Origin of the sequence: Mesorhizobium sp. M0772 (assembly GCF_040320135.1) — a bacterium.
GTDB lineage: Bacteria > Pseudomonadota > Alphaproteobacteria > Rhizobiales > Rhizobiaceae > Mesorhizobium.
This window is the reverse complement of sequence record NZ_JAMYPB010000010.1, coordinates 1-165,480: the sequence shown is the minus strand read 5'-3', so window position 1 is coordinate 165,480 and position 165,480 is coordinate 1. Positions and strand designations below refer to the sequence as shown.

176 protein-coding genes, 2 tRNA genes and 5 pseudogenes are annotated in these 165,480 nt (G+C 63.5%); 89 read left to right on the top strand and 94 right to left on the bottom strand.

Annotation, left to right across the window (positions count from 1 at the left end; translation table 11 throughout):
• Positions 1-127 precede the first annotated feature (127 nt).
• Positions 128-1,081 (bottom strand): sulfonate ABC transporter substrate-binding protein, encoded by a 954-nt coding sequence (locus NKI06_RS09965; RefSeq protein ID WP_023687582.1) that lies wholly within the window; start codon positions 1,079-1,081, stop codon positions 128-130.
• 283 nt (positions 1,082-1,364) lie between these two features.
• Between NKI06_RS09965 and NKI06_RS09960 the strand changes: the two are divergent.
• Positions 1,365-1,639 (top strand): annotated as a pseudogene (locus tag NKI06_RS09960) (GIY-YIG nuclease family protein); the annotation flags it as partial.
• Between the two features lie 139 nt (positions 1,640-1,778).
• Here NKI06_RS09960 and NKI06_RS09955 read toward each other — a convergent pair.
• The 4 genes from NKI06_RS09955 to tauA form a co-directional block, all read right to left on the bottom strand.
• Positions 1,779-1,961, bottom strand: a complete 183-nt coding sequence (locus tag NKI06_RS09955) for a hypothetical protein (protein WP_023672089.1) — start codon at positions 1,959-1,961, stop codon at positions 1,779-1,781.
• An 81-nt stretch (positions 1,962-2,042) separates the two neighbouring features.
• Positions 2,043-2,903 (bottom strand): ABC transporter permease subunit, encoded by an 861-nt coding sequence (locus NKI06_RS09950; protein ID WP_352985082.1) that lies wholly within the window; start codon positions 2,901-2,903, stop codon positions 2,043-2,045.
• The gene (locus NKI06_RS09945; RefSeq protein WP_352985081.1) at positions 2,900-3,691 is read right to left on the bottom strand and encodes a taurine ABC transporter ATP-binding protein; all 792 of its coding nucleotides are present in this window, start codon (positions 3,689-3,691) and stop codon (positions 2,900-2,902) included. Before NKI06_RS09945 ends, NKI06_RS09950 begins: the two co-directional genes overlap by 4 nt.
• A 160-nt stretch (positions 3,692-3,851) precedes the next feature.
• A complete protein-coding gene (tauA, locus tag NKI06_RS09940; protein ID WP_352985080.1) occupies positions 3,852-4,865 on the bottom strand; it encodes a taurine ABC transporter substrate-binding protein in 1,014 nt (337 codons plus the stop codon).
• Positions 4,866-5,095: 230 nt separating this feature from the next.
• Between tauA and NKI06_RS09935 the strand changes: the two genes are divergently transcribed.
• The 6 genes from NKI06_RS09935 (at position 5,096) to NKI06_RS09910 (ending at position 10,697) form a co-directional block, all read left to right on the top strand.
• Positions 5,096-5,257 carry a hypothetical protein gene (locus NKI06_RS09935; protein WP_352985078.1) on the top strand — a complete coding sequence of 54 codons (162 nt, stop codon included), beginning with the start codon at positions 5,096-5,098 and terminating at the stop codon, positions 5,255-5,257.
• A gap of 416 nt (positions 5,258-5,673) precedes the next feature.
• Entirely contained in the window at positions 5,674-6,150 is a 477-nt protein-coding gene (locus NKI06_RS09930; RefSeq protein WP_023692934.1) for an RrF2 family transcriptional regulator, read from the top strand.
• A gap of 16 nt (positions 6,151-6,166) precedes the next feature.
• Positions 6,167-7,534, top strand: a complete 1,368-nt coding sequence (locus tag NKI06_RS09925; RefSeq protein WP_352498542.1) for an FAD/NAD(P)-binding protein — start codon at positions 6,167-6,169, stop codon at positions 7,532-7,534.
• A gap of 227 nt (positions 7,535-7,761) precedes the next feature.
• Positions 7,762-9,195 carry a pyridoxal-phosphate dependent enzyme gene (locus NKI06_RS09920; protein WP_023755923.1) on the top strand — a complete coding sequence of 478 codons (1,434 nt, stop codon included), beginning with the start codon at positions 7,762-7,764 and terminating at the stop codon, positions 9,193-9,195.
• A complete protein-coding gene (locus NKI06_RS09915; protein ID WP_023706950.1) occupies positions 9,192-10,373 on the top strand; it encodes a trans-sulfuration enzyme family protein in 1,182 nt (393 codons plus the stop codon). Before NKI06_RS09920 ends, NKI06_RS09915 begins: the two co-directional genes overlap by 4 nt.
• Positions 10,374-10,505: 132 nt before the next feature.
• A complete protein-coding gene (locus NKI06_RS09910; protein ID WP_196813750.1) occupies positions 10,506-10,697 on the top strand; it encodes a hypothetical protein in 192 nt (63 codons plus the stop codon).
• Between the two features lie 39 nt (positions 10,698-10,736).
• Here the strand turns inward: NKI06_RS09910 and NKI06_RS09905 are convergent, their stop codons facing one another.
• From NKI06_RS09905 to NKI06_RS09895, 3 genes and pseudogenes are all read right to left on the bottom strand, one after another.
• The gene (locus tag NKI06_RS09905; RefSeq protein ID WP_023698083.1) at positions 10,737-11,042 is read right to left on the bottom strand and encodes a UBP-type zinc finger domain-containing protein; all 306 of its coding nucleotides are present in this window, start codon (positions 11,040-11,042) and stop codon (positions 10,737-10,739) included.
• Positions 11,042-12,708, bottom strand: a pseudogene (locus tag NKI06_RS09900) (FAD-dependent oxidoreductase). The gene NKI06_RS09905 and the pseudogene NKI06_RS09900 overlap by 1 nt, the downstream one beginning before the upstream one ends.
• A 235-nt stretch (positions 12,709-12,943) precedes the next feature.
• Positions 12,944-16,135, bottom strand: coding sequence for an amino acid permease (locus NKI06_RS09895; RefSeq protein WP_081726857.1), 3,192 nt, complete (start codon positions 16,133-16,135; stop codon positions 12,944-12,946).
• A 446-nt stretch (positions 16,136-16,581) separates the two neighbouring features.
• Between NKI06_RS09895 and NKI06_RS09890 the strand changes: the two genes are divergently transcribed.
• Positions 16,582-17,247, top strand: a complete 666-nt coding sequence (locus NKI06_RS09890) for a hypothetical protein (RefSeq protein ID WP_352985076.1) — start codon at positions 16,582-16,584, stop codon at positions 17,245-17,247.
• Between the two features lie 47 nt (positions 17,248-17,294).
• Here the strand turns inward: NKI06_RS09890 and NKI06_RS09885 are convergent, their stop codons facing one another.
• A complete protein-coding gene (locus NKI06_RS09885) occupies positions 17,295-17,594 on the bottom strand; it encodes a DUF1236 domain-containing protein (RefSeq protein WP_023681215.1) in 300 nt (99 codons plus the stop codon).
• A gap of 176 nt (positions 17,595-17,770) precedes the next feature.
• On the opposite strand from NKI06_RS09885, the gene NKI06_RS09880 reads away from it, so the two are divergent.
• The 3 genes from NKI06_RS09880 to NKI06_RS09870 all read left to right on the top strand — a co-directional run bounded on the left by NKI06_RS09880 (position 17,771) and on the right by NKI06_RS09870 (position 18,931).
• The gene (locus tag NKI06_RS09880; protein ID WP_245262541.1) at positions 17,771-18,031 is read left to right on the top strand and encodes a hypothetical protein; all 261 of its coding nucleotides are present in this window, start codon (positions 17,771-17,773) and stop codon (positions 18,029-18,031) included.
• Between the two features lie 48 nt (positions 18,032-18,079).
• On the top strand, positions 18,080-18,388 hold the full coding sequence (locus NKI06_RS09875; protein ID WP_023681217.1) for a DUF1236 domain-containing protein: 309 nt from the start codon (positions 18,080-18,082) through the stop codon (positions 18,386-18,388).
• Positions 18,389-18,586: 198 nt separating this feature from the next.
• Positions 18,587-18,931, top strand: a complete 345-nt coding sequence (locus NKI06_RS09870; RefSeq protein WP_352985075.1) for a low affinity iron permease family protein — start codon at positions 18,587-18,589, stop codon at positions 18,929-18,931.
• Between the two features lie 102 nt (positions 18,932-19,033).
• On the opposite strand, the gene NKI06_RS09865 is transcribed toward NKI06_RS09870, so the two are convergent.
• From NKI06_RS09865 to NKI06_RS09825, 9 genes are all read right to left on the bottom strand, one after another.
• Positions 19,034-19,118, bottom strand: a tRNA-Leu gene (locus tag NKI06_RS09865).
• A 250-nt stretch (positions 19,119-19,368) separates the two neighbouring features.
• Positions 19,369-19,989 (bottom strand): 2,3-bisphosphoglycerate-dependent phosphoglycerate mutase, encoded by a 621-nt coding sequence (locus tag NKI06_RS09860; protein ID WP_023672068.1) that lies wholly within the window; start codon positions 19,987-19,989, stop codon positions 19,369-19,371.
• A 27-nt stretch (positions 19,990-20,016) separates the two neighbouring features.
• Positions 20,017-20,838 carry a 4-hydroxy-tetrahydrodipicolinate reductase gene (dapB, locus tag NKI06_RS09855; RefSeq protein WP_352985073.1) on the bottom strand — a complete coding sequence of 274 codons (822 nt, stop codon included), beginning with the start codon at positions 20,836-20,838 and terminating at the stop codon, positions 20,017-20,019.
• Positions 20,835-22,694 (bottom strand): ABC transporter ATP-binding protein, encoded by a 1,860-nt coding sequence (locus tag NKI06_RS09850; RefSeq protein WP_023681221.1) that lies wholly within the window; start codon positions 22,692-22,694, stop codon positions 20,835-20,837. The genes dapB and NKI06_RS09850 overlap by 4 nt, the downstream gene beginning before the upstream one ends.
• A 278-nt stretch (positions 22,695-22,972) precedes the next feature.
• Positions 22,973-23,992: a glucokinase gene (locus NKI06_RS09845; RefSeq protein WP_023687565.1), complete on the bottom strand. Its 1,020-nt coding sequence runs from the start codon at positions 23,990-23,992 to the stop codon at positions 22,973-22,975.
• Between the two features lie 137 nt (positions 23,993-24,129).
• Positions 24,130-25,212 (bottom strand): penicillin-insensitive murein endopeptidase, encoded by a 1,083-nt coding sequence (gene mepA, locus NKI06_RS09840; RefSeq protein ID WP_373420153.1) that lies wholly within the window; start codon positions 25,210-25,212, stop codon positions 24,130-24,132.
• Between the two features lie 46 nt (positions 25,213-25,258).
• Entirely contained in the window at positions 25,259-26,188 is a 930-nt protein-coding gene (locus NKI06_RS09835; protein ID WP_352985071.1) for an SDR family oxidoreductase, read from the bottom strand.
• Positions 26,185-27,339: a tRNA epoxyqueuosine(34) reductase QueG gene (gene queG / locus NKI06_RS09830; RefSeq protein ID WP_023728744.1), complete on the bottom strand. Its 1,155-nt coding sequence runs from the start codon at positions 27,337-27,339 to the stop codon at positions 26,185-26,187. Before queG ends, NKI06_RS09835 begins: the two co-directional genes overlap by 4 nt.
• Positions 27,320-28,012 (bottom strand): glutathione S-transferase family protein, encoded by a 693-nt coding sequence (locus tag NKI06_RS09825; RefSeq protein ID WP_023672063.1) that lies wholly within the window; start codon positions 28,010-28,012, stop codon positions 27,320-27,322. Before NKI06_RS09825 ends, queG begins: the two co-directional genes overlap by 20 nt.
• Positions 28,013-28,181: 169 nt before the next feature.
• Between NKI06_RS09825 and NKI06_RS09820 the strand changes: the two genes are divergently transcribed.
• The gene (locus NKI06_RS09820) at positions 28,182-28,988 is read left to right on the top strand and encodes an undecaprenyl-diphosphate phosphatase (protein WP_023687560.1); all 807 of its coding nucleotides are present in this window, start codon (positions 28,182-28,184) and stop codon (positions 28,986-28,988) included.
• A 176-nt stretch (positions 28,989-29,164) separates the two neighbouring features.
• On the opposite strand, the gene NKI06_RS09815 is transcribed toward NKI06_RS09820, so the two are convergent.
• Positions 29,165-29,542 (bottom strand): YraN family protein, encoded by a 378-nt coding sequence (locus NKI06_RS09815; RefSeq protein WP_023698068.1) that lies wholly within the window; start codon positions 29,540-29,542, stop codon positions 29,165-29,167.
• Positions 29,535-30,443 carry a 16S rRNA (cytidine(1402)-2'-O)-methyltransferase gene (gene rsmI, locus NKI06_RS09810; protein WP_352985069.1) on the bottom strand — a complete coding sequence of 303 codons (909 nt, stop codon included), beginning with the start codon at positions 30,441-30,443 and terminating at the stop codon, positions 29,535-29,537. The genes NKI06_RS09815 and rsmI overlap by 8 nt, the downstream gene beginning before the upstream one ends.
• A gap of 172 nt (positions 30,444-30,615) precedes the next feature.
• Here rsmI and NKI06_RS09805 point away from each other — a divergent pair, with 172 nt between their 5' ends.
• Positions 30,616-30,801 (top strand): hypothetical protein, encoded by a 186-nt coding sequence (locus NKI06_RS09805; protein ID WP_023687558.1) that lies wholly within the window; start codon positions 30,616-30,618, stop codon positions 30,799-30,801.
• Positions 30,802-30,880: 79 nt separating this feature from the next.
• Here the strand turns inward: NKI06_RS09805 and NKI06_RS09800 are convergent.
• The 6 genes and pseudogenes from NKI06_RS09800 to rph all read right to left on the bottom strand — a co-directional run.
• A pseudogene (locus NKI06_RS09800) lies at positions 30,881-31,015 on the bottom strand (EamA family transporter); the annotation flags it as partial.
• Between the two features lie 191 nt (positions 31,016-31,206).
• Positions 31,207-31,530, bottom strand: coding sequence for a low molecular weight protein tyrosine phosphatase family protein (locus NKI06_RS09795; RefSeq protein ID WP_023702417.1), 324 nt, complete (start codon positions 31,528-31,530; stop codon positions 31,207-31,209).
• Positions 31,531-31,536: 6 nt separating this feature from the next.
• Entirely contained in the window at positions 31,537-32,694 is a 1,158-nt protein-coding gene (gene hemW / locus NKI06_RS09790; RefSeq protein WP_352985067.1) for a radical SAM family heme chaperone HemW, read from the bottom strand.
• Entirely contained in the window at positions 32,694-33,341 is a 648-nt protein-coding gene (gene rdgB / locus NKI06_RS09785) for an RdgB/HAM1 family non-canonical purine NTP pyrophosphatase (protein ID WP_352985065.1), read from the bottom strand. Before rdgB ends, hemW begins: the two co-directional genes overlap by 1 nt.
• Positions 33,341-33,751, bottom strand: a complete 411-nt coding sequence (locus NKI06_RS09780) for a VOC family protein (RefSeq protein WP_352985063.1) — start codon at positions 33,749-33,751, stop codon at positions 33,341-33,343. Before NKI06_RS09780 ends, rdgB begins: the two co-directional genes overlap by 1 nt.
• Positions 33,752-33,942: 191 nt before the next feature.
• Positions 33,943-34,659: a ribonuclease PH gene (gene rph / locus NKI06_RS09775; RefSeq protein WP_023710344.1), complete on the bottom strand. Its 717-nt coding sequence runs from the start codon at positions 34,657-34,659 to the stop codon at positions 33,943-33,945.
• A gap of 155 nt (positions 34,660-34,814) precedes the next feature.
• On the opposite strand from rph, the gene hrcA reads away from it, so the two are divergent.
• The 3 genes from hrcA to NKI06_RS09760 all read left to right on the top strand — a co-directional run bounded on the left by hrcA (position 34,815) and on the right by NKI06_RS09760 (position 37,590).
• A complete protein-coding gene (gene hrcA, locus NKI06_RS09770; RefSeq protein ID WP_023681233.1) occupies positions 34,815-35,900 on the top strand; it encodes a heat-inducible transcriptional repressor HrcA in 1,086 nt (361 codons plus the stop codon).
• Between the two features lie 36 nt (positions 35,901-35,936).
• Positions 35,937-36,137, top strand: a complete 201-nt coding sequence (locus tag NKI06_RS09765) for a hypothetical protein (RefSeq protein ID WP_023672050.1) — start codon at positions 35,937-35,939, stop codon at positions 36,135-36,137.
• Between the two features lie 103 nt (positions 36,138-36,240).
• On the top strand, positions 36,241-37,590 hold the full coding sequence (locus NKI06_RS09760) for a PQQ-dependent sugar dehydrogenase (protein WP_352985061.1): 1,350 nt from the start codon (positions 36,241-36,243) through the stop codon (positions 37,588-37,590).
• Between the two features lie 24 nt (positions 37,591-37,614).
• Here NKI06_RS09760 and NKI06_RS09755 read toward each other — a convergent pair whose 3' ends face one another.
• Entirely contained in the window at positions 37,615-38,520 is a 906-nt protein-coding gene (locus NKI06_RS09755; protein WP_352985059.1) for a hypothetical protein, read from the bottom strand.
• A 178-nt stretch (positions 38,521-38,698) separates the two neighbouring features.
• Between NKI06_RS09755 and NKI06_RS09750 the strand changes: the two genes are divergently transcribed.
• The 3 genes from NKI06_RS09750 (at position 38,699) to NKI06_RS09740 (ending at position 41,421) form a co-directional block, all read left to right on the top strand.
• Entirely contained in the window at positions 38,699-39,316 is a 618-nt protein-coding gene (locus NKI06_RS09750) for a LysE family translocator (RefSeq protein ID WP_352985057.1), read from the top strand.
• 179 nt (positions 39,317-39,495) lie between these two features.
• On the top strand, positions 39,496-40,470 hold the full coding sequence (gene cysK / locus NKI06_RS09745) for a cysteine synthase A (protein WP_023692952.1): 975 nt from the start codon (positions 39,496-39,498) through the stop codon (positions 40,468-40,470).
• Positions 40,471-40,794: 324 nt separating this feature from the next.
• Positions 40,795-41,421: a glutathione S-transferase family protein gene (locus NKI06_RS09740; protein WP_352985056.1), complete on the top strand. Its 627-nt coding sequence runs from the start codon at positions 40,795-40,797 to the stop codon at positions 41,419-41,421.
• Positions 41,422-41,430: 9 nt separating this feature from the next.
• On the opposite strand, the gene NKI06_RS09735 is transcribed toward NKI06_RS09740, so the two are convergent.
• Both NKI06_RS09735 and NKI06_RS09730 read right to left on the bottom strand, forming a co-directional pair.
• Positions 41,431-42,675 (bottom strand): RNA polymerase sigma factor, encoded by a 1,245-nt coding sequence (locus tag NKI06_RS09735; RefSeq protein ID WP_352985054.1) that lies wholly within the window; start codon positions 42,673-42,675, stop codon positions 41,431-41,433.
• Positions 42,676-42,682: 7 nt separating this feature from the next.
• A complete protein-coding gene (locus NKI06_RS09730; protein WP_023681239.1) occupies positions 42,683-43,051 on the bottom strand; it encodes a YciI family protein in 369 nt (122 codons plus the stop codon).
• Positions 43,052-43,285: 234 nt separating this feature from the next.
• On the opposite strand from NKI06_RS09730, the gene NKI06_RS09725 reads away from it, so the two are divergent.
• Positions 43,286-43,747, top strand: coding sequence for a RidA family protein (locus NKI06_RS09725; RefSeq protein WP_352985053.1), 462 nt, complete (start codon positions 43,286-43,288; stop codon positions 43,745-43,747).
• On the opposite strand, the gene NKI06_RS09720 is transcribed toward NKI06_RS09725, so the two are convergent.
• From NKI06_RS09720 to NKI06_RS09710, 3 genes are all read right to left on the bottom strand, one after another.
• Positions 43,710-43,964, bottom strand: coding sequence for a hypothetical protein (locus NKI06_RS09720; RefSeq protein WP_352985087.1), 255 nt, complete (start codon positions 43,962-43,964; stop codon positions 43,710-43,712). The genes NKI06_RS09725 and NKI06_RS09720 overlap by 38 nt on opposite strands.
• A gap of 61 nt (positions 43,965-44,025) precedes the next feature.
• The gene (locus tag NKI06_RS09715; protein ID WP_352985052.1) at positions 44,026-44,448 is read right to left on the bottom strand and encodes a thiol-disulfide oxidoreductase DCC family protein; all 423 of its coding nucleotides are present in this window, start codon (positions 44,446-44,448) and stop codon (positions 44,026-44,028) included.
• Positions 44,449-44,627: 179 nt separating this feature from the next.
• Entirely contained in the window at positions 44,628-44,777 is a 150-nt protein-coding gene (locus NKI06_RS09710; RefSeq protein ID WP_196813601.1) for a hypothetical protein, read from the bottom strand.
• 345 nt (positions 44,778-45,122) lie between these two features.
• On the opposite strand from NKI06_RS09710, the gene ku reads away from it, so the two are divergent.
• Positions 45,123-45,989 carry a non-homologous end joining protein Ku gene (gene ku / locus NKI06_RS09705; protein WP_352985051.1) on the top strand — a complete coding sequence of 289 codons (867 nt, stop codon included), beginning with the start codon at positions 45,123-45,125 and terminating at the stop codon, positions 45,987-45,989.
• An 11-nt stretch (positions 45,990-46,000) separates the two neighbouring features.
• Positions 46,001-48,511 (top strand): DNA ligase D, encoded by a 2,511-nt coding sequence (gene ligD, locus NKI06_RS09700; RefSeq protein WP_352985050.1) that lies wholly within the window; start codon positions 46,001-46,003, stop codon positions 48,509-48,511.
• A gap of 232 nt (positions 48,512-48,743) precedes the next feature.
• On the opposite strand, the gene NKI06_RS09695 is transcribed toward ligD, so the two are convergent.
• Positions 48,744-49,448, bottom strand: a complete 705-nt coding sequence (locus NKI06_RS09695) for an ArsR/SmtB family transcription factor (RefSeq protein ID WP_352985048.1) — start codon at positions 49,446-49,448, stop codon at positions 48,744-48,746.
• A 69-nt stretch (positions 49,449-49,517) separates the two neighbouring features.
• On the opposite strand from NKI06_RS09695, the gene NKI06_RS09690 reads away from it, so the two are divergent.
• The 3 genes from NKI06_RS09690 (at position 49,518) to NKI06_RS09680 (ending at position 50,504) form a co-directional block, all read left to right on the top strand.
• Positions 49,518-49,721, top strand: coding sequence for a DUF1127 domain-containing protein (locus NKI06_RS09690; protein WP_023687540.1), 204 nt, complete (start codon positions 49,518-49,520; stop codon positions 49,719-49,721).
• Between the two features lie 85 nt (positions 49,722-49,806).
• Complete coding sequence (locus NKI06_RS09685) at positions 49,807-50,163, top strand: NIPSNAP family protein (RefSeq protein WP_023673248.1); 357 nt, start codon at positions 49,807-49,809, stop codon at positions 50,161-50,163.
• Positions 50,160-50,504, top strand: a complete 345-nt coding sequence (locus NKI06_RS09680; RefSeq protein WP_352985046.1) for an antibiotic biosynthesis monooxygenase family protein — start codon at positions 50,160-50,162, stop codon at positions 50,502-50,504. Before NKI06_RS09685 ends, NKI06_RS09680 begins: the two co-directional genes overlap by 4 nt.
• A gap of 159 nt (positions 50,505-50,663) precedes the next feature.
• On the opposite strand, the gene mbfA is transcribed toward NKI06_RS09680, so the two are convergent.
• Positions 50,664-51,647, bottom strand: a complete 984-nt coding sequence (gene mbfA, locus NKI06_RS09675) for an iron exporter MbfA (RefSeq protein WP_352985045.1) — start codon at positions 51,645-51,647, stop codon at positions 50,664-50,666.
• Between the two features lie 163 nt (positions 51,648-51,810).
• Here mbfA and NKI06_RS09670 point away from each other — a divergent pair, with 163 nt between their 5' ends.
• On the top strand, positions 51,811-52,131 hold the full coding sequence (locus NKI06_RS09670) for a hypothetical protein (protein ID WP_023681249.1): 321 nt from the start codon (positions 51,811-51,813) through the stop codon (positions 52,129-52,131).
• Between the two features lie 189 nt (positions 52,132-52,320).
• On the opposite strand, the gene NKI06_RS09665 is transcribed toward NKI06_RS09670, so the two are convergent.
• The 3 genes from NKI06_RS09665 to NKI06_RS09655 all read right to left on the bottom strand — a co-directional run bounded on the left by NKI06_RS09665 (position 52,321) and on the right by NKI06_RS09655 (position 54,165).
• Positions 52,321-52,692, bottom strand: a complete 372-nt coding sequence (locus NKI06_RS09665; RefSeq protein WP_023728764.1) for a hypothetical protein — start codon at positions 52,690-52,692, stop codon at positions 52,321-52,323.
• A gap of 318 nt (positions 52,693-53,010) precedes the next feature.
• Positions 53,011-53,358, bottom strand: coding sequence for a hypothetical protein (locus NKI06_RS09660; RefSeq protein WP_352985044.1), 348 nt, complete (start codon positions 53,356-53,358; stop codon positions 53,011-53,013).
• 297 nt (positions 53,359-53,655) lie between these two features.
• The gene (locus NKI06_RS09655; protein ID WP_352985042.1) at positions 53,656-54,165 is read right to left on the bottom strand and encodes a hypothetical protein; all 510 of its coding nucleotides are present in this window, start codon (positions 54,163-54,165) and stop codon (positions 53,656-53,658) included.
• 499 nt (positions 54,166-54,664) lie between these two features.
• On the opposite strand from NKI06_RS09655, the gene NKI06_RS09650 reads away from it, so the two are divergent.
• Entirely contained in the window at positions 54,665-54,874 is a 210-nt protein-coding gene (locus NKI06_RS09650; protein WP_352520685.1) for a YegP family protein, read from the top strand.
• 855 nt (positions 54,875-55,729) lie between these two features.
• On the opposite strand, the gene lepA is transcribed toward NKI06_RS09650, so the two are convergent.
• Positions 55,730-57,535, bottom strand: coding sequence for a translation elongation factor 4 (gene lepA / locus NKI06_RS09645; protein ID WP_023687530.1), 1,806 nt, complete (start codon positions 57,533-57,535; stop codon positions 55,730-55,732).
• Positions 57,536-57,674: 139 nt separating this feature from the next.
• Positions 57,675-58,046, bottom strand: coding sequence for an endonuclease domain-containing protein (locus tag NKI06_RS09640; RefSeq protein ID WP_023681256.1), 372 nt, complete (start codon positions 58,044-58,046; stop codon positions 57,675-57,677).
• 193 nt (positions 58,047-58,239) lie between these two features.
• Between NKI06_RS09640 and NKI06_RS09635 the strand changes: the two genes are divergently transcribed.
• The 3 genes from NKI06_RS09635 (at position 58,240) to msrA (ending at position 60,144) form a co-directional block, all read left to right on the top strand.
• Complete coding sequence (locus NKI06_RS09635; protein WP_352985039.1) at positions 58,240-58,941, top strand: DUF1223 domain-containing protein; 702 nt, start codon at positions 58,240-58,242, stop codon at positions 58,939-58,941.
• Between the two features lie 81 nt (positions 58,942-59,022).
• On the top strand, positions 59,023-59,307 hold the full coding sequence (locus NKI06_RS09630) for a hypothetical protein (RefSeq protein WP_352985038.1): 285 nt from the start codon (positions 59,023-59,025) through the stop codon (positions 59,305-59,307).
• A gap of 111 nt (positions 59,308-59,418) precedes the next feature.
• A complete protein-coding gene (msrA, locus tag NKI06_RS09625; RefSeq protein ID WP_023736977.1) occupies positions 59,419-60,144 on the top strand; it encodes a peptide-methionine (S)-S-oxide reductase MsrA in 726 nt (241 codons plus the stop codon).
• A 166-nt stretch (positions 60,145-60,310) separates the two neighbouring features.
• Here the strand turns inward: msrA and NKI06_RS09620 are convergent, their stop codons facing one another.
• Positions 60,311-61,315: a cytochrome d ubiquinol oxidase subunit II gene (locus NKI06_RS09620; RefSeq protein ID WP_352985036.1), complete on the bottom strand. Its 1,005-nt coding sequence runs from the start codon at positions 61,313-61,315 to the stop codon at positions 60,311-60,313.
• 108 nt (positions 61,316-61,423) lie between these two features.
• Positions 61,424-62,785, bottom strand: a complete 1,362-nt coding sequence (locus NKI06_RS09615; RefSeq protein ID WP_352985034.1) for a cytochrome ubiquinol oxidase subunit I — start codon at positions 62,783-62,785, stop codon at positions 61,424-61,426.
• 270 nt (positions 62,786-63,055) lie between these two features.
• On the opposite strand from NKI06_RS09615, the gene NKI06_RS09610 reads away from it, so the two are divergent.
• On the top strand, positions 63,056-63,982 hold the full coding sequence (locus NKI06_RS09610; protein ID WP_023687524.1) for an ABC transporter ATP-binding protein: 927 nt from the start codon (positions 63,056-63,058) through the stop codon (positions 63,980-63,982).
• Positions 63,979-64,740, top strand: a complete 762-nt coding sequence (locus tag NKI06_RS09605; RefSeq protein ID WP_023805830.1) for an ABC transporter permease — start codon at positions 63,979-63,981, stop codon at positions 64,738-64,740. Before NKI06_RS09610 ends, NKI06_RS09605 begins: the two co-directional genes overlap by 4 nt.
• A gap of 172 nt (positions 64,741-64,912) precedes the next feature.
• Here NKI06_RS09605 and NKI06_RS09600 read toward each other — a convergent pair whose 3' ends face one another.
• Positions 64,913-65,944: a phosphatidylglycerol lysyltransferase domain-containing protein gene (locus NKI06_RS09600; RefSeq protein ID WP_352985032.1), complete on the bottom strand. Its 1,032-nt coding sequence runs from the start codon at positions 65,942-65,944 to the stop codon at positions 64,913-64,915.
• 187 nt (positions 65,945-66,131) lie between these two features.
• On the opposite strand from NKI06_RS09600, the gene NKI06_RS09595 reads away from it, so the two are divergent.
• From NKI06_RS09595 to NKI06_RS09585, 3 genes are all read left to right on the top strand, one after another.
• Positions 66,132-67,280 (top strand): flavin-containing monooxygenase, encoded by a 1,149-nt coding sequence (locus NKI06_RS09595; protein WP_352985031.1) that lies wholly within the window; start codon positions 66,132-66,134, stop codon positions 67,278-67,280.
• A 232-nt stretch (positions 67,281-67,512) separates the two neighbouring features.
• Positions 67,513-67,998 carry a MarR family winged helix-turn-helix transcriptional regulator gene (locus NKI06_RS09590; protein WP_023825834.1) on the top strand — a complete coding sequence of 162 codons (486 nt, stop codon included), beginning with the start codon at positions 67,513-67,515 and terminating at the stop codon, positions 67,996-67,998.
• Entirely contained in the window at positions 67,995-68,675 is a 681-nt protein-coding gene (locus tag NKI06_RS09585) for a GNAT family N-acetyltransferase (RefSeq protein WP_352655500.1), read from the top strand. Before NKI06_RS09590 ends, NKI06_RS09585 begins: the two co-directional genes overlap by 4 nt.
• Before the next feature lie 80 nt (positions 68,676-68,755).
• Here the strand turns inward: NKI06_RS09585 and NKI06_RS09580 are convergent, their stop codons facing one another.
• The gene (locus NKI06_RS09580) at positions 68,756-68,980 is read right to left on the bottom strand and encodes a hypothetical protein (protein ID WP_023687518.1); all 225 of its coding nucleotides are present in this window, start codon (positions 68,978-68,980) and stop codon (positions 68,756-68,758) included.
• A gap of 230 nt (positions 68,981-69,210) precedes the next feature.
• Between NKI06_RS09580 and NKI06_RS09575 the strand changes: the two genes are divergently transcribed.
• Together NKI06_RS09575 and NKI06_RS09570 are read left to right on the top strand one after the other, a co-directional pair.
• A complete protein-coding gene (locus NKI06_RS09575) occupies positions 69,211-69,552 on the top strand; it encodes a hypothetical protein (protein ID WP_023681268.1) in 342 nt (113 codons plus the stop codon).
• A 4-nt stretch (positions 69,553-69,556) separates the two neighbouring features.
• Positions 69,557-70,267 carry a phosphatase PAP2 family protein gene (locus tag NKI06_RS09570; RefSeq protein ID WP_023701943.1) on the top strand — a complete coding sequence of 237 codons (711 nt, stop codon included), beginning with the start codon at positions 69,557-69,559 and terminating at the stop codon, positions 70,265-70,267.
• A 16-nt stretch (positions 70,268-70,283) separates the two neighbouring features.
• Here the strand turns inward: NKI06_RS09570 and NKI06_RS09565 are convergent, their stop codons facing one another.
• Positions 70,284-70,475, bottom strand: coding sequence for a hypothetical protein (locus tag NKI06_RS09565; protein WP_155923589.1), 192 nt, complete (start codon positions 70,473-70,475; stop codon positions 70,284-70,286).
• Positions 70,476-70,554: 79 nt separating this feature from the next.
• Here NKI06_RS09565 and NKI06_RS09560 point away from each other — a divergent pair, with 79 nt between their 5' ends.
• Positions 70,555-70,824 (top strand): helix-turn-helix domain-containing protein, encoded by a 270-nt coding sequence (locus NKI06_RS09560; RefSeq protein WP_352985028.1) that lies wholly within the window; start codon positions 70,555-70,557, stop codon positions 70,822-70,824.
• A 79-nt stretch (positions 70,825-70,903) separates the two neighbouring features.
• Positions 70,904-72,625: a SulP family inorganic anion transporter gene (locus NKI06_RS09555; protein ID WP_352985026.1), complete on the top strand. Its 1,722-nt coding sequence runs from the start codon at positions 70,904-70,906 to the stop codon at positions 72,623-72,625.
• 18 nt (positions 72,626-72,643) lie between these two features.
• Here NKI06_RS09555 and NKI06_RS09550 read toward each other — a convergent pair whose 3' ends face one another.
• Complete coding sequence (locus NKI06_RS09550; RefSeq protein ID WP_023687512.1) at positions 72,644-73,501, bottom strand: NHL repeat-containing protein; 858 nt, start codon at positions 73,499-73,501, stop codon at positions 72,644-72,646.
• A 115-nt stretch (positions 73,502-73,616) separates the two neighbouring features.
• Between NKI06_RS09550 and NKI06_RS09545 the strand changes: the two genes are divergently transcribed.
• Both NKI06_RS09545 and NKI06_RS09540 read left to right on the top strand, forming a co-directional pair.
• Positions 73,617-74,417 (top strand): helix-turn-helix domain-containing protein, encoded by an 801-nt coding sequence (locus tag NKI06_RS09545; protein ID WP_023687511.1) that lies wholly within the window; start codon positions 73,617-73,619, stop codon positions 74,415-74,417.
• Positions 74,418-74,591: 174 nt separating this feature from the next.
• The gene (locus NKI06_RS09540) at positions 74,592-75,968 is read left to right on the top strand and encodes an adenylate/guanylate cyclase domain-containing protein (RefSeq protein WP_023819279.1); all 1,377 of its coding nucleotides are present in this window, start codon (positions 74,592-74,594) and stop codon (positions 75,966-75,968) included.
• Positions 75,969-76,018: 50 nt separating this feature from the next.
• On the opposite strand, the gene NKI06_RS09535 is transcribed toward NKI06_RS09540, so the two are convergent.
• The 3 genes from NKI06_RS09535 to NKI06_RS09525 form a co-directional block, all read right to left on the bottom strand.
• On the bottom strand, positions 76,019-76,846 hold the full coding sequence (locus tag NKI06_RS09535; protein ID WP_023687509.1) for a C40 family peptidase: 828 nt from the start codon (positions 76,844-76,846) through the stop codon (positions 76,019-76,021).
• 41 nt (positions 76,847-76,887) lie between these two features.
• Entirely contained in the window at positions 76,888-77,826 is a 939-nt protein-coding gene (locus tag NKI06_RS09530; protein WP_352985024.1) for a CHAD domain-containing protein, read from the bottom strand.
• 86 nt (positions 77,827-77,912) lie between these two features.
• Positions 77,913-78,410 carry a CYTH domain-containing protein gene (locus NKI06_RS09525; RefSeq protein ID WP_352758469.1) on the bottom strand — a complete coding sequence of 166 codons (498 nt, stop codon included), beginning with the start codon at positions 78,408-78,410 and terminating at the stop codon, positions 77,913-77,915.
• Positions 78,411-78,503: 93 nt separating this feature from the next.
• On the opposite strand from NKI06_RS09525, the gene NKI06_RS09520 reads away from it, so the two are divergent.
• Genes NKI06_RS09520 through NKI06_RS09505 form a run of 4 tightly spaced genes read left to right on the top strand, consistent with a single transcriptional unit; the run spans position 78,504 to position 82,208 of the window.
• Positions 78,504-79,208, top strand: coding sequence for a CerR family C-terminal domain-containing protein (locus tag NKI06_RS09520; RefSeq protein ID WP_352985023.1), 705 nt, complete (start codon positions 78,504-78,506; stop codon positions 79,206-79,208).
• Complete coding sequence (locus NKI06_RS09515) at positions 79,205-80,158, top strand: HlyD family secretion protein (protein ID WP_352985021.1); 954 nt, start codon at positions 79,205-79,207, stop codon at positions 80,156-80,158. The genes NKI06_RS09520 and NKI06_RS09515 overlap by 4 nt, the downstream gene beginning before the upstream one ends.
• The gene (locus tag NKI06_RS09510) at positions 80,155-81,075 is read left to right on the top strand and encodes an ABC transporter ATP-binding protein (protein ID WP_352985019.1); all 921 of its coding nucleotides are present in this window, start codon (positions 80,155-80,157) and stop codon (positions 81,073-81,075) included. The genes NKI06_RS09515 and NKI06_RS09510 overlap by 4 nt, the downstream gene beginning before the upstream one ends.
• The gene (locus NKI06_RS09505; RefSeq protein WP_023681282.1) at positions 81,072-82,208 is read left to right on the top strand and encodes an ABC transporter permease; all 1,137 of its coding nucleotides are present in this window, start codon (positions 81,072-81,074) and stop codon (positions 82,206-82,208) included. Before NKI06_RS09510 ends, NKI06_RS09505 begins: the two co-directional genes overlap by 4 nt.
• A gap of 4 nt (positions 82,209-82,212) precedes the next feature.
• Here the strand turns inward: NKI06_RS09505 and NKI06_RS09500 are convergent, their stop codons facing one another.
• The 3 genes from NKI06_RS09500 to NKI06_RS09490 are packed head-to-tail and all read right to left on the bottom strand — an operon-like array spanning position 82,213 to position 84,196.
• Entirely contained in the window at positions 82,213-82,812 is a 600-nt protein-coding gene (locus NKI06_RS09500; protein ID WP_023692979.1) for a DNA-3-methyladenine glycosylase, read from the bottom strand.
• A 17-nt stretch (positions 82,813-82,829) separates the two neighbouring features.
• The gene (locus NKI06_RS09495; protein WP_023681284.1) at positions 82,830-83,210 is read right to left on the bottom strand and encodes a nuclear transport factor 2 family protein; all 381 of its coding nucleotides are present in this window, start codon (positions 83,208-83,210) and stop codon (positions 82,830-82,832) included.
• Between the two features lie 8 nt (positions 83,211-83,218).
• Entirely contained in the window at positions 83,219-84,196 is a 978-nt protein-coding gene (locus NKI06_RS09490; RefSeq protein WP_023673293.1) for a threonine ammonia-lyase, read from the bottom strand.
• A gap of 197 nt (positions 84,197-84,393) precedes the next feature.
• Between NKI06_RS09490 and NKI06_RS09485 the strand changes: the two genes are divergently transcribed.
• The 3 genes from NKI06_RS09485 (at position 84,394) to NKI06_RS09475 (ending at position 89,530) form a co-directional block, all read left to right on the top strand.
• Positions 84,394-86,415, top strand: coding sequence for a hydantoinase/oxoprolinase N-terminal domain-containing protein (locus NKI06_RS09485; RefSeq protein WP_352498499.1), 2,022 nt, complete (start codon positions 84,394-84,396; stop codon positions 86,413-86,415).
• A gap of 123 nt (positions 86,416-86,538) precedes the next feature.
• On the top strand, positions 86,539-88,707 hold the full coding sequence (locus NKI06_RS09480) for a malate synthase G (protein ID WP_352985017.1): 2,169 nt from the start codon (positions 86,539-86,541) through the stop codon (positions 88,705-88,707).
• 187 nt (positions 88,708-88,894) lie between these two features.
• The gene (locus NKI06_RS09475) at positions 88,895-89,530 is read left to right on the top strand and encodes an outer membrane protein (protein WP_023825822.1); all 636 of its coding nucleotides are present in this window, start codon (positions 88,895-88,897) and stop codon (positions 89,528-89,530) included.
• Positions 89,531-89,614: 84 nt separating this feature from the next.
• Here NKI06_RS09475 and NKI06_RS09470 read toward each other — a convergent pair whose 3' ends face one another.
• Both NKI06_RS09470 and NKI06_RS09465 read right to left on the bottom strand, forming a co-directional pair.
• Complete coding sequence (locus NKI06_RS09470; RefSeq protein ID WP_023687500.1) at positions 89,615-91,147, bottom strand: YifB family Mg chelatase-like AAA ATPase; 1,533 nt, start codon at positions 91,145-91,147, stop codon at positions 89,615-89,617.
• 248 nt (positions 91,148-91,395) lie between these two features.
• Positions 91,396-92,460 carry a glycosyltransferase gene (locus NKI06_RS09465; RefSeq protein ID WP_352985015.1) on the bottom strand — a complete coding sequence of 355 codons (1,065 nt, stop codon included), beginning with the start codon at positions 92,458-92,460 and terminating at the stop codon, positions 91,396-91,398.
• A gap of 76 nt (positions 92,461-92,536) precedes the next feature.
• Here NKI06_RS09465 and NKI06_RS09460 point away from each other — a divergent pair, with 76 nt between their 5' ends.
• From NKI06_RS09460 to NKI06_RS09450, 3 genes and pseudogenes are all read left to right on the top strand, one after another.
• Positions 92,537-92,917 (top strand): glycosyltransferase family 2 protein, encoded by a 381-nt coding sequence (locus tag NKI06_RS09460; RefSeq protein WP_352985014.1) that lies wholly within the window; start codon positions 92,537-92,539, stop codon positions 92,915-92,917.
• A pseudogene (locus tag NKI06_RS09455) lies at positions 92,905-92,994 on the top strand (hypothetical protein); the annotation flags it as partial. The gene NKI06_RS09460 and the pseudogene NKI06_RS09455, both read left to right, overlap by 13 nt.
• 144 nt (positions 92,995-93,138) lie before the next feature.
• Positions 93,139-93,717, top strand: coding sequence for a glycosyltransferase family protein (locus NKI06_RS09450; RefSeq protein WP_352985086.1), 579 nt, complete (start codon positions 93,139-93,141; stop codon positions 93,715-93,717).
• A 92-nt stretch (positions 93,718-93,809) separates the two neighbouring features.
• Here NKI06_RS09450 and gshB read toward each other — a convergent pair whose 3' ends face one another.
• The 3 genes from gshB to NKI06_RS09435 form a co-directional block, all read right to left on the bottom strand.
• Positions 93,810-94,763, bottom strand: a complete 954-nt coding sequence (gene gshB, locus NKI06_RS09445; protein ID WP_352985013.1) for a glutathione synthase — start codon at positions 94,761-94,763, stop codon at positions 93,810-93,812.
• A 134-nt stretch (positions 94,764-94,897) separates the two neighbouring features.
• Positions 94,898-95,272, bottom strand: coding sequence for a GtrA family protein (locus NKI06_RS09440; protein ID WP_352985012.1), 375 nt, complete (start codon positions 95,270-95,272; stop codon positions 94,898-94,900).
• A 4-nt stretch (positions 95,273-95,276) separates the two neighbouring features.
• Positions 95,277-96,281, bottom strand: a complete 1,005-nt coding sequence (locus NKI06_RS09435; protein ID WP_352985011.1) for a glycosyltransferase — start codon at positions 96,279-96,281, stop codon at positions 95,277-95,279.
• Positions 96,282-96,408: 127 nt separating this feature from the next.
• On the opposite strand from NKI06_RS09435, the gene NKI06_RS09430 reads away from it, so the two are divergent.
• The 8 genes from NKI06_RS09430 (at position 96,409) to NKI06_RS09395 (ending at position 105,590) form a co-directional block, all read left to right on the top strand.
• Positions 96,409-98,205, top strand: a complete 1,797-nt coding sequence (locus NKI06_RS09430) for a GtrA family protein (RefSeq protein ID WP_352985010.1) — start codon at positions 96,409-96,411, stop codon at positions 98,203-98,205.
• 100 nt (positions 98,206-98,305) lie between these two features.
• Positions 98,306-99,655 (top strand): putative bifunctional diguanylate cyclase/phosphodiesterase, encoded by a 1,350-nt coding sequence (locus NKI06_RS09425; RefSeq protein ID WP_023681311.1) that lies wholly within the window; start codon positions 98,306-98,308, stop codon positions 99,653-99,655.
• 169 nt (positions 99,656-99,824) lie between these two features.
• The gene (locus NKI06_RS09420) at positions 99,825-100,592 is read left to right on the top strand and encodes an SDR family NAD(P)-dependent oxidoreductase (RefSeq protein WP_023692985.1); all 768 of its coding nucleotides are present in this window, start codon (positions 99,825-99,827) and stop codon (positions 100,590-100,592) included.
• 5 nt (positions 100,593-100,597) lie between these two features.
• The gene (locus NKI06_RS09415) at positions 100,598-101,542 is read left to right on the top strand and encodes a 2-dehydro-3-deoxygalactonokinase (RefSeq protein ID WP_352985084.1); all 945 of its coding nucleotides are present in this window, start codon (positions 100,598-100,600) and stop codon (positions 101,540-101,542) included.
• 22 nt (positions 101,543-101,564) lie between these two features.
• Positions 101,565-102,206 (top strand): 2-dehydro-3-deoxy-6-phosphogalactonate aldolase, encoded by a 642-nt coding sequence (locus tag NKI06_RS09410; RefSeq protein ID WP_023692987.1) that lies wholly within the window; start codon positions 101,565-101,567, stop codon positions 102,204-102,206.
• Positions 102,206-103,081 (top strand): SMP-30/gluconolactonase/LRE family protein, encoded by an 876-nt coding sequence (locus tag NKI06_RS09405; protein ID WP_031208463.1) that lies wholly within the window; start codon positions 102,206-102,208, stop codon positions 103,079-103,081. Before NKI06_RS09410 ends, NKI06_RS09405 begins: the two co-directional genes overlap by 1 nt.
• 103 nt (positions 103,082-103,184) lie before the next feature.
• Complete coding sequence (locus NKI06_RS09400; RefSeq protein WP_352985008.1) at positions 103,185-104,246, top strand: D-alanine--D-alanine ligase family protein; 1,062 nt, start codon at positions 103,185-103,187, stop codon at positions 104,244-104,246.
• A gap of 90 nt (positions 104,247-104,336) precedes the next feature.
• Positions 104,337-105,590, top strand: coding sequence for a low temperature requirement protein A (locus tag NKI06_RS09395; protein WP_352985006.1), 1,254 nt, complete (start codon positions 104,337-104,339; stop codon positions 105,588-105,590).
• 18 nt (positions 105,591-105,608) lie between these two features.
• On the opposite strand, the gene NKI06_RS09390 is transcribed toward NKI06_RS09395, so the two are convergent.
• From NKI06_RS09390 to NKI06_RS09375, 4 genes are all read right to left on the bottom strand, one after another.
• Positions 105,609-105,896, bottom strand: coding sequence for a DUF1330 domain-containing protein (locus NKI06_RS09390; protein WP_023701962.1), 288 nt, complete (start codon positions 105,894-105,896; stop codon positions 105,609-105,611).
• Between the two features lie 13 nt (positions 105,897-105,909).
• The gene (pyrF, locus tag NKI06_RS09385; protein WP_352985005.1) at positions 105,910-106,623 is read right to left on the bottom strand and encodes an orotidine-5'-phosphate decarboxylase; all 714 of its coding nucleotides are present in this window, start codon (positions 106,621-106,623) and stop codon (positions 105,910-105,912) included.
• Complete coding sequence (locus NKI06_RS09380; protein ID WP_023673195.1) at positions 106,620-107,216, bottom strand: NADPH-dependent FMN reductase; 597 nt, start codon at positions 107,214-107,216, stop codon at positions 106,620-106,622. The genes pyrF and NKI06_RS09380 overlap by 4 nt, the downstream gene beginning before the upstream one ends.
• Positions 107,217-107,336: 120 nt before the next feature.
• Entirely contained in the window at positions 107,337-107,948 is a 612-nt protein-coding gene (locus tag NKI06_RS09375) for a LysE family translocator (RefSeq protein WP_352985003.1), read from the bottom strand.
• Between the two features lie 122 nt (positions 107,949-108,070).
• On the opposite strand from NKI06_RS09375, the gene NKI06_RS09370 reads away from it, so the two are divergent.
• Positions 108,071-108,979, top strand: coding sequence for a LysR family transcriptional regulator (locus NKI06_RS09370; RefSeq protein ID WP_352985002.1), 909 nt, complete (start codon positions 108,071-108,073; stop codon positions 108,977-108,979).
• Positions 108,980-109,075: 96 nt separating this feature from the next.
• Here the strand turns inward: NKI06_RS09370 and pmtA are convergent, their stop codons facing one another.
• From pmtA to NKI06_RS09335, 7 genes are all read right to left on the bottom strand, one after another.
• Entirely contained in the window at positions 109,076-109,681 is a 606-nt protein-coding gene (pmtA, locus tag NKI06_RS09365; protein WP_023687484.1) for a phospholipid N-methyltransferase PmtA, read from the bottom strand.
• Between the two features lie 117 nt (positions 109,682-109,798).
• Complete coding sequence (dnaJ, locus tag NKI06_RS09360; protein ID WP_023681322.1) at positions 109,799-110,929, bottom strand: molecular chaperone DnaJ; 1,131 nt, start codon at positions 110,927-110,929, stop codon at positions 109,799-109,801.
• Between the two features lie 219 nt (positions 110,930-111,148).
• Positions 111,149-113,065, bottom strand: a complete 1,917-nt coding sequence (gene dnaK, locus NKI06_RS09355; protein ID WP_023673200.1) for a molecular chaperone DnaK — start codon at positions 113,063-113,065, stop codon at positions 111,149-111,151.
• Positions 113,066-113,435: 370 nt separating this feature from the next.
• Complete coding sequence (locus NKI06_RS09350; protein WP_352985001.1) at positions 113,436-114,434, bottom strand: LLM class flavin-dependent oxidoreductase; 999 nt, start codon at positions 114,432-114,434, stop codon at positions 113,436-113,438.
• 22 nt (positions 114,435-114,456) lie between these two features.
• Positions 114,457-114,657, bottom strand: coding sequence for a hypothetical protein (locus NKI06_RS09345; RefSeq protein ID WP_352984999.1), 201 nt, complete (start codon positions 114,655-114,657; stop codon positions 114,457-114,459).
• Positions 114,658-114,739: 82 nt separating this feature from the next.
• Positions 114,740-115,909, bottom strand: a complete 1,170-nt coding sequence (locus NKI06_RS09340; protein WP_352984997.1) for an AI-2E family transporter — start codon at positions 115,907-115,909, stop codon at positions 114,740-114,742.
• Positions 115,910-116,019: 110 nt separating this feature from the next.
• Positions 116,020-117,081: an LLM class flavin-dependent oxidoreductase gene (locus NKI06_RS09335; RefSeq protein ID WP_352984984.1), complete on the bottom strand. Its 1,062-nt coding sequence runs from the start codon at positions 117,079-117,081 to the stop codon at positions 116,020-116,022.
• A gap of 234 nt (positions 117,082-117,315) precedes the next feature.
• Between NKI06_RS09335 and NKI06_RS09330 the strand changes: the two genes are divergently transcribed.
• Entirely contained in the window at positions 117,316-117,744 is a 429-nt protein-coding gene (locus NKI06_RS09330) for a DUF6481 family protein (protein WP_023673205.1), read from the top strand.
• Between the two features lie 88 nt (positions 117,745-117,832).
• On the opposite strand, the gene sugE is transcribed toward NKI06_RS09330, so the two are convergent.
• A complete protein-coding gene (sugE, locus tag NKI06_RS09325) occupies positions 117,833-118,147 on the bottom strand; it encodes a quaternary ammonium compound efflux SMR transporter SugE (protein WP_023681326.1) in 315 nt (104 codons plus the stop codon).
• Positions 118,148-118,352: 205 nt separating this feature from the next.
• Positions 118,353-118,478 carry a hypothetical protein gene (locus NKI06_RS09320; RefSeq protein ID WP_006200611.1) on the bottom strand — a complete coding sequence of 42 codons (126 nt, stop codon included), beginning with the start codon at positions 118,476-118,478 and terminating at the stop codon, positions 118,353-118,355.
• Positions 118,479-118,691: 213 nt separating this feature from the next.
• Between NKI06_RS09320 and NKI06_RS09315 the strand changes: the two genes are divergently transcribed.
• The 4 genes from NKI06_RS09315 (at position 118,692) to NKI06_RS09300 (ending at position 121,935) form a co-directional block, all read left to right on the top strand.
• The gene (locus NKI06_RS09315; protein ID WP_023687480.1) at positions 118,692-119,501 is read left to right on the top strand and encodes a transglutaminase-like domain-containing protein; all 810 of its coding nucleotides are present in this window, start codon (positions 118,692-118,694) and stop codon (positions 119,499-119,501) included.
• 110 nt (positions 119,502-119,611) lie between these two features.
• Positions 119,612-120,565: a cation diffusion facilitator family transporter gene (locus tag NKI06_RS09310; protein WP_023819256.1), complete on the top strand. Its 954-nt coding sequence runs from the start codon at positions 119,612-119,614 to the stop codon at positions 120,563-120,565.
• Positions 120,566-120,642: 77 nt separating this feature from the next.
• Positions 120,643-121,047: a GFA family protein gene (locus tag NKI06_RS09305; RefSeq protein WP_023728810.1), complete on the top strand. Its 405-nt coding sequence runs from the start codon at positions 120,643-120,645 to the stop codon at positions 121,045-121,047.
• A gap of 81 nt (positions 121,048-121,128) precedes the next feature.
• A complete protein-coding gene (locus NKI06_RS09300) occupies positions 121,129-121,935 on the top strand; it encodes a class I SAM-dependent methyltransferase (RefSeq protein ID WP_023703801.1) in 807 nt (268 codons plus the stop codon).
• Positions 121,936-122,036: 101 nt separating this feature from the next.
• Here the strand turns inward: NKI06_RS09300 and NKI06_RS09295 are convergent, their stop codons facing one another.
• Positions 122,037-123,290, bottom strand: a complete 1,254-nt coding sequence (locus tag NKI06_RS09295; protein ID WP_352984982.1) for a DNA recombination protein RmuC — start codon at positions 123,288-123,290, stop codon at positions 122,037-122,039.
• Positions 123,291-123,393: 103 nt separating this feature from the next.
• Here NKI06_RS09295 and def point away from each other — a divergent pair, with 103 nt between their 5' ends.
• Genes def through truA form a run of 4 tightly spaced genes read left to right on the top strand, consistent with a single transcriptional unit; the run spans position 123,394 to position 126,150 of the window.
• Positions 123,394-123,924: a peptide deformylase gene (def, locus tag NKI06_RS09290; RefSeq protein ID WP_023673213.1), complete on the top strand. Its 531-nt coding sequence runs from the start codon at positions 123,394-123,396 to the stop codon at positions 123,922-123,924.
• A gap of 5 nt (positions 123,925-123,929) precedes the next feature.
• On the top strand, positions 123,930-124,880 hold the full coding sequence (fmt, locus tag NKI06_RS09285; protein ID WP_352984980.1) for a methionyl-tRNA formyltransferase: 951 nt from the start codon (positions 123,930-123,932) through the stop codon (positions 124,878-124,880).
• Positions 124,877-125,383 carry a GNAT family N-acetyltransferase gene (locus NKI06_RS09280; protein ID WP_352984978.1) on the top strand — a complete coding sequence of 169 codons (507 nt, stop codon included), beginning with the start codon at positions 124,877-124,879 and terminating at the stop codon, positions 125,381-125,383. Before fmt ends, NKI06_RS09280 begins: the two co-directional genes overlap by 4 nt.
• A gap of 11 nt (positions 125,384-125,394) precedes the next feature.
• Positions 125,395-126,150 carry a tRNA pseudouridine(38-40) synthase TruA gene (truA, locus tag NKI06_RS09275; protein WP_352984976.1) on the top strand — a complete coding sequence of 252 codons (756 nt, stop codon included), beginning with the start codon at positions 125,395-125,397 and terminating at the stop codon, positions 126,148-126,150.
• Here the strand turns inward: truA and NKI06_RS09270 are convergent.
• Positions 126,147-126,752, bottom strand: coding sequence for a hypothetical protein (locus tag NKI06_RS09270; RefSeq protein ID WP_023739787.1), 606 nt, complete (start codon positions 126,750-126,752; stop codon positions 126,147-126,149). The two genes, truA and NKI06_RS09270, sit on opposite strands and share 4 nt — an antisense overlap.
• Before the next feature lie 2 nt (positions 126,753-126,754).
• Positions 126,755-127,945: a succinyl-diaminopimelate desuccinylase gene (gene dapE / locus NKI06_RS09265; protein WP_352984974.1), complete on the bottom strand. Its 1,191-nt coding sequence runs from the start codon at positions 127,943-127,945 to the stop codon at positions 126,755-126,757.
• A 115-nt stretch (positions 127,946-128,060) separates the two neighbouring features.
• On the opposite strand from dapE, the gene NKI06_RS09260 reads away from it, so the two are divergent.
• Complete coding sequence (locus NKI06_RS09260) at positions 128,061-129,074, top strand: 2-dehydropantoate 2-reductase (protein ID WP_352984973.1); 1,014 nt, start codon at positions 128,061-128,063, stop codon at positions 129,072-129,074.
• 66 nt (positions 129,075-129,140) lie between these two features.
• Here NKI06_RS09260 and NKI06_RS09255 read toward each other — a convergent pair whose 3' ends face one another.
• The 3 genes from NKI06_RS09255 to dapD are packed head-to-tail and all read right to left on the bottom strand — an operon-like array spanning position 129,141 to position 131,188.
• A complete protein-coding gene (locus NKI06_RS09255) occupies positions 129,141-129,911 on the bottom strand; it encodes a hypothetical protein (RefSeq protein ID WP_023752346.1) in 771 nt (256 codons plus the stop codon).
• A 21-nt stretch (positions 129,912-129,932) separates the two neighbouring features.
• Positions 129,933-130,337 carry a DUF805 domain-containing protein gene (locus NKI06_RS09250; RefSeq protein WP_081725464.1) on the bottom strand — a complete coding sequence of 135 codons (405 nt, stop codon included), beginning with the start codon at positions 130,335-130,337 and terminating at the stop codon, positions 129,933-129,935.
• Positions 130,334-131,188, bottom strand: coding sequence for a 2,3,4,5-tetrahydropyridine-2,6-dicarboxylate N-succinyltransferase (gene dapD / locus NKI06_RS09245; RefSeq protein WP_023673222.1), 855 nt, complete (start codon positions 131,186-131,188; stop codon positions 130,334-130,336). Before dapD ends, NKI06_RS09250 begins: the two co-directional genes overlap by 4 nt.
• A 148-nt stretch (positions 131,189-131,336) precedes the next feature.
• Between dapD and NKI06_RS09240 the strand changes: the two genes are divergently transcribed.
• Positions 131,337-132,182 carry an LOG family protein gene (locus NKI06_RS09240; protein WP_023681343.1) on the top strand — a complete coding sequence of 282 codons (846 nt, stop codon included), beginning with the start codon at positions 131,337-131,339 and terminating at the stop codon, positions 132,180-132,182.
• 98 nt (positions 132,183-132,280) lie between these two features.
• On the opposite strand, the gene NKI06_RS09235 is transcribed toward NKI06_RS09240, so the two are convergent.
• Positions 132,281-133,000 (bottom strand): pyrimidine 5'-nucleotidase, encoded by a 720-nt coding sequence (locus NKI06_RS09235; RefSeq protein WP_023681344.1) that lies wholly within the window; start codon positions 132,998-133,000, stop codon positions 132,281-132,283.
• Between the two features lie 175 nt (positions 133,001-133,175).
• Between NKI06_RS09235 and NKI06_RS09230 the strand changes: the two genes are divergently transcribed.
• From NKI06_RS09230 to NKI06_RS09220, 3 genes are all read left to right on the top strand, one after another.
• A complete protein-coding gene (locus NKI06_RS09230) occupies positions 133,176-133,937 on the top strand; it encodes a GGDEF domain-containing protein (protein WP_023681345.1) in 762 nt (253 codons plus the stop codon).
• 177 nt (positions 133,938-134,114) lie between these two features.
• A complete protein-coding gene (locus NKI06_RS09225; protein ID WP_023681346.1) occupies positions 134,115-134,285 on the top strand; it encodes a hypothetical protein in 171 nt (56 codons plus the stop codon).
• Positions 134,282-135,721: a GMC oxidoreductase gene (locus NKI06_RS09220; protein WP_352984972.1), complete on the top strand. Its 1,440-nt coding sequence runs from the start codon at positions 134,282-134,284 to the stop codon at positions 135,719-135,721. The genes NKI06_RS09225 and NKI06_RS09220 overlap by 4 nt, the downstream gene beginning before the upstream one ends.
• Positions 135,722-135,916: 195 nt before the next feature.
• Here NKI06_RS09220 and phhA read toward each other — a convergent pair whose 3' ends face one another.
• Positions 135,917-136,753: a phenylalanine 4-monooxygenase gene (phhA, locus tag NKI06_RS09215; protein WP_023681348.1), complete on the bottom strand. Its 837-nt coding sequence runs from the start codon at positions 136,751-136,753 to the stop codon at positions 135,917-135,919.
• 139 nt (positions 136,754-136,892) lie between these two features.
• Between phhA and NKI06_RS09210 the strand changes: the two genes are divergently transcribed.
• From NKI06_RS09210 to NKI06_RS09200, 3 genes are all read left to right on the top strand, one after another.
• A complete protein-coding gene (locus NKI06_RS09210) occupies positions 136,893-137,369 on the top strand; it encodes an Lrp/AsnC family transcriptional regulator (RefSeq protein WP_023687465.1) in 477 nt (158 codons plus the stop codon).
• A gap of 111 nt (positions 137,370-137,480) precedes the next feature.
• Positions 137,481-139,028, top strand: coding sequence for a magnesium-protoporphyrin IX monomethyl ester anaerobic oxidative cyclase (gene bchE, locus NKI06_RS09205; protein ID WP_023681350.1), 1,548 nt, complete (start codon positions 137,481-137,483; stop codon positions 139,026-139,028).
• Positions 139,029-139,140: 112 nt separating this feature from the next.
• A complete protein-coding gene (locus tag NKI06_RS09200) occupies positions 139,141-139,539 on the top strand; it encodes a RidA family protein (protein WP_023681351.1) in 399 nt (132 codons plus the stop codon).
• A gap of 42 nt (positions 139,540-139,581) precedes the next feature.
• Here the strand turns inward: NKI06_RS09200 and argB are convergent, their stop codons facing one another.
• Together argB and NKI06_RS09190 are read right to left on the bottom strand one after the other, a co-directional pair.
• Positions 139,582-140,475 (bottom strand): acetylglutamate kinase, encoded by an 894-nt coding sequence (argB, locus tag NKI06_RS09195; RefSeq protein WP_013528489.1) that lies wholly within the window; start codon positions 140,473-140,475, stop codon positions 139,582-139,584.
• A gap of 100 nt (positions 140,476-140,575) precedes the next feature.
• The gene (locus NKI06_RS09190) at positions 140,576-140,734 is read right to left on the bottom strand and encodes a hypothetical protein (protein ID WP_023681352.1); all 159 of its coding nucleotides are present in this window, start codon (positions 140,732-140,734) and stop codon (positions 140,576-140,578) included.
• 412 nt (positions 140,735-141,146) lie between these two features.
• Here NKI06_RS09190 and NKI06_RS09185 point away from each other — a divergent pair, with 412 nt between their 5' ends.
• The 5 genes and pseudogenes from NKI06_RS09185 to NKI06_RS09165 all read left to right on the top strand — a co-directional run bounded on the left by NKI06_RS09185 (position 141,147) and on the right by NKI06_RS09165 (position 145,593).
• Positions 141,147-141,686, top strand: a complete 540-nt coding sequence (locus tag NKI06_RS09185; RefSeq protein WP_352984970.1) for a sigma-70 family RNA polymerase sigma factor — start codon at positions 141,147-141,149, stop codon at positions 141,684-141,686.
• Positions 141,683-142,405 (top strand): anti-sigma factor, encoded by a 723-nt coding sequence (locus tag NKI06_RS09180; RefSeq protein WP_352984968.1) that lies wholly within the window; start codon positions 141,683-141,685, stop codon positions 142,403-142,405. The genes NKI06_RS09185 and NKI06_RS09180 overlap by 4 nt, the downstream gene beginning before the upstream one ends.
• Positions 142,406-142,629: 224 nt before the next feature.
• A complete protein-coding gene (locus tag NKI06_RS09175) occupies positions 142,630-143,187 on the top strand; it encodes a fasciclin domain-containing protein (RefSeq protein WP_023693011.1) in 558 nt (185 codons plus the stop codon).
• 211 nt (positions 143,188-143,398) lie between these two features.
• On the top strand, positions 143,399-143,893 hold the full coding sequence (gene msrB, locus NKI06_RS09170; protein ID WP_352710578.1) for a peptide-methionine (R)-S-oxide reductase MsrB: 495 nt from the start codon (positions 143,399-143,401) through the stop codon (positions 143,891-143,893).
• A gap of 285 nt (positions 143,894-144,178) precedes the next feature.
• Positions 144,179-145,593, top strand: a pseudogene (locus tag NKI06_RS09165) (FAD-dependent monooxygenase).
• A 117-nt stretch (positions 145,594-145,710) separates the two neighbouring features.
• Here the strand turns inward: NKI06_RS09165 and NKI06_RS09160 are convergent.
• Both NKI06_RS09160 and NKI06_RS09155 read right to left on the bottom strand, forming a co-directional pair.
• Positions 145,711-147,312: a DHA2 family efflux MFS transporter permease subunit gene (locus NKI06_RS09160; protein ID WP_023696025.1), complete on the bottom strand. Its 1,602-nt coding sequence runs from the start codon at positions 147,310-147,312 to the stop codon at positions 145,711-145,713.
• Between the two features lie 21 nt (positions 147,313-147,333).
• Positions 147,334-148,515 carry an HlyD family secretion protein gene (locus NKI06_RS09155; RefSeq protein WP_352984949.1) on the bottom strand — a complete coding sequence of 394 codons (1,182 nt, stop codon included), beginning with the start codon at positions 148,513-148,515 and terminating at the stop codon, positions 147,334-147,336.
• A 146-nt stretch (positions 148,516-148,661) separates the two neighbouring features.
• Between NKI06_RS09155 and NKI06_RS09150 the strand changes: the two genes are divergently transcribed.
• A complete protein-coding gene (locus NKI06_RS09150) occupies positions 148,662-149,405 on the top strand; it encodes a TetR/AcrR family transcriptional regulator (protein WP_023710413.1) in 744 nt (247 codons plus the stop codon).
• A 66-nt stretch (positions 149,406-149,471) separates the two neighbouring features.
• On the opposite strand, the gene yihA is transcribed toward NKI06_RS09150, so the two are convergent.
• From yihA to rpmH, 6 genes are all read right to left on the bottom strand, one after another.
• Positions 149,472-150,131: a ribosome biogenesis GTP-binding protein YihA/YsxC gene (yihA, locus tag NKI06_RS09145; RefSeq protein WP_352984947.1), complete on the bottom strand. Its 660-nt coding sequence runs from the start codon at positions 150,129-150,131 to the stop codon at positions 149,472-149,474.
• A complete protein-coding gene (locus NKI06_RS09140) occupies positions 150,128-150,766 on the bottom strand; it encodes a CatB-related O-acetyltransferase (RefSeq protein ID WP_352498461.1) in 639 nt (212 codons plus the stop codon). Before NKI06_RS09140 ends, yihA begins: the two co-directional genes overlap by 4 nt.
• 317 nt (positions 150,767-151,083) lie before the next feature.
• The gene (locus NKI06_RS09135; protein ID WP_352519059.1) at positions 151,084-151,650 is read right to left on the bottom strand and encodes a fasciclin domain-containing protein; all 567 of its coding nucleotides are present in this window, start codon (positions 151,648-151,650) and stop codon (positions 151,084-151,086) included.
• Positions 151,651-151,989: 339 nt separating this feature from the next.
• On the bottom strand, positions 151,990-153,804 hold the full coding sequence (gene yidC / locus NKI06_RS09130; RefSeq protein WP_352984945.1) for a membrane protein insertase YidC: 1,815 nt from the start codon (positions 153,802-153,804) through the stop codon (positions 151,990-151,992).
• A 14-nt stretch (positions 153,805-153,818) separates the two neighbouring features.
• Positions 153,819-154,172 carry a ribonuclease P protein component gene (rnpA, locus tag NKI06_RS09125; RefSeq protein WP_023672264.1) on the bottom strand — a complete coding sequence of 118 codons (354 nt, stop codon included), beginning with the start codon at positions 154,170-154,172 and terminating at the stop codon, positions 153,819-153,821.
• A 16-nt stretch (positions 154,173-154,188) separates the two neighbouring features.
• Positions 154,189-154,323: a 50S ribosomal protein L34 gene (gene rpmH, locus NKI06_RS09120; protein ID WP_008833937.1), complete on the bottom strand. Its 135-nt coding sequence runs from the start codon at positions 154,321-154,323 to the stop codon at positions 154,189-154,191.
• A 344-nt stretch (positions 154,324-154,667) separates the two neighbouring features.
• Between rpmH and NKI06_RS09115 the strand changes: the two genes are divergently transcribed.
• Both NKI06_RS09115 and NKI06_RS09110 read left to right on the top strand, forming a co-directional pair.
• Entirely contained in the window at positions 154,668-156,200 is a 1,533-nt protein-coding gene (locus NKI06_RS09115; RefSeq protein WP_023728827.1) for an ATP-binding protein, read from the top strand.
• A gap of 195 nt (positions 156,201-156,395) precedes the next feature.
• Positions 156,396-156,472, top strand: a tRNA-Arg gene (locus NKI06_RS09110).
• 254 nt (positions 156,473-156,726) lie between these two features.
• Here NKI06_RS09110 and NKI06_RS09105 read toward each other — a convergent pair.
• Positions 156,727-157,269 (bottom strand): autotransporter, encoded by a 543-nt coding sequence (locus tag NKI06_RS09105; protein WP_352984943.1) that lies wholly within the window; start codon positions 157,267-157,269, stop codon positions 156,727-156,729.
• Between the two features lie 172 nt (positions 157,270-157,441).
• Here NKI06_RS09105 and NKI06_RS09100 point away from each other — a divergent pair, with 172 nt between their 5' ends.
• Positions 157,442-158,170, top strand: coding sequence for a GntR family transcriptional regulator (locus NKI06_RS09100; RefSeq protein WP_031243299.1), 729 nt, complete (start codon positions 157,442-157,444; stop codon positions 158,168-158,170).
• A gap of 30 nt (positions 158,171-158,200) precedes the next feature.
• Here the strand turns inward: NKI06_RS09100 and NKI06_RS09095 are convergent, their stop codons facing one another.
• The gene (locus tag NKI06_RS09095) at positions 158,201-159,091 is read right to left on the bottom strand and encodes a sigma-70 family RNA polymerase sigma factor (RefSeq protein ID WP_352984941.1); all 891 of its coding nucleotides are present in this window, start codon (positions 159,089-159,091) and stop codon (positions 158,201-158,203) included.
• Positions 159,092-159,123: 32 nt separating this feature from the next.
• A complete protein-coding gene (locus tag NKI06_RS09090) occupies positions 159,124-159,432 on the bottom strand; it encodes a hypothetical protein (protein ID WP_023681378.1) in 309 nt (102 codons plus the stop codon).
• A 147-nt stretch (positions 159,433-159,579) separates the two neighbouring features.
• Between NKI06_RS09090 and NKI06_RS09085 the strand changes: the two genes are divergently transcribed.
• Positions 159,580-159,945, top strand: a complete 366-nt coding sequence (locus NKI06_RS09085; RefSeq protein WP_352758505.1) for a VOC family protein — start codon at positions 159,580-159,582, stop codon at positions 159,943-159,945.
• 53 nt (positions 159,946-159,998) lie between these two features.
• Complete coding sequence (locus tag NKI06_RS09080; protein WP_245260324.1) at positions 159,999-160,847, top strand: alpha/beta fold hydrolase; 849 nt, start codon at positions 159,999-160,001, stop codon at positions 160,845-160,847.
• A gap of 84 nt (positions 160,848-160,931) precedes the next feature.
• Here the strand turns inward: NKI06_RS09080 and NKI06_RS09075 are convergent, their stop codons facing one another.
• The 4 genes from NKI06_RS09075 to NKI06_RS09060 form a co-directional block, all read right to left on the bottom strand.
• Positions 160,932-161,918 (bottom strand): Gfo/Idh/MocA family protein, encoded by a 987-nt coding sequence (locus NKI06_RS09075; protein WP_352984939.1) that lies wholly within the window; start codon positions 161,916-161,918, stop codon positions 160,932-160,934.
• Between the two features lie 78 nt (positions 161,919-161,996).
• Entirely contained in the window at positions 161,997-162,572 is a 576-nt protein-coding gene (locus NKI06_RS09070; RefSeq protein ID WP_352984937.1) for a YceI family protein, read from the bottom strand.
• Positions 162,573-162,639: 67 nt separating this feature from the next.
• Complete coding sequence (locus NKI06_RS09065) at positions 162,640-163,218, bottom strand: cytochrome b (protein WP_023714486.1); 579 nt, start codon at positions 163,216-163,218, stop codon at positions 162,640-162,642.
• 150 nt (positions 163,219-163,368) lie between these two features.
• Positions 163,369-164,259 carry a LysR family transcriptional regulator gene (locus NKI06_RS09060; RefSeq protein ID WP_023728836.1) on the bottom strand — a complete coding sequence of 297 codons (891 nt, stop codon included), beginning with the start codon at positions 164,257-164,259 and terminating at the stop codon, positions 163,369-163,371.
• Positions 164,260-164,355: 96 nt separating this feature from the next.
• Between NKI06_RS09060 and NKI06_RS09055 the strand changes: the two genes are divergently transcribed.
• Positions 164,356-165,351: an aldo/keto reductase gene (locus NKI06_RS09055; RefSeq protein ID WP_352984936.1), complete on the top strand. Its 996-nt coding sequence runs from the start codon at positions 164,356-164,358 to the stop codon at positions 165,349-165,351.
• Positions 165,352-165,480: the final 129 nt, after the last annotated feature.

Genomic DNA, 165,480 nt, shown 5'->3' with positions numbered 1-165,480 from the left:
CGCCTCCCACCTTTACATAACCTTATTGTTTCGGCTCCCGGTTATTTTTTTTATATATCACATAACCCCTGACCTTTTAACCGTCATCGGCGGGGGGGTTTTCCGCCCGGCCGCCACACAAGAAAGTTCAATTGCCCGGTGCGGTCCACACGGCGTCGGAGATGCGCACCGCGTTCGGGATCAGCTTGAGCTTGTAGAAGCGATCGGCTGTCGCCTGCTGGCCGGCGATGATCTCGTCGGTGATCGGGAAGATGCCGAATTTGGTGCGGTTGGCCGCGATCGTCTGTGCATCGAGCGGCACGCCGGTCACCTCATGCAGCGCCGCGGCAACCTTGTCGCGGTTCGCGTCCGCCCATTTCGCCGCCACGCCGAGCGCCGATATCGTCGTGGCGATCGTCTCCGGATGCGCCTTGGCGAAATCCTTGTTGGCGAGGAAATAGGTGTTCACCTTCAGCACCTCGCTGGAGCGCGCCAGCACGCGCGGCTGGTAGCGTGTCTCGGCGATGGCGTAGAACGGATCCCAGACCGCCCAGGCATCGATCTGGTCGCTGGCGAAAGCCGCCGCAGCATCGGCCGGGCTGAGATAGACCGGGGTGATCTGGTCGAAGGGGATGTTTGCTTTTTCGAGTGCCGCGACCAGCAGATTGTGCGCGCTGGTGCCTTTGCCGACGCCGATGCGCTTTCCCTTGAGGTCGGCGAGCGACTGGATCGGCGATGCCGGCTTGACGAAGATCGCTTCGCCGTCGCCATTGGCCGGCAGTGCCGCCGCATAGACGATGTTGGCGCCGGCCGACTGGCCGAAGATTGGCGGTGCGTCGCCGGTCCAGCCGACATCGATGGCGCCGACATTGAGCGCCTCGACCAGCGGCGGGCCGGCGGTGAATTCGACCCATTTCACCGCGACACCCTTGTCGCTCAGCGCCTTCTCGATCACCTGCTGCTGCCGGGCGATGACCGGCAGGCCGGTCTTCTGATAGCCGATGTTGAGCTGCTTCAACTCCTGCGCCGAGGCACTGAGCGAGGCAGCAATGCCCGCCGCCAAAAGGCCAAGGCCGAAAACGCGTCTGGTCAGGCTGAACATGATCCCTCTTCCTTCGCTGCGAACCGGCGCCGGGAAGGGCTCCCTGCCGTGGATGAGAGACAAGGCTAGGTAGCTCTATAAATTTAGTAGAGGAACGATTTTGCGAGTTGACTGCTTGACGTGGAAATATTTTCTTCAGAACCCAGCGCTCGTCATCCTAGGGCGAAGCAAGGAGCGAAGCGACGCGGCGCAGACCCTAGGATCCATGCCGTGACGTTTGGCGTAGAGTGGAACCGATCAGAATGTCGCTTGTGCGCGAACCGAGGCTCGATACGCTGAAACCATGACCGGCTACGTCTACATGACTGCAAGCCAAAAACGCGGCACGATCTACATCGGCGTCACCAACGATCTCGCCCGCCGCATGCCTGAACACAAATCCGGCCAGGGCGCAGGCTTCACCAGCCGCTACGGTGTTCAACGGCTGGTCTGGTATGAGGAATTCTTCGACATCACCGATGCCATTCAACGCGAGAAGTCGCTGAAGCGATGGCCAAGATCGAACTGATAGAGAAGGCCAATCCGGAGTGGTTTGAGCTGTTTCGCGGAACCGGGTGGTGGGCGCCCGGTTTGTTGCTCCCCTGGAGCGTAGCATCAGCGTCTCGGCATGGATCCTAGGGTCTGCGCCGCGTCGCTTCGCTCCTTGCTTCGCCCTAGGATGACGAAATCGCGAAGGCTGGCGCTAATCACCATCACCTCACTGCGACCAATACTGCCAGGCCCAGTAAAATCCCTCGTCGCGTGGCGGCAGGCGGTCGCGTTCGGCGTCGAGTTGCACCGGGGCCGGCGATTTCGGTTGCGGCTGCGACGACGAGTTCTCCCGCCAGGCGAGCAGCCAGTTGCCGAGATGGGCGAACAGCACCGCGGTGGACTGGGTCATGACATCACTCCTTCTGTTCCAGGGTCGGCGGTCGCCGTGCTGCGAAGGGAAGCAGCCGGTCAAACCGGCAGAAACTTGTTGTCATTCCTTTCCCGCCCACGGAACCAGCTGACGCTCGATCCGGCGGATGATGAATTCCAGCACGAAGGCTATTGTCGCGATCACCACTATTCCCATCACCACGACATCGGTGACCAGGAACTGGGCGGCCGACTGGATCATGAAGCCGAGGCCGCGCGTTGCCGCCACCAGCTCCGCTGCAACCAGCGTCGACCAGCCGGCGCCGAGCGCGATGCGCAGGCCGGTGAGGATCGACGGCAGCGCGCTGGGCAGGATGACATGGCGCACCACTTGGCGCTGCGTCGCACCAAGCGAACGGGCCGCATCGATGCGCTCCTTTGAGACACCGCGCACGCCCGAGGCCGTCGACAGCGCCACCGGCGCCAGCATGGCAATGGCGATCACCAGGATCTTTGACGGCTCGCCGATGCCGAACCAGATGATGACCAGCGGCAGATAGGCGAGCGGCGGGATCGGCCGCAAAAATTCGAGCAGCGGATCGAAGATGCCGCGCCCAATGGTGCTGATGCCTATGGCGAGACCGACGGGCACGCCGACGATGATGGCCGCGACGAGCGCCGCGAAGACGCGGCCGAGGCTGGCGACGGTGTGCTGGAGCAAAGTCGCGTCGACGAAGCCGTCCTTGATCACCACGATGAACTTGGTCCACACGGCAGCGGGCGACGGCAGGAACACCGGCGACACCAGTTGCAGGCGCGCAGACAGCGCCCATGCCGCCAGCGCGGCCAGGATGGTGACGGCGCTGATCGCCCGCGAGGAAACCCCGCGCCGCTTCCGCACCGGCCGCGACCACGGCACCGAAATGGCATCGGCCTCGCCGGTCCCGGTGGCCGGCCGCTCGCTGTAGGAGGTGACGCTCATGCCACCTCTCCTTCGAAGATCGCATCGGTCAGTTCGCCGCGCGCCCCGGCAAAGGCCGGATCGGCCTTGATGGCGCGGATCGGCTCGCCTGCGGCATAGCGCCGGCTGAAACCGGTCTCGAATGTCCGCACCACGCGGCCCGGTCCGGGCGCCAAAACGACGATGCTTGTGGCCAGCACCAGCGCCTCCTCGATGCCATGCGTGACCATCAGCACGCCGACCCGGCTTGCGGTCCACAGGTCGAGCAGCGTCGTCTGCATGCGCTCGCGCGTCAGCGCATCGAGTGCGCCGAGCGGTTCGTCGAGCAGCAAGAATTCCGGCTCGGCCGCGAGTGCACGGGCGAGGCCGACGCGCTGGCGCATGCCGCCGGACAATTCCCAGATGCGTTTGTCGCCGACGCCGTCAAGCTTGACCAGCGCCAGCAACTGGTCGGCGCGGCGCGCCCGCTCCGCTTGCGGCACGCCGCGCAGCCTGAGCGCAAAGGCGACGTTTTCACGAGCCGTCAGCCAGGGAAACAGCGCGTCGTTCTGGAACACGACCGCCCGGTCGGAGCCTGGGCCGGTGATCGGCCTGCCGCCGATCGTGGCGACCCCGCGCGCGGGTTCGACCAAGCCGGCGGCGACATTGAGCAGCGAGGTCTTGCCGCAGCCGGAGCGGCCGACCAGCACGACGAAATCGCCCTTGGCAACATCGATGGAAACTCGGTCGACCGCCGGCGCTGCCTGGCCGTCATAGTGAACCGAGACCTTGTCGAGTACGAGATGCGGGTCGAGTACGAGATGCGGCATGAAAGGGGCTCCGGAAGAAAATCAGCCTGCCCCGGCCCTCGTTAAGCGGATCCGGGACAGGCAGCACGCGGCGTCAGGGAAGAAGAAACCGCGCGTGTTCAGGGCAATTCCAGGAAAAGTGTAAAGCGGTTTTCCGTCCGGAATTGCGTAAAACTGAAGATCAGTTCGAGGCCAGAGCCTCGGTCACGTATTTCGACGACACGTATTTCGAATAGTCGGGCAGCACGGCGTCGATCTTGCCCTGCTCCTTGAGGAAGGCCGAAGCTGCCTCGATCGCCTTGACCGTGCCGCCGCCGAGGAATTTGCCGGAAGCCTGCTCTTCCAATGTCGGGAAGACGTAACCCTTGAGGAGCTGCGGCACCTCTTCCAGTTTGGCGCCGGTGATCTTGGCGATCTTGGCCGCTTCCGGCGACGAAACCGACCATGCCTCGGGCTTGGCCAGGAACTGGGCATAGGATTCGCCGGTCACCTTGATGAAATCGCGCACGGCGTCCGGGTTCTTATCGGCGAAGTCGGTGCGCACGATCCAGGCGTCGAAGGTCGGCGCCCCCCAGGCGGCAACCTGCGAGGAATCCAGCACCACCTTGCCTGTCGTCTTGATCTGGCCGAGCGCCGGATCCCAGACATAGGCCGCGTCTATGTCGCCGCGGGCGAAGGCGGCGGCGATTTCCGGTGGCCTGAGATTAAGGATTTCGACCGACTTCGGGTCGACGTTTTCGTGCTTCAGCGCGGCAAGCAGGCTGTAATGCGTGGTCGACACGAACGGCACCGCCACCTTCTTGCCGGCGAGGTCGGCGATCTTCTCGATGCCGGATCCGTTGCGGGCGACCAGCGCCTCGGATTCGCCGATCAGGCCGACGACAAAGATGGTCTGGATCGGCAGTTCGCGGCTGGCGGCCGCAGCCAGCGGACTCGAGCCGACATAGCCGATATCGACCGAACCGGATGCGACGGCGGCGATGACATCGGCGCCGGAATCGAATCTGCGCCAGTCGATCGTGGCCTTGGTCGCCTTTTCATAGGCGCCGTCGGCCTGCGCTACTTTGGAAGGTTCGACCACCGTCTGGTAGCCGATGGTGATGTTGAGGTCCTGCGCCTGGGCGGGGCCGAGAAAGGCCGCACCCGCCAAAGCTGCCGACGACAGGAGGACAATGCGTCGCGAAATGCTGGACATGAAAGGCTCCATGAAAAATGAGAAAACCGGATGCCTGTTCATACTCAGCTAATTCTATCATTCTTGTAGAGTTAAATCCTTCCAAGCAAGAAGCACTTGTTAGAAAAAAACCACCGGCTGATGCGGGCGCGGTGACCGGCCCGTGTCGAACCGTGCACAAACGCAAACGGCGCCCGAAGGTGCTGAAGAGTTGGTGGTCCTGCCAACCCTCGCTACGGAAGAGGCCTGATTTGGTGCTCGGCGCGCCGCTTGCGGCCCGCCGCAGGATCGATGTCGAGCCGTTGAGCCTCACCGATTTCCGCAGCGACGGCCACCGCTGGATGCTGCGGTCAAGCGGCGTGCCGGTGGCCGCCAAGGCCGCCCGGTCTCAGAGCGGCAAGGCGGCGTCCTGATATCGGGCGCAGGGCGGCGCCCGAGTTGTCGGGAGTCATGTTTCGCCGATCCGCGGGCTGCGACCCAAAATTCCTGGCAAAGCCCCAAATGGCGCAAATCCATGCTGTAAAAGACGGTTGATTTGAAAACACGTTCCGCGTGTTCGACGGTAAGTATAGTAATCTTATCGACATTGGGAGCAGGAGCCGCCGCTCATCGCCGCTATCGCTCGCGGCTGGCTGTGACCTTAACGGCACAAAGCCTTGCCAAAGTGGCCCCTGCGGCGTGAAAACGAAGCAAAATCAAGGTTTCTCGGCTTGTATATCATGTCAGTAGAATTTATGTGTCGAAGCAGCTTGCACGCGGCGGGGAGGCACGTCAGGCGTTTCGCAACCGATGGTTTTGGGCCATCGCCTGACAGAGAAACATTCGGTCTATGCTCACCAAAAAAGGCAAGTACGGCCTCAAGGCGCTGGTCCATCTGGCGCAACTGCCGACGGGACAGCTCGCCTTTGTCGGCGACATCGCCAGCGGCAACAACATTCCGAAGAAATTCCTCGACGCCATTCTGGGCGAATTGCGCAATGCCGGTTTCGTCCAGAGCCGCAAGGGCAAGGATGGCGGCTATCGCTTGGCGCGCCCGGCCGACGAGATCAAGGTCGGCCATGTCGTGCGCGTCCTCGACGGACCGCTGGCGCCCATCCCCTGCGCCAGCCGCACTCAGTATCAGCGCTGTGAAGACTGCAATGAGGCGACATGCCAAGTCCGACATCTGATGCTCGAGGTCCGGCAGGCGATCGCCGAGGTGCTCGACCAGCGCACGCTGGCCGAGATGCGCGACATCGTCCTCGACGACCTTCCGGTCGCGAGGGACATCGACGAGCTTGCGCCGGCGCAAAAGGTCCCCGCCTGATCCTGAGCGTGCTCGCATGAGCGTCGCGCGCGCCAATTCGATCATCCGCAGCTCGATCATCATCGTCGGTGGCGGCGCCAGCGGCGTCGTGTTAGCCGCGCATCTGCTGAAGTCGCCCAACCCGGACCTTCGCGTCACGCTGATCGAAAAGCGTCCGCATTTCGGCCAGGGCATCGCCTATTCGACGCTTTTGTCGGCGCACGTGCTGAATGTCAGCGCTGCGGGGATGAGCGCCTATGCCGACGATCCCCTGAATTTCTGGCGCTGGTTGCAGGGGCGCGGCCTGATAAGCCAGGAACAGACGCCGCAGACACCCTTCTATGCACCGCGCAGCGTCTATGCCCGCTACCTCAAGGAAGTGCTCGACGAGCTCGAAGCGCGCGAAAAGGAAACCGGCCGTCTCAGGCTGATTCGCGAGGAAAGCCTGTCGATCTCGCCGACATCGTCCGGTGTCGAAGTGGTGCTGGCCAACGGCACCAGCGTCGTCGCGCATCTGGCGGTGCTTGCCACCGGCCATGACGAGCAGCCCGGCGCCGGCCAGGGCCACGCCATCCGTATGGGCACCGAGGCCGACACCGCGCTCGATCCTGAAGCCCGCGTGCTGGTGCTGGGCACCGGGCTCAGCATGGTCGATGCCTTCCTGTCGCTCGAGCAGCGCGGCCATCGCGGCGAGATCGTCGCCGTGTCGCGGCGCGGCCGGCGGCCGTCGCCGCACCGCAAGGGCAACCCGATCAAGCTCGACGTCGCCGACATTCCGCTTGGCACGCAGCTCTCCTATTTCGTCGGCTGGTTTCGCGACCTGATCCGCGAAAACCAGAAGGCCGGCATCGACTGGCGCGACGTCGTCGATGGGCTGCGACCCTTCAATCAGAAGATCTGGCAGAACTGGCCGTCCTCTGCCAAGCGCCGCTTCGTTGAGCACACCAAGGCCTGGTGGGACATCCATCGCCATCGGCTGGCGCCCGAGGTGCATGCCCGCGTCACCGAAGCGGTGCGCACCGGCCGCATCCGCCCGGTCGCCGGCCGTGTCGTCGGCATCGAGGCTGGCGATGGATTCACCGTCGGCATCCAGTCTCGCCACACAAAGGCGCTGGAAACGCTGCAGGTCGCCCGCATCTATGATTGCACCGGCATCGCCCGCGACATCTCGACGACGTCGAACAGCGTCGTGCGTTCGCTGGTCGACCGAGGCCTGGCGCGGCCCGACCCGCTGCGGCTTGGTCTCGATGTCACAGCCAAATGCGAAATCATCGCCGGCGACGGCACCGCATCGGCCAAGATCCTCGCCGTCGGGCCGCTGACCCGCGGCACCTTCTTCGAGATCGACGCCATCCCCGACATCCGCGTGCAATGCGCTAGGCTGAGCAAGCAGCTGCTGGGGTAAAGCTGTTGACGTCGGCGGGATAGCACGCCCCTCAGAGGGGGGTGGGAAGGATGGCTACGGAGGGTGTTTGGCTTGAGTCCAAAGCCGGCGTCAAACTGGAATTCCATTCCCCCTCTCGCCGGTTGATTGGCACGATCTACCTTCTTTCCGACTGCAAACGGCCGGAAAAGAAGCTACGCTGCCGCTCTGCCCCCGAGGCGGTCGCTTGTTCAAGGGAGCACATCGATATGAGCGAGCACGGAAAAGCTGCGCCAGGCAGTTCGGACGGCGCGTTATCCCGCCTGCGTCCGCCCTACGCCTCGGTGCTCGACCTCATCGGCCAGACGCCGGTGGTCGAACTGACCAAATTCGACACCGGCAAGTGCCGGCTGTTCATCAAGCTCGAAAGCCAGAATCCCGGCGGCTCGATCAAGGACCGCATTGCGCTGTCGATGATTGCCGCGGCCGAGAAGGAAGGCAAGCTGAAGCGCGGCGGCACCATCGTCGAGGCGACCGCCGGGAATACCGGCCTCGGCCTCGCCCAGGTCGGCATCCCCAAGGGCTACCGCATCATCCTCGTCGTGCCCGACAAGATGTCGCGCGAAAAGATCCAGCATCTGCGCGCGCTCGGCGCCGAAGTGCGCATGACCCGCTCCGATGTCGGCAAGGGCCATGCCGAATATTACCAGGACATGGCCGAGAAGATCGCATCGGAAACGCCCGGCGCCTTCTACGCCAACCAGTTCGCCAACCCGGCCAACCCTGAGGCGCATGAGACCACCACCGGACCGGAAATCCTTGCCCAGCTCGATGGCGACCTCGACGCCGTGGTCGTCGGCGTTGGCTCCGGCGGCACGCTGACCGGGCTTGGCCGCTACTTCGCCAGAACGTCGCCGAAGACCGAAATGGTGCTGGCCGATCCAGTCGGATCGGTGCTGGCGCCGCTGATCAAGACCGGCAAGATGGAAGAGGCCGGCAGCTGGACAGTCGAAGGCATCGGCGAGGATTTCGTGCCGCCCAATGCCGATCTGTCGCTGGTCAGGAAAGCCTATTCCATCCCAGACAAGCAGAGCATGCTGGCCGTGCGGGACCTGCTTTCGAAGGAAGGCATTCTCGCCGGCTCGTCTTCCGGCACGCTGCTGTCGGCCGCGCTGCGCTATTGCCGCGAGCAGACGACAGCAAAACGCGTCGTCACCTTCGTCTGCGACAGCGGCAACAAGTACCTGTCGAAGGTGTTCGACGATTTCTGGCTGGCCGAGCAGGGGCTGGCCGAACAGGAACAGCATGGCGATCTGCGCGACCTCGTCATGCGCTCGCACCGCACCGGCGACACCGTTTATGTCGGCCCCGACGAAAGCCTGCTCAACGCCTATGGCCGCATGCGCCGCTCCGATGTCTCGCAGCTGCCTGTGCTGGACAACGGCAAGCTGGTCGGCATTATCGATGAGGGCGATATATTGGCCAAGGTCGACGGCCCCTATGAAGGCCGCTGGGACCGCTTCAACGCCCCGGTGCGCACCGCCATGACCTCCAATCTTCACACGCTGCAGGCCAGCCAGACGCTGGATGCGCTGCTGCCGGTGTTCGACCGCAACGAGGTCGCCATCATCTTCGATGGCGACGAGTTCGTCGGCCTGATAACCCGTATCGACCTGATCAACCATTTGAGGCGCGCACGATGACTGCTGAAACATCCCCATCGGGCAAGAACCGCCTGGCTTTTTCCACGCGCACCATCCATGGCGGCCAGAGCCATGACCCGCTGACCGGCGCGGTGATGGTGCCGATCTACGCGACCTCGACCTATGGCCAGCAGTCGCCCGGCGTGCACAAGGGGTTTGAGTACGCCCGCAGCCAGAACCCGACCCGCTTCGCCTTCGAGCGCGCGGTGGCCGATCTCGAAAGCGGCTCGGCCGCCTTTGCATTCGCGTCCGGCCTGGCGGCGATCTCGACCGTGCTCGAGCTGCTCGACAGCGGCGCCCATATCGTTGCAACCGACGACATCTATGGCGGCTCGTTCCGGCTGATGGAGCGGGTGCGCAAGCGCTCGGCCAATCTGCAGGTGAGTTTTGTGGACTTCACCGATCTGGCGGCGGTGGAAGCAGCGATTCGCCCGGAGACAAAACTGCTCTGGGTCGAAACTCCGACCAATCCGCTGCTGCGTATCGTCGACCTCGAAGGCGTTGCGGCACTCGCCAGGCGCAAGGGCGTATTGACGGTCGCCGACAACACGTTCTGCAGCCCCTACATCCAGCGGCCGCTTGAACTCGGCATCGACATCGTCGTCCACTCGACGACGAAATATCTCAACGGCCATTCCGACATGGTCGGCGGCGTCGCCATCGTCGGCGACAACAAGGATCTAGCCGCCCAGCTGAAATTCCTGCAGAACGCCATCGGCGCCATCTCCGGTCCCTTCGACAGTTTTCTCGCGCTGCGCGGCATCAAGACACTGGCGCTCAGGATGGAGCGGCATTCCACGAACGGCCTGAAGATCGCGCAGTGGCTGGAGGCGCGAAAAGATGTGCGCCGCGTCGTCTATCCCGGCCTGGCCAGCCATCCGCAGCACGCCATCGCCGTCCAGCAGATGCATGCCTTCGGCGGCATGATCTCGGTCGACCTCGACCGCGACCTCGCCGGCACCAAACGCTTCCTCGAACGGACGCAACTGTTCACGCTGGCTGAAAGCCTCGGCGGCGTCGAAAGCCTGATCGAACACCCGGCGCTGATGACCCACGGCTCGATCCCGGCGGAAAAGCGCGCGGAAATCGGCATTTCGGATTCGCTGGTGCGGTTGTCGGCGGGGATCGAGGATGGCGATGATCTGATCGCCGATCTGGACCAGGCGCTGCGGGGGTAGGCGTACCGGATGCGTACCGATGACAATGAGGGGCGGCGCTGACCGTCAAGATTAAATCCCAATCCGCCGCGCGTTAACACATTCAGCAGCCTTTGCTTAACCCTTCGCCGCTATGTCCCGCCTCGGGGAGGCATGGCGAGAGTGAGTGTGATGGACAACAGCCCGGAAAAGCGCAGCGAATGGCGAGCCATCTTTTATGTGCAGGCCCGCGTGGCCATCCTGTTCGTCCCGGTCGTCGCCAGTCTTCTGATCATTGCCGCACTTGCCGGCAACGACCACAGTCCCGACGCCCTCGACCGCACGGTTACGGGCTCGGTGAAATAGCGGCACGGCCGTCGGCTTGCCTGCCCGGGAACGGACGCCTCAGAAAAACTTCGGGATCGGGCCGTTCTGCGGCGTCACGTCGCCTTCCAGGTCGATGAACGCCTCGTCGACAAAGCACCAGGCCCAGCCTTCCGGCGGGTCGTAGCCTTCGATGACCGGATGCTTGGTGGCGTGGAAATGCTTGGTGGCGTGGCGGTTGGGCGAGTCGTCGCAGCAGCCGACATGGCCGCAGGTGCGGCAGAGCCTGAGATGCACCCACATGGAGCCGCTCTTCAGGCACTCCTCGCAGCCGAGCGCGCTCGGCGTCACCGTCTTGATGTCGCGCGTGTGTTTGCATTCATCCATTATGCTCTCCTGGCCAGTTCGGGCGCTGCTGCGTTGGGTCGCGCGAGATAGGCGTGCAAGGCAGCCACCACCTGGGCGCCTTCGCCGACGGCGGCGGCGACCCGCTTGACCGAGCCTGCGCGCACGTCGCCGATGGCGAACACGCCGCTGCGGCTGGTCTCCATCTGGCCCGCCCCTATGTCGGCGCCGGTGCGCACGAAACCCCTGGCGTCGAGCGCGATATCGCACCCAGCCAGCCAATCGGTGTTGGGGTCGGCGCCGATGAACAGGAAGAGATGCTGGATCGGCCGCATCTCGACGCCGCCGGGGTTGCGCCAACGCAACTGGGTGAGATTGCCGCCTTCGCCTTCCAGCGCCTCGATCTCGGTCTCGCCAAGCACCTCGATGTTGGGTTGCGCCTCGATACGCTCGACCAGATAGCGCGACATGGTTTCCCTGAGGCCGCCGCGGCGCGCCAGCATCGTCACCTTGCGCACCTGGCTGGCGAGATAGACCGCCGCCTGCCCCGCCGAATTGCCGGCGCCGACCAGCGCCACTTCTTGCCCTGTGCATAGCCGCGCTTCGATCGGCGAGGCCCAGTAATGCACCGACGTGCCCTCGAACTCGGCCAGCTTGGCGATGTCGAGGCGGCGGTAGCGGGCGCCGCTGGCGATCACCACCGTGCGTGCGCGCAGGCTTTCACCGTCGCCGACGGTAAGCGTGTAGCCCTCGCCTGCTGCACCGAGCAGCTTGGCCTCGTCGGGGATGACTATTTCGACGCCGAATTTCTGCGCCTGGTTGTAGGCGCGCGCCATCAGCGCCATGCCGGAAATGCCGGTGGGGAAACCCAGATAGTTCTCGATGCGCGCGGAGGCGCCGGCCTGGCCGCCGAAGGCGCGGCAATCGAGCACGATGGTCGACAGCCCTTCGGATGCCGCATAGACCGCGGCCGCCAGCCCCGCCGGCCCGGCGCCGACAATGGCGACGTCATAGACCATGTCGGGATCGATCGGCCGCAGCAGGCCGATGCAGCGGGCAAGTTCGGTTTCGCCGGGATTGTGCATCAGCTTGCCGTTGGGGCAGAGCACGATCGGCAGATGGTGCGGGTCGACATGAAAATGCTCAATCAGCGTCTTGGCGCACGGTCGCTGTCGGAATCGAGCGCGCGGTGCGGCTGGCCGCTGCGGCGCAGAAATCCCTGCAGCCGCAGCGTGTCGCCATTGCCGGCCGGGCCGATGACGACCGGCCCGCTCGAGCCGCTTTCCAGAAGCCCGACGCGGCGCAGGATCAGCGCCCGCATGATCCGCTCGCCAAGGCTTGCCTCCTGCACCATCAGGTCGCGCAGCCGCTGCGAGGGGATGACGAAGGCCTCGACCGGCTCGGCCGCCTCCGCATTGACCAGCGACGGCCGGCTGGAAAGCTGCGCCAGCTCGCCGATGAAATTGCCGGGACCATGAGTGACGATGGTCTCGCGCCGGCCGGGCCTGACATCCGGGGTGATATCGACCGTGCCCGACAGGATGACGATCAGCCCCGGCGCCACGGTGCCGGCGGTGACGATATGCTCGCCGGCGGCATAGGAACTCGCCTCGCCGAACCGGCGCATGCGCTCGATATCGGCGTCGCCCAGGATGGGAAACATCTGGTCGCGGCGGGTGACGGTGATCGGCTGGGTGGGTGGGGCCATAGGTGCGAGCGTAGCGCCGAGACGGCCGGGTTTGAAGTGGTTTGTTAAGCGCCTGGCCGGGAGGGCAGGTTGGTTCCCGCACCAACTCGTGCGGATGCCTCACATGGCCCCGCGCTGCAAGGCAAACAGTGCGCCGACAAGTGCGACCTTTATAAGGGCGAGCCCGAGCAGTACCGCCAGCAGTCCTCGCTCACCAGTATGCTGCAAGAGCAGCGCGCCGACGGTCGGCGCCGGGCTATCGCGTTACGCCAAGCGCCTGAGGTGCGGTTGTATCCTTGGGCTCCCCGAAGGCAGATCCTGGCGAAATCCCATTCGTCACATCTTTGTAGAGCGCTATCGGATGCGGGCGCCCCACCAGATATCCTTGGATTTCGGGACATCCTTCCTTCATCAGGAAGGCACGCTCGTCCTCTGTTTCGACACCCTCCGCGATGACAGGCAAGGCCAGCGCATTCCCCAGGCTGAGTATCGTGCGCACGATGGCCGCCGATTGGACATTCGAACCGACACCCGAAACAAAACTGCGATCGATCTTGATCTTGTCGAATGGAAACGCCTGCAACGAGGACAGCGAGGCATACCCCGTGCCAAAATCATCCATCGAGACCCTGACGCCCAACGCCTTCAACCTCCGCAAAACCGACAAGGCGGTTGCCCGGTCGCGGATGAGAACCCCTTCCGTGATTTCCAGTTCCAGCCGCCCCGGAGCAAGGCCGGTCTCGTAGAGGATAGAATGAACGAGGCCTACCAGGTCGCCGAAACGGAATTGCACGGGAGAGAGGTTGACGGCGATCTGCAGCGGTGAGGGCCAGGAGGCCGCGTCTCTGCACGCCTGCCTGAGCGTCCATTCACCTATCTCAACGATCGTGCCATCCTGTTCGGCAAGCGAGACAAACGCATTTGGGGAGATGAGCCCATGCTTTGGATGGTGCCATCGGGCGAGTGCCTCGAAGCCGAAAATTTCGCCGTCCATCCTGGCTTGCGGCTGATAATGAAGCACAAGTTCGCCATGGGCGACCGCAGAGCGCAAATCTCGCTGCAAGGCGTAGCGCTCTCTTAGCCGCTTATCCATCTCAGGATCGAAGAATTGCACCATCCGACGACCGTCCGCCTTGGCCCGGTAGAGCGCTGCGTCGGCATTTGCCATCAGCGCCGCTGCATTCTCTCCGTCTTTCGGATAGATCGCCGCCCCGATGCTCACCCCGATCGAAATGTGCTGGCCCCGGATTTCGAATTTGCCTGCCGCCGATTCGAACAGACGGTCCGCAACGTCCTTGGCACTCGCGGACCGGTCATCCATGGCCAGGACAACCGTGAATTCGTCGCCACCCATGCGCGCGATAAAGGCCTCAGGCGCCGCGGTTTGGAGACGCCGGGAAATGGTGCAAAGCAGATCGTCGCCGGCGGCGTGCCCGAAAACGTCGTTCGCCTCTTTAAAATGGTCAAGGTCGATGCTGAAGACGGCAAAGCTGGCGTGCGTTGCTTTTGCACGCTCGAGCGTCGTGGCCAGGTGTGCTGCAAGCGCGGCTCGGTTCGCCAGGCCGGTAAGCGGATCGTGGTGCGCGAGATGCGCGATTTCCTCGTGCCGTGCCATCAGTTCGGTGCGCGCTACGTTCATGTTCTCGCGCGCGTCGTCCAGGCCGTGGGCGGCTTCCCTCACCTTGTCCTGGAGCAGGTTGAAACTTTCGGCCATCTCTCCAAGTTCGTCACGAGAGTTTACCGTAACCGGCATGATATTCACGGAGGCATGCGCCGCAGCGAGGTCTCCCCGCCCCAGGGCGACCATGGCGAGAGAGAAATCCTTCAGCGTTCCGGATGTCAGACGCTTTGCCGCGTTGCTCACCTCGGTCGCCGAATGGGTGATCATTCCCGGCAAGATCAGGCCAACGCTGATGGTCAGCAGCGCGACAACGACAAAAATGTCCTCCAGCGCGGCGACCAATGAAGTGTCGCCTTGGGGAACGCTGCCGATCGCCAGGAAATAGCCGGCACCGTCAAGCACGAGCACAAAAAGCATGGCTCCGGTAAGCTTCAGGTGAAGCGTATGTGGCAGCAAGGGTAGACCGAGTGCGTATCGATCCTCCATCGTGCGCCAGGCGTAGAGCGCAGCACCCGAATATGCCAAAGCCAGACCGAACAGGACGGTAGGAAGGCCAAATTGCTGAAATCCTAGTATGGCGGTCAACAGCCATATTGCAGCCGCGCCTACGCCAAGGATGATCGTTCCCCTGGGAGCCCGGAAGGGTCGCTCGGCTTCGGGACTGTCACGGCGCAAGAGCCAGACTGCGATGTTTGGCATGCAGATGCTGATCAGGTACGTAAAATTGGCCGCGGCGATCATCCAGAGCGGATACCCGCACAGCATGAAGCCGATTGCCGCGGCAGCTGTGAGCAGCGTTGCCGCCCAGGGACAATCTGTTGAGGTGCGCCTGGCCAGGAAGCTCGGCAGCAGGCCGTCTTCGCTCAGCTGCGCAAGGGTCCGCGCGGCGCCTGCCAATGGCTGCAACGTTCCATGGAACATGTTCAGCATGATGAGCCAGATGGCGGCCGCCTTGCCGAAACTCCCCAACAAGGGCGCAAAGGTGGGCCCGAGAGCAATGGCGAGGTCGGTGCCGAGCGGCTCCGGTCCAAGCACACCCAGCCAGACAACCGGCAGGACCAGGAAATAGACGCCCGCCATTGCGGCGCTGGCCCACATCGCCAGAGGAATGTTGCGGTTGGGATCGATGGTTTCGCCAACATGGCAGGCTGCAGCCTCAAATGCCGGTGCGGCAAACCCGATCAGGTACAGTCCCGCCATCACCGACGTGATGTCGCCGAACAGGCCGGTAAACGGGCTGGTCAGGGCAAAATCCGTCGCCTGCCGCCAGTCGACCGAGCCACTGATGACCGGGACGAGGGATGAGAGAAACGCAAGCGTCGCGGAGGCCGTGGCGATCGGGATCGCCAGTTGGACCACCCACTTGATTCCACACAGGTTGACCGCCGTAAAGAATGCGATAAGCCCGCAGGCGACCGCCTCCACGGGGAGGCCCGGCAGGTACCATTGCTGGATTGCAGACGCTGAAAGAACCGCTGTCAGTCCGCAGGTCGGCACCCAACCCCACCAATAGCAGGTGCCCGTCAGAGCCGAGAGAACGGGACTGTAAGGTCGGAAGGCTTCGGCGCACGCTGCGGAGATACCGCCGACGCGGTTTGGCCACATGAGAACCAATTCGGTCCACGCCGGTGCGGCGGCCCAGCTTAGAAGCAGACCAACAACGAGCAAAGGAACCGCGGCGCTTCCTTGACCGGGAATATTCCCCTGGCCGACAAAAAGGGCGGCAATCAGAAACAGGCTTTGATTGCTGCCACCCATGGCGAGCGCTGTCGTGCCCATCCATCCCAAGGTTCTCGGGTGCGGTCGTGAAGGCGTGAGGCCCGGCATTCAGAGACATCCATTCGAGTGCGGAGCGCTGTCTGACTGGCGAATGTAACCTGCGGAGATATGTCTGTCGAACGTCGCGCTCCCGAAGTCAAAGTTGGACCTTAGGTGAGACGTATTAAGACTTCGTACAAAACCAGATCCGCCCGATGATCGCTGTCAACTTGCGGTAGCTGCGGTTCAATCATGCTGATACCGGCCCGAATGGATCGATCTCCTCAAATCTGGGATATCATATCAATTTTATCTAATCGCCCACTATGAGGGATAGTCGCGAATACAGCCTAATATCGATTATTATCGACAAATCTCGCGATTGTGGCGCTATCATCCGAAGGCGGCTGAAATCGACTGTAGATCGCTAATCACATTGACCGCTTTTGACTTCGTACCTCGCCATCGGGGGGCAAGGACCGAGACTTCACGCCGTGCCTCAAGCTGGAGCTAACTTGTGCGAGCACGCCCATAGCCCTGCGTTGCAGGGCAACAGCGCGCCGACCACGCTGGGCGCGGCGGTCGGCCTTGGCGCGCTGGTGGGTCCTTCCCAGGCCGGCGCCCGTACGGTCGATATGGCGATCGCCCGCTACCATCATCCGATCTGCACCAAAATGGCCTCGGTGACATTTCTGACCATAGGCGTGGCGACGCTCTGGACCGGCCTGCCCGGTTCTGCCGGCCGCGGTGATTTTCTATGGCGCCCGCATCGGCTAGCATGGCCGGGTATCGTCACATGCGGCGACATGGTGTTCTGGACGATGCTTGAGCGCGACGCGACCTCGCCAGCGGGCACGCCTTCGACGCCGGCCCGTAGCAGGAATGTGTTCAGCACCAGAACACTTGGGATCAGCGTTGCGGGAGCCTGCACACGTGAGTACTCCGCCTCACGAGCCTTCCGGCTGGTCCTCGAGGACGAACGACGCTGCAATCAGGTCATCGCCGCTGATGCGGCCACTGCCGCCAACCATGATGGATGCGACTTCCTGAAAGGTCTTCATGTCGGCCTCTGTTATGCGCGCATCGCGCATTCTCGCCCTGAGAGAACCCAAGCGGGTATCAAGGGCTGGCGATGTCTCGACGTCATCGATCATCTTCGATCATCCTGGATCGCAATGTGAAATCCGCTGCCCGCCGCCATGGCCGGCGGCGGGCGGCAGCTATTCGATCAGTCGTAGACCTTCACAATTTTCCGGGTGCTGGGATCGACCAGGACGGTGCGGTTGTCGACCACGACGTAGCGGTATTTGACGTTGGGAACTTCGTGCAGCTCGACCGTATCAGGCAAGGCACTGCCGACGTTCAGCTCCACGCCCGGGATCTTCACCGAGGCCAGCGGCTGCTTTTTTACGTATTCGCGGACGACCGTATCCTGCTCCGGTGTGATGACGACATCCTGAGCTGCGGCGGCGCCGACCCCAGCCAAAAGCAACAAGCCTGCAGCGGCACTTGCAAAGTGGATTTTCATGGTTTTCTCCTCGCGTAATCCGGCGACGGCACCACGCCTGTTCGCCGAGGGACCGAACTTGAGATCAGCCAGATTGTTCCTGTGACTTCAGTCCGCGGCGAACCAGACCAAAGTCGGATATCAGCTAAGACCCAAGTCCCGAGGCGGAACGTTCAAGCGGGGCAGGCGTTTCCCAAATGCAACTAAATAAAACAGGAGAGGAACACATGGCCGACGGCCCAACTGTTGTTAATTCTGGTGGTGGGGGCGGCACTGCAATTGCTGTTGTTCTTGCACTTATTGCAGTCGTAGTATTGCTTATTTTTACAGGCGTCATCAATATCCGCGGCGACGGCGGCAAGGACATCAACGTCAAGGTTGAAGCGCCAAAGGTGGAAGCTCCGGCTGCACCCGCAAAGCCTGCGGCACCTGCCCCAGCCCCTGCGAGTGGCGGCTGATCTGCTCGTATCCACGCTTCCGAACTGACCTATGAAAAGGAAATTCCCATGACCAGATATTTCGTCAGCGCCGCCGGCGCCCTCGTCCTTATGGCGGGCATCGGCACCTCGTTTGCCGAGGACGTTATTGTTCTCAAGCCCGAACAACAGACGGTCATTCGCGAATATATCCATAAGCAGAAGCTGGCCTCAGTCAGTTTGCTCGGCGTCGAACTCAATGTCGGCACGGCACTTCCAGACACTGTCGAGCTCCACGCAATCGACGTTCCGGATGTCCGCTACAAGTATACGGTTGTCGGAGATCATGCGGTTCTCGTCGATCCCGACACGCGCAAGGTCGTGCAGATCATCGAATAACGCGCGACCCCGCCGCGCCGGGCGGGCGCGGCGGGCTGTGGCTGCCCTGTGAAAGTCTACGGGCAGCCTTTTCTCAACGGGAGGATGTCTGATGTTTAGCGACAAGGAAACTTGGGTCCTGGAAGCTGCCTTACTCGCGGCAATTCCAATTTGCGTAGCCGTCACCGCACTCGTGGCATTTTTGACCGCGGCCTGGATATGAATCGCTTCCTGTTTGTGATGGGCGACTTTCTATCCCGGCCACCGGGCTTCTATGTCCTTCTTGTAGCCATGCTGCTCTGTACTGCATTGGTGCCATTCGGCCTGACCAATGTGGTCACCTACGCATTGTCGGTAGCGGCCATCGTGATCACCGGCGTTGTGCTGATCCAGGGTTACCGCGACACGGCCGCCATTCACGCCAAGCTTGATGAGATTATCGTTTCGCTGAATGAGACCAGAAACGATGTCGTCGGCTTGGAGCATGCCGAGCCGGAGGAGACTCGGGAGAAGCTCCAGACACTCGAAGAAGAAGCAATGAAAGCGGTTCGCCCGCCGCATTGACCCTCCGCTGGACTATCTGTCATCCATCAACAAAAAAGCCCGGAAAACCGAGCTTTTTTGCTTCGCGTCTAAATCATTTCGGACTTATCCGAAACGGGAATTTGGTGCCCAGAAGAGGACTCGAACCTCCACTCCTTGCGGAACACGGACCTGAACCGTGCGCGTCTACCAATTCCGCCATCTGGGCTGGTGCGGGCTCATGTAAGCGGGCAAACGATATGTGTCAACGCGCTTTTTCGAGGGCCGCAGCCTGCCGGCTTAGTTTCCCGGGGGTCAACGCCGCCCCTCACCTGCCTGCCGGCATCCTCTCCCCGCACAGTGACGGGGAGAGGGGCGCTCTCATCGATGATCTTCGCCGGTCACCTGCGTCACAAGAAGAGCGCCGAGGCTGGCAATGAGGGGCAGCGCCGACTCGGCGAATGAGTTGGCCGAAAACCTCACCCCTCCAGCACGTCCTTCGACGCCACAGTGGAATCGGCGTTGAGCTTGTAGATCACCGGCACGCCGGTGCCGAGCTCGAGCTTGACGATCTCCTCGCCGCTCTTGCCGTCCAGCGCCATGATCAGTGCGCGCAGCGAATTGCCATGCGCGGCGACCAGCACGGTGCCACCCTTCAGCACATGCGACTGCATGTCGTGAAGATAATAGGGCCAGACGCGGGCGCCGGTGTCCTTCAGGCTTTCGCCGCCGGGCGGCGGCACGTCGTAGGAGCGGCGCCAGATGTGCACCTGCTCTTCGCCCCACTTCTGACGCGCGTCGTCCTTGTTGAGACCGGAGAGGTCGCCGTAGTCGCGCTCGTTCAGCGCCTGGTCGCGGATCGTCTTCAAATCGCTCTGGCCGACCGCGTCGAGAATGTGCTGGCAGGTCTTCTGCGCCCGGATCAGCGCCGAGGTGAAGGCAATGTCGAATTTCAAGCCGCGTGCCTTGAGCTTCTGGCCGGCTTCCTTGGCCTCCTTGTGGCCCTGCTCGGTAAGGTCGACATCGCGCCAGCCGGTGAACAGGTTCTTCAGGTTCCATTCGCTCTGGCCGTGGCGCACGAGCACGAGAGTTCCCGACATGTTTGCTCCTTCAAAATTATGGATAGTTTAGCTCAAGCCGAGCACGTCCCGCATGGAATAAAGTCCGGGCTTTTTACCGCGCGCCCAGAGCGCGGCCTTGACCGCGCCGCGGGCAAAGATGGCGCGGTCCTCGGCATGGTGCGACAGCGTGATGCGCTCGCCGGTCCCGGCCAGGATGACGCTGTGGTCGCCGACCACCGAGCCACCGCGCAAGCTGGCAAAGCCGATCGTTCCTGGCTTGCGCACGCCGGTATGGCCGTCGCGTGACCGCACATCGTTGCCGGCAAGGGAAATGCCGCGTCCCGCCGCCGCCGCTTCGCCGAGCAGCAAGGCGGTGCCCGAGGGCGCGTCGACCTTGTGCTTGTGATGCATTTCGAGGATCTCGATGTCGAAATCCTCTGGACCGAGCGCGCGCGCGGCCTGCTCGACCAGCACCGCCAGAAGATTGACGCCGAGGCTCATATTGCCGGATTTGACGATCGTCGCGTGGCGCGCCGCGGCCTCGATCCTGGCGTCGTCTTCCGCCGAGCAGCCGGTGGTGCCGATGACATGGGCAATGCGTGCCTGCGCGGCATAGCCTGCGAATTCGACGGTGGCTGCCGGCATGGTGAAATCGAGCACGCCGTCGGCCTTGGCGAACACCGGCAGCGGATCGTCGCCGATCGTCACATTGATGGTGCCGATGCCGGCAAGCTCGCCCACATCCCTGCCGAGATAAGGCGATCCGGTTCGTTCGACCGCGCCGACGACGCGGGCGCCGGGGATCGAATGGATGGCGCGGATCAGCGTCTGGCCCATGCGGCCGGCCGCCCCCACCACCACCAGGCCCATTTCGCTGGATTCGCTCATGCTGTTCTCCCCACCGCCTTCTTGGCGCGGCTGCGCCGGACCGGAGTTTGGACGGGCTTCGAGTCGTCGACAAGCCCCAGTCCGTTCTTGCCTTGAATGCGGTGGAAGCGGGCGTAGACACTGTTTGGATCGGCCATCAGTGCGGCATGGGTGCCTTCCTCGACCAGGCGCCCCTCTTCAAGCACGATAATGTGGTCGGCGTTGACGACCGTCGACAGGCGATGCGCTATCACGATGGTGGTGCGCCCTTCCATCACATGGGTCAGCGCCTCCTGGACGCGCGCCTCGGCCTCGTTGTCGAGCGCCGAGGTCGCTTCGTCGAGCAAAAGGATCGGCGCGTTGCGCACGATCGCCCGCGCAATCGAGACGCGCTGGCGCTGGCCGCCGGAAAGTGTCGAGCCGCCCTCGCCGACGGGCGTGTCGTAGCCCTGCGGCTGCTGACGGATGAACTCGTCGGCCGCCGCCAGCACCGCCGCCCGCTCGATCTCGGCGTCGGTCGCCGAAAGTCGGCCAAAACGGATGTTGTCGCGTATGCTGCCTTCGAACAGATAGGGCGCCTGCGAGACATAGGCGATCGAGCCGCGCAGCGAGTGCTTGGTGACTTTGGAAATGTCCTGGCCATCGATCTCGATCGAACCCTTGTCGACATCGTAGAAGCGCTGCAGCAGCGCCACGAGCGTCGTCTTGCCGGCACCCGAGGCCCCGACCACCGCCGTAACCTTGCCGGCCGCGGCGGTGAAACTCAGGTTCCTGATCACCGGCATGTCGGCGCTGTAGCCGAACGTCACATTGTCGAAGCGAACCTCGCCGGTGGTGATCCTGGCTTCGACCGCGTCGGGCGCATCGCCCTGTTTAGGCTCCAGGTCGAGCAGCTCGTAAATCATCCGGGCGTTGACCAGGGCACGTTCCATACCGACCTGCGTACGAGCCAGGCGCCGTGCCGGATCGTAGGCCATGATCAGCGCGGTGATGAAGGAAAACACCGCGCCTGGTGGTTGTCCGAGCACCAGCGCCCGGTAGCCGGAATAGGCAAGGACGGAGGTAATGGCGAGACCGCCCAAAATCTCGGAAATCGGCGACAGCCGCTCCGCGACCCGGGCGATCTTGTTGTTACGTTGCTCGGCCGTATCGGCCATGATGCCGATCCGGCGCGCCAGCTCGGCTTCCAGGGTGAAGGCCTTGACGATGGCGATGCCTTGCGTGGCCTCCTGTACGGACCCGTTCAGCCGCGAGTTGATCAGCACCGATTCCCGGTTGATGCGCCGCAATCGGCGGGTGATGTAGACGACGGCCCAGATCAGCGGCGGCCCGATCAGCAGCGAGCTGAGCGACAACACCGGATCCTGGTAGATCATGACGCCGACGAGGGCGATCAGCGAGACCGCGTCGCGGCTGATGGAGGTCAGCGTCAGCGACAGCAGATCGCGAACGCCGCCGACATTCTCGTTGACCTGTGCCGCCAGCCGACCGGAACGCGTATCGTTGAAGAAGTCGACGCCGAGCTTCATCAGGTGGTCGAAGCTGCGCTTCTGGTAGCGGGCGACCAGATTGTTGCCGATCTTGGCCAACGCGACCGCCTGGCCGTAACCGGCGAAGCCGCGCAGCACGGAGGCGGCCATGAACCCGGCGCAGATCCAGACGATCATGTCGCCGCGTCGTTCGTAGAAGATCTCGTTGATCATCGGGGCCATGATCCACGCCGTGAAGGCGGTGGTGGCGGAAACAATCAGCAGGCAGCCGACGGCAACGACATAGGTCCAGCGATATTCACTACCGTTTTCGGCCAGGATGCGGCGCAGCACCGCAGTGACCTCAGCTGGCTGGACTTTCAGTTTGAGTGGACTTTGAGCGGTCAAATCGCGGGCGCTTCGTGGTTTGCTAGAGCATGATGCCGAGAAGTGTGAAGCGGTTTTCGGACGACATCATGCTCTATCTCTTTGATTTAGAGCCGGATGATTTCAGGTCGATTCGATCTGAAATCAACCGGCATCTAGGGATGCCAGGCTGGAATTCGGCCCCCTCTTAGCGCCCCGGCTACGGCTTGCCTATGGCGAAACTTCGTCGCGGCTCGAGGTCAGGGTCACGAAAGCGGCAGCCATTTCCAGGAACAGACCCATGTTCGGGACGAAATGGATTACGTGCGCCAGCGCCGCCCCGCGGTCTGGACGCCGAACAGCGACGGGTTGCGGGCATAGGCGGCAAGGCCCAGAAGCGCTGCCAGCGGGTGGATGATGACATAGACCGGCATCGAGGCCATCAGCGCGCTGTGCGGCGCTTTGTCCTCGAAGGCGGCACGGAAACTGCCTTCCTTCAGTGCCGGAACGATCTTTTGCGCGATGCCGCCGGTCAAAAACACGCCGCCGCGGCTCATGAACACCAGCGCGAGGTCGCCGGCGGTGCGGCCGAGGCAGGTGACGAACAGCGCCAGCGCTTCCTCGGCAACCGGGTCGGTCTTGGCCAGCGCCGCCCCGGTGATTTCGGCCGGCGTGGTGAACGGCGCCGGCTTGCCGTCGGCCTTGGCGACCGCCCGGTAGACATTGACCAGACCGCGCCCGCACAGGATCTGCTCGCCCGAAATGCGGCCGTCCAGCTTTTCGATATGCGGGAACACCTCGAAATCGCGCGGCGTCCGCGGACCGATATCCATATGGCCGCCTTCGCCAGGCACCGGTATCCAGTGGTGGAGGGCATGAACCAACCCGGCGACGCCGAGGCCGGTGCCGGGGCCGAGCACGACGCGTCCGGCATTCTCCTCCGGCGTGCCGCCGCCGATCTTTTCCATATGCTCTTCGCCGAGCGCCACGACGGCCAGCGCCTGCGCCTCGAAATCGTTGAGCACGACGATGTCGCCCAGGCCCAGATTGGCAAACATCTGCTTCGGCTTCACCACCCAGGGACAGTTGGTAAGCGGGATCTCGTCGCCATCGACTGGTCCGGCGATCGCCAGCACTGCCGAATTCGGCCGGATGGACGACCGGTCGAGCACCGCCGCCTGGATCGCCTCGTCTATGGTGGCGAAATTGGCGGTTTGCACGATATGCGGCTCACCGGCTTCCGAATTTGCGTCGAGCACGATCGAAAAGCGCGCATTGGTGCCGCCGATGTCGCCGATCAGCACTGGAAACCGCAACGCGGTGTCGTCGTCGCCTGACATGCTCTTGCTCGTCCCCTTTGCGGCGCCGTTGCGACCGTTTCAATCGCCCGGTTTTTCAATCGCCCGGTGTTCAATCGCCCGGTGTTCAATCGATTGACTAGCGCATGGCCCCGGAAAGGGAAAGCGTCAGTTCGCCATCACTGTCCGACGTTTGCCGGCGGCCGTCGCCTTGGCAGGGGAATGCCGATCTCCGGCGTGGCGGTGAAGGCGTTGGCTGCGTTTGGCAAGCCGCCCGCATTGCCCGCAATAGGCGGAGGCGCGTCGGGTTCCGGCGCCCTGGCGGCGATCGGCACGCCGCCGCCGCGATAGGTGACGGCTTCGGCCGAGTCCGCGTCGGGCTGGTCAAGCACGAACTGGCATTGTTTCGGCAGGTTCGCCATCGTCATCAGGTCGCGCGCCTTGGGCGCATCCGGGTTCTTGTTGGGGCGCCACGGCTCCTCGGTAAACCACCAGGCCAGCGGCTTGCCGCAGCCGTCATCGTCGGGCGTCGCTTCCTGTCCCTTGCAGTTGGGCGAACCCGGCTGGCAGCCGATGCGGATGTGGAAATGATAGTCATGGCCCCAGAACGGCCGGATTTTTCTCAGCCAGGTACGGTCGCCGGTGACGGTGTCGCACAGCTTCTTCTTGATGCCTGGATTGACCAGGATGCGCTCGACTTCCGGATAGCTCGCGGCGCGCTTCAACAGCTTGGTATGTATCGGCTTCCACAGCCTGTCCTTCACCAGATGCGTCTTGTCGTCGACCATCAGCGTGGCGCTGATGTTTTCGCGCTCCTGGGTCGTAAGCTTGCGGTCGGGCATCGGCGTCAGCCAGATGTCGGCGTCGAGGCCGATCTGGTGCGAGGCGTGCCCGGTCAGCATCGGGCCGCCGCGCGGCTGCGAAATGTCGCCGATCAGAAGCCCCGGCCAGCCGTCGGCGGCGGCATCGCGCGACAGCTTCTCGATCAGCGCAATCATCGTTGGATGACCCCAGCGCCGGTTGCGCGAGGGACGCATCACCTCCCAGTTCTGGCCGTCCATCGGAATGGCGACGCCGCCGGTGAAGCAGCCCTTTGAATAGAAGCCGAAGGATTGCGCCGCAGCCACCGCCGGCAGCTTCTTGGCGCCGAACAGGTCTTTTGCCCGTGGCTCGGCCGTGATTGCGCCCGCCACCAGCCCGGCCAGCGCCACGATCGCCAGCGCCGCCGTCAGGAACGGCCGTCTGCCGGTCAAGGATCGCATCGAAATCGTCATGAACCCCACTGCAAAAGTCCGCAACACAATCGAATCATATCACCCTCGGGCTCGCGTTTCGATTATCTACCTTCATCGGGCTGCGCGGCTCGCCGTCGCGCCAGCTGCCGTCGGCCCACATCCGATCGAACGCCTGGCGGTAGTCCGGATAGCGGAACCGGTAGCCCGCTGCCTTGATCGCGGCGTTGGCGACGCGCTTGTTCTCGCCATAGAAGGACCGCGCCATGGGCGAAAGTTGGGCGGTCTCGAAAGGAATCTCCGGCGGCGGCTCGACGCCCATCAGCGAAGCGGCATAGGTGACGACATCCTGCGGCGGCGCCGGCTCGTCATCGGTGACGTTGAAAATGCCGCCTCTATTGCCACCGATGAGGTGCCAGAGCGCACCGGCGATGTCGTCGCAATGGATGCGGTTGAACACCTGGTCGGGCTTGACCAGCCGCCTGGCCGTGCCGTTTTCCAGATTGACCAGCGCGTTGCGTCCCGGCCCATAAATGCCGGAAAGCCGCAGGATCGCCACCGGCTTGCCGGTCTCGAGGCCAAGCTGCAGCCAGTCCCGCTCGGCCGCCACTCGCATCGACGAGCGTTTCGACACCGGCCGGCACTCGGCCGTTTCATCGACCCAGGCGCCGTCATAATTGCCATAGACGCCGACGGTCGAGAGATAGCCGATCCAGCGAAGCGCCGGCATCGCCTCGATCGCCTTTCGCGCGGCGAGAAGCACAGGGTCGCCGGCCTCCTCCGGTGCCACGGAGACGATGAGATGGGGGGTCTTTTCCAGCGCATCGCCGATTTCAGGGGTCAGGGCGCCGTCGAACAGCAGCGGCGCGATGCCGACCTGCCGCAGCGCGTCGAATTTTTCCGATGAGCGCGTGGTGCCGAAGATCGTAATCGCCTCCGCATTGGCCCGTGCAAAGGCTTTGCCCGAATAGCCGGCGCCGAAGATAAAAACCTGTTTTTCGCTCATGCATGCGCCTCGATTGGCAATGCGGACAGCCATTCGTCCTGCACTGTAGTGTCGGTTTCGGTTTTCAAGTAGATCGCCGCCTGCCCGTTGAATTCGGCGGCCGTCACCAGCCGCGCCAGCGCCCAGATCGCCGCGCCGCGCACCAGCGGCGAGGCATCGCCAAGCAGATCGCGCACCGGGCCGGCCAGCGAAACATCGCCGGAATTGCCGGCGGCGGTCAGCACATTGCGGACAAAGCGGTCGCGGCCGATGCGCTTGATCGGCGAGCCGGAGAAAAAGGTCCGGAACGCCGTGTCGTCCAGCTGCAACAGTTCCGCCAGCGGCGGTTCGCGCAGTTCATCGCGCGCGGCGAGCTTGGCCTCCGAGGCGGCGCGGGCGAACTTGTTCCACGGGCAGGCGGCGAGACAATCGTCGCAGCCATAGATGCGGTTGCCGATCTTTTCGCGGAATTCTTGCGGGATCGGCCCCTTGTTCTCGATGGTCAGGTAGGAGATGCAGCGCCTGGCATCGAGCCGATAGGGCGCCGGAAAGGCATCGGTCGGGCAGGCGTCGAGACAGGCGCGGCAGGAACCGCAATGGTCTACCTCGGTCGAATCTGGCGTGAGCTCCGCCGTGGTGAAGATGGTGCCGAGAAACAGCCAGGAGCCGTGCTCGCGGCTGACCAGATTGGTGTGCTTGCCTTGCCAGCCGAGCCCGGCGGCCTCAGCCAGCGGCTTTTCCATCACGGGCGCCGTATCGACGAAAACCTTCACGTCGCCGCCGGCCCGCGCGACGATCTTGCCGGCGATCTCCTTCAGCCGGCCCTTCATCACCTCGTGATAGTCGCGGTTTTGCGCATAGACCGAGATCGCGCCGAGATCGCGCCTTGCCTGCAGCGCACGCGGATCGTGGTCGGGGCCGTAATTCATTGCCAGCACGATGATCGAGCGCACCTCGGGCCACAGCGTCGAAGGCTCGCTGCGGCGTTGAAGCGTCTCCGCAATCCACGCCATCGAACCGTGAAAACCATCGGCGACGAATTCTGCCAATCTGGCAGGCGCCAGCGGGATCGCGTCAGGCGTGGTGACGGCAACCGCATCGAAGCCGGCGCGCCGCGCCTCGGCGTCGATCAGCGCGCGCAGGGTTTGGCTTCTAGAAGTCGAGGTCCGCATAATGCGAAACCGGCGACAGGCCGCGAACCCGGTCGGAGAGCAGCGGCCGGAACGACGGCCGCGATTTCACCCGCGTGTACCATTCGCGCGCCGCGGCATGCTCGCGCCAATCGATCTCGCCGAGATAATCCAGCACCGACAGCGTCGCCGCTGCCGCCAGGTCGGCATAGGTGACCTTGCTGCCGGCCAGCCAATGACGGGTGCCGGCCAGCCAGTTGGTGTACTTCATGTGCTGGCGAATGTTGGCGCGCGCCGCGCGGATCGCCGCCGAATCGGGGGAACCGCCGCCCGCCGTTTCCGGCATCACCGGCTTCAGCACGCGCTCGCGCACCAGATGCCGGGTCACTTCGCTCTCGGCCTTGTTGAGATACCAGTCGGTCAGGCGGCGGATTTCGGCGCGCTGCATCGGGTCTTCCGCAAACAGGCGCTTGTCGCGCTTCAGGACACCACGTGTTTCGTCGAGATATTCAGCGATCACCATGGCGCCGACGATCGGCACGTCGCCTTCGGCCAGCAGGATAGGCAAGGTGCCGGCGGGGTTCAGCGCCAAAAACTCCTTGCGCCGCGTCCACGGTTTTTCCTCGATCAGCGCCAGCTCCTCGCCATATTCGCCGAAGGCGAGGCGCACGAAGCGGCAGGTGGCGAACATCGGGTGATGGAAAAGCGTCAGCATGATTCCGCGATATTAAGGCGCACTGGCGAATCGCCGTCCGCACCGGTAAGTCTTGGCGGCCCGTCATGCGGCCGTCACGGTGCTGCGACCTATAGGGGGACTTCCGCGCCGTGACAAGCAAGCCCTTTTGCCAGCCGTTTCCTTCCGTCCCTTGAATGCCGAGGTTGCCATGGATAGCCACACCATCGTCGAAGCCCTGCTGCTCGGCCTGCTGGAGGGGCTGACCGAGTTCATCCCGGTCTCCTCGACCGGCCATATCCTGCTCGCCGGCCATTTCCTCGGCTTCCATTCCACCGGCAAGGCGTTCGAGATCCTGATCCAGCTCGGCGCCATCCTGGCGATCCTCAGCGTCTATTTCCGCCGTCTGTGGCAGATGCTGCTCGACCTGCCGCATGATCGGCTGACGCGGCATTTCGTCATCGGCATCCTGATTGCCTTCCTGCCGGCCGCCATCATCGGCGCGCTGGCGCATGATTTCATCAAGACGGTGCTGTTCGAATCGCCAAGGCTGATCTGCATCATGCTGATCATCGGCGGCGTCGTGCTCTTGGTCGTCGACCGCATGAAGCTGCAGCCGGTCTACCGTGACGTCGAGCGCTTCCCGACAAGGCTTTACCTGCAGATCGGCCTGTTCCAGTGCCTGTCGCTGATCCCCGGCACGTCGCGCTCCGGCTCGACCATCGTCGGCGCGCTGCTGCTGGGCGTCGACAAGCGCGCGGCGGCGGAATTCTCCTTCTTCCTCGCCATCCCGACCATGGTCGGCGCCTTCGCCTTCGATCTGTTCAAGAACCGCAACGTGCTGAGCAGCGCCGACCTGCCGATCATCGCTATCGGCTTCATCGCCGCCTTCCTTACCGCGCTGATCGTCGTCCGCTTCCTGCTCGATTACGTCTCGCGCAACGGCTATTCGCTGTTCGGCTGGTGGCGCCTGGTGGTGGGAGCGGTTGGGTTGGTGGCGCTTTTCATTTGGGGGTGAGCTTTACCCTCCCCCTTGTGGGGGTCCGAAGGACGGGCGAGACAGGCGGCTCGCCCCGGTCAGTCGATCCGCAAAGCGGATCGGGGTGGGGGCGCCACGCCCCCGCCCCGTTTCGCCAACGACGCTTCGGGTCGCTTGCTCACCGACCCTCCCCACAAGGGGGAGGGTAAAGGCCGCTAACTCCTCCCAAAAAACGCGTTCTCGACATGCACCGGCCAGCGCCAGGGCAGCACCGCGATCATGTCGAAGCGCATCGACAATCTGCCGTAGTCCGGCTGCCGCGACAGCCAGATGTCGGCGGCGCCCTCGATGCGGCGCTCCGATTCGTGGCCGATCGCCTCCATCGCTTCCATCAGCGTGCGCCGCGCCTTGACCTCGACGAACAGCACCAGGTCGCCGCGCCTGGCGATCAGGTCGATCTCGCCGAAGCGGGTGCGATGCCGGCGGGCGAGGATGCGATAACCTTTCAGCATCAGCGCCGCTGCCGCCAGCCACTCGCCGCGATGGCCGCGCCGATAGGCTTTTTGGCGGCTGGCGGCCGGGCGCTCAGCCACCTTCGCCTTCTCCAACCGCATCCCTGAGTTCCAGCAGCCGCCGGTAAAGCGCCTGCTTCTGCCCGCCGGTCATCTTCGCCGCCTCCGCCGCCGCCTTGGACGCCGGCATTTCGGCGGCCAGCGACAGCAGCAGCCTGTCGATGTCGGCGGGTTGGTCGGCCTTGATCTCGGCGGGCCCGACGCAGATGACGATTTCGCCCTTCGGCGTATCGGCCGCCGCATAATGATCGGCCAGCGCCTGCAGCGTTCCCGTCCGCATCTCTTCGAAAGTCTTGGTCAGCTCGCGGCCGATGGCGGCCTTGCGCGCGCCGCCCAACGCCTCGACCATGGCGACCAGCGTTTCGGCCAGCCGGCGTGGCGACTCGAAGAAGATCAGCGTTGCCGGCACCGCCCTGAACGTTTCCAGCTTTGTCATCCGCTGCCCTGATTTCACCGGCAGAAACCCGGCAAACAGGAAGGCGTCGGACGGCAGGCCCGACGCCGTCAGCGCCGCCAGCGGCGCCGATGGGCCGGGGATCGGCACCACGCGCAGGCCGCGCTCCAGCGCTTCGCCGACCAGCCGGTAGCCTGGGTCGGAGATCAGCGGCGTGCCGGCATCCGAAATCAGCGCCACGCTCTGCCCGGCCTCGAGTGCCGCGATCAGCTTCGGCCCGGCCTCGCCGGCGTTGTGCTCGTGATAAGCGGTGGTGCGCCGCCGGATGCCGTAGCGATCGAGCAGCACGCGCGAGACGCGAGTGTCCTCGCAGGCGACGATGTCGGCGGCGACCAGCGTCTCCAGCGCGCGCAGCGTGATGTCGGAGAGGTTGCCGATCGGCGTCGCCACCAGATACAGCGCCGGCGCCACCGACCGGACCGCGATCTCGGTCTGCCCGATCACATAGCTGCGCTTCTCGCCGGTCACCGGGGTCTCTCCATTTCGCCCTGTTTGGCACGGCGCGCGCCGGGTTGCAAAATCCCGAACGTCGAGCCAAACCTGACGCCGATGTAACCCGGCGGCCATGTCTTTGCCACAGTGGGGAACGAAAGCGTGGCTGGCGGATTGAATACCTGAGTCTCTTGAGGAGGAGGACAGGATGGACAGCCTGGAATTGCAGGACGTTTTCGAGCCCTATTATGCCGAGCGCAAGCGCTTCACGGCGCGAAAGGGCAAGCGTGCGCTCGCCGAAAGCGACACCGGCCTGGCCAGTCGGGCGGCCACCGCCTTGCCGACGAATGTCAGGCTTTCGGACAACAAACCGGACAGCACGACGGAGCACTGACCGTACGATGCCCAATCGTTTCGATATCTTCATCACCCGTCTTGAAACGAAGAGCGCCCGCGAAGGCGCGCCGCCGCATCCGATGAACGACCAGAACAGCGTCCGCCGGGACAAGAGCGACGCCAAGCCGGCCCGGACCGGAGAGGCGCATGCCGAGAAACACCGCGGCAAGCGCCGCTTCAAGCACGACGCTTAGTTTGTCGATCGGTGCAACATCGTCATCCTAGGGCGAAGCAAGGAGCGAAGTGACGCGGCGCAGACCCTATGATCCATTCCGTGACCTCTGCCGAAGGATGCAGCGGCGCAGAATTCTGAACCGCTGCAGCGCCTTAACCTCGCGGCATGAATCCTCGGGCGAAGCCCGAGGATGGCGAACGCGGGCGTGGAACGCCCCAACCACATCAGTCAGCCCAGGTATCGCGTCACCCTCACCTCCAGCAATCGCACCAGCTCCGGATCCATGAATCCGTAATCATCCGGGATGTCGAGGCAGATGACGCGGGCCTTCTTCAGGCTCTCCTTGAATTTCTTCTGCAGCTTGGTGCGGTGCGCCTTTTCCATCACGAAGACGATGTCGGCCCAGGCGACCAGCTCATGCGTCAGCGGCGTGTGGGCGTCGTGGTTGGTGCCGGCCGACGCGACCTCGATATCCCTACGTTTGGAGAACACCTGCTCGGCGGTCGGGCTGCGCAAGCGGTTCTGGCTGCAGACGAACAGCACGTTCTTCATCGCGATCTACCGCGCCAAATCCGCCACCACGGCATCGAGCACGATCATTCCGGCTGGCGTGGCGCGTAGCCTGGCATTGCCGATCGGCGCCACCAGCCCCTCATCCTGCAGCACGGTCAGCCGGGCGCTCGACAGGCCGCGCCCGGAAAACGCCTCGTAGCGGGAAAGGTCGATGCCTTCGGCCAACCTCAGCCCCATCAGCAGGAACTCGTCGGCTTCTTCGGAGCGCGTCAGGATCTCGCCGCCGGTGACGCCATGGCCCCTGGCCTCCACCAGATTGGCCCAGGTCTCCGGCATCCGCTCGGCGATCGTCACAACACGGTGGCCGTTCTCGATAAAGCGGCCATGCGCGCCCGGTCCGACGCCGACATATTCGCCATAGCGCCAATAGGTCAGATTGTGCCGGCTCTCGGCGCCCGGCCTGGCGTGGTTGGAAATCTCATAGGCCGGCAGGCCATGCGCCGCGGTGACCTCCTGAGTCAGCGCATAGAGATCGGCGGCCCGGTCATTATCGGGGATGATGAATTTCTTCGCCGCATGAAGGGCATGGAACGGCGTGCCTTCCTCGATGGTCAGCTGGTAGAGCGACAGATGGTCGGCGGCATGGCCGATCGCCTGTTCGAGCTCCGCCTGCCAGTCGTCCAGCGTCTGGCCGGGGCGGGCGTAGATCAGGTCGAAGGAAAGTCTTGGGAATATGTCCCGTGCCAGGCCAATTGCATGCAGCGCCTCGTCGACATTGTGCAGCCGGCCGAGGAAGCGCAGATCCTTGTCGTTCAGCGCCTGCACGCCGAGCGAGACGCGGTTGACGCCGGCGGCTCGGTAGCCGCGAAAGCGCTCGGCCTCGACCGAGGATGGATTGGCCTCCAGCGTCACCTCGATGCCGTCGGGCACCGTCCAGTTCTTCGCCACGGCGTCCAGCACCGCCGCCACCGTCTGCGGCTGCATCAGCGACGGTGTGCCGCCGCCGAGAAAGATGCTGGTCACCTCGCGCGCCCCGGTCCGCTCGCGCATCGTCTTCAGCTCGGTCTCGAAGGCGCGGGCAAAGCGCTCCTGGTCGACCGGCTGGTGACGGACATGGCTGTTGAAGTCGCAATACGGGCATTTGGCCGCGCAGAACGGCCAGTGGATGTAGACGCCGAAGCCCGGGCTGCGGTCCAGCGACATTAAGCTGAGCCTAACCTGGCGCGGGCGAATTTCTGGAAGGCGCGGGCGCGGTGCGACAGCGCCGTCGGCTGACTGGGCTTCCAGCCGTGTTTTTCCTCAGCGCTCATCTCGCCGAACGTCTTGTCGAAACCGTCGGGCAAAAACACCGGGTCGTAGCCGAAGCCGAGTTCGCCGCGCGGCGGCCACACCAGCGTTCCCTCAGCCTCGCCGCGATAATATTCAGCCTCGCCATTGGGGAAGGCCAGGCAGATGACGGCGACGAACCGCCCCTTGCGCTGCGCTGGCTCGGCGGCGCCGACCTCCTGCAAGGCCACTTCGGTGCGCTGCATGGCCATGCCGAAGTCGCGGCTGCCATCGGGAGCTTCGGCCCAATTGGCGGTGTAGACGCCGGGGGCGCCGTCGAGCGCGTCGACGCACAGGCCCGAATCGTCCGACAGCGCCGGCAGGCCGGTCGCCTTAGCCGCGGCGAAGGCCTTGATGTAGGCGTTTTCCTCGAAGGTGGTGCCGGTCTCCTCCGGTTCCGGCAGGCCGTAGTCCTTGGCCGACTTCGCCTCGAAGCCGAACGGACCCATCAAATCGGCGAATTCGCGCAGCTTGCCTTCATTGTGGCTGGCAACGACGATCTTCTTTCCATCGAGAGAATGCATCAAAGGCCCCAGATCCTTGGCTCGGCGAATTCGATCGAATTGCCCGAGGGGTCGCGTATGTAGATCGAGCGCCCGCCCTGCGGCCATTCGAATTCGCTTTCGATGGCGATGTTTTTCGCCTCAAGTCGCGCCTTCCACTGTGCGAGTTCATCCTCACTTGCGGCAAAGCAGAGATGGCCCTCGCCGACCGTGCCATGCGGCGGCACTTTCAGCCGCGCATCGGGCGCCGGCGGGATTTTGGTGGCTTCGGCGTTGAAGATGAGCAGCACGCCCGGGCCGCAGCGGAAGAAGAGATGGCGGCCGTCGACCTTGCCGAGGAGAGGGAGGCCGAGGACATCGGAGTAGAAGGTCTCGGCAGCGGCGAGATCCGTGACGTAAAGCGCTGACTCAAGAATAGCGGAGGGTTGCATCAGGCACCCCCCTCTGCCCTGCCGGGCATCTCCCCCGCAAGGGGGGAGATTGGCAGTTCCGCTGGCGGCGTCTCAACGTTGATGGTTGGCGAAAACGGCAGCGACCTCTTATCTCCCCCCTTGCGGGGGAGATGGCCGGCAGGCCAGAGGGGGGTGTGAAGGATCGCCGACGTCATCACGGTTAAATTCAATCAGGCCACAGCCATCTGCTGCAAGCTCACCAGCCGCTGAATGCCCTTCTTGGCCAACCCCATCAGCTCCGCGAACTGACCTTCCGAGAACGGCTCGCCCTCGGCGGTGCCCTGGATCTCGACGATGCCGCCCTTGCCGGTCATGACGAAATTGGCGTCGGTGCCGGCAGACGAATCCTCGATATAGTCGAGGTCGATGACCGGCTTGCCGTCGTGGATGCCGCAGGAAATTGCCGCGACATGGTCCTTCAGCACCTTGGCAACACTGGCCATCTGCCGCGCTTCCATCCAGCGCAGGCAATCGTAGAGCGCCACCCAGCCGCCGGTGATCGAGGCCGTGCGGGTGCCGCCATCGGCCTGGATGACGTCGCAGTCGACGGTGATCTGCTGTTCGCCCAGTGCCTGCAGGTCGACAACGGCGCGCAAGGAGCGGCCGATCAGCCGCTGGATTTCCAGCGTGCGGCCGCCTTGCTTGCCGGCCGAGGCTTCACGGCGCATGCGCTCGCCGGTCGAACGCGGCAGCATGCCGTATTCCGCCGTCACCCAGCCCTTGCCGGAATTGCGCATCCAGCCCGGCACCTTTTCCTCCAGGCTCGCCGTGCACAACACATGCGTGTCGCCGAATTTCACCAGGCACGAGCCTTCCGCGTGTTTGGAGACGCCGCGCTCGAAGGAGATGGCGCGCATTTCGTCGGCTTGGCGTTTGGAAGGGCGCATCGAGGCCTCTTTCTGTTCTTTTACGGTTGCGTCGGCGGCTTGTAGACGCATGCAGCCCATGGCGCAAAGGAAAAGGCCGGGCGATCTGGCACAGACGCCGGGTTGCGCGGGGGCGATGGAAGTCTATATCCTTGAGCCGGAGGTTTTTGGCTCGAATGACCAAGGCAGTCACCGAACCCAGTCTGCTGGCGCCCGCGCTGCAATCGCTCGACATGCGTTCGCGCGACATTTTCCGGCGCATCGTCGAATCCTATCTGAAGGACGGTGAGCCTGTGGGATCGCGCAGCCTGTCGCGCATCCTGCCGTCATCGCTGTCGCCGGCCACCATCCGCAACGTGATGAGCGACCTCGAGCATCTCGGCCTGATCTATGCCCCGCACATCTCGGCCGGGCGCCTGCCGACCCAGACCGGCCTGCGCTTCTTCGTCGATGCCTTCATGGAGCTTGGCGATCTCTCCGACGAGGAACGCCGGGTCATCGAGGCGCAGGTGCGCGCCTCCGGCTCGGGCGCGACGCTGGAACACATGCTGACCGAGGCCAGCCAGATGCTGTCGGGCATGTCGCGCGGCGCCGGCCTGGTGCTCGCCACCAAGAACGAGGTGGCGCTGAAGCACATCGAGTTCATCCAGCTCGAGCCGACCAAGGCGCTGGCGGTGATGGTGTCGCAGAATGGCGATGTCGAGAACCGCGTCGTCGACCTGCCGGCCGGCATCACCGTCTCGCAGCTGCACGAGGCCTCCAACTTCCTCAACGCCCATATCAGGGGCCGCACGCTCGCCGAGGCGCGCATCGAGATCGCCCGTATCAAGGACGAGACCCGGGCCGCGCTCGACACGCTGTCGCAGGACCTGGTCGAGAAAGGCCTGGCGGTGTGGGCCGGCGCCGATAGCGGCCTGCCGGCGCGCCTTATCGTGCGCGGCCGCGCCAATTTGCTCGAAAACGTCACCGCCCAGGCCGATATCGAATTGCTGCGCCACCTGTTCGAGGATCTGGAGACGCAGGACGGGCTTATCCAGCTGCTCGACCTCGCCGAGGACGGCCCCGGCGTGCGCATCTTCATCGGCTCGGAAAACAAGCTGTTCTCGCTCTCCGGCTCGTCGCTGGTCGTGGCGCCTTACCGCGACAAGGACGCCCGCGTCGTCGGCGCGCTCGGCGTCATCGGCCCGACCAGGCTGAATTATGCCCGCATCGTGCCTATGGTCGACTACACTGCGCAATTGATTACCCGGATGTTAAGATAATTCCGAAGCCGGGATCACCGTAAAGGAGGGCGCAGAATGGCGCTTGAATCGTTCAAGGCCCAGATCAGTATGCTGCTCGAGGAAATGGTCAACCAGCCGGAGGACGAGCACGAAATCCAGGAGCAGCTGCGCGAAAAACTGCGCGAAATGCGCGCCATGGGCTTGCCGCTGCCGGAAGATCTCGTCGCATTGGAAAAGCGTCTCGACGACGATCTGGACGTCGAAGAGGAAAGTTGAGCGCTTCTCGAATCTGCCCGCGCACGCTTCTCTTTTGCGGCGGCCGCACAATATCTCCCCCTGTGCATGGCGCGCTGACAGGCGCGAGTTCGAGGAGAACAGCATGATCCGGATTGCCGGCTTGGCAGGCCTTGCCCTGCTTCTGGCCACCAGCGCCTTCGCCCAGGAGGCCGATCAACCGCTGCTGACCGGCAAGGACGCTTTCGGCGACTGGAAGGCCGACAAGCCAGGTGTGCGCCGGCTGATCAAGCCGGATGATCTGAAAAAGCCCAACATCACCGAATCCGCCTCCAACAGCGCCGGCCTTGGCGATCGGCCCGAGGGCGCGAAGCCCGTCCTGCTGCCTGGGTTTTCGGCCGAACTGGTTGCTTCCGGCATTTCCAATCCGCGGGTCGTGCGCGTGGCGCCGAACGGCGACCTGTTCGTCGCCGACAGTGACGCCAACCAGATCCGCGTCTATCGGCTGGCCAAGGGTAGCGCGAAGCCGGCCGAAGAGGGCATTTTTGCCGACAATCTCAACCAGCCCTATGGCATCGCCTTCTACCCGCCTGGCGACAAGCCGCAATGGGTCTACGTCGCCAACAACGACAGCGTGGTCCGCTACGCCTATCGCGACGGCGACCTTAAAGCCTCCGTCGAACCGGAGACGATTGTCTCCGACATCCCTACCGGCGGCCACTGGACCCGCGATATCGCCTTCTCGCCGGACGGGAAGACGCTGTATCTCTCGGTCGGCTCCGGATCGAACGTCGCGGAGGGCATGCAGAAGGCACCGAAGGGCGGCCTTGACGCCTGGGCAAAATCACAGCCACTCGGCGCCACCTGGGGTTCCGAGGATGGCCGTGCCGACGTGCTGGCCTTCGGCCCCGACGGCAAGAATGGCCGCATCCTCGCTACCGGCCTGCGCAATTGTTCGGGCATGACCGTGCAACCGGCCACCGGCGCGCTGTGGTGTGTCGTCAACGAGCGCGACGGTCTCGGCGACGATGTGCCGTTCGAATATGCCACCTCAGTCAAGGACGGCGCCTTCTATGGCTGGCCCTGGTATTATATCGGCGCCAACGAGGACCCGCGTCACGAGGGCGCGCGCCCAGACCTCGCCGGCTCGGTCACCGTGCCCGACGTGCTGATGCAGGCGCATTCGGCGCCGCTCAACATCGCCTTCTATGACGGCGGCAATTTCCCGGCAGAGTACAAGGATGACGCCTTCGTCGCCCTGCACGGCTCCTGGAACCGTGGTATGAGGACCGGCTACAAGGTGGTGCGGCTGAGATTCAGCGACGGCAAGCCGACCGGCGAGTACCAGGATTTCATCACCGGCTTCGTCCTCTCCGACGACGCCGTCTGGGGCCGGCCGGTCGGCGTCGCGGTGGCCAAGGACGGCGCGCTTATCGTAACCGAGGATGGCAACGGCACCATCTGGCGCATCACCCATGTCGATGGCCCATCCTGAGCCGGCGAACAGCGCAATCCGGCCCTAATGCACGTCCCGATGGATCACCTTGGGATAGGTATGGATCACCTCGGCAGATGAGACGCGGTCATCGAAACCGGTATCCCTGAGATTGAAGAGGCCGACCGAGCCGAAGGACTTCTTCGCCCCTTGCGCGAAGCGGCCGTCGCTGAAATCGTGTTCGTAAAGCGTCACCGTGACGTGGCCGGCATTGAGCTTCGGCACGTAAACACTGCTGATGGTGTCGTTGGCGACGCCAAGCTGGTTGACGTTGAAGCGATAGAGGTCCTGCACCATGCGCCGGGCCGCATTGCCATTGATCATCCAGTATTCGCGGCGCGATGCGCGGTTCGGGTCGATGAGTTTGAGCGGCGCCTTGCGGCCAAGCCCGAGCCAGTGCTCGAACACCATCACATTGGCGCCCCACGGATAGGGATAGTTGGACTTGTCGATGATGCCTGGCGGGCCATCATCGGCAATCTCGGCGGTATCGACATAGTCCAGCCATTGCAGCTGGAACGACGCTTCCACGTTGAGGTCGGTACTGCGCGGATCGGCAGCGATGATGCGCCAGTCGGAGACCGGCGGATATTTGGTGTCGAGGTCGATGTAGAATTCGCCTTTGGCGGTGTCGTCGGGGTCTATCTTTTGCGGTCCGTCACGCTCCATCGCCACCAGTCGCACCTTGAACCGGTTGTTGACTACCAGCGGATAGATCATCGGACGAATGGGGTGAGCGCCAGGGTCCCGGCTGTCGGTAAAATATCCAGTCTGCGGAACGACATCGCTATCGCCCTTGTCGAACAGGCTGAAAGCCTGACGCCCCTCGAACCACAGATACCATTCCAGCTCGTGGACGTGACCGCGTGCTTCGGAATAGTTGTTGGGCATCCACTTCATGAGCTGGACGTGAAGTCTTTTGGCTAACATGGGTGCTCCTGCCGTTCGGAGCCATGCGAGATAGCCGACCGCCTTCGGGGCGTAAGTGAACCATCTCTCGCTTTCAGGCGAGGATGACCGGCTTTCATGTCCTGCTTGGCGCAATCGAATCCGTTTTGCCGTTGCAGGCTTTCATGGCATCAGAGTCGTTTCACGAGATGCGACCGTCATGACCCTCACCGGCTTCCTTGCCTATAGTGCTGCGCTGGGCATCGCCGCCGCCATTCCCGGGCCCGGCGTCACCGCGCTTGTGGCGCGGGCGCTCGGATCCGGCTTCCGCTCATCGCTGGCGATGTCGTTCGGCCTGATGCTCGGCGACCTCATTTATCTCACCGCGGTGGTGCTCGGCCTTGCCTATGTCGCGCAAAGCTTCGGCATGGTGTTTCTCGCCATCAAATGGCTGGGCGTCTCCTATCTCGCCTTCCTCGGCTGGCGTTTCTGGACGGCCGGGATCACGCCCGAGACTGTCGAGGCCAGGAAAGGCAAGGGCGGCCTGGTATCGAGCTTCCTTGCCGGCCTCACCGTCACGCTGGGCAACCCGAAAACGATGATCTTCTACCTCGCCATCACGCCGACCATCGTCGACCTGAAGACTATCACGCTCGCCGACTACGGCATCCTGGTCGCGCTCACCGTCATCGTGCTCTTCGTGGTGCTGGTGCCCTATGTGGCGCTGGCCGCCAAGGCGCGCTGGTTCCTGAAATCGCCGCGCGCGCTGAAGGCGCTGAACCGCACCGCCGCCGGCTTCATGGTGGGCGCGGCCGCAGCCATTGCCGCACGTCAGTAGATCGGTTCAGGCCCATCCATTCCGCCGATCGGTCCATCCGGAAAATGCGGCTTCGGAAGGCAAGCGTTTTCAGCAAGCGGCCCACTCGATATTTTCGGCCGGCAGCCTATCTTGCGCGGGCGAAAGCCTTATTCTGTCCGCCGACGCCAATTGCCTGATCTGATTTGGGAGCGAAACCAATGAACAAGCCTTCCGCGCGCGTGCCCGGCCGCGGCCGTGTCTACAACTCGATCACCGAGACGATCGGCGACACGCCGCTGGTGCGGCTCGACAAGTTCGCCAAGGAGAAGGGCGTCGTTGCCAACCTTCTTGCCAAGCTCGAATTCTTCAATCCGATCGCCTCGGTCAAGGACCGCATCGGCGTTTCGATGATCGAGGCGCTGGAAGCGTCGGGCCGGATCAAACCCGGCAAGACGACGCTGATCGAGCCGACCTCCGGCAATACCGGCATCGCGCTCGCCTTCGCCGCCGCCGCCAAGGGCTACAAGCTGATCCTGACCATGCCCGAAACCATGTCGGTGGAGCGCCGCAAGATGCTGGCGCTGCTCGGCGCCGAACTGGTGCTGACCGAAGGGCCGAAAGGCATGAAGGGCGCCATCGCCAAGGCGGACGAGCTGGCCGCCACCCTGCCTGACGCCGTCATCCCGCAGCAGTTCGAAAACCCGGCTAATCCGGAGATCCACCGCCGCACCACCGCCGAGGAGATCTGGAACGACACCGATGGCGGGGTCGACATCTTCGTCGCCGGCATCGGTACCGGCGGCACCATCACCGGCGTCGGCCAGGTGCTGAAGCAACGCAAGCCCTCGGTGCATGTCGTCGCCGTCGAGCCGGAGGCCTCGCCGGTGCTGTCGGGCGGCCAGCCCGGCCCGCACAAGATCCAGGGCATCGGCGCCGGCTTTGCGCCCAAGATCCTCGACACTTCGATCTATGACGAGATCGTCAAGGTCTCCAACGAGGATTCGGTCGCCAACGCCCGCCTCGTCGCCCGCCTTGAAGGCGTGCCGGTCGGCATCTCGTCGGGCGCCGCCCTGCAAGCGGCGATCGTCGTCGGCTCACGGCCGGAGAACAAGGGCAAGAACCTTGTGGTGATCATCCCGTCCTTCGCCGAGCGCTATCTGTCGACGATCCTGTTCGACGGGCTGGGGGCTTAACGTCTCAACGGGATAGGCGGCGATCCTTCGCACCCCCCCTCTGCCCTGCCGGGCATCTCCCCTCAAGGGGGGATCAGCAGCTCCGGGGTCCCGCCTCATTTTGCTCAATTGGAGATTGGCGAAAGCCATCGCGACAGCCAATCTCCCCCCTTGAGGGGGAGATGGCCGGCAGGCCAGAGGGGGGTGCTGTCCCTCCGACATCGGAAGTCTCGATTGGCTGGACCGCAGAAAACCCGGCTGTGGCGTCCGCCACCGGCTTGAGCGGGAGGCGGCTTCAGGGTCAAATCGCCCCGGCCTGCTTCGCGCGGGCAGGGGGAGAATCACATGTACAAGCTTTACACGCGCCCAGGCAGCGGCGGTTTTGTCGTCGAGGCCGCATTGGCGCTGGCAAACGCGCAATTCGACCAGATCGATGTGCCCAAGAAGGATCCGCCGGACCCGGCTTTCCTCGACATCAGCCCGTTGAACCAGGTTCCGGTGCTGACCTTGCCCAACGGTCAATCGATAACCGAATCGGCGGCGATCTGCATCCTGCTTGCCGAGCGCCATCCGCAGGCGGGTCTGGCGCCGGCCGCCGGATCGCCGGATCGCGCCGGTTTCCTGCGCTGGATGGCGTTCATGTCATCGGTGCTCTACCCCGCCATCCTGCGCCTCTACTATGCCCATCGCTACACCACCGATGCCGACGGCAAGAAAGCCGTCAAGCAGGCAGCCATTGCCGAGATGGGCCGCGGCTTCGCCATTGTCGATGCAGCCCTCGAGGGGCGCGGCTGGCTGGTCGGCGACGCGATGTCGCTGGCCGACATCTACCTCGTCATGCTGGTGGCCTGGCACCCCGATATGGACAAGGCGCGAGCCGACTGGCCGAACATCGAACGCTTATGGTCGGCGCTGCGCGCGCATCCGCTGATGAAACGGCTCAACACCACGCATGAGATGTGGCCGGCCTGAACGGACGCTTCAATTTCGCAGGATCGCCCGTTTCGCCTGCAGGAAGCGGCGCACGGCGGGGTCGCGTTCAAGGCCAATCGCCCGGTCATAGGCTTCGACCGCTTGCGCCGCATTGCCGAGCCTGGCCAGCAGGCCGGCGCGGGCGGCCCAGTAGGGCTGGTAGTCGTTGAGCCGCTTGTCGTCGCCCAGCACGTAGAGCGCCGCCAGTCCTGCCGCCGCCCCTTCGCCCTCGGCAATCGCCACGGCGCGGTTGATCGAAATCACCGGCGAGCCTGATATCGCCGACAGCGCATCGTAGAAGTTACGGATCGCCGCCCAATCGGTTTGGCTGGTCCGTCGCCGCGTCGCATGCACCGATTGTACCGCCGCTTCGAGCTGATAGCGGCCGATGACGCCCATGGTGGCGGCGCGGCCCAGCAGCGCCTCGGCTTCGTCGATCAGCGCGTGATCCCAAAGAAGACAATCCTGGTCGGCGAGCGGCACATAATCTCCAGCCGCATCGCGCCGCGCCGGGCGCCGCGCCTCGGCAAACAGCATCAGCGCCAGCAGGCCGAGCGCTTCCGGTTCGTCCGGCATCAGGGATGCCACCAGCCGCCCGAGCCAGATGCCTTCGGTCGCCAGATTGCGCGCTCTCGTCTCGGTCCCTGCCGGGTCGGTCCAGCCTTCGGCGAAAGCCGCGTAGATCGCTTCCAGCACCGTTCCCAGCCGCTCGCCGAGTTCGGCGCAATCCGGCACGCGGAACGGAATGCCGATCTCGCGGATGCGGCTCTTGGCACGCACCAGACGCTGGCCCATCGTCGCCGGCGAAACCAGGAAGGCCGAGGCGATCGTCGCCGCGTCGAAACCCAGAATGGTCTGCAGGATCAGCGGCGCCCGCACGCTGGCTTCGATCGCCGGATGCGCGCAGGCAAACATCAGCCTGAGACGCTCGTCGGGAAGGTCTTCGTCTTCCATGCTCGCCTCCATCTCCTCGGCCATCAGCTTGAGATGGTCGCGGCTCGCCTCGCTGGTCAGCCGACGGCGCACCGCATCGACACCACGGCGGCGCGCGACGGTCAGCAGCCATGCTTCCGGCTTGTCGGGCACGCCGGTCTGCGGCCAGCGCTCAAGCGCCTCGGCAAAGGCCTCGGCCAGCGCGTCCTCGGCGCCGGCCACGTCGCGTGTGCGCGCAGCAAGGTAGGCGACCAGCTTGCCGTAACTCTGCCGGGCGGCCGCTTCGGCCGCCGCCCGCGCGACGTTCGGGCGACTGTCCATCACATTGTCATTTCTTGGGCATGTAGTCGGCCATTTCCCAGATCGGCCGCAACTCGACCGTGCCGGCGCTCGCCGCCGGACAGCGCGCCGCCCAGTCGATGGCGGTATCGATGTCGGCCGCCTCGATCATGTAGAAGCCGGCAAGCTGCTCCTTGGTGTCGGCATAGGGGCCGTCGATCACGTTGGTCTTGCCGTCTGTGATCCGCACCGAGGTGGTCGCCTGGGTCGGGCGCAACCGTTCGCCGGCGAGCCATGCGCCGGATTTCTTCAACGCTTCGGTATAGGCGGCATATGCTGCGCTCATCTGCTGAGCCTTCTCGATTGGCGTGTTCGCCTGCGCGGCTTCGTCGCTGTTGATCAAAAGCATGTATCGCATGGGTCTTCTCCCGTGGTTTCGAAGGCCGCGTCTAGCGGGGCCAGACGTATGTCGCGCGGCGGCGGCCGATTTCGACAGGCTTCAGAAAAAACTTTCGCCTCCGCCAGGAGATTTCGCAAGGACCAGATGTTCCTCCGTCTGCTGGCGGATGACCGGCAGCGGACTGGCCGTGGCTCCGCACAGCACTATCCTCTGTCGTTGGCGGGCACGTCACACGAGGCATGGGAGAAGAGAATGGAACTCGTGACCCACAAGAAATTCAAGAACGGCCGGTTGATGCCATGGGGCAAAGGCACGGTCGTCAGCGGTGCGAAAGGCACCGTCTATCTCTGCGGCAACACCGCGACATCGGCTGACTACGATCCGGCCGCCAAGAAGGGTGGCGGCTTCGCCGGCGATGCCGCGGCGCAGTGGCGGGAAGTTCTCGGCAACATCAAATCGGATCTGGAAGAACTTGGCAGCGGGCTCGACCATCTCATCAGGCTGACCTGTTTCGTCAAAGGGCCATTTCCCGACGGCGGCGTCCTCAGCTCGCCTAATTTTCGTCTCGACGTGCTGGACGCGTTTTTCGCCGAGCATTGTCCGAAGCATTGTAGCGACAACAATCCGCCGCCTTCGGAGATAATCGGCGTCGCAGCGCTTGCCCAGGCAGACATCGTCATCGAGATCGTAGCCGTCGCGGCGCTGCCGGACTGAGGCGCGAACGAACAGGCCGGCCTTGCGCGAGGTCACCGTTGCGATCGAAGCGCGCCGGCACGAGTTGCGCCGCCGCGCCGGTGCGGATGTTGCACCAGGCCTCGGCTTTGGCCAGTGAGCGCCCGGCGACGAGCAGGATCAGGCGGGGCTCGCTCTCCAGCAATTGCACGATGCGGCCGCCGAAAATGCCATAGCCGCCAACGACCAGAAGCCTCATCGCGCCGCTCTTTTTGCGTATGTCGTTCCCGGAACCGAGGTCACTTTTGGGTGACATGCGATTAGCCGATCACGCGCGTACGTATCGCGGCGGACAGGATCTCGCAACTGTCCTTGCGGCCGAACATGGCGTAGCGGTTTTTGGCGATGCGTTCGTAGAGCCAGTCACGCAAGGGGCGCGGGATGAGCAGCAGCGCTTTCGCCGCCCGCCACGGCCAGCCGAGTTCGGCCATCACCGCGAAACTGTCCAGCCGGATGAAGGGAGCGCCGCCGACAAGGACCAGATTGGTCTCGTAGCTGTCGGTGCGCAACCCGTATCTCTGGAACAGCGCCTCGCCGAAGGGCGACTGCGCGGTGGCGAAGCGGAAGCGGTTTTTGCCGTGGATCCTGACCACCGTGCGTACGAAGCCCGAGCACAGCACGCAGACGCCGTCGAAAACGATCAATGGCTGGCTGGCATCGAAGGGTTCAGGAGAAGAAGTCACGGGACGTCCGGCAGCTTGTGTCTTCAGACACTAAGGCCGCCGGCAGAGGGATCAAAGCCGCGGCGTTGTCGCACGGCTTCTCGCGGCCAGCGCGGGGCGCTCGGCGCGATAGGTGGTTGCGCGGGGATCGGCCTCCGGTCTGCAGATCCGGCTGTCGTGACGCGTTTCGAACGTCATGATCAATGCGCGCCGAGCGAGCTGCCGCGACGGGCGCAGGCCGGACCCGGGCCGCGCATGTAGTAGCGCTCCGGCCGATAGGTCGGCGCGATGAACTCGCGGATGGCGGCGGCATAGCCGGCGATGTGGCCCCAGAATTTCATTTTACTCAAGTCCCTGTCCCGATTTTCGGATGTCCCGTCCGATTGCGGGGATCATAGTGTCGAGGCGTGAATAGTCGGTGAACACGATGTTAATCTTTGGTCGAAAACCCCATGCTTCGTGGCCGGAATGCGGCTGTTTGGGGGTCTTTCGGTGTGGTTCGTCGCCATTTCCGGCATTGTGACTTTTGCATCACATATGTTTCGTCTGGATGTCGCTTGGGCGCGGTTCTGTTTCAGATTTGGCGAGCCTCTCGAAATTTCCATGCTCGCTGCCGAAATGCCCCTGGTTGCGCGCCCGGAACCGGAACGGGCCTTGCCCGTTCTCGCTTGAACCGCATCGCGCAGGAGTTCGCCATGGCACCTCGCCCCGCCTGGAAGGGCTATCTGAAACTGTCGCTGGTCACCTGCGCTGTCGAACTGACCAACGTCGTCACCCACGCCGAAAAAGTTTCGTTCCGGGTGCTCAACCGCAAGACCGGCAACACGGTCAAGCGCATCTATGTCGATTCTGAAACCGGCAAGCCGCTGGGCGATGGCGACGAGATCAGGGGCTATGAGGTGAGCCCCGGTGAGTTCGTCCATATCGAGGACGAAGAGATCGAAGCGGTGCAGATCGAGTCCTCGCACACGATGGCGCTGGACGGCTTCGTCGACAAAGCCTCGATAGAGCAGATCTATCTCGACACGCCCTATTATGTCACGCCCGCCGACAAGGTGTCGGAGGAGGCCTTTGCCGTCATTCGCGATGCCATGGCGGACAAGAAGATGGCCGGGCTGGCGCGCGTCGTGCTCTATAGCCGTGAGCGGCCCGTGGTCATCGAGCCGCGCGGCAAAGGCATGGTGCTGACCACCTTGCGCTACGGCAACACGGTGCGGGAGCCGGAGAGCATCTTCGGCGACATCAAGGCGGTGAAGACCGACCAGGAGATGACCGATATGGCCGAACGCATCATCGACAAGAAGAAGGGGAAGTTCGATCCGTCGACATTCGAGGACAAGTATGAGGACGCGCTGCTCGAACTGATCCGCGCCAAGAAGGCCGGCAAGAAGGCGCCGAAAGCGCAGGCCGCGCCCAAGCCGTCCAATGTCGTCAATCTGTTCGACGCGCTGAAGAAGAGCCTGTCCGATAGCGGCCAGGCGGAAGGCCCGGCGAAGAAGGCCAAGCCGGCGGCAAAAAGCGGCAGGGCGAAAGCTTCTGCGCCCAAGCGCAAGTCGGCTTGAGGGTCGGCGCCGTGGCCAGCCTCGAACAATATCAGTCCAAGCGCGATTTCAAGAAGACGGCCGAGCCGGCGGGCAAGGTCGCGCGCGGCAAGCAGCCCGGCGGCATCTTCGTCGTCCAGAAGCATGACGCGACCAGGCTGCACTATGATTTCCGCCTCGAGCATGAGGGCGTGTTGTGGAGCTGGGCGGTGACGCGAGGCCCGAGCCTCGACCCGCACGAAAAGCGGCTGGCCGTGCATGTCGAGGACCACCCGATCGACTATGCCGGCTTCGAGGGCACCATTCCCAAGGGCGAGTATGGCGGCGGCACCGTCATCGTCTGGGACGAAGGCACATGGACGCCAGAGATCGACCCCGCCAAGGCGATGAAGAAGGGCCATATCGACTTCGAACTCAACGGCCAGAAGCTGAATGGGCGGTGGCATCTGGTCAGGTTAAGACCCCGCCCGGGCGAAAAGCGCGACAACTGGCTGCTGATCAAATCCGACGATGCCGCCGCCCGCCCCGGCGAGGATATCCTGAAGGACGCACCGAAATCGGTGAAGTCCGGCCTGACCATCGAAGAGGTCGCGGAAGGCAAGACCGCCGACGGCAAGAAGCCGAAGGTCTGGCACTCAAACAAGCCCGCGGCATCCAGCAAGGCGAAAGCCGGCAAGCGCCTCGACTTCGTCGAGCCGCAGCTGGCGACGCTGGAGCGCGAGGCGCCGCCCGGCGAGGACTGGCTGCATGAGGTGAAGTTCGACGGGTACCGCATGCAGGCGCAGATCGCCGGCACGGAGGTGCGGCTGCTGACCCGCACCGGCCTCGACTGGACGGGGAAATTCGGCCCCGAGATCGTCGCGGAACTCGCCCAGCTGAAATGCAGCGACGCCATCATCGATGGCGAGATCGTCGTGCTCGCCGACAGCGGCGTTTCGTCCTTCTCGCTGCTGCAGCAGGATCTCTCCGCCAATCGAACCGACCGCTTCACCTACTATGTGTTCGACCTGATGCGGCTTGACGGCAAGGATTTGCGCCGCGAGCCGCTGGTCGAGCGCAAGCAGGCGCTGCAGGAGCTGTTCGGCGAGACAGCCGAAAATGCCGCTGTTCGCTTCAGCGACCATTTCGCGGAACCGGGCAAGATCATGCTGCAGCACGCCTGCCGCATGGGCCTCGAAGGCATCGTCTCCAAGCGCGCCGATGCTCCCTACCGCAGCGGCCGTGGCCCAAGCTGGGTGAAATCGAAATGCACGGCCCGCCAGGAATTCGTCATCGGCGGGTATCTGCCCTCGGACAAGACCGGCCGCGGCCTGCGTTCGCTGCTGGTCGGCTACCACGAGGGCGGCAAGCTCCACTACGCCGGCCGCGTCGGCACGGGCTTCACAGCCAGGAGCGCCACCGATTTGAAGAAAAAACTCGATGCTCTGAAGGCAGACGCCTCGCCCTTTGCCGCCGCGGTTCCGAAGGGCAAGGGCTCGGTCTGGGTCAGGCCCGAACTTGTCGGCGAAGTGGAGTTCCGCAGCTGGACGTCGGACCGTATAATACGCCACGCGTCGTTCCAGGGACTGCGCGAGGACAAGCCGGCGGAGGAAGTCGTGCAGGAAAAGCCATCGAGCGCGGCGAACAAGGCAAAGCCGGCGGCAAGCGGCGCCGGCAAGGCCGCCGGGGCTAAGGCGCCCGCGACGATTACGACCAGCGTAAAACTATCCCATCCCGACAAGCTGCTGTGGCCCGAGGAGAAAATATCCAAGCAAACCTTGCTCGAACACTACGCGCTGGTCTGGCCGCGCATGGAGCAGTTCGTCGTCAACCGGCCGCTCAGCCTGGTCCGGGCGCCGGATGGCATCGGCGGCCCGCGCTTCTTCCAGAAACATGCTTCGGCCGGCATGAGCGACAAGATCGCCCGGATGAAGGACCCGACCGATGGCGAGGAAATCCTGTTCATCCGCGATTTCGACGGCCTTGCCGCTCTGGTCCAGTATGGCGTGGTCGAGGTCCACATCTGGGGCTGCAAGATCGACGCGCTGGAAAAGCCGGATCAGATCATCTTCGATCTCGATCCCGATGAAGGCGTCGACGTCAAGGCGGTGCGCGAGGCCGCGCTCGACATCAGAGGCAAGCTCGACGATCTGTCGCTGCCGAATTTCGTCAAGCCGTCAGGCGGCAAGGGCTATCACGTGCTGGTGCCGCTGAAGCCGTCTGCGGACTGGGAGGCGGTCAAAACCTTCTCGCATGATTTCGCCAAGGCGCTGGAGCAGGCCGCGCCCGACCGCTACACCGCGACGCTGTCGAAAAAGGCGCGCACGGGAAAAATCTTCGTCGACTATCTGCGCAACGGCAGGGGCTCGACCACCGTCGCGCCTTACTCTTCCCGCGCCAAGAAGGGCGCGACGGTGTCGATCCCGGTGACGTGGGCGGAGGTTGAAAAAGGGTTGGCGCCGAATTCCTTCCCGATCGGGGGCAAGACGACGCTGAAGGAACTAGCGCAGGCCGATCCGTGGGCGGATTTCTTCAAGGAGGGGAAGGTGTTGAAGCGGGGGTGAGCCATCGGCACATTCGCAAACGTAGCGATCCTTCCCACCCCCCTCAGTCCTGCCGGACATCTCCCCCGCAAGGGGGGAGATTGGGCAGCTTCGAGGTTTCGTTCATTGTTGCTACGTTGGAGATTGGCGAAAGCTGTTGAGCGCCTAATCTCCCCCCTTGAGGGGGAGATGGCCGGCAGGCCAGAGGGGGGTGCTGTCCCGCCAGCGTCGCCCAATTAGCGCCGCCGAACCTCTACGCTAAAAACACCCGCTCGAACGCCTGCTTCCCCGGCGGTGAAAACACCACCGCGCGGCTGTCCTTCTCCCGTCTTGCCCATTTCTCCGCCAGGATCTTGTCCAGAATAGCCGCGCCCAGCGTTCCCGCAAGGTGCGAGCGGCGCACGCTCCAGTCGAGGCAGGCGCGGCAGACCGGCCGGCGCGCCTTGGCGCCGACATCGACGCCGATGGCGGAAAAATGCGATGCGGCCGACGGCCCCAGCCGGATCTCCCCCGGCCTGGTCTCCCCGAGCCTGATCTCCTTGTCGTCGCGCAACAGGATGCCGCGCGCGACGAGTCGGTCGAGCATCGCCACCGCCTGTTCGCCGGCGAGGTGGTCGTAGCAGACGCGGGCCACGCGCATGGCGCCGTCGCGCGGGCCGGGCCGCACCCGCTTGGGGCCGACCGCTTCGGCCACCCCGGTGATCGCCTCGATCATGCCGGCCACCTGCGGCCCTGCGAGGCCGTAATAGCGATGCCGTCCCTGGCTGGCCAAAGTTAAAAGCCCGCCCTCCATCAGTTTCGACAGATGCGAGGACGCGGTGGGCAGCGACACGCCGGCCTCCAGCGCCAGTTCGCTGGCCGTCAAAGCCGTGCCGCCCATCAGCGCATTCAGCATGTTTGCCCGCGCCGGATCGCCGACCAGGCTGGCGATGCGGGCAATGTCGGGTCCTTCACGCATAGTTAGGTCTCCATCGAAGCATTCTCGTCAGATAAGCATTATTGTCGGGCGGGATCAAGGAGAACGCCGATGCCAACCGCTTCCGCCCCACTCGCCAGCCGCCGGCCTTTTCCATTCGTCACCTGGCTGCAACGGCGGCTGCTCGCCCGCTGGTACGACCGCCACCTGCAGCGGCTCGGCCTCGCGGAGATCGACGACCATCTGCTGCGCGATCTCGGCCTGACCCGTGAGGATGTGCGCCGCGAATGCGCAAAATCCTTCTGGCAGGCCTGACAGCCAGCACGTTTGCCTAGCAGACCCGGCAGCACAACGTTTCGAAGCCGCTCGAACTATCCACGCAGAAAACCCGGAGATCACGATGACCATCACCTGCTTCATCCGCTATGAGATCGACCCGTTCGGCAAGCCGGCCTTCGAGCAATATGCCAAGGCCTGGGGCCAGGCGATCCCGCGCTGCGGCGCCGATCTGATCGGCTACTACGCCCCGCATGAGGGCTCGGCCACCACCGCCTACGCCGCCTACAACATCGACAGCCTCGCCGCCTACGAAGCCTATCGCGCCCGTCTCGCCGCAGATCCGGCGGGCAAGGCCAATTACGAATTCGCCCGCCGCGAAAAGTTCATCTTGAAAGAGGACCGCATCTTCCTGAAGCTGGTGTCGGGGCCGCATGGACCGCGGCAGCTGTTCCAGACCGCGGTCAAGGAGGAGATATGATCGCTGTCATCTTCGAGGTGCAACCGGCTGAGGGAAAGCGCGATGCCTATCTCGGTATCGCCGCGGAACTGCGGCCGCTGCTCGACGGCATAGACGGTTTCATCTCGATCGAGCGGTTTCAGAGCCTGGGCGATCCCAACCGGGTCCTGTCGCTGTCCTTCTGGCGCGACGAGGAAGCGGTGAAAGCCTGGCGCAACACGGAAGAGCACCGGCAGGCGCAAAAGGCCGGCCGTGGCGGAATCTTTGCCGGCTACCGGCTGCGCATTGCGCATGTGGTGCGGGATTACGGGCTGACGGAGAGGGACGAGGCGCCAGAGGATAGCAGGGCGGTGAATGGGTGACTAGGTATCGGCGTCGCGCCAGGCCCCTCATCCGGCCGCTTCGCGGCCACCTTCTCCCCGCTGGGGAGAAGAGACTGGCGCAGGCTTCGAAAATCTCCTCTCCCCTCGGGGAGAGGTCAGCCGAGCGAAGCGGAGGCTGGGTGAGGGGGCGCTTGGCGCTCACGCATTCCCGATCAGCACCCCGGCCGCAAACACCAGCGCCCCGCCCAGCACCACCTGAAACGCCGCGCGCAGGAACGGGGTTTGCATGTAGCGGTTCTGCACGAAGGCGATCGCCCACAATTCGAAGAACACCACCACGGCCGCCACCGCCGTCGCCGTCCAGAAATGCGGGATGATGTAAGGCAGCGCGTGGCCGAGGCCACCCAGCGTCGTCATGATGCCGACAGTCAGGCCGCGCTTGATGGGCGAGCCACGCCCCGACAGCTTGCCGTCGTCCGAAGCGACTTCGGTAAAGCCCATCGAAATGCCGGCGCCGATCGAGGCGGCGAGGCCGACCAGCAGCGTCTGCCAGGTGTCGTGGGTGGCAAACGCCGCGGCAAAGATCGGCGCCAGTGTCGACACCGAGCCGTCCATCAGCCCGGCCAGTCCCGGCTGCACATAGGTCAGGATGAACTGGCGCTGCTCGGCGCTGGCTTCCTCGTCCTTCACCTCGCCCGGCACGAGTTTCTGTTCCAGCCGATGCGCCGAATTCTCATGGCTTTGCTCGGCCGCGGCCAGGTCGTTGAGCAGTTTTCGGGTCGAGGCGTCGCCGGTGCGCTTGGCCGCCTCGACATAGAAGCGATAGGCCTGCCGCTCCATCTCTTCGGCTTGGCGCCGCACATGCTCGATGCCGAGCGGCCGCACCAGCCAGTCGGGCTTGCGCTCGTAATAGCCTTTCACGTGCTCGCGGCGCAGCAGCGGAATGCGCTCGCCGAAACGTTTGCGGTAAAGCTCGATCAGGGAATCGCGATGGCCGTCTTCCTCCGCCGCCATCGCCTCGAACACTTTCGCCGATTGCGGAAAACTGTCCGCCAGCCCGTCCGCATAGGCGCGGTAGATGCGCCCGTCATCCTCTTCGGATGAAATTGCCAGGGCCAGGATCTCCTGTTCCGACAGCGTTTCGAAAGGACGGCGGCCGAAACCGAAGACACGGGAAAGCATGAGAAATTCACCCCAGTTTAGAACAATTCTAAACTAGGCGCTGCAATCTCCGCGGTCAATCACCGGTCAAGAAATGTTGAAGCGCCGGATTGCAACGCGCCCTTCATTATCGGCAAATGTTCGCCTATATTGTCGCGACACGCAAGCAAAAGGCATGAGCAAGATGACGGCAAAGCCGCATGACCACTTCGATCCGAAACCCGTCCTCGATCTGATCGCCAGCATCGAGGCCGATTTGCAGCGGCTGAAAGGCCTGGTCGAACAGCAGGTCGAGAAATTCGACCCCGCCAATCCGCACAACAAGGCGCCCGACGGCAAGCTGACCGAGGAGGGCGTCGAGTGCTGCTACCGCCTGTTCGACGAAGGCAAGTCGCGCTACTCGGTCGCCCAGCAGATGAAGATCTCGTTTGCCGCCGCGACGCACCGGTTCAATTCCTGGCGCAAGGCGGGCGGGCCGAAGCGGCAGAGGGCATTGCTGGGATAATTGGCGAAAGCCAAGGCGACATCTGATCTCCCCCCGGGGAGATGCCTGGCAAGGCAGAGGGGGTCGGTCCGACCGGGCTCGACGTCCTGCGCGGCAGATGGAGGGCTAGCGCTTCACGCGAGGCGACCCCCTCTGTCGCCTTCGGCGACATCTCCCCCTCGAGGGGGGAGATTAGCAGCTTCGCCCGCCCTACGGCGTCAGTTCAATTTCCTCCGTCTCGCCGCCATTGCAGGTGTAGCAGCAATCCTCACATCTTTCCTTGTTGTTGGGGCCGACGCCCCAATAGGTTCCCTCGTCGCCGTCGACCCAGGCGCCGTAGCAGATGGACTCGCCTTCGTCGCAGGACACCGGGATCTGCTTGGTCTCGCCATCGTCGAGATAAAAATCCTTGTCGTTGCCCGGCCAGACATAGTCGCGGTCCTGGCTGTAGAGCTCGAGGCGCATGGCGTTGGGATGGCTGTTCTTGACGGCGAAGGTGATGTCGGCGGCGTGCGCTGCCGGCGCAAACATCGCGGCAAGTGACAGCGCGACGAAGATGCGGCGCAGACAAGTGAAAGACATGGCGTTTCCCCCGAGGCAATCGGCCCCCCGGCCGAGGGGGCCAGCATTGCATGACGGCGGCTGACATTGAAGGGGAGCGGCTGACTGATTTTGGGGGGATTGGGAGAGGTTGGTGGAGCTGCTGATCTCCCCCCTCGTGGGGGAGATGCCTGGCAAGGCAGAGGGGGGCGCTGTCCCGCCGACCTCTCATTCCTGCAGCCGCGTCATTTCAATTTTAGGCTTGCTGATCCATACGCTGGCGATCCTTCGCGCCCCCCTCTGTCCTGCCGGACATCTCACCCACGAGGGGGGAGATCAGCAGCTTCGGCGCCCCGCCCCTCACTCCACCAGATCGATCGTCTCGGTCGTTTTCTCCACACAGATGAAACAGCACGTATCGCAAGGCCGGTCATTATCCGGCCCCACCCCGGCCGAAATCGCATCATTGCCGTTCACCCAGGCGCCGTAGCAGATATTCTCGCCCGGATTGCACGAGATCGGCACCGATTTCTGCGAGCTGGGCTCGATCAGAAACACCTGGTCGCCGCCCGGCCACGACATTTTGCGATCCCGGCTGAACAACTCCACCGCCACCGCCTGGCTGCGCAGGTTCTTGACGAAGAACGCCATATCGGCGGCGTGCGCCGGCGTGGCGATGAGGAGGGCGGCAAGGGTGAGGCGGAGCATGATGGGCGGTCCCGAATCGGAGATGCGAGGGTCGCACGCCGCGAGGGCCGGGCCTAGAGCCACGGCTAGGCAAGTCCCCCTCACCCGGATTGCCAGCCGAATTGCGAAAGGCAATTCGGGGCAATCCGACCTCTCCCCGAGGGGAGAGGAGCTCGCTCGGCGCTGGTGCTCGCCTCTTCTCCCCAGCGGGGAGAAGGTGGCCGCGAAGCGGCCGGGATGAGGGGGCGGCCTCGTGATACCCTACGCCCCCTACTGCCCCACCTTCACCCTGCGGCGCCAGCCGTCGGATCGCGTCAATCACCTCGGCGACTTCAGCAACGTCCATATCCAGCCGGCAAAGGTCAGCACCAAACACGGATAGCCGGCGGCGGGCAGCGGCGCCGAGGTCGGCAGCAAGGGCGCGCCCCACAGCACCATGGCCACGGTCACGACAAACAGGATGGCGGCGATGAGCCCGGTGAGCCGCATCCACAGGGCAAAAGTGTTCGCCGCGCCAATCAGGACGAGCGCCGCCGCCCACAGCGAGATGCCGACATAGGAGGGAACGCTGGCCTCCAGCCCCGCCGCATTGCCGGCCATCAGCAAGCTCTCGCCGGCAAGGAAGGTGAGGAACCCGGCAGCTATGCAGTCATTGCCCAGCCGCTGGTATTTCATGGTCAGCAGCGCGGTTGCCATCACAAGCGCCACGCCGTCGATCGCCCAGAGTGTTTCACGCATCGGAGCGCTGGTGACGAAGGTGCCGGCCAGGCCGAAGGCGCCGCCGATGGCGAGGCCGATTGCGGTGACGGTGTCTGAAGTGGTGCGCATGTGGTGTCTCCCTGAGCCGGGCGGGGATACCGTAGGGTAGGGTGATCGCAAAACTTGGCGATGGTCGCCTTACAATAAAGCGTCAGTGATGTGGACCTATGTTGCAGTGCGATAGAATCAGACCTCTTCATGATGTTTGCTTTTTAGAAAACAAGAAGTATTGTTCGTCGGAGCGGGATCGCTTTGCGCTGAGTTATCCCCGCTGGGAGGAGTTGCGTAAGCGCTTGTACTTAGTGGGGAAATCCCGAAACCATTAGCTTCCGTTAATGGTTTATTAGTCATGCCTTGACTCTCGGCATAGCTTAACCGCATCTTGAAGCCGTCCAGAATCAAGAAACCGCCGCAAAGCTGGCGAGCCGCGACGGTTTCAGAGTTCTAATCCGCACAAGATTGGACGTCAGGCGCGGGGTATGGCGTATTTGGTACACTGATGTTGAATCAGAATAATCCGCCATGGTCAAGCCTGACGTTCGCTTACGCCAATCAAGGAGTGACTCCTATGGCGCAGCGTACTTACCCCTCGTACTGGTTGTACAAGGACAATCGTGGTGAATGGCGTTGGACATACGAAGCTGCGAACGGCGAGACTATCTCCGTAAGCAGCGAAGGCTACAAGCGCCGTGTCGATGCCGAGCGCGGTATCGACATCATGAAAGCGTCTACCAACAGCCTGGTCTGGTACCCGGCGAATCTCGAGAACGCCGCATGATGAATATGAAATGGCCCGCTGCCAGCGGGCCATTTCATTATTCGAGGGTCTGAGAAGGGCGCATCCAATGCCATCTTTTGGAATTTCTGCCTTCCTAAGAGTTGTCCATATGAACGATCGGCCGCAGCGAACTGAGCTGCGTCGAAGATCTACGCCAAGAGAGGGAGGCTATGATTTTCATAGTAGCCTTCGCCGGTCCTGCCGGCGCTTGATGGCTGGAGAGCCATTAGAAAGTTTGCTGGCGGCGACACTGGCAATTACAAAAGCGCCGGAGAGGCGATCTGCGCAACTTGGTCTCGAGCGGCTGAATGCCTGGAGAACTTTGAATCCAGGCGCAGTTTTGGAATTCGCTGCGGCTACGGTGCGAAGCCCTGAAGAAACGTTTTCAGTCAACTTCACGCCGAACTTTGGCCTCCGGGTTGGAGACCAGTCTGTCGCAATACATGTTTGGAATACCGCGACGCCACGACTGGAACCAAGATTGGTCCGAGCGATCCTATCTTCAATTCAGCCAGCCTATCAAGCAGCGGACAATGGGCCTGACGATATGGCTGTCTTGTGCCTGAGGACCATGCGCTTCATTCGCCTTGGCGACGCGTCGGACGTTATTGACCTGGGGCGACTGATTTTCACGAACGTAGACGGGATCTTCCGAGAGATCGCTGCCGCTTTGGGCGAACCTCCGCCTCCCCCCGAGGATCACCCCGCGCCGCCGCCCGGAGAATAATGCCACGGCGCAGCTTCAGCGCCGCGCTGGCGTGGAGCCCGCTGCCTCCGGCAGCTCCCCCGCTTTCGAAGCCTGTCATCGATCCACCGGATCGATGACTTGGCGCGCTCTGCGCGCCAACCGGCCTCTCAATCCCCCATCTTCAGCGCCTGGATAAACGCCTCCTGCGGGATATCGACCTTGCCGAACTGCCGCATCCGCTTCTTGCCCTCTTTCTGCTTGTCCAGCAGCTTGCGTTTGCGGGACACGTCGCCGCCGTAGCACTTGGCGGTCACGTCCTTGCGCAGCGCCGAGATGGTTTCGCGGGCGATGACCTTGCCGCCGATCGCGGCCTGGATCGGGATCTTGAAGAGGTGGTTCGGGATCAGCTCCTTCAGCTTCTCGCACATCTGCCGGCCGCGCTTTTCCGCCGCCGTGCGGTGGACCAGCATGGACAGCGCGTCGACCGGCTCCTCATTGACCAGGATCGACATCTTCACCAGATCGCCTTCCTTATAGTCTGTGAGGTGGTAGTCGAACGAGGCGTAGCCCTTGGAGATCGACTTCAGCCGGTCATAGAAATCGAAGACGACTTCGTTGAGCGGTAGATCGTAGATCAGCATGGCGCGCTTGCCGACATAGGACAGGTCGGCCTGGATGCCGCGCCGGTCCTGGCAGAGCTTTAAAATGCCGCCGAGATAGTCGTCGGGGGTCAGGATGGTGGCGCGGATCCACGGCTCCTCGATCGCCGAGATCTTCACCACGTCGGGCATGTCGGCCGGGTTGTGCAGCTCCTTCATCGAGCCATCGGTCAAGAGCAGCCGGTAGACGACGGATGGCGCCGTGGCGATCAGGTCGAGGTTGAACTCGCGCTCCAGCCGCTCCTGGATGATTTCCAGATGCAGCAGGCCAAGGAAGCCGCAGCGATAGCCGAAGCCGAGCGCGGCACTGGTCTCCATTTCATAGGAGAAGCTGGCGTCGTTGAGGCGCAATTTGCCGACGGCGGCGCGCAGATCCTCGAAATCGGCGGCGTCGACCGGGAACAGGCCGCAAAACACCACCGGCTGCGCCGGCTTGAAGCCGGGCAGGGCGTGCGCGGTCTGGCGCTTGTCCTCGGTGATGGTGTCGCCGACGCGGGTGTCGGCCACTTCCTTGATCGAGCCGGTGAAGAAGCCGAACTCGCCGGGGCCGAGCTCGTCGACATTGATGCGGGCGGGCGTGAACACGCCGGTGCGCTCGACCAGGTGTTTTGCGCCGGTGCCCATCATGCGGATGGTCGCGCCCTTCTTCAGCACGCCGTCGATGATGCGCACCAGGACGATGACGCCGAGATAGGCGTCGTACCAGCTGTCGACCAGCATGGCTTTCAGGGGTGCCGACGCGTCGCCTTCGCGCGGCGGCGGCAATTGGTGGACGATTGCCTCCAGCACATCGGGAATGCCGAGGCCGGTCTTGGCCGAGATCAGCACGGCGTTGGAGGCGTCGATGCCGATGACTTCCTCGACCTGCTCGCGGATGCGCTCGGGCTCGGCGGCCGGCAGGTCGACCTTGTTCAGCACCACGACGATCTCGTGATTGTTGTCGATGGCCTGGTAGACATTGGCCAGCGTCTGCGCCTCGACGCCCTGAGAGGCGTCGACGACCAGCAGCGAGCCCTCGCAGGCGGCGAGCGAGCGCGACACTTCATAGGCGAAGTCGACATGGCCGGGTGTGTCGATGAGGTTGAGGATATAGTCCTCGCCATTGTTGGCGCGGTATTTCAGCCGCACCGTCTGCGCCTTGATGGTAATGCCGCGCTCGCGCTCGATGTCCATCGAGTCCAGCACCTGCTCCTTCATGTCGCGCAGCTCCAGCCCGCCGGTGGACTGGATCAGCCGGTCGGCAAGCGTGGATTTGCCATGGTCGATATGGGCGACGATGGAGAAATTGCGGATGTGGTCGAGAGGCGTGCTCATGGCGCGCGCTTTAGCAGGGGCGGGTTGCAGGGGCAAGCGGGGTGGCGGTGCCCTTGCCTTCTCCCCTTGTGGGAGAAGGTGGATCGGCGCGCAGCGCCGAGACGGATGAGGGGTGTTCCAGCTTGACGCCGGCGTTCTTTCACCGCCATGGCTGCAAACTGACATCCCTTACATAAGCGATTATCGTGGTGCAGACGCTGTCCATGTCTTTCAGGACATCGTCGTTCCAAAAGCGCAACACACGAAAGCCTCTCGCCTCCAGTTCCGTTCTACGGGCCTGGTCTGACTCTGAGTCCGCATGCTGACTCCCATCGATCTCGATGATGAGGAGTGATTCAAGACAAGCGAAATCGGCAACGTATTTTCCAACAGGAACTTGGCGCCGAAATTTGATCCGATCGAGCCTGCGGTCACGTAGTTCGTGCCACAGTTTGTCTTCCGCCTCCGTCATTTCACGTCGGAGCGAACGGGCAAAGTTTCGTTTGGCAGGAGCGACGGGCTGATGTGGCATGACGTTAGATTAACCAACGTCTCACTCCGCTGGAACACCCCTCATCCGTCTCGGCGCTTCGCACCGATCCACCTTCTCCCACATGGGGAGAAGGCAACGACGCGTCCGCCCCAATCACGAAGCGGTGAACCATGTAACGAAGCCTCTGGCAGCGACGAAGTGTGGGAAGAACCCGCCGCAACGGAGACCCCCGATGACTGGACTTAACCCAAAACGCGCCGGCATGCTGGCCGCCGCAGGCGCGGCGCTGATGATGCTTGGCGGCACCGCCTTCGCCCAGCCGCTCACCGTGGTCGAATTGTTCACCAGCCAGGGCTGTTCGTCTTGCCCGCCGGCCAATGCCAACCTGATCAAGGTCAAGGACGAGCCGGGCGTTCTGGCGCTGTCGTTCAACGTCACCTACTGGGACTATCTCGGCTGGAAGGACATTTTCGGCCGCGAGGAATTTACCCAGCGCCAGGTGCGCTATGAGCCGTCGCTCGGCCGCTCCGGCCCGTTCACGCCGCAGGTGGTGGTCAATGGCGGTGCCGACGCGGTGGGCGCGGCATCAGGCGAGATCGAGCAGCTGATTTCCGCGAATGGCCGCACGAAGGGGCCGACGCTGTCGCTCGACGGCGGCAAGATCAGCATCGGCGTCGGTTCCGCGCCGGCCGGCCGCGCTGATGTCTGGCTGGTTCGCTACAACAAGGGCGTCGTCGAGGTGCCGGTGGCGCGCGGCGAGAACACCGGCCGCACGCTGCCGCATGCCAATGTCGTGCACTCGCTGGAGAAACTCGGCAGCTGGAGCGGCGACGCCACCACGCTGCCATTGCCGGCAGCCTCCGGCGGCTTGAGCACCGCCGTGCTGGTGCAGTCGCCGGGCGGTGGGCCGATCCTGGCTGCAGCCGCCGACTGATTTTCTTTTTCTACGCAACGCCGCTAGCGCGGCATAACCGGGCTCGCATCCGCGCGCCCTCTTCAAGGAGGAAATACCATCATGAGCAAGACCCTGACCGCGCTCGCTTTTGCGCTTTCGATGACCGGCTTCGCCGCCGGCGCCCGCGGGGACGAAGCGACCAACGCCATGAAGCCGGCGATGGCAACTGATGCGATGAAGCCCGCGACCGATGCCATGGCGCCGGCGACCGATGCCATCAAGCCAGCCGACCCAATGGCGACGAATGCGATGAAACCCGCCACCGACGCCATGAAGCCGGTTGATGCGATGAAGCCCGCAACGGATGCGATGAAGCCGGCGGACGCCATGCCGCCCGCGCAATAAGGCGGGGACCCATGGCCCGGCCGCACAGTGGCCGGGCCGGCGCACGGCAATTTGAGAAACCAGGCGGGACGTTCTGTCGTATAGTCTTCGCCACCATCAAGGAGATCAGACATGACCGGCATTGCAAGGACGAGAACGCCGATCTTCAAGAGCGCGCTTGCCGCGCTCATCGTCGCCGCCGCGGCGGCCGCCTTCTGGCAGAGCCCGGCGCGTTCGGCCGAGGACGCGGTGGTGATCCCGCCGCCGGCAGTGGACGAGAAGGCCGCCAGCGGCAGCGAGAAGGCTATCTTCGCCGGCGGCTGCTTCTGGGGCGTGCAGGGCGTGTTCCAGCACGTCAAGGGCGTGACCAAGGCCGTCTCCGGCTACACCGGCGGCGCCAAGGATGACGCCGTCTACGAAACGGTGGGCAGCGGCCGCACCGGCCACGCCGAATCGGTCGAGATCACCTACGATCCGTCCAAGGTGACCTATGGCCAGCTGCTGCAGGTCTATTTCTCGGTCGCCCACAACCCGACGCAGTTGAACTTCCAGGGCCCCGACTCGGGCACCCAGTACCGCTCGACCATCTTTGCCGAGAATGGCGAGCAGCAGAAGATCGCCCAGAGCTACATCGCCCAGCTCGACCAGGCGAAAGTGTTTGCCAAGCCGATCGTCACCACGCTGGAGACGGGCAAAACCTTCTATCCGGCCGAGGAATATCACCAGGACTTTCTGACGCTGAACCCGACCTACCCCTACATCGTCTACAACGACCTGCCCAAGGTGGCGAATTTGAAGTCGCTGTTCCCGGGGTTGTACAGCGAGAAGCCGGTGCTCGTGCTGGCGGGGAAGAGCTGAGCACCTAATCTCCCCCCTCGAGGGGGAGATGTCGCCGGAGGCGACAGAGGGGGTCGGTCCGACCGGACGCGACCTCCTGCGGCAGAAGAAGGTTAGCGCTCCACGGGCGGCGACCCCCTCTGGCCTGCCGGCCATCTCCCCCTCAAGGGGGGAGATCAGCTCCCCTTCAATCATACGTCAGATCCGTCGCCTTCCCGCCGAACACCCGATACGCATAGAACGAATAGAAGATGATCACCGGCAGCACGACCACCGTGCCGGCGAGGATGATGGCCAGGCTTTCCGTCGCCGACGCCGCCTGCCAGATGGTCAGCCTGTCGGGCACCACGAAGGGGTAGAACGACCAGGCAAGCCCGGCAAAGCCGAGCGCGAAAATGGCGGCGAGCGTCAGGAACGGCCGCAGCGCGTGGCGGTCGTCGGGCTTGGGCAGGTGGAAGGTCTGCCGCCACAGCCACAGGAACAGCAGCGCCGACAGGATCGGCAGCGGCGACAGATAGAGCATTTCGGGCCAGACGAACCATTTGGCGAAGATGCGCGGGCTGGCGAATGGGGTCGCCAGCGACACCGCCGCCATGCCGAGCGCCGTCAGCACCAGGGCCGTGCGCAGCCAGGCCACCGCCTTCCTCTGCAATTCGCCCTCGGTCTTGTAGATGACCCAGGCCGCGCCCATCGCTGCATAGGCCGCCGATAGGCAGAGCGCCACTAGCGCGCCGAAAGCGATGCCGCCAACACCGACATCGAGGCCAAGCACATAGACGCCGAGCATATAGCCTTGCGCCAGCGAGGCGATGACGGAACCGAGGAAGAAAATGCGGTTCCAGCGATGCTTCTTGCCGGCAGGCACCTTGGCGCGGAAATCGAAGGCGACGCCGCGCAGGATGAGGCCAACCAAAAGCACGAAGACCGGAATGTAGAGCGCGGTGAGGATGACGCCATGCGCCAGCGGAAAGGCGACCAGGAGCAGGCCGACGGCCAGCACCAGCCAGGTCTCGTTGGCATCCCAGAACGGGCCTATTGCCGCGATCATGGTGTCCTGCTCGGCATCTTCGGCGACCGAGAACAGGATGCCGATGCCGAGATCGAAACCGTCGAGAATGACGTAGATCAGGATGGCGAGGCCCATCAGGCCGGCGAAGATCAGGGGCAGCGCGGTTGGCCAGTCGAAGGTCATCGGTCTGTCATCCCTCTCATCAACGGTTCTGCCCTTCGCTATGGCTCCGGGCGTTCGTCATTCGAAAAGCCAAATCGTTGGCTTTTCGTCCGCTACGCGGACCATTCCTCACTCTCCCGCGGCCGGTTGCGACATCGCCGTCTTCATGACGCCCGGGAGCGGCGAGGTATCGCCGTCCTTGGCGGCCTTCAGCGCCAGGTGCACCAGCACGCCGAGATAGGCGATCAACAGCAGCACATAGAGGATGAGATAGATGGCGAGCGTCAGCGCGACATGGCTGCCGGCGACCGGGCCGATAGCGTCGGCGGTTTTCAGCACGCCGGTGACCAGCCAGGGCTGGCGGCCGATTTCGGTGGTGTACCAGCCGGCGAGCGTCGCCAGCCAGCCCGACAGCGCCATCGGCACCATCAGCATGGCCAGCGGCCTCGGCAGGCTGTGGCGGCGCTTGAGGAAGAAGGTCGCCGACCACGAGACGATGAGCATCAAAATGCCGGTGCCGACCATGATGCGGAAGCCCCAGAACACCGGGAAGACCGGCGGATGCAGGCCGGGATAGTCGTTGAGCCCCGGCACGATACCGCTGGTGGAATGGCGCAACACCAGGCTGGCGCCGTCGGGAATGGCGATCTCGAATTTGTTTTCCTTCGCCGCCTCGTCGGGCAGCGCAAACAGCACCAGCGGCACGTTGGGGCCGGTGTTCCAGTTCGCCTCCATGGCGGCGATCTTCTGCGGCTGGTGCTCCAGCGTATTCAGCCCGTGCTGGTCGCCGGCGAAGATCTGGATCGGGATCAGGATGGCGGCGGTGAAGACGCCGGTGCGCAGCGCCTTCCACATCGATTCCGACCGGTCGCCGGTGAGATAGCGCAGCGCCGACAGGCCGGCGATCAGGAACGACACCGTCAGGCCGGAGGCGAGCAGCATATGCGTCAGACGGTAGGGCATGGACGGGTTGAAGACGATCGCCCACCAGTCGACGGGATGCGCCTTGCCGTCGATCATCTCGAAGCCGGCCGGCGTCTGCATCCAGGAGTTCAGCGCAATGATCCAGAAGGCCGACAGCGTGGTGCCGCCGGCGACCAATACCGTCGCCAGCGTGTGGACGCGGTTGGAGACGCGGCGGAACCCGAACAGCATGATGCCGAGGAAGGCCGCTTCGAGGAAGAAGGCGGTGAGGATCTCGTAGGCAAGCAGCGGCCCGGCGATGTTGCCGACCTTTTCCATATAGCCCGGCCAGTTGGTGCCGAACTGGAAGCTCATGGTGACGCCGGAGACCACGCCCATGGCGAAGGACAGTGCGAACACTTTCACCCAGGTGAAATAGGCGCGCATCCAGGCGGAATCATTGGTGGTGTTGTAGCGGAGCTTGAAGAACAGCAGCACCCAGCCAAGCGCAATCGTGATGGTCGGAAACAGGATGTGGAACGAGATATTCGCCCCGAACTGCATTCGCGACAGGATGAGCGGGTCCATGCGGGCTCCGGCTGCTGTTTGTTGGCGCAGAATAGGCGGCGGATGCGGTCCGGTCAAAGCGGCTTGGCGTCACGCGGGGCGCGTTGTCGCAGCAGATGGGATCAATCCGTCAGTGCCCCGATACCCCCATGACGAAACGGCAAGAGGGGAACGTTTGTCCACAATTGTCAGCAGCGGCATTGACTTCCCGCCGTGCGCACCGACATTCAGCGCAATAATAATCCCCGCCTCTTTCAAACAGTCGTTTTCGGCCTCATGTCTTCCACTAATTTGCCTTCCATCATTTCGATTTCCGGGGTCACCAAGACCTACGCCACCGGCTTCAAGGCGCTGAAGGAAATCAACCTCGACATCGAACGCGGCGAGATTTTCGCGCTGCTGGGGCCGAACGGCGCCGGCAAGACGACGCTCATCTCGATCGTCTGCGGCATCGTCAACCGTTCGTCGGGAACGGTGACCGTCGACGGCCATGATATCAACCGAGACTACCGCGCGGCGCGCAGCCTGATCGGGCTGGTGCCGCAGGAGCTGACCATCGATGCGTTCGAGAGCGTCTGGGCAACCGTCACCTACAGCCGCGGCCTGTTTGGCAAGGCGCCCAATCCGGGCTTCGTCGAAAAGGTGCTGCGCGACCTGTCGTTGTGGGACAAGAAGGACGCCAAGGCGATCACGCTGTCGGGCGGCATGAAGCGGCGGCTGATGATTGCAAAGGCGCTGTCGCATGAGCCGCGCATCCTGTTCCTCGACGAACCGACGGCCGGCGTCGACGTCGAACTGCGCCAGGACATGTGGGCGATGGTGCGACGGTTGCGCGACGATGGCGTCACCATCATCCTCACCACGCACTATATCGAAGAGGCCGAGGCGATGGCCGACCGTGTCGGCGTCATCAACCGCGGCGAGATCATCCTGGTCGAGGGCAAGGCCGAACTGATGCGCAAGCTCGGCCGCAAGCGCCTGATCGTGGAATTGCGCAACCCGCTCCCCGCCATTCCCGATGCATTCTCGCACTACGCGTTGGAGCTGTCGGGCGATGGCACACAGCTGACCTACACCTATGACAATCAGAGCGAACGCCCCGGCGTCGCATCGCTGCTGCGCGAACTCGAGACGGCCGGCATCCAGTTCCGCGACATGGACACGCAAAACAGCTCGCTCGAGGAGATCTTCGTCAATCTGTTGAGGCAAGAGCCATGAATTGGCGAGCAGTATGGGCGATCTACCGGGTCGAGATGGCGCGTGCGTTCCGCACCGTGCTGCAGAGCATCGTCTCGCCGGTGATCTCGACATCGCTTTATTTCGTCGTCTTCGGCTCGGCCATCGGCTCGCGCATCACCGAGATTGACGGCATCAGCTACGGCGCCTTCATCGTGCCGGGGCTGATCATGCTGTCGCTGTTGACGCAGTCGATCTCCAACGCCTCCTTTGCCATCTATTTCCCGAAATTCGTCGGCTCCATCTACGAGCTCCTGTCGGCGCCGGTGTCGTATCTGGAGATCGTCATCGCCTATGTCGGCGGCGCCGCGACCAAGTCGATCATCCTCGGCCTGATCATCCTGGCGACGGCCTCGCTGTTCGTGCCGCTCACCATCCAGCATCCGTTCTGGATGCTGGCCTTCCTTGTCTTGACGGCGGTGACCTTCAGCCTGTTCGGCTTCATCATCGGCATCTGGGCGAAAAGCTTCGAGCAATTGCAGCTGGTGCCGCTGTTGATCATCACGCCGCTGACCTTCCTCGGCGGCAGCTTCTATTCGATCAACATGCTGCCCGAGGCCTGGCGCACGGTGACGCTGTTCAACCCGGTCGTCTACCTGATCAGCGGTTTCCGCTGGAGCTTTTACGGCAAGTCCGATGTCTCGGTCGCCGTCAGCCTGGGCATGACGATGGTGTTCCTCGCCATCTGCATCGCCATCGTCGCCTGGATCTTCCGGACCGGCTACCGGCTGCGCAACTGACCCTGCCGCTCTTAAGCGCGTCGCGTTTGAACGGACTCAGGCGACGCGCATGTCGTTTGCTCAAAATCGGGACCGCTTTTGAGCGACATGCAAATAGGCGATCGCCCGTGCGCCGGTCAAATCAACAGTTTTGCTGAGGGCAAATTGGCCACGTTGGCCGCCACGGATCTTGCTAGATCGCCTTGATGAGGCGCAGCAACCCCAGCATCTCGATCAGCCTTCCATGGCGGAAGGCGATGTAGGTCGGTTCCTCGATGCCGTGGAAGCGGCGCTTGAACGCCGCCTGGCCTTTGAGGTTGAACTTGCTGCGGTTGACCCAGGGAGACTCATAGGCCCGCTCGAAGGCGTTGCGCCAGAAGCTCGATTCGGCAAAGCCGTTGGCTCCGACATCGAGCATCGGCGACAGGCCGAGCGTGACGACCGAAATGCCCTCATTGCGAAACCGGTCGACGGCGAATTTGGTCAGCCCGATTTCGGCATGCGGCGAGGCATCGATGTGCTTGCGCTTGAACGAGGTGGTGTAGCCGATCACCTTGCCATCCCGGAACATCGGATCGAAATCGAGCAGAGCGACGAGCTCGCCTTCCGGGCTGTAGAGCACGAAACGGCGCATATCGATGCCGAGATGATCGGCAAAGGGGCGGTTGAGGAACGCCATCTCCCAGCGCTTGACGATGCGGTCGGCCCGCCAGTTCTGCGACAGGCGCTGGACCTCGTCGAGATAGACCGCTCCTTCGCCAAAGGAAAACCCCTTCTTCAAGAGCCAGCGTTCGGAATAGCGCACGGTTTCGTTGCGCTTGCCGGAAAAATCGTGAGCCGGCAGTTCCAGCCGCGTGTCGACGCCGAGACGGTTGACCTGGTAGCCGAGCCCGGCCAGAACGCGCGCCGTCGGTTCCCCGATCTGCACGAACCACGGGCTGTCGGCGGCTTCGACAAAGCGCCTGATATAGTCGGGCCGATCAGCCGGATGGGCCACCGGGTCACCGAGCGCGAAATGGTGCTTCATCTTGGTGCCGAAGGCGATGTAGCCGTCGGCGTCGCCGAAATAGGACAGTTTTTGCTGCACGGCGGTCGAATAGGCCAGCGAGAAGTCGCCGTGCTGGCGGACAAGCGCCAGCCGCTCGACATGCGAAAAATCCTGGCGCGGCACCTTGGCTGCGGCGCCCTCCAGCAGTCTGTCGAGAAAGATACGCAAGGAGGGCATGGTCGAGCTTCCGCGTGCCGATGATAAACAGAGGCTTGCCCCCAAGGCCTCGAATCAGTCGCATTGACGCGACCTCATTATCGATCATATCGCCCCTGTGCCATATGGGACGTGCCATATAGGACGGGTCCCCATGGCGCACCTAAAAGGAAATCTCGACCGAATGGCGGCTACGACAAGCGAAACGATGCCTATCGTCCTGGGGCCGAAAGGACCCGACTATACGGTTATCGTCATCGGCGCCGGAGGGGCGGGGCTGGCGGCCGCCGACGCGCTTGGCCGGCGCGGCGTGCGGGTCGTCGTGCTTGAAAAGGAGCCGCGGATCGCCGAACCGTGGCGAGGGCGGCACGAGAAGCTGACCCTCAACACGCATCGCGCGCTATCGGCCCTGCCCGGCCTTGCCTATCCGCCACGCACCGCCGCCTTTCCGAACAAGGATGCCATCGTCGGTTATCTCGAGGATTTTGCCCGCGCGCGCGGCATAAGGGTCGAATTCGGCACCGCCGTCGAGCGGATCGAACGCAGAGGCAATGGCTGGCTCGTCCATACGGGCCGGGAAACGCTGAGCGCCCGCAATGTCATCGTCGCCACCGGCCGCGACCGCTTGCCATGGACGCCGGACTGGCAAGGCAAGGCGACTTTCACCGGCAAACTTGTCCACGCTGCCGATTTCGGCACAGCGCAGGACTATGTGGGCAAAAGCGTGCTGGTGGTCGGGGCCGGAAATTCCGGCTTCGACGTGCTCAACCACCTCGCCCGTGCCGACACCAAGGCCATCTGGTTGTCAGCCAGGCAGGGTCCGTCGCTGATGCCGAAACGGATCGGCAAGGTCGCCGTGGCGCGCTTCGGCGGTTTCATGGCGATGCTGCCGACGTGGATTGCCGATGCCGCGATTGCCGCGACGCAGCGGCTGGTGTTCGGCGACCTCACCCGCTTCGGCCTGCCGCCGGCGCCGAAGGGCGGCGCCAGCCGGCTCGGCGTCGAGCAGATCGCTATTGCCGTTGACGACGGCGCCGTCGCAGCGCTGAAGGCCGGACGGATTTCGGTGGTGGCGCCGGTGGCGGCTTTCGAAGGCGCCGGCGTGCGGCTGAACGACGGCACGGTGCTCGAGCCGGATGTAGTGATCGCGGCAACCGGCTATCGCACCGGCCTGGAGGCCATGCTGGGCGATCTCGGCGTGCTCGACGCCAAGGGCGTGCCGAAGGCCAATGGCGGCACCCCGAGCGGCCAGCCCGGCCTGTGGTTCATCGGCATGCGGCCAAGCCTGACCAGCTATTTTCACAGCGCCGGCCTGCAGGCCGAAGCAATTGCCCGTCAGATCGCCAAGGGGTTGTAGACGCTGCGGTGCGCTTGGTCCGACACATCTGCATGGCGGGATCGTATATTTTGGCGGTTAGCCGAAGCGCCCCGTCCCTTCGTCATTCTCGGGTCTTCGCGACGCCGCTGCGCGGCTGCTTCGCCAGTGGGATGACGAAGCTGAGAGCTTGCGGCCAATCTCCCAACGCAGGCGCTTGTATCCACTTCATGTCTTCTTATATAACATGTTATCAAAATTGGACAAACCGACCATGGAAGACATCATTCGATCCCTTGGCTACCTCACCCTCGGCAGCAGGCTGAAGCGTATCGGCGAGCAGTTGCAGGCCGATACGCAGCGCATGCTCGATGGGCTGGAGGTGCCGGTGCAGTCCAGCCAGTATCCTCTGCTGGCCGCGCTGGACCGGCTCGGGCCGCTGCCTGTCGGCGAGCTGGCGCAGTCACTGGGGATCACCCAGCCGGGGGTGACGCGCAGCGTGGCGCTGCTGGCCGAGTTGGGGCTGGTCGAGGCCGCGCCATCGAACGACGACCAGCGCCGCAGGATGATCTCGCTGACCGCCAACGGCCAGCGCCTGGTCGACAGGGCGAAGCGGGACGTTTGGCCGCGCATCGAGAACGCCGTTGCCGACTTGTGCAAAGGCCTTGCAGGGCCGCTTCTCGAACAACTCTCGGCAATAGAGGACGGCCTGGCCGCGGCCCCGCTCGACCGTCGTGTGAAACAGGATGTCGCGCCATGAGCCATGTCCTCGATCGTCCGGTCTGGAGCGCGCTCGACACGCGGCATCGGATCTTTGCGTATGGCGACAGGCTCGCCAGGCGCTATCCCTCCTCGATCGTCCCCTTCGCGGCTTCCGGGGCAGACGACGCTGAGAGCCTGCAGGCGCTCGCAAGCCTCATTCCTGCAGGTGAGAGCGTGTTCATGCTCCAGGCGGACCCCATTGCCTTGCCGCCGGAACTGACCGCGACCGTGACCGCCTTCGGCGTTCAGATGGCTGCCGAGGCGCCATTGCCTTCCGTGTCGGACGAGCGTGTACAGCAGCTGACGCAGGACGACGCGGCCGAGATGCTTGCTTTGGCGTCACTGACCAAGCCCGGCCCGTTCACGCTCAAGGCGCTGAGCCTCGGCGAGTTCTGGGGCGTGAAGATCGACGGCCGGCTGGCGGCGATGGCCGGCGAGCGCATGAAGCAGCCCGGCTACAGCGAACTCAGCGGCGTCTGCTCGCATCCCGAATTTCGCGGCAGCGGCCTCGGCCGGCTGCTGTCGGTGTTCGTGGCCAACCGAATTTTTGCGCGCGGCGAAGTTCCCTACCTGCATGCCTATGCCAGCAATGCCGGCGCGGTTGGGTTGTACGAATCCATCGGCTTCAGGCTGCGGGCAGAGATGAATGTGGCCGTCGTGCAGCGCGCCGGCTAGAGGCCTTTATTTTTACGCAATTCCGGACGGAAAACCGCTTCACACTTTTCCTGGAATTGCTCCAGGCCGCCTTGCGGGCCTCAGGCTGATTTCGGCTCCAACCGGCGGAAACCCACGGTTTCCATAAGCATATCTTCCTCGACCATGCCGGCATTGTGCAGCGCAAGCAGGTTCAGCGCGATCTCCCGCGCATCCGCGGAATCGGGATGCACGTCGCGCCTGCGGCAGGCTTCGTCGAACACGCGTTGCAGCCTGGCGATGTCGTCGGGTTTCAGCAGGCCACGGTCATAGACGGACTTTGGCATCGCAGTCTCCTCCAGAAGACGTAGGACGCCATGTTTAAAAGTCCATTCTTTTCCAATGCTTGAGCGCAGCTGCCTGGGTTTGCACGAATCCGACCGAGCGTGGCAGTCAGACCGCGATCGCGCTGCCATTCATTCAGCACCTCGGCCGTGGCCTGTTCCGCCGCAGTCTGCTTGACGTGCCGCCACGCTTGCGAAACAAGAGCTGCCACAAACGACAGCGAGGCACAAAAGTGAGTTTCTGGGGACTGGCGCAGCTCGTCATTTCGACGGTGATCTTCCTGCTGGCGGCCATCGCGGCCAAGCAATGGGGGCTGGCGCCAAGCCTTGGCAAGATCGTGCTGACACTGGCGCTCTATACGGCGGGCAATCTGATGATGCTGCGGCTGGTTCGTGAGTTCGGCATGTCGGTCTCGTTCAGCCTGTCGGCGGTGATCCAGCTGGTGGCGGTCAATGTGGTGGCGCTGGTGTTCTTCGGCGAACGCGTCAATGCCTTGCAGGCGACCGGCATCGTGCTGGCCATCGCGGCGGTGGTGCTGATCTCGCTCGGGCCTTACCTGCAGGGGCGACTGTAATCCGATGAAGACCCCGCGTGCGTTCACCAACTGGCTTGAATTTCCGGTGCTGCTGGCCGGGCTGGTGATAGCCGCCGGGCTGTGGGGCTTCGAGGAACTGATGGAGGTGGCGCGGGCCACCACGCCGCACGCTTTCGATACTGAGATCCTGCTCGCTTTCCGAAAAGTGGGTCAGCCGGATGTTCCCGTCGGCCCGGCATGGCTGGAAGGCGCGATGCGCGACATCACCAGCCTCGGCAGCTCCAGCGTGCTGGCGCTGATCGTAACGGCGGTGATCGTCTACCTCCTGCTGATCCGTAGGCCGAGGACGGCGCTGCTGATCTTTGTCGCGGTGGCCGGCGGGCAGCTGCTGTCGACCTTGCTCAAGGCCGGCATCGACCGGCCGCGCCCCGATCTTGTCTCGCACCTGGCCAACGAGACGTCGCTGTCGTTTCCCAGCGGCCACGCCATGCTGTCGGCGGTGACCTATCTCACGCTGGGCTCGCTGGCAGCGCGCTTCCTGCCGGGACGAACGACGAAAATCTATGTCCTCAGCCTGGCGGTGCTGGTAACGCTGCTGGTCGGCGTCAGCCGCGTCTATCTCGGCGTCCACTGGCCTTCCGACGTGCTGGCGGGATGGTGCGCCGGCTTCACCTGGGCGACGCTGTGCTGGCTGGCGGCGCGAATGCTGCAGCGGAACAAGGCGGTGGCCGATGGCAACGAGCCCGAAGACTGACGATCCGGAGCGACATTCAAATCAGCCGGTTGATCAGCCCGTGTCCGCAGCCTGCCAGCAGAAAAACCGCCGACAGCAAGGCTGCCGACGTCGTCAAGGTCCTGAAAATCTTCAACTGATATTTCCCCGCCAATAAGAGCCAAGGCGGTAGCGTAGCATGCTCATCCCGTATCCCGCCATCCGGCTTTGTGGAGAGATCATGTTTCATGTATGCTTTATGATGGTTGAAACATCACTATGATTGTATTACACGTCGTCTCCGCAGACTCAGACGGGGGTTCCGACCGATGATCACTGCCGCGCAGATGCGCGCCGCGAGGGCGCTGGCCGGCATCGATCAGAAGACGCTCGCCGAGCGTGCCGGCGTTTCGCTTCCGACAATCCAGCGCATGGAAGCGAGTGACGGCGTGGTCAGGGGTGTGGTCGATACGCTGATGAAGGTTATCCAGGCTCTCGACGAGGCCGGGGTGGAGCTCATCGGCGAGAACCAGACCAGCGAGCGCGGCGGCCGGGGCGTGCGCCTCAAGCCGATCGCGCCGCCGAACCCGCAAGGCTGAGCCGGCATATAGTCGCGACGGCGACCGCCGACAGTCCTGCCGACGATCCCGCCGCCTTCACGCAAGCGGAAGGCAGTCCATGGATCAGATCCGGCGGGCAGTGCATCAACCGGCCCAGAAGTCGGCAAAGCCGACATTTTCAGAGCTGTTCACGCCCAAGCTGGTGACGGTCTGGCGCGAAGGTTACCGCCTGCCGCAGTTCAAGGCCGACTTCATGGCCGGGCTGACCGTCGCTATTGTCGCGTTGCCGCTGTCGATGGCGATTGCGATTGCTTCGGGCGTGACGCCGGAGCGCGGCCTGTTCACGGCCATTGTCGGCGGCTTCATCGTCTCGGCGCTCGGCGGCAGCCGCTTCCAGATCGGCGGCCCGGCCGGCGCCTTCATCGTGCTGGTGGCGGCGACGGTGCAGCGCGAAGGCGTTGACGGACTGCTGCTGGCGACGATGATGGCCGGCATCTTCCTGCTCGCCATCGGCTATCTCCGGCTCGGAACCTATATCAAATTCATCCCTTACCCGGTGACGGTCGGCTTCACCGCCGGCATCGCAGTCATCATCTTCTCCGGCCAGATCGTCGAACTGTTCGGGCTGAGGCTTGCCGGGCCGGAGCCCGGGCCGCTGCTGCCGAAGCTGATGGCGATCGGCCACGCGGCCGGCACGCTCAATATCTCGGCAACGCTGGTGGCGGCGCTGACCATCGCCACCATCGTCGGGGTGAAGCGCTGGCGGCCCGGCTGGCCGGGCATGCTGATCGCCGTCGGACTGGCCTCCCTTGTCGTGGCGCTGCTTTCGCTGCCGGCGGAAACGATCGGCACCCGCTATGGCGGCATTCCGCGCAGCCTGCCGTTGCCGGCACTGCCGGCACTCAACCTCGACAAGGCGCTTGCGGTGCTGCCGGATGCGGTGGCTTTTGCGCTGCTCGGCGCCATCGAATCGCTGCTCTCGGCCGTGGTCGCCGATGGCATGACCGGGCGGCGTCACCGTTCCAATTGCGAACTGGTGGCGCAAGGCTTTGCCAACATCGCGTCTGCCCTGTTCGGCGGCATCTGCACCACCGGCACCATCGCCCGCACCGCCACCAATGTGCGGGCCGGCGCGCATGGGCCGGTTTCCGGCATGCTGCATTCGCTTTTTCTGCTGGTCTTCATGCTGTTGGCCGCACCGCTGGCCAGCTACATCCCGCTTGCCGCCCTTGCGGGTGTGCTGGCGGTTGTCTGCTGGAACATGTTCGAGAAGCAGGCCTTCGCCACGTTGCTGCGCGCTTCGCGCGGCGACGCCCTGGTGCTGATGGCAACCTTCCTGATCGTCGTCTTCCGCGACCTCACCGAAGGCATCGTCGTTGGTTTCGCGCTAGGCTCGATCCTGTTCATCGATCGTATGGCCAAGTCGATCGCCGTGGAGGCGGATTTGCCGCTGGTGCAGGACGATGTCGCCGACAGCAGCGGCCGCGCCTACGATGCAAGCGAGGCAAGCGACGCCGACACCGTCGTCTATCGCATCTCCGGCGCCTTCTTCTTCGGCGCCGCCTCGACTGTCGGCACGGTGCTCGACCGCATCGCCGACCAGCGCAAGAACTTCATCCTCGATTGTTCGGCGGTGCCGTTCTTCGATTCCACCGCGGCCAATGTCATCGAGGGCGCGGCGCACAAGGCGAAGCGCGCAGGGGTGCGTTTCATCATCGCCGGTGCCTCGCCGCAGACACGGCGCATGCTGATCAACCACGGCGTCAAGCGGCCGCTGGTGACCTTTGCCGCCTCGATCAAGGATTCGCGGGCGCAACTCAAAGCCGCGCCCGCTGGCTGAGCCGGCAAGTGTGCGCCGTCAGTCCAGGCTCAGCACCGCGATCTCGCCCTCGTTCATCAGCGGCACGAAAATCCGTGTGCCGTCTGTGCCGATATCGGCGCTGCCCGGCTTGAACTGCTCTACAGCCTCCGGCGCCTCGCCGACTTTGTACCGATAGAGCGTGCCGGTCATGAAGGCGGTGGCGTAGATGCTGTCGCCGATGGCGACGACGCCGTCGAGGTCGGCAAAGTTTTGTGCGCCAGGCAGCGGCGTCACGGCTTTCGTCGCGAGATCGACCGACAGCAGGCCCCCGGGCGCGGCAGTGCTGAAGTCCGGCTTGATGCCCTTGCCCCAGGACGCCACGATCAGCCGGTCGCGATCGGCAAAGATGCCGTTGGGTGCGGCGAGCTTCGCATCCTTCACGAACAGTTCCGGCTTGTCGCCGTCAATGCGGTAGATCGCATCGGCCAGCATGTCGGTGACATAAACCTTGCCCGAACTGTCCGATGTCACGTCATTGAGGAAGACGGCGCCGGGCACATCGATGGTCGAGACCAGCTTGCCGCTGGCGAGATCGACGATGCGCACCTTGGTGATGTCGGCGACGTAGAGCTTGCCGCCGGAGATCGCCGAGCCCTTCGGTGCATCCATGCCGGCGGTCCAGTGCCGGCTAACGACCTTGCCGTCCAGCGACAGCACCGAGAGATAGCCGTTGCCGTCGGCCTCGCCGGGATTGCCGACGATGTTGGAGACGATGATGCGATTGTTGGCGGCGTCGAACAGCGCCGCTTCCGGTTGCTCGAAGCCCGAGGCGCGCCAGAGTTCGGCGGCCTCGGCCGCAGGTGCGAGCGCGATAGCGAAGGCGGCGACGCAAATCGAGGTGATGAGGGTTTTCATGGCCAGGTCTCCTGTGATGGATAGCGGAGAGCTAGGAGTTTCGATACTTTTCCGGAAGGACGATTCGAGCTAGTATCGAAATTCGATACGAAATGGCGCAAAAGAGGTGCATTCCATGAACGGCCTGATCTTCGAGGCGCTGAAGCGGACGATGAAGGCCAAGGGCGTCACCTATCGTGAGCTAGCCGGGCGTATGGGCATTTCCGAGCCGACGGTGAAGCGCATCTTCCACGAGCGCAACTGCAAGCTCGACCGTCTCGTCGGGATCTGCGCCGCCGCCGGCGTCGAGCTGGAAAACGTGCTCGGATCGATGAACAGGGGGCCGGGACCGGTCAATCGCATCGCGCCGGAGATCGAGCGCAAGCTCGCGGGACGGCCGGCGCTGCTGTTCATCTTCGTCATGCTGTCGGAGAAGTTCACGCCCGAAGGCGTCATGCGCTCGCAAGGCTTGAGCGAAGCCTCGATGTTCCTCTATCTGCGCGATCTCGAAGCGCTCGGTCTGATCGCATTGGGCAGCGGGCTGTCGGCACGGCTGCTGGTCGACACACCGATCCAGTGGAATTTCGAAGGGCCGCTCAGGCCGCTGTTCGAGATGACAAACAAGAATTTCATCGGCTGGGCGATCACCCATCTGGAGCGGGAAGCGACCTTCGTCTCTTTCTCCAGGCGGATGCGGCCGGAGACGGCGGAGATGGTGAAGCGCGAGGCAGAGGAACTGGCCGAGCGCGCCAAACTGCTCGCCCATCACGACCAGCACACGACGCCGGAAGACGGGCTGACCGGCTACAAATGGACATTTGCTTTTGGCGCAACCCCGTTTCCGGCGATCATGCCGATCGGCCCGCACCCCAGGGATGCCGGGGCGTCAGACCGGCCCACCGCTGCTGCAAAGGGACGCCGTCCTTTGCCGGCTTGAGTGGGCAATCATCCGAGCAGGATTGCATCTGGCGGCTGAGCTTGTCGCGCTCCAGTCCGGAGGTGCTTCAAAAATGAAGCCACATTCATGATAGAGTTCGCGCGCTGATTTGCCAGACTGTACGGGGCGGGTTTGCCGAATGCGTGACCGTCCCCGCAAAATCGAAGTGATCCTATGCCGACCGCGCCAACACTTGAACTTCGCCGCTATTCGCGCCTGAAAAATTTGCGGGAGCGCGCAGAACGCCAAGGTGCTGCATTGCAGTTCTGGGCGCGCACGGCATCGCTCGCCGTGATCTCCTGCTTCTTTTCATTGATCAGCCGCTGGGATGCCTCGCTGCTCTTCGTGCTGGCGGGCCTCGCGCTGTTCCAACTCGTCGGCCTGATCCAGTTTCGCTTTGCGCGCCGTCGTAACGCGCCATGGTGGATCGGTTACCTCGTCGGTACGCTGGACATCATTCTGTTGACCGTTCTGCTGGTAACGCCCAACCCGTTTTCCCTCGAGGTCGCGCCGGCCGCGATGCAACTGCGCGAGGGCAGCTTCAAATTCCTGCTGATTTTCGTATGCCTTGGCGCGCTGACCCTTTCGACACGATTGGCGCTCTATCTCGGCGCGCTCGCGGCCTTGACGTGGACGATCGGGGTGGGATGGGTGGTTTTTCATGCGGGAACCGTCATTCCGGCAACGAACCTCTATTCGCTGCCGATGACAGAGCGACTGAATCTCTATCTCAACCCCAATTTCGTCGATACGTTCGCGCAGGCGACCAATGTGTTGGTTGTCCTGATTATCGGCGCGATCATGGCGCTGGTCGTCTCCCGTTCCCGGCATCTGTCGGAAGACTATGTCAAGGCGGAGCGCGCCCGCGCCAATCTCGCCCGGCATTTTTCGCCCAATGTCGTCGACCAGCTCGCCTCGGATGACGAGCCCTTCGGTCCGGTCCGCCGGCAGGATATCGCGGTGCTGTTCGCCGACATCGTCGGCTTCACACACTATTCCGAGGATCATCCGGCCGAAGCAGTGTTCGAACTACTGCGTCAGTTCCACCGTCGCATGGAGCAGGTCGTTTTCGACCACCATGGCACCGTCGACAACTATATCGGCGATTGCATCATGGCGACCTTCGGGGTTCCGCAAGCCAGCCATGACGACGCAACCCGGGCCATCCGGTGCGCTGAAGCGATGATCGCCGCTATCGAAGACTGGAATGTCCAGCGGGTGTCCAGAGGATATCCGCCGCTGGACGTTCGGATCGGTGCACAATATGGCGCCGTCGTCCTCGGCGCGGTCGGCAGCGAGCGCAACCTGTCCTTCGCGGTGGTGGGCGACACCGTCAACGTCGCCAGCCGTTTGCAGGCGCTCTGCCGGGAACTTCAGGCGAATATTTGCTTTGGGTCACGACTGATTGAGGCCGCGAAGGCGGAATCGCCAACGACACGGTTGAATGCGCGCGATCATGGACCGGTTAGCATCCGCGGCCGGGACGAACCGGTCCATGTCTGGGTCGAACACAGGGCCGAAAACCAGGGCGCTATTGCGGTTTCGGCGTGATGCAGGCCGCCATGTGAGACGCCTGAACCTCATGACTCAGGCCGAAGCCATCACGTGTCTGAGGCGATTGCGCCAGCCTTCGCGGCTGCGGCGTCGGTGCCTGCCTTGTCCTCCCAGGTCACCGCCCGGTAGTCGAAACCAAATTCCAGCGTCGGCTTCACGATGCGGAAGAAGGGCGACAGGTCGAAGTCGCGCGGCGTGTAGAGCGAGTGGTGGCGGATGTGCAGGATTTCGCGGCGCGAATAGTTCGACTGCGCCGAGGCGCGGCCGGGCGCGCGGGTGATTTCGGGCAGGATCGGGTAGCGGATCTCACCATAGGCTTCGGCGATCAGCGTCGAGCAAATGGCGCGCGTCGGGTCACCGGAACCGAAAGCCAGCATGCGGCGGCGCCAGCGCACCGGCACCGGTGGCGTCGGCAGGAAAAAGCGCAGCATGTCGAAGATGTTCTTGAGATCGTATTTCAGGCCGAGCTTGCCGATCATGAAGGCGACGACATGGTCGCGGTCTTCCGGCGCCAGCCCGCTCGCCCGGCAGATACGGGTGTTGTAGGTGCGGTAGCGCGACAGCGGCACGGCGACACAGCCTTCGCCGAGCGTGACTTCGATCAGCCGACGCCGTTCCGATCCGTCCTCCGGTTCGGACAACGCATCGCCGATATAGAAGGCCGCATGCGACCAGGTCGACTGTGTCAGGTATTTGATGGCCGCGGAGATCTTCTGGTTGCCTTCGATGAGCAGGATGTCGCCGGGTTCGAGCGTGCGCCGCAACGTCTCGGCGTCGGACGGCGTGTAGGGCTCATAGCCCGAGGATTCGTCCTGCAGCCGGCCGGCAAGCCAGCGGCCAAGTCGGTCGAGAAGCGTGTCGCGCGGCGCGGTCATGGTAAAGTGTGACTAGCACGAGGTGACGTCCTCGGCCATGATCAACCGACCGGGACCTCTTTCGACAATACCGGGCCGGCGAGGTCGTCGCGCGCATTGCGCGCGAGTTTCTTCGTCGAGCGCTTGGGGCTGTCGCCGAACAGCTCGGCCGCTCCGGCGAGGCAGCTCTTCTTCAGGCTTTTTTCCGAGCGCTTCAAAAGCTTGCCAAGAAGCCTTGTGTCCTGCGCATCGCCGAGCGGCTCACCGTCGGCCTCGAGCAACACGCGCATGACGAAGACGTCGTGCAGTTCGCCGAGTTTTTCGCCAAGTTCGTCAACTGCCTTGCGCCGCACCTTGATCGGCGTCGGCCACAGCCGGCCGAGCAGCGACAAATGCATCGAGTGGGTCTTGGCAGCCTTGCGCAGATCGTGGAAATCCTCTGCTTCGCCGCGCGATCCCGCCCGGTCCAGCGCCTTCCTGGCACGGCGCAAGGTCTTGCGAGCGCCTTCCGCAACCACATCGGCTGCATGCTCAGGCAGATCGGGGAGCAGCAGCCGCTCTATCCTGATCAGGCCTTCCTCGCAGGCGGCGGTGGCCGCGCCTATGGCGGCGTCGAGGCCGGCGCCGGCATGCATTTCATGTTGGCGGGCAATCAGCCGGTCGCGCACGCTGTCGAGGCCGCCGCCGGCAACCTGCTCGGGAAAGGCGGCTGCCAGCCGGTCGACGGTCTCGACCAGCGCGGTCGCCTCGCGCGGCCCGGCAAGCAGCGCCGCCACCTGACGGTAGCATTGGTTCTCAGTCCGACAGAATGTTTCATTTCCGGAACGGACCAGCCGCAGCAAGGCGCGCGCGCTCTTCAGCCGCTTGCGGCATTTGTGCAATGCCTGCTCCGGCTGGTCGCGCGCGACGGCCAGATGGGCAAGCGCCTTGCCGATCTCCTCGCCAAGGATACGCCTGACCTCGCCGGTCAGCGGCAGGCGCGGATCGATGCGAAAGCTCATGCGGCGATCTCCGGAATCCCCCTAGAGCATGATGCCGAAAAGTGTGAAGCGGTTTTCGGACGACATCATGCTCCATCTCTTTTGATTTAGAGCCGGATTCCGATTTTAGGTCGACCCGACCTAAAATCATCCGGCTCTAGGGCGAGCGACGCGTTGTAAAATCTCTGCTCGCCGGTCACTTCGCGGCCGAGCCAATCGGGCAGCATTTCGTCAGGTACATCCTCCGGCGTCTCCAGTTCGGCCACCACAAGGCCGGCTAGGATCCCGCCGAAAACATCGACTTCGTAGAGATAGCCGCGATGCCTAACATGGTGGCGTGTCTTCTCGATGACATGTCCGATGGCGAAGGCCAGCATCTCCTCTGCGTCGGCCAGTGGAATTTCATATTCGTATTCGTCGCGCTCGCGGATCTTGCTGCCGAATTTAAGCGTCAGCTTCGCCGAACTGCCGTCGCTGATGCGCACGCGCACGGTGCGGCCAGGTGCTGCGGCAAGGTAGAACTGGCGAATGCGTATATTCGCCTCGGCCATTTCTAGCCATTCGGCGCTGGAGACCAGGAACTTGCGTTCGACTTCCTTGCCCATGGCCGCGCACTAAAGCGTCTGCGGCCCGACATGGCAAGCGGCCGTAGATAGATCAATTTGACTTTAATCAATCGATTGATTAAACAGACCGATATGATCAAATCCGCGCCCGACAAAATGCCTCGCCAGGAGACATCGCCCGCCGAGCAGACGCGCGCCGCACTGGTGCTGGCCGCGCTCAAACTGTTTGGGCGGCAGGGCTTCGACGGCACCTCGACGCGCGAGATCGCGGCGGAGGCGAAGGCCAACATCGGCTCCATCGCCTATCATTTCGGCGGCAAGGAAGGGCTGCGCGCGGCCGCCGCCGACCACATCGTCGAGACCATCCAGGCGGTTGCCGGCCAGGCGCTCGGCGGAATGCAGCTGCAAGGTCAAGCCAGTCCAGAGGCGGCGCGGGCGCAGCTCTCGACCGCATTGGAGCGGATGGTAGGATTTATCGTCGCCAGGCCGGAGGCGGGCGAGATCGTACAATTCGTACTTAGAGAGTTGTCGCATCCGACGGCCGCCCTCGACCGTATCTATGACGGGGTGTTCGAACCGACGCATCGCCGCCTCTGCCAGATCTGGGAACAGGCGACGGGCGAGCCGGCCGAAAGCGAGGCCACCAAGCTCGTGGTCTTCACGCTGATCGGCCAGGTCATCTATTTCCGCATCGGCCGCGAAGCAGTGATGCGTCGTATGGGCTGGCGCGAGATCGGTAACACCGAAGCCGCCAAGGTGGTGGCGGCGGTCACAAGCAATCTTGGCGCCATACTGGCGGCCCGAAATCCGGTCGCCCGCAAGGAGGGCAAGCGATGAGTTTTCTCTGTTCCCTGCCGCTCGCAGCCCAGCTGTTCGGCGCCTGCGCGCCGGCAGCGCCGCTTGCCGTCGGCTATGTCGAGGGCGACTATGTCTTGCTGGCGCCGATCGAAGTGGCGCAGGTCGAGACCGTCGCGGTCAAGCGCGGCGACCGTGTTGTATCAGGCACGCCGGTGGTGACTCTCGAAAGCGCCGACGCAAAAATCGCCGTCGCCCAGGCAGAGGCCGCGCTCGCCCAGGCGCAGGCGCAGCTGGCCGACCTGCAGATCGGCAAGCGGCCGGAGGAGATTGCGGTGCTGAAGGCCGAGGTCGACATGGCCAAGGCCCAGGCCACGGATGCCAAGCGCAAATACGACCGCGCCGCCGACCTGTTCAAGCGCGGTGCCGGCACGCAGGCCGACTACGACACCGCCGCCGCGACGCTGGAGACCGCCAATGCGCAGGTCGGCCAGGCGCAGGCCAACCTCGCCGTCGGCGGTCTGCCTGCGCGTCCCGAAACGATCAAGGCGGCAGACAATCAGGTCAAACAGGCGCAGTCGGCGTTGGAACAGGCTGAGTGGCGGCTATCGAAGCGCGTTCTGGCGGCACCCTCGCCCGGCCGCATCAATGACGTCATCCGCAATCCCGGCGACACCGCCGGTTCGACCGCGCCTGTCATTTCGATGTTGCCGGACGGTGCGGTAAAGCTCAGCGTCTATGTCCCGGAAAGTGCGTTCTCGTCGATCAAGGTCGGCACGCTGCTTGTCGTCCATTGCGACGGCTGCGGGCCGGAGGTGAAGGCGCGCGTCAGCTATGTCTCGCCCGACCCGGAATTCACCCCGCCGGTGATCTACTCGCTCGAGAACCGGCAGAAGCTGGTCTACCTCGTCGAGGCGCGGCCTGAGGGCAAGGCGCAAGCGCTGCAGCCGGGACAGATCGTCGATGTCGAGCTGGCGGCCTCCGCAAAATGAACGCCATCGACGTTCATGGCCTGGTCAAGCGTTTCGGCGACAAGACTGTCGTCGACCATGTGACGATGACGGTGGCCGAGGGCGAGATCGTCGGCTTTCTCGGGCCCAACGGGTCCGGCAAGACGACGACCATCCGCATCATGTGCGGCCTGCTGACGCCCGACGAGGGCGAAGGTACGGTGCTGGGTTTCAACATCCGCACCGAGTCGCTCCGCATCAAGCGCGAAGTCGGCTACATGACGCAGAAATTCTCGTTCTACGAGGATTTGACGATCGGCGAGAATCTCGAATTCGTGGCGCGGCTCTACCGGCTGAAGCCGGTCGAGGAGCATGTGTCGAAAACGCTGGAAGAGCTTGGCCTGACGAGCCGCCGCAACCAGCTCGCCGGCACGCTGTCGGGCGGCTGGAAGCAGCGGCTGGCACTGGCCGCCTGCATCATGCACAAGCCGAAGCTGCTGCTGCTCGACGAGCCGACCGCCGGCGTCGATCCGAAGGCGCGGCGCGAATTCTGGGACGAGATCCACCGGCTGGCGAGCGGCGGTCTGACCGTGCTGGTGTCCACCCATTACATGGACGAGGCCGAGCGCTGCCACCGCATCAGCTACATCTCCTACGGCAAGATGCTGGCCACCGGCACGGTGGACGAGGTGGTGACGAATGCCGGTCTGACCACCTTTGTGCTGCAGGGACCGCGCCTCGACCAGGTCGCCGATGCACTCAGGGACCGGCCCGGCGTCGACCAGGTGGCGCCGTTCGGCGCGACGCTGCATGTCGTCGGCTCCGACAAGGCAAAGCTCGAACAGGCGCTCGCCGATGTCGAGAAGGAGCACAAGGGCGTCAGCGTAAAACCCGGCGAGACCAGCCTCGAGGACGTCTTCATCCAGTTCATGTCCGGCTCGAAGGACAATATGGCATGAACAGCGTCTTCTCCTTCGCCAGGCTCGGTGCGCTGCTGATCAAGGAATTCATCCAGATGCGGCGCGACCGCATCACCTTCGCCATGATGCTGGGCGTGCCGCTTTTGCAGCTGGTGCTGTTCGGCTACGCCATCAACAACGATCCCAAAAGCCTGCCTGCCGCACTGGTGGCGACCAGCAACGACCCCTACACCCGCGCCATTGTCGCGGCCCTGCAGACGACCGGCTACTACCGCTTCGACCATGTCGCGCAAAGTGCCGAGGCTGCCGAATTCCTGATGGCGCGCGGCGATGTCGCCTTCGTCGTCACCATCCCGGCCGATTTCGGCCGCCGGGTGGAGCGCGGCGATAATCCGCAGATACTCATCGAGGCCGACGCCACCGACCCGGCCGCCGCCAGCGGCGCCATCTCGACGCTAAGCAAAGTGGCCAGCCAGGCGCTGCTTCGGGCGCAAGGCATGCAGGAGGCGGCGAGTGAGGCCGCCAGGGGCCAGCTCGATGTGGTGGTGCACCAGCGCTACAATCCGGAAGGCATCTCGCAATACAACATCGTGCCCGGCCTGCTCGGCGTCATCCTGCAGATGACCCTGGTGATGATGACCTCGATCGCGCTGACCCGCGAGACCGAGCGCGGCACGATGGAAAACCTGCTCGCCATGCCGTCCAGCCCGTTCGAGATCATGCTGGGCAAGGTGCTGCCCTATCTTGTGGTCGGTGGCGTCCAGGTGGTGGTGGTGCTGGCGGCGTCGAAGCTCTTGTTCGCCATCCCCTTCACCGGTTCCATGTCGCTGCTGCTTACAGCCGTATTGGTGTTCGTGCTGGCGCTGGTGCTGCTTGGCTACACCATCTCGACCATCGCCCGCACGCAGATGCAGGCGCTGCAGCTGACCTTCTTCTTTTTCCTGCCGTCGATCCTGCTGTCCGGCTTCATGTTCCCCTATCGCGGCATGCCGGGCTGGGCGCAGACCTTCGGCGAGATTTTTCCGCTGACGCATTTTCTGCGCATCACCCGCGCGGTGATGCTGAAGGGCGCCGAACTGCCGGCGGTTGCGGGCGAGATCGCCTGGCTGGTCGGGTTCGTGGCCTTGTTTGCCGGCGTCGCATTGGTGCGGTTCAGGCGCACGCTCGACTGAGCGTTCAGGAATTGAGCGATCGCGGACCGCTGACGAACGGACTGCCCCTGACATAGAACCGCAGCGGGCGATCCGCATCCTTCGTGATGCCGATGCGGATGCCTTGGCCGATGTCGCCGGGCTCGTGCTCGTCGGCTGCCAGCCATAGCGGGCCTTGGCGGCACAGATCGAGGCCGTCCAGCGAACGGTCGATCCGCAATGCCTGTGCGAGCCGTCCCGGCCCGCGCGCCACGTCGCGCAGGCGTTCGACGCCCCGGTTCTGCCGCATGATGGCAATGCCTTCGAGCGGCTCCAGCGCCCGGATCAGCACACCGGTGCCGGTCCCTGGCCCCTCGCTCGAAACATTGAGCATCCAGGAGACGCCATAGGCGAGATAGACATAGGCGTGCCCGGCCTCAAGAAACATCGAACGGTTGCGCGGCGTCATCCCGCGATAGCCGTGACCGGCGGCGTCGCCGGTGACATAGGCCTCGGTCTCGACGATACGGCCGCCGACGATGCCTTCCGGCAGCTCCCGCACCACGAGCTTGCCGATGAGATAGCGGGCGAGATCGGCCGTATCATCAGGCAGTTCGGCACGATCGAGCGGATGGTGGCCGGTCATGCTACCGCCGCCGTGTTTCAAGGTATCCGTTCGACCCATTGCGCGCGCGACTGCCCCGGCTCGAACGGATCGCCGAAATACTGGGTCTCGCGAACCACTTTGCCATCGACGAACTCCATGATGCTCACCGTATAGGACGGAATCCCGTCATAGGTCAGGACATATTCGGTGATCCAGAGGTCGCCTGACCCGGTGATCCGCCGCACGGCAAAGCGCTTCCGGTTGGGCTGCGTGGCGCGCGACGACTGGATGTTGTGCCGTCCGCTGATGCGCTCGCCTGATTGCGGATAATCGAGCACCGCGTCCTCGCGATAGATCTGATGCTCCGTCTCGAGATCATTGGCATCGGAGGCAGCCCAATGGCGATCGAGAGCCGCCCTTATCTCAGCGTCTGCCATATCGGTTCTCAGGCCGCGGCCATGATCTCGGCATAGGTGGTGAAATCGACATTGCCGCCTGACAGCACGACGGCGACGCATTTGCCCGACAGTTCGATCTCGCCTGACGAGAGCGCCGCCAGCGCCACGCAGCCGCCGGGTTCGACCACCAGCTTGAGATGGGCCATGGCGTCGCGCACCGCCTGTGCGGCCGCCTTGTCGGAGACGGCGATGGCGCCGGCGAGGTTCTTGCGGTTGATCTCGAAGGTGATGGCACCGGGCTCTGCGGTGAGGATGGCATCGCAGATCGAACTGTGGCCGGGCTCGTTGGAAACCCTTTTTCCTTCGATCAGCGAGCGGCGGGTGTCGTCGAAATGCTCGGGCTCAACGGCCCAGACTGCTGTGGCCGGCGAGGCATCCTTGACGGCGATCGAAATGCCGCTCGTCAGGCCGCCGCCTCCACAGGGAATGACGACCGCATCGAGGCTGACGCCGAGCGCTTTTGCCTGGCGCATCAGTTCGAGACCGATCGTGCCCTGGCCGGCGATGATGGCCGGATCGTCGAAAGGAGGCACCAGCACCATGCCCTTGTCCATGTAGGGTCGCACCACCGTCATGCGGTCGTCGCGAAAGCGGTCGAACGGCACCACTTCTGCGCCCATCTTGCGAACATTGGCGATCTTCATCGCCGGCGCGTCGGCCGGCATGGCAATGACCGCCTTGACGCCGAACATGGCAGCCGCCGCGGCGACGCCCTGAGCATGGTTGCCTGAGGAGAAGGCGACGACGCCGCGGCTGCGCTCTTCTTCGCTCAGCGAAGACAGTTTGTTGTAGGCGCCGCGGAATTTGAACGAGCCGGTGCGCTGCAGCGTCTCCGGCTTGAACAGGATGCGGCCGCCGAAGCGTTTGTTGAGTTCCAGCGATTCGATCAGGGTCGTTTCGGCGATCAGGCCGGAGAGCCGCGCGGCGGCGGCATGGATGTCGGCGATGCCGGGAAGCGTGGTCATGGCGAAGTCCTGAAAGGGATGAGATCGGCGCATGGTGCACGCAAAGGCAGGCCACGCACCAATGAAAAAATGTGACCGTTACAAAGTTTGGGGGGCATGAGCGGCGACGAGGGTCAAACTGGCCCACCCCTCCCGCCTTTATCCGCCGGGCCGTATCGGCTAAGGGCGGGGGGAAGCAGAATTCCGGACCGCCAGAAATGACCGCCAAGCCAAAACCCCTGTTCCTCGGTATCGACACCGGTGGCACCTATACCGATGCCGTGCTGTGGTCGGAACAAGGCGGGCCAAAAGGCAAGGTGCTGGCCAAGGCCAAGGCGCTGACGACGCGGCACGATCTTGCCGTAGGCATTTCCGGCGCGGTCGATGCGGTGCTGGAAAAATCGGCCACTGATCCGGCCGCCATCAAACTCGTGTCGATGTCGACGACGCTCGCCACCAATGCGCTGGTCGAGGGCCAGGGTGGGCGTGTGGCGCTCATCATGATCGGCTTTTCCGAAGGCGACCTTGCCCGCGACGGGCTGAAGACCGCGCTCGGCACCGATCCGGTGGTGTTTTGTCCGGGCGGCCACGACGTGCACGGCAATGCGGCCAAGCTCGATCTGTCGGGTCTGGAAGCGGCGATCCCTGAACTCGGCGCCTCGGTGTCGGGCTTTGCCGTGTGCGCCTATTTCGCCACCCGCAACCCGGCGCATGAACTCGCCGCGCGCGACCTCATCCGCGAAAAGACCGGCCTGCCGGTGACCGCCAGCCATGAATTGTCGGCCAAGCTCGGCGGTCCGCGCCGCGCACTCACCACCTTGCTCAACGCCAGGCTGATCTCGATGATCGACCGGCTGGTGGCGGCAACCGAAGGATTTTTGGAAGCCCGCAACATCGTAGCCCCCCTGATGGTGGTGCGCGGCGATGGCGCGCTGGTTTCGGCGGCGTTTGCCCGCCAGCGGCCAATCGAGACCATCCTCTCCGGCCCGGCCGCCAGCCTGGTCGGCGCCCGCCACATGACGGGCCTGGACAACGCCATGGTGTCCGACATTGGCGGCACCACCACCGATGTCGCCGTGCTCGACGGCGGCCGTCCTCGGCTCGATCCCGAAGGCGCCACTGTCGGCGGCTTCCGCACCATGGTCGAGGCGGTCGCCATGCGCACCTTCGGCCTCGGCGGCGATTCCGAAGTGGCGCTGGAAGATGGCGCGCTCAACCCGAAGATCCTGCTCGGGCCGCGTCGCCTGGTGCCGCTGGCGCTGGCCGGCCTTATGCATCGCGAGGCCGTGACCTCGGAACTCGAGCGGCAGCTGCGGGCGCCAAACCCCGGCCGCATGGATGGCCGCTTCGCGCTGCGCACCGGCGTGCCGGACAGGCTCGCCGCCGGCCTGACCGCGCCCGAGGCGAAACTGTATGAAATGATTGGTGCCGTGCCGCTCGCCATCGACAGGCTGCTCACCTCGAACGCCCAGAACGCCACGCTGAACCGGCTGGTCTCGCGCGGTCTTGTGCATATCTCGGGCTTCACCCCCTCGGACGCCGCCCATGTGCTCGGCAAGCAGGCCAACTGGGACCCGCTTGCGGCCCGGCTCGGCGCCGAACTGTTTGCCCGCAAGCGTGATGGGCGAGGCCAGTACATCGCGCCGTCTCCGGAGGTGATTTCCGAACGCGTGCTGCTGACGCTCACGCGCTGGTCGGCCGAATACATTCTGGAGACAGCCTTTGCCGAAGACGGGCTGGATGGCGCCGCCACCGTCGCGCATGCGCTGGTGCAGCGCGCCGTCGATTCCCATCCCGGCATCGCAAGGCTCAGCGTCGCGCTCGATCGTCCGGTCATTGGCCTCGGCGCCTCGGCGCCGCTGCACTATGCCGGCTTGGCCGAGCTGGTCGGTAATGAGTGCGTGGTGCCGGAGGATACCGATGTCGCCAACGCGCTCGGCGCCGTCGTCGGCCAGGTCCGCGTCTCCGCCGAAGCCCGCGTCAGCCAGCCTAAGGAAGGTTTGTTTCGTTTGGCGTCGGGGCAAACGGTGCGCGACTTCACGGACGAGGCCGAGGCGATCGCGGCAGCGGAGGCTGATGTGCGGGCGATCGTAGCCGCGCGCGCGAAGGATGCCGGCACGGATAATGCCGAGATCGACGTTTCGACCGAGTTCAAGGTGTCTACGGTTGAGGCCCAACGGATGTTTATCGAAGCGCATGTGGTGGCGGTTGCATCGGGTCGGCCGAGGATTGCGGTTTAGGTGATCTCCCCCACGAGGGGAGAGATCAGCAGCTTCAAATTCCCCGCCTTCACCCTAAGCTGAATTGACCCTTCACCCCTGACATGCCAAAGGCCGCAAAGCCTTTCATCTGGAGAAGCCCTGATGACCGATCGCGTCGAGATCGCCGGATTGCGGATTGCCCGCGAACTGCATGACTTTGTCGGCGAAGCGCTGCCGGGTACCGGCATTGCCGCCGACGCCTTCTGGAACGGCTTTTCGGCTATCGTCCATGATCTCGCGCCGAAGAACCGGGCGTTGTTGGCCAAACGCGACGCCATGCAGGAACGGATCGACGCCTGGCACCGCGCCAATGGCGCGTCCATCGATATGGAGACCTACAAAAGCTTCTTGCGTGAGATCGGCTATCTCGTGCCCGAAGGGCCGGCCTTTTCCGTGTCGACCGACAATGTCGACCCCGAGATCGCCACCGTTGCCGGGCCGCAGCTGGTGGTGCCGGTGATGAATGCGCGTTATGCGATCAACGCCGCCAATGCCCGCTGGGGCTCGCTCTACGATGCGCTCTACGGCACCGACGCCATTGCCGAGACCGGTGGCGCCGAGAAGGGTAAAAGCTTCAACCCCGTGCGCGGCGCCAAGGTGGTTGCCTGGGCGAAGAGTTTTCTGGACGAGTCCGTGCCGCTCACCTCGGGCAAATGGGCCGGCGTGAACGGGCTGACGGTTTCGGGTGGCACCTTGCGGCTCGGCGCCGGCGCCGGCGGCACCACACTGGCCAACCCGAAACAATTTGCCGGCTACCGCGGCGACGGCGCCAACCCGGAAGCCATCCTGCTGGTCCAGAACGGCCTGCACATCGAGATCCTCATCGACCGCACCAACCAGATCGGCCGCACCGACCCGGCCGGCATTGCCGACGTGATCCTGGAATCGGCGCTGACCACCATCCAGGACTGCGAGGATTCGGTCGCGGCGGTGGATGCCGAGGACAAGGTCATCGTCTACCGCAACTGGCTCGGCCTGATGAAGGGCGATCTGGCGGAGGAAATCAGCAAGGGCGGCAAAACCTTCACGCGCAAGCTCAATCCGGACCGCGCCTGGACCGCGCCCAGTGGTGGCGCGCTGAGCTTGCCTGGCCGCTCGCTGATGCTGGTGCGAAACGTCGGTCACCTCATGACCAATCCGGCCATCCTCGACCGCGATGGCAACGAGGTGCCGGAAGGCATCTTGGATGCGGCGATGACGGCGCTGATCGCGCTGCACGATGTCGGCGCCAACGGGCGTCGGATGAATTCCCGCGCGGGCTCAATGTATGTGGTGAAGCCGAAGATGCATGGGCCGGAGGAAGTCGCCTTCGCAGTCGAGATTTTCGACCGCGTCGAAGCGCTGCTCGGTATGGCGGCAAACACCATCAAGATGGGCATCATGGACGAGGAGCGGCGCACCACCATCAACCTCAAGGAGGCGATCCGCGCCGCCAAGGAACGCGTCGTGTTCATCAACACCGGCTTCCTCGACCGCACCGGCGACGAGATCCACACCTCGATGGAAGCCGGGCCGATGATCCGCAAGGGCGACATGAAGCAGGCCGCCTGGATCTCCGCCTATGAGGCGTGGAATGTCGACACCGGGCTGGAATGCGGTCTGGCCGGCCACGCCCAGATCGGCAAGGGCATGTGGGCGATGCCGGATCTGATGGCGGCGATGCTGGAACAGAAGATCGCGCATCCCAAGGCCGGCGCCAACACCGCCTGGGTGCCGTCGCCGACGGCGGCGACGTTGCACGCCACGCACTATCACAAGGTCGATGTCCATGCCGTCCAGGCGGCGCTCAAGAGCCGGCCGAAGGCGAAGCTCGATGATATATTGTCGGTGCCGGTGGCGGTGCGGCCGAACTGGACCCCCGACGAGATCCAGCGCGAGCTCGACAACAATGCGCAAGGCATTCTCGGCTATGTCGTGCGCTGGATCGACCAGGGCGTCGGCTGCTCGAAAGTGCCCGACATCAACGATGTCGGCCTGATGGAAGACCGCGCCACGCTGCGCATCTCCTCGCAGCACATCGCCAACTGGCTGCACCACAAGGTTTGCTCCGAAATTCAGGTGATGGATTCGCTGCGGCGCATGGCAGCGATCGTCGACCTCCAAAATGTCGGCGACCCGCTCTACCGCCCGATGGCCACCGATTTCGACAATTCCATCGCCTTCCACGCCGCCTGCGACCTGGTGTTTAGAGGCCGCGAACAGCCGAATGGCTATACGGAACCGGTGCTGCACGCACGGCGGCTGGAGCTGAAGGCGAAAGAGCGGGCCTGATCCTGCGGCGGAAAGGCGTCGGCTGAGGCCTGCGCAGCTTCGCGACCGCACTCGTGGGAAGACGCTGCCTCCAGTGCCTGCAATCACTAATTTAGCCTGCAGCGTGACTGTTTTGACACAGGTTTCGCAAGGATTTGGGTGTATTGCTAAGACATTGATCAATTGATGGTCGGGTCGGGGGACATCCATGCGGCTTTTTGCAGGAATTTTGCTGGTTGCGGGCATGACTGTGACCGGGGCCAATGCAGCGGATTTCGTTGAACCGGTAGCCTCCACCTATTCATGGACCGGCTTTTACATCGGCGCGAATGCGGGTGGCGCCTTTGGCAATATCGACGGTAACTTCATAGGCATCACCGGATCGGCCGACATCAGCGACTTCACCGGCGGTGTCCTGGTCGGTGCCAACTATCAATCCGGCCCGTGGGTTTTCGGTATCGAAGGCGACATAAATTATCTGGGCTTCAAGCAGGAATTCGACGACGGCGGCCTTTTTGCGCGTGCAAGTCTGGATGCCTACGGGACGATCCGGGGTCGCGTCGGCTACGCATTCGATCAGTTTCTGCCCTATGTCACCGCTGGCCTTGCCGTAGGCAATGTCAAGATCGACGAACATGTCTTCAACGAAACCGAAACCAAGCTTCAGACCGGATATGCGGTCGGCGGCGGTGCGGAATATGCTTTCAACAACAATTGGACCGTTCGCGCGGAATATCTATACGTCGACCTCGGCAAGAAGGATTTCGGGTTCGATCCCGTCGATCCTTACAACGTGAAGACGAATTTCAGCGTCGTTCGCGCAGCCTTCGCCTACAAGTTCTGACTTTTAGCAAAGCCAGACATCATCGGTTCTTGATATCGGTCCGGGCGGACAGCTAGCCATCCCGACAAAGCAGGCTAGGCTTCGTCACGCCGCCTGCGCTACCCGCTCCGACATCATGCGGTAGGAAATCGCCTCGGCCAAGTGAATGCGGCCGACGGTTTCGCTGGCGTCGAGGTCAGCCAGTGTGCGCGCCACTTTGAGCACGCGGTGATAGGCGCGCGCAGAAAAGCCAAGTTTCTCGCTGGCGTCTTTCAGCAGCGACAGGCCTGCTGCGTCCGGCGCGGCGATGTCCTCGATAACAGAAGGCGAGCAATGGGCGTTGGTGGTGGCACTGGTGACGCCCAGCCGCTCGAAACGTTCGCGCTGGATGGTGCGGGCGCGCGCCACGCGCTGGGCGACGGCTGCACTTTTCTCCGCTCGGTCGGGCCGGATCAGGTCGGCGGCCGAGACCGCCGGCACCTCGATCCTGAGATCGATGCGGTCGAGCAGCGGGCCGGAAATGCGCGCCTGGTAGTCGGTGCGGCAGCGCTCGCCGCGCAGGCAGCGATAGCCGGGCTCGCCGGCCATGCCGCAACGGCACGGGTTCATCGCCGCCACCAGCTGGATGCGCGCTGGATAGGTGACGCGGTGGTTGGCGCGCGCGATCATGCAGTCGCCGGTCTCCAGTGGCTGGCGCAGCGCATCCAAGGTCTGCGGCGTGAATTCGGGAAACTCGTCGAGGAACAGGACGCCGTTATGGGCAAGCGATACTTCGCCCGGCCGCGCCCTGATGCCGCCGCCGACCATTGCCGCCATCGAAGCCGAATGGTGCGGGGCGCGGAACGGCCGCCGGTCGGTGAGCTTGCCTTCGCCGAGCTCGCCGGCCACCGAGGCGATCATCGAGACTTCAAGAAGTTCCTTGGGCGCCAGTGGCGGCAGAATTGAAGGCAGCCTCTGCGCCAGCATCGATTTTCCCGAGCCGGGAGGCCCGACCATCAACAGATTGTGGCCGCCGGCCGCCGCCACTTCCAGCGCCCGCTTGGCGCTTTCCTGGCCCTTGATGTCTGAAAGGTCGGGCAGGTCGCGGGCCGAGACATGGATGCCGGGCTCGGGCCGCGACAGCACCTGCGTGCCGCGAAAATGATTGGCGATGGCAATCAGGCTGCGCGGCGCCAATATGTCGAAATCCTTGCCCGCCCAGGCCGCTTCCGGCCCGCAGCCGAACGGGCAGATCAGGCCCTTTCCCTCGGCATTGGCGCCGATCGCCGCCGGCAGCGCGCCGGCGACCGTGGCAATGGTGCCGTCGAGCGACAATTCTCCGAGCACGACATAGGAGGCCAGCATGTCGCCCGGAATGGCGCCGAGTGCAGCCATCAGGCCGAGCGCGATAGGCAGGTCGTAATGGCTCCCTTCCTTGGGAAGATCGGCAGGCGCCAGGTTGACCGTCACCTTCTTCGACGGCATCGACAGCCCCGACGCATGCAGTGCCGCCTGCACGCGCTCGCGGCTTTCGGCCACCGCCTTGTCGGCCAGCCCGACGATCTGCATGCCGACCTTGCCCGGCGCGATCATCACCTGGACATCGACCGGTACGGCCTCGATGCCCTGGAAAGCAACCGTGCGAACCCGCGCCACCATCTTGCTCTGCCCCCGGATATCGGCTCGCCTCGGCCTTGTGGTTCAGACCGCGAGCGACGTCAGGACAAGACAACCATAGATTTCAGGCCAAGGCAAGAACATTACAGGAACATGCATTCGTGGTGGCTGCAGCGCGCTGTGCCGGTTGCAAAAAAGGAAGATGGTTGAGCAAAATGGAACGGCTGCTCCGCCTCCTCGACCGCGTTAACAAGGCAACTAGGCCCTTCGGCAATCTGAGGGTGTTGCTTCTAAGCGGTGATGAAGGCATCGACCGAACCTGAAAGCGATCGATCGATCGCGACCTGCGGTGGAAGCCACTCCATGACAGGATATCTGAAAGGCCAAGGCAGGGCGATCCGGCGCGAAGAGCCGCTCTCCAGAAAAATCTCGTTTACAAGGTCTATGAACCGCCCGCGGTCTCGTTCGATTCGTTTCAAAGTTTGCGAACGAATGTAATCCCGGGGAATTCGTCGCTCCTTCAGCGCTAAGACAGCCTCCGCGATGGATCGAGGATCGGGTGGAACTGTGAGCGAATAGTCGTCATCCAGATAAAGGTCTCGGCCGCCATGGTTCGGCGTCGTGACCACTGGAAGGCCCGCGAGAAGATATTCCGTGCTGGCGAACATTGGTCCTTCCAGGTGAGAGAGACAGATTCCCACGGCTGCACGATTTAGATGCGTGTTCACCTGAGCCGGTGCCAATCGGACCGGCTTGCCGGTGCCGTCAAACTCGTTGATAAAGACGTGATGCGGAGCGAGCTCCCTATGCCGATTTATTCGCGCTCTTTCCGACTCCGTCGTGGAGGACCCGCTTGAATCTCGATAGAAGACAAATGCGCAACGCTGGATGCCAAGCGACAAGTCATGGCGCTTCCACGGAGCCAGTTGCGCATTGTAGATTGCATCAAATTCTACAGGGACGTCATCGAGAGGCCTGAATATGTGTTCGGAGGTTGTTGACGTCTTGTTGTGCAGGACGGCGGCCTCGCCGGACTGATTCAACAGATCAGCCTCGGCCTGAGTGTTGGATAGGAAGATTAGCGAGTGACGGGGGTTCTTGAGTCTATGCAGAACGGCATAGGTCCGGATGGTTTTGACGCTAGCACTGTTTTCGATGGACCAGGTTGGCGAGATGAGAAACCAGGCGCGGTGGCTGCGTGGAAGGAAAGGCATATGACTTGCTAATCCGAGCGGCGTACCGGACATTCCCGAATAGGATATGAACGGATCGTCCGACAGCAAACTGGCCTGAAGAGCCGGTTGCGACTTCGCGGAAGGGTGCCCTTTTCTGAGTTTGTGGCCATGACGCAGCATGGCTCTGACAATCTCGAATTTGGTAGGAGGGTGATACCCGTGCTGTAGGGTCAACATGCGGCAATTGCGATCTTGAGTGCGGAGAAAAACTCGCTTCGACAGAGAGAAATTTGGCAAAGAAACATCGCCATTCGATCTACGGAATATCTCAGGCGATCAAATCTGGTGTACGGAGAAGCGCCTCTTGAAAGAAAACATCGTCCCAAGCGGGGCTGGTTCTCACATCGCGCTACCAACCGTATCCGTTTGCGTAGGCTGTTTCAATCAAGAGGCATTCATCGACACTGCGATCCGGTCCGTAGCGGCGCAGACGTACACTGCGTTCGAGTGCGTGGTGGTCGATGATTTTTCGACCGACGCTTCCCGCGAAGGATTGAAGAGTGTCTGTCCCAGCTTGGCGACAGTCGTTTCCGCTTTCTGCCCCGACTGCAAAATGGCGGGCAAATGGCAACGATGATGACCGGGCTTGACGCGACAGCCGGGCCCCTGATCTCGTTTCTTGACGGTGACGATGCTTGGCACCCTGACTTCATAGAATGCCATGTGAGAGCGCATCTCAGCCACACCCGTATCGCGGCGATGTCGAGCTCCGATGAGGTGGTGATAGATACGGCCGGCAAACTGCTTGCGGGCGGTCATCCCGTATTCCACCTGAATGACCCGCGATCGATACCGAAAATGAGCGGCTACCTGCATGTCGACACCGAAGCTGACCCGACATTATTATTTATTGATCGGGGCACCGTGGGTTGGTTTTGGTCGACCACATCGGGGATGATGTTTCGTCGAGCTCCGCTTGAAATCATGCGTCCATCCGATCCGGACGAAATAAGGATATGTGCCGATGGTTATATGGCTCGTGCCGCCCATATGATCGGCGGAACCGTGAGGATTGGGCGGGCTCTTGGCAGTTATCGGCTTCACGGCGGCAATGGCTGGGCGGACGGGCGCATCCTGGGTACCGGAGTTGGCCTCGGCAGGATGTCGCCTGATACTGAAATAGCGATACGGCGGGCACTGGCCAATCGTTGGTGCGAAGTGGCGCCGGGACTGGAGCATTTAATCTCCCGCCACTCAATGCGCAGGACCTTGGTCGACCTGATCGGACTGTCTGCGGCTTTTGCATTGCTGGAAAAGAACTCCGATGCGGGTTTTCTGCTGAAAGACTGGGCAACACCACAGCGAAAATTGCAGACCAGACTTATCGGTCTCCTTCCTCCGAAACTGAGGCCTCGGCGCTTCCGGGACATAGTTTGATTTGATGAGCCGCTTGCTCGGCAGTCTTACCCGATAAAGAGCATCCTTCGATGCTTCTCTGGACCCACCAAAGTCCTCCGTAGCAACGCACACTACGCGGCCGAATTGCGCCGTATTTCCTCCACCGCGTCCCAGAACAGGCTGGCGATATCCGCGCCACCAAAGCGCTGCACTTCGCGCACGCCGGTTGGCGAGGTCACGTTGATTTCGGTCATGTAGTCGCCGATCACGTCGATGCCGACCAGGATGAAGCCGCGCTCTTTCAGCGATGGGCCGATGCGGGCGCAGATCTCGCGTTCGCGTTCCGTCAGCTCGGTCTTTTCGGCGCGGCCGCCGACATGCATGTTGGAGCGCGAGTCGTGGTCGGCCGGCACGCGGTTGATGGCGCCGACCGCTTCGCCGTCGATCAGGATGATGCGCTTGTCGCCCTTGCGCACGTCCTTGAGATAACGCTGAACGATATAGGGCTCACGTGACAGCTGGGCGAACATTTCGAGCAGCGAGGCGAGGTTGCGGTCATCCTCCTTGAGATGGAAGATGCCGGCGCCGCCATTTCCGTAGAGCGGCTTGACGATGATGTCGCCGAACTCCTTGCGGAAGGCGGCGACCTCCTGGGGATCCTTGGTGATCAGCGTTTCGGGCATCAGATCGGGGAATTCGGTGACGAAGATCTTTTCCGGACTGTTGCGCACCCAGGCCGGGTCGTTGACGACCAGTGTCTTCGGGTGGATGCGCTCCAGAATATGCGTCGTGGTGATGTAGTTCATGTCGAAGGGCGGATCCTGGCGCAGCAGGATCACATCCATCTCCGACAGGTCGGTGCGCACCTTGTCGCCCAGCGAAAAATGATTGCCCTTCTCGTCGCGGAGCTTCATCTCCTCGATGCGGGCAAACACCTTGCCGCCCAGCATCGACAGCCGGTCCGGCGTATAGTGGAACAATTGGTGCCCGCGCCGCTGCGCCTCCAGCGACAGCGCAAACGACGTGTCGCCGGCGATCGAGACGGTGGAGACATGGTCCATCTGGACGGCGATCTTCAGGGTCATCTTTTGGTCTCCAGCGGGTCGAGCAAGTCCAGGAAAAGTGCGTAGCGGTTTTCCGTCCGGAATTGCGGCAAGGCAAGTCGCCGATATACGGAACTTGGCGGCTTCTGCCAATCGCGCTTGCTTGGCCCAGACCTTTACCGGTCGAAGACCAGCCGGGAGTAACCGAGGAAGGACAGCGCCATGGCGACCGGCGAGGCGACGGCAAGTGCGGCCAGCGGCGGCAGCGCCGGCAGCGCAAACAGGATGGCGCAGTAGACGAGATAGTTGACGATGCTGGTGGCGATGCCGACGCCGCCATAGCGCGCGCCCTCCTGCGCCAGGCCGCGGCTCGACGGCGAAAAGGTCAGGTGCCGGTTGATCTGCCAGGTGACGCACAGCGCAAAGCCGATCGACAGGACACGGGCGACGAAGGGACCGAGCGGCGTCACCGCCAAGAGCAGCCAGAGCGCCGCGGCATCGGCGACGAAACCAACGCCGCCTGCCAGGACGAAGCGGGCGAGCCGGCTCACGGCCTCAGGCGGCCCGGGGCGTCTTGCCCGGTTCGGCCTTCGGGATTTCATCAGTGCGTTCGCGCCGTTCGACCCGGCCTGACGGCACCGAGAGATAAAAAATGCGCTTCTGCTCGGCGCGTCCGCGCGATACCGAATCGAGGATCAATCCGGTCACCATCGCAAGCATCGAGAGCAGCAGCAGGCCGACCGACAGCACCCAGGTCGGCATGCGCGGCACGAGGCCGGTCTGGGCGAATTCGATCAGCACCGGCGTCATCAGGGCAAGGCTCGACGCCAGGAAGAAAATCGCGAAGGCGCCGAAGAAGCGCAGCGGCTGCGTTTCCTTCATCAGCATGGCGAACATCCACAGGATCCTGGCGCCGTCGCGATAGGTCGACAGCTTCGACGACGATCCCTCAGGCCGGCGGCCATAATCGAGCGCGATCTCGCTCACCGGCAGTTTGAGCTGCGAGGCATGCACCGACATTTCGGTCTCGATCTCGAAGCCGCCGGAAACCGCGGGAAAGCTCTTGACGAAACGCCTCGAGAAGACGCGGTAGCCGGAGAAGATGTCGGTGAAGTCGGCGCCGAACAGCCGCTTGTAGAGGCTATTGAAGATGCGGTTGCCGAAGGCATGGCCGGAACGGCCGGCATCGTCGGTGACGCCGCGCCTGGTGCCTACCACCATGTCGCAGCGCTCGGTCTGCAGGATGTTGATCAGCAGCGAGGCATCTTCCGGCGCATAGGTGCCGTCGCCATCGGCCATCAGATAGATGTCCGCATCGATGTCGGCGAACATGCGCCGCACGACATTGCCCTTGCCCTGGCGCGGCTCGCGGACGACGATGGCGCCCGCTGCGCGCGCCTTGAGCGCGGTCAAATCCCTGGAATTGTTGTCATAGACATAGATCTCGGCCGACGGCAGCGTCTCGCGAAAGCGCCGCACCACCTCGGCGATGGTCAGTTCCTCATTGTAACAAGGCAGGAGCACGGCAATGGCCGGCTCATGGCGGACTTCGTGCGGCATTTCCGTCTCCCGACGCCCGGCGGAGCCTCCGGCCGCGCTCATATGCGGCCTCGCTCAGGCGACTTTACTATTTATTGAAGCTGTTAAGGCTAGGTTTAAGGCCGCAGTCTTTCCGACGAAGGTCATGATGATGAACGCAGCCAAGGCGGGTGCTTCCTCCTGGAAGTCCGATATGACGCTGGCGCTGCTTGCCATGCTGGTGGTGCTGGCTGTCAATGCCGCCACGGGCTTTCGCGAATTGAGCAATGCCGGCGGCGACAATGACAGCCTGCTGCGGCTGGTCGAGGTTCGCGACATGCTGGCCGGCCAGGGCTGGTTCGACCTGCATCAGTACAGGATGGGGCCGGAAGGCGGTTTCGTCATGCACTGGTCGCGGCTGGTCGACGCACCGCTCGCCGCCATCATCCTCGCCGCCTCGGCGCTGACCGGCAGCATGGCCATGGCCGAAGCGATCGCGCAGGTGCTGTGGCCGGCGCTGCTGTTTTGCCTGGCGGTGTTCTTCCTCGCCCGTGCGGCGCGCAGCTTCGCCGGCGTCGGCGCGGTGCTGCCGGCGGTCGTTATCGGCGCGGCGGCGCTGCATTTCATCGGCATTTTCTTGCCGGGTGCGCTCGATCATCACAATGTCCAGCTGACGCTGACCATGGCCAGCCTCAGCCTGCTGCTCGAGGCGCCGGCGCGTCGCTGGGCGGCGCTGATTTCCGGGCTGTGTGCGGCCCTGACGCTGGCCGTCGGCATGGAAACCGCGCCCTATGTCGCCACCATCGGCGCCTGCATCGCTTTGCTGTTCGTCGTCGATCCCGGCGGCGAACGCCGGATCGCCAGGGATTTCGGTCTCGGCTTTGCCGGCGTTTCAGCCCTGGTCTTCGTCAGCACCATCCCGCCATCGGCCTGGGGCCAGGCGCAGTGCGATGCCTTCTCGGCCGTACAATTCGTCGTCGCGGCAATCGCCGGACTGGGCCTTGCCGCCGTGACGTCGCTCAAGGTGTCCAACGGCACGGCCGGACGCCGCCTGATTTCGCTCGGCCTGCTCGCGCTTGTGCTGGGCGCCGTTGTCGCGGCGCTGTTTCCGCAATGCCTTGCGGCTCCCTACGCAACTCTCGATCCGCGCCTCAAGGAATTGTGGCTCGATCACATCGACGAGGCGCAGTCGCTGTTCAGTATTGCCGCCAGCGAGCCGGCCTCGCTGGCGGCGCGCTATGTCACGCCGCTGGTGGCGATCGCGCTGATGGCGCTTCGCCTGCGCGGACCATGGCGCCGCCAGGACAGCCTCGTCGGCGCCTTGCTGGTCGGCGCCTTCATCGTCAGCGCCTGGCAGGTCCGCGGCTCGACATTCTCGATCGCCTTTGCCGTCATCCCGCTGTCGGCCTGGATCGCAAGCTGGCGCGAACGGGCGAGGACCAGCCCTGCGCGCAGCGTATCGCTGCGCATGGCGGCGGTCTGGGTGGTGTCGGTGAATGCCGTCTGGGCCGGTGCTGCCGCCGCGACGTCGAGCGTATTCGAGGCCAACAAGGTCTCGGTCGAGGCACAGGACACCGACAGCGATCCGTCCTGCGAGCGCAAGGCCTCCTTCGCGGCGTTGGCCCGGCTGCCGGACACCACGGTGCTTGCCATTTCCAATCTCGGCTCGCCCATCCTGGCCTATTCCGGGCACCGCGTCTTTGCCGGCCCCTATCATCGCAACATCGCCGGCGATCTGCTTGCGCTCGATGCCTTCCTCGGATCGGCGGACCAGGCGAGGATGATCGCGGCGGCTCACCACGTCGGCCTGATGGCGCTCTGCCGCGGCAGCGCCGAAAGCAAGATGCTTGCCGCCAAGGCGCCGCAAGGCTTCTTGGCCAGGCTGATGCAGGGAAGCGTCCCCGATTGGCTCGAACCGGTGGCCGAAACGCGCGGAACCCCGGTCGAACTCTACCGCGTCCGCTAAAGCATCATTCGCCAGCGAAAAATCGATTTCGCGATACGCTTCCTAAACGCTTTGCTGCCAGTCTCAGCCTAAATTTCGGGCGTCACAAACAGGGATACCGATGCAAACGACGTTTGGCACCGGGCAGGCAAGCAGGGAAAACTCGGATCTGGCGTTCACCGATGCGCTGACCGGGCTTGGCAACCATCGCCGCTTCTTCGACAAGGTCGATCGCCTGATCAGCGACCGTGCAGACGATCCCGCGCCGTTCACGGTCGGCATTCTCGACCTCGACGGCTTCAAGCCGATCAACGATCTGTTCGGCCACAAGGCCGGCGACGACATATTGATCCAGGTGGCGATGCGGCTGCGCGCCTCGATGGACAGCCACTCCACCGTCTGCCGCATCGGTGCCGACGAATTCGCCTTCCTCTACCCGATGGTGTTCTCGGAGGAGGCGGCGGCCGAGAAGTCGCGCATGATGATCGAAATCCTGTCGGCGCCCTACGATGTCGGCGAACGCACCGCCAGGCTTTCGGCCTCGGTCGGCTGCTCGCTGTTTTATTCCGGCGACGAAACCACGGAAATCCTCGTCAACAAGGCCGAAACGGCGCTCTACCACGCCAAGCGTTCGGGCCGTGGCCGCGTCGTCGTCTACACCCGCGAAATGGAAGAGGCGGCCAAGCGCGTCACCCGCATCGAACAGGCGCTGCGCCGTGCCGTCTCGGCCGGTGAGGTCGAACCGCATTTCCAGCCCATCGTCGATTTGACCACCCGCCGCACCATCGGCTTCGAGACGCTGGCGCGCTGGACCGATCGCGACCTCGGCGTGGTGCCGCCGACCGTGTTCATCCCGATCGCCGAAGAGCGCGGCATCATCGGCCCGCTATCGCAGCTGGTGCTGCGCAAGGCGACCGAAGCGGCGCGCAGCTGGCCGAAGGACCTGTTCCTGTCCTTCAACCTGTCGCCCTCGCAACTCGTCGACCAGAACACCGGCCTGCACATATTGTCGATCCTCGACCGCACCGGCTTCGATCCGCGACGGCTGGAGATCGAGATCACCGAAACCGGCCTGATGAACGATCCGGCCTCGGCCGAGAAGATCGTCGAGGACCTGCGTCGCGTCGGCATCCGAGTCTCGCTCGACGATTTCGGCACCGGCCAGTCCTCGCTCGGCCGCTTGCGCGAATTCCATTTCGACAAGCTCAAGATCGACCGCGCCTTCGTCTCCTCGATCCTCGACGACCGCCCGTCGGAACACATCATCCGCGCCATTCTGGCCATGTGCGAAGGGCTCGGCATGGATGTCGTCGCCGAAGGCATCGAGGAGGAGGCGCAGGCCGACCGCCTCGTCCAGTTCGGCTGCGCCGGCGGCCAGGGCTATCTCTTCGGCAAACCGGTCGACGCCGACGCCACGCTCGGCTACCTCCGCGATTCCTATCGCGGCGCCCTCTACGCCAAGGCAGTCTGACCGGCGGTCTTGCCTGCGTCGAGCAAGTCAGCGGTGCGAGCCAAGATCGACTGTGGCCGCCATCTTGCGTCCTTTTGTCTGACATAAGCCAAACAAATCGCCGTTTTCGCCCTTGCTCCCCGGACTTGGCTGGATAGGATGCGCGCCGACCGGATCGGGAGAGAAAAATATGATGCCATCGGCCGATTTTGCCGACCTCAGGGGAGCCTCGGTGCTGATCACCGGCGGCGGTTCCGGAATTGGTGCGGCACTGACCGAGGGCTTCGTTCGCCAGGGCGCCCATGTCGCCTTCATCGACATCGCCGATGGCCTAAGCACGCTGCTTGCCGACCGCGTCGAAAAAGAACTTGGCCGGCGACCGCTCTACCTCAAGACCGATTTGCGTGACGTCGAGGCGTTGCGCGCTTCGGCCGCCAAAGCGGCTGAGGCGCATGGCGACGTCACCGTGCTGGTCAACAATGCCGCCTGGGACGAACGCCACGAGGTCGCCGACGTTACCGTCGAGTTCTGGGACAACAATCTCGCCGTCAATCTGCGCCCGCATTTCTTCACCGCACAGGCGGTCGCGCCGGGCATGAAGCGGGCCGGCGGCGGGTCGATCATCAACTTCACCTCAACCTCCTATCTCATCAACCACCCCGATATGCCGGCCTACACCGCCGCCAAGGCCGGCATACTCGGCCTCACCAAAGGTCTCGCGGGCAAGCTTGGGGTCGACGGCATCCGCGTCAATGCGATTGCGCCGGGCTGGGTGATCACCGAGCGGCAGCGGGAACTCTGGGTCACCGAGGAGAGGCTCGCCGCCCATGTCGCCAAGCAATGCATCAAGCAGGTCATGCAGCCCGACGACATCGTCGGCACAGTGCTGTTCCTGGCCTCCGACGCCGCGCGTATGCTGACGGCGCAGATGTTGATCGTCGACGGGGGTTTCCTGTGAGTCCGGTGAATCAAAATCCGGCAAAAGGCACGCCGGCAGTCGCCGCCGTCGACTGGGGCACGACCCGCATGCGGGTCTGGCTGGTCGACGGGGCGGGCGGGGTGCTTGCCGAGCGTCGCGGCGATGATGGGTTGATCACCGCGCAGCAAAACGGCTTTTCGACCATCCTCGAGGGCCATCTGGCGGCGCTCGGCGCACCTGACACACTGCCGGTCATCATCTGCGGCATGGCCGGCTCGCGCCAGGGTTGGCTGGAAGCGCCTTACGTCACCGTGCCGGCGCCGCTCAGTGCCATTCTCGCGGGGGCCGCCCGCATTCCCGGCCAGAGCCGCGACATCCGCATCGTGCCTGGCCTGGCGCAGCGCCTGGAAGATGCGCCGGACGTAATGCGCGGCGAGGAAACCCAGCTTGCCGGCGCCGGTTTGCCGGCAAAAGGTCGCCATCTCGTCTGCATGCCCGGCACCCATTCGAAATGGGTTCTGGTCGCAGACGGCGCGGTCGACGGCTTCTGCACCTGGCCGACCGGCGAGCTGTTTTCGGTGCTGACCACTCACTCTATCCTGCGCCATTCGCTGGGCGAGAGCCCGAAGCCGGTCACTCCGGACAATCCGTTCTTCCAGGAATGGTGCCGCAAGGCTTTGGCGGAGGGCGGCGATGTCACCTCGCGGCTGTTCTCGATCCGCGCCGCCGGCTTGCTGCAGAACCTCAAGGCCGACGATGCCGCCGCTTGCCTGTCCGGCCTGCTGATCGGCGGCGAGATCGCCTCGGCGGGCCGCCGCTATGGCGAAAGCACCACCGCAATCGTGCTGGTTGCGTCCGGCTCGCTAGCAGCCCTCTACCGCCAGGCGCTAGACCTTGCAGGGCTTGCCGTCAGGACGGTCGACGCCGACGAGGCGGTGCGTGCCGGCCTTATCGAGGCAGCGCGGGAAAATGGCATGATCGCCAAATGACTCACCAGAGTGGAGTGACAGCGTGACCCAGACCGCACCTTTCCCGAAGCTGAAGCGTGGTCTTGTCGCCATTCTGCGCGGCCTCAAACCCAGCGAGGCGGTTGCCATCGGCCAGGCGCTGTTTGACGCCGGTATCGAAGCCATCGAGGTGCCGCTCAATTCGCCGGAGCCGTTTTCATCGATCGCCAGCATTGTCACCGCATTGCCCAAGACGACGCTGGTCGGCGCCGGCACGGTGCTGACTTCAGCCGATGTCGACGCCTTGGCCAAGGCCGGCGGGAGGCTGCTGGTCAGCCCCAACATCGATGCCGACGTCATGGCCCGCGCCATGCACCACGGCATGGTGACGATGCCAGGCGTGTTCACCCCCACCGAAGCTTTTCAGGCGATTAGGCTTGGGGCTTCGGCGCTCAAATTCTTCCCGGCAAGCGTGCTCGGGCCTAGCGGCATTTCGGCGATGCGGGCCGTGCTGCCGGCCGATACCGTGGTCGGCGCCGTCGGCGGCGTTTCCGAGAAAGACTTTGCCGGCTACAAAGCCGCTGGGGTGACCGCTTTCGGTCTTGGCTCCAGCCTGTTCAAACCCGGCATGAGCGTCGACGAGGTGGCCACGCGTGCCCGGGCGGCGGTAATGGCCTGGGATGCGGCCTTCGGCGGAGCGGCATGATGGACAACGTTTCGGTTTTCTCGGACCATGTCTGCGAGCTCGGCGAGGGGCCGAGCTACGATCCCGCCACCGATACGCTGTTCTGGTTCGACATTGTCAACGGCCTGCTGCTGGAGCAGGGTGTCACGTCCGGCGCGCGGAAAGTCCATGAGCTCGGTCAGATGGCCAGCGCCATCGCCATTGTCGATGGCAATCGCCAGCTCATCGCCACCGAGACTGGCCTGCATGTCCGCGACGTCTCGACCGGCAAGCTGACGCTGCATACGGCCATCGAGGCCGACAATGCGCTGACCCGCTCCAACGATTCGCGCGTCCACCCTTGTGGCGCCTTCTGGGTCGGCACCATGGGCAAGGGTGAGGAGAAGGGCGCCGGCTCCATCTACTGGTTCTTCAAGGGCGAGCTGCGCACGCTTTACACCGGCATCACCGTGTCGAACTCGATCTGTTTCTCGCAGGATGGAACGATCGCTTACTACACCGATACCGCGACCGGCCTGTTGATGCGCGTCGCCTGCGATCCGGCAACGGGTCTGCCGATCGGCGAGTCCAAAGTGTTCGTCGACCATCGCTCGTCGAAGGGCTATGTCGATGGCTCGGTCGTCGACCGCGACGGCGTGCTGTGGAACGCGGTCTGGGGCGGCAAGGCGGTGAAGGCTTATGCGCCGGACGGCACATTGTTGCGCGAAATTGCCACGCCGGCGGGGCAGTCCTCGTGCCCGGCCTTTGTCGGCGCCAAGGCCGATCGGCTGGCGGTGACCTCGGCCTGGAACGGCAAGGACGACAAGCAGCGCAAGCTTGACCCACAGGCCGGCATGACCTTCCTGCTCGACATCCCCGTCAACGGCCGCTTCGAGCCGCGCGTGCTGATCGCCTGAGCGTACCGGTTGTCGTGCAGGCGTCGGGCGCGGGTCGATTTCGCGCAAGCCGATCGCATTGGCCGTGCGATGGTGTGGCTGCATCACCGAGAAGCTTTGACCCATGCCGCGCCCGACCTTGATCCTCGTCCACGAGCCGGAAAAGGCCTGTTTCGACAGGCTGGTCGCCGACGGCTTTCCCGCCGAGCGCGCCTTGGAAATCTCGTCTTATCTGGCGCAATCGACCGATCTCGCGCCCGAATTCGATGAAATCACCGCCGCTTGCGGGCGGCGCGGCCTCGCCTTTATGCCGGTTGCATTCGACGATGCGGCAAGCGCGCTGGCGAAGGCCGATCCCGCAACCACGCTGGTCTGGACGCTGACCGACGGCATTGCCTATTTCCGCGGTGCTGCAGCGCCCGCACTTGCCAGGCTGAATGGGCTTAGAACCATCGGAGCCGACGATGCGCTGTTCGCGCTTTGCCAGGACAAGTTCCGTTCCGGCGCCGTGCTTTGCGCGCTCGGCCTGCCGGCGCCGCTGGCAGGCCTGGCCCGCGACGGCCGCTGGCTGGCCGACCCGCCAGCTTCGGAAGCCGGCTGGTTCGTCAAGCCGAACCGGCTCGGCTCCAAGGTAGGCATCTGGCCGGATTCACGCTGCAACGACCTGGCCCATGCGCTGGAGCTTAGCCGGCGGGTCTATGCCGCTTATCGCGACGATGTCGTCGTCCAGCCCTATGTCGGCGGTCGCAATGTCCGCGCCAGCTTCCTTGGGCTGCAAACGGATGCCGGGGCGGAAGCGCTCGGCGTTGCATTCGTCGACTCCGGCGGCGATTTCCAGACCATGGCGGACTCGATGGCGCTTTACGGCGACACCGGCGAGGCCGCCAAGGCGGCTGGACTATACAGCGAGCCGGTGCTGGAGGCGGTTGCCGACACCCAGCCGGCAGCCGCGGCAACCATCCGCCGCATCGCCGAGCGGCTGGTCAGCGGGCTCGGCCTGCGAGACGTGTTTTCCCTCGATTTCAGGGTCGAGGCTAACGACCATGTCCACCTCATCGAGTTCGAGGTCTGTCCCGGCCTGCCCTGCTTCGATTTCCGCGCCTATTGCCTGATGCAATGGGGCATGACGCTGGCCGATGCGGTTGCCGAGACGGCGGCGAACCGACTGAACCGACAGGCGATCTGAACGGTCGAGGGACCAGCGCGACCTACCGCGCCTTGACGGCTTTTGCTCCACCTTTAGTGTCGCGGGACAGTCCTCAGGCAAGGCCGCGCGATGAGCACACCAGCAAGCTCCCTCCACCATCACATCAGGCGCATGGCCGGGCGCGATCCGCACGAGGCGCATCGCGTCGCCACGCCGCTCGAGCTGCTGTTCGATCTGACCTTCGTCACCGCCTTCAGCCTTGCCTCGTCGCAACTGGCGCATGCCTTGGCCGAGGGCCACTACGCGGCGGCGCTGATCGGCTTCGGCTTTGCCAGCTTCGCCATCTGCTGGGCGTGGATCAATTTCTCCTGGTTTTCCTCCGCCTATGACACCGACGATTGGATCTTCCGCCTCGTCACCATGGTGCAGATGATCGGCGTGCTGGTGCTGGCCATCGGCCTGCCGCGCATGTTCGCCTCGATCGAGCATGGCGAACACCTCAACAATTCGGTGATGGTGCTGGGCTACGTCATCATGCGCGTCGCCATGATCTTCCAATGGCTGCGCGCGGCGCGGCAGGACCCTGGGCGGCGGCGTGCCTGCCTGACCTACGCCGTCGCCATTGCGATCGCCCAGATCGGCTGGGTGGTGCAGATACTGGTCGATTTCTCGCTGGAGACCAGCCTGGCTTTCGGCGCCATCCTGGTTCTCATCGAGCTTGCCGGGCCGGCGATCGCCGAGCGCAGGGATGGCGGCACGCCCTGGCACGCGCACCACGTCGCCGAGCGCTACAGCCTGTTCGCCATCATCGCGCTGGGCGAAGGGGTGGTCGGCACGCTGGCGACGCTGTCGGCCGTGGTCGAGGAGCAGGGCTGGAACCTCGATGCCGCCTTGATCGGCATTGCCGGAATGGGTCTCACCTTCGGCATGTGGTGGGTCTATTACATGCTGCCCTCGGGGACGGTGCTGCACCAGCACCGCAGCCGTTCCTTCGTCTGGGGCTATGGCCAGATGGTGATCGTCGCTGCCATCGTCGCCACCGGCGCCGGGCTGCATGTCGCGGCCTATTTCATCGAGCACAAGACCCACAACGGCCCGGTAGCGACCCTGCTGTCAGTCGCCATTCCGCTAGGCGTGTTCCTGGGGGCGATCTATGCGCTGTATTATTATCTCGTCCAGCGCTTCGATCCCCTCCACGTCTGGCTGCTGGCGGGAACGGCTGCGGTCGTCGCACTTGCCATCATCGCCGCCCTTGCCGGCGTCGACATGGCGGTCTGCCTCATCTTACTGACGCTAGCGCCGGCCGTCACCGTTGTCGGCTATGAGCTGTCGGGGCACCGCCATCAACTGGAGGTGCTGGCGCAGGAGGAAGCGCCGCACTGAGCAGAGCAGCTTCGCGCGTCAGATACCCTCTACCAGCACGATCTCGCCATCGGCCACTTTCTGACGGATGGCGACGGCGCGTTGGTATTCCGGCGAGTGGTAGCAGTCATGCGCCGCGCTGAGCGATTCGAACTCGATAATGACATTGCGGGCGCGGCCAGGCCCCTCGGCCTTTTCATGCTCACCGCCACGGGCAAGGAACTTCACGTCGAAACGGTCGAAAGCGAGCTTGGCGGCAGCGACATAGTCCTTGTAGCCTTCAGCGTCGCGCACATCGACGCGGGCTATCCAGTATCCCTTGCGCATTTTCTTCTCCTCGTTACGCGGCGCGCATCTCTTCCAGTATGGCTTCCGCCGCCGCGCGCCTGTCGCTTGCCGCCACGATTGGCCGGCCCACAACAAGATGGCTGGAGCCGTTGCGGATCGCCTGGCCGGGCGTCACCACGCGTTTCTGGTCACCATGGTCGCTGCCCTTGGGCCGTATCCCCGGCGTCACCACCGCCAGGTCGGGTCCGACGATGCGGCGCACCGCTTCCGCCTCCTCGGCCGAGCAGACGACGCCGCCCATGCCTGCATGCAGCGCCTGTTCGGCGCGCCTCAGCACCAGCGTGTGCGGGTCATATTCATAGCCGGCGTCGATCACGTCCTGCTCGTCCATCGAGGTCAGCACGCTGACCGCCAGCAGGCACAGGTCGCTGCCCCTGGCGGCCTCCACCGCGGCCCGCATCGCCTTGGGATAGGCGTGGATGGTCAGCATGGTCATGCCCATGCGCACGATGTTCTCGACACCCTTGGCCACCGTGTGGTCGATGTCGAGCAGCTTCATGTCGAGGAAGATTCTGGTGCCGCCGCTGGCCAACTCCCTGGCGAAGTCGAGCCCGCCGGCGAAGGCCAGCTGATAGCCGATCTTGTAGAAGGAGACGACGCCGTCGAGCTCCTGCACCGCCTGTTCGGCCTCTTTCACCGTCGGCACGTCGAGGCCGACGATCAGCCTTTCTCTCATGGTATGGGCCTGCATGGCTGTGGAAATCATGCCCCGGTCCGGGTCGACAGCATGCGCGAGGTTTCGATCAGCGTGCGGCATAGGTGCTCCATCGATTTGGTCAGTCTCTCATCCCTGAAATTGCCGTCGCCGTCGAAGGCACTGCCGCCATCGGATACCGAGCATTCCGGCGTCACCATCTCCAGCTGGCAGCGCACCAGCACGGCGCGCAGATGGTTGATGCAGCGGATCCCGGCGAAATGTCCGTTGGAAGACGAGCACAGGCCGGCGACCTTGCCGACAAGCGGCCTCACCGGCCAGCCGCCATCGAGGCGCACCCGGCTTACCCAGTCGATCGTGTTCTTGAGCAGTGGCGGGATCGAGCCATTATATTCCGGCGTCGCGATCAGTAGCCCGTCATGGGCGGCGATCAGCCGGCCGAGCTTCACGGCGTTGTCGGGAACGCCTTTTTCCTTTTCGAGGTCCTCGTCGATGATCGGCAGCGGATAGTCGGCCAGCGAAATGCGCGTCACCTCGGCGCCTTGCATGGCCAGCTCCTTCTGCGCCACATCGGCGGTCCTGCCGCTGAAGGCGCCGCTGCGCACCGAGCCGGCGAAGACGAGGATTTTCGCGATCACAGCCATTGGCCACTCTTGTTCCCGGACAGGTACAGCCAGAGGCTGCGCAAATCAACGCACTGGCTCAAAAAACGGAAACGATCGGGGGGCAAGCGCGCGAAGGTGTGCCGAGCAGCTGGGCTATTGCTAGTGGGTGACCGCAATTCTTGCACTCAGCGCGATGAGTGCAACTCCGAGCAAGGCATCTATCGGCCTGCGGACGCTGCCATATGCCGACCGAACCCTTCTTGTGGAGAACATCAGCGCGACAAGCCCAAACCACGCCATCGCGACCAGCCCGATTATGGCCAGCGACACTGCCTGGACCCAGATCGGAGCCTGCATCGGCAATACCGATATGAACAGGCTCGCGAAGAACGCGGCCGTCTTCGGATTTGTAATTCCGACAACGAATCCGCTTCGCCAAGGAGCCGTAGTCTCTGCGCCACCGACGGCCAGCGGTGGCCGCGCCTGCCAAGCCGACAAAAGGATCTTGCTGCCCAGGTAACCGAGATACACGGCACCGGCGATCCGGACGGCAAGGTGAGCCCATGCAATCTGCGTCAGTACGAGGCCCAGGCCACACATCGCGAGAGCCGCCCACACCATGATCGCTGCGGCAATGCCAAGCGCCACATGGAACCCCGCGCGACGGCTGATCAGCGCATGGGAAGTCACGGCTACAAAATCGGGTCCCGGGCTCATGGCGCCGAGCAGGAAGACCGAAGCAAGGGTCAGGAATTGCGGAAGGTAGCTCATGCGATGCTCCAGTTTCAGTCTCGTCGTACCGCACGCCTGCATGCCGGAGAGGCCAGGAAAGCCGCTCGCCGATTTCGAGGGTCGTTTCCCTCACCTTCACAAAACCTACAGCGCTCTTTAATATGAGCGAAATGAAAGATATTTCGGCAGCCATGAACAAAGCTAATATCAACATCACGATGGTGCGCGTCCTGACATCGCTCAGCGAGACGCGCAGCTTCACCAAAACCGCCGAGCGGCTCTGTCTTTCTCAATCGGCCATAAGCCATGCAATGAAGGCGCTGGAGGAGATCGTTGGCGCGCCCCTCGTCATACGTGATCGGCGCGGTGTCGCTTTCACCGCAACCGGCGAGGCGGCTTTGGACGCGGCGCGCGCCGCTTTGCATGCTTTAGGCCGTCTTGTCGGCCTACGGGAACACTCCATCAAAGGCAGAGTACGGCTCGCGCTGGTCAGCAGCGCCTCGGTAAAGATTGCTCCATATGCGTTGAACATTACTTCCGTCCGGCACCCGGAGCTTGCTGTCGAACTGCTCTTGGGCACGGATACCGAGGTGGCGGAGTGGGTCGATCGCGGTGCCGCCGATATTGGACTGTCCTACATCGCCGGCAATTGCCAAGCCGAGGAACTTGTCGACGACGAACTCTTTGTGGCGTCATCGCAAAAGAACTCAGTCCAAGGCGGGTCATTTCCGATCCGCGCTCTCGACGGCCAGCCATTCATCATGTCGAGCGGCGGCTGCGGACCAATGCTTGCCGAATTGTTCCAGGATTTTGGCGTTGCGCCAGTTGTCATCCTGTCGGCGAGCGATATGGCGGCGCTGCTTGCTCTGGTTGGGGCCGGGCGCGGTTTGTCGATTGCGCCAGGCCTGGCGTTTCCGGCCGATTGGCAGCGAACGGTCGCGAGGCGTCCTCTTGAGCCGCGTGCGCGTCGGCCTCTGCTGCTTCTGTTCTCCAGCAGCGCCGAAGCAACGGCCGTGCGGGCCATGTGCACGGCGATCAGAGAGGTCGCCACGAGTTTGCGAGGCGGATAACAGTCAAGGATGTGGATCGACCCTCAATCGAGCTTCCTTCGGGAGACGTCGATCCTCTACAAGGCGCCAGAGACTTCTTCGGCTCTCGATACCAAGCTAATGCGCTTCGCGCCGGTAGATCCACAGCTGCGTCGGCGGGATGTTGCGGAAGATGAAGTCGAAATGCTTGACCGTGTAATTGCCGCGGCCGGGCGGGATCGGCGACAACGGCCCATAGGTCAGCTGCACGATCGGCCGTCCAACCGGGATGCGGTCTAGCAGGCTTTCAATATAGGCGATCCGCTGTGCGACCGGAAAATTGAGCAGCGGCACGCCGGAGACGACGGAATCGAAAACCATCCCGCTCTTCTCGCCAAGCGTGGCGTTGAGATTGAAGGCATCGCCCTCGATGACGTTGACGCCGGGATAGAGCTGGCGCAGATGGCGCACGAAATCGGTGGAATATTCGACCGCGTACAGGTTTTCGGGCTTAACGCCCTGGGCGAGGATTGCACGGGTGATGACGCCTGTGCCGGGTCCGACTTCAAGCACCGGCAGGCCGGACTTCGGATTGACGATGGAAGCCATCTTGCGGGCGGTGATGGAGCTTGTCGGCACGATCGAACCGACCGACTTCGGCTTGTCGATCCAGCCTTTGAAGAATTTGAGTTCGTCGTCGAACTTTTCCGCCAGCGCCTTCCGCAATCCCGGACCACGTGCCATGCAAGTTCTCCTCAACACTCCCCGAACGCTACTTAGCAGCTAACAGGTCCAAGGCAAGGCGCGATCTGGCATAAGATGTTGATGACGTTCGGGAAGCGTGGCGGCCTTGGTTTGGGTTCAGTGCTCGCCGAAGGATTCGAAAAAGTCCTTCATGCGGGCGAAAAAGCCGCTCGACTGGGGCGAATTGTCCTTCGACGACAGCTGCTCGAACTCCTCCAGCAGCTCGCGCTGGCGGCGCGACAGGTTTTGCGGCGTTTCGACCGCAGTCTGGATATAGAGGTCGCCGACATTGGGCTGGCGCAGCACCGGCATGCCCTTGCCCTTGAGGCGGAACTGGCGGCCGTTCTGCGTGCCTTCGGTCACTTTCACCTTGGTCTGGCTGCCGTCCAGCGTCGTCACCTCGAACGAGCCGCCAAGGGCGGCCGTCGTCATCGATATCGGCACCTTGCAGTAGAGATCGGCGCCGTCGCGCTGGAAGAATTCATGCGGCTTCACCGCCAGGAAAATATAGAGGTCGCCCGATGGGCCGCCGCGCAGGCCCGCCTCGCCCTCATTGGCAAGCCGGATGCGGGTGCCATCCTCGATGCCGGCCGGGATATTGACCGACAGCGAGCGTTCCTCGGTGACGCGGCCCTGGCCGGCGCATTTCGGGCACGGGTCCTTGATCGTCTGCCCGCGGCCTTGGCATTGCGGGCAGGTACGCTCGATCGAGAAGAAGCCTTGCGTCGCTCGTACCTTACCGTGGCCATGGCACATCGAGCAGGTCACCGGCTGGGTGCCGGGCTTGGCGCCTGTCCCGGAGCATTCCGTGCATGAGATCGAGGCCGGCACGCGGATTTGCGCGGTCTTGCCGGCAAACGCTTCTTCCAGCGTGATTTCCATATTGTAGCGCAAATCGGCGCCGCGTTCGCGGCCGCCCGACGAGCGGCGCTGGCGCCCGCCCATCATGTCGCCGAAAATATCTTCGAAAATGTCGGCGAAGCCGCCGGCGCCAAAACCTTGCGCGCCGCCATTCATGCCGCCCTGCTCGAAGGCGGCGTGACCGAAACGGTCATAGGCCGCGCGCTTCTGCGGGTCCTTCAGCGTTTCGTAGGCTTCGTTGATTTCCTTGAACTTGTGCTCGCAGGAGTGATCGCCGGGATTGCGGTCGGGATGGAACTGCATGGCGAGCTTGCGGAAAGCGCTCTTGAGCTCCTTCTCGTCGGCGCCCTTTTGCACGCCCAGCGTCTCGTAGAAATCAGCTTTCATCTTTTCCCGCAGTCCGGATGCTCAACGTCTTGATGCATGTTGCGTCGTTTGCCGGCACGTTGTCTCGATTTAGGAGCGGTGATGCCCGGATGCTAGGGCCGGCGCGCTTGTGCCTGTGTTTTTCAGTGACTTTTTCGGCAAGGCCCGCACTTTTTCAGCGAGGGTTGCAAAAAAGCCCGGCTTTGCGCCGGGCTTTCCGCTTTATTTGCCGTCAACCGGTCAGGCCGACTTCTTCTTCTCGTCGTTTTCGTCGATTTCCTCGAAATCGGCGTCGACCACATCGCTATCCTTGGCCGCGTCCGCCTTGGCGTCGGCTTCCGCCGCTTCCTTCTGCGAAGCTTCGTACATGGCCTGGCCGAGCTTCATGGATGCTTCGGCAAGCGTCTGCGACTTGGCCTCGATGTCGGCGGCATCGTCGCCTTCGGCAGCAGCCTTCAGCGCCGTGATAGCCTCCGATATCGCCGTGCGCTCGGTTTCCGAAACCTTGTCGCCATATTCCTTCAGCGACTTCTCGGAGGAGTGCACCAGCGCCTCGGCCTGGTTGCGGGCCTCGACCAAAGCGCGCCGCTGCTTGTCGGTCTCGGCATTGGCTTCGGCGTCCTTGACCATCTTCTCGATGTCGGCGTCCGAAAGGCCACCAGAGGCCTGGATGCGGATCTGGTGCTCCTTGCCGGTGCCCTTGTCCTTGGCCGAAACGTTGACGATGCCGTTGGCGTCGATGTCGAAAGTGACCTCGATCTGCGGCACGCCGCGCGGCGCCGGCGGAATGCCGACCAGGTCGAACTGGCCGAGCGCCTTGTTGTCGGCAGCCATTTCACGCTCGCCCTGGAAGACGCGGATGGTCACGGCCGACTGACTGTCTTCAGCGGTCGAGAACACCTGGCTCTTCTTGGTCGGGATGGTCGTGTTGCGTTCGATCAGGCGGGTAAACACGCCACCCAGCGTCTCGATGCCGAGCGACAGCGGCGTCACGTCGAGCAGCAGCACGTCCTTCACGTCGCCCTGCAGCACGCCGGCCTGGATGGCGGCGCCGAGTGCGACGACCTCATCCGGGTTGACGCCCTTGTGCGGCTCCTTGCCGAAGAACTGCTTCACGATCTCCTGGATCTTGGGCATGCGGGTCATGCCGCCGACCAGGACCACTTCGTCGATCTCGCCAGCCTTCAGCCCGGCATCCTTGAGCGCCGCCTTGCAGGGCTCGATGGTGCGCTGGACGAGATCGTCGACCAGCTGCTCGAACTTGGCACGGGTCAGCTTCAGCGTCAGGTGCTTGGGGCCGGTCGCGTCGGCGGTGATGAAGGGCAGGTTGATTTCCGTCTGCGTCGTCGACGACAGCTCGATCTTGGCCTTTTCAGCCGCCTCCTTGAGGCGCTGCAGCGCAAGCTTGTCGTTCTTCAGGTCGATGCCCTGTTCCTTCTTGAACTCGGCCGCCAGATATTCGACGAGACGCATGTCGAAATCCTCGCCGCCGAGGAAGGTGTCGCCATTGGTCGACTTCACTTCGAACACGCCGTCGCCGATTTCGAGCACCGAAATGTCGAACGTGCCGCCCCCAAGGTCATAGACGGCAATGGTCTTGCCATCCTTCTTGTCGAGGCCGTAGGCAAGTGCTGCAGCCGTCGGCTCGTTGATGATGCGCAGCACCTCAAGGCCGGCGATCTTGCCGGCGTCCTTGGTGGCCTGGCGCTGGGCGTCATTGAAATAGGCCGGAACGGTGATGACCGCCTTCTCGACCTTCTCGCCGAGATAGGCCTCCGCCGTTTCCTTCATCTTCTGCAGGATCATGGCCGAGATCTGGCTGGGCGACTGCTTCTTGCCGCCGGCCTCGACCCAGGCATCGCCATTGTCGCCCTTGACGATCTTGTAGGGGACAAGCTTCTTGTCCTTCTCCGTCACCGGGTCGTCATAGCGGCGGCCGATCAGGCGCTTGACCGCGAAGATGGTGTTTTCAGGATTGGTGACCGCCTGGCGCTTGGCCGGCTGGCCGACGAGACGTTCGCCGTCGCCCGAGATGGCGACGATGGAAGGCGTCGTGCGCGCGCCTTCCGCATTTTCAATGACCTTGGGCTCCTTGCCATCCATGATGGCGATGCAGGAGTTGGTGGTGCCGAGATCGATACCGATTACTTTTGCCATTTTTCTAGTCTCTCCGCTAAGCAGGCTCTCAGGACCCGTAAGGCGTTCCGACGAAAGCCCCTGTTCACAAGAAATTCCGCTCCGGCAACCGGCATCCGGCACTGGGCGGCTTGGCGCGTATATAAGAACAGGCGGCATCGGGCGCAAGCATTCTGCGCATGGCATCCACCGCGCCGCGCTTGGCGCCTTTGAACAGCCGCCCGGCGGCCCGGATGTGCTCAAACCGCGCTCAAAACCCCAGGATCTGCGCGATCCCCCGGCGAAGCGCCCAGTCAGGGCTTCGAAACCACAAGAAAACGTCACCTATGCGTGAGAGAGGCGGCTCCTGGCTGAGGAAGGCGCCTGCCCACAGCAGACACAGGCAAAAGCGTCACGCGGCCTGCGACAGCGATTTATGCGCCTCGGCCAGGATTTCGAACGAGCGCACGCGTGCCGCATGGTCGAAGATCTGCGCCGTCACCATCAGCTCGTCTGCGCCGGTGCGGCGCACGAAGGCGTCTATGCCTTGCCGGACGGTTTCGGGGGAGCCGACGACGGCGCAGGACAGCGCCTGCGAGATCATGGTTTTTGCCATCGGCTCGAGCGTCTGGTCATAGCCCTCGACCGGCGGCGGCAGGCGGTCGGCCCGCCCGGTGCGCAGATTGACGAAGGCCTGCTGGAGCGAGGTGAACAGCAGTTTTGCCTCGGAGTCGGTCGGTGCGGCGAAAACGTTGAGGCCGAGCATGACATAGGGCTTGTCCAGCTGTTCCGAAGGCTGGAAGCGCGAACGGTAGATCTCCAGCGCATGGTCCAGTTCGGCCGGCGCGAAATGCGAGGCGAAGGCATATGGCAGGCCGAGCATGGCGGCGAGCTGCGCGCCATAGAGGCTGGAACCGAGGATCCAGACCGGCACCTTCTGGCCTTCGCCGGGCACGGCGTGGATACGCTGGCCTTCCGCGGCCGGCTGGAAATAGCCCATCAGCTCGACGACATCCTGGGGGAAATTGTCTGACGCCTCGAGATTGCGGCGCAGCGCGCGCGCTGTTCCCATATCGGTGCCGGGCGCGCGGCCGAGGCCGAGGTCGATGCGGCCGGGGTGCAGTGCCGCCAGCGTGCCGAACTGCTCGGCAATCACCAGCGGCGCATGGTTGGGCAGCATGATGCCACCGGCGCCGACGCGGATGGTCTTGGTGCCGCCGGCGACATGGGCGATGACCACGGCGGTCGCCGCGCTGGCGATGCCCGGCATGTTGTGGTGCTCGGCCAGCCAGTAGCGGCTGTAGCCGAGCCGCTCGGCATGGCGGGCCAGGTCGAGCGAATTTGCCAGCGATTGCGAGGCGTCGCTGCCTTCGACGATCGGCGACAGGTCGAGAACGGAAAGTGCGGTCATGGGCCTCAAGCCTTTACGATGTTCAACTGCCTGCCCCTGGTTTCGAAGGCGCGGTCGGGAATGACGATGTCGAGCTGGTGCCAAGCAACGGGTCCATATTCTCGAACGGGATCGCCTGCGGACGCTGGCGATGCGGCGCGCTCAGCGTGCCGAGCGGAGCATCGATCGGGCCGCGATAGCCGCGGTCGAAATAGGAATCGAGGTCGAAGGAGGCATCGTTCATCGCAGGGTCCGGCTTGACCGGCTCGATATAGGCACTCCGCCTGAAGACAACAAATGCGAGATGATGGACAGGCGCGGCAAGCTTATGCCGCTGCCTTTCCGTTCTCTTCGGCCGCTTCTTCCTCCACCACGGCCGTCTGCTGTGCGGCGAGAAAATTGCCGACATGGCTGAGGCCATCGAAATGATCGCAGAACACTTTGACGACGACCAGCAGCGGCACCGCCATCAGCGCGCCGACAAAGCCCCAAAGCCAGGACCAGAAGGCGATGGCGATGAAGATCGCCACGGCGTTGATCTCGAGGCGTCGGCCGACAACCATCGGCGTAACGAACTGGCCTTCGACGATGTCGCACAAAAGCACGAAGCCCGGCGCCAAAAGGGCGTAGGTGACCGAGTCGAAGCTGATCATCGCAATGACGCTGACCAGCACGATGGTGATTAGCGCGCCGACATAGGGCAGGAAGTTGAGCAGCGCCGCCATCGTTCCCCAGACGAGCGGGTTGGGCATGCCGAGCGCCCACAGGCCAAGGCCGATAACCGCGCCGAGACCGGCATTGATGACGGTGACGGTGAGCAGATAATGCGAGATTTCGCGCTCGACGTCATAGACGACGCGCAAGGCCCGCTTCTTCTCGCTGAGGCTGGCGAAGGACTGGATGATCTTCTCATAGAACATCGTGCCTGACGCCAGCAGGAACAGTGACAGCACGAAGATGATGGTCAGGCTTGTCCCCGCCGACAGGACGTTGCTGGCGGCGGCCGACAGGACGCCGGACTGCGCCATCGCCACCTTCTGGATGCCCGGCTCCTGCGAGGTCTCCGTCATCTGTTCGATCTGATGCGAGATCTGCATGATCCTCTCGAGCGGACGCCGCAATTGCGCCAGCCGTTCGGTAAGTTGTTGGCCGATCGACGAGGTGTTGTTGAGAAGGTCGATGACCGGGCCGCTGAGCAGATAGCCGGCAACGCCGAAGACGCAGATCGACAGCACGACCAACATTGTCGCCGAAACCACTTCCGGAATGCCGCGCTTGCGCAGGAAGCGCACGATTGGTGTCAGCGTCAGCGTCAGCAGGAAGGCGAGGATGACCGGCATGAAGAAAGCACGCGCGAAATACAGCGCGTAGATGGCCATGAACAGGAAGATCCCAATGAGCAGCGAACGCATCAGATGCGTGTCGGCACGCGCCACAACTCTCGCCTCTTCGGTTTCGGCAAGGCCAGCACCCAAAGCGGCGGGTTCGGCTTTCATGATTTTCCCTCAGCGGCGCACCGCAATTGGTGCTTTCCCCTGACGGAAACGCCTCTGCAAGCCCAAGGTTCCGTTAGCCGGCAAGGCCCTCAATCCGGGCCGCCCGTCGCTCAGGCGGCTGGCGCTGCGACGGCGACGCCGGGCTTGGCGGTCTCCTTGCGCACGATCGGCGCCACCTTGGTGCCGTACAGTTCAATCGCCTTCATGATCTTGGCGTGCGGCATGGCGCCGATCGCCATCTGCAGCAGGAAGCGGTCATTGTTGAAGATCTTGTGCTGGGCGACGATCTTTTCCGCCACCTGCTCCGGATCGCCGACGAACAGCGCGCCGTTCGGACCACGCGACTGATCGAAATGCGCCCGCGAGGTCGGGCCCCAGCCGCGCTCGCGGCCGATGCGGTTCATCACTTCGGCCTGCGGGCCATAGAAATCGTCGGCCGCCTGTTCAGTGGTGCCGGCGATGAAGCCGTGCACATTGATGCTGGTGGCAAGGCCCGAGGGGTCGGTACCGGCCCGCCTGGCGGCATCGCGATAAATGTCGAACAGCGGTGCAAACCGCGCCGGCTCGCCGCCGATGATGGCCAGTGCCAGCGGCAAACCGAGCACGCCCGCGCGGGCAGCAGATTGCGGCGTTCCACCTATTGCGATCCAGATCGGCAATTTGTCCTGCAGCGGTCGCGGATAGACGCCGCGGTCGTTGATCGGCGCGCGCAGATTGCCGGACCAGGTGACTTTGACGCTGTCGCGTATGGCCAGCAGCAAATCGAGCTTTTCGGCGAACAACTCGTCATAGTCCTCGAGATTGTAGCCGAACAGCGGGAAGGATTCGATGAACGAGCCGCGCCCGGCCATGATCTCGGCCCGGCCGCCCGACAAAAGGTCGAGCGTTGCGAACTGCTGGAAGACGCGCACCGGATCGTCGGAGGACAGCACGGTGACCGCGCTGGTCAGCTTGATGCGCTTGGTGCGTTCGGCGGCAGCGGCCAGCGCCACCACCGGCGCGGACGCGGCATAGTCGGGGCGGTGATGTTCGCCCAGACCAAAGACGTCGAGGCCGACCTGGTCGGCCAGCTCGACCTCCTCGATCAGATTGCGTAGTCGCTGATGCGGGCCGATCGCGCCGGGGCCGGGCTCCGGGCTGACGTCGGCGAAAGTGTAGAGACCGAGTTCCATGGCATGTCATCCAAATGTTCTGATTTGCCGCTAGAGGTAGCGGCGAGCCGCCCCGGCCGCCAGAGGGGCGGATAGTGAACAGTGCATGTCGGTTTCGGCCGGCTTTGTTTAAGGGAAAACGCGTCTCCCGGCTGCAACAGCATAAACTTTCATGGCTGGCATACCGTTTTGGCGCTTGAACTCTCGGTTTTCGCGCGTATGTAAGCGTCGCGAATTGACTTCAGGGAAGTGGACTTGGCTATCTACAGGGAAAAAGACATTTTCGAGCGGCGCAATGCCGCGAACGAGGCAAAGAAGGCGCTTCTGGAGCGCTTCAAGTCAAAGCCGGCGGCTGATGATCCTGCGGTTCTGGCCAAACAGGCCGAACGCAAGGCGATTCTTGAGGCTCGCGAAATACGCGAGGCCGAAAAGGCCAGGCTGAAGCAGGAAAAGCTGGCACGCGAGGCGGTCGAGAAGGCCGAGCGCGAGGCAGCAGCCGAAGCGGCGCGTATTGCGGCCGAAGAGGCAGCGCAGGCTGAAGCGAAGATCAAGGAAGCCGAAGAAAACGAGCGCATTGCCCGTTTGCTGGCCGACGAAGCCGAACGCAAGGCCAAGCGCGACGCACGCTATGCGGCGCGCAAGCAGCGTACCGGCAGGACGCCTCCGGGCTTCTCCGCCCGCTAACGCTTCGATCGAAATGATCGGACATCAGGGTCGCCTTCCAGCGGCCCTGAAGGCGTTTGCCTAATTTAAGGGTTTGATGCCTCGGAGCTCAGGCGGCGAGCTTCAGCCCCATAATGCCGCAGACGATGAGCGCAATGCAGGCGAGCCGGATGGCCGTCGCAGGCTCGCCCAGCAGCCAGATGCCAAGCAGCGCCGTGCCGACCGTGCCGATGCCGGTCCACACCGCATAGGCCGTGCCGACGGGCAGCGTCTTCAGCGCCAGGCCAAGCAGGCCCAGGCTGATGATCATCGAGGCGACGGTGAGCACCGTCGGCAGCGGCTTCGAGAAGCCGTCGGTGTATTTGAGGCCGATCGCCCAGCCGATTTCGAACAGGCCGGCGAAAAACAGAAAAATCCACGACATCGGGATGCACTCCATTCCATGAGCATGGCGGGCCGTCCCGGCCGATTTATGGGAAGGCGCGAGGTCGTCCTCGCCGCTTCGACACAAGCGGCTGCGCCGGTGCGATCAACAAAACACCGGCCGCATCGTTCATGCCGCCGGTGTCAAAATCTGCGCCGAAACGGTTTGTCCGGATTTCAACCGTCCAAGATCTTCCGAGGCGGGCTTACTTTTCCTTGAGCCTCATCGCCTTGACGGGCGGCGCCTTGAGTGCCGGAGCCGCTGCGGGCTTCTTGGCGTCTTTTTTCGGCTTCCGAGCTTCCTTGCCCGCCTTCATCGCACCTTTAGCCATGATTCGTTCCTCCAGTTGCTGGGAGGCCAAGTGAAACAAGAGAAACGCCGGACTGCAAGGGGGCGGGCGTCTGTCGCCGGCGCCGTCGGGCCGCTTTCAACCGGTTTCTAATTTGCTCGTAAACCATTCCGGTCCGTGCCATGGTTGCCTTCGCACTGCAGCATCGGCCATGCCTTCGCCCGGCGATGATCAGGCAGTGCGGTCAGGACGACAATGCGAATCCGCATCGGCAGCGAGATGAGTTTCGATTTTCCGCAGGAAACGCCGCTGATCGCGATGCTCAACGTCCACTACTCCAGGGCCTCCGATCTCGAGCGCCCGGATTTCCTGACCTCCAACCCGCCGGTGCCGATCCAGAGCTACCGCGACAGTTTCGGCAATTGGTGCAACCGCTTCGTCGCCCCGCCCGGTCGCTTCACCTTCGGCACCGATTCGGTAATCCGCGACCCCGGCACGTTCGAGATGGGCGACCTGATGGCCTGGCAGCACGAGGTGCGCGATCTGCCGTCGGACACATTGCTCTTCCTGTTGCCGAGCCGCTTTTGCGAGAGCGATCTGCTGGCCAGCGAAGCCTGGCGGCTGTTCGGGCATACGCCGCTTGGCATTGCGCGCGTCCAGGCGGTCTGTGACTTCGTCCACAACCACATCGTCTTCAGCTACGGCAATGCGCGGCCGACCCGCACCGCGGCGGAAGCCTATCGGGAGCAAAGCGGCGTCTGCCGTGACTTTGCCCACCTCGCCGTCACCTTCTGCCGTGCGCTCAACATCCCGACCCGCTACTGCACCGGCTACATCAGCGACATCGGCCTGCCCAAACCTTGGGCGAGCATGGATTTCGCAGCCTGGATGGAGGTCTATCTCGGTGGCCGCTGGCATGTCTTTGACCCACGCAACAATTCGCCACGCATCGGACGCATCCTGATCGCCTCCGGCCGCGACGCCGCCGACGTGCCGCTGACCCACATCTTCGGACCGGGCACGCTGGCTGGTTTCAAGGTGTGGACGGACGAGATCATCGAATAGGGGCGTCTTTCCGCAAGCTGGCCTACAAGACCCTGAACGACCGGGCGATTCGTGCGTTGTGATGCCTGTGGAGCTCAGGGGCGTTACATCAGGTTCCTTGGAGGGACAGCATGGCAGCACATGGCGGGTCGAAGACGGTCATCTACGCGGCGCTCGCCGGTAATCTCGCTATTGCTGTGACCAAATTCGTCGCCGCCTTCTTCACCGGCAGCTCGGCGATGCTGTCGGAAGGCGTGCACTCGCTGGTGGATACCGGCAATGGCGGGCTGCTGCTCTACGGCATGCACCGCGCCGCCCGTCCGCCGGACCGCACGCATCCGCTCGGCCATGGCCGCGAGCTGTATTTCTGGAGCTTCATTGTCGCCCTGCTCGTCTTTGCGCTCGGCGCTGGCGTGTCCTTCTATGAAGGCGTCGTCCACATCATGGCGCCTGAGCCGGTCGCCAATCCCAAAATCAACTACATTGTGCTTGGCCTCTCGATGCTGTTCGAGGGCAGCTCCTGGTACGTGGCTCTGAAGGAGTTCCGCCAGCAGAAGGGCAAGCAAGGCTGGCTGCAGGCCGTGCAATCGAGCAAGGATCCGAGCGTCTACACGATCCTGTTCGAGGACAGCGCCGCCCTGCTCGGTCTGTTCGTCGCCTTCGCCGGCATATTGGCGGCCGAACTCCTCGACATGCCCGAACTCGACGGCGTCGCCTCGATCGGCATCGCGATGATCCTCGGCGCCACCGCCATCTTTCTGGCGCGCGAAAGCAAGGGATTGCTCATCGGTGAGCCGGCCTCCCCGGAAGTGCAGGCCAAGGTGCTGGCCATCGCCCAGCAGGATCCGGCAGTGCAGCGGGCCAACGGCGTTCTCACCGTCCATCTCGGCCCTCGACAGATCGTCGCTGGGCTGAGCATCGAATTCGAGGACCATCTGACGGCGCCTGAGATCGAAGCCTGTGTCGAGCGCATCGAGGCGCTCTTGAAAAAAGAAATGCCGGAGATCACCAGACTGTTCGTCAAGCCGCAGACGACCGGAACCTGGGAGCACCGGCGCAAGCAGGTCGAGGCAGCGTCGGACTAGTTCTGGACCAGCAGTCCACCGTTGGCCCCATCGCCTGGTCCCGCTAAGATCACCCGACGGATTTCGGAGAATCAACCATGAAAATCGATGGTGGGTGTCATTGCGGCGCCATAACTTATGAAGCAGAGGTCGACCCGGAAAAGACCTCTATCTGTCATTGCACCGACTGCCAGCAACTGACCGGCACCGCCTTTCGTGTCACTGTTCCCGCGCCTGAGGATCATTACAGGATCACCAAGGGCACACCGAAGGTCTATATCAAGACGGGATCGAGCGGCGCCAAGCGTGCCCAGGCGTTCTGCGGCGACTGCGGTTCGCATCTTTACGCAACGTCGGTTGGCGACGGGCCGAAGGTCTATGGGATCAGGGCGGGGACCGCGCGGCAACGCGAGGATCTCGTTCCGACCCAACAGAAATGGCACCGATCGGCCCTGCACTGGCTTCCGGAATTCGAGGGCGTAAGCATCGTAGAGGCGCAGTAGCACCTGCCTCCCGGTTAAACGCGGCCCAAACCAGCCAATAATGTGCTAGGCTCGCCATCAAACGGATGGCGGGGGATAGCAATGTCGGAAACGGACAAAGTGTTTGCCGGCTCGATTCCGGAAAACTACGACCGCTACATGGTGCCGTTGATCTTCGAGCCGTTCGCCGCGGATTTGGCACGACGGGCAGCGTCCTTGTCGCCCGGCGCCGTCCTGGAAGTCGCCGCCGGCACCGGCGTTGTCACCCGCGCATTGGCTCCAAAACTGTCTCCGGGCGCAAGCTATGTCGTGACCGACCTCAACCAGCCTATGCTCGACTACGCGGCCTCGCGACAAGCTCCCGACAGTCGTATACAATGGCGTCAGGCGGATGCTCTGGCGCTGCCGTTCGAAGATGCGGCTTTCGATCTCGTTTGCTGTCAGTTCGGCGCGATGTTCTTTCCCGACCGAGCCGCCGGCTATCGCGAAGCAAAGCGGGTCCTGAAGACCGGCGGCCATTTCCTGTTCAACGTGTGGGATCGCATCGAAGAGAATGTATTCGCCAATGATGTGACGAATGCTCTTGCGGAGATTTTTCCGAACGATCCGCCCCGCTTTCTCGCCCGCACGCCGCACGGCTACAATGACATTGCATTGATCCGCGGCGAGTTGGAAGCCGCAGGTTTCTCCCGTGTGGTGATCGACACGAGGGCCGAACAAAGCCGTGCCTCCTCGCCGCGCCTTCCGGCGGTTGCCTATTGCCAGGGAACTCCGCTTCGCAACGAAATCGAGGCTAGAGGAAAACTGGAAGCCGCAACCGATCACGCCGCGTCCGTGATTGCAGCCAGACACGGCAGCGGCGAGGTTGCGGCCAAGATCCAGGCGCACGTGATCGTGGCTACGGTCTAATGCATGGCGCCCAGAAGTGTGCCGCGGTTCTGGGACAACGACATGCATCAAAACAAAGACTTTTAAAGCGCGTCGTATGAATCCGTTCAGCGCGACGCGCTTTAATCGTCGCCTTCGACGACACGTAGCCTGAGCTGCCCCGTCTTGGAATCCGCCACCCGCACCCCGGCTTCGGCCTTGGCGGGTCCGCCACCGCGCACTTCGGCTTCGCTTTCGCCAAGCTCCAGCGCTTCGATCTTTTGGCCGCGCTTGGTCACCTTCGACGTCGACACCAGTATCTCGTCGATATCCTTGGCCGACTGGCCAAAATGCGTCTGCAACCGGCGCACGCGTTCGTCGACGCGCGCGACGTCTTCCATCAGCCGGATCACCTCGCCCTGGATCAGATGCGCCTGTTCGCGCATGCGGGCGTCCTTGAGGATGGCCTGGATGACCTGGATCGACAGCATCAAAAGCGACGGCGAGACGATGATGACACGCGCCCGGTGCGCCTTCTGGACCACGGCGTCGAAATTCTCGTGGATTTCGGCGAACACCGATTCCGACGGCACGAACATGAAGGCGGTGTCCTGCGTCTCGCCCTGGATCAGGTATTTTTCCGAGATATCGCGGACGTGAATTTCGATGTCGCGGCGGAAAGCCTGGGCCGCGATCTTCTGTTGTTCGGCGCCATCGGCGGCGCGAATGGCGTTCCAGGCTTCCAGCGGAAACTTGGCGTCGATGGCAAGCTGCGGCGCACCGTTCGGCATCCTGACCAGGCAGTCGGGACGGCTGCCGTTTGACAGCGTTGCCTGGAACTCGTAGGCGCCCATCGGAAGGCCGTCGGCGACGATCGCCTCCATGCGCGACTGGCCGAAGGCGCCGCGCGTCTGCTTGTTGGACAGGATCGCCTGCAATTGCACGACCTGGCCGGCCAGCGACTGGATGTTGCCTTGCGCGGTGTCGATGACCGCCAGCCGTTCCTGCAGTTTGGCGAGGCTCTCATGCGTCGATTTGGTCTGTTCGGTCATGGTTTGACCGAGCCTGCCGGTCATGGCGTCGAGGCGCTGGCCGATCGACTGGTTGAGTTCGGCCTGCCTTGCGCCGAACACGTCGGCGATAGCGCCCATGCGGCCCTGCATCTCGGCCTGGCTTTGCAAAATGCCGGCCATCCGCGCCTCGGCGTCGCGGGCGTGGTCGGCAGCTTCCGCCGCGGCGATGGTGCGCGCCTTGGCCGATCGCCACAGCGCCACGACAAGCGCCAGGAACAGGCCGAGAAACACCAGCGCGCCGATGGCCAGTGCATGGCCGAGCGTGATCGTCGTAGCGCCAAGCCGGGCAACGGGTTCGGAAAGGATGGTGCTCAGGTCGTTCATCCCGCCAGCATAGCCGATTCGCAGACCTGGCACAGATCAAAACGTGAACGAGACCGATTCGCACCGGTTGACGCTTCTCCTGCGACGTTTTAGGTGAGGCGCCATGTCGATCAAGCCGCTCATCATCCTTCCCGATCCTATCCTGCGCCAGGTTTCCAAACCGGTCGAACGCGTCGACGCGCCTTTGCGCAAACTGGCCGACGACATGCTGGCGACGATGTATGATGCGCCGGGCATCGGCTTGGCCGCAATCCAGATCGGCGAGCCGCTGCGCATGCTGGTCATCGACCTCGCCAAGGAAGACGAGCCGCCGGCGCCGCATGTCTTCATCAATCCCGAAATCCTCGAAAGCGCCGACGCTCGCTCGGTCTACGAGGAAGGCTGCCTGTCGATCCCGGACTATTACGCCGAGGTCGAGCGTCCCGCCTCGGTGCGCGTGAAATATCTCGACCGCGACGGCAAGCTGCAGGAGATCGAGGCCGAAGGCCTGATGGCGACCTGCCTGCAGCACGAGATCGACCATCTCAACGGTGTGCTGTTCATCGACCACATCTCGAAGCTGAAGCGCGACATGGTGGTCAAGAAGTTCAAGAAGCTCGCCAAGGACAAGGCGCCGGGCAAGCTGGTGGGATAGGGAAGATGCCGCTTCGCGTCATCTTCATGGGCACGCCGGAGTTTTCGGTGCCGGTGCTGCGCGCGATTGCCGAGGCCGGGCACGAGATAGCAGCCGTCTACACCCAGCCGCCGCGCGCCGCCGGCCGCCGCGGTCTGGAGCTCACACCGTCGCCGGTGCAGCGCGAGGCTGAGCGGCTGGGCATCGAAGTGCGCACGCCGCTGTCGCTGAAGGGCGAGGGCGAGCAAGCTGCTTTCCATGCGTTGCGTGCCGATGTCGCAGTCGTCGTCGCGTATGGTTTGCTGTTGCCGAAGGCTATTCTGGAGGCTCCGCGCCTCGGCTGCCTCAACGGCCACGCCTCGCTTTTGCCGCGTTGGCGTGGTGCAGCTCCCATCCAGCGCGCCATTATGGCCGGCGACGTCGAGACCGGCATGATGGTGATGCGCATGGAAGAGGGCCTGGACACCGGTCCGGTGGCACTGGTTGAAAAATGCGCCATAGAGCCCGATATGACGGCCGGCGATCTGCACGACCGCTTGATGAATATTGCTGCCACGCTGATGGTGGAAGCGCTGTCCCGATTGGAGACAAATACCCTGGCATCGACTTTGCAGGCGGCTGACGGGGTGACCTACGCCAGGAAAATCGATAAGTCGGAGACACGTGTGGACTGGACGCGCCCGGCTGCGGAGGTCCACAATCACATTCGCGGGCTGTCGCCATTCCCCGGCGCCTGGTGCGAAGCCGACATCGGCGGCCGCACGGAACGGCTGAAACTGCTTCGCTCGACGCTTTCTGAAGGTACGCTTTCTGAAAGCATGGGCGAGTCGGGAGGAATTCTCGATGACCGGCTGACGGTCGCCTGCGGGTCGGGCGCGGTCAGGCTGGTCGAAGTTCAACGGGCGGGCGGAAAGCCTGCTGCCGCGAAGGAGTTTCTGCGCGGGGCCAAGATCGAAAAAGGAATGAAGTTCTCATGAGCATGATGTCGATACGCGGCGCGACGCCGCGGGACCGCGAGGCCATACGCCTGGTCGAGGAACACGCATTCGGCCAGCAGGCGGAGGCCGGGCTGGTCGACGCTCTGGTCACCGGCGGCGACGCCGTTGTCGAACTGGTGGCGGAAGAAGACGGCCAGGTGGTCGGCCACATCCTGTTTTCCAGGCTGTTCGTCCAGAACGGCGGCAAGCAGTTCGCAGCCGTGGCGCTGGCGCCGTTGGCGGTGGAACCTTCGTTCCACGGCTCGGGCATTGGCGGTGCGCTGATCCGCGAGGCGCATATCCGCCTCAGGGATGCCGGCGAGACGCTCGCCGTTGTGTTGGGCGATCCGGCCTATTATGGCCGCTTCGGCTACAATCATGCGCGGGCCGAAATGTTCGAGAGCGAATATCAGGGCGAAGCGCTGCAGGCGCTGGCCTGGGGTGACGCACCCGAAAAAGGCAAACTGGTCTACGCCCAGGCCTTTACCGCACTCGCCGCCTGAACGAAGGGTGTATGCCGCGTTTTCGTCTCGATATCGAATATGACGGCAGCCTCTTCGCCGGCTGGCAACACCAGGCGGATCAGCCTTCGGTGCAGCAGGCGATAGAGCAGGCGATCGAGAAATTTTGCGGTGAGGCGGTGCGGATACGCGCCGCCGGCCGCACCGACGCCGGCGTGCATGCGACCGCCCAGGTGGCGCATGTCGACCTCGCCAAGGCATGGCCAAACGACAAGGTGCGCGACGCCGTCAACGCGCACCTGCAGGCGGCAGGCGCGCGCATCGCCATCCTGCAGGCCACGGTTGTCCTCAATGAGTTCGACGCCCGTTTCTCGGCCACCGGACGCCACTATCTCTACCGCATCCTCAACCGGCGCGCGCCTGCAGCGATGGAAAAGGGCAAGGTCTGGTGGGTGCCGAAGCGGCTCGATGCGGACGCCATGCACGAAGCGGCGAAAGTCCTGCTCGGCCGACATGACTTTACCACCTTCCGCTCGACGCAATGCCAGGCCAATAGTCCGGTGCGGACGCTGGAGCGGCTCGATGTAAGCCGCCAGGGCGACCTGATCGAAGTCAGGGCCTCGGCGCGCTCTTTCCTGCACAACCAGGTGCGCTCCATGGTCGGTTCGCTGAAACGCGTCGGCGACGGCGGCTGGACCGCCGCCGACCTCAAGGCCGCGCTCGCTGCACAAGACCGCGCCGCCTGCGGCCAGGTGGCGCCGCCCGACGGGCTTTTTCTCGTCGGTGTAGACTATCCGGAAAAGTTCTAGGCCGGAGCGGCGGTCGGCACAGTGATGCCGAGCAGCGCCACCAGGCCGAACAACACGGCTAGAGACACCACCAACATGCCTGCGAACACGGCGCTGCCGACAGCCGCGCCCTTGCCGATCGCGGCGTTGGTCATCCGCCAGGAGAGTACCAGCGAAAGCACCACCAGAACCAGCCACACCAATTCGGCAACCGGGTTGCCGGACGGCAGGAAAAGCCTGATCAGCGCTGAAGGCAGCAGCATCCAGGCGGTGATCGCCGACGCCCAGTTGCTGGCGACGACATAGTGGACGAAGCGGTCGCCGATGCCGGCGCGCGATGCGACCAGGGCAAGCACAACCAGGGGCAGCAGCCACGAGCCGAGGTCGACGGTCGCCAGGCGAACCAACATGCCCAGCCGACCGGCGAACGCATTGGGATCGCCGATCTCGTTGGCCGTGCCGACCCAGCCGACGATCATCGCCGGCGCGGCGACGACGATGGCGAAGAAGGAATTCCAGAATCCGTCCGCCGAAAGGTCGAGCAGCCGCAAGCCGTCGGCCTTTCCGAGCATCAGCCGCCAGGCGCCGTTAAGCGATGAAGAGGTCTCGTCAACCGAAAGCATGATCAGCCCTGCTCGAACCAGTCATCGATGAAGCGCTGGTAGATTTGGGTCAGCGTCTCGAGGTCGGCCAGTGCGACGCGCTCGTCGACCATGTGCATGGTCTTGCCGACGAGGCCGAACTCGACCACCGGGCAATAGTCCTTGATGAAACGCGCATCCGAGGTTCCGCCCGAGGTGGACAGCGCCGGCTCCTTGCCGACTGTCGCCTTGATCGACCCGCGCAGCGTCTCGATCAGCTTGTCGTCGCGCGTCAGGAAGACATGGCTCGGCCGGTCGCGCCAGATCAACTCGTAGTCGACCGGCGTCTTGCCGGTCCGGTATTTCTTGCGCTTCGCCGCCTGGTCGAGGCGGTTATGGATCTCGGCCTGCACCGTCTCGGCAGTCCATGTGTCGTTGAAGCGGATGTTGAAGGTGGCTGTCGCCTTGGCCGGAATGACATTGGTCGCCGGGTTGCCGACATCGATCGAGGTCACTTCCAGATTGGTCGGCTGAAAATCCTTCGTGCCCTTGTCGAAGACGGGCGACAGCAAGGCGTCGACCAGGCTGATCAGGCCGCGCACCGGATTGTCGGCGAGCAATGGATAGGCGACATGGCCCTGGCGGCCGTTGACCGTGAGACTGCCCGACATCGAGCCACGCCGGCCGATCTTGATCATGTCGCCGAGCGTGTCCGGATTGGTCGGCTCGCCAACGATCGCGGCGTCCCATCTCTCGCCCTTGGCCGCCGCCCAGTCGAGCAGTTTTGTCGTCCCGTTGATCGCCGGCCCCTCCTCGTCGCCGGTAATCAGCAGCGAGACCGAGCCTTTCGGACCCCCCTTTTTCTCGACATGGCGCGCCAAGGCGGCGATGAAACAGGCGATGCCGCCCTTCATGTCGACGGCGCCGCGGCCATACATCTCGCCCTTGGCGATCTCGGCGGCGAAGGGCGGATGCGTCCACGACGCCTCGTCGCCCGCCGGCACCACGTCGGTATGGCCGGCAAACATCAGATGCGGCCCGTTGCCGGAGCGACGCGCGTAGAGGTTCTCGATGTCGGGGGTGCCGTCTTCGGAAAACACAGGGCGTTCGACGGAAAAGCCGAGCGGCTTCAGCATGCCTTCCAGGGCAGCCAGCGCGCCGCCCTCGGCGGGCGTTACGGAGGCGCAGCGTATGAGGGTCGCGAGGTTGGCGGCGGGATCGGTCGGCAGTTTCATGGGCAAAGCGATAGTCGAAAGCGAAAGGCCTGTCACGGCCAGAGATGATGACCGGTCCTGCCGCCGACATTATGGTTTTCCTGTCGTATAGTGCAGGCCAACACGAGATAATCGCATGGCCAACGCCGAAAAGACCATCGTCATTGCCGGCGCCGGCAGCATCGGCTGCTATGTCGGCGGTTGCCTGGCGCTGGCCGGACGCAAGGTGGTGTTTTTGGCGCGGCCAGGCATAGCGACGGCCTTGCTGGGCGGTGGCCTGCGCATCACCGATCTCGATGGTCGCGACCGATCCATCCGGCCGGAGTCCGTCACCACCGATCCCGCCGCTGCCCTCGCCAGCGCCGACGTGGTGCTGGTGACGGTCAAGAACGGCGCTACCGAGGAGATGGCGTCGCTTGTTGCCGGACATGCGCGCAGCGATGTCGTGGTGGTCAGCCTGCAGAACGGCGTCGGCAATGCCGACCGGTTACGCGCCGGGCTCGGTGGCCGGACTGTGCTCGCCGGCATGGTGTCGTTCAATGTCGACCAGTCGGCCATAGGCAATTTGCCGCTTCACCTGCATCGCGCCAGCGACGGCAAGGTGATGATCGAAGACGGTATGGCCGGGCTTGCCGGCCTTCTCGATGTCGAAGGGCTTGGCGTGGAAACGCGTGCCGATATGAAGGCCGTGCAGTGGGGCAAGCTGCTGATCAACCTCAACAACGCGCTTGTCGCCTTGTCCGGCCTGCCGCTGGCGAGCGAACTTGCCGACCGCCGCTGGCGGCGGATCCTGGCCGGTCAGATCGACGAGGCCCTGGCGGCGATGAAGGCGTTACATATCGCGCCGGCACGAATCGGCGGCTTGCATCCCGTCCTGCTGCCGAAACTGCTCCGGCTGCCGGACTGGCTGTTCCGGCTGGTCGCCCGCCGCATGCTCGCCATCGACCCGCAGGCGCGTTCGTCGATGTGGGACGACCTCCAGCGTGGCCGGCCGACCGAGATCGGTGACCTGCAGGGGGCCGTCCTGAGCCTCGCCGAAAAGGCCGGCACGCCGGCGCCTCTGCTGAAGCGGGTCACCGCGCTGGTGCGGCAGGCCGAGCGGGAAAAGTGCGGCTCACCCGGGCTGACGCCGGAAGCCGTCACTGGATAGTCTACTTGCCGCGAGCCTCGGGCCTTGGCCCGCATAGCCCGAAAACAGGCGCGTGGGCCCGCCGCGTCACAGCTTTGGTGCGCGCCTCGGAGCCGGCGCTTTGCTCGCCGGGCCTGGCGCCGGCAGGGGCTGCGCCGCCGGGTGGTTCTCGATCAGCGTGATCTTCTGCCAGATCTTGCGCGACAGGTTGGACGCCAGGTTCTCGACGTCGTTGACGCCGTCGATGACCACATCGTCATTGACCGACTGCGCAAACAGCGCCGCGATCTTGCCGGTGATCGACAGCATCTCCGAGCAATAGTCGAGGTAGCGCGCCAGGTCGGCGGCATTGGTGATGCGAGCCGGCGAATGCGCGGTCGGCCTGAAATTGGCGGACAATGCTGCCGGATCCTTGGTCAGCTGGTGCATGTCGATGACATGGATCAGCGATCTCAACCCATGCAGCTGGCGGAACACCCGCTTGCGCTTGATGCGCTCCTCGGTGCGGATCAGCGCCAGCAGGCCGAGCACGGCAAGGATCATCATGTTGATCGTGGCTTCGATGCCTTGCACCGACTGCACCGCATCGTCGGCCTGCGAGATATGGATGAGCGGCAGGATGGTGCCGACGAATAGGAAGATCAGCGCGCCGGCGGCAACAGCGGCGACGATGGCGCCGCGCAGCCACCAGATCGGCGCTTCCAGCGCCTGCGCCGCCTTGGCCAGGTCGCGCGACAGCGACACCAGTTCGGCGGCGACGCCGCGCAGGCCGGCATCGGGAAAACGCTCGGCGACGCGCTCTTCCAGCCGCTCGGCGGTGTCGATGATCAGTTTCGGATCAAGCGTGCGGTAGCGCATGGCGAGATATCCGGTCGGCGCTCATGGTTCAGCCGGCGCGTTGCTGCGTTTGCCGTAGCGGTTCGGACCGGGGTCACCGCGGAAACACGCTAGAACGATGAGAAGAATGGGGCCGATGATAAGAGAGATCAACGCGTAATAAGTCGGCTTGCCGAAATCATGAAACCGCTTTGCGGTTACCGCAAAGCTCGACCATGTCGAGATCAGCAAAACGACCCAGAACACAAGTGCCCAGTTCTGGCTGGTTGCGGTGCCGGGTTCCAGTCTCGACAACTGGTAGAGCGGGAAAAACTGTGCAAGCACCAGCAGCAGCCCGGCGAGCACGTAGGCACTTGGGCTGACGCGCCCTGAGAGGCTGAAGAAAAGCCAGGGAAGTGGTGGTGTGTTGGGCAATCTGGAGCGCTCTGGTTGCTCGGACAGGATCAATCACGCAGCAGTTCGTTGATCGAGGTTTTCGACCGGGTCTTGGCATCGACGCGCTTGACGATGACGGCGCAGTAGAGGCCAGGGCCCGGCTCGTTGTTCGGAAAGGCCTTGCCCGGCATCGAGCCGGCGACGACGACCGAATTCGGCGGCACCTCGCCATAAAACACTTCGCCGGTGGCGCGGTCGACGATCTTGGTCGACTGGCCGATGAACACACCCATTCCGAGCACCGAGCCTTCGCGCACGATGCAGCCCTCGACCACTTCGGAGCGCGCGCCGATGAAGCAATTGTCCTCGATGATGGTCGGGCCGGCCTGCATCGGCTCCAGCACCCCGCCGATGCCTACGCCGCCCGAGAGGTGCACATTCTTGCCGATCTGGGCGCAGGAGCCGACCGAGGCCCAGGTGTCGACCATGGTGCCGCTATCGACATAGGCGCCGACATTGACGAAGGACGGCATCAGCACCGCGCCCGGCGCGACATAGGCCGAGCGGCGCACGATCGAAGACGGCACGGCGCGGAAGCCTGCCTTCTCGAAATCGACCGCGCTCCAGCCGTCGAACTTCGACGCCACCTTGTCCCACCAGACCGCCTGGCCGGGGCCGCCCTTGATGATCTCCATCGGATAGAGCCGGAACGAGAGCAGCACCGCCTTCTTCAGCCATTGGTTGACATGCCATTTGCCATCGGCCTGGCGCTCGGCAACGCGCACGGTGCCACGGTCGAGCAGGTCGAGTGAGGACTGGATGGCGTCGCGCGTTTCGCCCCGGGTCGCGGTCGAAATCGTGTCGCGCTCCTCGAAGGCCTTCTCGATCGTCTTTTCGAGGCTGGCCAGATCAGGCTTCGACATGAATTCGCTCCGTTACCACGCTGTTAAGGCCGTCGGCCTTAACCTTGTTTTGAAAGTCGCGCGGACCCTATGTTAAGGCGTATTGGGGGTCAATCGCGCGTGCGCCATGGGACGGCGCAAGTGAACTGTTGGGACGGGTAGAAAGCATATGACTCCTATGGAAAAGGCGGGATGGACGCCGCTGCCGCATTCGGACGAGGATCTGGAGCGCTCGAAAAGCGTTCCCGACACGCCGCAGACTCGCGCCGAAACCTACCGGCTGGCCTGGAACGATCCCGACTTCATGACGCGCCGGGAGTTGCGCGCTGTGCGCTTGCAGCTTGAGCTCTTGAAGCCCGAAATGATCCTGGCCGAGCGCGGCATCCGCTCGACGGTGATCCTGTTCGGCGGCGCGCGTATTCCCGAGCCCGGCGGCGAGGCCTGGGCCGCCAAGAACGAGACGCAAAAGAAAAACCTCGAGGAAAACAGCAAATATTACGAGGAGGCGCGCAAATTCGCCCGCCTCTGCTCACAGCAATCGGCCACGTCCTACTACCGCGAATTCGTCGTCGTCACCGGTGGCGGCCCAGGCGTGATGGAGGCGGGAAATCGCGGCGCCGACGATGTCGGCGCGCCGTCGATCGGCCTCAACATCGTCCTGCCGCACGAGCAGGCGCCGAACGCCTATGTGACCCCGGAGCTGTGCTTCAACTTCCACTATTTCGCCATCCGCAAGATGCATTTCGTGATGCGCGCCAAGGCCGTCGCGGTGTTTCCGGGCGGCTTCGGCACCATGGACGAGTTCTTCGAGACGCTGACGCTGATCCAGACCGGCCGCATGGAACGCGTGCCGGTGATCCTGTTCGGCAAGGCGTTCTGGCAGCGCGCGATCGACCTCGATTTCCTGGCCGAACAAGGCACCATCACGCCCGGCGACCAGGATATCATCGACTTTGTCGACACCGCGGATGAGGCGTGGGGGATTATCAGCCGGTTCTACAAGTTAGGAGAATAGGGTCGGCGAAATGGGAATTGAACTGAAGAATTGAAGAACTGAAGAATTGAGGAAAAGGAGGTCCGGATCGGTCTCCCTTTCACCAGTTCTTCAATTCTTCAGCTCCTCAATTCCTCTACCCCCTCCACTATCCCCGTCAGAAACGTCGCGAGATCGTCGGTGACGAAATCGACGTCGTCCTCATTGGCCGGATCGCGCTCCCAGATCTCGGCAAAGGTCGGCTCGAAATTGCGCGGCACCACCAGCACCGTGGTCATGCCCAGTGATTTCGGCACCTCGAGGTTGCGGGCGAGATCCTCGAACATCACCGCATTGTGTCCGGTGACGGCGTGCAGTTCGGCAAACTTCTCATAGGTCTGCCGCGACGGCTTCGGCGTCAGCCCGGCGGCGACGATATCGAAAATGTCGTCGAAATGGTCGAGTATGCCGAGCTGGCGCGCGGTGCGCTCGGCGTGCCTGCGGTCGCCATTGGTGAAGATGAACTTGCGGCCGGGCAGCTGGCGGATAGCGGTGCCCAGCACCGGATCCGGCACCAGCCACGAATAGTCGATATCATGCACCTTTTCGAGAAAGTCGTCGGGGTCGATGCCGTGACGCGTCATCAGCCCGTTCAGCGTCGTGCCATATTCCTGATAGAGTTCCTTCTGCAGCTTGCGCGCTTCCTCGCGCGGCAGCGTGAGCAGTTCTCCGACATAGGCCGTCATCTTGACGTCGATCTGCGAAAACAGATTCGAATGGTGCGGATAAAGCGTGTTGTCGAGGTCGAACACCCAGTCGGTGACATGGGCGAAGCGGGCGGGATCGGGCAGCGTGGTCATGGCGTCCTTATGGCATGAAATATCTGCCGTTCGAACCCCTTTCTGATGTAGAGCTTATCCACAACCTATGTGCATCTAGAGTTGTAAAAATGGGCTCACCATTCAAATTTTAGCCATCACGGAAAGGTGGCCTTCAGGGCTTGCTGGCACAGAGACGGTTCAGTGGGAGCCAGCGATGAGTCGCATAGTCTTAAAGTCCGCCGCGGTCGCATTCGGCTCGGTAGCCATCTCGCTTTTGCTGACGCTGATCATCGTTCCCGCCATGGGTTTTCCGGTCGACCGCACTGTCTGGCTGACATCGACGGTGTGCCCGCTGGCGCTCGCCTGGATCGCCTGCGCCAGCACCTTCTGGCAGAGCGACCGACTGAAAAACGCGCATCGCGATCTCGCCCGCGCGCATGCCCAGCTCGCCGCCGCGCATCGGCGCCTGTCGGCGAAGGCGAGCCGCGACGACATGACCGGCATGCTCAACCGCGAGAGCTTCTTTGCCGCGTTGGACGGCTCGCGGCGCAAATCCGATCGCGGCGCGCTGCTGATCATCGACGCCGACCATTTCAAGGCGATCAACGACAGTTTCGGCCATCTGACCGGCGATGACGCACTGGTGTTGATCGCCAGCGCCATCGAGCGCGGCGTCCGCAGCGGCGACGTGCTCGGCCGCATTGGCGGTGAGGAGTTCGGCGCCTTCCTGGTCGGCGCTACGGAAGCCGAAGCCCGGCGCGTGGCCGAGCGCATCCGCCGTGAAGTCGAGCTGGTCCGCTTTCGTCCGGTCGACGAGCGCACGGTGCCGCTGACCGTCTCGATCGGCGGCATCACCTGTGCGCAAGATGCCGATGTCTCGGACCTGATGCGCGCCGCCGACCGCCGGCTCTACGAGGCCAAGCACCGCGGCCGCAATTTGTCGATCCTCGACCGGGACATTTCCGAAGCTGCCTAGGTGTTGGTGGTGGGGCTGTTAACGGTTCGCCAACATTGTTTCCACGCAACTGCGCCGTTTACCGGGTTGTAACTCGTTTACAGGCAAGGCTTGGCACGGGAATGGCATGTCTGGCCGGTACCTGTGCCGTTCAGGGAACGCCATGCGTGGATCGAAGCCCCCATCCAGAGACGTGTCATGAGTTTCTTCATCAGGAAAATATCGCGCCGCACCATCGTGCAGGCGCTGATTGCGATGCCGGCGCTACAGCTTTTTCGCAAGCAGCCTGACAGCGACCGCCCTCCGGCCGATCCCGACGAGATCGTCGTGGTCAATGGCTGGATCCTGAAGCGGAGCGACCTGGCATGATCTTCGACAGCTATGAGGCGTTTCGAGCCTCGGATTTCAAGCCCAAGGTCTGCATTCTCGGCTCCGGGCCGGCCGGCACCACCATTGCCAGAAAGCTCGGCGCCGCCGGCATTCCGGTCGTGGTGCTGGAGGCCGGCGCACGCGAATTCAGCGACGAGTCGCAGGATTTCTACCGCGGCTCCACGGTCGGCGATCAATATTTCGATCTCGACATCACCCGGCTGCGCGTCATGGGCGGGTCGTCGAACCACTGGGCCGGCTGGTGCCGCGTGCTCGACAAGCAGGACTTTGAGCCCAAGGCATGGGCGCCGGACACCGGCTGGCCAATCGCCCGGACCGACATCGAGCCCTATCTGCCCGAGGTGCACGACATACTCGAGCTTCCCGACTTCAAGCCCGATGTGCCGATTTCAGACGACATACGCTGGGTGCAGCTGATCAAGAGCCCGGCCGTGCGCTTTGGCGAGAAATTCTCCGACGAGCTCGACAAGAGCAAAAACATAGCGCTCGTGCTCAACACCTATGCCACCGAACTTGCCGGGGACGGCAAACGAGTGACCGGCGCCAGGCTGTGGTCGAACGGCAAGGATGCCGGCGCTTTCAGCGCCGATTATTTCATCGTCTGCGCCGGCGGGCTGGAGAATTCGCGGCTGCTTCTATGGTCGAACCAGCGCTCGAATGGCGGCGTGGTGCCGAACGCCACGGCACTTGGCCGCTACTGGATGGAGCACCCGACCTTCGAGGGCGGCAATGCCATCCTGGCCGATTACAGCGAGTTCGAGGTCGATGCCGTCAACGAGGCGTTCTTCTCGCCGATGCTCGCCGCCATGGAGCGGCTGCAGATCATGAATTTCGGCATACGCCTGATCGAGACGCCCTATGCCGGCGTCAAGAGCCTGATTGCCGACCTTGCCTGCACCGCGCCCGAGGCCGCCGAATGGGTCGCCTACCAGCTCAGCCAGAACCTGCGCTGCGCCGCCCAGCTCTACGTCGCCTGGGAACAGGCGCCGCTGGCCTCGAACCATATCGAATTGTCGAAGACCGATGTCGACCGTGCCGGCGTGCCGCGCATCGAGCTGCACTGGAAGAAGTCGCCGTTGGAGCGCCGCACCATCCTCGAGGGGCTCAAGCTGTTCGGAACGACGCTGATCGAGAAGGACCTCGGCCGCGTCCGCATCATGGACTGGCTGACCAATGGCGAGGACTACCCGACGGATGAGGAACTGGCCGGCCACCATCATATGGGCGGCACGCGCATGGGCACCGATGTCACCAAGAGCGTGGTCGACGCCAACTGCAAGGTGCACGGCATGGACAATCTCTATGTCGGCGGTTCCTCGGTATTCTGCACGTCGGGCGAATGCAACCCGACGACGACGATCACCGCACTTGCCTGCCGGCTAGGCGACCATCTGACCAAAGTAATCACGGTGTGACGAAGTAATCCCCCCGGTGTGACGAAGTCATCACCGTCTGATTGTCAAAAAAGCGAACGGCGCGACAGGATTGCTGCCGGCGCTACCCATGCCTTGGTGTCGAAACCCTCGGAAATTAGCGCCAACGAGATCTCCCTCCCCTTTGGGGAGGGATTAAGGGTGGGGGTAGGTGCCGCACAAACCCTTCAGGATTTGCTAAACCGTCGCTGGATCCAGTGCTGGCTGCCCCTTGCGGCGGGCGACGATCGCCTTGAAATCGGCGGTCCGGAACGCATCGCGCAACACGTCGAAAGACGGCAGCACGAAATAGGCGCGCTGGAACTTGTCGATCTCGTAGCCGGTGCGCATCACCGTTTCGAGGTCGAAGGGCACGTGGTGCGCGTCCGGGCTCGCGACGGCGAACTGCAATTCGGTGAACGACGACATCAGCCCGGCGCCGAAAGCTTTCAGCTTCTGGCCCTCCTCCTGTATCAGCCCGTATTCGGCGGTGTACCAGTACAGCCGGGTGATCATCTCGTCACCGCCCAGCGCAATCACGCTCTCGGCCTTTTCGCCATACATCTGCATGAAGTCGGCAAACACCGGCTGCGTCAGGATGGGCACATGGCCGAAGAAGTCGTGGAACATGTCGGGTTCGACGATGTAGTCGAGCTCGTCCTTGGTGCGCAGCCAGTTGGTTACCGGAAAGCGCCGGTTGGCGAGATGGTCGAAGAAGGGCGCGGCCGGGATGAGGCCAGGCACGGCGACGATTTCCCAGCCGGTCAGCTTGCGCAGCTTGTCTGAGACCGCGCCGAAATCCGGGATCTCGTCGAGCAGGCCGAGCGCGGCGATCCCATCGAGATAGGAATGGTGCGCCAGCTTCTGCGTCAGCTTGGTCTGCCGGTCGCACAGCGTGCGCCACACCGCTTGTTCGTCGGCGATGTAGTTGTAGCCCTGCGCCACGGTGAAGTCGGAACGGCACACCGAATAGTCGCCACGCAGGCCTTGCGCCGCGCAATCACGGGCATATTCGGCAACGCTCATCGTCGTCATGGTTCTTCTCCCCTGATCGTGACACTTGAATATGTCCGCAGAGTCTAGCGGCGGCCGGCGAGGCAATTCAGCTTTGATGATGGCTTGGGTCCATGATTTGAGGTAAAAATCACCAAGCAGAAGCTGAAAGAGAGTGAAAATGCCTCAGTTCGACGATTTCGAGATCAAGATGCTGGATGTTCTTCAGCGCGATGGACGCAAGCCCGTGTCCGAACTGGCGCAGGAGATCGGCCTGTCGACGACGCCTTGCGCCCGCCGCTTCGAGGCGCTGCAGGAGGCCGGCATCATCAAGGGCTTTGCCGCCGTGCTCAACCGCCGCGCCGTCGGCCTGATGGTCGAGGTGTTCATCCAGGTGCGCCTCACCAGCCACAGCGACGGTTCGCCCGAAACCTTCATCGCCGCCGTGCAACGCATGGACGAAGTGTCGTCATGCTGGACGATGACCGGCGACCACGATTTCCTGCTGCACGTCATGGTGCCGTCGGTCGACGAACTCAACGCCTTCGTCATGCACCGCCTGATGCGCCTTGCCGGCGTGCGCGACGTTCACACCCAGCTGGTGCTGCAGAACATCAAGGGCCCGGGCCACGTGCCGCTCGCCCACCTCAGGCGGTAGGACACGCATCGCCATTTCTGCGGAAAAGCTGCACGCAAACTGCTGAACGGAGCCCAAATGCGAAACTGAAACGCCGGCTACGCCATGCGGACCGTCGCTCAAAGGTCCGTCATGAACATCGTGCTGATCAATCCGCCGCACACCGCCATCGGCAGCCGCGTGCCCGATGACCATCTGCCACCGCTCGGCCTGCTGGCGCTGGGCGGCCCGCTTATCGACGCCGGCCATAAAGTCCGGCTGGTCGATGCCGAATTCGGGCCGATGCCGTTGGAAACGCTGGTGCGCGATGCGCTCAGCGGCCAGCCCGATTGCATCCTGATCGGCCATTCCGGCTCGACCTCGGCGCATCCCACCGCGCTCGCGATCGCCCGCATGGTCAAGGCGCTCGAGCCGGCGACGCTTGTGATCTATGGCGGCGTGTTCCCGACCTATCACTGGCGCGACATACTGGCGGCGAGCGATGTCTTCGACTTCATCGTGCGCGGCGAGGGCGAGGCAACCATCCTTGCCCTGGTCGTGGCACTGGACAATCGCCGGCCACTGGCCGATGTCGCGGGTATCGCCTATCGCGACGATCTCGGCCGCCCCTTCGCGACGCGGCCGGCCGGGACCACTGCCAATCTGGACGAGTACCGCGTCGGCTGGGAGCTGATCGATCACCGCCGCTACAGCTATTGGGGCGGCAAGCGCGCCGTGGTCATGCAGTTTTCGCGGGGCTGCCCGCATCTGTGCAACTATTGCGGCCAGCGCGGTTTCTGGACCCGCTGGCGGCACCGCGACCCCAAGAAATTTGCGCAGGAGATTGCCTGGCTGCACCGCCAGCACGGCGTCGAACTGATCAACCTCGCCGACGAAAACCCGACCGTATCGAAGAAGGTTTGGCGCGCCTTTCTCGATGCGCTGATCGCCGAGAACGTGCCGGTGCTGATCGTCGGCTCGACCCGGGCCGACGACATCGTGCGCGATGCCGACATCCTGCACCTCTATCGCAAGGCCGGCGTCATCCGCTGGCTGCTCGGCATGGAAAACACCGACGAGCAGACGCTTCAACTGATCCGCAAGGGCGGCAGCACCTCATCCGACCGCGAGGCGATCCGGCTGCTCCGCCAGCATGGCATACTGTCCATGGCGACCTGGGTGGCTGGGTTCGAGGATGAGACCTTTCGCGATCTGTGGCGCGGCTTTCGCCAGCTGCTTGCCTATGACCCCGACCAGATCCAGGCGCTCTATGTCACGCCGCACCGCTGGACGCCGTTCTTCCGCATCGCCAAGGACCGCAAGGTGATCCAGACGGATGCCCGGCTGTGGGACTACAAGCACCAGGTGCTGCAGATGACGCGGCTGAAACCGTGGATGCTGTTCTTCTCGGTCAAGCTGATCGAGGTCGCGGTGCAGTCGCGGCCGAAGGCGCTGGCGCGCATTCTCTTCCACCCCGATCCCGAACAGCGCCATTCGATGCGCTGGTACACGCAAATGGGCCGCCGCGTGTGGTTCCGCGAGGTCTGGGGTTTTCTGGCCCGCGACCGCCGCCTCAAGGATGGTCCGACGCTGGCTGAGTTCTGGGGCGCTCCGCAGGATGCCGATGAGGAATCCATGGTCGTCATGCGCCCGTCGCGCAAGCCGGCCGAAGCGGCTGTCGCGATCTCGGCCGGCGCCTGACAGGCTCGCTGCCATTCACAGATACGTACCGTATGCGTATTGACATACGCAGCGTATGTACCCACCTCATGCATACGGGACGTATGTGAGTGCCCCGGACAATGGAGTGAAAATGACCAAACGTGACGCGATCTTTCCTGCCGGCAGGCAGGCTCTCTACGAGATCAATCGCTATTCTGCTGCAATCCGATCGGGCGATCTTTTATTCGTCTCGGGCCAGGTCGGCAGCCGCGAGGACGGGTCGCCCGAACCTGTCTTCGAAAAGCAGGTCCAGCTTGCCTTCGACAATCTCGCGGCAGTGCTGAAAGCAGCGGGCGCCACGTTCGACGATGTAGTCGACGTGACCACCTTCCACACCGATCCGGCAGCGCAATGGCCCGTGATCGATGCCGTTCGGCTGAAGGTGTTCGGTGAACCGCCCTACACCAATTGGACGGCGGTCGGCGTCAACTGGTTAGCCGGCTTCGACTTCGAGATAAAGGTCATCGCGCGCCTGCCCCAGCCTGCCTAAGGGCTGGCCAGCCGACCAACTGGCCGCCAAGCCAGTTGCCGATCAGGGCACGATCAGCGTGCCGGCGCCGTGTTCGGTGAACAGTTCCAGAAGCACCGCATGCGGCGTCTTGCCGTTGAGGATGACGACGCCTTCGACGCCGCGCTCGATCGCCTCGATGCAGGTCTCGACTTTGGGGATCATGCCGCCCGACACCGTGCCGTCCTTGATCAGCGCCTTGGCTTCGGCCACCGTCAGCTCGTCGATCAGCTTCTTGTTCTTGTCGAGCACGCCGGGCACGTCGGTCAGGAACAAAAGGCGCGTCGCCTGGCAGGCGCCGGCGATGGCACCGGCGAAGGTGTCGGCATTGATGTTGTACGTGTGGCCGTCGCGGCCGGGCGCCACCGGCGCCAGCACCGGGATCATTTCCGAGCGTGCCAGCAGGTCGAGCAGGGTGCGGTCGACCTCGACCGGCTCGCCGACGAAACCGAGATCGAGCACACGCTCGATGTTGGAGTCCGGGTCGATCATGGTCTTGCGCGCCTTTTCGGCGAACACCATGTTGCCGTCCTTGCCGCACAGGCCGATCGCCCATTCGCCCTCGGCGTTGATCAGCGCGACGATCTCCTTGTTGATCGAACCGGCCAGCACCATCTCGACGATCTCGACCGTCTTCTGGTCCGTGACGCGCAGCCCGCCTTCGAACTTGGATTCGATGCCCATCTTGGCCAGCATGGCGCCGATCTGCGGCCCGCCGCCATGGACGACGATCGGGTTGACGCCGGACTGCTTCAGCAGCGCGATGTCACGGGCGAAAGCCTTGCCGAGCTCGATATCGCCCATGGCATGACCGCCATATTTCACCACCACCGTCTTGTGCTCGTAGCGCTGCATATAGGGCAGGGCCCGCGAGAGCAGGGCGGCCTGCATTTCGGCGGTGGCGGTGATCTCCGTCATCGGCATGGTTCCCTGGATGCGGGTAAGGACGGCGGCGTCTTAGCGGGAATTGGCCCAGGCCGCAAACAGCTTTGCTATCACGATGATGAAATCTGCCGGATCAGGCCGGCACCTTGAGCGGCGCCCGCCGCGTCAGCCAGCCGGAAATCTTCTCCATCTGCGCGGCGAGCGACAAGAACGTCTGCTCGTCGCCGGGGCGGCCGACGCCCTGGATGTCGAGCGGCAGGCCATTCTGGATCGCCGGCCAGTGGTGAACCACAGGCTCTTGTCCATCAATTGCCCAAACAGGGATCTGATCTCCAAGAGACGGGTCAGATGCAATTTGTCGAGCAGGTTTTCGATGAGCTCGTCGGCCCCCTTCGGGCCCATGGCGCCTCAGGCAAGCGGCGGATGCGCAATGATCGGGTTGCCTCGGCGCGCGCGATCGCAGCATCGACAAGGTCCGGCGGCGAGATCTCGCCTCTATGCACCAGCTCCGCCAAGCCGGTCGCATCGTTCTCCCGCAGCATCCGTTCGGCCGACATTGCTGTTCCCCTTTCTGCGGGAGGCTAACGACAGCCGATTTCCTTGGCACCGACCGGCGATTACTGGCGATCGGGCGCGGACATGGTTTGCGTGGACAACAAGATTTCTGCCTTTGCAAATAAATCGTGATCGCTTAGCTTGTCCGTATGACGCCGCAGGATATCTCCACCCTGATTGTCCGGACCTCGATGAAGGATCGGACTGCGTTCGATCTGCTTTACCGGCAAACCAGTGCGAAACTTTTCGGCGTGTGCCTTCGTGTATTGAAGGATCGCGGAGATGCGGAAGAAGCGCTGCAAGAGGTCTTCGTCAAAGTGTGGACGAAGGCGGATCGTTTCGCTGTTTCTGATCTCAGCCCAATCTCCTGGCTGGTGGCCATAGCACGCAATCATGCGATTGATCGCATCCGGTCGCGACGCAAGCCCGCTGCCGATATCGATGCCGCGCTCGACGTGACTGACCCCGGTCCCGGGCCAGAGGCTATGGTTGTTGCGGGCGGTGAATCCGAGCGCATCTATCAGTGCCTTGAAGAGTTGGAACAAGACCGGGCGCAAGCCGTTCGGGGTGCTTATTTGAACGGCGAAAGTTACGCCGAGCTCGCGGAACGTCACAAGGTTCCGCTCAACACGATGCGGACATGGCTGCGCCGCAGCCTGTTGAAACTTAGAGAATGTCTGGAAAGATGACCCTGGCAGAAGAAAATGGACCGGAACGTGGAGGCGACGACCTGCTCGCAGCCGAATACGTTCTCGGCGTGCTGCCGGCGGATGAGCGCCAGATAGCCTCCGGACGCATCGACGCGGAGACCGGCTTTGCCCGTCTCGTCGATTCCTGGGAAGTGAACCTCTCGCCGATCGCTGCCGCTTATGCTGAGGTAGAGCCGCCGGCCACGATCAAGCCGGCTATCGATCGCCGGCTGTTCTCCTCCACCGCGGCGTCGACGACGGCCCCGGGCGGCAGCCTGTGGTCCAGCCTTAGCTTCTGGCGCGGCCTCACCGCAGCGGCTGTCGCGGCCCTGGTGCTCTATGCCGCCGTGCCTTACGTCAGGTCGCCGGCCGTCGTGCCGCAGGAGCGCCTCGTCGCCTCGCTGGCTGCCGAAGGCAGCGACGTCAAATACCTCGTCGTCTACGACGCATCCCGCCGCGATGTCGGCCTGTCGCTGGTTTCGGGCGAACGCGCCGCCGGCAAGGACTTCGAACTGTGGATGATCGAAGGCAAGAATGCGCCGGTCTCGATGGGTGTCATTCCCGCCGGCCAGGTCACGCACATTCCGGTTACCCCGGCAGTGCAGCAGAAGCTGGCGCAGGGCGCCGTGCTCGCTGTCAGCGTCGAGCCGACGGGCGGTTCGACGACGGGACAGCCGACCGGACCGGTCGTTGCCGCGGGCGACCTGAAGGGCATCTGATAGATCGTAAAACCATGACGTGATAATGAAGGCAGCGGAAGTACATCTTCCGCTGTTTTCGTTTTGGATACGCTGCTGGAGATTAGAGATTCGATCTCCGGAGATAATTCGCCGACAAGATAAAGGATAAATTTTTCCCGGCGCGCGGAAACTCAGGCAGTTCTATTCCGTATCTCCTCATGTTCCCGAAAGAGGAAACAATAACCCCGAGGAGTTCGAACACTATGCGTAGAATCGCCACCCTTTTGCTCGCCGGTACCATTGCCGTCTCCGCCCTCGCCACAATCGCCTATGCCGAGAATCCGATGGTTGGCGGCGCCGCCATGTACGCCAACAAGAACATCGTCGAGAACGCCGTCAATTCGAAGGATCACACGACACTGGTCGCCGCCGTCAAGGCTGCCGGCCTGGTCGAGACACTGCAGGGCGCCGGCCCGTTCACCGTCTTCGCGCCGACCAATGAGGCCTTCGCCGCGCTTCCGGCTGGCACGGTCGAGTCGCTGCTCAAGCCCGAGAACAAGGACAAGCTCACCAAGATCCTGACCTGCCATGTCATCGGCGCCAAGGCGATGGGCGCCGATGTCGCCTCGATGGCCAAGGCCGATGGCGGCACCCACAAGGTCAAGACGGTCGGCGGCTGCGAGCTGTCGCTCAAGGCTGATGGCGGCAAGGTCACCGTGACCGACGAGAACGGCAATGTCGCCAATGTGACGATCGCCGACGTCGAGCAGTCGAACGGCGTCATCCACGTCATCGACAAGGTCCTGCTGCCGAAGATGTAACAAAGCCCCTGCCGCCGACGAACAGGCGGTAAGCTCCTGCAGATTGCGCGGCCCCGCCCCCGTGGGCCGAGCAAACGACCGAGCGCTCCATCCCGTCCGCAACAAGCGCGGAGCCGGTGTGGAGCGTTCGTTTGCAGGACAACCGTCACCGGCTTTTGATTTTCCAGTGGCGGCCAAATTTGGCAAAACAACCCGCAGGAGGATTTCTGTCATGAACCGTCGAGATTTGCTTTTGAGCGGCGCCGCCATCGCTGCCGTGGCCGGCGCGGCGGCAACGTTGCGCATGGGCGGGCCCGCTAAGGCTGCCGAAACCTTCGAGGTCACCAAGACCGACACCGAATGGCACGCCATCCTGTCCGACGAAGCCTTCAACGTGCTGCGCAAGGAAGGCACCGAATATCCCGGCACCAGCCCGCTGCTCAACGAGCATCGCAAGGGCATTTTCGCCTGCGCCGGTTGCGACCTGCCGGTCTACCCCTCAGACACCAAGTTCGAGTCCGGCACCGGCTGGCCGAGCTTCTGGCAGGAGATTGCCAACGCCGTCGGCAAGACCGAGGACCGTTCGCTCGGCATGACCCGTACCGAGGTCCACTGCCGCCGCTGTGGCGGCCATCTCGGCCATGTCTTCGACGATGGCCCGGCGCCGACCGGCCTGCGCCATTGCATCAACGGCGTTGCGCTCAGCTTCAAGCCGGCCACTGCCTGACCGTTCGGCGTCTTTAGCGGGGTGGGGATTTGGAGCCGGCGTGACGACCGCCTCTTATCTGTTGAAATGGGGCGAAAACAGTCAACTTCAAGAATTGGCAGACGGCTTTTTATGCGTAGATTCCGCAGCCCTTAACGAGAGGGCCAGAACCTTATGCAACGAACTGAAGCACGGGCTCGCGACGGCGAGCCCAAATCGAGCGCCAAATCGACCGACGGTGTTGATGCCGACCGGCCGCGAATATCCCATTCCGTGGTGATCGCCGGCGGCGGCCCGACCGGGTTGATGCTGGCCGGCGAGCTTTCCCTGGCCGGCATCGATGTCGCCATCGTCGAGCGGCGCGAGAACCAGGACCTCGCGGGCGCGCGCTCGGGCGGCCTGCATTCGCGCACCATCGAGATCTTCGACCAGCGCGGCATTGCCGATCGGTTCCTGTCGCAAGGCCAGACCGCACAGGTCGCAGGCTTCGCCGGCGTTTCGCTTGATATCAGCGACTTCCCCACTCGCCACGATTACGGGCTGGCGCTGTGGCAAAAGCACATAGAGCGCATCCTTGCCTGCTGGGTCGATGAACTTGGCGTCACGGTCTACCGTGGCCGCGAGGTGACAGGCTTGGTGCAGGATGGCGGCGGCGTCGATGTCGCGCTGAGCGATGGCGGGTCGCTTCGTGCCGATTATCTCGTCGGCTGTGACGGCGGCAGAAGTCTCGTGCGCAAGGCGGTTGGCATAGAGTTCCCCGGTTCCGAGCCGACAACCAGCAATTTGATCGCCGAGATCGAGGTAACAGAAGAGCCGCAATGGGGTATCCACCGCGATGCCATCGGAATTCACGGCCTCAGCAGACTGGAAGACGGTACGGTACGGGTGCTGGTGACCGAACGCGAGGTTGGGGCCGGCGGCGTGCCCACATTGCATGAGCTCAGCGAGGCGCTCATTGCCGTCTACGGCACCGATTACGGCGTCCACAATCCAACATCGCTGGCCCGCTTCACCGACATGGCCCGGCAGGCAGCCTCATACCGCAAGGGGCGGGTGCTGCTCGCCGGCGACGCCGCGCATGTCCATCCGCCGACGGCGGACAGGGTCTGCAGACCGGTGTGCACGACGCGGTCAATCTGGGCTGGAAGCTCGCCCAGGTGGTCAGGAAAACTGCGCCCGAAAGCCTTCTCGACAGCTACCAGGCAGAGCGCCACCCGATTGCCGCGCGTGTGATGAAAAACACCATGGCGTCGGTCGTGCTCCGTCGCGAAGACGAGCGTACCAAAGCGTTGCGCGATACAATGGCCGAACTGCTCGCCATGGAAGAGCCGCGCAAGCGTTTTGCCGGGATGATGTCCGGCCTGGACATTCACTACGATCTTGGCGAAGGGCATCCGCTGCTGGGACGTCGCATGCCTGATCTCGACCTCGTCACCTCTGCCGGTCCGCTGCCGGTTTTCGCCCTGCTGCATGACGCTCGGCCGCTGCTGCTTAATCTTGGTGAGCCCGGCGCTTTTGGTATCGGCCAGTGGGTGGAGCGGATTCAGCTGGTCGACGCCAGCTACGATGGCGCATGGGAGCTTCCGGTGCTGGGGGCAGTCGAAGCCCCACGCGCAGTGCTGGTCCGGCCTGACGGTTATGTGGCCTGGGTCGGCGGCCCTGAAGCAGCCGGGCTAACCGACTCGCTGACCAAATGGTTTGGGCCGCCTGCCGCAGCATAGCGCGCCGGGTGTTCGACCAAGGAGCTTGATAACGATCGATGCTTAAGCGTGACCCCGGAAATCGGGGGTGATTTCCGGGGTCACACACGAGGGCGCCAGGCGGGGGGTCCGGCGCGCTCAATGGCCTCCGCCACCGCTGCCCGCGGGCGGCGCCGGCTTGGCGATGACCAGGGTGAAGACCGCCATGGTCGCGAACAGCACGGTCAGCATGGTGAACACATCCATGAACGACAGCAGCGACGCCTGCTGCTGGACCATGCCCGACAGTTTGGAGATCGCCGCCTTGGTGGCGTCGAGGCCGGGAGTCTGCTGGAAGTCGAGCGTCATGTTCTGCAGCTTGGTCTGCGCCGCCGCACTGCCCCATTCCACATGCTCGGCCAGCCTGGCGTAGTGGAAGGCGCTGCGATCGATCAGCACGGTGTTGATGACGGCAAGGCCGACCGCACCGCCGAGGTTGCGGGTCAGGTTGAACAGGCCCGACGCGTTCTTCAGCCGGTCCGGCGGCAAGGTGCCGAGCGCAATGTTGTTGATCGGCACCATGCACAGCATCATCGAGCTGCCGCGCAGGATCTGCGGGATCAGCAATTCCCAGAAATCCCAGTCGGCGGTCAGATGCGTCATCCACCATGTGCCGGCAGCGAAACCGAACAGCCCGATCATCATCATGATGCGCAAATCCATCTTGCTCGACAAGATGCCGGAAATCGGCGCAGTGACGAACATCGCCAGGCCGCTGACGAACAGGGCTTCGCCGATCATCAAGGAATCGTAGCCGCGGATGCGTCCGAGGAACACTGGATAGAGATAGGTCAGACCGTACAGGCCGATTCCGATGACGAAGGAGAACAGCGAACCGAAGGCGAAATTGACGTTGGTGAAGGCCCTGAGATCGACGATAGGCTCCTCGGCGGTGAAGGCACGCCAGAAGAACAGCGCCGCACCGACAACCATGATGATGGCGCAGATGAACACGGCCTGTTCCTGCAGCCAGTCATGGTTCGGACCTTCCTCGAGCACATATTCCATGCAGCCGAGAAATGCCGCCATACCGGCAAGGCCCCACCAGTCGAACTTGCTGAACAGGCCGAGATTGGGCTTGTCAAAATCGATCAGGGTCCAGGTCGTAACCGTCACCAGAATGCCTGGAATGACATTGATCAGGAACAGCCAGTGCCACGACATGGCATGGCTGATATAGCCGCCGACGGTCGGGCCGATGGTCGGCGCCAGCGTCGCCACCAGGCCGATCATCGGCGACACCATGGCGCGGCGCGACGGCGGGAAGATGGTGAAGGCGGCGGCGAAAACGCTCGGGATCATGCCGCCGCCGATAAAGCCCTGGATGGCGCGGTAGACGATCATCTGGTCGATGTTGGTGGCGGTCGCGGCCAGCGCGCTGGCCGCCGTGAAGCCGGCCGCGGCGCCTGCAAACAGCACGCGCGTCGACAGCATCCGGCTGAGGAAGCCCGACAGCGGGATCATCACCACTTCGGCGATCAGATAGGCGGTCTGCACCCATGGGATTTCATCGGAACTGGCGCTGAGGCCAGCCTGGATCTCGGCCAGCGAGGCTGAGACGATCTGGATGTCGAGGATCGCCATGAACATGCCGAACACCATCGCCAGGAAGGCGATGAGGCGGCGCGTCGAGATGGTCGTCGGTACCGCCGGCATGGCAGGCACCGGCGCCGCTCCTGCTGTTATGGTTGCGGTTGCCATGGCATTGCTCCCGGCTTTCGCTCAGTTCGCCGCGGCCGGAGCCGTGCGGCTGTCGACGGCGACAACGACGCTCAGGCCGGCGCGCAGCCTGCCTGCCTTCAGCACATCGGCCGGCACGTCGATGCGAACCGGGATGCGCTGCACCACCTTGGTGAAGTTGCCGGTGGCATTTTCCGGCGGCAGCAGCGAGAACACCGCACCCGAAGCCGGCGCCAGCGACGACACCGTGCCTTCGAAATCATGGCCGTCCGTGGCGTCGACCGAGACCCGCACCTTCTCGCCGGGCACCAGCTTGGCCAGCTGCGTCTCCTTGAAGTTGGCAACGATGTAGAGCTTTTCCAGCGGCACCACGACGGCGAGCTTCTGGCCGGGGCTGACGAGGTCGCCCTGCTCGACCGAGCGGTTGCCGACGACGCCGTCATAAGGCGCCTTGAGCACGGTGAAAGACAGATCGCGCGCGGCCTTGTCGCGGTTCAGCCGCAGCGAAGCCAGCGTGCTGGCCGATTCGGCGCGCTGCGCTTCGAACACGCCGATATTGGCCTGTGCGGCTGCAATCTGCGCGTCGGCGCCGACAAGGGCCGCATTGGCCTGATCGAGAGCGGTCTGGGCATCGTCCAGTTGCGCCTGCGTGCCGACATGCGTCTTGACCAGTTGCGCGGCGCGCTGCTGGGCGCGAGCGGCATTGTCGGCTGCCGCCTGGTCGGCGACCTTCTGCGCCTGCGCCTGTTGCAGCGAAGCTTGCGCCGCCTTGGTCTGCGCGTCGATACGGTCGAGCGTCTTGGCCAGCGTGGCGATCTGCGCCTCCGCCTGGGCAACGGCTATTCTGTAGTCGCCGTCATCGATCGTCAGCAGCGGATCGCCAGCCTTGACCTGCTGGTTCTCCGAGACCTTGACTTGATCGACATAGCCGGAAATCTTCGGCGAGACGAACGACATGTCGGCCTGGACATAGGCGTCGTCGGTCGAAATCAGGAACCGGCCGTCGGTCCAGTAATTATAGCCATACCAGGCGCCGGCACTGAGCAGAGCGAGGCCGATGATCGGCAGCATCAACGAGCGAGCCGACCGCTTCTTCTTGGCCGGCACCTCGGCCAAAACTTCGGCGGCAGGCTTGATGGGCGCTTCCGGCGCTTCGATAACCGGCGAGACCTTGGCGTTGGGAAAGGGGCGGACTTCGGCGGTGGTTGGCGTGTTCGAGGACATGATATCTCGCTACCGTAGCTACATAAGGAAAATGTGTTATACTGAACCGTTCGGTTCGATGCGAACGTTGACATAGCGCTAAGGCGGGCCCATATCAAGAGCAATCGAACCGCTCGGTTCGAATTATTTCGCGAGGTGTGACTTTAATGGCCGACACGTTACCCGACGTCGAAAATGATCGGTGCGATGTGCTGGATAGTGCGCGTCGCGGCCGCCCGGCGGCGGGCCAGGATCCGGTCAAGCGCAGCCAGATCATTGAGGGCGCGCGGCGCGTGTTCATCGACAAGGGCTTCGAAGCGGCGTCGATGAACGACATTACCCGCGAGGCCGGCGTCTCCAAGGGCACGATCTATGTCTACTTCGCCAACAAGGAAGAGCTGTTCGAGGCGCTGATCGAGGAAGAGCGCGGCACCATCTTCAAGAACATGTACGACATGCTCGACCGCGCCGACGATCTGCGCCAGACGCTGGTGAAATTCGGCAAGGTGCTGTCGATGAAGATCACCTCGGCCAAGGTCATCCAGGCGCAACGCACCGTGATCGGCGCCTCCGACAGGATACCGGACATGGGCGCGCGGTTTTACGAACGTGGCCCCAAACGCGGCCACGACAAGGTGGTCAAGTTCCTCAATGCAGCCATCGAACGCGGCCTGCTCAAGATCGATGATGTCGATCTTGCCGCCTATCAATTCACCGAACTGTGCCTCGCCGGCCTGTTTCGCCAGTGCATCTTCGCCTACCGCACCAAGGCGCCGAGCCAGGATGAAATCGACCACATCGTGCGGTCGGGCGTCAGCCTGTTCCTGAAGTCCTACGGCACCGAAAAGCTTGCCGAGGAAGAAAGCCATCAGATGATCGCGCTCGAGGCGAAGTCCAAGGCAAAGGCCTAGTTAGCCAAAGGTCTTTTTTCGCAACTCCGGACGGAAAACCGCTTCACACTTTTCCCGGAGTTGCTTTTAACCGCCATTGGCCGCCAGCACGATCGCCGCGCGCAGTTCGTCCAGACCCTCGCCCTTTTCCGACGACGTGGCGAGCACGAACGGAAACGCCGCCGGTCGCTTCTTGATCTTCAGTAATGTCTCTTCGATCAGCCGCGGCACGCCGGCGGCCTTGATCTTGTCGGTCTTGGTCAGCACGATCTGGTAGGACACCGCCGCCTTGTCGAGCAGTGACAGCACCTCGTCGTCCTTGGCTTTGATGCCATGCCGGGAATCGATCAGCACATAGACTCGCTTCAGCGTCACGCGGCCCTTGAAATAATCGAAGACCAGCTTGGTCCAATCGTCGACTTTTTCCTTCGGCGCGCTGGCATAGCCGTAGCCCGGCATGTCGACCAGCGCCATTGGCGGCAAGTCGGTGCCTTCGCCGGAAAACCCGCCCGGCACGAAATAGTTGAGCTCCTGCGTGCGCCCCGGCGTGTTGGAGGTGCGCGCCAGCCCGTTATGGCCGACGAGCGCATTGATCAGCGACGACTTGCCGACATTGGAGCGGCCGGCAAAGGCGATCTCAGGCGGCCCCTCCGGCGGCAGGAACTTCATCGCCGGCACGCCGCGGATGAAGATCCACCCCTTGGTGAACAGGTCGGTGCCGATGACGGTGTTGCCCAGCGCGTTCAAATCGCTGCCTCCAGCCTGGAAATATCGGCGCCTCGGATGGCGTTGAGGTTGCGGCCGATCTTGTCCACCGGCCAATTCCACCACGCCACAGCCAGCAACCGCCGCACCGTCCTGTCGTCGAAACGCATCTTCACCACCTTTGCCGCATTGCCGGCGACGATCGCATAGGCCGGCACGTCATGCGTCACCACCGATTTCGCCGCCACGATGGCGCCATTGCCGACCGACACGCCGGGCATGATCACCGCATCCATGCCGATCCATACATCATTGCCGACCACCGTGTCGCCGCGCACTTCCTGTGACCACGTCTTCGGGTCGAAGCCTTGCTCCCAGCCATGGCCGAAAATGTTGAACGGATAGGTGGAAAAGCCGGACATGGCATGGTTGGCGCCGTTCATGATGAAGCGCGCGCCCTCCGCGATGGCGCAGAACTTGCCGATGATCAGCTTGTCGCCGATGAAGGGATAATGATGCAGCACGCATCGCTCGGCGAATTTGTCCGGTCCGTCCGGATCGTCATAATAGGTGAAGTCGCCGATCTCGATATTCGGCGCGGTGACCAGGGGCTTCAGGAAGCCGACGCGGGTGTGCATCGGGATCGGGTGCTTGATGTCTGGGTTGGGTCCGTCCATGGCGAGATCCGTCGAGAGTGGCGCAAATTAAAGCCGCCATTCTAGATGGCGTGATCCGCCCTATAGCACCAATCGCCCGATGAGCGAGCCCTGCTGGGCTTCGATGTTCAGTTCGTGCCGCGGCAGATCACGATCAGGTCGACCGCAGCGCAGTCGCCTAAGGCGCCCTGAAACGAAAAACGGGGCCCTGCGAAGGACAAGCAGGACCCCGTGGTGGCGAAGACGGCTTCAAAAGAATGGCACCTCGCCGTGAGGTGGGGAAGGCAGACCGAGAAAGCCCGTCGCAGCCCGCCGTCATTCGCCGTTGCCTAAAACCGTTACTTCGGCAACAGCACCTTGTTGACGACGTGGATGACGCCGTTCGACTGGTTGACGTCGGCGACCGTTACCTTGGCGGCGCCGCCGGATTCGTCGACGATATAAAGCGCGCCTTTTTTTACCTCGGCGATCAGCGTGTCGCCGCTGACGGTCTTCATTTCATACTTGCCACCCATCGCCTTGGCCTTGGTCATCATATCCTTGGCGGAGATCTTGCCGGCCACGACATGGGCGGTCAGGATCTTGGCCAGCTTGTCCTTATTTTCGGGCTTCACCAGCGTGGCGACGGTGCCGGCCGGCAGTTTCTTGAAGGCGGAATCGGTCGGCGCAAACACCGTGAAGGGTCCCGCGCTTTCCAGCGTGTCGACCAGGCCGGCGGCCTTGACGGCGGCAACCAGCGTCTTGTGGATCGGCGAGTTGAGGGCGTTCTCGACGATGTTCTTCGAGGTCAGCATCGCAGCGCCGCCAACGGCGGGATTGGCGAGCGTATAGGCCGTCGTAGCTGCGAGGCCCGATAGAGCCAGGCCGGCGGAAAAGCAGAATGCCTTGAGGATGGACTTTGCCATTGGAGAACCCTTCTGGTGCGACAATTGTTGATTCGATTGTCGGGAAGAGTTACGCGGCGATTGCGGGAAAGTTTCGGTGCAGAGTAAAAAACGATAATGATAACAAATACTTAAAGGCGAATGCCCATTCCACGCGCCGCATCCCCGCGATGGACATGACGGGGTCACGGATCAAAAACAGCGGTCTTCGGATTAGAGCTGATCGGTGTTGATCGGCCTTGGCGGTACAAGCAGCAGCCACGCCGGTTGCACGCCGCAAGTTTCGCGCCTCACGGGAACGTGATGCGCGCCTCGTCCACAAAAACCCCGGACGAGCCGGGGCTTTGATTGCCACGCCGTTTATTCAGCCGGCGAGGGTTTCTTTCGGAACAATGCCGTCAGATTGTCCCACAATTCGATCTTGGCGCCCTGGCGCTTCATGATCACGCCCTGCTGCAGGATCGACAGCGTGTTGTTCCAGGCCCAGTAGATGACGAGGCCGGCCGGGAAGCTGCCCATCATGAAGGTGAAGATCACCGGCATCCAGGTAAAGATCTGCGCCTGCGTCGGATCCGGCGGGGTCGGGTTCATGCGCATCTGCAGGAACATGGTGATGCCCATCACCACCGCCCAGGCGCCCATATGCGGCAGGAAGGCCGGTGGCGCGAAGGGCAGCAGGCCGAACAGGTTGAAGACCGAGGTCGGATCGGGCGCGGCCAGATCCTGGACCCAGCCGAAGAACGGCGCGTGCCGCATCTCGATGGTGATGTAGAGCACCTTGTAGAGCGAGAAGAACACCGGGATCTGCAGCGCCACCGGCCAGCAGCCGGCGAGCGGATTGATCTTCTCGGTCTTGTACAGCTCCATCATCGCCTGTTGCTGCTTCATCTTGTCGTCCGCGTATTTCTCGCGGATCTCGAGCATCTTGGGCTGCACCTTCTTCATGTTCGCCATCGACGCATAGGATTTGTTGGCGAGCGGGAAGAAGAGGGTTTTGACGACGACGGTGGTGGCAAGGATGGCCAGACCGAAATTGCCGAAGAATTTGTACAGCGTGTCGATCAGGTAGAACATCGGCTTGGTGATCCAGATGAACCACCCCCAATCGATCAGCCGGTCGAACAGCCTGATCTGCCGGTCCTGGGCGTAGGCGTTGATCTTGTTGACTTCCTTGGCGCCGGCGAAGATCTCGGTCTCCACCGTCGCCGACTGGCCGGCGGCAATGGTGATCGGGTCGGTGAGGAAGTCCGACTGGTAGCGCGGGCGGCCATTGTCGTAATAGGCATAGTGCGGCTGGAAGGGCTGCTTCTCGGTCGGCACCAGGGTGACCGCCCAATATTTGTCGGTGATGCCAAGCCAGCCATCGGTCGATTTGCTCGGCGTATAGAGCTTGTTCTTCTCGATGTCGGCGTATTTGTGCTCCTGCAGGCCTTCCGTGCCGGTGACGCCGATCAGGCCTTCATGCAGCACATAGGAGCTGGCAATGGCTGGCTTGTCGAAACGGATGACGCGGCCGTAATTGGACAGCGTGACCGGGGCCGAGCCTGAATTCTGCACCGCATCGGAAACGGTGAACATGTAGTCGCCGTCGACGGAGATCGTGCGCTTGAAGGTCAGGCCCTTGTCGTTGGTGAAGGTCAGCGTCACTGGCGTCGCCGGCGTCAGAGTCGCATTGCCGTCGACGCTCCAGACCGTTTCCGGGCCCGGCACCGTGCCGGTCGTGTCGCTGCCGACAAAGCCGATCTCGGCATAATAGCCGGTGGGCAGCGCCTGCGGATTGAGCAGCTGGATCTGCGGCGATGTCTTGTCGACCGTCTCGGTATAGTGCTTGAGCTTTAGGTCGTCGAGACGCGCGCCGGTCAGGTTGATCGAGCCCGACAGGCTCGGCGTGTCGATGTTGACGCGGGCCGTCTTGGCCACTTCCTGCGCGCGGCCTTCCGGCGTGGTGACATAGGTGCCGGGCGCGTTTGGAATGGCGCCGGGCGCCGAGGGCGCCGTCGTGCCGCCGGGATTGGCGGCCTCGGCCGCCTTCTTCTGCTCCGCCGCCCGCTGCTCTTCGATGCGGGCCGCCTCGCGCTGCTGTTCGCTGCGCGGCAGCACATAAAAATATTGCCACAGCCCGAGGATCAGCACCGACAAGACGATGGTGATGTAGAAGTTCCGGTTGTTTTCCATCGAAAGCCCTTGGCCTATCGTGTTCCGCTGAGACGGCGGGAGAGTTCGGCCTTCAACTGGCCGAACGGAATGGTGAGCACGTCTTCACGCCCGACGATGACATAGTCATTGCCGGGCGCCATGTCACTTGCGGCATGGGTGCGCACGGCTTCTTTCAGCCGCCGCCTGACGCGGTTGCGGACAACCGCATTGCCGACCTTCTTGGTGACGGTGAAGCCGACGCGCGGCGGCAGGCCGTCATTGCGGTCGAGAACTTCGACGAGAAAAAGCCGCCCGCGCCGCTTTTCACCGCGGCGGACGGCCAGGAATTCCGCACGTTTCAGAAGCCGCTTGGGGTTTGGTCCCACTGGCTTGCCGGTTGCGGGCAACGATCTCGTCTTCCGTTCAGGCGCTGAGCCGCTTGCGGCCGCGGTTGCGGCGAGCTGCGACGACGCCGCGACCACCCTTGGTGGCCATGCGAGCACGGAAACCGTGCCGGCGTTTGCGGACGAGTTTGGACGGTTGGTAGGTACGCTTCATTTGTTTTAATACCGCGGGGTGCGGCCCTTCTTGATTCTGTCACTGTGTAACAGGAGCTTTGCCGGGCCGGCATTGGCGCGATCGAAACCGCGCCGGGACGAATGGCCCGAGCGTGAGCGGCTTATAGAAAGAAGGGTTTTGGGAGTCAATCCGGCGCGAACGCCAGTTCGTCGCAGTGCGAACTGCCAGTTCGTCACGACGCGACACCCCGTTCGTCGCGGCGCGAACACCCAGTTCGAGGCTATCTTTATTGCTGGTACCATCGTCCAACGAAGGATGAAATTGGCAAAAAAGCCGCAATCGCCTAATCTCAACCGATCAAGCGTTTGTGAAGACAGGCCTTAATGAGCGAAGTTGCATCAGCGGATGAAGGGAGCGGCCCGGCGACAGCCGATGCCAGCCCGGCGACCGTTCGCCCGGTTGCGAGCCGTTCGGTGCCCAATCGTTCAGTGCCCTTGGCGCGCGGCCTGTCGACCAAGCTGCTCTTGCTCACCATTGTCTTCGTGCTCCTGGCCGAAGTCCTCATTTTCCTGCCCTGGATCGCCAGCTACCGCCTGGCCTGGCTGAAGGAGCGGCTAAGCACCGCTGCCGCGGTGTCGATCGTGCTGGTGCAGGGCGAGCCCAATTCGCTCTCCCGCGCCGCCCAGAACGACGTGCTGATGGCAATCGGCGCCAAGGCGATCGCGGTGCGCGACGGCGGCGTATCGCGCCTGCTGGTGGTGGCCGAGATGCCGCCGCAGGTCGACGAGCATATCGACATCGCCAATGTCGGCATGATCAAGGGCATGACCGGGGCGCTGGATACGCTGTTCTTCGGCGGCAAGCGCATGCTGCGGGTGTTCGGCCCCGTCGGCGACAGCGACAAGGAATTCGAGCTGATCATGCCCGACTATTCCCTGCGCAACGCCATGCTGCGCTATTCGCGCAACGTCGCCTTCGTCTCGCTGCTGATCTCGCTGTTCACCGCAATGCTGGTCTATGCCGCGATCGACCTGATCATGATCGGCCCGATCCGCACCATGACGCGCTCGATGCTGTCCTTTTCCGAGGCGCCCGACGATCCAGGGCGCATCATCCACCCGGCCGCCCGTGCCGACGAGATCGGCGTTGCCGAGCGCGAACTGTCGCAGATGCAGGAACGGCTGCAAAAGATGCTGTCGGAGCAGAAGCACCTTGCCGACCTTGGCCTCGCCGTCTCCAAGATCAACCACGACATGCGCAACATCCTGGCCTCGGCGCAGCTGATGTCGGACCGCTTGCGCCTGGTCAAGGACCCGACGGTGCAGGCCTTCGCGCCAAAGCTGTTGCGCGCGCTCGACCGCGCCGTCTCCTATTCCGAAGGCGTGCTCCACTATGGCCGCACACAGGAGCCGGCGCCCTCACGCCGCCGCTTGCGGCTGCGCCAGCTGGTCGACGACGTCCACGGCCTGCTCGACATCGAGGACGGCATCGAATTCGTCAATGCCGTCGAGCTCGCCTTCGAGGTCGATGCCGATTCCGACCAGCTGTTTCGCGTGCTCACCAATCTGTGCCGAAACGCGGTGCAGGCGATGGCGGCCGACGCCGAGAGCGCGCTGGTGCGCCGGCTCGCCGTATCGGCCGAGCGCATAGGCAGCGTAAGCCGCATCATTGTCACCGACACCGGTCCCGGCCTGCCGGCGAAGGCGCGAGAAAACCTGTTCGCAGCGTTTCGCGGCTCGGCCCGCAGCGGCGGCACCGGCCTTGGCCTGGCCATCGCGCACGAGCTGATCCGCGCCCATGGCGGCACGGTGGAACTGGTCGAATCGATCGGCGGCCGCACCACCTTCGCCGTCACCATCCCCGACCAGCCGGTCCGCCTCGACCAGGCCCGCAGCGGCCTGCGCCGCCCGGCCTGAGCTGTATTTGATATTCAGCCGAAGTCGGACTTAGCTGAATCTCAGCACACCTTGATCGGCACCGTCGAAAGCAGCTGCGACAAAACTTTTGCCGGATTGGCTTGCTTTTCGGAAATTCAGTCGCTAGGGAACACGTCTTGTCGCGGCCGGTCGTCAGGATCGGTTAGCGGGGCTATGTAAAGCATGGCCTGTTGCGCGCCCGTAGCTCAGCTGGATAGAGCACCAGACTACGAATCTGGGGGTCAGGAGTTCGAATCTCTTCGGGCGCGCCATTTCCGCCGAAACTGTGATTTCCTGCGATCCGCTAGCCGGTCTTGGCCTCACATATGAAGAGCAGGTCGCGGAACACGTTGCCGAGCACCGCCTCATTCGAGTGCTGGAGAACTGGACGCCGCCTATTCCAGGCTTCTTCATGTATTACCCCAGTCGCCAGCATCAGCCTGCCGCACTAACTGCGCTAATCAACGCGCTGCGGTGTTCTTGAAATGGGCCGGTATGCGGCGACCGTTATTCCGCCTATCCCGGATCAGGACCCAATCGGCCTCGCACCAGCCAGATACCGCATATTGTCGAACGGCTCTGCCTGGTTGCTGTCCGGGCTCCACATGTGGCGGTGGGTCTCCGTCAGATTGCCGAGATAGACATGCAGTGCGCCCGAGCGGGCGCTGCCGGTGTTGGCGACCGCATGCACCGTATCCGGGTTCATATGCACCACCGCGGGCGCCGCGATGTCGTGGCGTTCCGGCGCATCGATCTCGCTGCCGTCGACGGGATAGATGAAGTTGGTCTCGCTGCCCTTGTAGATGCCGATCAGCGCATCCATCAGATGGTTGTGCGGCGGGTACTGCAGGCCGGGCGACAGCGTGATGTGGTAGATGGTCAAGTCAGGGCTGGCATGCAGCAGCACCTCATCGTCGTCTTCCTCATGCGCGAGCACGCCTGATGCATGGAAGCGGTCGGTGTGTTCGCGCAGCACCGCCTTGACCCGTTCGAAGGCATGAGCACCTTTGGCTGCGTTGACGATATCGGAGGTTACGGCGTAAAGAGGCGAGTTGGCGGCAAGAGGCATTTGTCGTCATCTCCATTGGGAAGCTCAACCAATACAACTGAGATGCTCAGGCTAGCGAATGCCGGCAGACCCGTCAACCGGATGGTCGAACGGGCAAGCAGACTACGCGGGCAGACTACGCGGGCAGACCACGCGGGCAGACCACGCGGGCAGACCAAACGGGCAGGCAGATATGGCTCTTCCGAAATCAGTGTCACCGTCCGCCGTCAAGGCGCCGTCGACCGCCGACATATTGCGCAGCGAGGAAGCTTATGAGCAGCTGAAGAGCGACATCGTCGCCTGCGTCCTGCAACCCGGCGAAAGCCTGACCGAAAAGCAGATCGGCGACCGCTACCAGATCAGAAAGGCGACGATCCGCTCGGCTTTGGCCCGCCTGACGCAGGAAGGGCTGATCAAGAGCGAGCCGCGCCGCGGCTATGTCATCGCACCGCTTAGCCTGCGCGACGTCGACGAGATTTTCGACGTCCGCAGCCTGATCGAGCCGGAAGTGTTCCGGGTGGCCGCGGCCAACCTCACCGAACGCGGGCTCGACGACATCAGGCTGGCGGCGCAAAAGGTGCTGAAGCCGGAGACGCTGCGCAGCCATGTCGCCTTTCTGGCGGCCGACCGCGCCTTTCGCCTGGCCCTGGCCGAACTCTCCGGCAATCTGCGCCTAGTTCGCCTGCTCGACCAAACGCTCGACCAGTCGGAGCGTGTCCTCCATCTCGGCTTCAAATCGCGCGACTTCACGCAAGCGATCATCGGCCAGCAGAAGGAGTTGGTGCTTGCCTGCGAGCTGGCCGAGGTCTCGGCCATCGCAAAGCTTGCCCGTTCGCAGTGCCTGTCGCTCAAGAAGCAGGTGCTCGAGGCCTTGCTCGCCGGCTCCAAGCTGCAGGACGCCAATTTGCAAAGCTTCGCCTGAGGCGCGAAGCCCGCGCTCTCTGGCCGATGCTTACTCGTCGATGAAGCGGATGTCCGCATCGGCAAGGCAATAGGGCGCGTAGCGGAAATCGCGGATATGGCTGACCTTTCCATCCTGCCAGTCGACCAGCATGAAGCCGCGCACGGCGTCATCTCCCGTTTGCGGGTTGCGGATCAGGATGGCCGGCCTGCGGTCGACGAAGCCGAGCGACAGCGCCCAGTCCTGGACACGGTCGTAATTGCCGAAATAGTTGGAAACCTGCGCCTTGCCGCGCATGCGGGTGCGGTTGACGACTTCAAGCTGGATATCCTCGGCGATCAACGCGCGCACGGCGTCGAAGTCGCGCGCGTTGAACAGGTCGACATAGCGGCGCAGGCGCCGCTCGTCACCGGTGTCGAGTTTTGGGGCAGGCGCCTGCTCGTCCTGTGACGCCAGCAGGCGCAGCTGCGACCGCCCGCGATGCAGCGCTGCCTTGGTCGCGGCCAGGGTCGCGCCGGACACTTCGCAGGTTTCGTGCAGGCTGAGGCCAAGCACGTCGACAAGGATCACGGCGCTGCGCTGCACTGTTGCCAGCTGCATGAAGCTTCGCAGGCTGGCGGCGGTGGCGAGCCTCGCATCGGCGCTTGCGGAGGGGTCTTCGATCGTCGTCATGTCGGTCTCGCTCATGCGCGCCTGCTCCCGCTGGCGCCGGCGCAGATGATCCTGCGCGGCATTGTGGGCTATGCGGAACAGCCATTGCTCCGGACGCTCGACGGCGGCGTCGCCGTCGATGGCCTGCAGTGCCTTGATCAGTGTCTCCTGGACGATGTCCTCGCCATCGATCACCGAGCCGGCCATGCGGGCGCAGTAGCGGTGCAGCTTCGGTCGCAAGGAGCCGAGCATCGCCTCCAGGGCAACGCGGTCGAGTTTTGCTGTGTTCATCCTGTCCGTTCCCTAAATGCCGGTCTTTGCATTCAAGCCGGCACGACCTCGCCGGCCAGCATACGATAATTGCCGACGATCTTTGCCGGCGATCTGGCAAGCGGCGTCGAGCGGCGTCCGGCATGATCGGCGCTGAAGGCCTTGAAGGCTGCGAGCCCGGTCAGGCCGTCGCCATCCTGGCTGACAAGATGGATGAACTCGCCATTCTCCAGTTCCAGGACGAGGTAGCGCACAGATTGCGGCTTCGTGTCGTCGAGTGCCTCGAACACCTGTGCAACCAGCATACGGTTCTCGGCGATGCTTTCGTCCTTCACGCCGTAGCGGATGAGATTGTAGCCCATTGTCGTCTCCTGTTTTTCAACTCTGCACGGAGAAGACGTTTCGCGGCCTCGAAAAGATTCGTCGCCCGGCGAATCTTTTCGATCGTCCGGATCGTCTTTCCCGTGGACGGCTGCGCGGCAGCCATCGAGGAGCAGGAGAGACCCATCATGCACATCCAGTTTGCCGAATTGCCGGTGTTCGACCAGGACCGCGCCAAGGCCTTCTACACCGGCCATCTTGCTTGCCAGGTGGCGGAGGACCAGCTGATGGGCGACAGCGGCTGGCGCTGGATCGAGCTGACATTTCCCGGCGCCGTCACCAATTTGCATTTCGTCAAACGCCCCGATGACACGCCGGGCACTGAGCCCGTGCTGGTGCTCGTTGATGGCGATGTCGAGGCAACGGTCGCGGGCCTGAAGGCGCGCGGCGTCGAAATCATCACCGAGCCGCAGGAAGCGACTTGGCAGCCGGGCCGCACGGTCGCCGAATTCCGCGACAGCGAGGGCAACCGCATGGTTGTCGCCAGCAAATGATCGGACCCGGCGCAAAGCCGAACTTCGACATGAGAACAACAGGAGAGATGGACATGACCCCCCAAACGTCGACGCTGAAAGTACCGGGCGCCAGCCTCTATTATGAGATGCGCGGTTCCGGCCCCGTACTGTTGATAATCCCCGGCGGACCGCAGGACGCCGGCGTCTTCGCCGATGTCGCGGGCCACCTCGCCGACCGCTACACGGTGGTCGCCTATGATCCGCGCGGCAATTCGCGCAGCACCTTCGACGGAGAGCCGCAAGAGCAGGACCTCGATGTCCATGGCGACGATGCCGCGCGATTGATCGAGGCGCTTGGCGCCGGACCGGCCTATGTGTTCGGCACCAGCGGCGGCGCCCAGATCGGGCTCAACCTCGCCGCCCGCCATCCCGGCCGGGTTCGTGCGCTGGTGGCGCATGAGCCGCCCAGCATGATGCTGCTCGACGACCCGTCGCCGTCACTGGCCGGCATGCGCGACCTGCACGACACCTATCGCAGCCAGGGCGTCGAGGCGGCGATGCAGAAATTCTTCAGCGAGAACAGCCTGTCGGAAGGGCCGGGCCAGGATGAAGCCGGGCCGCAGGACGGACCGCCTTCGTTCGAACCGTCGCCCGAGGAGGCCGAGACCTTTGCCAGGGTCAGCGGCAATTTCGAATACTGGCTGGCGCATGGCGTCATGCCGCTGTCGCTCTACCGTCCTGATATCGAGGCGCTGCGCGGCCGCCCGGTCGTGGTCGGCATCGGCGAAGAGTCCATCGGCCAGCCGATCGACGGCATGGGCAAGGCGCTGGCCGACAGGCTCGGCAGCAAGCGCGCCGCCTTCCCCGGCGACCATATGGGCTTTGCGCCCTATCCCGACCGCTTCGCCGAGACCTTGCACCTGACGCTCAGAGGCGCGTGAGATCGTCAGTCCAATAGGAAAGGAGCGTCCGCATGCACAATGCGGACGCCCTTCTCCCATGAAATTACCGGCTAAGATGCTGTATCAGACGGCCTCCCAGCCTTCCTTGCCACCGGCGCGGAAGATGGCGTCAATGACCTTCTGGTTGAGTACGGACTCCTCCAGCGTGAAGATACGCTCCTTGCCGCCCTGTGCCGCCCTGGCAAACGTCTCGACCTCGCGCCGGTATTGCTGGGTGCCGGGAAAGCGGAACACCTGCGCCTCCGTATGGTTCTGGTTGTGCAGTTCGATGCGGTGATGGTCGTAGAGCCCGGCATTGAACGGCGAGAACACCTCGATGAAACCCTTCTCGCCGTGAAACACCATCACCTGCCGCGCCGCCATCTGCGTCGAGAGGTAGAAGGACAGTTCGAAATCGCCGAAATCGGCGCGGATCGAGGAATAGATGTCGGTGCCGAATTTCTTGTCGCGCTCGATCGTCGCCTGCACGCGGAGCGGCTCCTTGCCGGTTGAAAACCGCGTCGACACCGTCGGATAGACGCCGATATCAGGCAGCGCGCCGCCGCCGAGATCGAGCTGGTTGCGCATGTTGGTGGGATCGACATTGTAATAGGAGAAGGCGCCCTGCACATGGCGCAGCCGGCCGATGGCGCCATCGGCGATGAGATCGCGCACCTTGATCCATTGCGGGTGGTAGATGACCATGAAGGCCTCGCAGACCAGCACCTTCTTGCTGTCGCGCAGCTTGATCAGCGGCGCGATGTCCTTGGCGTCGAGCGCCAGCGGCTTCTCCACCAGCACATGTTTTCCCGCTTCGATGGCCTTGGCCGTCCATTCGACATGCTGCGAGGTCGGCAGCGGGATGTAGACGCCGTCGACGTCTTTCGAAGCGAGCAGCTCCTCATACGAACCAAAGGCATGTCTGGCGCCGAACCGCTCGCCCAGGGCCTCGGCCTTCGACAGGTCGCGGCTGGCGATCGCGGACAAAACGCCATTCTCGGCCTCGACGATTGCCGGCAACAATTGCTCGCGGCCGATCTTGGCCGTCGACAAAACACCCCATCGGAACATCAGGCTTCTCCTATCGATTTACAGGCGAGGAGGTTTGCCCGAAATTGCGGGAAAAGCCAATGCGGATCGCTGGTCCTGCTAGCCTCGCTTGCCCGTCAGCGTCATGTCGAAATCGACAATATTCGAATAGATCGGCGTGCCGACATCCATGCCGTACCGGGAGCGCAGCACCTTGCCGGTGACGCGGAATTTAATGACGCCGCCCTTCAGCCCGCCGAGCTCGGCAGTGAACTTTTCCGCAAACGTCTTGCCGCGCGCCGTCAGCCGGCCGCTGACCAGCGCCGTGGTGTCGCTGGTTCGGGTTACGCTGGTCGAGCGGAACTGGATTTCGGGGCTGTTGGCGACGTCGAACACCGCATCGGAGCGCAGGAAGGCATCGATGCGGCCCTGGCCGGTGCCGACGCTTTCGGGATAGATGGTGAAGTTGACCGCGGAACGGCCGACATCGCTGTTGTCGATGCGGATGGAGCCCTTGAAGCGGCCAAAGGCGCCGTCGAGGCCGCCGCCACCGACCTTGCCGATGGAGAAGCGAATGCTGGAGCTGGCCGGGTTGACCGTGTAGGTGCCGGCGGCGTCGCCGAGGTCCACAGCGGCGGAGACAGGCATTGCAAGGCAAACGGCAACAGCCGCCAATCCGAAGATGCGCGCATACATGGGTTTGTCCTTCTGAGGCAGGCGAAGTCTTGCGCCCTCACCCCAATGAACGAATGCGCGGCGCGCCCTATTCCATGTCCTGATCTGACGAAGGCGTGATCATGCGCGTGAGCACGCTGTCGTGGAGCCAGAAATGATGCCGCAGTGCCGCCAGTGCATGCAGCGCGACCAAGGCAATGCCGACATAGGCGAGATACCAGTGTGCTATCGCCCAGAAGTTTTCCGCCGCATCGGACACGCCGAGCGGCAGGTTCGGCATCACGAACAGGTTGAACGGCATGCTGGGTATCTCCAGCATCGACACCGAAACCAGTGCCCAGCCGGACAGCGGCACCGCGAGCTGGAAGCCATAAAGCGCCAGATGCGCCAGCGGCGCCGTCCGACGCTCCAGGCCTCCGACCGAGGCCGGCAAGGCCGGGGCCGTATTGCCGAGCCGCCAGGCAATGCGCAGGATGAGGAGGCCGAGCAGCAGGAAGCCGAAGGATTTGTGCAGCTGGATCAGCTCGAAGGCGGTGCGCTGGCTGGTCAACCGCACCATGATGAAGCCGAGCATGAACTGGCCGATGAACAGGATGCCGATCAGCCAGTGGAGGACGATCGCCGCCCAGCCGTAGCGGGTTGAATTGTTGGTGATGAATGCCGGCATGGTTGGTGAACGAATGGCAGCTGGGCTTTCTTCCACCCTCCCCCTTGTGGGGAGGGTCGGCGCGAAGCGACGGGGTGGGGGGTAGCGCCCTACGAAGACTCCCACCCCGATCCGCTACGCGGATCGACCCTCCCCACTAGGGGGAGGTGGCTAACCACCGACCTTGAAGAAATCCACAAACGCCCGCAGCGCCGGGCGCATCTGGCGGCGGCTGGGGTAGTAGACGAAGAAACCGTCGAAGGGCGGACACCAGTCTTCCAGCACGCGGATCAAGCGACCGTCGGCGAGCGGCGCGCGCACATAATCGTCGAAGACGAAGGCGAGCCCAGCGCCGTCGACCGCCGCCTGGGCGATCAGATGGTCTTCGTCGAGGATCAGCGGCCCTTGCGCCGCGATCTCGATCTCTTCGCCATCCTTCTCGAATTCCCAGCGGTAAAGAATGCCGCTGGAAAAACGGAAGCGGATGCAGCGGTGGTCGGCAAGATCGCGCGGATGGCGGGGTCTTGGCATGGTCGCGAAATAGGATGGCGCGCCGACCACGGCGCCGCGAAGGTCCGGTCCGATGCGCACCGCGATCATGTCGCGCTGCAGGCTCTCACCGAGCCGCACGCCGGCATCGAAGCCGCCTTCGACGACGTCGGTGAAGCGATCCTCGATGACGATTTCCAGCACGATGTCAGGATAGGCCGCGGCAAAGCCGCCGAGCCTGGGCGTCAATGCCAGGTGGGCCGCGGTGCGCGGCACGGTCAGCCGCAGGTTCCCGGCCGGCCGGTCGCGCGCCTCGATCGCCGTTTCCAGCGCCAGATCGATCTCGGACAGCGCCGGCCGCAGCCGTTCGAGCAACTGCGCGCCCTCTTCCGTTGGCGCTACGCTGCGGGTGCTGCGCGCCAAAAGCCGCACGCCGAGCCGCGCCTCCAGGCTGGACACGGCATGGCTCACTGCCGAGGGCGCTATGGCCAGTTCGCGCGCCGCGCCACGAAAACTGCCGCATTGGGCGACTGTTGCCAGTACAGCGAGTTGAGAAAGATGCGCTCGGTTCATTGCTCTATTTTATAGAACAGCCCGTGCGAATGACAGCCAATTATCGAACGTAAAGCCAAGCGCTATCTCTCTTTCATCGCAACAAGGAGACGCGCCATGAAAACCCGCAAACTTGGTACTGAACTCGAAGTCTTCCCCGTCGGCCTCGGCTGCATGGGCATGAGCTTCGCCTATGGCGGTCAGGCCGAGGCGGACGCAATCGCCACGCTGCGCCGCGCTGTCGAGATCGGCGTGACGTTTTTCGACACCGCCGAAGTCTATGGTCCCTTTGAGAACGAGATCCTTCTCGGCAAGGCGTTGAAGCCGGTGCGCGACAGGGTGACGATCGCCACCAAATTCGGCTTCAAGATTTCCGAGGAAGGCTCAGGCCTCGAACGTATGGTTGGCGTCGATAGCCGCCCGGAGCACGTCAAGGCAGTGGCGGAAGCCTCGCTGAAACGGCTCGATACCGATGTCATCGACCTCTACTACCAGCACCGCGTCGATCCCGGCGTGCCGATAGAGGACACGGTCGGCGCCATGGCGGAACTGGTGCGCGACGGCAAGGTGCGGGCGCTGGGCCTGTCGGAGGTCAGTGCCACCACCATCCGCCGGGCGCACGCCGTGCACCCGATCGCTGCCGTGCAGAGTGAATATTCGCTCTGGAGCCGCGACCCCGAAGACGAAGTGTTCGATGTCTGCCGCGAACTCGGCATCGGCTTCGTCCCCTACAGCCCGCTCGGTCGCGGCCTGCTCACCGGCACCATCGCCAAGCCCGAGGCCCTCAGCGACGACGACTGGCGCCGCACCTTGCCGCGTTTCCAGGCCGACGCCATGGCGGCAAACGCCAAGGTCGTTGCGACGCTGGAAAAGCTGGCGGTGGAAAAAGGCGTCACATCGGCGCAGCTGGCGCTGGCTTGGGTGCTGCACCAGGGCGACTTCATCGTGCCGATCCCCGGCGCAAGAAAGATACGCCATCTCGAGCAGAACACGGCGGCGGCCGGGATCGAGCTGAGCGCGGCCGAGGTGGCGGCGATTGGCGACGCGCTGTCGCCGGATAAGGTGGTGGGTAAGCGCTATACGGAGGAACTGTTGGCGCTGGTGAATGGGTGAACAAGCGGGGGAGCTTGGCGCCCTGAGAAGTCAGCGCGCGGCACCCCCCTCTGACATGCCGGACATCTCCCCCGCAAGGGGGGAGATCGCCTGTCGTCGCTGTTTTCGCCAATCACCAAAGTTGCAGAA

Bases quoted from the DNA above. Each gene is read 5' to 3' on its own strand.
- NKI06_RS09965 (WP_023687582.1), bottom strand. From the start codon at position 1,081: ATGTTCAGCCTGACCAGACGCGTTTTCGGCCTTGGCCTTTTGGCGGCG.
- NKI06_RS09955 (WP_023672089.1), bottom strand. From the start codon at position 1,961: ATGACCCAGTCCACCGCGGTGCTGTTCGCCCATCTCGGCAACTGGCTG.
- NKI06_RS09950 (WP_352985082.1), bottom strand. From the start codon at position 2,903: ATGAGCGTCACCTCCTACAGCGAGCGGCCGGCCACCGGGACCGGCGAG.
- NKI06_RS09945 (WP_352985081.1), bottom strand. From the start codon at position 3,691: ATGCCGCATCTCGTACTCGACCCGCATCTCGTACTCGACAAGGTCTCG.
- tauA (WP_352985080.1), bottom strand. From the start codon at position 4,865: ATGTCCAGCATTTCGCGACGCATTGTCCTCCTGTCGTCGGCAGCTTTG.
- NKI06_RS09930 (WP_023692934.1), top strand. From the start codon at position 5,674: ATGCTCACCAAAAAAGGCAAGTACGGCCTCAAGGCGCTGGTCCATCTG.
- NKI06_RS09925 (WP_352498542.1), top strand. From the start codon at position 6,167: ATGAGCGTCGCGCGCGCCAATTCGATCATCCGCAGCTCGATCATCATC.
- NKI06_RS09920 (WP_023755923.1), top strand. From the start codon at position 7,762: ATGAGCGAGCACGGAAAAGCTGCGCCAGGCAGTTCGGACGGCGCGTTA.
- NKI06_RS09915 (WP_023706950.1), top strand. From the start codon at position 9,192: ATGACTGCTGAAACATCCCCATCGGGCAAGAACCGCCTGGCTTTTTCC.
- NKI06_RS09910 (WP_196813750.1), top strand. From the start codon at position 10,506: ATGGCGAGAGTGAGTGTGATGGACAACAGCCCGGAAAAGCGCAGCGAA.
- NKI06_RS09905 (WP_023698083.1), bottom strand. From the start codon at position 11,042: ATGGATGAATGCAAACACACGCGCGACATCAAGACGGTGACGCCGAGC.
- NKI06_RS09895 (WP_081726857.1), bottom strand. From the start codon at position 16,135: ATGCCGGGCCTCACGCCTTCACGACCGCACCCGAGAACCTTGGGATGG.
- NKI06_RS09885 (WP_023681215.1), bottom strand. From the start codon at position 17,594: ATGAAAATCCACTTTGCAAGTGCCGCTGCAGGCTTGTTGCTTTTGGCT.
- NKI06_RS09880 (WP_245262541.1), top strand. From the start codon at position 17,771: ATGCAACTAAATAAAACAGGAGAGGAACACATGGCCGACGGCCCAACT.
- NKI06_RS09875 (WP_023681217.1), top strand. From the start codon at position 18,080: ATGACCAGATATTTCGTCAGCGCCGCCGGCGCCCTCGTCCTTATGGCG.
- NKI06_RS09870 (WP_352985075.1), top strand. From the start codon at position 18,587: ATGAATCGCTTCCTGTTTGTGATGGGCGACTTTCTATCCCGGCCACCG.
- NKI06_RS09860 (WP_023672068.1), bottom strand. From the start codon at position 19,989: ATGTCGGGAACTCTCGTGCTCGTGCGCCACGGCCAGAGCGAATGGAAC.
- dapB (WP_352985073.1), bottom strand. From the start codon at position 20,838: ATGAGCGAATCCAGCGAAATGGGCCTGGTGGTGGTGGGGGCGGCCGGC.
- NKI06_RS09845 (WP_023687565.1), bottom strand. From the start codon at position 23,992: ATGTCAGGCGACGACGACACCGCGTTGCGGTTTCCAGTGCTGATCGGC.
- mepA (WP_373420153.1), bottom strand. From the start codon at position 25,212: ATGCGATCCTTGACCGGCAGACGGCCGTTCCTGACGGCGGCGCTGGCG.
- NKI06_RS09835 (WP_352985071.1), bottom strand. From the start codon at position 26,188: ATGAGCGAAAAACAGGTTTTTATCTTCGGCGCCGGCTATTCGGGCAAA.
- queG (WP_023728744.1), bottom strand. From the start codon at position 27,339: ATGCGGACCTCGACTTCTAGAAGCCAAACCCTGCGCGCGCTGATCGAC.
- NKI06_RS09825 (WP_023672063.1), bottom strand. From the start codon at position 28,012: ATGCTGACGCTTTTCCATCACCCGATGTTCGCCACCTGCCGCTTCGTG.
- NKI06_RS09820 (WP_023687560.1), top strand. From the start codon at position 28,182: ATGGATAGCCACACCATCGTCGAAGCCCTGCTGCTCGGCCTGCTGGAG.
- NKI06_RS09805 (WP_023687558.1), top strand. From the start codon at position 30,616: ATGGACAGCCTGGAATTGCAGGACGTTTTCGAGCCCTATTATGCCGAG.
- NKI06_RS09795 (WP_023702417.1), bottom strand. From the start codon at position 31,530: ATGAAGAACGTGCTGTTCGTCTGCAGCCAGAACCGCTTGCGCAGCCCG.
- hemW (WP_352985067.1), bottom strand. From the start codon at position 32,694: ATGTCGCTGGACCGCAGCCCGGGCTTCGGCGTCTACATCCACTGGCCG.
- rdgB (WP_352985065.1), bottom strand. From the start codon at position 33,341: ATGCATTCTCTCGATGGAAAGAAGATCGTCGTTGCCAGCCACAATGAA.
- NKI06_RS09780 (WP_352985063.1), bottom strand. From the start codon at position 33,751: ATGCAACCCTCCGCTATTCTTGAGTCAGCGCTTTACGTCACGGATCTC.
- rph (WP_023710344.1), bottom strand. From the start codon at position 34,659: ATGCGCCCTTCCAAACGCCAAGCCGACGAAATGCGCGCCATCTCCTTC.
- hrcA (WP_023681233.1), top strand. From the start codon at position 34,815: ATGACCAAGGCAGTCACCGAACCCAGTCTGCTGGCGCCCGCGCTGCAA.
- NKI06_RS09765 (WP_023672050.1), top strand. From the start codon at position 35,937: ATGGCGCTTGAATCGTTCAAGGCCCAGATCAGTATGCTGCTCGAGGAA.
- NKI06_RS09760 (WP_352985061.1), top strand. From the start codon at position 36,241: ATGATCCGGATTGCCGGCTTGGCAGGCCTTGCCCTGCTTCTGGCCACC.
- NKI06_RS09755 (WP_352985059.1), bottom strand. From the start codon at position 38,520: ATGTTAGCCAAAAGACTTCACGTCCAGCTCATGAAGTGGATGCCCAAC.
- NKI06_RS09750 (WP_352985057.1), top strand. From the start codon at position 38,699: ATGACCCTCACCGGCTTCCTTGCCTATAGTGCTGCGCTGGGCATCGCC.
- cysK (WP_023692952.1), top strand. From the start codon at position 39,496: ATGAACAAGCCTTCCGCGCGCGTGCCCGGCCGCGGCCGTGTCTACAAC.
- NKI06_RS09740 (WP_352985056.1), top strand. From the start codon at position 40,795: ATGTACAAGCTTTACACGCGCCCAGGCAGCGGCGGTTTTGTCGTCGAG.
- NKI06_RS09735 (WP_352985054.1), bottom strand. From the start codon at position 42,675: ATGGACAGTCGCCCGAACGTCGCGCGGGCGGCGGCCGAAGCGGCCGCC.
- NKI06_RS09730 (WP_023681239.1), bottom strand. From the start codon at position 43,051: ATGCGATACATGCTTTTGATCAACAGCGACGAAGCCGCGCAGGCGAAC.
- NKI06_RS09725 (WP_352985053.1), top strand. From the start codon at position 43,286: ATGGAACTCGTGACCCACAAGAAATTCAAGAACGGCCGGTTGATGCCA.
- NKI06_RS09720 (WP_352985087.1), bottom strand. From the start codon at position 43,964: ATGAGGCTTCTGGTCGTTGGCGGCTATGGCATTTTCGGCGGCCGCATC.
- ku (WP_352985051.1), top strand. From the start codon at position 45,123: ATGGCACCTCGCCCCGCCTGGAAGGGCTATCTGAAACTGTCGCTGGTC.
- NKI06_RS09695 (WP_352985048.1), bottom strand. From the start codon at position 49,448: ATGCGTGAAGGACCCGACATTGCCCGCATCGCCAGCCTGGTCGGCGAT.
- NKI06_RS09690 (WP_023687540.1), top strand. From the start codon at position 49,518: ATGCCAACCGCTTCCGCCCCACTCGCCAGCCGCCGGCCTTTTCCATTC.
- NKI06_RS09685 (WP_023673248.1), top strand. From the start codon at position 49,807: ATGACCATCACCTGCTTCATCCGCTATGAGATCGACCCGTTCGGCAAG.
- NKI06_RS09680 (WP_352985046.1), top strand. From the start codon at position 50,160: ATGATCGCTGTCATCTTCGAGGTGCAACCGGCTGAGGGAAAGCGCGAT.
- mbfA (WP_352985045.1), bottom strand. From the start codon at position 51,647: ATGCTTTCCCGTGTCTTCGGTTTCGGCCGCCGTCCTTTCGAAACGCTG.
- NKI06_RS09670 (WP_023681249.1), top strand. From the start codon at position 51,811: ATGACGGCAAAGCCGCATGACCACTTCGATCCGAAACCCGTCCTCGAT.
- NKI06_RS09665 (WP_023728764.1), bottom strand. From the start codon at position 52,692: ATGTCTTTCACTTGTCTGCGCCGCATCTTCGTCGCGCTGTCACTTGCC.
- NKI06_RS09660 (WP_352985044.1), bottom strand. From the start codon at position 53,358: ATGCTCCGCCTCACCCTTGCCGCCCTCCTCATCGCCACGCCGGCGCAC.
- NKI06_RS09655 (WP_352985042.1), bottom strand. From the start codon at position 54,165: ATGCGCACCACTTCAGACACCGTCACCGCAATCGGCCTCGCCATCGGC.
- NKI06_RS09650 (WP_352520685.1), top strand. From the start codon at position 54,665: ATGGCGCAGCGTACTTACCCCTCGTACTGGTTGTACAAGGACAATCGT.
- lepA (WP_023687530.1), bottom strand. From the start codon at position 57,535: ATGAGCACGCCTCTCGACCACATCCGCAATTTCTCCATCGTCGCCCAT.
- NKI06_RS09640 (WP_023681256.1), bottom strand. From the start codon at position 58,046: ATGCCACATCAGCCCGTCGCTCCTGCCAAACGAAACTTTGCCCGTTCG.
- NKI06_RS09635 (WP_352985039.1), top strand. From the start codon at position 58,240: ATGACTGGACTTAACCCAAAACGCGCCGGCATGCTGGCCGCCGCAGGC.
- NKI06_RS09630 (WP_352985038.1), top strand. From the start codon at position 59,023: ATGAGCAAGACCCTGACCGCGCTCGCTTTTGCGCTTTCGATGACCGGC.
- msrA (WP_023736977.1), top strand. From the start codon at position 59,419: ATGACCGGCATTGCAAGGACGAGAACGCCGATCTTCAAGAGCGCGCTT.
- NKI06_RS09620 (WP_352985036.1), bottom strand. From the start codon at position 61,315: ATGACCTTCGACTGGCCAACCGCGCTGCCCCTGATCTTCGCCGGCCTG.
- NKI06_RS09615 (WP_352985034.1), bottom strand. From the start codon at position 62,785: ATGGACCCGCTCATCCTGTCGCGAATGCAGTTCGGGGCGAATATCTCG.
- NKI06_RS09605 (WP_023805830.1), top strand. From the start codon at position 63,979: ATGAATTGGCGAGCAGTATGGGCGATCTACCGGGTCGAGATGGCGCGT.
- NKI06_RS09600 (WP_352985032.1), bottom strand. From the start codon at position 65,944: ATGCCCTCCTTGCGTATCTTTCTCGACAGACTGCTGGAGGGCGCCGCA.
- NKI06_RS09595 (WP_352985031.1), top strand. From the start codon at position 66,132: ATGCCTATCGTCCTGGGGCCGAAAGGACCCGACTATACGGTTATCGTC.
- NKI06_RS09590 (WP_023825834.1), top strand. From the start codon at position 67,513: ATGGAAGACATCATTCGATCCCTTGGCTACCTCACCCTCGGCAGCAGG.
- NKI06_RS09585 (WP_352655500.1), top strand. From the start codon at position 67,995: ATGAGCCATGTCCTCGATCGTCCGGTCTGGAGCGCGCTCGACACGCGG.
- NKI06_RS09580 (WP_023687518.1), bottom strand. From the start codon at position 68,980: ATGCCAAAGTCCGTCTATGACCGTGGCCTGCTGAAACCCGACGACATC.
- NKI06_RS09570 (WP_023701943.1), top strand. From the start codon at position 69,557: ATGAAGACCCCGCGTGCGTTCACCAACTGGCTTGAATTTCCGGTGCTG.
- NKI06_RS09565 (WP_155923589.1), bottom strand. From the start codon at position 70,475: ATGAAACATGATCTCTCCACAAAGCCGGATGGCGGGATACGGGATGAG.
- NKI06_RS09560 (WP_352985028.1), top strand. From the start codon at position 70,555: ATGATCACTGCCGCGCAGATGCGCGCCGCGAGGGCGCTGGCCGGCATC.
- NKI06_RS09555 (WP_352985026.1), top strand. From the start codon at position 70,904: ATGGATCAGATCCGGCGGGCAGTGCATCAACCGGCCCAGAAGTCGGCA.
- NKI06_RS09550 (WP_023687512.1), bottom strand. From the start codon at position 73,501: ATGAAAACCCTCATCACCTCGATTTGCGTCGCCGCCTTCGCTATCGCG.
- NKI06_RS09545 (WP_023687511.1), top strand. From the start codon at position 73,617: ATGAACGGCCTGATCTTCGAGGCGCTGAAGCGGACGATGAAGGCCAAG.
- NKI06_RS09540 (WP_023819279.1), top strand. From the start codon at position 74,592: ATGCCGACCGCGCCAACACTTGAACTTCGCCGCTATTCGCGCCTGAAA.
- NKI06_RS09535 (WP_023687509.1), bottom strand. From the start codon at position 76,846: ATGACCGCGCCGCGCGACACGCTTCTCGACCGACTTGGCCGCTGGCTT.
- NKI06_RS09530 (WP_352985024.1), bottom strand. From the start codon at position 77,826: ATGAGCTTTCGCATCGATCCGCGCCTGCCGCTGACCGGCGAGGTCAGG.
- NKI06_RS09525 (WP_352758469.1), bottom strand. From the start codon at position 78,410: ATGGGCAAGGAAGTCGAACGCAAGTTCCTGGTCTCCAGCGCCGAATGG.
- NKI06_RS09520 (WP_352985023.1), top strand. From the start codon at position 78,504: ATGATCAAATCCGCGCCCGACAAAATGCCTCGCCAGGAGACATCGCCC.
- NKI06_RS09515 (WP_352985021.1), top strand. From the start codon at position 79,205: ATGAGTTTTCTCTGTTCCCTGCCGCTCGCAGCCCAGCTGTTCGGCGCC.
- NKI06_RS09510 (WP_352985019.1), top strand. From the start codon at position 80,155: ATGAACGCCATCGACGTTCATGGCCTGGTCAAGCGTTTCGGCGACAAG.
- NKI06_RS09505 (WP_023681282.1), top strand. From the start codon at position 81,072: ATGAACAGCGTCTTCTCCTTCGCCAGGCTCGGTGCGCTGCTGATCAAG.
- NKI06_RS09500 (WP_023692979.1), bottom strand. From the start codon at position 82,812: ATGACCGGCCACCATCCGCTCGATCGTGCCGAACTGCCTGATGATACG.
- NKI06_RS09495 (WP_023681284.1), bottom strand. From the start codon at position 83,210: ATGGCAGACGCTGAGATAAGGGCGGCTCTCGATCGCCATTGGGCTGCC.
- NKI06_RS09490 (WP_023673293.1), bottom strand. From the start codon at position 84,196: ATGACCACGCTTCCCGGCATCGCCGACATCCATGCCGCCGCCGCGCGG.
- NKI06_RS09485 (WP_352498499.1), top strand. From the start codon at position 84,394: ATGACCGCCAAGCCAAAACCCCTGTTCCTCGGTATCGACACCGGTGGC.
- NKI06_RS09480 (WP_352985017.1), top strand. From the start codon at position 86,539: ATGACCGATCGCGTCGAGATCGCCGGATTGCGGATTGCCCGCGAACTG.
- NKI06_RS09475 (WP_023825822.1), top strand. From the start codon at position 88,895: ATGCGGCTTTTTGCAGGAATTTTGCTGGTTGCGGGCATGACTGTGACC.
- NKI06_RS09470 (WP_023687500.1), bottom strand. From the start codon at position 91,147: ATGGTGGCGCGGGTTCGCACGGTTGCTTTCCAGGGCATCGAGGCCGTA.
- NKI06_RS09465 (WP_352985015.1), bottom strand. From the start codon at position 92,460: ATGCTGCGTCATGGCCACAAACTCAGAAAAGGGCACCCTTCCGCGAAG.
- NKI06_RS09450 (WP_352985086.1), top strand. From the start codon at position 93,139: ATGAGCGGCTACCTGCATGTCGACACCGAAGCTGACCCGACATTATTA.
- gshB (WP_352985013.1), bottom strand. From the start codon at position 94,763: ATGACCCTGAAGATCGCCGTCCAGATGGACCATGTCTCCACCGTCTCG.
- NKI06_RS09435 (WP_352985011.1), bottom strand. From the start codon at position 96,281: ATGCCGCACGAAGTCCGCCATGAGCCGGCCATTGCCGTGCTCCTGCCT.
- NKI06_RS09430 (WP_352985010.1), top strand. From the start codon at position 96,409: ATGATGAACGCAGCCAAGGCGGGTGCTTCCTCCTGGAAGTCCGATATG.
- NKI06_RS09425 (WP_023681311.1), top strand. From the start codon at position 98,306: ATGCAAACGACGTTTGGCACCGGGCAGGCAAGCAGGGAAAACTCGGAT.
- NKI06_RS09420 (WP_023692985.1), top strand. From the start codon at position 99,825: ATGATGCCATCGGCCGATTTTGCCGACCTCAGGGGAGCCTCGGTGCTG.
- NKI06_RS09405 (WP_031208463.1), top strand. From the start codon at position 102,206: ATGGACAACGTTTCGGTTTTCTCGGACCATGTCTGCGAGCTCGGCGAG.
- NKI06_RS09400 (WP_352985008.1), top strand. From the start codon at position 103,185: ATGCCGCGCCCGACCTTGATCCTCGTCCACGAGCCGGAAAAGGCCTGT.
- NKI06_RS09395 (WP_352985006.1), top strand. From the start codon at position 104,337: ATGAGCACACCAGCAAGCTCCCTCCACCATCACATCAGGCGCATGGCC.
- NKI06_RS09390 (WP_023701962.1), bottom strand. From the start codon at position 105,896: ATGCGCAAGGGATACTGGATAGCCCGCGTCGATGTGCGCGACGCTGAA.
- pyrF (WP_352985005.1), bottom strand. From the start codon at position 106,623: ATGATTTCCACAGCCATGCAGGCCCATACCATGAGAGAAAGGCTGATC.
- NKI06_RS09380 (WP_023673195.1), bottom strand. From the start codon at position 107,216: ATGGCTGTGATCGCGAAAATCCTCGTCTTCGCCGGCTCGGTGCGCAGC.
- NKI06_RS09375 (WP_352985003.1), bottom strand. From the start codon at position 107,948: ATGAGCTACCTTCCGCAATTCCTGACCCTTGCTTCGGTCTTCCTGCTC.
- NKI06_RS09370 (WP_352985002.1), top strand. From the start codon at position 108,071: ATGAGCGAAATGAAAGATATTTCGGCAGCCATGAACAAAGCTAATATC.
- pmtA (WP_023687484.1), bottom strand. From the start codon at position 109,681: ATGGCACGTGGTCCGGGATTGCGGAAGGCGCTGGCGGAAAAGTTCGAC.
- dnaJ (WP_023681322.1), bottom strand. From the start codon at position 110,929: ATGAAAGCTGATTTCTACGAGACGCTGGGCGTGCAAAAGGGCGCCGAC.
- dnaK (WP_023673200.1), bottom strand. From the start codon at position 113,065: ATGGCAAAAGTAATCGGTATCGATCTCGGCACCACCAACTCCTGCATC.
- NKI06_RS09350 (WP_352985001.1), bottom strand. From the start codon at position 114,434: ATGACCGCACTTTCCGTTCTCGACCTGTCGCCGATCGTCGAAGGCAGC.
- NKI06_RS09345 (WP_352984999.1), bottom strand. From the start codon at position 114,657: ATGAACGATGCCTCCTTCGACCTCGATTCCTATTTCGACCGCGGCTAT.
- NKI06_RS09340 (WP_352984997.1), bottom strand. From the start codon at position 115,909: ATGAAAGCCGAACCCGCCGCTTTGGGTGCTGGCCTTGCCGAAACCGAA.
- NKI06_RS09335 (WP_352984984.1), bottom strand. From the start codon at position 117,081: ATGGAACTCGGTCTCTACACTTTCGCCGACGTCAGCCCGGAGCCCGGC.
- sugE (WP_023681326.1), bottom strand. From the start codon at position 118,147: ATGTCGTGGATTTTTCTGTTTTTCGCCGGCCTGTTCGAAATCGGCTGG.
- NKI06_RS09320 (WP_006200611.1), bottom strand. From the start codon at position 118,478: ATGGCTAAAGGTGCGATGAAGGCGGGCAAGGAAGCTCGGAAGCCGAAA.
- NKI06_RS09315 (WP_023687480.1), top strand. From the start codon at position 118,692: ATGCGAATCCGCATCGGCAGCGAGATGAGTTTCGATTTTCCGCAGGAA.
- NKI06_RS09310 (WP_023819256.1), top strand. From the start codon at position 119,612: ATGGCAGCACATGGCGGGTCGAAGACGGTCATCTACGCGGCGCTCGCC.
- NKI06_RS09305 (WP_023728810.1), top strand. From the start codon at position 120,643: ATGAAAATCGATGGTGGGTGTCATTGCGGCGCCATAACTTATGAAGCA.
- NKI06_RS09300 (WP_023703801.1), top strand. From the start codon at position 121,129: ATGTCGGAAACGGACAAAGTGTTTGCCGGCTCGATTCCGGAAAACTAC.
- NKI06_RS09295 (WP_352984982.1), bottom strand. From the start codon at position 123,290: ATGAACGACCTGAGCACCATCCTTTCCGAACCCGTTGCCCGGCTTGGC.
- def (WP_023673213.1), top strand. From the start codon at position 123,394: ATGTCGATCAAGCCGCTCATCATCCTTCCCGATCCTATCCTGCGCCAG.
- fmt (WP_352984980.1), top strand. From the start codon at position 123,930: ATGCCGCTTCGCGTCATCTTCATGGGCACGCCGGAGTTTTCGGTGCCG.
- NKI06_RS09280 (WP_352984978.1), top strand. From the start codon at position 124,877: ATGAGCATGATGTCGATACGCGGCGCGACGCCGCGGGACCGCGAGGCC.
- truA (WP_352984976.1), top strand. From the start codon at position 125,395: ATGCCGCGTTTTCGTCTCGATATCGAATATGACGGCAGCCTCTTCGCC.
- NKI06_RS09270 (WP_023739787.1), bottom strand. From the start codon at position 126,752: ATGCTTTCGGTTGACGAGACCTCTTCATCGCTTAACGGCGCCTGGCGG.
- dapE (WP_352984974.1), bottom strand. From the start codon at position 127,945: ATGAAACTGCCGACCGATCCCGCCGCCAACCTCGCGACCCTCATACGC.
- NKI06_RS09260 (WP_352984973.1), top strand. From the start codon at position 128,061: ATGGCCAACGCCGAAAAGACCATCGTCATTGCCGGCGCCGGCAGCATC.
- NKI06_RS09255 (WP_023752346.1), bottom strand. From the start codon at position 129,911: ATGCGCTACCGCACGCTTGATCCGAAACTGATCATCGACACCGCCGAG.
- dapD (WP_023673222.1), bottom strand. From the start codon at position 131,188: ATGTCGAAGCCTGATCTGGCCAGCCTCGAAAAGACGATCGAGAAGGCC.
- NKI06_RS09240 (WP_023681343.1), top strand. From the start codon at position 131,337: ATGACTCCTATGGAAAAGGCGGGATGGACGCCGCTGCCGCATTCGGAC.
- NKI06_RS09235 (WP_023681344.1), bottom strand. From the start codon at position 133,000: ATGACCACGCTGCCCGATCCCGCCCGCTTCGCCCATGTCACCGACTGG.
- NKI06_RS09230 (WP_023681345.1), top strand. From the start codon at position 133,176: ATGAGTCGCATAGTCTTAAAGTCCGCCGCGGTCGCATTCGGCTCGGTA.
- NKI06_RS09225 (WP_023681346.1), top strand. From the start codon at position 134,115: ATGAGTTTCTTCATCAGGAAAATATCGCGCCGCACCATCGTGCAGGCG.
- NKI06_RS09220 (WP_352984972.1), top strand. From the start codon at position 134,282: ATGATCTTCGACAGCTATGAGGCGTTTCGAGCCTCGGATTTCAAGCCC.
- phhA (WP_023681348.1), bottom strand. From the start codon at position 136,753: ATGACGACGATGAGCGTTGCCGAATATGCCCGTGATTGCGCGGCGCAA.
- NKI06_RS09210 (WP_023687465.1), top strand. From the start codon at position 136,893: ATGCCTCAGTTCGACGATTTCGAGATCAAGATGCTGGATGTTCTTCAG.
- bchE (WP_023681350.1), top strand. From the start codon at position 137,481: ATGAACATCGTGCTGATCAATCCGCCGCACACCGCCATCGGCAGCCGC.
- NKI06_RS09200 (WP_023681351.1), top strand. From the start codon at position 139,141: ATGACCAAACGTGACGCGATCTTTCCTGCCGGCAGGCAGGCTCTCTAC.
- argB (WP_013528489.1), bottom strand. From the start codon at position 140,475: ATGACGGAGATCACCGCCACCGCCGAAATGCAGGCCGCCCTGCTCTCG.
- NKI06_RS09185 (WP_352984970.1), top strand. From the start codon at position 141,147: ATGACGCCGCAGGATATCTCCACCCTGATTGTCCGGACCTCGATGAAG.
- NKI06_RS09180 (WP_352984968.1), top strand. From the start codon at position 141,683: ATGACCCTGGCAGAAGAAAATGGACCGGAACGTGGAGGCGACGACCTG.
- NKI06_RS09175 (WP_023693011.1), top strand. From the start codon at position 142,630: ATGCGTAGAATCGCCACCCTTTTGCTCGCCGGTACCATTGCCGTCTCC.
- msrB (WP_352710578.1), top strand. From the start codon at position 143,399: ATGAACCGTCGAGATTTGCTTTTGAGCGGCGCCGCCATCGCTGCCGTG.
- NKI06_RS09160 (WP_023696025.1), bottom strand. From the start codon at position 147,312: ATGGCAACCGCAACCATAACAGCAGGAGCGGCGCCGGTGCCTGCCATG.
- NKI06_RS09155 (WP_352984949.1), bottom strand. From the start codon at position 148,515: ATGTCCTCGAACACGCCAACCACCGCCGAAGTCCGCCCCTTTCCCAAC.
- NKI06_RS09150 (WP_023710413.1), top strand. From the start codon at position 148,662: ATGGCCGACACGTTACCCGACGTCGAAAATGATCGGTGCGATGTGCTG.
- NKI06_RS09140 (WP_352498461.1), bottom strand. From the start codon at position 150,766: ATGGACGGACCCAACCCAGACATCAAGCACCCGATCCCGATGCACACC.
- NKI06_RS09135 (WP_352519059.1), bottom strand. From the start codon at position 151,650: ATGGCAAAGTCCATCCTCAAGGCATTCTGCTTTTCCGCCGGCCTGGCT.
- yidC (WP_352984945.1), bottom strand. From the start codon at position 153,804: ATGGAAAACAACCGGAACTTCTACATCACCATCGTCTTGTCGGTGCTG.
- rpmH (WP_008833937.1), bottom strand. From the start codon at position 154,323: ATGAAGCGTACCTACCAACCGTCCAAACTCGTCCGCAAACGCCGGCAC.
- NKI06_RS09115 (WP_023728827.1), top strand. From the start codon at position 154,668: ATGAGCGAAGTTGCATCAGCGGATGAAGGGAGCGGCCCGGCGACAGCC.
- NKI06_RS09105 (WP_352984943.1), bottom strand. From the start codon at position 157,269: ATGCCTCTTGCCGCCAACTCGCCTCTTTACGCCGTAACCTCCGATATC.
- NKI06_RS09100 (WP_031243299.1), top strand. From the start codon at position 157,442: ATGGCTCTTCCGAAATCAGTGTCACCGTCCGCCGTCAAGGCGCCGTCG.
- NKI06_RS09095 (WP_352984941.1), bottom strand. From the start codon at position 159,091: ATGAACACAGCAAAACTCGACCGCGTTGCCCTGGAGGCGATGCTCGGC.
- NKI06_RS09090 (WP_023681378.1), bottom strand. From the start codon at position 159,432: ATGGGCTACAATCTCATCCGCTACGGCGTGAAGGACGAAAGCATCGCC.
- NKI06_RS09085 (WP_352758505.1), top strand. From the start codon at position 159,580: ATGCACATCCAGTTTGCCGAATTGCCGGTGTTCGACCAGGACCGCGCC.
- NKI06_RS09080 (WP_245260324.1), top strand. From the start codon at position 159,999: ATGACCCCCCAAACGTCGACGCTGAAAGTACCGGGCGCCAGCCTCTAT.
- NKI06_RS09075 (WP_352984939.1), bottom strand. From the start codon at position 161,918: ATGTTCCGATGGGGTGTTTTGTCGACGGCCAAGATCGGCCGCGAGCAA.
- NKI06_RS09070 (WP_352984937.1), bottom strand. From the start codon at position 162,572: ATGTATGCGCGCATCTTCGGATTGGCGGCTGTTGCCGTTTGCCTTGCA.
- NKI06_RS09065 (WP_023714486.1), bottom strand. From the start codon at position 163,218: ATGCCGGCATTCATCACCAACAATTCAACCCGCTACGGCTGGGCGGCG.
- NKI06_RS09060 (WP_023728836.1), bottom strand. From the start codon at position 164,259: ATGAACCGAGCGCATCTTTCTCAACTCGCTGTACTGGCAACAGTCGCC.
- NKI06_RS09055 (WP_352984936.1), top strand. From the start codon at position 164,356: ATGAAAACCCGCAAACTTGGTACTGAACTCGAAGTCTTCCCCGTCGGC.